This window comes from Treponema pectinovorum, from assembly GCF_900497595.1.
In the GTDB taxonomy this organism is placed as follows: Bacteria; Spirochaetota; Spirochaetia; order Treponematales; family Treponemataceae; genus Treponema_D; species Treponema_D pectinovorum.
In genome coordinates this window covers 230,686-461,371 of the sequence record NZ_UFQO01000001.1, presented here as the reverse complement: position 1 = coordinate 461,371, position 230,686 = coordinate 230,686, and the positions used below count along the sequence as shown (strand labels likewise).

General features: G+C 35.1%; 200 protein-coding genes, 9 tRNA genes and 1 other RNA gene (2 of these 210 running past the window's edge). 115 read left to right on the top strand and 95 right to left on the bottom strand.

Going from position 1 to position 230,686, the window contains the following annotated elements:
• A protein-coding gene (locus FXX65_RS02060; protein ID WP_147614866.1) for an aminopeptidase crosses the window boundary here: on the top strand, positions 1 to 1,150 show its 3' portion. Its footprint begins 170 nt before the window's first position; 1,150 of the gene's 1,320 nt are visible here — the last part of the coding sequence; its start codon lies beyond the left edge, outside the window; the stop codon is at positions 1,148 to 1,150.
• 105 nt (positions 1,151 to 1,255) lie between these two features.
• Here FXX65_RS02060 and clpX read toward each other — a convergent pair whose 3' ends face one another.
• The 8 genes from clpX to FXX65_RS02020 all read right to left on the bottom strand — a co-directional run bounded on the left by clpX (position 1,256) and on the right by FXX65_RS02020 (position 5,243).
• The gene (gene clpX / locus FXX65_RS02055; RefSeq protein ID WP_390621065.1) at positions 1,256 to 2,542 is read right to left on the bottom strand and encodes an ATP-dependent Clp protease ATP-binding subunit ClpX; all 1,287 of its coding nucleotides are present in this window, start codon (positions 2,540 to 2,542) and stop codon (positions 1,256 to 1,258) included.
• Complete coding sequence (clpP, locus tag FXX65_RS02050) at positions 2,542 to 3,159, bottom strand: ATP-dependent Clp endopeptidase proteolytic subunit ClpP (protein WP_147612347.1); 618 nt, start codon at positions 3,157 to 3,159, stop codon at positions 2,542 to 2,544. The genes clpX and clpP overlap by 1 nt, the downstream gene beginning before the upstream one ends.
• 106 nt (positions 3,160 to 3,265) lie before the next feature.
• Positions 3,266 to 4,624, bottom strand: coding sequence for a trigger factor (tig, locus tag FXX65_RS02045; RefSeq protein WP_147614865.1), 1,359 nt, complete (start codon positions 4,622 to 4,624; stop codon positions 3,266 to 3,268).
• Positions 4,625 to 4,690: 66 nt separating this feature from the next.
• Positions 4,691 to 4,762, bottom strand: a tRNA-Gly gene (locus FXX65_RS02040).
• Positions 4,763 to 4,795: 33 nt separating this feature from the next.
• Positions 4,796 to 4,875: transfer RNA gene (locus tag FXX65_RS02035), tRNA-Leu, on the bottom strand.
• Between the two features lie 75 nt (positions 4,876 to 4,950).
• Positions 4,951 to 5,023 (bottom strand) — tRNA-Lys (locus FXX65_RS02030).
• A 17-nt stretch (positions 5,024 to 5,040) separates the two neighbouring features.
• A tRNA-Arg gene (locus FXX65_RS02025) sits at positions 5,041 to 5,114 on the bottom strand.
• A gap of 57 nt (positions 5,115 to 5,171) precedes the next feature.
• Positions 5,172 to 5,243, bottom strand: a tRNA-His gene (locus FXX65_RS02020).
• A gap of 154 nt (positions 5,244 to 5,397) precedes the next feature.
• Between FXX65_RS02020 and FXX65_RS02015 the strand changes: the two genes are divergently transcribed.
• Genes FXX65_RS02015 through csrA form a run of 5 tightly spaced genes read left to right on the top strand, consistent with a single transcriptional unit; the run spans position 5,398 to position 9,705 of the window.
• Positions 5,398 to 5,859, top strand: coding sequence for a hypothetical protein (locus FXX65_RS02015; RefSeq protein WP_147612349.1), 462 nt, complete (start codon positions 5,398 to 5,400; stop codon positions 5,857 to 5,859).
• Between the two features lie 12 nt (positions 5,860 to 5,871).
• Positions 5,872 to 7,740: a flagellar hook-associated protein FlgK gene (gene flgK / locus FXX65_RS02010; RefSeq protein WP_147614864.1), complete on the top strand. Its 1,869-nt coding sequence runs from the start codon at positions 5,872 to 5,874 to the stop codon at positions 7,738 to 7,740.
• Between the two features lie 4 nt (positions 7,741 to 7,744).
• Positions 7,745 to 8,989 (top strand): flagellar hook-associated protein 3, encoded by a 1,245-nt coding sequence (locus FXX65_RS02005; RefSeq protein WP_147614863.1) that lies wholly within the window; start codon positions 7,745 to 7,747, stop codon positions 8,987 to 8,989.
• 42 nt (positions 8,990 to 9,031) lie between these two features.
• Positions 9,032 to 9,475 (top strand): flagellar assembly protein FliW, encoded by a 444-nt coding sequence (gene fliW, locus FXX65_RS02000; protein WP_147612352.1) that lies wholly within the window; start codon positions 9,032 to 9,034, stop codon positions 9,473 to 9,475.
• The gene (gene csrA, locus FXX65_RS01995; protein WP_147614862.1) at positions 9,475 to 9,705 is read left to right on the top strand and encodes a carbon storage regulator CsrA; all 231 of its coding nucleotides are present in this window, start codon (positions 9,475 to 9,477) and stop codon (positions 9,703 to 9,705) included. The genes fliW and csrA overlap by 1 nt, the downstream gene beginning before the upstream one ends.
• On the opposite strand, the gene tsaB is transcribed toward csrA, so the two are convergent.
• From tsaB to lnt, 20 genes are all read right to left on the bottom strand, one after another.
• Positions 9,697 to 10,380 carry a tRNA (adenosine(37)-N6)-threonylcarbamoyltransferase complex dimerization subunit type 1 TsaB gene (gene tsaB, locus FXX65_RS01990; protein WP_147614861.1) on the bottom strand — a complete coding sequence of 228 codons (684 nt, stop codon included), beginning with the start codon at positions 10,378 to 10,380 and terminating at the stop codon, positions 9,697 to 9,699. The two genes, csrA and tsaB, sit on opposite strands and share 9 nt — an antisense overlap.
• Before the next feature lie 14 nt (positions 10,381 to 10,394).
• Positions 10,395 to 10,832 (bottom strand): tRNA (adenosine(37)-N6)-threonylcarbamoyltransferase complex ATPase subunit type 1 TsaE, encoded by a 438-nt coding sequence (gene tsaE / locus FXX65_RS01985; protein WP_147614860.1) that lies wholly within the window; start codon positions 10,830 to 10,832, stop codon positions 10,395 to 10,397.
• Positions 10,829 to 11,098 (bottom strand): hypothetical protein, encoded by a 270-nt coding sequence (locus tag FXX65_RS01980; protein WP_147612356.1) that lies wholly within the window; start codon positions 11,096 to 11,098, stop codon positions 10,829 to 10,831. Before FXX65_RS01980 ends, tsaE begins: the two co-directional genes overlap by 4 nt.
• Before the next feature lie 48 nt (positions 11,099 to 11,146).
• Positions 11,147 to 12,217 carry a PilZ domain-containing protein gene (locus FXX65_RS01975; protein WP_147614859.1) on the bottom strand — a complete coding sequence of 357 codons (1,071 nt, stop codon included), beginning with the start codon at positions 12,215 to 12,217 and terminating at the stop codon, positions 11,147 to 11,149.
• Entirely contained in the window at positions 12,218 to 12,805 is a 588-nt protein-coding gene (locus FXX65_RS01970; protein WP_147614858.1) for a hypothetical protein, read from the bottom strand.
• 29 nt (positions 12,806 to 12,834) lie between these two features.
• A complete protein-coding gene (gene fliD / locus FXX65_RS01965) occupies positions 12,835 to 14,913 on the bottom strand; it encodes a flagellar filament capping protein FliD (RefSeq protein ID WP_147614857.1) in 2,079 nt (692 codons plus the stop codon).
• Between the two features lie 37 nt (positions 14,914 to 14,950).
• Positions 14,951 to 15,325: a flagellar protein FlaG gene (locus FXX65_RS01960; RefSeq protein WP_147614856.1), complete on the bottom strand. Its 375-nt coding sequence runs from the start codon at positions 15,323 to 15,325 to the stop codon at positions 14,951 to 14,953.
• A gap of 118 nt (positions 15,326 to 15,443) precedes the next feature.
• Complete coding sequence (locus FXX65_RS01955) at positions 15,444 to 16,298, bottom strand: flagellin N-terminal helical domain-containing protein (protein WP_147612361.1); 855 nt, start codon at positions 16,296 to 16,298, stop codon at positions 15,444 to 15,446.
• Positions 16,299 to 16,757: 459 nt separating this feature from the next.
• The gene (locus FXX65_RS01950) at positions 16,758 to 17,618 is read right to left on the bottom strand and encodes a flagellin N-terminal helical domain-containing protein (protein WP_147614855.1); all 861 of its coding nucleotides are present in this window, start codon (positions 17,616 to 17,618) and stop codon (positions 16,758 to 16,760) included.
• A gap of 452 nt (positions 17,619 to 18,070) precedes the next feature.
• Entirely contained in the window at positions 18,071 to 18,694 is a 624-nt protein-coding gene (gene rdgB, locus FXX65_RS01945; RefSeq protein ID WP_147614854.1) for an RdgB/HAM1 family non-canonical purine NTP pyrophosphatase, read from the bottom strand.
• A 42-nt stretch (positions 18,695 to 18,736) separates the two neighbouring features.
• Positions 18,737 to 19,615, bottom strand: a complete 879-nt coding sequence (locus FXX65_RS01940) for a hypothetical protein (protein WP_147614853.1) — start codon at positions 19,613 to 19,615, stop codon at positions 18,737 to 18,739.
• Between the two features lie 382 nt (positions 19,616 to 19,997).
• Positions 19,998 to 20,978 (bottom strand): DHH family phosphoesterase, encoded by a 981-nt coding sequence (locus tag FXX65_RS01935; RefSeq protein ID WP_147614852.1) that lies wholly within the window; start codon positions 20,976 to 20,978, stop codon positions 19,998 to 20,000.
• Positions 20,979 to 21,062: 84 nt separating this feature from the next.
• On the bottom strand, positions 21,063 to 21,506 hold the full coding sequence (locus FXX65_RS01930; protein ID WP_147614851.1) for a hypothetical protein: 444 nt from the start codon (positions 21,504 to 21,506) through the stop codon (positions 21,063 to 21,065).
• Between the two features lie 21 nt (positions 21,507 to 21,527).
• Positions 21,528 to 22,481: an ornithine carbamoyltransferase gene (gene argF / locus FXX65_RS01925; protein WP_147614850.1), complete on the bottom strand. Its 954-nt coding sequence runs from the start codon at positions 22,479 to 22,481 to the stop codon at positions 21,528 to 21,530.
• A gap of 108 nt (positions 22,482 to 22,589) precedes the next feature.
• A tRNA-Met gene (locus FXX65_RS01920) sits at positions 22,590 to 22,662 on the bottom strand.
• A 68-nt stretch (positions 22,663 to 22,730) separates the two neighbouring features.
• A complete protein-coding gene (locus tag FXX65_RS01915) occupies positions 22,731 to 23,453 on the bottom strand; it encodes an anaerobic ribonucleoside-triphosphate reductase activating protein (RefSeq protein ID WP_147614849.1) in 723 nt (240 codons plus the stop codon).
• Positions 23,454 to 23,461: 8 nt separating this feature from the next.
• Entirely contained in the window at positions 23,462 to 23,980 is a 519-nt protein-coding gene (nrdD, locus tag FXX65_RS01910) for an anaerobic ribonucleoside-triphosphate reductase (protein ID WP_147614848.1), read from the bottom strand.
• 23 nt (positions 23,981 to 24,003) lie between these two features.
• On the bottom strand, positions 24,004 to 26,133 hold the full coding sequence (locus FXX65_RS01905) for a ribonucleoside triphosphate reductase (protein ID WP_147614847.1): 2,130 nt from the start codon (positions 26,131 to 26,133) through the stop codon (positions 24,004 to 24,006).
• Between the two features lie 2 nt (positions 26,134 to 26,135).
• Entirely contained in the window at positions 26,136 to 26,669 is a 534-nt protein-coding gene (nrdR, locus tag FXX65_RS01900) for a transcriptional regulator NrdR (RefSeq protein ID WP_147612371.1), read from the bottom strand.
• Between the two features lie 63 nt (positions 26,670 to 26,732).
• Positions 26,733 to 28,439 (bottom strand): apolipoprotein N-acyltransferase, encoded by a 1,707-nt coding sequence (gene lnt, locus FXX65_RS01895; protein WP_147614846.1) that lies wholly within the window; start codon positions 28,437 to 28,439, stop codon positions 26,733 to 26,735.
• Positions 28,440 to 28,508: 69 nt separating this feature from the next.
• On the opposite strand from lnt, the gene FXX65_RS01890 reads away from it, so the two are divergent.
• From FXX65_RS01890 to FXX65_RS01875, 4 genes are read left to right on the top strand one after another with little or no spacing between them, the layout of a single operon-like run.
• Positions 28,509 to 29,696 carry a galactokinase gene (locus FXX65_RS01890; protein ID WP_147612373.1) on the top strand — a complete coding sequence of 396 codons (1,188 nt, stop codon included), beginning with the start codon at positions 28,509 to 28,511 and terminating at the stop codon, positions 29,694 to 29,696.
• On the top strand, positions 29,689 to 30,465 hold the full coding sequence (surE, locus tag FXX65_RS01885; protein WP_147614845.1) for a 5'/3'-nucleotidase SurE: 777 nt from the start codon (positions 29,689 to 29,691) through the stop codon (positions 30,463 to 30,465). The genes FXX65_RS01890 and surE overlap by 8 nt, the downstream gene beginning before the upstream one ends.
• Positions 30,466 to 30,489: 24 nt before the next feature.
• Positions 30,490 to 31,179 (top strand): tetratricopeptide repeat protein, encoded by a 690-nt coding sequence (locus FXX65_RS01880; protein ID WP_147612375.1) that lies wholly within the window; start codon positions 30,490 to 30,492, stop codon positions 31,177 to 31,179.
• Position 31,180: 1 nt separating this feature from the next.
• A complete protein-coding gene (locus FXX65_RS01875) occupies positions 31,181 to 33,256 on the top strand; it encodes a hypothetical protein (RefSeq protein ID WP_147614844.1) in 2,076 nt (691 codons plus the stop codon).
• A 13-nt stretch (positions 33,257 to 33,269) separates the two neighbouring features.
• Here the strand turns inward: FXX65_RS01875 and dinB are convergent, their stop codons facing one another.
• Both dinB and FXX65_RS01865 read right to left on the bottom strand, forming a co-directional pair.
• A complete protein-coding gene (dinB, locus tag FXX65_RS01870; protein WP_147614843.1) occupies positions 33,270 to 39,143 on the bottom strand; it encodes a DNA polymerase IV in 5,874 nt (1,957 codons plus the stop codon).
• Positions 39,140 to 41,122: a YfhO family protein gene (locus tag FXX65_RS01865; RefSeq protein ID WP_147614842.1), complete on the bottom strand. Its 1,983-nt coding sequence runs from the start codon at positions 41,120 to 41,122 to the stop codon at positions 39,140 to 39,142. The genes dinB and FXX65_RS01865 overlap by 4 nt, the downstream gene beginning before the upstream one ends.
• 123 nt (positions 41,123 to 41,245) lie before the next feature.
• Between FXX65_RS01865 and FXX65_RS01860 the strand changes: the two genes are divergently transcribed.
• From FXX65_RS01860 to ligA, 4 genes are read left to right on the top strand one after another with little or no spacing between them, the layout of a single operon-like run.
• Positions 41,246 to 42,409 (top strand): hypothetical protein, encoded by a 1,164-nt coding sequence (locus FXX65_RS01860; protein ID WP_147614841.1) that lies wholly within the window; start codon positions 41,246 to 41,248, stop codon positions 42,407 to 42,409.
• 30 nt (positions 42,410 to 42,439) lie between these two features.
• Positions 42,440 to 43,120: a hypothetical protein gene (locus tag FXX65_RS01855; protein ID WP_147614840.1), complete on the top strand. Its 681-nt coding sequence runs from the start codon at positions 42,440 to 42,442 to the stop codon at positions 43,118 to 43,120.
• An 18-nt stretch (positions 43,121 to 43,138) separates the two neighbouring features.
• The gene (trmB, locus tag FXX65_RS01850) at positions 43,139 to 43,834 is read left to right on the top strand and encodes a tRNA (guanosine(46)-N7)-methyltransferase TrmB (RefSeq protein WP_147614839.1); all 696 of its coding nucleotides are present in this window, start codon (positions 43,139 to 43,141) and stop codon (positions 43,832 to 43,834) included.
• A 41-nt stretch (positions 43,835 to 43,875) separates the two neighbouring features.
• Positions 43,876 to 45,804 carry an NAD-dependent DNA ligase LigA gene (gene ligA / locus FXX65_RS01845; RefSeq protein ID WP_147614838.1) on the top strand — a complete coding sequence of 643 codons (1,929 nt, stop codon included), beginning with the start codon at positions 43,876 to 43,878 and terminating at the stop codon, positions 45,802 to 45,804.
• 8 nt (positions 45,805 to 45,812) lie between these two features.
• Here ligA and FXX65_RS01840 read toward each other — a convergent pair whose 3' ends face one another.
• Genes FXX65_RS01840 through recO form a run of 3 tightly spaced genes read right to left on the bottom strand, consistent with a single transcriptional unit; the run spans position 45,813 to position 49,837 of the window.
• Positions 45,813 to 46,898 (bottom strand): M23 family metallopeptidase, encoded by a 1,086-nt coding sequence (locus FXX65_RS01840; RefSeq protein ID WP_246104328.1) that lies wholly within the window; start codon positions 46,896 to 46,898, stop codon positions 45,813 to 45,815.
• A 2-nt stretch (positions 46,899 to 46,900) separates the two neighbouring features.
• Complete coding sequence (recJ, locus tag FXX65_RS01835) at positions 46,901 to 49,048, bottom strand: single-stranded-DNA-specific exonuclease RecJ (protein WP_147614837.1); 2,148 nt, start codon at positions 49,046 to 49,048, stop codon at positions 46,901 to 46,903.
• 15 nt (positions 49,049 to 49,063) lie between these two features.
• The gene (recO, locus tag FXX65_RS01830; RefSeq protein ID WP_147614836.1) at positions 49,064 to 49,837 is read right to left on the bottom strand and encodes a DNA repair protein RecO; all 774 of its coding nucleotides are present in this window, start codon (positions 49,835 to 49,837) and stop codon (positions 49,064 to 49,066) included.
• Positions 49,838 to 50,011: 174 nt separating this feature from the next.
• On the opposite strand from recO, the gene FXX65_RS01825 reads away from it, so the two are divergent.
• From FXX65_RS01825 to truA, 8 genes are all read left to right on the top strand, one after another.
• Positions 50,012 to 50,206 carry a DNA-directed RNA polymerase subunit omega gene (locus FXX65_RS01825; protein ID WP_147612386.1) on the top strand — a complete coding sequence of 65 codons (195 nt, stop codon included), beginning with the start codon at positions 50,012 to 50,014 and terminating at the stop codon, positions 50,204 to 50,206.
• A gap of 277 nt (positions 50,207 to 50,483) precedes the next feature.
• Positions 50,484 to 52,406, top strand: coding sequence for a 1-deoxy-D-xylulose-5-phosphate synthase (gene dxs, locus FXX65_RS01820; RefSeq protein WP_147614835.1), 1,923 nt, complete (start codon positions 50,484 to 50,486; stop codon positions 52,404 to 52,406).
• Positions 52,403 to 53,221, top strand: coding sequence for a dihydropteroate synthase (folP, locus tag FXX65_RS01815; protein ID WP_147614834.1), 819 nt, complete (start codon positions 52,403 to 52,405; stop codon positions 53,219 to 53,221). Before dxs ends, folP begins: the two co-directional genes overlap by 4 nt.
• Positions 53,222 to 53,223: 2 nt before the next feature.
• Positions 53,224 to 54,042 (top strand): diadenylate cyclase CdaA, encoded by an 819-nt coding sequence (cdaA, locus tag FXX65_RS01810; RefSeq protein WP_147614833.1) that lies wholly within the window; start codon positions 53,224 to 53,226, stop codon positions 54,040 to 54,042.
• The gene (locus FXX65_RS01805) at positions 54,017 to 55,054 is read left to right on the top strand and encodes a CdaR family protein (protein WP_147614832.1); all 1,038 of its coding nucleotides are present in this window, start codon (positions 54,017 to 54,019) and stop codon (positions 55,052 to 55,054) included. Before cdaA ends, FXX65_RS01805 begins: the two co-directional genes overlap by 26 nt.
• Positions 55,051 to 55,440, top strand: coding sequence for a holo-ACP synthase (gene acpS / locus FXX65_RS01800; protein ID WP_147612391.1), 390 nt, complete (start codon positions 55,051 to 55,053; stop codon positions 55,438 to 55,440). The genes FXX65_RS01805 and acpS overlap by 4 nt, the downstream gene beginning before the upstream one ends.
• 53 nt (positions 55,441 to 55,493) lie before the next feature.
• Positions 55,494 to 56,402: a DUF2225 domain-containing protein gene (locus tag FXX65_RS01795; RefSeq protein WP_147614831.1), complete on the top strand. Its 909-nt coding sequence runs from the start codon at positions 55,494 to 55,496 to the stop codon at positions 56,400 to 56,402.
• Between the two features lie 11 nt (positions 56,403 to 56,413).
• Positions 56,414 to 57,187, top strand: coding sequence for a tRNA pseudouridine(38-40) synthase TruA (gene truA, locus FXX65_RS01790; RefSeq protein ID WP_147614830.1), 774 nt, complete (start codon positions 56,414 to 56,416; stop codon positions 57,185 to 57,187).
• 10 nt (positions 57,188 to 57,197) lie between these two features.
• Here the strand turns inward: truA and priA are convergent, their stop codons facing one another.
• Together priA and FXX65_RS01780 are read right to left on the bottom strand one after the other, a co-directional pair.
• Complete coding sequence (gene priA, locus FXX65_RS01785; protein ID WP_147614829.1) at positions 57,198 to 59,240, bottom strand: replication restart helicase PriA; 2,043 nt, start codon at positions 59,238 to 59,240, stop codon at positions 57,198 to 57,200.
• Between the two features lie 3 nt (positions 59,241 to 59,243).
• Entirely contained in the window at positions 59,244 to 60,056 is an 813-nt protein-coding gene (locus FXX65_RS01780) for a uracil-DNA glycosylase (RefSeq protein ID WP_147614828.1), read from the bottom strand.
• A gap of 59 nt (positions 60,057 to 60,115) precedes the next feature.
• Between FXX65_RS01780 and FXX65_RS01775 the strand changes: the two genes are divergently transcribed.
• The 3 genes from FXX65_RS01775 to FXX65_RS01765 are packed head-to-tail and all read left to right on the top strand — an operon-like array spanning position 60,116 to position 64,881.
• A complete protein-coding gene (locus tag FXX65_RS01775) occupies positions 60,116 to 61,348 on the top strand; it encodes a glycosyltransferase (protein WP_147614827.1) in 1,233 nt (410 codons plus the stop codon).
• Positions 61,345 to 63,045, top strand: coding sequence for a hypothetical protein (locus FXX65_RS01770; protein ID WP_147614826.1), 1,701 nt, complete (start codon positions 61,345 to 61,347; stop codon positions 63,043 to 63,045). Before FXX65_RS01775 ends, FXX65_RS01770 begins: the two co-directional genes overlap by 4 nt.
• Before the next feature lie 21 nt (positions 63,046 to 63,066).
• Positions 63,067 to 64,881, top strand: coding sequence for a hypothetical protein (locus FXX65_RS01765; protein ID WP_147614825.1), 1,815 nt, complete (start codon positions 63,067 to 63,069; stop codon positions 64,879 to 64,881).
• A gap of 3 nt (positions 64,882 to 64,884) precedes the next feature.
• Here the strand turns inward: FXX65_RS01765 and thiI are convergent, their stop codons facing one another.
• Positions 64,885 to 66,126 carry a tRNA uracil 4-sulfurtransferase ThiI gene (gene thiI / locus FXX65_RS01760; RefSeq protein ID WP_147614824.1) on the bottom strand — a complete coding sequence of 414 codons (1,242 nt, stop codon included), beginning with the start codon at positions 66,124 to 66,126 and terminating at the stop codon, positions 64,885 to 64,887.
• Positions 66,127 to 66,271: 145 nt separating this feature from the next.
• Here thiI and FXX65_RS01755 point away from each other — a divergent pair, with 145 nt between their 5' ends.
• The 6 genes from FXX65_RS01755 to FXX65_RS01730 all read left to right on the top strand — a co-directional run bounded on the left by FXX65_RS01755 (position 66,272) and on the right by FXX65_RS01730 (position 75,840).
• The gene (locus FXX65_RS01755) at positions 66,272 to 68,248 is read left to right on the top strand and encodes an AMP-dependent synthetase/ligase (protein WP_147614823.1); all 1,977 of its coding nucleotides are present in this window, start codon (positions 66,272 to 66,274) and stop codon (positions 68,246 to 68,248) included.
• A gap of 428 nt (positions 68,249 to 68,676) precedes the next feature.
• The gene (locus FXX65_RS01750) at positions 68,677 to 69,714 is read left to right on the top strand and encodes a hypothetical protein (protein WP_147614822.1); all 1,038 of its coding nucleotides are present in this window, start codon (positions 68,677 to 68,679) and stop codon (positions 69,712 to 69,714) included.
• A gap of 339 nt (positions 69,715 to 70,053) precedes the next feature.
• Positions 70,054 to 73,272, top strand: coding sequence for an isoleucine--tRNA ligase (gene ileS / locus FXX65_RS01745; protein WP_147614821.1), 3,219 nt, complete (start codon positions 70,054 to 70,056; stop codon positions 73,270 to 73,272).
• Positions 73,214 to 74,164 carry a lipoprotein gene (locus FXX65_RS01740; protein ID WP_342781504.1) on the top strand — a complete coding sequence of 317 codons (951 nt, stop codon included), beginning with the start codon at positions 73,214 to 73,216 and terminating at the stop codon, positions 74,162 to 74,164. Before ileS ends, FXX65_RS01740 begins: the two co-directional genes overlap by 59 nt.
• A 22-nt stretch (positions 74,165 to 74,186) precedes the next feature.
• Positions 74,187 to 75,224: a uracil phosphoribosyltransferase gene (locus FXX65_RS01735; RefSeq protein WP_147614819.1), complete on the top strand. Its 1,038-nt coding sequence runs from the start codon at positions 74,187 to 74,189 to the stop codon at positions 75,222 to 75,224.
• A complete protein-coding gene (locus FXX65_RS01730; RefSeq protein ID WP_187116191.1) occupies positions 75,202 to 75,840 on the top strand; it encodes a tetratricopeptide repeat protein in 639 nt (212 codons plus the stop codon). The genes FXX65_RS01735 and FXX65_RS01730 overlap by 23 nt, the downstream gene beginning before the upstream one ends.
• Positions 75,841 to 75,848: 8 nt before the next feature.
• On the opposite strand, the gene FXX65_RS01725 is transcribed toward FXX65_RS01730, so the two are convergent.
• Genes FXX65_RS01725 through FXX65_RS01705 form a run of 5 tightly spaced genes read right to left on the bottom strand, consistent with a single transcriptional unit; the run spans position 75,849 to position 83,281 of the window.
• Positions 75,849 to 77,030, bottom strand: coding sequence for a nucleotidyl cyclase domain-containing protein (locus FXX65_RS01725; protein WP_147614817.1), 1,182 nt, complete (start codon positions 77,028 to 77,030; stop codon positions 75,849 to 75,851).
• Between the two features lie 5 nt (positions 77,031 to 77,035).
• Positions 77,036 to 78,490, bottom strand: coding sequence for a motility associated factor glycosyltransferase family protein (locus FXX65_RS01720; protein ID WP_147614816.1), 1,455 nt, complete (start codon positions 78,488 to 78,490; stop codon positions 77,036 to 77,038).
• Positions 78,487 to 79,980 (bottom strand): 6-hydroxymethylpterin diphosphokinase MptE-like protein, encoded by a 1,494-nt coding sequence (locus tag FXX65_RS01715; RefSeq protein WP_187116190.1) that lies wholly within the window; start codon positions 79,978 to 79,980, stop codon positions 78,487 to 78,489. The genes FXX65_RS01720 and FXX65_RS01715 overlap by 4 nt, the downstream gene beginning before the upstream one ends.
• Positions 79,980 to 80,843, bottom strand: a complete 864-nt coding sequence (locus tag FXX65_RS01710; RefSeq protein WP_147614814.1) for a hypothetical protein — start codon at positions 80,841 to 80,843, stop codon at positions 79,980 to 79,982. The genes FXX65_RS01715 and FXX65_RS01710 overlap by 1 nt, the downstream gene beginning before the upstream one ends.
• Positions 80,843 to 83,281 (bottom strand): midas domain-containing protein, encoded by a 2,439-nt coding sequence (locus FXX65_RS01705; RefSeq protein ID WP_147614813.1) that lies wholly within the window; start codon positions 83,279 to 83,281, stop codon positions 80,843 to 80,845. Before FXX65_RS01705 ends, FXX65_RS01710 begins: the two co-directional genes overlap by 1 nt.
• A 208-nt stretch (positions 83,282 to 83,489) precedes the next feature.
• On the opposite strand from FXX65_RS01705, the gene FXX65_RS01700 reads away from it, so the two are divergent.
• Together FXX65_RS01700 and FXX65_RS01695 are read left to right on the top strand one after the other, a co-directional pair.
• Entirely contained in the window at positions 83,490 to 83,984 is a 495-nt protein-coding gene (locus FXX65_RS01700; RefSeq protein ID WP_147614812.1) for a septum formation initiator family protein, read from the top strand.
• Positions 83,965 to 84,558, top strand: a complete 594-nt coding sequence (locus FXX65_RS01695) for an L-threonylcarbamoyladenylate synthase (RefSeq protein WP_147612412.1) — start codon at positions 83,965 to 83,967, stop codon at positions 84,556 to 84,558. Before FXX65_RS01700 ends, FXX65_RS01695 begins: the two co-directional genes overlap by 20 nt.
• Before the next feature lie 25 nt (positions 84,559 to 84,583).
• On the opposite strand, the gene FXX65_RS01690 is transcribed toward FXX65_RS01695, so the two are convergent.
• Both FXX65_RS01690 and smpB read right to left on the bottom strand, forming a co-directional pair.
• Positions 84,584 to 85,459, bottom strand: a complete 876-nt coding sequence (locus FXX65_RS01690; protein ID WP_147614811.1) for a TP0183 family DNA metabolism protein — start codon at positions 85,457 to 85,459, stop codon at positions 84,584 to 84,586.
• Positions 85,460 to 85,477: 18 nt separating this feature from the next.
• A complete protein-coding gene (gene smpB / locus FXX65_RS01685; protein WP_147614810.1) occupies positions 85,478 to 85,942 on the bottom strand; it encodes an SsrA-binding protein SmpB in 465 nt (154 codons plus the stop codon).
• Between the two features lie 64 nt (positions 85,943 to 86,006).
• Here smpB and lepB point away from each other — a divergent pair, with 64 nt between their 5' ends.
• Both lepB and hemW read left to right on the top strand, forming a co-directional pair.
• Positions 86,007 to 86,699, top strand: coding sequence for a signal peptidase I (gene lepB, locus FXX65_RS01680; protein ID WP_147614809.1), 693 nt, complete (start codon positions 86,007 to 86,009; stop codon positions 86,697 to 86,699).
• 8 nt (positions 86,700 to 86,707) lie between these two features.
• A complete protein-coding gene (hemW, locus tag FXX65_RS01675) occupies positions 86,708 to 87,931 on the top strand; it encodes a radical SAM family heme chaperone HemW (protein ID WP_147614808.1) in 1,224 nt (407 codons plus the stop codon).
• On the opposite strand, the gene FXX65_RS01670 is transcribed toward hemW, so the two are convergent.
• Both FXX65_RS01670 and FXX65_RS01665 read right to left on the bottom strand, forming a co-directional pair.
• The gene (locus tag FXX65_RS01670) at positions 87,894 to 88,946 is read right to left on the bottom strand and encodes a sensor histidine kinase (protein ID WP_147614807.1); all 1,053 of its coding nucleotides are present in this window, start codon (positions 88,944 to 88,946) and stop codon (positions 87,894 to 87,896) included. The two genes, hemW and FXX65_RS01670, sit on opposite strands and share 38 nt — an antisense overlap.
• Positions 88,946 to 89,641, bottom strand: coding sequence for a response regulator transcription factor (locus FXX65_RS01665; RefSeq protein ID WP_147614806.1), 696 nt, complete (start codon positions 89,639 to 89,641; stop codon positions 88,946 to 88,948). The genes FXX65_RS01670 and FXX65_RS01665 overlap by 1 nt, the downstream gene beginning before the upstream one ends.
• Positions 89,642 to 89,904: 263 nt before the next feature.
• Between FXX65_RS01665 and FXX65_RS01660 the strand changes: the two genes are divergently transcribed.
• The 28 genes from FXX65_RS01660 to FXX65_RS01525 all read left to right on the top strand — a co-directional run bounded on the left by FXX65_RS01660 (position 89,905) and on the right by FXX65_RS01525 (position 117,029).
• Positions 89,905 to 90,102, top strand: coding sequence for a flagellar FlbD family protein (locus FXX65_RS01660; protein ID WP_147612419.1), 198 nt, complete (start codon positions 89,905 to 89,907; stop codon positions 90,100 to 90,102).
• Between the two features lie 57 nt (positions 90,103 to 90,159).
• Positions 90,160 to 90,942 carry a motility protein A gene (locus FXX65_RS01655; RefSeq protein WP_147614805.1) on the top strand — a complete coding sequence of 261 codons (783 nt, stop codon included), beginning with the start codon at positions 90,160 to 90,162 and terminating at the stop codon, positions 90,940 to 90,942.
• A 7-nt stretch (positions 90,943 to 90,949) separates the two neighbouring features.
• Positions 90,950 to 91,690: a flagellar motor protein MotB gene (gene motB, locus FXX65_RS01650; RefSeq protein ID WP_147614804.1), complete on the top strand. Its 741-nt coding sequence runs from the start codon at positions 90,950 to 90,952 to the stop codon at positions 91,688 to 91,690.
• 56 nt (positions 91,691 to 91,746) lie between these two features.
• On the top strand, positions 91,747 to 92,304 hold the full coding sequence (locus tag FXX65_RS01645) for a flagellar basal body-associated FliL family protein (RefSeq protein WP_147612422.1): 558 nt from the start codon (positions 91,747 to 91,749) through the stop codon (positions 92,302 to 92,304).
• A 26-nt stretch (positions 92,305 to 92,330) separates the two neighbouring features.
• Positions 92,331 to 93,365 (top strand): flagellar motor switch protein FliM, encoded by a 1,035-nt coding sequence (gene fliM / locus FXX65_RS01640; RefSeq protein ID WP_147612423.1) that lies wholly within the window; start codon positions 92,331 to 92,333, stop codon positions 93,363 to 93,365.
• Positions 93,358 to 94,521, top strand: a complete 1,164-nt coding sequence (gene fliN, locus FXX65_RS01635) for a flagellar motor switch protein FliN (RefSeq protein WP_147614803.1) — start codon at positions 93,358 to 93,360, stop codon at positions 94,519 to 94,521. Before fliM ends, fliN begins: the two co-directional genes overlap by 8 nt.
• Before the next feature lie 66 nt (positions 94,522 to 94,587).
• Positions 94,588 to 95,232: a FliO/MopB family protein gene (locus tag FXX65_RS01630; RefSeq protein WP_147614802.1), complete on the top strand. Its 645-nt coding sequence runs from the start codon at positions 94,588 to 94,590 to the stop codon at positions 95,230 to 95,232.
• A 23-nt stretch (positions 95,233 to 95,255) separates the two neighbouring features.
• Positions 95,256 to 96,110: a flagellar type III secretion system pore protein FliP gene (gene fliP / locus FXX65_RS01625; RefSeq protein ID WP_246104327.1), complete on the top strand. Its 855-nt coding sequence runs from the start codon at positions 95,256 to 95,258 to the stop codon at positions 96,108 to 96,110.
• A 34-nt stretch (positions 96,111 to 96,144) separates the two neighbouring features.
• The gene (fliQ, locus tag FXX65_RS01620) at positions 96,145 to 96,414 is read left to right on the top strand and encodes a flagellar biosynthesis protein FliQ (RefSeq protein ID WP_147614801.1); all 270 of its coding nucleotides are present in this window, start codon (positions 96,145 to 96,147) and stop codon (positions 96,412 to 96,414) included.
• Positions 96,415 to 96,430: 16 nt separating this feature from the next.
• On the top strand, positions 96,431 to 97,246 hold the full coding sequence (gene fliR / locus FXX65_RS01615) for a flagellar biosynthetic protein FliR (protein WP_147614800.1): 816 nt from the start codon (positions 96,431 to 96,433) through the stop codon (positions 97,244 to 97,246).
• A gap of 2 nt (positions 97,247 to 97,248) precedes the next feature.
• Complete coding sequence (locus FXX65_RS01610; protein ID WP_147614799.1) at positions 97,249 to 98,346, top strand: EscU/YscU/HrcU family type III secretion system export apparatus switch protein; 1,098 nt, start codon at positions 97,249 to 97,251, stop codon at positions 98,344 to 98,346.
• A gap of 18 nt (positions 98,347 to 98,364) precedes the next feature.
• A complete protein-coding gene (locus FXX65_RS01605; RefSeq protein ID WP_147614798.1) occupies positions 98,365 to 100,488 on the top strand; it encodes a flagellar biosynthesis protein FlhA in 2,124 nt (707 codons plus the stop codon).
• Positions 100,481 to 101,698: a hypothetical protein gene (locus FXX65_RS01600; protein WP_147614797.1), complete on the top strand. Its 1,218-nt coding sequence runs from the start codon at positions 100,481 to 100,483 to the stop codon at positions 101,696 to 101,698. Before FXX65_RS01605 ends, FXX65_RS01600 begins: the two co-directional genes overlap by 8 nt.
• A gap of 3 nt (positions 101,699 to 101,701) precedes the next feature.
• Entirely contained in the window at positions 101,702 to 102,589 is an 888-nt protein-coding gene (locus FXX65_RS01595; protein WP_147612432.1) for a MinD/ParA family protein, read from the top strand.
• Positions 102,590 to 102,653: 64 nt separating this feature from the next.
• The gene (locus tag FXX65_RS01590) at positions 102,654 to 103,418 is read left to right on the top strand and encodes a hypothetical protein (protein WP_147614796.1); all 765 of its coding nucleotides are present in this window, start codon (positions 102,654 to 102,656) and stop codon (positions 103,416 to 103,418) included.
• 21 nt (positions 103,419 to 103,439) lie between these two features.
• Entirely contained in the window at positions 103,440 to 104,237 is a 798-nt protein-coding gene (whiG, locus tag FXX65_RS01585) for an RNA polymerase sigma factor WhiG (protein WP_147612434.1), read from the top strand.
• Positions 104,238 to 104,255: 18 nt separating this feature from the next.
• Positions 104,256 to 106,226, top strand: coding sequence for a FapA family protein (locus FXX65_RS01580; RefSeq protein WP_147614795.1), 1,971 nt, complete (start codon positions 104,256 to 104,258; stop codon positions 106,224 to 106,226).
• Positions 106,207 to 106,536, top strand: coding sequence for a hypothetical protein (locus FXX65_RS01575; RefSeq protein ID WP_147614794.1), 330 nt, complete (start codon positions 106,207 to 106,209; stop codon positions 106,534 to 106,536). The genes FXX65_RS01580 and FXX65_RS01575 overlap by 20 nt, the downstream gene beginning before the upstream one ends.
• Before the next feature lie 3 nt (positions 106,537 to 106,539).
• Positions 106,540 to 107,274, top strand: coding sequence for a hypothetical protein (locus FXX65_RS01570; protein ID WP_147614793.1), 735 nt, complete (start codon positions 106,540 to 106,542; stop codon positions 107,272 to 107,274).
• A gap of 97 nt (positions 107,275 to 107,371) precedes the next feature.
• Positions 107,372 to 107,983, top strand: coding sequence for a V-type ATP synthase subunit E (locus FXX65_RS01565; RefSeq protein WP_147614792.1), 612 nt, complete (start codon positions 107,372 to 107,374; stop codon positions 107,981 to 107,983).
• A complete protein-coding gene (locus tag FXX65_RS01560) occupies positions 107,984 to 108,529 on the top strand; it encodes a DUF2764 family protein (protein ID WP_147614791.1) in 546 nt (181 codons plus the stop codon).
• Positions 108,530 to 110,293, top strand: a complete 1,764-nt coding sequence (locus FXX65_RS01555) for a V-type ATP synthase subunit A (protein ID WP_147612440.1) — start codon at positions 108,530 to 108,532, stop codon at positions 110,291 to 110,293.
• A 14-nt stretch (positions 110,294 to 110,307) separates the two neighbouring features.
• Complete coding sequence (locus FXX65_RS01550; RefSeq protein ID WP_147612441.1) at positions 110,308 to 111,603, top strand: V-type ATP synthase subunit B; 1,296 nt, start codon at positions 110,308 to 110,310, stop codon at positions 111,601 to 111,603.
• Positions 111,604 to 111,627: 24 nt separating this feature from the next.
• On the top strand, positions 111,628 to 112,275 hold the full coding sequence (locus FXX65_RS01545) for a V-type ATP synthase subunit D (protein WP_147612442.1): 648 nt from the start codon (positions 111,628 to 111,630) through the stop codon (positions 112,273 to 112,275).
• The gene (locus FXX65_RS01540; protein ID WP_147614790.1) at positions 112,272 to 114,242 is read left to right on the top strand and encodes a V-type ATP synthase subunit I; all 1,971 of its coding nucleotides are present in this window, start codon (positions 112,272 to 112,274) and stop codon (positions 114,240 to 114,242) included. Before FXX65_RS01545 ends, FXX65_RS01540 begins: the two co-directional genes overlap by 4 nt.
• Positions 114,243 to 114,310: 68 nt before the next feature.
• A complete protein-coding gene (locus tag FXX65_RS01535) occupies positions 114,311 to 114,739 on the top strand; it encodes a V-type ATP synthase subunit K (protein ID WP_147612444.1) in 429 nt (142 codons plus the stop codon).
• A gap of 98 nt (positions 114,740 to 114,837) precedes the next feature.
• Positions 114,838 to 115,941 carry a flavodoxin-dependent (E)-4-hydroxy-3-methylbut-2-enyl-diphosphate synthase gene (gene ispG / locus FXX65_RS01530; RefSeq protein WP_147614789.1) on the top strand — a complete coding sequence of 368 codons (1,104 nt, stop codon included), beginning with the start codon at positions 114,838 to 114,840 and terminating at the stop codon, positions 115,939 to 115,941.
• Positions 115,938 to 117,029 carry a tetratricopeptide repeat protein gene (locus tag FXX65_RS01525; RefSeq protein WP_147614788.1) on the top strand — a complete coding sequence of 364 codons (1,092 nt, stop codon included), beginning with the start codon at positions 115,938 to 115,940 and terminating at the stop codon, positions 117,027 to 117,029. The genes ispG and FXX65_RS01525 overlap by 4 nt, the downstream gene beginning before the upstream one ends.
• Here the strand turns inward: FXX65_RS01525 and FXX65_RS01520 are convergent, their stop codons facing one another.
• The 16 genes from FXX65_RS01520 to FXX65_RS01445 form a co-directional block, all read right to left on the bottom strand.
• Positions 117,030 to 118,613 carry a hypothetical protein gene (locus FXX65_RS01520; protein ID WP_147614787.1) on the bottom strand — a complete coding sequence of 528 codons (1,584 nt, stop codon included), beginning with the start codon at positions 118,611 to 118,613 and terminating at the stop codon, positions 117,030 to 117,032.
• Positions 118,613 to 120,037 (bottom strand): undecaprenyl-phosphate galactose phosphotransferase WbaP, encoded by a 1,425-nt coding sequence (gene wbaP / locus FXX65_RS01515; protein WP_147614786.1) that lies wholly within the window; start codon positions 120,035 to 120,037, stop codon positions 118,613 to 118,615. Before wbaP ends, FXX65_RS01520 begins: the two co-directional genes overlap by 1 nt.
• Before the next feature lie 49 nt (positions 120,038 to 120,086).
• Positions 120,087 to 121,148 (bottom strand): glycosyltransferase family 4 protein, encoded by a 1,062-nt coding sequence (locus FXX65_RS01510; protein ID WP_147614785.1) that lies wholly within the window; start codon positions 121,146 to 121,148, stop codon positions 120,087 to 120,089.
• A gap of 9 nt (positions 121,149 to 121,157) precedes the next feature.
• Positions 121,158 to 122,306 carry a glycosyltransferase gene (locus FXX65_RS01505; RefSeq protein WP_147614784.1) on the bottom strand — a complete coding sequence of 383 codons (1,149 nt, stop codon included), beginning with the start codon at positions 122,304 to 122,306 and terminating at the stop codon, positions 121,158 to 121,160.
• Positions 122,307 to 122,331: 25 nt separating this feature from the next.
• The gene (locus FXX65_RS01500; protein WP_408057331.1) at positions 122,332 to 123,564 is read right to left on the bottom strand and encodes a CDP-glycerol glycerophosphotransferase family protein; all 1,233 of its coding nucleotides are present in this window, start codon (positions 123,562 to 123,564) and stop codon (positions 122,332 to 122,334) included.
• Positions 123,561 to 125,543, bottom strand: a complete 1,983-nt coding sequence (locus FXX65_RS01495) for an aminotransferase class I/II-fold pyridoxal phosphate-dependent enzyme (protein WP_147614783.1) — start codon at positions 125,541 to 125,543, stop codon at positions 123,561 to 123,563. The genes FXX65_RS01500 and FXX65_RS01495 overlap by 4 nt, the downstream gene beginning before the upstream one ends.
• A 20-nt stretch (positions 125,544 to 125,563) precedes the next feature.
• The gene (gene yidC, locus FXX65_RS01490; RefSeq protein WP_147614782.1) at positions 125,564 to 128,272 is read right to left on the bottom strand and encodes a membrane protein insertase YidC; all 2,709 of its coding nucleotides are present in this window, start codon (positions 128,270 to 128,272) and stop codon (positions 125,564 to 125,566) included.
• Positions 128,273 to 128,356: 84 nt separating this feature from the next.
• Entirely contained in the window at positions 128,357 to 129,415 is a 1,059-nt protein-coding gene (locus FXX65_RS01485; RefSeq protein WP_147614781.1) for a glycosyltransferase family 4 protein, read from the bottom strand.
• Positions 129,416 to 129,452: 37 nt separating this feature from the next.
• Positions 129,453 to 131,201: a glucosyltransferase domain-containing protein gene (locus FXX65_RS01480; protein ID WP_147614780.1), complete on the bottom strand. Its 1,749-nt coding sequence runs from the start codon at positions 131,199 to 131,201 to the stop codon at positions 129,453 to 129,455.
• 75 nt (positions 131,202 to 131,276) lie between these two features.
• Entirely contained in the window at positions 131,277 to 132,899 is a 1,623-nt protein-coding gene (locus FXX65_RS01475) for a glucosyltransferase domain-containing protein (RefSeq protein ID WP_147614779.1), read from the bottom strand.
• A gap of 126 nt (positions 132,900 to 133,025) precedes the next feature.
• Positions 133,026 to 133,913 (bottom strand): ChbG/HpnK family deacetylase, encoded by an 888-nt coding sequence (locus FXX65_RS01470; protein WP_187116189.1) that lies wholly within the window; start codon positions 133,911 to 133,913, stop codon positions 133,026 to 133,028.
• A complete protein-coding gene (locus FXX65_RS01465) occupies positions 133,906 to 134,823 on the bottom strand; it encodes a glycosyltransferase family 2 protein (RefSeq protein ID WP_147612457.1) in 918 nt (305 codons plus the stop codon). Before FXX65_RS01465 ends, FXX65_RS01470 begins: the two co-directional genes overlap by 8 nt.
• 33 nt (positions 134,824 to 134,856) lie before the next feature.
• Positions 134,857 to 135,270: a GtrA family protein gene (locus FXX65_RS01460; protein ID WP_147614777.1), complete on the bottom strand. Its 414-nt coding sequence runs from the start codon at positions 135,268 to 135,270 to the stop codon at positions 134,857 to 134,859.
• Positions 135,260 to 136,453: a GumK N-terminal domain-containing glycosyltransferase gene (locus tag FXX65_RS01455; protein WP_147614776.1), complete on the bottom strand. Its 1,194-nt coding sequence runs from the start codon at positions 136,451 to 136,453 to the stop codon at positions 135,260 to 135,262. Before FXX65_RS01455 ends, FXX65_RS01460 begins: the two co-directional genes overlap by 11 nt.
• Before the next feature lie 17 nt (positions 136,454 to 136,470).
• Positions 136,471 to 137,655, bottom strand: a complete 1,185-nt coding sequence (locus FXX65_RS01450; protein WP_147614775.1) for a nucleotide sugar dehydrogenase — start codon at positions 137,653 to 137,655, stop codon at positions 136,471 to 136,473.
• 100 nt (positions 137,656 to 137,755) lie between these two features.
• A complete protein-coding gene (locus FXX65_RS01445; protein WP_147614774.1) occupies positions 137,756 to 138,586 on the bottom strand; it encodes a glycosyltransferase family A protein in 831 nt (276 codons plus the stop codon).
• Positions 138,587 to 138,692: 106 nt separating this feature from the next.
• Here FXX65_RS01445 and FXX65_RS01440 point away from each other — a divergent pair, with 106 nt between their 5' ends.
• Positions 138,693 to 139,604: a glycosyltransferase family 2 protein gene (locus FXX65_RS01440; protein ID WP_147614773.1), complete on the top strand. Its 912-nt coding sequence runs from the start codon at positions 138,693 to 138,695 to the stop codon at positions 139,602 to 139,604.
• Positions 139,605 to 139,728: 124 nt separating this feature from the next.
• Here the strand turns inward: FXX65_RS01440 and FXX65_RS01435 are convergent, their stop codons facing one another.
• The 5 genes from FXX65_RS01435 to FXX65_RS01415 all read right to left on the bottom strand — a co-directional run bounded on the left by FXX65_RS01435 (position 139,729) and on the right by FXX65_RS01415 (position 145,891).
• Positions 139,729 to 140,523, bottom strand: a complete 795-nt coding sequence (locus FXX65_RS01435; protein WP_147614772.1) for a capsular polysaccharide synthesis protein — start codon at positions 140,521 to 140,523, stop codon at positions 139,729 to 139,731.
• 12 nt (positions 140,524 to 140,535) lie between these two features.
• Positions 140,536 to 141,975: a lipopolysaccharide biosynthesis protein gene (locus tag FXX65_RS01430; RefSeq protein ID WP_147614771.1), complete on the bottom strand. Its 1,440-nt coding sequence runs from the start codon at positions 141,973 to 141,975 to the stop codon at positions 140,536 to 140,538.
• Between the two features lie 16 nt (positions 141,976 to 141,991).
• On the bottom strand, positions 141,992 to 143,134 hold the full coding sequence (locus FXX65_RS01425) for a DegT/DnrJ/EryC1/StrS family aminotransferase (RefSeq protein WP_147614770.1): 1,143 nt from the start codon (positions 143,132 to 143,134) through the stop codon (positions 141,992 to 141,994).
• A 43-nt stretch (positions 143,135 to 143,177) separates the two neighbouring features.
• Entirely contained in the window at positions 143,178 to 144,149 is a 972-nt protein-coding gene (locus tag FXX65_RS01420; protein WP_147614769.1) for a glycosyltransferase, read from the bottom strand.
• A gap of 68 nt (positions 144,150 to 144,217) precedes the next feature.
• Complete coding sequence (locus tag FXX65_RS01415) at positions 144,218 to 145,891, bottom strand: capsule assembly Wzi family protein (protein ID WP_147614768.1); 1,674 nt, start codon at positions 145,889 to 145,891, stop codon at positions 144,218 to 144,220.
• A 177-nt stretch (positions 145,892 to 146,068) separates the two neighbouring features.
• Here FXX65_RS01415 and FXX65_RS01410 point away from each other — a divergent pair, with 177 nt between their 5' ends.
• From FXX65_RS01410 to pcnB, 9 genes are all read left to right on the top strand, one after another.
• A complete protein-coding gene (locus tag FXX65_RS01410; protein ID WP_147614767.1) occupies positions 146,069 to 147,013 on the top strand; it encodes a type I phosphomannose isomerase catalytic subunit in 945 nt (314 codons plus the stop codon).
• A 31-nt stretch (positions 147,014 to 147,044) separates the two neighbouring features.
• Entirely contained in the window at positions 147,045 to 148,109 is a 1,065-nt protein-coding gene (locus tag FXX65_RS01405) for a mannose-1-phosphate guanylyltransferase (protein WP_147614766.1), read from the top strand.
• A gap of 28 nt (positions 148,110 to 148,137) precedes the next feature.
• The gene (gene rfbA, locus FXX65_RS01400; RefSeq protein ID WP_147614765.1) at positions 148,138 to 149,013 is read left to right on the top strand and encodes a glucose-1-phosphate thymidylyltransferase RfbA; all 876 of its coding nucleotides are present in this window, start codon (positions 148,138 to 148,140) and stop codon (positions 149,011 to 149,013) included.
• Between the two features lie 60 nt (positions 149,014 to 149,073).
• Positions 149,074 to 149,673, top strand: a complete 600-nt coding sequence (gene rfbC / locus FXX65_RS01395; RefSeq protein WP_147614764.1) for a dTDP-4-dehydrorhamnose 3,5-epimerase — start codon at positions 149,074 to 149,076, stop codon at positions 149,671 to 149,673.
• A 2-nt stretch (positions 149,674 to 149,675) separates the two neighbouring features.
• The gene (gene rfbB / locus FXX65_RS01390) at positions 149,676 to 150,818 is read left to right on the top strand and encodes a dTDP-glucose 4,6-dehydratase (protein ID WP_147612472.1); all 1,143 of its coding nucleotides are present in this window, start codon (positions 149,676 to 149,678) and stop codon (positions 150,816 to 150,818) included.
• Complete coding sequence (rfbD, locus tag FXX65_RS01385; RefSeq protein WP_147614763.1) at positions 150,815 to 151,702, top strand: dTDP-4-dehydrorhamnose reductase; 888 nt, start codon at positions 150,815 to 150,817, stop codon at positions 151,700 to 151,702. The genes rfbB and rfbD overlap by 4 nt, the downstream gene beginning before the upstream one ends.
• 86 nt (positions 151,703 to 151,788) lie before the next feature.
• Positions 151,789 to 152,223 (top strand): ribose 5-phosphate isomerase B, encoded by a 435-nt coding sequence (gene rpiB / locus FXX65_RS01380; RefSeq protein ID WP_147612474.1) that lies wholly within the window; start codon positions 151,789 to 151,791, stop codon positions 152,221 to 152,223.
• A gap of 14 nt (positions 152,224 to 152,237) precedes the next feature.
• The gene (locus FXX65_RS01375; RefSeq protein WP_147614762.1) at positions 152,238 to 153,089 is read left to right on the top strand and encodes a phosphoribosylaminoimidazolesuccinocarboxamide synthase; all 852 of its coding nucleotides are present in this window, start codon (positions 152,238 to 152,240) and stop codon (positions 153,087 to 153,089) included.
• A gap of 117 nt (positions 153,090 to 153,206) precedes the next feature.
• Positions 153,207 to 154,334 carry a polynucleotide adenylyltransferase PcnB gene (gene pcnB, locus FXX65_RS01370; RefSeq protein ID WP_147614761.1) on the top strand — a complete coding sequence of 376 codons (1,128 nt, stop codon included), beginning with the start codon at positions 153,207 to 153,209 and terminating at the stop codon, positions 154,332 to 154,334.
• Here the strand turns inward: pcnB and FXX65_RS01365 are convergent.
• The gene (locus tag FXX65_RS01365; RefSeq protein WP_147614760.1) at positions 154,331 to 155,248 is read right to left on the bottom strand and encodes a hypothetical protein; all 918 of its coding nucleotides are present in this window, start codon (positions 155,246 to 155,248) and stop codon (positions 154,331 to 154,333) included. The genes pcnB and FXX65_RS01365 overlap by 4 nt on opposite strands.
• A gap of 7 nt (positions 155,249 to 155,255) precedes the next feature.
• Positions 155,256 to 156,239, bottom strand: a complete 984-nt coding sequence (locus FXX65_RS01360; RefSeq protein WP_147614759.1) for an RluA family pseudouridine synthase — start codon at positions 156,237 to 156,239, stop codon at positions 155,256 to 155,258.
• A gap of 54 nt (positions 156,240 to 156,293) precedes the next feature.
• Here FXX65_RS01360 and FXX65_RS01355 point away from each other — a divergent pair, with 54 nt between their 5' ends.
• From FXX65_RS01355 to FXX65_RS01285, 15 genes are all read left to right on the top strand, one after another.
• On the top strand, positions 156,294 to 156,776 hold the full coding sequence (locus FXX65_RS01355; protein ID WP_147614758.1) for a divergent PAP2 family protein: 483 nt from the start codon (positions 156,294 to 156,296) through the stop codon (positions 156,774 to 156,776).
• Between the two features lie 5 nt (positions 156,777 to 156,781).
• The gene (locus tag FXX65_RS01350; RefSeq protein ID WP_147614757.1) at positions 156,782 to 158,206 is read left to right on the top strand and encodes a hypothetical protein; all 1,425 of its coding nucleotides are present in this window, start codon (positions 156,782 to 156,784) and stop codon (positions 158,204 to 158,206) included.
• Positions 158,190 to 159,482, top strand: a complete 1,293-nt coding sequence (locus FXX65_RS01345; RefSeq protein ID WP_147614756.1) for a 4Fe-4S dicluster domain-containing protein — start codon at positions 158,190 to 158,192, stop codon at positions 159,480 to 159,482. The genes FXX65_RS01350 and FXX65_RS01345 overlap by 17 nt, the downstream gene beginning before the upstream one ends.
• Complete coding sequence (locus FXX65_RS01340; protein WP_147614755.1) at positions 159,472 to 160,539, top strand: RnfABCDGE type electron transport complex subunit D; 1,068 nt, start codon at positions 159,472 to 159,474, stop codon at positions 160,537 to 160,539. The genes FXX65_RS01345 and FXX65_RS01340 overlap by 11 nt, the downstream gene beginning before the upstream one ends.
• Positions 160,532 to 161,008 (top strand): hypothetical protein, encoded by a 477-nt coding sequence (locus FXX65_RS01335; protein ID WP_147612483.1) that lies wholly within the window; start codon positions 160,532 to 160,534, stop codon positions 161,006 to 161,008. Before FXX65_RS01340 ends, FXX65_RS01335 begins: the two co-directional genes overlap by 8 nt.
• Positions 161,001 to 161,600 carry a hypothetical protein gene (locus FXX65_RS01330; RefSeq protein ID WP_147614754.1) on the top strand — a complete coding sequence of 200 codons (600 nt, stop codon included), beginning with the start codon at positions 161,001 to 161,003 and terminating at the stop codon, positions 161,598 to 161,600. Before FXX65_RS01335 ends, FXX65_RS01330 begins: the two co-directional genes overlap by 8 nt.
• On the top strand, positions 161,593 to 162,147 hold the full coding sequence (locus FXX65_RS01325; protein WP_147614753.1) for a hypothetical protein: 555 nt from the start codon (positions 161,593 to 161,595) through the stop codon (positions 162,145 to 162,147). Before FXX65_RS01330 ends, FXX65_RS01325 begins: the two co-directional genes overlap by 8 nt.
• A 54-nt stretch (positions 162,148 to 162,201) precedes the next feature.
• Positions 162,202 to 164,202, top strand: coding sequence for an alpha-amylase/4-alpha-glucanotransferase domain-containing protein (locus FXX65_RS01320; protein ID WP_147614752.1), 2,001 nt, complete (start codon positions 162,202 to 162,204; stop codon positions 164,200 to 164,202).
• A 58-nt stretch (positions 164,203 to 164,260) separates the two neighbouring features.
• Positions 164,261 to 166,576, top strand: a complete 2,316-nt coding sequence (gene metG, locus FXX65_RS01315) for a methionine--tRNA ligase (protein WP_147614751.1) — start codon at positions 164,261 to 164,263, stop codon at positions 166,574 to 166,576.
• A complete protein-coding gene (locus tag FXX65_RS01310) occupies positions 166,569 to 167,885 on the top strand; it encodes an HAD hydrolase-like protein (protein WP_147614750.1) in 1,317 nt (438 codons plus the stop codon). Before metG ends, FXX65_RS01310 begins: the two co-directional genes overlap by 8 nt.
• 53 nt (positions 167,886 to 167,938) lie before the next feature.
• Positions 167,939 to 168,997: a lipid II:glycine glycyltransferase FemX gene (locus FXX65_RS01305; RefSeq protein WP_147614749.1), complete on the top strand. Its 1,059-nt coding sequence runs from the start codon at positions 167,939 to 167,941 to the stop codon at positions 168,995 to 168,997.
• Positions 168,997 to 169,923 carry a ribonuclease Z gene (locus FXX65_RS01300; protein ID WP_147614748.1) on the top strand — a complete coding sequence of 309 codons (927 nt, stop codon included), beginning with the start codon at positions 168,997 to 168,999 and terminating at the stop codon, positions 169,921 to 169,923. The genes FXX65_RS01305 and FXX65_RS01300 overlap by 1 nt, the downstream gene beginning before the upstream one ends.
• Positions 169,901 to 170,731: an ABC transporter ATP-binding protein gene (locus tag FXX65_RS01295; RefSeq protein WP_147614747.1), complete on the top strand. Its 831-nt coding sequence runs from the start codon at positions 169,901 to 169,903 to the stop codon at positions 170,729 to 170,731. Before FXX65_RS01300 ends, FXX65_RS01295 begins: the two co-directional genes overlap by 23 nt.
• Before the next feature lie 100 nt (positions 170,732 to 170,831).
• Positions 170,832 to 172,949: a GldG family protein gene (locus FXX65_RS01290; protein WP_187116186.1), complete on the top strand. Its 2,118-nt coding sequence runs from the start codon at positions 170,832 to 170,834 to the stop codon at positions 172,947 to 172,949.
• Positions 172,939 to 173,781: a hypothetical protein gene (locus FXX65_RS01285; RefSeq protein ID WP_147614745.1), complete on the top strand. Its 843-nt coding sequence runs from the start codon at positions 172,939 to 172,941 to the stop codon at positions 173,779 to 173,781. The genes FXX65_RS01290 and FXX65_RS01285 overlap by 11 nt, the downstream gene beginning before the upstream one ends.
• Here the strand turns inward: FXX65_RS01285 and FXX65_RS01280 are convergent.
• Entirely contained in the window at positions 173,762 to 174,424 is a 663-nt protein-coding gene (locus FXX65_RS01280) for a CPBP family intramembrane glutamic endopeptidase (protein WP_147614744.1), read from the bottom strand. The two genes, FXX65_RS01285 and FXX65_RS01280, sit on opposite strands and share 20 nt — an antisense overlap.
• Positions 174,425 to 174,462: 38 nt before the next feature.
• On the opposite strand from FXX65_RS01280, the gene FXX65_RS01275 reads away from it, so the two are divergent.
• The 8 genes from FXX65_RS01275 (at position 174,463) to FXX65_RS01240 (ending at position 182,071) form a co-directional block, all read left to right on the top strand.
• Positions 174,463 to 175,725, top strand: coding sequence for a PilZ domain-containing protein (locus tag FXX65_RS01275; protein WP_147614743.1), 1,263 nt, complete (start codon positions 174,463 to 174,465; stop codon positions 175,723 to 175,725).
• Between the two features lie 15 nt (positions 175,726 to 175,740).
• Positions 175,741 to 176,913 (top strand): hypothetical protein, encoded by a 1,173-nt coding sequence (locus FXX65_RS01270; RefSeq protein WP_147614742.1) that lies wholly within the window; start codon positions 175,741 to 175,743, stop codon positions 176,911 to 176,913.
• Between the two features lie 152 nt (positions 176,914 to 177,065).
• On the top strand, positions 177,066 to 178,226 hold the full coding sequence (locus FXX65_RS01265; protein ID WP_147614741.1) for a ComEC/Rec2 family competence protein: 1,161 nt from the start codon (positions 177,066 to 177,068) through the stop codon (positions 178,224 to 178,226).
• Positions 178,227 to 178,248: 22 nt separating this feature from the next.
• Complete coding sequence (gene rsmA / locus FXX65_RS01260; RefSeq protein WP_147614740.1) at positions 178,249 to 179,127, top strand: 16S rRNA (adenine(1518)-N(6)/adenine(1519)-N(6))-dimethyltransferase RsmA; 879 nt, start codon at positions 178,249 to 178,251, stop codon at positions 179,125 to 179,127.
• A gap of 5 nt (positions 179,128 to 179,132) precedes the next feature.
• Positions 179,133 to 179,813, top strand: coding sequence for a YggS family pyridoxal phosphate-dependent enzyme (locus FXX65_RS01255; RefSeq protein ID WP_147614739.1), 681 nt, complete (start codon positions 179,133 to 179,135; stop codon positions 179,811 to 179,813).
• Positions 179,810 to 180,355 carry a hypothetical protein gene (locus tag FXX65_RS01250; protein ID WP_147614738.1) on the top strand — a complete coding sequence of 182 codons (546 nt, stop codon included), beginning with the start codon at positions 179,810 to 179,812 and terminating at the stop codon, positions 180,353 to 180,355. Before FXX65_RS01255 ends, FXX65_RS01250 begins: the two co-directional genes overlap by 4 nt.
• Positions 180,342 to 181,406: an RluA family pseudouridine synthase gene (locus FXX65_RS01245; RefSeq protein WP_147614737.1), complete on the top strand. Its 1,065-nt coding sequence runs from the start codon at positions 180,342 to 180,344 to the stop codon at positions 181,404 to 181,406. Before FXX65_RS01250 ends, FXX65_RS01245 begins: the two co-directional genes overlap by 14 nt.
• Positions 181,394 to 182,071, top strand: coding sequence for a pseudouridine synthase family protein (locus tag FXX65_RS01240; RefSeq protein WP_147614736.1), 678 nt, complete (start codon positions 181,394 to 181,396; stop codon positions 182,069 to 182,071). The genes FXX65_RS01245 and FXX65_RS01240 overlap by 13 nt, the downstream gene beginning before the upstream one ends.
• A gap of 21 nt (positions 182,072 to 182,092) precedes the next feature.
• Here the strand turns inward: FXX65_RS01240 and FXX65_RS01235 are convergent.
• From FXX65_RS01235 to FXX65_RS01220, 4 genes are all read right to left on the bottom strand, one after another.
• Positions 182,093 to 182,176: transfer RNA gene (locus FXX65_RS01235), tRNA-Leu, on the bottom strand.
• A 46-nt stretch (positions 182,177 to 182,222) separates the two neighbouring features.
• Complete coding sequence (locus FXX65_RS01230; RefSeq protein WP_147612503.1) at positions 182,223 to 182,639, bottom strand: zinc ribbon domain-containing protein; 417 nt, start codon at positions 182,637 to 182,639, stop codon at positions 182,223 to 182,225.
• Positions 182,639 to 183,367 carry a hypothetical protein gene (locus tag FXX65_RS01225; RefSeq protein ID WP_147614735.1) on the bottom strand — a complete coding sequence of 243 codons (729 nt, stop codon included), beginning with the start codon at positions 183,365 to 183,367 and terminating at the stop codon, positions 182,639 to 182,641. The genes FXX65_RS01230 and FXX65_RS01225 overlap by 1 nt, the downstream gene beginning before the upstream one ends.
• Before the next feature lie 9 nt (positions 183,368 to 183,376).
• On the bottom strand, positions 183,377 to 184,360 hold the full coding sequence (locus FXX65_RS01220; RefSeq protein ID WP_147612505.1) for a hypothetical protein: 984 nt from the start codon (positions 184,358 to 184,360) through the stop codon (positions 183,377 to 183,379).
• 48 nt (positions 184,361 to 184,408) lie between these two features.
• Here FXX65_RS01220 and mfd point away from each other — a divergent pair, with 48 nt between their 5' ends.
• The 13 genes from mfd (at position 184,409) to FXX65_RS01155 (ending at position 202,150) form a co-directional block, all read left to right on the top strand.
• Entirely contained in the window at positions 184,409 to 187,999 is a 3,591-nt protein-coding gene (gene mfd / locus FXX65_RS01215) for a transcription-repair coupling factor (RefSeq protein WP_147614734.1), read from the top strand.
• Between the two features lie 24 nt (positions 188,000 to 188,023).
• Positions 188,024 to 188,230 carry a hypothetical protein gene (locus FXX65_RS01210; protein WP_147612507.1) on the top strand — a complete coding sequence of 69 codons (207 nt, stop codon included), beginning with the start codon at positions 188,024 to 188,026 and terminating at the stop codon, positions 188,228 to 188,230.
• Positions 188,231 to 188,410: 180 nt separating this feature from the next.
• On the top strand, positions 188,411 to 190,291 hold the full coding sequence (locus FXX65_RS01205) for an OPT family oligopeptide transporter (protein WP_147614733.1): 1,881 nt from the start codon (positions 188,411 to 188,413) through the stop codon (positions 190,289 to 190,291).
• Positions 190,292 to 190,304: 13 nt separating this feature from the next.
• Positions 190,305 to 190,658: a PqqD family protein gene (locus FXX65_RS01200; RefSeq protein ID WP_147614732.1), complete on the top strand. Its 354-nt coding sequence runs from the start codon at positions 190,305 to 190,307 to the stop codon at positions 190,656 to 190,658.
• Between the two features lie 300 nt (positions 190,659 to 190,958).
• Positions 190,959 to 191,918, top strand: a complete 960-nt coding sequence (locus FXX65_RS01195; protein WP_147614731.1) for an ABC transporter substrate-binding protein — start codon at positions 190,959 to 190,961, stop codon at positions 191,916 to 191,918.
• Positions 191,893 to 192,666: an ABC transporter permease gene (locus FXX65_RS01190; protein ID WP_147614730.1), complete on the top strand. Its 774-nt coding sequence runs from the start codon at positions 191,893 to 191,895 to the stop codon at positions 192,664 to 192,666. Before FXX65_RS01195 ends, FXX65_RS01190 begins: the two co-directional genes overlap by 26 nt.
• Positions 192,641 to 193,321, top strand: coding sequence for an ABC transporter ATP-binding protein (locus FXX65_RS01185; protein ID WP_147614729.1), 681 nt, complete (start codon positions 192,641 to 192,643; stop codon positions 193,319 to 193,321). The genes FXX65_RS01190 and FXX65_RS01185 overlap by 26 nt, the downstream gene beginning before the upstream one ends.
• Before the next feature lie 57 nt (positions 193,322 to 193,378).
• Positions 193,379 to 194,062 carry a cupin domain-containing protein gene (locus FXX65_RS09690; RefSeq protein WP_222704209.1) on the top strand — a complete coding sequence of 228 codons (684 nt, stop codon included), beginning with the start codon at positions 193,379 to 193,381 and terminating at the stop codon, positions 194,060 to 194,062.
• A gap of 9 nt (positions 194,063 to 194,071) precedes the next feature.
• Complete coding sequence (locus FXX65_RS01175) at positions 194,072 to 197,821, top strand: acyl-CoA dehydratase activase (RefSeq protein WP_147614728.1); 3,750 nt, start codon at positions 194,072 to 194,074, stop codon at positions 197,819 to 197,821.
• Positions 197,822 to 198,220: 399 nt separating this feature from the next.
• Positions 198,221 to 198,640 carry a hypothetical protein gene (locus FXX65_RS01170; protein ID WP_147614727.1) on the top strand — a complete coding sequence of 140 codons (420 nt, stop codon included), beginning with the start codon at positions 198,221 to 198,223 and terminating at the stop codon, positions 198,638 to 198,640.
• Positions 198,641 to 198,916: 276 nt separating this feature from the next.
• Positions 198,917 to 199,531, top strand: coding sequence for a fibronectin type III domain-containing protein (locus FXX65_RS01165; RefSeq protein ID WP_147614726.1), 615 nt, complete (start codon positions 198,917 to 198,919; stop codon positions 199,529 to 199,531).
• 239 nt (positions 199,532 to 199,770) lie between these two features.
• Entirely contained in the window at positions 199,771 to 201,180 is a 1,410-nt protein-coding gene (gene hxsB / locus FXX65_RS01160) for a His-Xaa-Ser system radical SAM maturase HxsB (RefSeq protein WP_147614725.1), read from the top strand.
• Complete coding sequence (locus FXX65_RS01155; RefSeq protein WP_187116185.1) at positions 201,173 to 202,150, top strand: radical SAM protein; 978 nt, start codon at positions 201,173 to 201,175, stop codon at positions 202,148 to 202,150. The genes hxsB and FXX65_RS01155 overlap by 8 nt, the downstream gene beginning before the upstream one ends.
• Positions 202,151 to 202,372: 222 nt before the next feature.
• Here the strand turns inward: FXX65_RS01155 and FXX65_RS01150 are convergent, their stop codons facing one another.
• Entirely contained in the window at positions 202,373 to 203,947 is a 1,575-nt protein-coding gene (locus FXX65_RS01150; RefSeq protein ID WP_147612518.1) for a metal ABC transporter solute-binding protein, Zn/Mn family, read from the bottom strand.
• A 334-nt stretch (positions 203,948 to 204,281) separates the two neighbouring features.
• Positions 204,282 to 204,704, bottom strand: a complete 423-nt coding sequence (locus FXX65_RS01145) for a Fur family transcriptional regulator (RefSeq protein ID WP_147612519.1) — start codon at positions 204,702 to 204,704, stop codon at positions 204,282 to 204,284.
• Positions 204,705 to 204,759: 55 nt separating this feature from the next.
• On the opposite strand from FXX65_RS01145, the gene FXX65_RS01140 reads away from it, so the two are divergent.
• Positions 204,760 to 205,218: a hypothetical protein gene (locus tag FXX65_RS01140; protein ID WP_147614723.1), complete on the top strand. Its 459-nt coding sequence runs from the start codon at positions 204,760 to 204,762 to the stop codon at positions 205,216 to 205,218.
• Positions 205,219 to 205,231: 13 nt separating this feature from the next.
• On the opposite strand, the gene FXX65_RS01135 is transcribed toward FXX65_RS01140, so the two are convergent.
• The 3 genes from FXX65_RS01135 to FXX65_RS01125 form a co-directional block, all read right to left on the bottom strand.
• Entirely contained in the window at positions 205,232 to 207,940 is a 2,709-nt protein-coding gene (locus FXX65_RS01135; RefSeq protein ID WP_147614722.1) for a TIGR03960 family B12-binding radical SAM protein, read from the bottom strand.
• Between the two features lie 197 nt (positions 207,941 to 208,137).
• Positions 208,138 to 209,157, bottom strand: coding sequence for a zinc-binding alcohol dehydrogenase family protein (locus FXX65_RS01130; RefSeq protein ID WP_147612522.1), 1,020 nt, complete (start codon positions 209,155 to 209,157; stop codon positions 208,138 to 208,140).
• Positions 209,158 to 209,177: 20 nt separating this feature from the next.
• Positions 209,178 to 210,197, bottom strand: coding sequence for an alcohol dehydrogenase catalytic domain-containing protein (locus FXX65_RS01125; protein WP_147614721.1), 1,020 nt, complete (start codon positions 210,195 to 210,197; stop codon positions 209,178 to 209,180).
• Positions 210,198 to 210,397: 200 nt separating this feature from the next.
• Here FXX65_RS01125 and FXX65_RS01120 point away from each other — a divergent pair, with 200 nt between their 5' ends.
• From FXX65_RS01120 to FXX65_RS01110, 3 genes are all read left to right on the top strand, one after another.
• A complete protein-coding gene (locus FXX65_RS01120; RefSeq protein ID WP_147614720.1) occupies positions 210,398 to 211,396 on the top strand; it encodes a TRAP transporter substrate-binding protein in 999 nt (332 codons plus the stop codon).
• Positions 211,397 to 211,531: 135 nt separating this feature from the next.
• Entirely contained in the window at positions 211,532 to 212,056 is a 525-nt protein-coding gene (locus FXX65_RS01115) for a TRAP transporter small permease (protein WP_147614719.1), read from the top strand.
• A gap of 10 nt (positions 212,057 to 212,066) precedes the next feature.
• A complete protein-coding gene (locus tag FXX65_RS01110) occupies positions 212,067 to 213,362 on the top strand; it encodes a TRAP transporter large permease (RefSeq protein WP_222704208.1) in 1,296 nt (431 codons plus the stop codon).
• Positions 213,363 to 213,619: 257 nt separating this feature from the next.
• Here FXX65_RS01110 and rodA read toward each other — a convergent pair whose 3' ends face one another.
• The 16 genes from rodA to FXX65_RS01030 all read right to left on the bottom strand — a co-directional run bounded on the left by rodA (position 213,620) and on the right by FXX65_RS01030 (position 228,369).
• Entirely contained in the window at positions 213,620 to 214,930 is a 1,311-nt protein-coding gene (gene rodA, locus FXX65_RS01105) for a rod shape-determining protein RodA (protein WP_147614718.1), read from the bottom strand.
• Between the two features lie 4 nt (positions 214,931 to 214,934).
• Positions 214,935 to 216,833, bottom strand: a complete 1,899-nt coding sequence (gene mrdA, locus FXX65_RS01100) for a penicillin-binding protein 2 (RefSeq protein WP_147614717.1) — start codon at positions 216,831 to 216,833, stop codon at positions 214,935 to 214,937.
• The gene (gene mreD / locus FXX65_RS01095) at positions 216,833 to 217,339 is read right to left on the bottom strand and encodes a rod shape-determining protein MreD (protein ID WP_147614716.1); all 507 of its coding nucleotides are present in this window, start codon (positions 217,337 to 217,339) and stop codon (positions 216,833 to 216,835) included. Before mreD ends, mrdA begins: the two co-directional genes overlap by 1 nt.
• Entirely contained in the window at positions 217,336 to 218,205 is an 870-nt protein-coding gene (gene mreC / locus FXX65_RS01090; protein WP_147614715.1) for a rod shape-determining protein MreC, read from the bottom strand. Before mreC ends, mreD begins: the two co-directional genes overlap by 4 nt.
• Positions 218,206 to 218,219: 14 nt before the next feature.
• The gene (locus tag FXX65_RS01085; protein WP_147614714.1) at positions 218,220 to 219,260 is read right to left on the bottom strand and encodes a rod shape-determining protein; all 1,041 of its coding nucleotides are present in this window, start codon (positions 219,258 to 219,260) and stop codon (positions 218,220 to 218,222) included.
• 32 nt (positions 219,261 to 219,292) lie between these two features.
• A complete protein-coding gene (locus tag FXX65_RS01080) occupies positions 219,293 to 220,249 on the bottom strand; it encodes a tetratricopeptide repeat protein (protein ID WP_147614713.1) in 957 nt (318 codons plus the stop codon).
• Positions 220,250 to 220,285: 36 nt separating this feature from the next.
• Positions 220,286 to 220,683: RNase P RNA component class A (rnpB, locus tag FXX65_RS01075), an RNA gene on the bottom strand.
• A gap of 64 nt (positions 220,684 to 220,747) precedes the next feature.
• Positions 220,748 to 221,626, bottom strand: coding sequence for a zinc ribbon domain-containing protein (locus FXX65_RS01070; protein WP_147612532.1), 879 nt, complete (start codon positions 221,624 to 221,626; stop codon positions 220,748 to 220,750).
• An 80-nt stretch (positions 221,627 to 221,706) separates the two neighbouring features.
• Positions 221,707 to 223,461, bottom strand: a complete 1,755-nt coding sequence (rpoD, locus tag FXX65_RS01065) for an RNA polymerase sigma factor RpoD (protein WP_147614712.1) — start codon at positions 223,459 to 223,461, stop codon at positions 221,707 to 221,709.
• A gap of 41 nt (positions 223,462 to 223,502) precedes the next feature.
• Positions 223,503 to 225,311: a DNA primase gene (gene dnaG, locus FXX65_RS01060; RefSeq protein ID WP_147614711.1), complete on the bottom strand. Its 1,809-nt coding sequence runs from the start codon at positions 225,309 to 225,311 to the stop codon at positions 223,503 to 223,505.
• A 2-nt stretch (positions 225,312 to 225,313) separates the two neighbouring features.
• Complete coding sequence (gene mltG / locus FXX65_RS01055) at positions 225,314 to 226,369, bottom strand: endolytic transglycosylase MltG (protein ID WP_147614710.1); 1,056 nt, start codon at positions 226,367 to 226,369, stop codon at positions 225,314 to 225,316.
• On the bottom strand, positions 226,366 to 226,581 hold the full coding sequence (locus FXX65_RS01050) for a hypothetical protein (RefSeq protein WP_147614709.1): 216 nt from the start codon (positions 226,579 to 226,581) through the stop codon (positions 226,366 to 226,368). Before FXX65_RS01050 ends, mltG begins: the two co-directional genes overlap by 4 nt.
• 309 nt (positions 226,582 to 226,890) lie before the next feature.
• Positions 226,891 to 226,972: transfer RNA gene (locus tag FXX65_RS01045), tRNA-Tyr, on the bottom strand.
• Between the two features lie 9 nt (positions 226,973 to 226,981).
• Positions 226,982 to 227,054: transfer RNA gene (locus tag FXX65_RS01040), tRNA-Thr, on the bottom strand.
• Between the two features lie 109 nt (positions 227,055 to 227,163).
• A complete protein-coding gene (gene aroH, locus FXX65_RS01035; protein WP_147614708.1) occupies positions 227,164 to 227,538 on the bottom strand; it encodes a chorismate mutase in 375 nt (124 codons plus the stop codon).
• A 12-nt stretch (positions 227,539 to 227,550) separates the two neighbouring features.
• Entirely contained in the window at positions 227,551 to 228,369 is an 819-nt protein-coding gene (locus FXX65_RS01030; protein ID WP_147614707.1) for a hypothetical protein, read from the bottom strand.
• A 48-nt stretch (positions 228,370 to 228,417) separates the two neighbouring features.
• On the opposite strand from FXX65_RS01030, the gene FXX65_RS01025 reads away from it, so the two are divergent.
• On the top strand, positions 228,418 to 228,828 hold the full coding sequence (locus FXX65_RS01025) for a hypothetical protein (RefSeq protein WP_147614706.1): 411 nt from the start codon (positions 228,418 to 228,420) through the stop codon (positions 228,826 to 228,828).
• Between the two features lie 49 nt (positions 228,829 to 228,877).
• On the top strand, positions 228,878 to 230,266 hold the full coding sequence (locus FXX65_RS01020; protein WP_408057335.1) for a CCA tRNA nucleotidyltransferase: 1,389 nt from the start codon (positions 228,878 to 228,880) through the stop codon (positions 230,264 to 230,266).
• A gap of 77 nt (positions 230,267 to 230,343) precedes the next feature.
• Here FXX65_RS01020 and FXX65_RS01015 read toward each other — a convergent pair whose 3' ends face one another.
• A protein-coding gene (locus FXX65_RS01015) for an ArsR/SmtB family transcription factor (RefSeq protein WP_147614705.1) crosses the window boundary here: on the bottom strand, positions 230,344 to 230,686 show its 3' portion. 29 nt of this gene lie beyond the right edge of the window; the window shows 343 of its 372 coding nt (coding positions 30–372); its start codon lies beyond the right edge, outside the window — the gene reads right to left on this strand; the stop codon is at positions 230,344 to 230,346.

Here is a 230,686-nt window from a genome sequence, read left to right as displayed (position 1 = left end):
AATCGCTTTGTTTCAATTTGGCTCGTCTCCACTTGAAAATGGAATGAATATTCTTGGAGCGCACATAGATTCTCCTCGCCTTGATGTAAAGCAAAATCCTCTATATGAAAAAGATTTTTTGGTTTATCTGAATACCCATTATTACGGCGGAATAAAAAAATATCAGTGGGTAACGCTTCCGCTTGCAATTCACGGAGTTATTTGTACGAAAGACGGCAGGACTATCGATGTAAAAATCGGTGAAGAAGATGACGAGCCTGTTTTTGTCATTTCTGATATTTTGCCTCACCTTGCACAAAAGCAAATGAAAGAACTCGCTTCGGATTTTATTCCAGGCGAAAATCTCGATTTAATCTGTGGCTCTGAAAGTCCTTCTAAAGAAAATGAAAAAGAAAATGCTAAAAAAGCAATCTTAAAGATTTTAAAAGATAAATACGGAATCGAAGAAGATGATTTTGCTTCTAGCGAACTTGAAGTCGTTCCTGCTGGAAAGGCTAGGGATTTAGGTTTAGACAAGAGTATGGTTTTAGCTTATGGACAAGATGACAGAGCGTGTGCTTTTACTTCTGCAAGAGCAATGCTCGATTCTGTTGTAAAGAATAGAACTTTATGTTGCCTTTGTGTTGATAAAGAGGAAATAGGAAGCGTTGGGGCAACTGGTATGGCAAGTCATTTTTTTGAAAATGCAGTTGCAGAAATAATAGAACGCTCTCAAGATGTGTATTCAGATCTTTGTCTTAGAAGGTGCCTTGCAAATTCTTATATGCTTTCTAGCGATGTAAATGCTGCTTACGATCCGATGAATGCTGAACTTTTCGATAAAAACAATTCTTCGTTTTTAGGTGGCGGAATAGTTTTTAATAAATATACTGGGAGTAGGGGAAAAAGCGGAGCGAGCGATGCAAATCCTGAGTTTATAGCGAAACTTCGCAGGGTTTTGGATGAAAATAAAGTTATATATCAAATGGCAGAACTTGGAAAAGTTGATCAAGGTGGTGGCGGAACGATAGCCTATCTTGCAGCAAAATATGGAATGGAAGTTTTAGATGCAGGGGTTAGTGTTTTGAGCATGCATTCTCCTTGGGAAATTACCAATAAGTTTGATTTAGAACAGGCATATAATGCATACAAGGCTTTTTTTACGTTGTAGTCATATATATTAAAAAATAAATTAGACAAAATAAAAAAAGACGAGGCTCTGATTTTCAGATTTCTCGTCTTTTTATTTTTTTCCTATCTTCGATTTGTATAAAACTTATGCTGTTTTATCGCTTTCTATAAGAAGTGTTTTTAGTTCAGGAAGTTTGTTTGAAATAACTATATCTTTCGTTATAGTCAATTTTTTCTTTCCCTTTATGCTTGGTGCTTCGTACATCAAATCCATCAGAAGTTTTTCACAGATTGAACGCAAGCCCCTTGCCCCTGTTTTTTGTTTTATCGCTATATCCGCAATTTGTGTTAAAGCGTCATCAGTAAAATCAAGTTCCAAGTCATCAATTGCAAAGCTTGCTTTGAGTTGATTTACGATAGAATTTTTTGGCTCAACAAGTATTCTTTTCAAATCATCCTTTGTAAGTTCCTTTAGAGCAACTGTTATAGGCATACGACCTATAATTTCTGGGATAAGGCCGAATTTTACGAGATCGTCTGGTGTACATTGGTTCAAAAGCTCCATCATTTGAGTTTCGTTCATCGTACTTAGATTACTTCCAAACCCAATTGACTTGCCAGCGATTCTTTGTTCGATTATCTTGTCGATTCCGACAAACGCACCACCGAGTATAAAGAGGATGTTTGTCGTGTCAATTTCGAGCATCTCTTGGTTTGGATGCTTTCTTCCCCCCTGTGGCGGAACAGAGGCAACCGTTCCTTCTATTATCTTTAAGAGTGCCTGTTGAACACCTTCACCACTGACATCGCGCGTTATGGAAGTATTTTCGCTTTTGCGACCGATTTTATCGATTTCGTCGATGAAAACTATTCCTCTTTCTGCCGCTGGAATATTTCCGTCTGCTGCGTTTATCAGTTTTAAAAGCACATTTTCAACATCTTCGCCAACATAACCTGCTTCTGTCAAAGTTGTAGCATCCGCTATTGCAAACGGCACATTGAGTTTTTGAGCAAGCGTTTTTGCAAGCAAAGTTTTTCCACTACCTGTTGGACCAATCAGAAGGACATTTGATTTTTCAATTTTTACATCGCTATATTTTGAATTTTCTGCAAGCGATGATGCCTCCTTCTTTTGAACGGACATTCTTTTATAATGATTATAAACAGCAACGGAAAGTGCTTTTTTTGCATAATCTTGACCGATTATGTATTGGTCTAAATACTCTTTAAATTCTTTTGGCGAAGAAACATCGCTCATATTTATTGGCGAAAGTTCCTTTTTTTGTTCATCGAGTATGCTTTGGCAAACGGCTATGCATTTGTCGCAGATGAATATGTTATTTTCAGGTCCTGCTACAAGAGGTCTCGTCTCGCTGGCAGGTTTACCACAAAAAGAACAATATCGCGTATCGTTACGAAAACCTCTCATTATTACACTGTCTCCTTCTCATTTATTCTTTTAGGCATAACCTTATCTACGATTCCATATTCTTTTGCTTCTGTTGCGGTCATATAAAAATCGCGTTCAATATCCTTTGCAATCTGTTCATAAGTTTTTCCTGTTTTTTCTGCAAGAAAGTTTATAGAAAGTTTTTTTATCCTCAACAACTCTTTTGCCTGAACTGTTATATCGCTTTCCTGTCCTCTAACTCCGCCAGAAGGTTGATGAATCATAATTCTGCTTGAAGGAAGTGAATAGCGTTTTCCGATGGTTCCGCCTGCCAAAAGCAAAGCACCCATAGAGCAGGCTTGTCCTATGCAGATTGTTTGAATATCGCACCTTACGTATTGCATAGTGTCATAGATTGCTAGCCCTGCTGTAACGCTTCCACCAGGCGAATTGATATACATGCTTATATCTTTGTCAGGATTTTCGGATTCCAAAAATAAAATTTGTGCCACTATCAAGTCGGCAGTTGCATCATCGATTTCGCCGTCTACAAAAATAATTCTTTCTTTTAAAAGGCGAGAAAAAATATCGTAAACCCTTTCTCCATTTCCAGAGCGTTCGATTACATGTGGTACTAAATTGTTCATTCTTTCATTCATATTGTTAACTCCAGTATAAATATAGTAATAAACAGATGAAAAATCAAAAAAAAACGGAATGTAACGGCTTTTTAGGCTACATTCCGTCATTATCGTTTTTATTTACTTATTTCTTAAAGAGATCTGCAAAGGAAGTTTTTTCTCCTTTTGAAACCTTAACTTCTTTAAAAATTTCGTCATACAGTTTCTGCTCTTTTACATCATCGATGAAGTATTCTTTTGAGCGAGGATCCGCATAGTGTTTTTTAACTTCTTCAATAGAGATTCCATTTGTTTCTGCCAGAGTTTTATATGCTTCTTCAATTTCTTCTGGAGTTACAGATATATTCTTTGAACGCATGAGAGAGTCCACTATTATGCGGCTCTTGAGCATTTTTTCTGCATCGCCAGTCCAAGTTGTAAGCATATCTTCTTTTTTCTGCCCAGAAGCGAGTATCATTTTTTCAAGTTCTTCTGGAGTTGTCTGGAACTGCTGAGCCATCATATTCCATCTTCCTGCAAGTTCTGCATCGAGCATTGAAGCAGGAATTTCGATAGGATTTTTTTCAACAAGTTGTTCTAAGAGAGAATTAACTTTTAATTCTTTGATTTTTCTGTCTTTTGCAGTGTTCAAGTTTTTAAGAATGTCTGCTTTTAAATCTGCAAGAGTTTTATATTTTTCACTTACATCCTGTGCTAAATCATCGTCCAAAGCAGGAAGATTTCTAACTTTAATTTGTTTTATAGTTACGCTGTATTTTTTTGTTTTTCCAGCTAGCTCTTTATCTTCTTCTGTTTTTGGATATTTTTTTGTGATTTCTTTGGTTTCGTTTACTTTCATTCCGATGATTTCATCGTCAATTTTATAAACATTTTCTTTTGTTCCAATTGTAAAGGTGAATCCTGAACGCTTCGTTCCTTCAACAGCTTTTCCATCATCATCGATTTCTTCTATATCGAGAGTTACGATATTGTCTTTTTCTGCTTTTTCATCTTCTTTTTTATCAATAACGACAGCATTGCGTTCTTGAATGCCTTTTAATTCTTCTGCAACTTCTTCATCGCCAATAGTTACCTGCGCTTCTTTTACAGAAATTCCGTTAAAATCTTTTACTTCAACAGTTGGGAAAACGTCATAAGTTACTGTGAAAGTAAAATCTTTTGAAGTATCAAACGCTGGAATTTCGTCCATTTTTGGCTGAACATAAGGAAGAGGGCGAGATGAAATATCTTTTTCGTCCTGAAAAATTTCGTTAAGTACTCCGTCAATGAGATCGCTTGCGGCCTCCATCTTAATCTGTTCGCCGTATTTGCGTTCCAGTACAGCCGCTGGCACATGACCTTTGCGGAAACCAGGAATTTGAACCTGTTTTACATACTTACCAAGTGTCGTTTTGTAGCTTTCTTCTACGTCTTTTTTTGCAACCGTTACCGTCAACTTTGCTGCTGAATGCTCAAGTTTTGTGATTTCTTTTGTAAATTTCACTTTGGTGGCCCCTTAAAAAAATATAAAAAAAGCGATTCAGATGAAATCCAAATCGCCTTCTCTTAGAGCGGAAAACGGGAGTCGGACCCGCGACATCCACCTTGGCAAGGTGGCGCTCTACCACTGAGCTATTTCCGCAAAAAAAAAGCAAATTTATTTTACAATAAATTATGCGAGAGAAGGGACTTGAACCCTTACGCCGAAGCACTAGATCCTAAGTCTAGCGTGTATGCCAATTTCACCACTCTCGCAAGTGTTCTATTCGGCTCAAGACACAAGTCACAATCCGACCAAATGTATTTTTCAAACCCCATGCTTGAAAAATATGAGCGACCGGGGGTTCGAACCCCGGACCCACAGATTAAGAGTCTGTTGCTCTACCAACTGAGCTAGTCGCCCTTATAAAAACCAATTACTGCGTCTGACACGGCTTGAACGTGCAACCTACGGATTCGAAGTCCGTTGCTCTATCCAGTTGAGCTACAAACGCAAAGTAAATCAACAGTGGAAAGCATAGTTACGGTAGAAAACCTTATCTTAGGAAGTGGGTGCCTGGTGGGTTTCGAACCCACGACAGCCAGATCCACAATCTGGAACTCTACCCCTGAGCTACAGGCACCGTGTAACTGATGTGTTCCATACTATCAAAAAGTCAATTAGAGTGTCAATAATCAAAATGTTTAATTGCCTTATTTTTTTTATTGAAACAAAAGCAATTTTTATAAAGAGGTTTTTTATTCATCCGATAATGAAAGTGTAGGAGTGTAGTTTTTATGGACGAAAATGCTATGAAAGAGAATTTTGAATTGAATAAAGAACTTATAGACGTACTTAAAAAGGAATCTTCTATTTTGGATGAGATTTTACAAAAACAGGAAGAAGTTCATTCCTGTGTTTTAAAAAGGAAGTGGCTTGAACTTGAAGACTCGTTATCATGCCTTCAACAGATGAGCGAAGAATTTGTAAAACTAGAAAACGATAGGGTTGTTTTAACAGAAAAAACTGGAATTCAAAAACGCTTTGAAATATCTCCCTTTTTGTGCGATGTGCGTTCCAAGTTAAAAAAATCAAAATTAAAAAATAAAGTCTTAAACGAATACATATCAACTACAAAGCAATTTTTACAGGGAATTTTTGACGAAGTTCTACCAGAAAGAAGGAATGTAACTTATTCACGTAGCGGAAAATTCATAAAAATTGAACCTAGTAATGTCGTTGTAGATCAAGTTATCTAAAAGGGGGAAAAAATGGCAAATTCTTTTGCAGGAATAGAACTCGGAAAAAGAAGCATAATGACTCACAGCCAGCAAGTTCAAATTGCAGGTCATAATATTTCAAATGCAGACACAGAAGGTTATTCAAGGCAGAGAGTTCAGGTAAAAACTTTTGACCCTATTTATCGACCAGATTTAACAAGAGCAGAAACTCCGGGGCAGATTGGGCAGGGGACTTCAATCGAAAGCATAACTCGTTTGCGTGATGAGATGCTTGACCAAAGGATTGTCGCTCAAACTAACAAAGAATCCTATTGGGAAAGCCGTGAGCATTATTATTCGATGATTGAAAAAATCTATAACGAACCTGCAGACGTTTCTGTGCGCACTAATATGGACAAATTTTGGCAGTCATGGCAGGAACTTTCAATCTATCCAGACAGTAAAGCGGCAAGACAGGCGGTTGTGACCCGCGGAGAAAACCCTGCAGAAAAAAAAACCGAGCGGTATAAAGCTCTTTTTGGAATTGGAACTTTGATAAATGGCGACATCGAAGCAACTGTAAGGCAGATAAAAGATTATAAAAAACAGATTGCAGATATAAAAGGCGAAAATGTTTGCTCAAAAGCTATGGGCGACAATCCTAACGACCTTTTGGATAGAAGAGATTTGTTAGTAGAAAAACTTTCATCTCTTGCAAACATAACGACGGATTCCCGCGATTCTGATGAATTTATGGTTCATCTTGAAGGGCAGATTTTGGTTCAAGGTAGCGTTAATCGCAGTTTTGATTTAGTTGCAAACACAGACAATAACGGCTACGACACAGTTGTCTGGAGCGATACAAAATTAGTTGCAGACGTAAAAGGCGGAAAACTCGGTGCCCTCATAGAACTGCGAGATTCGGATATACGAAGTGAAATTCAATCTTTAAATACTATGGCAATGAACTTTACGGATTTAGTAAACGATGTTCACCGTGCAGGTATCGGATTGAACAATGTTACAAATTTGGATTTTTTTGTTCAGCATCCTTTTGTTACAGATGCAAAAGGCAATTACGACAGAAATGGCGACGGGCAAAACGATTCTTCTTATATCTTTAGATTTACAGGAACAAACTCTCTAAATCCGCAGGAAAAAGTTGGGCTTGAAGGCGTAATGACTTTGTCCGCAAGTTCCGGCAATATCACAGTTCCTTACCATGCAAACGACACTATAGAAGCGGTTATCGCTCGCATAAACGATTCTCAAGGTGAAGTAAAGGCATATTTAGACAGGGAAAATCGTTTGGTTTTAAAAGCGACTACAAGCCAAGCGATGGAAAATCCTGATTTTGTAATTCGGCACGTAGAAGATTCTGGTCTATTTTTGGCAGGTTATTCTGGTATTTTAAATGGAAGTGGACAAGAAAATGCCTTTGATTTTTCTGTAGCAGATGCTGTAGACCGCCTTCAAGGCTCTTATTCAACCGCTCCTGTTATGAATCCAAGCGACTACATAGCAGTAAATCCTGCTATAAAAAGCGATGTAAATAGCGTTGCAGCAGCATTCCCAAATGCACAAGGCAGAGCAGTAATAGGAGACGGAAGAGCAGCGGTAGAAATCGCTTCTATAAGAAATACCAGCGTTATGATAGGCGAAAGCAGAACTTTTGACGACTATTTTGCAGAGACAGTTACAAATGTCGGTCTAAAAGGCGAGCAGGCGGAAAATATGCTTTTAAGCCAAAACGCAATAATGGGAGATTTACGAAATCTTCGCGATTCAATAAGCGGAGTAAACATCGATGAAGAACTTGCCGACATAATAAAATTTCAGCATGGATACAATGCAGCCGCAAAATATGTAAGTGTAATAGATCAGATGCTGGATACTATAATAAATCGTCTTGGAGTGTAGTTAAATGAAAAGAATTTCAAGCCAGATGAACAATAATAACACTCAGTACAATCTTAGGATTCAAGAACGAAAATTGAATAAGATTGATAACCAAATTGGAACTCAGCAGAGGATTCAATCTCTGAGGGAAGACCCTGTTGCTGCCGGCCATCTCGTAAAATATCAATCCTATTTGACACGAGTAAATAACTTTCAAAAAAACTCTCTTACATTAAGCGATCAGTTTCAATATCGCGAAGGCTACATGCAAAATTCACTCGAAATTATGCAAAGAATTCGTGAACTTGCAGTAACTGGTGCAAACGGAATTTATAATGGAGACGACCTCAAAAATATTGCAGTTGAAGTTGATGAACTTTTGCAGGAGCTCGTTCAAAATGCAAACGCACTTGGTCCTGACGGAAATTCAATTTTTGCAGGAACAAACACAAACGCGCCTGCTTTTGAAGTTGATTTTGGCCATGTCGAAGGTGCGATTCAACCTCTTATTTCCGCGGTTCGCTATAACGGCACAATTTCCGAAAACAAAGTTGAAGTCGACGAAAATAAATACATAAATGTTGATAATGTAGGCTCAAAAACATTTTGGGCAGAACAGCAGCGCCTTTTTGGGGGGCGAGATCTTTCTTCATGGCAGGCAAAGGACGAAGGTGTTGTAAATATTGACGGTCAAAACATAAAGATAGAGCGTGGGGATACGATGTATTCGCTCGTAACCAAAATAAATAATTCTGGAGCAGCGGTTAAGGCTTCTATAGACCCAATAACAAACGGACTCAACCTTACAACCACAGATGCACATCAGCTTTGGCTAGAAGATGTTGAAGGAAATTCTTTATATGATTTGGGCATAATAAAGGATTCAAGCCAAAAACCTCCGTACAATACTGCCGACAATGTGAGAATTTCTGGAGGTTCGCTTTTTGATACCGTAATAAATTTGCGAAATTCACTTTTGCAGGGCGACGGGCAAGCGGTGGGAACACGAGTTTTAGCATCTATTGACCAGGGAATCGGCAATCTTACGACGAGGGTTGCAAAATCAGGAAGCGAATACGAAAGGTTGCAAAACGATGCCGTTCGAAACAGCGCCACAGCATTGAATGTTACATCTGCAATAAGCCGAGAAGGCGATCTGGATATAACGCAGGCATTGACAGATAAAAAGATGCTCGAATACACTCAACAGGCAACTTTAAGCAATGCAGGAAAGATGTATTCTTCTTCACTGTTGAATTATATGAGATAAAATGAAAATTAAAAAATATGCATCAAGGAGGACAAAACTGACATGGATGTAAAAACAAAAACTATGGGAACCGTTAGCATTGAAGAAAATCAAATCATAAATTTTCCAGAAGGACTATACGGTTTTCATGAATATCATAAATTTGCGATAATCGAAGCTGAATATCAGCCTTTTTTCTGGCTGCAATCCATAGAAGAAGCTGGGCTTGCTTTTTTGATAGTAGACCCGTTTTTAATCGTAAATGATTATGAACTTGATATTGACGACAAAACTCTTTCTGAAATAGGAATTGACTCTCCAGGCGATGTCGTGCTGTTTGCGATAATAACCGTTCCGTCGGATGGAGGACCTGTTACAGCAAATCTACAGGGACCTCTGGTAATAAATAGAAAAAATAATGTTGCTTTGCAGGTTGTGCTCTCGGATTCAAAATGGACTACAAAGCATAATATCATCAAAACTTTAAAAAATAAGGAAACAAAGTAATGCTGATATTATCAAGAAAAGTCGATGAAAAAATAAAAATTGGCGAAGACATAACGATAACTTTGATAGAAGTTCGTGGCGATCAGGTAAAAATAGGCGTGGAAGCACCTAAAAATGTAAAAGTTTTTAGACAGGAAGTTTTTGAAGCGATAAAAACAGAAAACAAAGAAGCCGCTTCAATGGGAACTCAAACCTTGGAAGCATTGTCACATTTTCTTGATTCAAATTAGATTATTGTTTTCAAGAGAAAGTTCTGCTTCGCTTTTTCTAAGATATTCAGGTCCTTCAAAATCTTTGAGGGGCTCTTTTTTTTCTTCAATCATTTTTTCTGCAATTTTAAAAAGTGTAAGACAAGTATTTATCTGGCAGTCAAAATAAATTACGTCCAAATTTGAATCCATCGCTTTTAAAAGTGAACAAAGAACGGAAGAATCAAAGCCAACGCACAAAATCTGCTTTTTTGTGTTCAAATTTGAATATAAGTTTTTTAAATCTATATCTTGCCCTTCCATTATGCTTTTTCCGTTTTCAAAAATCTCGGCAAAAAACTGATCTTTTTTTGCACCTACGCAGGAAATTACAAGTCCGTCAAAATTTTCAAATGGTTTTGCATAGCACTCTAGGGTCGAAACCGCATAAATAGGCTTGTTAAATGCAAGTTCTATCGATTTTAATGCAGAAAAAGCAAGCCTTAAACCTGTAAAAGTTCCAGGTCCTTTGCAAAGCGTAAGATAATCAAGGTCGCAGGCGTTTAATTCCAGTTTCTTAAGCACAAAATCTATCGCTGGTAAAATCTCCTGCGATTGCTTTTGCCCAATGTCTAAAGTTAAGGTTGCTGTGTTGTCATTATTTTTTGCACAAATTGTCATACAATTTGAAGCGCAATCAATCGCTAAACTTTTCATAATTTTGCCTTCGTTTACAAATCGGCATACGGCCAATTTTCTATAGTTATCGCTCTCTTTGATGAAGTGGAATCTTGAGCAGGTTCAATTTTGATTGTTATAGTCTTTGCAGGAAGTTCATCCATTATTTTTTCCGACCATTCGATTATGCAAACTCCGTTTCCATAGAGCAGGTCATCGACTCCTAAGTTTATAAAATCTTCTGTTCCTTCAAGTCGATACACATCCATGTGATAAAGCGGCATCTTTCCTTCGTATTCGCTTATAAGGCAGAAAGTTGGACTTGTTATCGTATCTTCTATGTTTAGGGCGAGCGCAATCCCTTTTGTTATTGTTGTTTTTCCTACTCCTAATGTTCCTTGCAAAGCGATGATGTCACCTTTTATTAAATAACTTCCTATCTTTTTTCCAAGTTCAATCGTCTGCTGTGCGGATTGAGTGTATATCGTCATAGAGGTAATTTTCCTTCGTTATCCATAAGAATAATCTTTTCTCTGAGCGCTTTTGTTACAGGAATGACTGGATAATCAAAAGTTGTTCCCAATGGATAAGTTATATGCACAAACTTTTGCCCAAATGGGTTAATCTCAATCGTAAAAGAGATTGCAATATCTTCTTGTTTTGAAAGAAATTCTATGCTTGCTACTGCTGTGTAATTTCTTCGATAGTAGAGAACAGTGTCTTCACAAACTATAGAATTGATTCCTAGAACGTTCATCGATATAAAATATCCTAATAAATTTTTACCGTCAATATAAGATGCAGTTTACCGCTCGATGTACTTGTAGGCGACTGCACTTATCTTATTCACAGTTGCGAGATTTATCCTCTCGTATTTTATGTGAAGGATGTATTCATCATTTTTATTTTTGGTCGTCCTTAATATGTAACCAATCGCTTCAGAAACTTCCTTCCCATCTAACGGCCCTTTTATGTGTATATGCTGCTCATTTTTTATCGGCAATTTAGTTATTATTCTACAGCCTCCTGCCGAAGAATCCGCTAAAACGCCGTCGTGCATTTTATCCGAAATTGTAAATTCTGTTTTGTCGTCTATCTTTTCCATTTTTGCAAAAGAAAAAATACAAATTGAGTAAACATCTATTCTCGGATAAATTCTTTTTTTTCTTATTTCGATTCTATCTGTTTGTGCACACACTATGAGGGGAACATCATTTTTTCCACGTTGATAGCGAACAACTCTCGCTTCCATTTCGTATGGAGTTGAATCTTTATACACAAAAATCAGTTTTATTTTTGAAAGAATTTCAGGCTTGTCTTCTTCTTTCATAATTTTTGGAAGCCGCATATGCAGTTCTTCCTGATTTGAATCAATCAAAGTGAACTTATAGTGAATACCTTTTGACGGTGTAAAGGTCAAAATTGAATCTATCGGTATAAGCCTTGAGTTTTTTATCAAAGCTGAATTTTCAAATGTCTTTTGGAAATTTGCTTTTAGATTGAAGAGAATCTTTTTAGCTTCTTCATTTTTTTCGCTTTCAAAGTGTTTAAACTGTTCCTTAAAATAGGGCTCTAGGTCTTCAATATTTTTTAAGAGAAATTTTATATTTGGCAGAGGATGTAGTTTAAAAATTTTTATTAAAAGTTCGCGTTCATTTTTAGAAAGATGCGCTTTTTTTGAAATTTCATTTAAATCTTTGTGCGAAGTTGGTTTGTTTTTATTTTTTTCAGCATATTCTTCGGAAGATTTATATTTGTCAACCTTTTTTGAAATAAAGTACAATGCGACAAATAGCGCTAGAATCGCAAGTCCAATAAAACCCGCTAAAAAAATATTGAGCGCTAATCTTGCTGCAAGAGGTGAACCTGAACCCATCTATTCCTCCAGTGCAAGAGAGATTTTGTCTAATCTTGGGCTTATCTCGTATTCTGCAAGATCTCCAAGCATTACAGTGTCTTTTGAAGTGAGAGCTGCTTCAAAATCTTTTAATACTGGAGAAAATTCCGCAAAAAATTGTGAAAAAGTTTTATCTTCAATTTTTATAGAACCAAATCTTTTCGGAAAGAGAGTGGCAAGGCTTGCTGTGTGGCAAACCCTATCTATAAAATCCGCAAGAGAGGTTATTATTACAGAAACTTCTTTATCTTTTCCGCTTTGCAATTTTACAGAAATAGATTTTAATTCTTCAGATATTTTTTTTGCTTCGTCTTTTAACTCATTAAATGACTGCTCTATGGCAGTTTGACTTATGACTTCAAGTTCAATCTTTGTATCTTCTTTTAATTCTTCTTTGCAGGATTCTTCAAAATCATTTGCATATACGTTTTTTCCGTTCAAAACGATAGAAACCGTTGTCGCATTTGTTTTTTCGCATTCTGTTTCAAAACTTTTTAAAACATCTCCGACAGTTTTTTCATTTTCGAGCTGTATGTCTAATTTTTGTCCATTTACAAATAATTCCATTTTTTTATCCTTGTAATTGTAGTTATATTTTACTGCTGTCTTCCATTATTTGCAAAATTAGAAATTGTGCTTGACTGGGAGTTTAAGCTGTTTAAAGTTCCTTCCATTTGACCATATTTTGTGCGCAGTTGTGCTTCTTTTGTTTCCAGCTGTCGCTCCAAACTTGCAATTTTTGTTTCGGACGATTTTATCCTTCCGTTTAAGGTTGCCGTTTTATTAGAGATGATTCCGCCACTTTGAACCCAGGCGGTAAGTTGTTTGTCGAGCGCAAAGCCAATTCCAGAATCGACGATTAAATCCCCATCAGAGTCGTAGCCAAAAAGATTTTTTATCGAATCCAAATCTTTTTCCAAAGATTCATCGAGTTTTTTTTCGTTTATTTCAAGATAGCCTCTAAGCTGACTTGCAGTGTAACCTCCAGAAGTTCCTGTCGCTCTTGTAGAAATTCCAAGCTGATTTAACATTGTTATGTCTGCGTTTTCCGACCATTTATAACTTGCAGAAATAATCGACTGTAAAGCAGATTTTCCTGAGCGCAATGAGCTGTCGCCTAAAAATATTCCGAGTTTTTTTTGAGCATCCTCTTTTTCGCTTGAAGAAAGATAATCCAGTTCAGAAATTATTTCTGGTTTGTTTTCACTTAATATATTCATCTCTGCAATAACTTGATTATATGTTCCTACAAAAGAAATAAGTGCGTCTTTTGCAGATTCTTTGTCTGGTTTTATGTCGATTGTCGCAGTTTTTTCTGTTGGATTAAAGATGTTAAGCGTTACATGAGGAATTACATCGTCTATGTTATTTGTAGGTCTGTTTATCGTTATTCCTTCGTATTTTATTACGGCATCGCCTGCTTTGGAAACTGGATTTACAGGCTCAAATCCCAAATCTTTTTTTGCGTCGTAAACTGTAAAGGTTGAAAGCGCAATCGCTTCTCCAGTATTTCTGTTCCTTACAACGATGCTTTTTAAATCTGGATAATCTTTTAAATCGAGCATCACGGTCTTTTCACCAGTTTTGCTATCCGTAGAAAGGCTTTCGGTTTTGATTTTTGTTTCTTTCCCTTCGCCATTTTTTACATAAAAATCTGCTTCGTTTTTTATTGGCTCTAACGGTTTCGGTGGCACAGGAGGAAGGGAAGCTTCGCTCTTGTCGTTTAAAATCGTAACATCTTCATAAGTTACCTTGCCTGCTTCTTGGAGCTCAGGCCTGGTAGAACGAATGATGTTTAATTCTTCTGTAATATCTTCAAGTTCAAAAGTTGAATATGAAAATTCGATTCTGTTGTTGGCATTTTCAAAAATTTCTTCTGGAATATTTATTTCAAGTCCCGCCCTAGGTGGCAAGATAAAACGATTTTCTTCAGAATCCCATTCCACATCTTTTAGAGAAAACTCAGGCATTCCTTCCTGCTCAACTTCTGGAATAGGAAATTCGACTTCTGGAGATGAATATTCTCCTATTTCTAAACCGAAAGTTTTTTTATCAGAAAGCATTTTTGCAATTATGCCGTGTTTTACAGCAAAAGATAGGGCATCATCTTTAAAAATGAGGTTATTTTTATCGCCAGTTTTTACAGATTCTATCAAAAGAGATTTGTCTTCTCCTGAAACTCCTACTAGGCTCGCTTTTATTGTTGAAGAGCCTCTTTTGTTTAGAGAATTTACAAAATCAGTTAGCTTTCCACCTCGCCAGTTAAAAGAAACAGTTTTTTCATCTACTTGAAAAGTGTATTTACCTTGAGGAACAGTAAAATCTTTTTCTAGATTTTCAGAAAGGAACCTGTCAGAAGTTGCAGGCTTTATAACATCGATTTTTATTGAACCGTATTCAGCTTGTCTTCCAGGCGTGGCAGTAACAGCATTTTCGTCTGTGGAAGAGGCTAATTTATTGTTAAAAGGATTATCAAATGAATACAGCGTTTTGGTGTTAGTGCGCAAGGAAGACATCTTTTGATTCATTTCATTCCAAGCACTTTGCTGTTCTTTGTACCTGTCAAGCGACTCCTGTTCTCGTGTAAGTGGAAGTCGCTCCTTTTTCATCAGTGCTTGTATGTAATCGTTTGTCTTGTATTTGTCACTGACTCCAGGTATTGATATATCAGGCATAATTTAGTTCCATGTTAATCAAGTAAAAATAACAGCATTAAATCATTTCATCGAACAAAACACCAATCGCTTTTCTAATTCGTACCTTTAGGCGTTGTATATCCTCTGAAGGAATTTGCTTTATAACTTGATTTGTTGAAGAGTCAAAAACGGTTACAACCACCTGATTCAATTCCTTATTCAAACTGAATTGAACCTTTCGACCCGAAACAACATCCGAAAGTCTTTGCAGTTGACGAACATCCTCTTGAAGTTGGGCGTTATTGTCAGAAATATTTTGAACCACTTGTGCAGCATCTGCCATAGGCACATTTAGCTCCGTTTTTGGCGGAGATTTTCCTGCCTGAGTTGCGGTGGAGTTTATATTTAGGCGGCCATCCATTGCCGGCTGCCCGATGGAAGTTATATTCATAGGGCGTTTCCTCCTGAAAATAAAAAAGGAGAAGGGGGGCGCACCCCTTCAACTTTACGCTTTTTATACAAAAGACAACATCCAGAAGTCTCTTTTAATATATAAAAATGCGGTTTTACTATCTGAGCAATGCGAGTACGTTCTGCGACTGGCTGTTAGCCTGTGCAAGCATTGCAGTTCCAGACTGTGTAAGAATCTGGTTTTTTGTGTATTCAACCATTTCGCTTGCCATATCTGTATCGCGGATACGAGATTCAGCAGCCTGAAGGTTTTCTGCAGCTACACCTACGCCGTTAGAAGCCATTTCAAAGCGATTCTGATATGCACCCAAGTCTGCGCGCTGTTTTGATACTGTCAAAAGAGCGTTATCTACAGATGCTATAGCCATATTTGCTTTGTCTGGCGATTCGATTCCAATCTGTTCTTCGGAACCTTGTGCTCCCTTCAATCCAAGAGCCTGGGCGGTCATAGTGCCGATATATACACGAGCGTTTTGGTCAACATTTGCTCCAATTTGGAACTGCATTACGCGTCCTGCAACCGAATTTTGAGCGAATGCACCTGTAAGCATATTCATTCCATTGAATTGTGCCTGAGAGGCAATTCTGTCAACTTCTGATACAAGTTGAGAAACTTCAACTTGAATTTGCATACGATCTTCATCGGAATAAATTCCGTTTGATGATTGAACTGCAAGTTCGCGGATTCTCTGAAGTATATCTGTAGTTTCCTGCAAATATCCTTCTGTTGATTGAATAAAAGAAACACCGTTTTGAATATTTCTGTTAGCCTGATTCAATCCACGAATTTGGCTGCGCATCTTTTCAGATACTGCCAATCCAGAAGCATCGTCGCCGGCGCGGTTAATGCGCTGACCTGAACTGAGTTTTTCGATGTTTGTCTGCAACTGAGCATTTGAAACTCCCAATGTGCGATTTGAATACATCGAACTCATGTTGTGATTAATAACCATAATTATTGCCCTCCATGCATAAAAACTTGTAACATCATGCCACAAGTTCTGCCTTTGTGTGGGCTGTAGACAGTTGTTGCGCCCCCATCTACAGATTTAGACCCATCAGCAGAAACCGTTATTCGTATGCCTTGTACACACTAATAACCGTCCATGCTGTCACAAAGGGATGGATTGCTCATTTCAAAGAACACATAGCATTTCTAAATAAATGCCAAAAGGTTACAAAATCAACATAATCACTTATGCAATCACGAGATTTTTCAAATAATCAAATATCAAGTTGTGAACTGATTATATCAAACAATTTCGATAAATCAAATTCATAAACTAAAAATTCTTGAGTGTTTTTAAGTTGAAAAGGAATTGAAGAGTAGAACAAGAAAACACCGCAAATCTGTCAAAAAATTGTGGAAAATAAAAAATTAACCCAATCTTTTGACAGACTACTATACAGCACTATCTAAGCAAAGACAATACGTTTTGAGACTGTGAATTTGCCTGAGCAAGCATTGCTGTTCCTGCTTGTGTGAGTACCTGGTTCTTTGTAAATTCAACCATCTGTGCAGCCATATCAGTATCACGGATGCGTGATTCAGAAGCCTGCATATTTTCAGCTGAAACATCAAGACCACGAACTGCATATTCCATGCGGTTCTGGTATCCACCAAGGTCGGCGCGCTGCTTGTTAATCTTTTTAAGAGCTTCGTCGATAGTTCCGATTGCGCGGTTGGCCAAATCAGGTCCTGCCAGACTCATAACATTTTCATTACCGATTTCTCTGATACCGAGTGCTTCAGCAGTCATAGTGCCAATGAATACCTGCATACGCTGATCCATGTTTGCTCCAATGTGGAACCACATAGAACCTGTAACAACGTTTTCACCTGTAGACTGAGCAAAGCGACCTGTAAGCATGTTCATACCGTTGAACTGTGCCGAAGAAGCGATGCGATCTACTTCTGCAACTAACTGAGATACTTCAACCTGAATCTGCATGCGATCTTCATCGCTGTAGATACCGTTAGAAGACTGAACTGCAAGTTCGCGGATTCTCTGCATGATGTCAGTAGTTTCCTGCAAGTAACCTTCAGCTACCTGAATAAAACTGATTCCATTTTGAGCATTCTGAGAAGCCTGATTCAATCCTCTGATTTGACTGCGCATCTTTTCAGATACTGCCAATCCAGAAGCATCATCACCTGCACGATTGATTTTTTCGCCAGATGAGAGTTTTTCCATGTCTTTCTGAAGACCTAAATTTGTTACCCCAAGCTGTCTGTTGGAGTAAAGAGCTGACATGTTGTGGTTGATGACCATAGTTTTTTCCTCCGTGGAAATGTGCGACCAAAATCCTTTTTGATCGAATTTGTAAAAGGAAACTTCTGTATTACAAGGCTACATCCATTTCCTTTTACATTGACTCCTTTGCCCGATATCTTCTACGAAGTTGTCTCGTGCATAATTCGTCCCCACAATCATCGGCACCAAATATATAAACCTTTAGCAAAAAATCAAAAAATATTTTAAAGCCATAATTGGATTTTTATATTTTTTTATGGGCGGCTTTTTGCTCCATTGCATTGTGCAAAAATCGGGCTTTGCGTGGTTCCGCTAACGCTCCATCGTCCTCGTCGCTTGCGCTCCTGCGGTCGACGGCTTCGCCGCCCCTCCAATCCCTGCCGCTGTAGCTCGCAGGCAGGATGCGAGGCTACCAAGTAGACCCTTTCGCTGTGCACAAGGATGTGCGACTTACAATTTTATCGGTTTTATCACGAAATCGAATTTAGAATAGTTGCAATCTGCCTTAGAGCTTTTCCTCTGTGCGAAATTTTATTTTTTTCATCTGCAGAAAGCTCTGCAACAGTTTTTTTGTATTCTGGAAGGTACACTATAGGATCGTATCCAAAACCACCGCTTCCAGCCTGTTCATTTATATCTTTTATCAATTTGCCTTCAAAAGTTTCTTGTGCAATAAAAAATTTTTGTGGATTAAATAAAAGCACCATCGAACAAACATAAAAGCAATTTCGATTTTCGCTTTCCGTGTCATTGAGTTGTTGTATAAGATAATTATTTTGCTCTTCTTGAGTTATCTTGTGTCCATCAGGATAGCCTTTCATATATAAAGGACCAGCATACCTTGCAGAATAGATTCCTGGAGCATTGTTCAAAGCCTCAACGCATATCCCAGAATCATCTGCAATAACTGTTTCATGCACTAAATCCCAAAGTGAACGAGCCTTTATCAGAGAATTTTCATAAAAAGATTCTCCTGTTTCAACCGGGTCAAAATCAATTCCCAAATCTTTCGGAATCAATACTTCATAATCTTTAAGAATTTCCTGAACTTCTTTTTGTTTGTGTCTGTTTCCTGAAGCTAAAAATAATCTCATGTTTTTAATATAGCTCAAAAAAAAATCACTTACAATTAAGGTTTATGGGCATTCTATAAACGAAAAAATATCCTTTCGCTTTTTTTGATGATTTAGATAATAGCTTACTTGCCTGAATTTTATTCCAGAAGTAAATGAAATTTCTTTTGTGGTGGGGCAGGAGAAAAATCTGTGTTCAAGCTCTTCGTTTATTTTTTCCCAGCTTTGAGTTTGAGCTTTATACTTTTTTAAAAGTAGAGAATAAGAAGCTGTGTTTTTTTCTAAGCGATTTAATTGATATAAAAATTTTTTGCGAAAGAAAAACGCTTGGTTTCTGCGTTGAATCATTGTTTTTCTTCGTTCTAATTTTCCTTCTGTTTTTGCACGCAGCTGATTTATTTCACTTTTAAAATCTGAAACTTCAATATCAAGAAAATTCGCAACTTTCGATATTATTTCATCATCTATTTCGTTGCAGGCTTTGCAGGCGCAGATGTGAATCAAATCTTTTAAAATCTGTTTTTTCTTTGGCGAAAGTTTTATTTTTTCTCCGCAAATTTTCTTTTCATCTTCTATTGGTTCTATAACTTGCTCAGAAAGCCTTTGCTCGTAATCGAGAATGTTGTTTTCGTTAAGGCAATTTTCGCCAGCGATTTTTTTTAATTCTTTTCTAATCCATGATGCAAATGCTCTTTTAATGCAGGCTCGCAAAAAGAAATCAAAAGGAACAGAGCCTTCTTTGTATTTTTCAATAAAAATAGAAAATTTAGACGAAATTGAAATCAAAAATTCGCTTTTTTGATCTTCATCTAAAGACGAAAGACAATAGTTTTCTGGATTTTTATATAGTTCACACCATAAAAAATCTTTTGCTTCTAAGATAGAAATTTTGCCTTCGTTTACAAGTTTTGGTAAGTCTTTTACACAGATAGATTTGTCCATTGCTATATCTCCTTTTGTCTCTGATTTAGCAATTTCTGTGCCAATGCAAAAATTATGTTTTTTTTGATATTTTTTTTGTTTTAAAAGTCTGAACTTGCAAAAGCAGGCAAAAATCAAACAATTTTTTTTTAAATTGCTGCAAAATATTTTTTATTTGTGAAAAAATAAGACTTTTCCTAAAAAAATCTTGCAGTCTAAATTTAGAAAATTGATTTTTCTTTCAAAAACTTTCAAAAATCTTGCAAAATCCAACAAAAAATAAAAAAAACTGCCAGTTTTGTGGCAGTTTCTAAAAGATAAAAATAAAATTCGATAAAACTTATTCTCAAAAAAAATCAAAATATTTGTAGTCTATAATTTCACTCAAAAAAAATAGTCTAAATTATAAAACCTTTGCGAATTCTTTTTTGATTTCTGGAATCAGGTTTTCAAGCCGACCTTGCACGCTCAATCCCGAAGCGTTTTTGTGTCCGCCTCCACCAAATTTTGCTGCAATCGCACTTACGTCGCAGTCTTTTTTTGAGCGAAGCCCTGCTGTACAGGTAAACTCCGTATCCTGCCGTAAAAATACAACCACTTCAACTCCAGTCGTAGAAAGTAAGATTGAATAAAGGCTGTCGCTATCGCGTCCTTCCTGTCCAAATTTTTTCGTGTCTTCTAAGGTTTCCCAGGTTATAACGAGTTTATCATTGCACGCCCTCTCTGCTCTCGTAAGCAAAACTCCCAAAAGCTTTCGTGTTGAATAAGGTCTTCCGCCTGTAATTTTGTCGTAGATTTCTCTGGGATTTACACCTGCTTTTACAAGCCTTGCAGTTTGCAAAAATACCAGCTGTGAATCGTTTCCCAAAAATTTAAAATATCCAGTGTCTGTGCTTTGCCCTAAAAATATATAGGTCGCTGTTTTTTTGTCCAAATCGCCTATAAATTTTTCATAGAGTTGCTGCAAAAGACAGCAAGTTGCTGGAGCCGTTGAATCTATTATGCAATTTTCTTTTACATCCGCAGTAAGATGGTGATCTATTGTAAAGGTGTCTAAATTTGAAAGGTCTCCGTCAATTTCGCCAAGCCTGTGCATTTCTGAACAGTCGAGTATGATAAGTCCTGTTTTTTTTCTTTCCGGTTCGCTTAAAAATTGCGGTGTCGAGGTGAAAAAAGACTCTGTTTCTGCAATTTCATTTCTTTTAAAAGGTCCTGCATTTATAAGTTGATATTCAAGGTTCATCTTACTTAAAATTTCGCCCATCACAAGACAACTGTAAACGCAGTCTCCGTCAGGTTCCTTATGACCTGCAATAAAGAAAAACTCGTGTTTATCTAAAAACGCCTTAAAGGCGTCAAATTGTGCTTCGCTTATTATATTCATAAGAATTCCTTAAAATTTATTTGGGTACAAAAAAGAGCCATCACAAAGACGGCTCTCATCCTATTTTTTATAAAAATAATATCTTTAGTATATTATGTCAAACGTATCCTTACTTACGTCCACTTGAGCATTGCTGTCTGCAACCCCCCAAGCAGAATTTGCACGGCTTTCTGGCATAGTAAGTATCACCTGATCGAATTGACCCCCACGGTATAGAACTGTCATATAAGGATCCATTCCTTTTGGAAGTTTTCTAAATGCAAGTTTATGCGGGGATTCTTTATACCATCTTTTTGGGATTGCAATATTTCCTACTTCCCTATGCCCCTTTGCATACATAACGATGTAAGCATCTTTTTGATCTAAAACTTTGTAAACTACAACGTTTTTGTAACTTAAATTTGATTCTTGATACGGATACTTGTACTGTTTTTCTGCAACTTCTGCTTTTTCCTGTGCAAAAACCGTAAAGGAAAGCCCAGCGAAAAGAGCTACAGAAATAAGTGCAACGATAATCGTTTTTTTCATTTTAAGCATCTCCTGTTGCGACTATATAAGCGCTAGCATTATTGCTTTTATCGTATGTTTTCTGTTTTCGGCTTCGTCCCAAACCTTGCTTTGTGGACCTTCAAAAACGTCTTCGGTAACTTCTTGCCCAATTACTGCTGGAAGACAATGCATAAAAATCGTCGTGCTTTTTCCTGTTGCAGCCATAAGAGCTTTGTTTACCTGATACGGTTTAAGCAATCGGGTTCTTTCGTCTTTGAGTGCTTCTTCACCCATAGAAACCCAAACATCAGTATAAAGGCAATCAGCACCTTTTACAACCGAAATATCATCTGAAATTTCAATTTTTGCTCCGCTTTGTTTTGCTATCGGTTCGCAGATATTTTGAATATCCTTAGGTGGCAAGAGTTCTTTTGGTGCATAGATTGCAAAATCGATTCCGAGTTTTGCGGAAATTATCATCATAGAACGGGCAACATTGTTTCTTCCATCGCCACAGAATACCCATTTTAAACCTTTTAATTTTCCAAAATTTTCTTTTAACGTCATAACATCTGCAAGAGCTTGTGTTGGATGAAATTCATCGGTAAGTCCATTTATAACAGGAATATTTGAATATTGTGCTAACTCTTGTACGTGTTCCTGTTTAAAACCTCTAAATTCAATCGCGCTGAACATTCTTCCTAAAACTCTGGCGGTATCTTTTACGCTTTCTTTGCCACCGAGTTGAATGTCCTGTGTTGACATAAAAACAGGATGTCCGCCTTCCTCTCCAAATGCGGTCTCAAATGAAGAGCGAGTTCTTGTCGAGCGTTTTTCAAAAATTAAGGCTATGGTCTTTCCTAAAAATCTTTGATGAATTTCGCCTTTATGCGCTTGTTTTTTTACGAGAAAAGAGTAGTCGAGGAATTGTAAAATTTCTTCTGGCGTATAATCTAGCCAACTTAAAAGTGAGCGACCTTTAAAATTCGATTTGAATTTTTCTGCTTTAATCATATCTTCCTCCAAATGAAAAAGAAAAATAAAGTTTTTAATCAGCCATCTGCACAAAAGCAAAAAAGAGCCAATTAAAAAAGGCTAGCCAAATTGACTAGCCTTAATCTTTAGGGGCAATAGGACTTGAACCTATGACATACGGAATATGAGTCCGGTGTTCTACCAGCTGGACTATGCCCCCATGAGATTTTTCAATGATAGCAGAATGTAAAAATCAAGTCAATCTTCGTTTTAGAAAAAATTAAAATTTTACCTTAGATTTGCGCCTAAAATCATCGTTTTTGCGAAATAAACCAAATCTTCGCTTTCTTTTTCAGAATATGGCGGAAGAGAATTGTATAAAGGCTCTAAGCAGTTATCATTTATAAAACGTGCAAACTGCCAACTTGCATCTTTTGGAAGTATTGAAGCGATATTTTTTATATCTTGTTTTTTTATAAGTGTAGGAACTAAAACCGTCCTGAATTCCCTTTTTTCTGGTGGAAGGTTTGAAAGGATTTTTACGGATTTTATAAGTTTTTCTTCAATCTCGTTTTTTTCATCTTGAATATGGGGCAATAAAAATTTTGCATAATTTTGAGGGCTGGTCTTTATATCCATCGCTATAAAGTCCGGCTCTGTTTGTTCGTCTTTTAAAAGCTGCTCAAGTTTTTCTGGGAAGGTTCCGTTTGTATCGAGTTTTACCTTATATCCTAAGTTTTTTGCAAAGGCGATTATGTAAGGAGTATTTTTGTTTAATAACGCTTCGCCGCCAGAAATAACAAGTGCGTCGAGAACATTTTTGCGTTTTTCTAAATGAGATTTTAACTCTTCGATTGTTACAAAGTCTTCTTCATCTTCGCCTTTTACCAAGGAAAGATTATAGCAATAAGGACAGCGCAGATTGCAGTTTTTAAAAAAAATTGTGGCGCAAACCTTGCCAGGAAAGTCTACTAAAGACGTTCTAACAAGTGCGCCAATTTTTTCGCTCATCGTTTTATCTATGCAACTACGGCAATAGGAGCGATTACAGATTTTATTTCTTCTACGCTGTGTCCTCTGCCAATTTCGTTACCTAGGTTGTCGTAAAATATTGCCGTTGGAGCAGAAAATACTCCTTTTTGAGCGGCTTGCTTTAGACCTTGAGCAGTATCGACATCGATTACAGTTCCGCCAAATTCAAGATTTTTTATATATTCTTTTACTGGAGGACAATTAGGGCAGGTTTTTCTCATAAAAAACTCATAATGAATGCCAGAGTCTATTTTTTCTTCGTTTTGAGCAGTTCTTGCATCATTTTTTGATGATTCTGCGTGGCCTGCGATAGATTTTTCTGCGTTGAATACTTTTCTATTTGTAAACTCGTCGTGCTTTCCTTTGTTCCAGTTTCTTATTGCACGGTAATATCCCACAATTCTAGCGTAAACTTCTGTTTGTGTTCCGTGAACATCTTCAAGTTGTTTTTCTAGTTCGGCAATTTGAGCTTCAATCTCTTCCAGAGTCATTTTTGATTCTGCCATTTTCATCTCCCACTTTGTTTTTTTTATTTTAAAGCATCTCTTTGTGCTTTTAACTTTGAAAGTTTTTCTCTCAATTCTTTTTCTTTTTCCATTTTGCACCTTGGACATTCAAAATGCTCGCCTGCTATATAGCCGTGGATTGGGCAGATTGAATAAGTAGGGCTTATAGTGAAGTAAGGAATCCGATAATTTGTAAAGACTTTCTTTACCATATCCCTACAGGTTTTCCAATCTTTTATCTTTTCGCCCAAGAACATGTGAAATACCGTGCCGCCAGTATATTTTGTCTGAAGTTTTTCTTGATGATCGAGCGCTTCAAAAACATCTGCGGTGTAGTCTACAGGAAGTTGAGAACTGTTCGTATAGTAAGGTTCGTTTTTTCCGCTTGTTATTATAGTTGGATAGTTTGTTTTGTCGTGTCGGGCAAGCCTGTACGAAGTGCTTTCTGCGGGTGTTGCTTCCAGATTAAAAAGTTCGCCAGTTTGCTCCTGATAGTCTTGAATCCTTTTTCGCATATAATCCAAAAGATTCGATGCAAACTCATATCCTTTTGAATCTACTATGTTTACGCCTAAAAAATTTAAGCAACATTCATTCATTCCGCAAAGACCTATCGTGTTAAAGTGATTATCGAGTGTTTTTAGATAGCGCTTTGTATAAGGAAAAAGACCGTTGTTCAATAGTTTTTGAATGACTTTTCGCTTTATGCAAAGGCTTTCTTTTGCAAGATCCATAAGGTAGTCGAGACGCGCAAAAAACTCTTCTTCGGTCTTTGCAAGGAAGCCTATTTGAGGAAGATTTATCGTTACAACTCCTAGCGAACCCGTAAATTCATCTGAACCAAAAAGCCCACCACCTCTTTTTCTCAATTCTCGTTTATCAAGGCGTAAGCGGCAGCACATTGAGCGCACATCACTTGGGTCTAAATCTGAATTTATAAAATTCTGAAAGTAAGGAATTCCATAAGCACTTGTAATTTCAAACAGGAGTTTTGAGTTTTCGCTATCCCAGTTAAAATCCTTTGTTATGTTGTATGTCGGTATAGGATATGCAAAACCTCGTCCTACCGCATCGCCTTCAAGCAAAAGCTCCAGAAAAGCTTTGTTTATCATATCCATTTCTTTCTGGCAGTCGCCGTAGGTAAAATTCTGTTCTTCGCCGCCGACTATTGCAGGTTTATCTTTTAAATCTTGTGGGCAAGCCCAGTCGAGAGTGATGTTTGTGAATGGCGCTTGAGAGCCCCATCTGCTTGGAGTATTTACGCCGTAAATATAGCTTTGAATGCACTGTCGAACTGCTTTGTAGTCGAGATTATCTGCTTTTACAAAGGGTGCGAGGTAGGTGTCGAACGAAGAAAAGGCTTGTGCTCCTGCCCATTCGTTTTGCATTATGCCCAAAAAGTTTACGATTTGATTTACCAAAGTTGAAAGGTGCTTTGCAGGTTTTGAAGTTATCTTATCTGGAACTCCGCCTAAGCCTTCTTTTATCAGCTGCCTTAAAGACCAGCCTGCACAATATCCGGAAAACATCGAAAGGTCGTGTATATGAAAAGCACAGGTTTTATGAGCATCTGTTATTTCTGGAGTATAGATGTTTTTTAGCCAGTAATTTGCTGTTACCGTTCCAGAGTTATGAAGGATAAGTCCCCCAAGAGAAAAGTTAACATTTGCGTTTTCCTTTACTCGCCAGTCTGACTGTGCAAGATAGCCGTCCATCGTCGCATTTATATCGAGCATCAACGATTTTGAATCCCTGATTGCTTCGTGTTTTGCTCTGTAAAGTATGTAGGCTTTTGCAACTTCCACTTCTTTTGCTTCAATAAGGGAATTTTCAACTATGTCTTGAATTTCTTCGATAGCAGGAATTGAATGCGCACGCCGACCAGCCAGCAGAATGCGCAGGTTTTCTTCAACTTTGTCGGTAAGAAGTTTTGCTTTTTCTTCGTTTGGAATTTTATTTACAGCCATCATGGCTTTGTTTATTGCAAGTTCAATTTTTGTGCGATCGTATTTTTCGATAGAACCGTTGCGTTTTACAACTTGACGCAAAAATCCTTTTGTCTCTTGTGCGTTATTAGAGGCAAGAAAATTTCTCCATTGTGGAAAAATCGACAAATCGTCACTAGAATTTTCTGAATTTTCAAAGTCGCTCAATCTTATAATCCCTCCGAGATTTTGTTATCGTTTTTTTCCTGCTTTGAATTTTTATCTGTTTTTGATTTTGACGTTTTGTTCTTTTTATCGAGACTGTTGACTTCTGTTATAAATTCGTCGAGATTTTCAAAATGCTTATAAACCGAAGCAAATCTGATATATGCAACTTTATCGACTTCGTATAGACGCTGGAGGACGAGTTCGCCAAGTTCTGTCGTAGAAATTTCTCTATTGGCCTTGCCTGACAAAACCGCCTTGTCTTCAATCTCGTTTACGATATTTTCTATCATATTTGTTGCGACAGGTCGTTTCTCAAGTGCGCGCTCTATTCCTTTTTCAAGTTTTGTTCTGTCAAAAGGCTGCCTTCTTCCATCTCGTTTTACAACCATGAACGGCTTTTCTTCGATTCTTTCATAACTTGTAAATCGGTAGCCGCAACTTACGCATTCACGGCGACGGCGAATTGACTCTCCGTTTGCCATTGTGCGCGATTCTATAACTTTGTCGTCTAGGCTTCCGCAGTATGGACAGCGCATAAATTAAATTTATCCCCTCAAAATAGCGTTTTTAGATAACATTCTAATCATAAAACACTAAATCTATGATTGCAATAGAATTCGCTCAAAAAAGAATTTAAGTTTTTTTAAGGAATCTTTTAGTATCACATAGGCGATAAAAATCATAAGGGTATAAGGAAGCCAGTCGCCAAGCAGGCAGGCAAGGGTTAATTTTCTTTCGTAAATTGGAATTTTTGCCGATAAAACTTCTTCTTCAAAAAGCGGAATCGAATCGATTATTTTTCCAGTAGGATTTAATACGACAGTAAAACCGGAATTTGTGCATCGTGCAAAGGTTGTTCTAAATTCAATCGCTCTATATGCGGAAACTGCAAAATGCTGATATTCTGCGGACTGCGTTTTTGACCAGGAATCGTTTGTTATGTTCATAAAAAGTTCTGTTCCTGCCAAAAAAAGCCCTCTAAAGACGTGCGAATATGCGTCATCAAAACAAATTGGAGTTGAAACTATGACAGAGCTTTGTTTTTTTTGCGATTGCTGATTTTTTCTTTCCACAAGCGAAATCAATTCTGTTCCTGAAAAATCTTCCTCTTGAGATTTTACTGGAATTTCAAAAACTGTATTTTTATTCCCTTGTGTCCAGCCGTAAGAAAAACCTGCTATTTTTTTTATGAACTTTCTTACGCTTTCGTATTCTACAAAAGGAATCGATTCTGCAAACGGTACAAGGTGAAGTTTTGAATAAGCACCTGCAAAATCTCCGTCTTTTGTCAGGAGAATCGCTGCATTTGAATATTTGTGCAAGTCTCTGTCTATCGTTAAAGCTCCGCCGATTATAAACGGCAGATTTTTTTCCTTTATAAAAGCTAAAAGAGGTTTATCTTCTGGAAATTTTTGATAGTAAATTTTTGAATAAGGCCAGTATTTGTTTAAAACTCCTTCGCTCCATACAACGAGGTCTGCTTTTTCGCCTTGATTTTCAAAAATTTCAATTCCTTTTTCTGTAAGATTTTGTGAAACTTCTATCGCTTCAAGTTCATTTGAGCGATATGTGTCCATGTTCTGCTGAACCATAATCGTGTTTATCATTTTTAAAGGTTTTCTTTCTTTTGTGTATTGAAAAACTCCATAGCTAAAACTTAGCAAAAAAAGTGAAAAAATCGCAAAAAAAGAAAGTTTTAAATTTGCACGGTCTTTTTTAAAAGTGAAATTTCTAAATCTCGTCGCATAGATTATTACGCCTTGTGCGACAAAAGCACTAAAATATGCAAACAAAAATGAAACTCCATATTGGCTTGTTATGTCGGCAATTTGCATCATAATAGGCCAGTTGAACGCTGTCATAGAAAGAGTTCCCCAGGGATATGCCAAAAATCCTGTTGATTTGCACCATTCATAAATCACATAAAGTGCTGCAAAATAAAATATCTTAAGACTGCTGGAAAAATTTTCGCGATTTTTTTGATTTGAATACGGAAAGTATAAAAATAGACCTACGAATGCTTCAATAAAGGCTGTTCCAACAAGGCTTGCACCCAAAGTAAAAGCTGCCAGTCCCTGAAAATTTTTTAGCCAGAAACTCGAGACAAGATGTGTAAAACCTCCGTGCAAAAAGCAAAGCCAAAATGCTCCTTTGTAACTTTTTGAACGGGATATTGCTATGTACAGAGGAACCAGTGAAAAAAGTGCTAATACTGGGCAACCGAGTTTGTAAAGCTCATTTGGAATGGAAAGCGAAAGGAGTGTGGCAGAAAAAAGAGAACAAAAAACTTGTAAAAAACAAAACATTATAATATCATTTTATAAACAATAATTGCAAATGGCAATAATTAAAAATAAATATTCGGTGGGAAAAGTATGGATCAAGCGCTGCTTGCACAAGAGGAACACATTGCAGAGTACAAAAAAAGACCTTCGGTAACGGCAGTTGCAAATGGGCGATTTCATCTTATAGGCGAACACAGCTGGTTTGCAAAGGATAAAACTCTTTCTATGGCTGTAGACCTTCCTGTTTATGTGTGCGTTTCTGCTAGGCAAGACGCATCTCTTCGTTTTTATTTTAGTCAGCTTGAAGATCGAAAAAAATCAACCTTACCTTCGATAAAATTCAGAAAAGAAGACAAATGGGCAAATGCAATAAAGGCAATCGTATACGGATTTACATCTGGCGGTTTTGAACTAAATGGAATGGATTTTACAATTTATTCTGAAGTTTTGCCTTCTGCTGGCTGTGGAATAACAACTGCTATAAAAATCGCCTGTGCTTATGCTATAAGAAAACTTTTTAATCTACCGTGCTCAGATGCACAGCTTTTGCAGGTTGTAGAGCGGGGAAACAAGCTATTTTTAAACATCGAAAATTATATTGCAGATAATTTTGCAGCGATTTACTCAAAAGAAGGAAATGTCGTTTTAACAGATTATGGCAAATATTCGTGCGATTTAATTCCGTTTGATTTTGAAGATAAGGTTATACTTTTAACAGACGCAAAAGTTCCCAGGGTTGAAATGTGGAATGAAGAATCTATTCAGCAGCCAGAAAATGTTCTTTTGCTTGGAGAACTAAAAGAAAGAAAAACTAACGCGTATGGAGGTTGGATTTACGAGGATAATCCAACTGAAATAAACGAAGTTTTGTCGGTTGTAAAAGAAGATATGAGGCGAAGATTGACTTGCATAATGAAAGAGCATAATTTTGTCATGGAAGCACAAAAATCGCTAAATGCAAAAGAATTTGGTGGTTTTGCCAGAGCTGTAAACCACAGCCATAAAAGCATGCGGGACGGCTATGAACTTTCCTGTCCAGAAATAGACTGGATTTTAAAAAGATTGCAGGAAATAAATCCGAATATCGAAGATTCTAGAAATCCAGTTTCTTGCGGCCGCATAACAGGCAAGGGCTTTGGTCGCATGACTTATACGATAATGAATCGCTGCGATGAAGAAAATTTTAGAAATACTTTGGTAGAATACGAAAAGATTTTTGGTTTCAAACCTTCATGCTATGAAGTAAAACCGTCTGGTGGAGTAAAAATTCTTGGTTAGCAAAAAAAAACTTAACTTGCTCTTAACAAATGATGATGGAATAGATTCTTTGGGAATAAAAATTCTTCAAGAAAAGCTACAAGACATTGCAAATATTTATGTTTTGGCTCCTGCCTCAAATCGTTCTGCTGTCTCGTCGCACATAATAATGGACAGTCCTTTAACCTTTGTAAGAAAAGGTGAAAATTCTTTTTCATGTTCTGGCTATCCTGCTGACTGTGTTATTTCTGCCATGCGTTCGAGCATTTTTGACAACGTAAAATTTGATGCGGTGATTTCTGGAATAAATAAAGGTTCAAATATGGGAACAGATTGCATATATTCCGGTACTGTTGCTGCTGCAAGACAGGCTGTTTTGTATGGAATTCCAGGAATCGCTTTAAGCTTAAAAAGTCCAAAAGGCGAGTATTGCCATGAAGGCTACGATTTTGATGCACTTGCAAACTTTGTAAAGGATAATATTTTTTTGTTAATATCGTTATACAGACCAGATTGCGTAATCAGCATAAATGCGCTCTCTCAAACATCCTATAAAGGTGCAAAATTTACATCCTTGTGCATAAGAGACTATAAGGATAAAATCGAGTTAGCAAAAATTTCTGAAGATTCTTTTGAAAGTTGTTTTAGAAGCGGAACTTTAAATACTACTGGCAAAGAAGAAAACGAATACGAGGCTGTTTGCCATGGGTATATTGCAATAACAAGGTTTCACGCAGAGCCTGTAGATTTTGTAGATTATAAGAGCCAAAATGTAAGTTTTGTTTTTTAAAACATTTTTGTGCGAGGTGGGTAGGTGAGCAATAAAGAAAAAACTTCGATTCTTTCGGAAGGTATAGAACTCTATAACAAAGGCGATTACACTTCCGCCCTTACTTTTTTTATCTCGCTCCCAGAAAATTCTAATTGCGACAACATCGAACTCGCCTACTACATTGGGCTTTGCTATGCAAGGCTTGAACGCTATGACGACGCTCTTTTGTATTTGGAGCAGGTTGTTACCGCAGAAAAAGAAAGTCCTCGAGTTTTTCAATGCCGGTATCTTCTTGCAGTTATCTATGCTATGACTGGCAAAAAGCGGCTTGCGGATTTTGAATTGAACAAATTGCTGGAAACAGGCTATCGTCCTGCTAGCGTTTATTCTTCTCTTGCATATATAGCTTGGCAGCAAAAAGAAATTGAAAAATGCATTGAATATTATAAAAAAGCTTTGGACTATGAGCCGGAAAATGTTACCGCTCTAAACGGAATGGGATATGTGCTTGCTTGCGAGGAAAAAGATTTGACCAAAGCACTTTCGTATTGTAAAAAGGCTTTGGACAGACAACCGAACTCTGCAGCTTGTTTGGATTCGGCAGGTTGGATTTATTTTAAACTTGGATTAAAAGAAGATGCACAAAAATATCTGCTTCAGGCTTATTCATTAAAACCTCAAAATGAAGAAATTCTCGAACATCTAAAAATCGCACAGGTGGAAATAAAATAAGATGAAAAAAGACAGATTCTTTAAGTTTTTTGTTTTCGTTGTAATTTTTTTTAATTTAAATTCGATTTTTTCACAAAATTTTGCTTTTACCAGTCAAGAATCAATGGCTTTGAGTGCAACTGGAGCGCGTTCTGCAAATGCAGGTTTTGCCGAAGAAGAATTTAGAATGGGAGTTCAGTCCTATTATCGTGGCAGTTATAACGATGCAATCCTTCAGTTTGAAAAGGCTTTATCGTATCTTCCTTCCGAAAACATAATAATAGATTGGCTTGGAAAAGCGTATTACCGAGCAGGGCTTGAAGGAACCGCCCTCGCACAGTGGAAACTTGCAAGCGACAACGGCTATGGCGGACTTTTGCTCCAAAACAAGATAGAAATTGTTCGGGAAAGACGAATAAATGACAATTCGGATGAAAATACTTTTAAATACACAGAAAGTGGCACATATAAGGGAAACTCATCCGACGGAAAAAATCTGATATTCAGCCAGCCTGTTTCTCTTCTGCCAAATCCTGACGGAAGTGTTTGGCTTGTTGCTTACGGTTCTAATGAACTACTGCGGATGGATATAAACGGTTTTGTCTATGAAAGGAGCAATGGTTCTCTTACTGGTTTTGACAGACCAATGGATATAATTCGCCTTAATGATGGGAACCTTTTGGTTAGCGAATTTGCAGGAGACAGACTTAGCCTTTTTAATTCAAAAGGAAGATTTTTAAAATCATTCGGGAAAAAAGGCGCAGGCGTTGGAAATATCATAGGCCCGCAGTATTTGGCAACAGACGATTCTGGTAACATATACGTTTCTGACTTTGGAAATTCCAGGATAAACGTTTTTGACAAAGAAGGGACGGGGCTTTTTTTCTTTGGCTCTTCAAGGCTAAAAGCGCCTACAGGAATTGCGATTGTTGATTCGACGGTTTTTGTTGCCGATTGCGTAACAGGGGCAATATACAAGTTTGACACTTCTGGAAACTATCTTGGACTTTTATGCAGGGAAAAGACTTTTGTTCATCCTGAAGCGATAAAAAAATGGGGAAATTTTCTTGTAATCTGCGACAAAAATAAGATTTATTCGATAGATGTTTCGACTGGTAGCATTTTTGAAAACGCAAATACTGGCAATGCGCCTTCAAAATTGACCTGCTGTGTTCCAGATGTCAACGGAAATCTTTTGGCAAGTGACTACCTCACAAACGAAATTTATGTTATGGCAAAAATGTCTGAACTTGTTGGCGGACTTTTTGTTCAGATAGAAAGAGTGAATTCTCAGAAATTCCCAGAAGTTACGCTCGAAGTAAAGGTTGAAAACAGGCACAGGCAGGGGCTTGTAGGCTTAAAAGAGCAAAATTTTGTCGTTACAGAAAAAAAAGGTGCTGTACAAAATTATCGTTTTTTGGGTGCCGCTTACGCAAACGACTTTGCTGACATCACTTTTATTATAGACAGAAGTTTAGAAACTGAAAATTATTCACAAGCGATAGAAACTGCAGTTAGAGAAATCGCTTCTGCTATGAAAAACAAAGGAACTGTAAGGCTTGTAAGTGCTGGTCGAGTTCCAGTTCAGGAATACGAAGGCGCGCCTTCTGGACTTGAAAAATTCAGTTTAAAATCTGTAAAAAATCCGCTCACCGCAAATTATTCGATTGACGGTGCAATCAGGCTTGCAGCAAATTCCTTGATAAATGCTCAGCCAAAACGCGCGATAATTTTAATTGGAACTGGAAATGTAGGAGCTAACTCTTTTGAGCGTTACAATCTTACGGATTTAACTTCATATTTAAACAACAATTCGATTAGTTTTTCCACTGTTTCTGTTTCTAATTTCGCGACTTCAAAAGAAATTTCGTATATCTGTGAACATACAGAAGGAAAGTCTTATTATGTGTACCAAAGCAGAGGGCTTTCATCCGTAATTGAAGACATAATCAATATTCCAAATGGAATCTATATGCTTTCTTATACATCTTCACAAAGCAAAGCCTTTGGAGAAAAATATCTTCCTGTAGAAGTGGAAACTTATCTTATGAATCGCTCTGGCAGAGACGACAGCGGATATTTTGCTCCGTTGGAATAAGTGAGAGAAAAAATTAAAATTTAATCGTCGCCCCAATTCCGCCAGTCGCACTTATCGTAATGATTTTATCGATTGTGTTTGCATAAGAAAAACCGAGATTTGTATTTAATTCTGTGTATTGATTTATCCTTATGTCTAAAAGATGACTGTAACTAAAATCGTACTTTTTTGTGATGCTTTGGTTTGTTGATGACGACGAGCGCGTGTGCGAAAAATTAAAGCTGTCTGTTCGCGAAAGATTTTTGCTGTCTTTTACATAATTTTTTGAAAAATACTGGATTGCACTTTCTAAAAACGAATTTTTCCCCAATCGCTTATAGACAAAGGTCGTTTTTGCAGCAAGGTTATCTTTATCTTCAAAAGAAAATTCAAATCCCGCTTTTAAAGTTTCATTCTGTCGTATGTAAAAACTGTCCTGTTGATATAACGACAGCAGGAATGAACAGGCGTTTGGATTATTTTTAGGAATTTTCATCGTAACGGTAAGAGAAGTCGTGTATTCATCCTGCTCAAAAAAATTGAAAAATCTTAAAGCACTTTTTTTACCAAAGACATTTAAAGCATAAAATGAAAAAATCCCTTTGAGTTTGTATAAGTCTGCAACCGATGAAGATGTTTTAAGATTTCGCTCAAAAGCTAAAACTGCGTTTGTTGGAATCAAAAAATCCGTAAAAGTTCCCAAAAATCTTCGTTTCCATTGCAACGAATAAAGACTTTCGTAATACAAAGATTGCACAGATTTTTTTTCGTCTAAAGAATTTTCTAAAACGCTTTTGCTTAAATCGTCGCTTACAAGATCGTATATTGGAATTGTAGAAAAATACCATTGCCGCTCTTTTAAAGTTGAATACAGATTGTTCAAATCGCTTTGATAATTTCCGCCTGTGCTTGTTTTTGAAACTCCTCCAGAAGTTTTTGTCCAAGAGAAATTAAAAGATTGAGATTTAAAAGAAAATGGAAAAGAAAAACTCTGGCTTATTGAATCGGAATAAATCGTTATGTTTGAGTTTTTATACGAATTTTTAGATTCAAAAAGATATTTAGGTTTAAAAGCCGAATTAAAAAAGTTCAATTCTACGCTCGCTTTTCCTGCAACATTTCTTTTTGAAGCATCTTTGTCGCCTGTATCGAAGGCAAGTTGAGTTGCTTTCTTCCAACTTTGAAAATAATTGGTATCTTTAAAATATTCGCTTGAATTTTTAGAAGAATTTGATGAAGTTTGTTCCACACCAAAATCCGCTCCAAATTTTAGATTGGAAGTTGTAAAAGAAAATACAGAAGCCGCTTGTTGTTTTACATTCCAGGAATCTAAAAATGAATTTGTAGAAAAATTGATTTTCAAAGGCAGTCTAAAATTTGAAAAATCTGCTGAAAGGAGATCCGTTTTTTTTAGACTTTTTTGCTCGCTTTCAAAATAAAAACTTTCTTCGCCACTTAAAAATGAAAATATCTTGTTTTCTGTTTTTATGCTGTGGTTTGCGGAACTTAAAGGAACATTTGACTGGCTTGAGTGAATCGCTTCCCCTTGAAATTTTAGTTTTAAAATTGTAAATGAAGAAAGCGCTTTTCCTGAAAAAGACATCTTTGAAAAAGCCGAATCTTTTTTTATGGAAGCGTTTGTTTGCCCTTCCGCTTGAAAATCCACATCGCGTAAAATAGCAAAGTCGTTTTTTGTAATTACAGCACCATCTTTTTTCCATGCAAATTTTGCTTTATCCTGCACTGTAAAATAAGGCTTGCTTTGTGAAAAATAAACTTTATCCAACTCCAATTCTATCGTGGATTTTAGATCTGTCGAAAAATCTATATTTAGTCTTGTGGCAATCGTTTCTAAATCGATTTTTGGATTATTTGTTGTTGATTTTCCTTTGATTTTTGCCTTTTTATTTATCAAATCTATCGTTAAATCACAATAATCGTTTGTATCGTTGAGATATTTTAAGTCATCTCCTTCCAAGGTTAAACTTATTGCGTTTGTAAAACTTCCACTTTCGTTTGGCCTGTCGAATTTTATCTCGATTTTTGAGTTTTCAAAATTTGGCGAAGGTGGTGAAGAGGATTTTGCATAAAATTTCAGCCTAAAAGTAAGAAGTCCATAATTTGAAAAATCAATTTCATCAAGATATCGGTTTAAAGAAAAATTTTTAGGCTCTGTACTTGAGGAATCTGGTATGAATTCAAATGATTTTGCATAGTTTTTATTTGAGAGCATTTTTGTAAAACTATAAACCCGCGAATTTTCAGAACTTGTCACAGAAAACCCTACGCCTTCAACTTTGTAAGGACCTGCAAGTATTGTGCCTTCGATTGTTTTCTTTGAGGTTACTATTATGCGAGCGTCGTGCTTTGTCGCTAAAAGTGCCCTGTCTTTTTCTTCTAAAAAAATTGTAATTTCCTGCCAGTCGGTTTCGCTTTTATTGAACCATCCTTTTACATCATCTTCTAATGACGGATTTACTGAAGTTGAAGTGAGGCGCCAGGTTGGAATTAAATTTTTGTCTTCGATTTGTCCTGTGTTTTGAGCATCGATTCCAAGTTGAAGATATATGTCAAAATCATCAGGAGACAAGATTTCTTTTTTTAAAGAAATCGTAAAGGCAGTTGCCTCTTGCAGCAGGTTTGAGTTTCCAGGTAAATCTAAGTTTACAGCAGCCCAATAAGGATTTTCATCTGTTGTATCGTTTTCAAAACCTGTAAAATCCCATTCAACAGGAATTGCATATCCTGAAATTTTAGAGTCTGTAAAACCTGTTTTTATTGCTTGATTACCTTCGCTTTCTTTTTTTAAGTTTATAGGATTATCGCTTGATTTTCGTGGCGTTAAACAAGGCTTGATTTCTGATGGAAGAGAGTAGGCTGCATCCTTTGTAAGATATGAAGTTTTTGTATTTTCTTCATCCATGTCGGATACCAAAAATATTCCGCTCGTGTTTACCTGCTCAAAGCCAACGCCTGCCACATTTTTTATCTTAAAATTTTTGCCTGAATATTCTATGCCGCCTGCAAGGTTTATATATCCAAGCGAGCCTTGTGCCGTTTTTGAATATTTTTCATTTTGCATTAAAGGCCATCTTGCTGCAAATGAAAGGTCTGTATTTATTTTTGAAGACAGCCTTTTGCTTATTCCGCCAGCACTGGTAACTGTTCCCGAGTTTGAAGGAGAATCTTCGTACCATTGAATTACAATTCTGTCGGAAGATGAAAAATCGCCGGAAAGTTTTACAGTTCCGCTCTTGCTGTCATATTTTGCGTTTGAATCTTGAATTCCATTTTTGTATGCTCTAACGCTTCCTTCTACCGCCCCAGTTCCAATTTCAAATCGGCTTGTAGAATTGTAGGTTCTTATAGCCAAAACCAAATCGTTTTCTTTTTTGTATCCAAGATATATGTTTGGGCAGTCTTTTGAAAAAGGAAAGCGATATTCTGGAGATAAAAAATCTTTTGAACTTTGCTTAAAAACTTCTGCATAGATGTGAGTGTTGCTAAAAAAATCCTTTAAAATCTGGCTAAAATTGTCGTCATCCAAAATTGCAGAATACTCTGTGCTGGATATTTTTGTGCTTGTGTAAATTACAGAAGCTTCGCCTGAAGAAATGATTCCTGCGTCATAGCGAGAAGCGCTTGCATAAGGAGAAAAGCGGGATTGATATTGAATATAATAGACTTCGCTCCCATCGATTGTTCCTTTTAGCGGAATTGAAAAATTTGCTAAATCATCTTTTTTAAATATCTTTTGTGTTTTTCCTAAAAATTCGCTGCCTGGAGTTTCTGCTGTCCCCCAAGAACCCAATTCCAAAAGTGCAGCCGTTTGATAAGATGAATCGTATTCAACTGCAATGCAAGGAAGTGCGGATTTTGTCTTGTATGCTTTTGCTTCTTTAGAGAGAAAAATTGAATTATTTGCAGCGCTTAAAAGATATTGGCTTGAATCCAACCGCTTGTATTTTCTTCCAAAAGAATCTGAATAACTGCCGTTTACCGATTCTACATAGATGTTTTTTATTGCCAGAACTGCGTCTCTTGAAGGAAAAACGTATTGAAAGCCTGTCATAAAATCTTCTAGCGGAATTTCGTTCGTAGAAACGCTGTTGCTTCCGTACCAGGTTTTGCTTTTTGATTCGAGGTTTTCATAGCGGAGTACAAAATCGCCAGACCAGTTTTCTTTTTCAAAATGCAACGAAAGGCCTGGTGCCAAATTATTTCCACCGCCAATACCACGCCCAAGTTCATCTATCGAATAGATTGAAGGAAATTTTATTCCGCGGTTTGCTATCCTTGCTTCTTTTATAAAATTTTCTCCGTAATATCCTAAAGCGAGAGTGTTCGTGTCAAAATTGTCTGCAAAATTTGCTTCAAAATAGTATTTTTTATCCAAAAGCAACCGCAGATTTAAATCAACTTGGTTTGAAAATATCGGTGTAGAAATCGTCTGTGCAGTTGAGTTTGAATATCCAAAAGTCGAAGTCCATGCGCTAGAAAAAAAACTCTTCCAATAGCCCATCGTTGTAAATTCTATATTTTTATCAGAAATTTTATAGTTAAAGATGGAAGGCTTGTTCCAATCGATTTGCGGTTCTAATTTTGTGGAGTCAAAAACTATCGCACCTGCACCGTCTGCTTCGCGCTCTGTTATGAGCGTGCTTTGAGAGTGCATTTTTGCTGGAAATAAAAGCGAAATCAAAGATATGCTAAAGAATAAAAAAATACTTTTTAAATCTTTGCCTTTTAAAAGTCTTGCGCGAGTTATCGTTACGCCTTTTAATTTTTTTTCTGTTTTTAGAATCGCTTCTTCAAGTTTTCGTTTTTTTTCATCTTCAAAATCAAAAAGTTCTGATTGCACAAAGTCGTTTGCATCCTTTATGTTTTGAAGCGCGACTCCCAAAAGCCTTATTCCCTTTGAAATGTCGGCTTTTTTGTAAAAGAGTTTTTTTGCTCGTTCAAAAAGGTCATCGAGACTTGAAATACAGTGTTCGGAAGTTTCTTGAATCGTAATAGTTGTAAAATCGTCATAGCGGATTTTTACACAAGCGGTAAAACTTTTTACGTTTTCTTTGTGCATTCTCCAGATAACCGTGTGGCAAAGTTCGAGAAGTGCTGTATCTATCGCAAAATTTTCTGTCAAACTCCACGAATAAGTATTTTCTGCACTTAAAGAGTGAGTTTTTGCAGGTTGATTAAAAGTTTCCTTTTCCTGCCCTCGAACAGCGTTATACAAAAAATTTCCAGTCGCTTCTCCAAATAGAACGCAAAGCAGATTTTTTGGTTTTTGATAGAGCTGTTGTGTCGTTTTTATTCCATTTTTGTTTAATTGAATTAAAGTTTTTTCACCGATTCCCCAGATTTTTTTTAAAGGAAGCGAAAGCATAAAATCTGTCTCTTTTCCCTCTTCAACTTCAAAAAATCCGTCTGGCTTTTTTATTTCTGAAGCGAGCTTTGCAAGATATTTTGTAGTTGCAAGCCCAACAGAAACTGTAAGTCCTGTTTTTTCAAAAACTTCGTTTTTTATTTTTTTCGCAGTTTGGCTTGCAGGTCCAAAAAGTTTTTCTGTTCCTGTTAAATCTATAAACGCTTCATCGATTGAAATTTGGTGAACATCTGGAGAATAACTTTTAAAAATCTCCATAACTTTTTCAGAAAATTCAAAGTATCTTTCCATCCTTGGATGGACGAATATCGCATTTGGGCAAAGTTTTACCGCAGTTACCGTTGGCATTGCAGAATGAACGCCGTATTTTCGCGCTTCGTATGAGGCTGTGGAAACTACAGAACGCCTGTCTTCTGGTTTTCCGCCAACTATTAAGGGAAGATTTTTCCACTGAGGATGGTCTATCAATTCTACGGAGGCAAAAAAAGCATCTAAATCGACATGCAGGTATTGTTTTTTCATCTTATGCTGTTTTCTAAAGGAATTTCATCGTTTTTTAAGAAATGTTTTGATACGCTTTCCCTCTTAAAAACGCCTTCCGTATCTGTTTCGTAGATTGCTACAATCGTAAAAAGTTTGTCTGTGTTTTTTTCTGTTGAAAAATCTATAGTAATTTCTTGCGGAGGATAATCTGGCATTGTAATTATCGCTGTTCTTGGATTGTCTGTTACAGAAAAATCATAAAAGCAATCCAAAATTGGATTTGGCTGCGGTGAAGTTACTGTTACGCTGTAACGCAAGGCCTGCTCTTTTGAAAAAATTGAAAGACTGTGATAAGACATCTGTGCTAGGTCTTTAAAATTTTCTTCTACAGAAAGATTTTCTGCTTTTTTATCGATAAATGAAATTTGTGCTTGAGCTTTCTTGCTTTTGTTAAAAATAAATTTCGTTGTAAGGTATGCAAAGGTAAAAACAAAAACGAGTGTTATAAAAAGCGATAGAGCAGTGTATTTTGCTAGAGTTTTAAAATCTTTTGATTTTAGTTTTGTCGTTCTAATTCTAAGAAGAACTCTAAACCACATTATCTGAAACGGAAATAGGATGAGGCAGAGCATCATATTTGTCGAAGGATTTGCATCGATTAAAAATTTAACGCTCGTAGAATTTACATTTGAAAAATAAACTAAGATATAAGGCAAAAACGGCAAAAGCATCAAAAATGCCGAAAAAATCAACGCTCGTATTCTGTAAAAATTCCTTGAAAGATAAACGATAAGGTATTCTAGGGCAAAAGTCCAAAAAAGCGTTATATCCAGAGTGCTAAATATAAACACGTTTAAAATTGCTGTTACAGTCAGCATAAATCCATACAAAAAATTGTTTGTTGGAAGTTTTAACTTTGTCTGAAACAAAAAAAGTATTGCGACAAAAACAGAAGAAAAAATTATTTTAAAAGCAAACTGGCTTACAGGATTTGCACTTCCAATCGGTTTTATTATTAAGCATAGCGCTTGAGATACATATAGCGAAATAATCGATAAAAAAAGAAAAATTGGCAGTAGAAACCAAAATCTTGAAAAAACTCGTTTTGTTTTTGTCCGTTTTTTCCCAGAAAAAGTAAAGCAAACCAAAAACAAAAGCACAGCAATGCCAAAAATTTCAAGACAGATGATATTAAATCTTTCGTCTAACCAAATAGCGTTTGCAAAAAAATTTTTAAATGTAGGAGCAAAGAAAAAATAATGAACATCGCCTTGTGTTTTTTTTGACTGGTCGTGATTTTTTATAAAAAAATCCAGCGAAGAAAAATCATCATCTTCTGCAAATGATATTTTTATGCATGGAATTGAACGTTTCAAAAAATATTCTAATTGCTCATCGCCTTCTAAAAGAGATGCTCTGTAAAGCGAAAGAATTTTTTGTGAGATTATAAAATCGGTTCCTGTTTTGTAAAAAGATTCTACGATTTCTCTTGTTAATCCCAGCGGTGTGGACTTGTTTCCACCAGTCGTATAAATCTTTGCTCGCTTTATTAAATCTAAATCGTCAAAGTTTAGCAGGATAACAGCGCAATCCTTGTTTTCTTCTAGACTTTCTGCAAAATTTTTTGTTCCTTCCAGTTGCCGATTATAACCGCGTAAAATTTCATTTTGATTGTCCAAAGCCGTAAGTACAAATTGAACAGGAAAATTGAGTTTTTGGGATTCTATACTTTTAAAAAAATCGATGAATTCTTTGCTTTTGGAATAAAAATCGTTTTGTTTTACGCAAAAGATAATTTTCTTTTCGTTTTGAATTTCATTTGAATTGTCAAAAGATAAATCTAAAATCAGGTTATAAGCAAATTCGTCCGCACCTGTTATTGAAAGCTGCATTTTTTGTGGAAAGAATTGATTTTTTTTTAGCTCTGCTTCAATTTTTTTTGAAAGTTCCAATCCTTTTAAAATAGGTACAATCTTCTCGTTTGCAAATAGGCTACAAGTTATGTAATTCAATATCATAAAAGAAATTAGAAGTTTTCTCTTGAAGTGAAAAAGCATACTTTTAGAATATAATTTGTAGGTTTACAATGCAAGACCCTTTCAGTACAATAAGGACTATATTTTGGAGTTCAAAAAGTTTTAATGGCTACAGGTAAAAAATTTTCACTTAATCTTCCGCTTAAAGTGATATTGACTGAAGAAGGCGCTTCGCACTTTATAAGTCACAAAATGAAATTATTGCGATTTAAATTGGCAGACAATGTCGAAGAATACGGAGTTTCCCTAAATCCTTTTTCGCCTCAAGCATTGCAAAATATGATTTTGCTCAATTATGTTTCAAAGATAGAAATTTCTATGACCGAATTTGTATCTGTTCGTCAGGAAGTTATGGATTTGTCAAAAACTTTGGTGTATTCAATCCTTTACAAGCAGTTTGACCGACAACTTTTTGCAGATTTTATACAGACAGACGTAGTTCAAAAACACAACCGCAAAAATCCAACTCAGCTTATAGACGAAAGAATAAACATATCTGAAACACAGTTGAGACGAGTTCTTGCTTCATTGCAGCCAGTTGTTCAGCGTGCAAAAAAAGAGATTTTGGATCCTATCTGGAAATCCATAATGGATAACAAAGATTATTCTCTCGAAGAAAAAAACATATATCTCTTGATGACAGAAAAATTTTTAAATCGTCTTTCGCTGATGAACTGGTACATAATCACAAAATTTTACAAGAGCGATGGATTTTCTCAGATAACGATTGCTATAAGGCATTTGGTTCAAGTTTATATGGAAAAATCTCGCGTTGCAGAATACATTTCTATTCTTGTTATGGAACTTGCTCTAAACAGCGAAAACTCCAATATGAGAAAAGAAGCTCAACGCATGTTTGCAGGAATTGAAGATATTGATTCTCTTCTGTACGACCCAGAACAGAGGGCAAAAATTGTTGAAGAGTTAAAGCGAAATCATGAACAGGTTTTTGTTTCTTGGAAAATAGGTGGCGGTTCTTCTGCAATAGGCAAGCAGGGAAGGCTTCAAATAACGCTCTATAATAAAAATGATCAGTTTCAGGAAATAAAGGAAAGCATCGAATCGAAGGCTGCGGCAGATACCAATAAAAAATCGCTGATTGATTTTTACCGCGAATTGCCAGAAGGGCAGGAAAGTACAGACTTAGGACTTTACTATCTTTCGTATTTGGATGACGCATGCAAGAGGGTGAATGTAAAATTTGAATCAATCGTAAATCAATTCTCTTCCAGCGATTTGACAGTCATCAATTTGATTTTTAACTTTTAATTTTTTATATTCGGCTCAAGATAATTCAAAATGCAAAACGGCAGAACATATTTAGAAAAAAAAAGTAGTCTCGTTTTTTTTGTATCTTTGGCATTCAGTTTTGTTTTTTTTGCCGCGTGTTCTTCAAACGAAAACTCGGTATTTTCGATAAATCCGTCTGTGGTTTTTGAATACGAAAGTCAATCTTCAAAACCTGTCGTTTCACTCAGCGTATTTATCCAAACAGAAGGCAAAGCTCAAAGGGCATCGTCTTTAAAAATAACATCGAAGCAAAATTCTCTTTCGTGGTTTGTGGAAAATCCTGTAATTTTTGAAAGCGATGGTAATAATTGGGTTGGATACTCTGCTTTAAAAATTCCAGAAGGTTTCCAATTGGAAAACGGAATATATAATCTTGTGTACACGGACGCAGCAGGAGAAGAATATTTTGGGAATTTTATGATTTCGTACCGTAAAGATTTATTGGAAAGCGAAATTTCTTCTGTAAGAGAAAAAGCAGGAGTTAACCTTTCTGAAAATTATGCCATTTTTGACAAAGAAATGAATCTTCTCTATTACGGAACGAAAAAAAAATCTTGGAAAAGCGATGATGATATTTTTAAAGATTTTAAAGATGCTTATTTTTTGAGAAAACCACTTTCGACTGTTTCTGGTAGCCTCGTATTCTTAACTCCAGTAGAATGTATTGCAGAAGAAAAATCAAAAGGTTGATTCAGGCGAAAAATAATTATGGAAAATCAAGAAAACGATAACGAAACTTTTAAACGCACTATAAAAACTTTTGCGATACGCTGTGGTCATTTTACTTCTTCTGAAAAAAAAGATTATGAAGAGCTTTTATCGATTTATGGAATTCAATACCAAAATGAAATTCTCGATTTTGAAAAAACTTTTGGGAACAAAAATCCTGTTGTCATAGAAATTGGTTTTGGAATGGGAAAAGCGACTGCAATAATCGCAGAAAACAATCCCAACATAAATTATCTTGGAATAGAAGTTCATAAGCCTGGGATTGGAAAACTCTTGGGCGAAATAAAAAATCGTTCTTTAAAAAATATTCGCATAATAGAAAAAGACGCAATCGAAGTTTTGGAAAATATGATTCTAGAGCAAAGTGTAGATGCATTTCATATTTTCTTTCCTGACCCCTGGCAGAAAAAACGTCATCAAAAACGAAGGCTAATTCAGCGCCCCAGAACGGATTTGATTTCATCAAAATTAAAAAAAGGCGGCTATCTGTATTTTGTAACAGATTGGCTTCCTTATGCTGTATTTGGTCTTGAACAACTGGAAAATACGCCAATGCTAAAGAATATGTACAACGGATATTGCCCGCATCAAAATTGGCGGCCAGAAACCAGGTTTGAGCAGAAAGGGCTTGATGCAAACCGCGTGATAAATGAGATGTTGTTCCAAAGAATTTAAAATCGAAAAAAATCAAATCGCAAAAATAAAGCAGGAATTTTATGGACGAACTTTTTGATGTTGAAAGCACTTCTCGAATAAACACGCTCGTAACTTTGATAAAAAAATATCAGGACTCGTATTACAACGGCGAAGCTGAAATTTCAGATGAGGAATTTGATTCTCTTTGGGATGAACTAAAAAGACTCGACCCACAAAACAAAATTTTACAAAAAGTCGGGGCAGATAGCGGAAATTTTAAAAAAATTCGTCATGTAATGCCAATGGGAAGCCAAGAAAAAGCGGCCGACCCTGAGCAGTTTTTAGACTGGGCAAAAAATCACGTTTATCCAGAATATTTGGTTGAGTATAAACTCGACGGCGCAAGCCTTGAACTTCAGTTTGAAAGAGGAATTTTAAAAGCTGCGGTTACTAGAGGCGACGGTTCTGTTGGAGACGAAATAACTTTTAATGCAAAAAAAATGAGGGGCGTTCCGAGTGCACTTTATCAAGGCGATAAGATTGTCGATTACACAGGCGGAATACGCGGTGAAGTTGTGATGACTCACGAAGTTTTTAAAGAGTTTTATTCCGATAAGGCAAACTGTCGTAACGCTGCGAATGGTCTTATGAAAAGAAAAGACGGGAAGGGAAGCGAAAATCTGCAATTCATTGCCTACGATGCTTTTTCTACAAGTGGAACTCAGCCATTTTCTGATGAAGAAGAAAAAATCAACTGGCTAAAATCTTTGTCTTTTTATACAGTTCCTCTTTTTATCTGCAATAGCGCTCAACAGGTTATAGATTACAGAGCGCAGGTGATGGAAAAACGAGAGCAGATTGAATACGACATAGATGGTCTTGTCGTAAAAGAACGGCTCATAAATCACGAAGACGCATTGAGGGCGCGCCCAGACAGACAGATTGCATTCAAATTTAGCCTTGAAGAAGCGGTCAGCACGGTTAGAAAAATTGAATGGAGCGAATCGGGAGCAACTTACACGCCAGTTGCAATTTTTGACGAAGTTGCCCTTAATGGAACTATTGTAAAACGCGCAAGCCTTGCAAATCCTGAAACTTTAAGAAAATTAGGTGTAAAAATTGGAAGCCGTGTTGTAGTTGTAAAGCGTGGAGAAATAATTCCAAAGATAGAAAGCGTTTTGAGCGAGCAGGAAGGTCAAAAAACTTTTAACATCGAAATTCCTAAAAAATGTGAATGCTGTGGAAGCACTTTAGTTGACGAAGGCACAAGGCTTTTCTGTCCAAATAAAAATTGCGATAAAAAAATTATTCACCAGCTTTTAAAATGGGTTTCTGTAATAGATATTCGGGATTTAGGCGAAACTCTTGTGAACTCACTTTTTAACGCCAAAAAAGTTCGCTGCATAACCGACTTTTACAAGTTAAAAGTTGAAGATTTGATTCCGTTTTTTTTAAATGAAGAAAGCATTTTAAAAGAAAAAAATAGCCTTGGTGCAAAAAAAGTCTATGATTCTATTCAATCCAAAACGAAGGTTCCTCTTTCATCTTTTATTGCAGGGTTTGACATAGAAGGAATTGGCGAAACGACAGTTCAAAAATTGGTTGAAAGCGGCTACGACACTATAGAAAAACTTTTTAGCGCAACAGAAGAGGATTTTTCTAAAGTTTACGGCTTTGCTCAGATAATGGCGCACACTTTTGTTGCAGGTTTAAGGGAAAATGAGGATGAAATAAAATCCCTTGCTGCAAAATATGTAACGGTTATTCAAAATTCTACAGGAGCGTTGCAGGGAAAATCGTTTTGCTTTACTGGAGAATTAAAGACTATGAAAAGAAGCGAAGCGGAAGAGCTTGTAAAGAAAAACGGAGGAAGCATAAAATCTTCTGTTACCAAAGACCTTTCTTATCTTGTTACAAACGACACTGCAAGCGGTTCAAGCAAAAACGAAAAAGCAAAAAAAATTGCAGTTCCTGTTATAACAGAAGAGGAATTTTTATCACTTTTTTAGATTTATAATTACCAGGAGTTTTGAACAAACCAGTCTGGGTTTACAGCACTCCCGTTGAGCCTTATCTCCCAGTGTAGATGCGGTCCTGTTGCAAGCCCCGTGTCGCCAGAAAGTCCAATTTGCGCACCTTTTCCTACAAGTTGACCTTTTAAAACATCTATGGCGCTCAAATGATAGTAAAGCGAATAAAGACCTGGTAAATGTTCAATAACAATGCTGTACCCTGTTGTTATTCTGTATTCAGCAAGCACAACTTTTCCTTTTCCGCAGGCAAAGACCTTTGTTCCTACAGGAACACCCCAATCTATTCCGTTGTGAAGTGATGTGGCAGTTTTTCCGTTTGAGTATTGGAATATTCTCCTGTCTGCAAAAAAAGAAGTGCGGCGAGTTGCATCTGTTGGATAAGAGAAATTTTGTGTTTCAAAAATTGATTTTTCATCTTTCAAAAACAGGATTTTATTTAGATGCTCGATTTGTTCCATTCGTTTTTTGCTTGAATCGGTTCTTATCGAAGTATTTTTTGAATCCAAGTGGATTGTTTCTTTTATAAAATCTTTTGATTCAATTAAAATCGGAAATTCTAACTTTTCTTCTTCCAAACCCAAAATATTTACGCAAAGCTCTATGTAGTATTCGCCTGGTTCTGCATATGATGAAGTTGGAATCGCACCCAAAAATAAAGCTGATTTTCTTTTTGGTTGTAAATCTGTTATGTATAAAACGGATTTTTCAATCATTTTTGATTTTTTGTTCAATTTTTCAGCAGTTTCTGCTTTTTCTTTGTCCGTGTCGATTGTAAATTTCTCGTCTTCAAGTTTTTCGCACAATTTTATTGAAATATCAAAAGGATTTTCTTCGTTTAAAAAGATTTTTTTTACCTTGCGATTTTTTGCTTCTAGTTTTAAGCGTACAAAAATAGGGTCGCCTGGAAAAATTGTTTTATTGTAAGCAAGTTGAACTTTATATCCACTAAAAACTTGTTCAAGTTTTGTTTTTTCTTCAATGGAGTTTTGCTTTTGAATTTCTGATTTTTGTGAAAATATTGCAAATGAAAAGACAAAAAATAAACTAAAAAGGAAAATCTTTTTTATCATCGCTATTCTTCTTGAGTGAGAGTTTTTCTTGTTTGGCTTAAAATCATCTGTGGAGTCGTGTTTCCATTAAAAACATTGCGTTGCAGTTGATAAAGGACATCTATCTTATCGCCTTGTTCAAATTCATTGTGCAGCAAATTTGCTCCGCCAAAAAAAACAGCTGGCCATTTTGATTTTCCCGCATCGAGTATAAGTTTTAAATGGACTGGCTCTGGACGACCCATTGTCAGCGCGTCCTGAATTTTTAATCCTTGAGTTAAAAAAGTAAGTTCAGGATTTGCTTCTCCATAAGGCTCAAAAGTATCAACAAGATTTAGAATTTGTGGATTTAGATATTCGGGCGGAAGTTCTGCGTCGATTTCAAAAGTTTTTTCTTCTTCGCTTTCCAGTTTTATCGCTTTAGAAAGTTCTTCCAATCGCCTTTTAAAATCTTCAAGCCTGTTTTTTTCAAAAGTGAATCCTGCTGCAAAGTCATGCCCTCCATGGTTTATAAATAAATCTGACATCTTTTCTAAAAATGGAGGAATCGAAAATCCCCTACAACTTCGCATTGAACCTATCGCAACATCATCAACAAAAGTTATAGCCATCGATGGAACATTGTAGGTTGCAACAAGCCTTCCCGCAAGAATGCCAGAAACTCCGCGGTTTATCTTTTCGTCTATTATGACACAGAGCTTTTTCCCAAAATGCTCTATGCTCTGTTCTGCTTTTTTTTCGCCGATGAACCACGCCTCGTTACCGAGTTGTTTTCGTTCTGCATTTAACTCAATTATTTGCTGTGCTATTTTATCGCGTTTATTTGCATCGCCTTCAAGAAAAAGTTGCATTCCAAGTTCTGGAACTCCGAGCCGTCCTGTAGCGTTTAAAACTGGAACAACATTCCAGCTCAATTTTGAACTCGTCATTTTTTGACCTAAAAGCTTTAATTTTGACATCAGTTCAACAAGCCCTTCTCGAGTTTTTCCGTCGTTAATCGCTTTTACGCCTTGTTTTACGAGTATGCGATTTTCATCTTTTAAAGGCATTATGTCTGCAAGGGCAGCGAGCGCTACGAGCTGTAAATCTTTGTCTTCTTGTATTAAATCTTTTTTTTCGTTTTGAGAAAGCAAGAGATTTGTGTAAGTTACAAAAATATTGAAAAAACTTCCGATTTCTGTTGCACATTCTGGATTATACTTTGCAATTTTTGAAGAAAGTTTTAATTTTGCCAGACTCATTCCTTTGGTCTGCGGAATCAATTTTGAAATTTCTTTTTGAATGTCAAAAAGGTTGAATTGAATTGAAGGACCAAAAGCGTCTTTTAAGATATAGGCTGTTTCCGCATCGTTCCAAACAAAAATTTGCTGCCCGTTTAAAAATGAATGGAATTTCGTCTTTAAAAAATCAACAGTGCCACATTCAAAACTCTCTTCCAAAAAATCCTGCTTTACGAGATTTCTAACTTTTAAAGCGCTTATGGTTGCCTGTTTTCCGTCTTTTTTTGCACAGAGCAGGCAGATTTCCTGTTTGTAGAGTGAAGATTTTGTAAAGCGAAGTGCTAAAGAGGTTTTATAAGCGACAGCGGCACCAGAAATATCTTGAAATGGATATCCAGAATCTTTGCATTTTGGATCTACGATTATTGCACCTTCTGGAAGTTTTTCTGGCGGATTGTGGTGGTCTAAAATTATAACGTTAATTCCCAATTCCTGTGCATGAGCGATTTCTAAATTGTTTGAAATTCCGCAGTCTACGGTTATTATCAAAGTTCCATTTTTTTTGTAAAAATCATCAACTGCTTCGATTGAAAGTCCGTAGCCATCGTTTCCATTTGGGAGTCTCCATTCAACTTCTATTCCCATGGATTTTAATCTTTCGTACAAAATAGTTGTGCTAGAAATTCCGTCTACATCGCGGTCTCCAAAAATCAATACGATTTCGCCTTCTTCCTGTGCTTGAAGAATTCTATCGACTGCATCTTCCATGGAATTGAATAAAAATGGGTTGTGCAAAAATCTCTTGTCGTCTTCAAGATAGTAGAGCAAATCTTTGCCGTCTGTTATTCCACGCCTAAGCAGAATAGAAGATGTTATCTGGTCGATTCCGTATTTTGCAGATAGTTCCCTGATTTTTTCTCCAGAGATTTTTTTCTTATTCCAAATTTTCATTTATATTTCCTGTTTTTATAAAATCCCAATTCCTGACTGCAAAGACAAAAAAGTCGTGTTACATGCAACTTGAATTAGTGAATAGCACAATTCTTTTATTTCTACCATTGAAGATAAATCTATTGCGATGTTTCTTACATCTTTTGGTTTTAAAACACTTACAGCTTCAAGATAGGTTAACGATTTTTTAGATAGACAAAACGGCATAATCTTGTCATTTAAGCAATCGTTGCATATAAATCCGTTTTCAATTTCGCTATAAGATGCCCAGCAGTCCAAAGATTCATCGTTTAACTTTCCTTGTATAAAAGATTTTCCGCATTGGCAACAGCAAGAAGAATCTGGTCGAACCCCAAGCAAATCGATGTATCTCCAGATAAATCTTAACAGTCCAAGCTTGCTTTCATTTTCATTGCTTGCTTCCATTCCGTCTAGTAAAGCGTTGTAGAGGATAAAAGTCTGTTCTGCACTTCCTGCGCATTTTGATTTTAAAAGGATTTCTCCTGCAAAATTTGCGGCATAACTTTTAAAAAGATTTTCTCTAAATGTGGGATGATAACTTTTTACGTCGAAATCTGTAATTTTTGAAGATTTTTTTAATTCATCTTTGTATATGTATGCGATTCCTCTGTTAAAAGGGCTTACAAGTGAGCGAAGTTTGCTTTTAGGACCGCCGTATAAAATAGCATAAATTATTCCTTCTTCCTTTGTTAAAAGAGTTACCCTGCTGTTGTTTTCTCCTGAGTGTTTTACAGAAAGAATTGTTGCCTGGTATGAAAAAGTTCGCATAAGGGCAATTATAATTTGAAATTAAAATTTTATAAACAACCTTTAATCAACTTTCTTTTTGAAAAAATCACACATAAAAATCGATTTAAGAAAAAATATTAAAACCAAGATACTGGACAGTAAAAAACAATTTGATTATAATTATTTATTCATTTTGAGATTGGGGGATAAAAGATGATTTTTCCATTGGAGCAGCTTGTAAGATTCACTGGCAATGTTTATGAGATAACAGTAGCTGCCAGTCGTCGTGCTTACCAGATGACGATGATAAAAGATCCGTCAATTGAGCAAAACGACGGAAAAGTAGCATCTTTGGCTGCCAGACAGCTTTTTGAAAATCAGGTTCAATACAGAATCGAACAGAAGTAATTTACATCAAAACAAATATCTTGACGAAAGAGTTTGATTTGATGATAATTAGCATACTAATTTGTTTAAGGAGTGCCCATAATGCCTTGTGGTAAAAAAAGAAAGCGTCAGAAGATGGCTACACATAAGCGCAAGAAGATGCTTAGACGCAATCGGCATAAGAGCAAGTAACATCTTTTTTAGGTGTTTTGATATATGCCCGCAGACAAAGACCGCGAAAGTTGTAAAACTACGCGGTCTTTTTTTTAAATAAAGTATTCCTGCAAGGAGGTCGGAATTGCTACTTTCGAATATACATTCTCCAGAAGACCTAAAAAAAATTCCCAAAAAAGACCTTTCAAAACTTGCAGATGAAGTAAGAAAAAAAATAATAGAAGTAGTAGGCAAAAATGGAGGGCATCTAGCATCAAACTTGGGTGTCGTAGAACTTACGATTGCCTTGCACAGAGTTTTTTCTTCTCCAGATGATGCGATAATTTTTGATGTAAGCCACCAATGCTATGCTCACAAGATGTTTACAGGTCGCTATGAGCAATTTCAAACTATAAGAAAATACGGTGGAATTTCAGGATTTACACGCAAAACAGAAAGCGAGCACGATTTTTTTGACAACGGACATTCTTCAACATCTATTTCTCAGGGATTGGGGCTTTTAACATCCTGGGAATTGACCGGAAAAAAAGGAAAAGTGGTTGCAGTGATTGGAGATGGTGCTTTGACCGGTGGAATGGCCCTTGAAGCTATGAATCACGCAGGTCAACTTGGGAAAAATTTGATAGTTGTTCTAAACGACAATCAGATGTCAATTTCTCAAAATACTGGTTCTATCTCAAAATATTTAAGCCGCCTAACGATGTCTAACTTTTATCAGAGCATAAGGCACAAAATCGACTCTTTGGTTTCAAAAATTCCAAATTCAAACAGGCATTTGGGAAAATTCATCTACAGATGCAAGAGGGCGATAAAAGGTCTTTTTTTAAGCAACAATTTTTTTACAGATTTAGGTTTTGAATACGTAGGTCCTCTAGACGGCCACAACATAAAAGAGATGGAAGATGTTTTTAACGATGTAAAAAACTTAAAAGGGCCAGTTGTAGTTCACATCGTAACAAAAAAAGGAAAAGGATATTCTCCTGCGGAAAATGACCCTGCTTCGTTCCACGGAATAGGTCCTTTTTTAATTTCCGATGGAAAAGTTGAAAAGTTCGATTTGATGAGTTTTACGGAAAGTTTTAGCAGGACTCTTGTTGAAATCGCTCTAAAAAATACAAAAATCGCGGCGATAACCGCTGCAATGTCAAAAGGAACAGGGCTTGACTCCTTTGCGCGACATTATCCACAGCGTTTTTTTGACGTTGGAATTGCAGAAGAGCATGCTGTAACCTTTGCCGCAGGGCTTGCAACTGGCGGAATGATTCCTGTTGTGGCGATATATTCAACTTTTATACAGAGGGCAATCGATCAGATAATTCACGATGTTGCTCTTCCGAAGCTTCCTGTTGTATTTTGCTTTGACAGAGCGGGCATCGTTCCTGGCGATGGGGAAACTCATCAGGGAATGTTTGACATTGCTCTATTGCGGTGCGTTCCAAATTTAACCCTTTTATCTCCTGCAACAGCTTTGGATATGAACTTGTGTCTTGACTGGGCTATAAAAGCCGAAAAACCTGTTGCACTTCGCTATCCAAAATCTGCCTGTCCTACGGAATTAAAAGCGTTTGAAAATCCTGTAAAAGAAGGGCAAGGAATCTTTATAAAAAGCGAAGAATTTGCTCCTGCGCTCAGCGTAAAATTTGAAGATGAAATACAAGAGCCTAAAAATAAAGCAAAGAGCATTCTTTTTGTTACAACTGGAGGAATGCTTGCAGAAGTGATTCAAGCGTGCAGAAATCTTATGATAGAAGGCATAGAGGCTGATATTTATTCGCTTAGATTCATAAAACCGCTGGATTTTGACCACCTTTATTCTTATGCAAAAGATAGAAGTGCTGTTGTTTTTGTAGAAGATGCGGTTATAACCGGCGGCATTGCAGAAGAACTTCAAAGATTTTTTTTTGAAAAAGGATTTTTTAAAACCTGTGTCTGTGCAATTCCTCAAAAATTTATCGTTCAGGGAAATCGAAATCAAATTTGTGAAGACGTAAAACTAGATCCGCGCTCTCTTGCGCAAAAAGCATACGAAATGGTAGGAGAAAAATGATTGAATTAAAACTTGCAGATAGAAATATCAAAACAGAAAATAGAGCCTTTGTTATGGGAATCATAAACACCACGGAAGATTCATTTTGGGAAAAAAGCCGTGGCGGTGTAGAGCAGGCTCTTCGCATGATTGATGAAGGTGCGGATATATTGGATTTTGGTGCTGAATCCACAAGGCCGGGCTCTAATTATGTCAGTGCAGAAGAGGAATGTAAAAGGCTGCTTCCAGTTTTAAAAGAGGTAAGAAAACACTCATCAATTCCGATTTCCATCGACACTCGAAAGTACGAAGTTATGAAAGCCTGCTATGAAGAAGGCGCAGATATTTTAAATGACATATCTGCCTTGGAAGACGATTCTTGCCTTGCACCGTTTTGCGCTCAAAAAAAACTTCCTGTCATCCTGATGCACAAGAGGGCAACTCCAGATGTTATGCAAAACGACACCCACTACGACGACATCTTTTTGGAAGTCGATTCATACTTGAAAAAAAGAGTGGATTACGCTTTAAATCAAGGTATAACAAGTGATAAAATAATTCTGGATCCGGGAATTGGCTTTGGAAAAAATGCACAGGACAACTGCACTTTGATAAAAAAATGCGGACTTTTGTGCGATTCAAAATATCCAGTTTTGATGGCTCTTTCAAGGAAATCTGTGATAGGAGCTTTGACAGGAAGAGCTGTTGAGCAAAGGCTGATTGGAACTGTCTGTGCAGATTTGATTTCTGTTTTAAATGGGGCTTTTATGATAAGGGTTCACGATGTAAAAGAGGCAGTGGATTCTCTTGCAGTTTTAAAAGGTATAGAGGGATAAAATTGAACGCTTTTGAAAACCTCGTAAAGATTTACGATTTTATTAGACCGATTTTTGATATAGCGATAATGGCTTTTATTTTCTATAAAGCCTACGAAATAATAGTAAAGACAAATGCACTGCAAATCATAAAAGCTGCAATCGTTGTTGCTATGGCTTATGCACTTGCCTTGCTACTTCATCTTTCTATGCTTCTTTGGGTTTTGCAAAAACTTGCGCCTGGAATCGTTATCTGTTTTGCAATAGTTTTTCAGCCAGAGCTTAGAAAAGTGTTCCTAAAAATTGGTCAAAGTCAGTGGTTCACCTTCGGAAATCGCTCTAAGCACACCTATGTGGACACTGTAATAATCGCAGCGGAAATCCTTTCTAAAATGAAAAGAGGAATGTTAGTCGTTTTTACAAGGCATACAAAGCTAGACGACATAATAGAAACAGGAACAAAGATAAACGCGGATCTTTCCAGTGCACTTTTGGTTACAATATTTGGACATGACACGCCTTTGCACGACGCGGCTTGTATAGTTCAAAACGGAAAGATAATTTCTGCCGGTTGTTTTTTGCCTTTGAGCGAACAGTACGACATAAAAAAGACCTTTGGAACAAGACACAGAGCTGCACTTGGTTTAAGTGAACAAACAGACGCTGTAGTTTTAGTAGTTTCTGAAGAATCTGGAGCAATAAGCCTTGCGTATGATAGTCAGTTGCATTATGACTTAAATTCAAATCAGATAACAAAGCAACTTGAAAAACTTCTGGATATGACCGCAGCTCAAAAAACTATTGAGGATACTATAGATGAAAATAAGGGAATTTATAAATAAAGCGACAGATAATTGGCCAGTAAAAGCCGCCTGTGTTCTTTTAGCTTTGTGTCTTTACATATTTTACACTCTTTCGATGCAGGAAAAACGCTCTTTCACAGTGCCTTTGCGCATAAAATCTGTTTCTGGCATTGCGCCGGCAGGGCACTATCCTTCAACTGTAAAAATAACTCTAAAAGGAAAAACAGAAGACATCGCTTCAATAAGAGAAAACGAAATTTCTGCATATTTGAGTTTGGACTATCTTTCAAAAGATGGCACTTATTCAATTCCTGTTTTGGTGGATTTGCCTCAACAAGCGCTTCTTTTAGATACGATGGAAGTTATGGTCTATCCTAAAGAAGTAAAATTAAAGGTTGAAGAGCAAATTTCAGGATTCGTCAATGTAAAACCTCTTATAAACGGAGAAGTTGCATACGGTTACGAAATTAAAAAGGTAACTTTAAAGCCTGAAACCGTAGAAATATATGGACCTCGCTCTATGGTTTTAAACTGCAACAGAGTTCAGACAAAGGGAATTTTTGTAAAAAATGCAGAAACGACCTTTGAAACTCAAGTTGACATTGAAAGTCCAGGTGCATTTTTAAAATTAAAAGACAGTCAGAAGATCTTTGCCACTGTAGAAATTGCTGCAATTTTTTCAGAAAAAAAGTTTAGCAATGTTTCAATCGGTTTTTCTGGTCTTTCAGACGATTTTGAAGTTTCACCTCAATCATTTGCAGATATTCAACTAGCAGGTTCACTTGCAGAACTTGAAAAATTTGTTCCTCCCTATGGAACTTTGTACGTAGATTGCTCCTCCATAGAAAAAACTGGAACTTATGAACTTCCAATAATCGTTTCTGTGCCAGAAAAATTTACTGTAAAATCTTTGTCCAAACAAAAAATAACAGTGAATGTAAAAAGAGTTTCAAAAACTGGCGAATTTGAAGAAAAACTAAATGATGAAATAAATCCTATTATCCCAGAAAGTAAACCCGAAAAAACTGAAAATAACAGTGGAGATATATGATTTACGGGGTGGGAACTGATATTGCAAAGGTCAGTCGTTTTGAAAAATGGATAAAAAATCCGAAAATTTTCCTGAGGTTTTTTAACGAAAAAGAACAGTATCCGCGTGATTTGCAAAAAAACGTCTATGCTTGCACTTGCCATTATGCATCGCGCTTTGCAGCAAAAGAAGCATTTGTAAAAGCCTTGGGTACAGGTTTTGCAGGAATAACTTTAAACGATTTTTATCTTGCAAAAAATGAAGAAGGAAAACCCTATTTTAAATTTGGCAAAGATACAAAAGCGATTTTAGATAAAAGACTTGGTCAAAAATACAATATTCAAGTTTCAATAAGCCATGAAAAAGAATATGCAGTTGCTTTTGTTATTATCGAGATTTTAAGTTAGAATAAAAAAACGGTTTTTCCGTGAAATAAAAATAGATTTTTGGAGCGAATCTTATGGTATATCGCACGAGTTCATCAAAAAAAACACTTGATTCTGACAAAAAGATAAAACTTTCGTATTGGTCAAAGAATAAGTGTACTTGTCCTGTATGCAAAAAAATTTTTGAGCGCGAAGAGATGCTTACTGGTGGTGGAAGAATGATTGCAGGAGAGCTTACCGATGAACTGCACAGAAAATTTGAACCTTCCGAAAAATTCGGCAAAGTATATCCTTTAATCTATTCGGTTGGTGCTTGTCCAAAATGTCATACCGCTTTTTTCTGGAAAGATTTTGAAGAGATAAACGATAATGCTTCTTTAAATGCTTTGCTCGAAGATAGCGAAAATCGAAAAACATCAGTAAATACGATGTTTCCGTATTATGAGCTTACTCGCGAGCGCACTTTGCTAGACGGAGTTGCAATGTATTATCTTGCACTTTTAAGTTACGAAAAAGTCGACTTGGGTTATGCTCCAACGATAAAACGTGCGATGATTTCTTTAAGGCTTGCCTGGCTTTGTAAAGATTTAGACGATGCAGTGCCCAATCACAATTTTTTGTATGCATCAGAAGTTTTTTACAGAAAAGCACAGTTTTTTTACGAGCAAACGCTGATAAACGAAACAAAAAGGATAGAAACAATCGCAAAGGTCAATAATTTTGGACCTGATATAGATAAAAATTACGGATATGACGGAGTCATCTATCTGAATTCTCTATTAGAGTTTAAATATGGTCAGCAGCAGGATATGCAGATGCGCTATAAAAAATTAGATGAAAACAAGCGTTCAATCGCCCGCATTTTTGGACTCGGCAAATCTTCAAAATCAAAACCAGGACCACTTTTGGAAAAATCGCGCGACCTTTACGATAAATTGACTTCTACCCTAAACGAAGCGAATATCATTTCTGTTGACGATTGACGGAGAAAATTTTGAGAAACATACTGCTTAAAATTTCTTATGATGGCACCGATTTTTGCGGATGGCAGACTCAAAATTTTGCAGACAAAGGAAAACCCTGTAGAACCGTTCAGCAGACTGTAGAAACTGCTCTGGAAAGATTGCATAAAACAAAAATCTCAATACAAGGAAGCGGAAGAACGGACAGTGGAGTTCACGCCTTTGCACAGGCGGCAAATTTTTTTTCTCCAGTGGATTCAATTCCGATAGAAAATTATCCGCGTGCGCTAAACTGCCTTTTGCCAGATGATGTTCGTATAATGGATGCAAGCGTTGTAAGCGACGATTTTTCAAGCAGGTACAGTGCAACGAGCCGCATTTACAGATATTTTATAAGCAGTCAAACGCCCTCGGCAACTTCGATGCGCTACGTATGGAATATATCGCACAAGCCAGATATAAAAGTTTTAAACGAGATGGCACAGGTTTTGCGTGGAGAGATGAATTGCTCAACTTTTGCGAGTGCAGGAGACCAAAGCGTTTCTATGAATCGTTTTATAGACGATGCCCATTTTTTTTATGAAGGAGAAACTTTGGTCTTTCAAATCGAAGCAAATGCTTTTTTGTGGAAGATGGTGCGCTCAATAACAGGCAGTTTGATTCACTTTGAAAGGCTCGGAAAAGACGCAAGTTTTTTTAGAGAAGTTGCTCAAAGCCATGACAGAAAAAAAGCGGGACCTACAGCGCCTGCAAAGGGACTTTTTTTGTACGAAGTAAAATTTGACGGACTGCGCCGCCATGTCTAAAACTTATTCATCATAAAAGGCTCACAGGATCAACATCAATTTCGATATACACATCTGACGGTTTTGTGTAATTATACAAGAGAAATGAAGCAATTTTTTGAATAAGACCTAAATTTGTTCCTTTTAAAATTATCTGATAGCGATAGTTTTTTGCTATTTTAAAAATAGGGCATTCTGAAGGACCTAAAATCTGCGTTTGAGAGACTTCATCTTTTATTTTTTTTGTAAAATTTTCGTTCAATGGCGAATGGTAGATTCTTAAAAGTTCATCTTTTATTATTTTTGCCGCTCCTGTTGCCGCGTTTTCTGCTTGAAAAGGCGTTGGCGCTCTAAAAACCAGACGAACCAACCTGCAAAACGGCGGAAAATTGAGCATTTGACGATTTTTTAATTCTTCTTCATAAAAGTCTTTTATGCGGTTTTCCACTGAATACAAAATTGGCTGCCGTTCCGGCGAATATGTTTGAACCAAAACCTTTCCATCTTTAAAAAATCTTCCTGCTCTGCCAGACACTTGGGTTATAAGGGCAAAAGTCCTCTCTGCTGCCCTAAAGTCTGGAAGATATAAACTCGTGTCTGCAAGTATTACTCCGACGAGCTTTAAATTCGGAAAATTCAAGCCTTTTGCAACCATCTGCGTTCCGAGCATTATATCGTATTCGCCTTTTTTAAATGCTGTAAGTTTTTCTTGAAGTTCACCTTTCTTTGTAAGGCTGTCAGTATCAACTCGAACGATTTTTGCATTTGGGAATTTTGCTCTTACCTGTGCTTCTATGAATTCCGTTCCAAAACCTGAATATCCTGCATCTAGCGAGCCGCATTGTGGGCATTGCTGCGGAGGTTGAGAAGACCAGCCACAATAGTGGCATCGCAATCTGTTTTCTGCTTTGTGATAGGTTAGGCTTACTGAGCAGTTTTTGCATTTTAATTCAAACCCGCAGGTGTGGCAGCGATAAAAATGCGTAAAACCACGCCTATTTAAAAATAAAATCGTCTGCTTTTTTTCTTCGAGTGCTAAATTCATCTCTTTTTCAAGTTCGACGCTTATACAGGTGCTTTCGGCAGGTTCATTTGAGAGGTTTACGGCTTTTATGTGGGGCATTTGTCCGCCTGCAAGCCTTTTTGTAAGAGAATGATGCAATATCACTTTTTGCTTCATCATATACCAAGCTTCTACGCTTGGAGTTGCACTTCCCATAACTAGTGGAATTTGTAACTTTGCACTTCGATACATTGCAACCTGTCTTGCATGGTATCGTGGAGTGGAAGATGATTTATATGAGCCGTCGTGTTCTTCATCGATTATTATCATTCCAAGGTCTGGAACTGGGGCAAAAACTGCACTCCTTGCGCCGACAACTACGCGAGCCTGGCGATTTATTATCCGCATATATTCGCTTAATTTTTGACTTGCAGTTAAATTAGAATGAAGAACGGCTGCCGTTTGACCAAATCTTTTTACAACCGCTTCTATAACCTGCCCTGTAAGCGCAATTTCTGGAACTAAATAGATTACTCCTTTTTCCTGCTCCAGAATTTTTTGTGCGCATTGCAAAAAGACTTCTGTTTTTCCAGAACCTGTAGGCCCATATAAATAGTGAAGGTTCGTTTTTGAATTTGACCAAAGAATATCTTCTACCGCTTTTTTTTGCTCTTCGCTTAATTTGTTTGTTTTTTTATCTGAAATTTCATCTATAAATGAAAATCCGCCAATCTCACTTTCTTTTTTTGCAGAAGGTAAAAGGACGCTCACCGCTTCTCCGATGGAGCACACATAGTAGTGGCTAATCCACTTTGCAAGTTCTATAAGGTGAGTGTTTAAAATTGGTTTTGAATCTATGACCTTTGTTATTGGACGCAATTTTTCTTCTTCAACTGGGCAATTTTTGGGAAATTCATCGCTTTCTTCGATTACACAGCCTTTTGTTTTTCTTGCTCCAAATTTTATTTCAACTCTACAACCCAAAAGATTTTTGTTATCGTCTGTATTGTTGAGGTAGGTAAAAGTCTGTGGCAGCGGCACATTTAAAGCTACTTGAAGATATCGAGCCATTTTTTATTTAACGTAGGGAATATATGAAGATTCGTAGTTTGGATTTATTTCGAGTAATTTTTGCCTGAACATCTTTAAGTCCTGCCACGCATCTCGTTTTAAATTTTCATCGCGCAAAAGTGCACTAGGATGATAGGTTACTGCAACAGGGATGTTTGAATATTCGTAAAATCTGCCTCTCAATCTTGTAACTCCAAAACCCGTTTTTAAAAGATTTTTTGCAGCAACAGTTCCTGCACATAAAATCGCTTTAGGTTTTAAAATTTCGATTTGCTCATGTAAAAAAGAAATGCAGGCATCGGCTTCTTCTGAATATGGATTTCTGTTTTGCGGAGGACGACACTTTACTATGTTTGCAATATAAGAATTAGAACAGCGGCTGAGTTTTATTGCGGCAAGCATCCTGTCTAAAAGTTGACCTGCAGGTCCTACAAAAGGAAGCGCTTGCATATCCTCTTCGTATCCTGGCCCTTCGCCAATTACAAGCACAAGCGGATTTAAAACTCCAGTTCCAGGAACCGTGTTGTGTCTCGTCTTTGAAAGTGCACAGCTTTTACAATTTTTTATTCTTTCTATAACATTTTCTATTGAGGAAGATGAAAGATTGCTTTTTTCTTTTTGAGTGCAATCAAATGAATTTGAAAGCTCCGTTGTTTGCTCAGCAAAAATTTTAGTAAAGTTTTTTTGACTTGCAAAATCAGCATCGTCAGTAAATTGCGGCATTTCTTCTGGAAAAGCAGAAGAGCGATACCCGTTTATAGAATCCGAAGCGACTTTTAAAAGCGTGTAAATTTGAGTTTTTTCCTGAGCGGTCATCCTATAAAATATATCAAATACTTGTTATTTAAACAATATTTCCATAAAATCAATGGAATATGAAAATAGCAATGTTTACGGACGCTTATTTTCCTCGCATAAACGGAGTTTCTGTTTCTGTAAAATCCTATGCTGGAGCACTTACAAAACTGGGGCATGAAGTTTGCGTAGTCTGTCTTGAATATTCCCAAGAACAACAAAAAAGTGCATTTTTTGACGAAAAAGAAAGCGATGCAAAGTCTCCTTTTCAGATTTTAAGAATTCCATCATCTTCAATTCTCTTTTCTAAAGAAGATAGAATGGTTCGTTTGAATACTTGGTATTATCTCAAAAAAAAATTGGATAAATTCGCTCCTGATATAATTCATTTAAATTCAGAGTGGACAATTGGATATTTAGGTTCGATTTATGCAAGACACAGAAGAATTGCCTGTGTTTATACCTTTCACACAATGTGGGAAGATTATCTTGCAAATTATGTTAGTTTTTTGCCGAGTGCGAGCCTTAGAAAAATTGGCGCTGGAGTTGTAAAATATTATTTAAAAAGGGCAGACGAGATAATCGCTCCTACACAGCGGATTGCAGGAGTTGTCTCGCGCTACGGAATTTCAAAAGTTCCAGACATCCTTCCTACAGGAATTCCAGAAGAAAAATTTAAATATTCCATTGCACGCAGCATGAATATCCGTGCAAGGCTCTTTTCAAAATGCCCGGGCATAAAAGGAAAAAAGATTTTGCTTTTTGTCGGAAGAATTGCAAAAGAGAAAAATCTTTCGTTTTTATATGAAGTTTTAAAAGAAGTTCAAAAAAAAGATAGAAAAACTGCATTGCTTTTTGTTGGCGACGGTCCTTATCTTGAAGAACTAAAGGAAATTGCAGAAAAACAAGATTTAAAAGATTTTGTGTTTTTTACTGGGTATATCGGCGGCGAAGATTTGATTTATTTTTATAAGATGGCAACAGTATTCGTCTTTCCAAGTAAAACAGAGACGCAGGGGCTTGTAACTGTAGAAGCGATGTTATCTGGGCTTCCTGTTGTTGCAATAGGCGAGCTTGGAACTTTTGATGTTATGCAGGGCGATAACGGCGGATTTATGGTAAAAGACGATGTTCAAGAATTTAGTGAAAAAGTAAATTTGTTATTGAGCGACCAAAATCTGCGCAAAAAAAAGATAAATGAAGCACTACAGTGGGGTTCAAAATGGAAAATTTCAAACCTCACTCCAACTTTGATAGATTGCTATAAAAAAGCGTTGGCAAATCGAATTTCAAAAAATTTGGGGCTAAAATGAAAAATCACAAAAAAATCTCAAAAATATTTTTTTTAATACCTGTTTTTTTCTTTCAAAACTTTTTATTTGCAAGGGGAAATCAGGAGTTAATACCTGCAGGGCATTGGATTTACGACAGCGCACAGTCTGTCTTTATGGAAAGTTCTCTTGTAAATTTTAGCGACAGCGCTCCTTTGACGATTCAAGAATTAAAAACCTATTTGGACGAAGTTGATGAAGAAAATTTGAGCGAAAGCGGCAAAAAAGAATTGCAAAAAATTTTTTCTTATTTTGAATACGAACCAATAGGGTTCAATTCAGACTTGTTGCAACTGGGATTTGAGCCCTCTCTTAATTTATCAGCATTTTATAAATCTAATGAAGAAATCAACTGGATTTATGACAGATATTTTAGAAAGCCCTTTATCTATGCTCCTCTTTCAATTTCGTGTGCAGACATCTTTACTATGAAGATGGATCTTTTGCTTGGAATGAATAAAAATACCACGATTCTACATGATACTCGCACAAATTTAATGCTAAGTGCAGATCAAATTGATATAAATTTTCCTGATGAAGGATATTTTTCTACAGGGTATAAATTTTCAAAACGAACAGGAATTGGTTTTCAAATAGGAAAAGGTTCGCGTTCTATAGGAAACACTCTTGCAGGCTCTATGATTTGGTCAAGACATTTGACTGGCATTTCTTATGCACAAATGCAGGCGTATTCTCCAAACCTAAAATACACCGCAGTTGTAAGCCAGCTTAATGTAGACAAATACATGTACACTCATTTGCTTGAAGCACGATTTTTTCAAAAAATTACTTTTTCGGTTTTAGAAGGAATGTTAGTCAACGCTCCTTTAGAACTTCGATTTTTAAATCCTCTGACGATTTTTCATGGAATGGCACCCTGGCGCGAATATGACCGTTCAAGTTACGATTCTGAATCTCACACCAGCGCATACCTGGGCATAAAAGTTCAATATATTCCTGTAAAAAATTTAAAACTTTACGGATTGTATGCGATGACACAATTCCAGACCAATTTTGAAACTTCAAATTATCCAGACGATACAACTCCAAATGGACGTGGAGGTCAACTTGGAGGAATTTACGTTCTTCCATACAAAAATGGAAGATTCACTTTTAGTTTTGAAGGAAGTTATGCTGAACCGTATCTTTACATCAAAGAAAGTCCAAACTGGTCTTTGGTAAAAACCTATGCAGAAAACATGGGAAGTAAACGCTATCCTTTTTATGAATGGGTAGGCTCTCCGTTTGGTCCTGATACTATTTCTTTTGAAGCAAAAGTTGGATATGAAATTCCTCAAAAATGGGTTGTTGACTTGTTATATCTTTTTATGGCTAGGGGCGAAATGTCTGGAACAAATGTATTTACGAGTATGAAGACGAGTTCTGGCTCTTATGCTTGGGGTGGTCTTTATACAGGAAATGATTATCCCACAGATTGGTGCTACCCAGATTCCGACAGGATGAGTAAAGCAGAAGCAAAAAGGCGTCAAAGTCTTGTAACACCAACAGGAATTCCAGAATTTGTAAACAGAATATCTGTAAAGGCAAGTTACGCATTCAATCCTCACTTTGATTGCACTTTCCAGCCTTCATACGTTTTGATATTCAATCACGCTCATAAAAGTGCCGTTGTAAAATCTGCATTTGAGTTTGCTCTTGCTTGTTCAATAAAATACTGATACGGAGTATAATCATCACCTATGAAAAAAATTTTTTTTTGCTGTGTTTTTGTTTTGGTTTTCAATTTTATCTTTGCACAGGTTTCTGTTGACCCTACGGATCGTTTTTATAAACACGCTCAAGGTTGGGAATTAAAAGGATATATACAGCCACTTCCTCTTATAAGGCCTTATCCAAATAACGTTATAAGGAGCGTTTTGGAGCAGGTTATAAATTCTGGCATAAAAAAGGATGCAGAAATCGCATTGGCAGAATATGAGAGAATTTTTGGAAAATCGTACTCAATATATGTAACAGGCGCTGGAGAATATAAGGCAACTGAAAATCGCACAGAAGATGTAAAATCTGGGACAAAAAATGTAGAAGGCGAGATGGGAATTGCAGGAGAGGTTTCTTTTCATCCTATGGTTTTTCTTGGATACGACCTTGGAATGTATGCGGAAGTTACCGATTATTCTGATATTGCTCCTTATTACAAAAACAAAGCTGAAGATTCAATTTTTGATGCTGTAAGTGTAGGTCCAATAGATGCCTATTTGGATTGGAATATGAACCTTTCTTTTGGAACTCAAAACGCTTATGTTACAGCTGGAATCAGTAAAACAGGCTACGGCTCTTTTTTAGACGACGGACTTGCATTGAATGATACGACTTTTCACAGTGCAAACATAATTTTCAGCCTTACACGAAAAAAATGGAGTTACGCTTCTTCGTTTGAAATTTTAGGCGCAAGCATGAATAATCCTTCTGCATACGATTCTCTGAATGACGGAAAATATTTGAGTTTTCATGTAATAAAATATCGCTTTAATCGCTATGTGGAGCTTTCGTATTATGAAAATGTGATTTTTGGTCCTAAAACAAATCTTGCATATCTTTTTCCTGTTCCTTTTATGCCTGTGCAGAACATAGGCGGTGCTAACGATAACTTGCAGATGGGACTTTTTTTACAGGTAAGACCCGTTATGGGGCTTGAATGGGCAACCGATATTTTTGTAGACGATTTAGAAGTCAATGACATTGTAAAATTGAATTTTGACACAAAGATAAGAGTCGCAGGGCAGACAGGTCTTATTTTTTCGCCAGTGGACAATGCTTGCAAAAGGATTAGTTTGAACTATCAGATGGTTTTGCCCTACGTGTACGCACACTGGGATTATAAAAGTGATGATTCTGGATATATCGACGGAAAAACCGTCAACTATCAAAACTATACCAACGCAGGTGTTAATATAGGTTCATCCTTAGATCCAAATTCCGACAAGGTTTCTTTTTCTGCATCTTTTGAGCCTACTTCTTTTTTCAGGATGAATTTTCGCACAAACTTTATACGCCATTCAAATTCTGCAGAAGCATTTGGAGAAGACGATGCTGCAGAATATGTGCTTGCAAAACCTAACCAATATACAACCGACGGAAGCGTACATATGCACCAGATGTTTTCTAACGAAGGCTCTGATTTTGGCAAACATGTTGAGCAAGCATGGGAAAATCTTGGTTTTATGACTTCTGACCACAAACTTGGAATTTTGCAGGCAGGTTTTGATGGCGAATTTGATTTTCCTAAGACAAAGCATGGCTTATTGACGCTGTTTGCAAGCTACACTTTTGAATATGTACGAAACTCTGGTGTTAATAACAATGTTTATAAGGGCTTAGGATATATCAAAAACAGCGATACCAATTTTACTTTTAACGGAAATACATATCATAGTTACAATGAAATGAAAGACGCCGCAAAAGACGTTGCAAAAAATCAAAAGCAAGATTGGATAGACGCTCTTCGCGACCGCGTAAATCATTACATAACAGTCGGTTTTAGATATACTTATTAAATCCTAATCTTTAGGAATGAGGATGCCGTTTGTTGCTATGAGGCGCTCACGGTTTTCCTTTGTGCCCCATTTTTCTGCAACAAAACCTGCAACTTCATATCGCTTTAACTGTCGCTCGTCAAACGCTTTTTGGAGCAATTCATCAACTTCAAGATTTTTAAAAATCTCGTCGGCTTCGCTTAATTTTGCTCTTAATATAGGATGTTTTGGACTGAATAAAACGCAGCAATCTTCATAAGGAAGAATTGAAGTTTCATAAGTTCCTATTTCTCTTGCGGTTTGGATTATCTCTTCTTTGTCGAGGGCTACAAGCGGCCTCAAAAGCGGAAGGCTACAAGCATGCTCTGTAACAGCCATATTTTGTATTGTCTGGCTTGCAACTTGACCAAGGCTTTCGCCAGTTATGAGGCAGTCTGCTTCAATTTTTTTTGCAAGCATAGAGGCAACTTTCATCATGCACATTCTAAGCATTAAAGTGGTGTAGTTTTCTGGAGATTTTTTCTTTATCTGCATTTGAACTTGGGTAAAAGGAATTATATTCAAGTGTGTTCTTAAACCAAAAAACGAAAGAGTCTCGGCAAGAGATTCAACTTTTTCCTGAGCCTCTTTTGAAGTATAAGGATAAGAATGAAAATATATGCATTCAACTATCATACCTCGGCGCATCATTCTGTATCCTGCAACAGGACTGTCTAAACCTCCGCTTAAAAGCAAGAGCCCTTTACCGCTAGAACCTACAGGAAGCCCTCGGCAGGTTTTTATAGAATCGCTATAAACATAAGCTTTGTCTCGAATTTCAACTGTAAAAGTTATATCAGGATTGTGAACATCTACGCTTAAAATTCCACCATCAAAAACCAGATTCCCAGCTTCTCTCATTATGCCGTAACTGTCGAGCGGAAAAGTTTTGTCGCTTCGCTTTGCTTCAATTTTAAAAGTTTTAGCACCGTCGTCTTTTGCTTTCTGAGCGAGGATTAAAATTTCATCTTGAATTTTTTTAATATCTTTTTCTACAACTTTTGCTTTAGCCCAACCAGTAATACCAATCAAATGATTTAAGGTGAACTCAACAGCATCTTTATCTTTTTCTTCGCATTCTATGTATAGCCGACCAGAACTTAACCTGACTTTAGATTCTATAGAAAGAAGATAATTTTTTGTATTTTTTAGAAGCAAGGCTTCAAATTGCTTTAAATTTGAACCTTTTAAAGATAATTCTCCGAGTTTTCCTAAATAAGTAATCATAGCAGACAAAATATATCAAAAAGATAACTGAAATTCCATATTGTAAAACTTGTCTGTAAAATCATCGTAAAGTTTGCAAAAAGTAAAAATACTTGAAAAATTATATTGTCAAAATGACATTTTTTGTGATAATGTCATTTCTATTATGATAGAAAAAATATTTCCAGATACAACATTCGATAAAACTTTGGGCAAAAACCTTCCAGTTATGCTGCGAGAAAAGGTAAAAAAGATTCCAAATTTTACGTTACAGGCGGTAAAGAATAAGAGCGGAGTTTTTGTTCGCTACAGCTATTCTCAGGTTTATCAGCACATAATAGAGATGGCTTACAGTTTAAAAAAACTTGGAATAAAACGAGGCGACCATGTAGGCTTTATAAGCGATAACCGCCGTGAATGGCTCATAAGCGATTATGCGTTGCTTTGTCTTGGTGCTGTAGATGTTCCGCGTGGATGCGATTCTATGGGCGTGGAAATTCGCTTTATTTTGAATTTTGCAGAATGCAAGTACAGTTTTTTTGAAAACGGACGCCAGTTAGAAAAAGTGCTGGAAAAAGTTGAAGAAGTTCCACTTTTAAAGACTGCTATTTTATTCGATTATCCAGAGCAGGAATTGGTTGAAAAAGCAAAAGCTTGTGGAATAGAAGTTGTAAATTTTCATTTTCTTGAAAGTTCTGGAGTTGAAATTTCAACAGAAGACTGGCAAAAAATCGAAGATGAGATGGAGACAATATCAGGCGACGACCTTGCAACTATCATCTTTACATCTGGAACAACAGGACTTCCAAAGGGAGTTCAGCTTACTCACGATAACTACATGGCACAGTGCGAAGTTGCACATCACAGCCTTGGACTCATGCAAAAGGGCGATATTTGGCTTACAGTTCTTCCTATTTGGCACAGTTTTGAAAGGGCATTTTTGTATATGGTTGTCGCTTTGGAAGGAGGCTTTGCATATTCAAAGCCAATCGCATCTATAATGCTTTCGGATATGGCTCAAATTCAACCACAGTGGATGAATGGAGTTCCTCGTCTTTGGGAATCTGTTGCTCAGGGGCTTTTTAGAGAAGTAAAAAAACAGAGTGGAATCAAGCAGTGGGAATTTTCTACAGCAGTTTACATCGGAAAACAATTTTACAAAGCAAAGGAACTGGTTTTTGGCTTGAGATGCCGCTTTAAATGGTATCCGCGCTTCCTTGCAACGATTATTGGAATTATCCCTTACATCTTGCTTTGGCTTCCTAACTTTGCAGCAGAAAATCTCGTATTTAAAAAAATAAGATCAAAATTTGGCGGAAAAATGAGGGCGGCGATTTCTGGTGGTGGTGCGTTGCAGCCAAACACAGAAGCGTTTTTCCATGCGATTGGCTTTAAATTGATGGAAGGTTACGGAATGACAGAAACTGCACCAGTTGTTTCTGTTTGCAATTCAAAAAAAACTCGCTCAAACAATGTTGGTCTCATATTCCCAAGCAATGAAGTAAAAATCGTAAAAGAGAAAAATGGTGAGCCTGTAAACTCTACACCATTAAAACCAGGAAAACGCGGACTTGTAATGGTAAAAGGCCGACAGGTTATGAAAGGCTACTACAAAAGGCAAGATTTAACGGACAAAGTTATAGATAGCGAAGGTTGGATGAACACTGGCGACCTTGGAATGATAAGTTATGACAAGGAATTAAAAATCGTCGGCAGGGCAAAAGATACAATCGTTCTTCTTGGTGGCGAAAATATCGAGCCGCAGGGAATAGAAAAAGCGATAAATATTTCGCCTTATGTAGAGCGCAGTGTGGTTGTTGGGCAGGATCAAAAATTTATAGGTGCGCTTATCTGTCCAGATCAAGCAAATGTTATCAATTACGCAGAAGAAAATTCTATTCTCTACGATAACTACGAAAATCTTTTGGAAACAAACGAAATTCAAAATCTCTTTAGAACAGAAATTGATTCTTGTGTAAATGCAAAAGCAGGTTTTAGAGCGTGTGAGCGAATCTTCAAATTTAAACTTTTAACTCAAAGTTTCCAGATAGGAAAAGAGATAAATATGAAGCAGGAACTAATGCGACACCAGATTGTAGAAATTTACAAAAAAGAACTCAAAAAGATGTTTGCAGAAAAATAAGTTAAGGATACGGGCGGCTTTTTGCTCAACTTGCGTTTCGCAAAAATCGGGCTTTGCGTGGTTCCGCTTGCGCTCCAGCCTCCTCGCTCGCTGCGGTGGCCGCATTCGCGCCACTCCAATCCCTTGCCGTTGGAAGCTCGCAGGCGGGTAGCGGGGCTACAAGTAGACCCTGCCGCTTTGTTGCACAAGAGGTGCAACCTACAACCAATGCGGACAGTTTTGCAAAAAAAACTGTCCGTTTCAAGAAAACACGGAAGTTTTCTTGAAACTCCAATCCCTGGCGCTGTAGCTCGCAGGCGGGTAGCGGGGCTACAAGTAGACCCTGCCGTATTCTCTCAACGGGGTGCGATGCTACAAGTAGCCCCTGCCGCTATCGTGTACAAAAACAACCGCTAGAAAAATCAGTTTTTTTTAACTATAATCTTGTCGTGAAAAAGTTTTTTTCGTTTGGTTTTATCATCTTTATTTTTTTTACCTTTAGGTCTTTTGCCCTTGAACGCGGAATAAATCTTCCTTACAAAAATGCCTACGAAAACTCTCAAGATTATTCGCAGGAGGTTCCAAGCTCTTTGCAGGGAGTTTGGCAGGGCAGGGACAGGCTAATCTTGTTTTCGGGAAAAGAAAGCAGATTTTCCTGCGTTCTTAGAGTTTTTTATTCCTGGTACAACGACCGTGCAAGTGAAGAATCTTCTTATTCTCAAATTTCAAGCCGCGACAGGAACAATACAACTTCTTCTAATCCTGAAAATATCGAAATTTCATTTAAAACCTTTGGTGAAACTTCTTCTAAAAACGAAGGCTGCTATTCGCTTTGTGTAAAATATCCAAGTCAAAAAGAAATGGTATATATTCCATTCGCAAAAATCGAAGACAAAATCTATTTAAATTTTTTCTTGCGGCAAAATTATTCATTAGAAGATGAAGCACCTATAAACGAAAAATATTTTTTGCTGGATATGGGAACGTCCTCTGGCATTACAATTTCGCCTCCTGTAATAAAAAAAGAACTGCTTTGTTATTTTGTTGACGGCTCTTCTGTTTATAGCATAAGGTATTGGCTTTGCGATGTTGAAAATACCAAAGAAATTGCAGATTTTTCCGATGATGAAAAAACTTTTCAAGTTCCAAAATACATTCAGACTTCTGGAAGGCTTTATACCTGTACAACTGGTCGTAGCAAAAAAATAAGGAATGTTCAAAAATCTTCTATCCTTCCGTATGATTTTATAACTGACAAAGAAAATAAAATTTATGCGTACGGAAATCCGTATCTTGTATTTGTGCCAGGAAGTAAAAATCAGGAACAGCTTCAAAAAATTGTTGAAGAAAACAATTCAAAAAGACATCCACCTGTAAGAAATATTTTTCCTGTAAACGATATTGATTTTCATTGGAAAGAGATAAGCGAACTGGAAAAATACAATCCATACACTTGGAATAAACGAAACCTTGACATTCATAAATGATGCGGCAGGGGATTGGCGTCAAAGAAAAACCTCCGTGTTTTTCTTTGATGGACAGTTTTTTGCAAAACTGTCTGCATTGGTTGTAGGTTGCACCTCTTGTGCAACAAAGCGGCAGGGATTGGAGTGGCGCGAATGCGGCCAACCGCAGCGAGCGAGGAGGCTGGAGCGCAAGCGGAACCACGTAAAGCCCGATTTTTGTGAAACGCAAGTGGAGCAAAAAGCCGCCCATAAAAAAATTCTAAAATACAAAAACTTGTTTACAATAAAAATGTGAATAATTGTCTAAATATGGAGTTTTCATTATAATTTTTTAGATTATCAAACATAAAGAGGCTAACCGTGTACACACCAGTAGATCCAAAACCAGATTTTCCAAAACAGGAAGAAGAAGTTTTAAAGTTTTGGGAGAAGAACTCTACATTTAAAAAATCTTTGGAGCAACGCTCGAAAGACGAAGAATTTGTATTTTTTGACGGTCCTCCTTTTGCGACAGGACTTCCTCATTTTGGACATTTTATTCCATCGACGATAAAAGACATAATTCCTCGATACCAGACTATGAAAGGAAAGCACGTTGACCGCCGTTTTGGCTGGGATTGCCATGGGCTTCCTGTAGAAAATTTGATAGAAAAAGAACTCGGTATAAATTCAAAACACGAAATTGAAGCCTACGGAATAGGAAACTTTAACGATAAGTGCAAGGCTTCGGTTTTAAAATATACTGCCGAATGGAAAAAAACGATTACCCGCATGGGTCGCTGGGTTGATTTTGACCGCGATTATAAGACTATGAATCCAGATTTTATGGAAAGCATATGGTGGGTTGCAAAATCGCTTTGGGACAAAGGACTAATATATGAAGGTCAATATATTTTGCCTTATTGCCCTCGCTGTGCGACTGTGCTTTCGACTCACGAACTTGCACAAGGCTACAAAGATGTAAAAGATACAGCGATAACCGTTCGTTTTAAGATTTTAAAAGCTCCTTCGCCTTTAAAAGATTTGGATTTAGAAAATGGAAGAACTTATTTTTTGGCTTGGACTACAACGCCTTGGACTCTTCCTTCAAACCTTGGTCTTTGTATGGGACCTGAAATTGACTATGTTAAGATTTTAGACAAAGCGTCTGGCGACTATTATGTAATGGCAGAAGCAAGGCTTTCTTCCTATTATAAAAATCAAGATGAATATGAAATCCTCGCTAGAAAAAAGGGAATCGATTTTGTTGGAACGACTTATGAACCTCTTTTCCCTTATTTTGCTTATTTGAGTGAGCCTTCAAAGTGCTCTGAGATTTCAAAACAGGAATGCAAACAGGGTGCATTCAGGATGTTCAATGCGGATTATGTTTCTACAGAAGATGGAACTGGAATAGTACACATTGCTCCAGCTTTTGGCGAAGACGACAATAAGATTTTTCAAGGAACAGGAATTCCAAATATCCAGCCAATAGATGCTGAATGTAAGTTTACAAAAGAAGTGCCGGATTTTGAAGGAAGATTTGTAAAAGACTGCGACAAGGATTTGACAGAACGCTTAAAATTAGAAAAGAAACTTGTAAAAAAAGAGCAGTATGAACACTCATATCCACATTGCTGGAGATGTTCAAGTCCTCTTATTTATCGTGGAATAGGTTCGTGGTTCGTAAAGGTTGCAGATTATCACGACAATCTTTTGCGTGCAAATTCTCAAATCAACTGGCAGCCTTCGCACATAAAAGAAGGACGTTTTGGAAAGTGGCTCGAAGGAAGTCGCGACTGGGCTGTAAGTCGTAATCGTTATTGGGGAAACCCTATTCCAATCTGGAGATGCGACAACGCAGACTGCAAGCACTCGCTTTGTGTTGGCTCACGGCAGGAATTAAAGGATTTATCTGGAGTTTATCCTGATGACTTGCACAAACAATTTGTAGATAAGATAAGTTTTACCTGTCCAAAATGCAAAACTGGCACAATGCACAGAATTCCAGAAGTTTTTGACTGCTGGTTTGAATCTGGTTCAATGCCTTATGCACAGCAGCACTATCCTTTTGAGAATAAAGAATATTTTGAAAATCACTTTCCGGCAGACTTTATCTCTGAAGGTTTGGATCAGACTCGCGGCTGGTTTTACACTTTGACAATTCTTGCAAGCCATCTTTTTGACAAACCTGCATTTAAGAATTGCATAGTAAACGGACTTGTTCTTGCAGAAGACGGAAGGAAGATGTCAAAATCTTTGCGCAATTACACAGACCCAGTTGATGCGATAAACAAATTTGGAGCCGATGCTCTGCGCTTGTTTTTAACGCATTCTGCGGTTGTAAAAGCAGATGACCTTCGCTATTCAGATAACGGAGTTCGCGACGTTTTAAAAAATATAATAATTCCACTCTGGTCTGCATACAACTTTTTTATAAGCTATTCAAATGTGGAAGGCTACAAATCTACAGGACATTATTTTGACGACAAAAATCCGCAAAATCCTATGGATGCATGGATAATTTCCGTTGCCCAAAAGATGATAAAAGATGTTTCTGTTGCTTTGGATGCTTACGATTTAAGTTCTGCAATCGATCCTCTGGTAAGTTTTATTGGTGAATTGAACAACTGGTATATCCGCCGTTCGAGAAAGCGTTTTTCAAGAAATGAAAATTCTCTTGACCAGACAGAAGCATACGAAACCCTTTACAGCGTGTTGAGAGCGTTTTGTCTTACAGCAGCACCTTTTATTCCTTTTTTAACGGAGGAGATGTGGCAGAATTTAAAACTCCCAGAAGATAAGGAATCCGTGCATTTGATGGATTATCCTGAATCTGACGAGAATAAGCGCGATACTGTTTTGGAATTTAAAATGGCAACAGTTCAAAAGGCAGTTTCAATGGGACGTTCCTTGCGAAATCAATTTAACTTAAAAAATCGCCAGCCACTTTCATCAGCAGAAATCGTAACTTTGGATAAAGAAGAACGAAAAGTTTTGGAAGATATGCAGGATGCGATTGCCGAAGAGTTAAACGTAAAAAGCGTTCATTTTCACGAAAGGGAGGATGAACTAGTTCAGTATTCGGCAAAGGCGAATTTCCGCACTCTTGGAAAAGAACTTGGTGCAAAGATGAAGAGCGCTGCTCAAATCATAACAACTCTTTCAAATGCTGATATTGCAGCTGTTTTGGCTGGAAAAACTGTTTCGATAGAAGTTGAAGGGCAAAAGATTGAACTCGACAGCCAGAAGATAATAGTTGAGCGAACAGAAAAAGAAGATTTAAAAGTTATAAATGACGGAACAATAACTGTTGGTCTTGAAACAAAAGTTACCGATTCGCTTAAAAAAGAAGGCTATGTGCGCGATTTAATACGTGGAATTCAGGCTTTGAGAAAGGAAAAAGGTCTTACTGTTCAAGATTTTATCGAATTGAAAGTCAGTGGAGATGAAACTTTAAAAGCCGCTTTTGAAATGTTTGAGGATTTAATCTCTTCGACAACACTTACAAAGCGACAGGAGTGGTGTCAAAACCTTTGTGATGCAAGTTCAATCGACGCTGATGACAAAACTTGGAGTGCGAGCATTGCAAAAGTGTAAAAATTCGGGGAGGTTTTTAAAGGGAAAAATCCTTTTTACCTCTCTTTTTTTTGTGTTATCTTTTTTTTCATGTAAATCAACTCCAAAAATAGAGCCAGTTGATATTTTGAATTTGATTGATGGTGACGCTCCTTTTTTAATCTATATTCCTGCAAATTCAAACCAAAAATTCGTAGAGTATGCGATGGTAAAAATGGCTGGAATGAAAGAAGGCGATGCAAAAACGATAGCAAGTCGCTCAAAAAACATAGCGATTTCTACAAATTCCGACGGAGAATTTCAAATTGCGCTTGAAGGAAGTTATCCAAAAATAGGTTTAAATATCGCTTTAGCAGAAAAAAAAGGCTGGAAACAAAGCCTTTCGACTCAAACGGCACTGCCTATGGAATACTATTCTTCTGAACAGTTTGGAATTCAAGTTGCAAGTCCTGAATCTTCTGTTTTGTTTGTAGCGGCAAATGTTGCTCCCATTTTAAAGCGTTATGTAAGCGAACAGCGAAGGTTGATTTTAAAGGCAGAAGAAATTCAGGATTCTGAAGACTCAAAAGTTTTGTCTGACGAAATTTATAATTTTTTAAAAGATAACGATGGAAGAGAGATTCGCTTTTATTCTCAAAATCCAGCAGCTTTTGTAAAAAATTTTTTGGGCAAGGTTGTAAGCTTAGGTCTTGTAACTTTGAGCGGAAGCCTTGTAGAGTCAAATGCCGATAAAACTTTTGCCTTGAAATTAGATTTAATTCTTTCTAGTAGTGCAGTTGCAAAGGCAAGCGTAAAGATGTTAAAACTTGCACTCTTTCCAGTTCCTGCAAAAATAGTTCAGACAGGAGAAACTTCCGTGCAGATTACGGACATTTCCCTTACATATAATCAGTTGCTGAATTTGATAAAATAATTTAGAAAACGGAGTATAAAAAATGAAAAGCAGTGAAAAAATCATCCTAAAAGCCGAAGACATGGACGGTTATCTAAAAGAGCAGGATTTTAAAGACATAAAACTTTTGGAAAGCATGTATGAAAAAACTATAAACTCTTTTGAGCCGCTCGACAAAAAGAGTGTTGTGGAAAATTTCGATAAGATGGGACACGAATTGCAGAGAATCTGCCGTGAACATGAAAGGATAAAAGTTTTTTCTTTTGAGACAGATGCAGGGAGCCATGCTGAAGCGAGTAGGGTTATTTCAAAATTGCGCGATGTAAACACAGGCCATCAGGAGTTTATATATTATGTTCAGCGTGCATACGAAATGCTTTTTCGCCTCGCTTTTACAGATCATTTTGAAAGCAACAAGGGGCATATCGTTGTAAAAACTCCAGTTAATAATCCCGTGCAAAATTATGCAGTTCATAAAATTCCTGATATAGACAACCAGATAGAAAATTCAGTTATGTGCGTTATGCTCCGCGGTGCTCTTTTGCCAAGCATAATAATGTCAAAAGAAGTTGAAGAGTATTCAAGCCACAAATATGTAACTCCTTTTGCACTTTTTAAAATCAATCGTGATGATTCAAAAAACGAAGACGATATGGAATACGTTCTCGATTTAAAAAAGTCTTTTTTTAACCTCGAAGATTTAGATGGGAAGGATTTAATTTTTGCAGATCCTATGAACGCTACAGGTGGTTCGCTAGTTACAGTTGTAAAATATCTTTTACAAAATGGAGTTCGCCCTAAATCTATAAAATTCTTTAACGTAATTTCAGCACTAAAAGGAAGTTTACGCGTTACAAGAGCATTGGAAAATTGTACCTGTTACACGCTTTGGCTCGATCCTGTGTTAAACGAAAAGGCATATATAATGCCCGGCTTAGGTGATGCAGGCGACAGGCTTAACGGTTGCGACAAAAAAGAAAAACCAAGAAACATAATTCGCCTAATTGCAGACTATGGTTCAAATATTTCAGAATTATATAGAAATCAGTTGGCAAAAATTGAAGAAACCGTACTCGAATAAAATAAAATCGATTTTATATTCTATTCTCTTTTCTCTTTTTTTATATTCATGCCAGACAAGCAACGCTTTTAAGGTTCCTGGCGAAACTCAAATTATCGCAAAGAATATAGCTTCTGAATATTTTGCGATTGCAGAAGGCTATATGGATTTAAAAAAATACGATAAGGCAGCCCAATATTATTCTCTTGCGATGAAAAATAAGTCGTTGCGTTTGAGTGCGTATTATAAGATGGCACGAGCGTATGCACTTGCAAGGGATTATGAAAAAGCGCTTTCTTGCTATGAAGATTTAATAAAATTAGATCCAGATAATAAAGATCTTGCTCTTTCGCTTGCATATATAAAAGGTATGTCTGGAAAGATAGACGAGTCAATTTTGATGTACAAGGATTTGAGCCAAAAATATCCAAATGATTCTTCTGTTTTAGAAAATTACATAACGCTCTTGCTCTACATCGGTCGAACAGAGGACGCAGAAGTTCAATTTTATATACTCGCCGAGAAGTTTCCAAATAACGAAAACCTAAAAAATATTTCGGATAAGATTAACGAAGCACTCGATAATCCAACAGAAACAAAAGAAGTTAAAACAGAAAAAGAAGAGAAAAGCAAGTAAACGTTTTCTTAATTGTTGTTTAAGATAAAATTTTTATATTTTTCAGGATTTATCCTAAACGCGATTATTGGAGAAGAAGGCTCATTTTGAGCATGCTTTTCTGCCTCGCTCGCTTCTTTTAATATCCTTTCGCCACTCAAAGTTCTTCCTGCCCTTGCAGAAATTCCCATCGTAACAGGAACTGATTTGTTAGTTTTTGCAATTAAATTGTTTATTTTTTCTAGCAGTTTTTCTGAAAGTGCAACACTTTGGTCTAGATTTGAATTTTTTATAAAAATCGCATAACCGAACGAGCCGTATTCATAAACAGAACAATTCAAATTTAAAGCTCCATCAAAGCAGTTCAAAATTTCGAGGTTTTCATCTTCTAAAAAATTTTCATCTTTCTTAAAAAATTCACTTCTAACGATTAAAACAGAAAAATCTTCATCTTTAGCAACTGATTCAATCAACGCTTCTTCAAGATTTGCCAAGAGGCTTTCTTCTCTTTTAATTGTTATTTTATTCTCTATTTTTTTATCTTCTATAAATTCTTCTTTAAGTTGCAGATTTTGAGTCTGTATATTTTCCTTTTTATCTTCCTCATCTTCAAATAAAACTTTTTTTTCTTCTTCTGTCAAAAAAGGCTCTTGTTGTTCGTCATGGGAGTTAATTTCAATTTTTTTTGAATTTTCATCTGCAATCGAAATCTCGACTTCGGTTCTATCTGTTTTTGCAAAGATTAAAAATGCAAAAGAAATTAAAGTGCCTATCAAAATTATAAAAAACGAATTTTTTGCATAATTAAATACAAGATTGGGATTTAACTTGAAGATTGAAACATCGAGTTCTACGATATTGTTTTGATTTGTTTTTATCTTCGCCGAATAGTTTTTTATATTTTTTGCTTTTGAATTTTCAACATTTTTTGGATAAGAAAATAAAATTTCGTCATCTAATTTTAGAGTGATTTTTTCATAATTTTTTAAATTTCCAATAGATTTTATAAAAAGATTAGAAAATTCGTTTGAACTTAACGCATATTTAGAACAAGCCATCTGTGTATTTTGGGCAAGATTTTGAAAAATTGAATCTGCTCGTTCTTCACCCTTTAATTTTTCAATTAAAATTCCACTAACAAAATACGATAGCGCTAGTAAAAAAATTGCTACTATAAAGATTGAAATCAAGTTGAATGTCTTTTTGGTCATGATTTTTAAGTATATCGTAAGGCGGTATTGCGTGCAAGTTTATAACTTTCGGTTATGGAATGTTTTTTCTCGTAGAAGGCCATTAACGGAAGAAGTGTTAAAAAATATGGATTATCTAAACTGTCGATAAAATCAGCTGGTAAAAGCAAAAGTTGCTTTTTAAATTCTTTTTTAAACGATAAAAAATCAAAATTGGTAAGATTTCCCAAAAATTCATTTTTTTTGGAAGCGATAAAAAAATCCAGAGAAGCTTTATAACTTTCTAAAACTGAATTTGTGTATACGCCTTGTTTTATCTTTTTTAATTTGCCTCTGAACATCAATTCAACAAATTTTGTTTCACAATTAAAAATGCGATTCTGATTTTTTTGATATAAAATATCGAGATATGTGCCTCGTGCATAAGGTTTTCCGTTTAAATATGAAAAATCTGCGCCAAAAAATTCGACTTCTAAAAATCCACAAGTAAATGCCAAATCTGCACAGGCAATCGTTACAGTTCCGCTTCCAGAGTTTAATTTTATAAAGTTATTTCCGCAGAAGTTAGAAGCAAAAGCAGAAAGTGGATGGCCAGAAGAAAAAAATACGATTTTTTTGTGGAGTTTTAATAGTTTTTTTGCGATTGCGGAGTTAGAACAAAGGTCGCAAAAGAAAACTGTATCTTGGCAATTACCTAAATCTTCTAAAAAATGGCAATGCGATATCATCTGTGCGTCAATAGTTACCACTGCCTGCGGAATTATAGAATTTTTTAAAAGAACAGGAAGAGCTGTATCCGTCGAGATTATGCAGTAAAAATCTTTTTTGTTTTTTAATGATTTTATATTTTCGTCTAACGAAGGACCTGCCGCAACTATCAATGCGTTTCTTGTTTTTTGCTCCTTTATAAAAGAAAGATTTTTTTCAAAATTATTTACAGAAGGAGAAAGTTGTAAATTTTCCATTATGTTTTTTTGCCAGATTTTTCCGAAATGACTTTGAACAGAAAAATCTGCCTGAACTGCATCGAGAGCCTGTTTTATTATCTGCTTTATAAAATCACAATTTTTAGGGAAGATATTTTCCCATGAACGCAAAATTGCAAAATTAAGAGAACCGTAAAAAGAAGGAAGATAGTTGTCTATTATTGTTCGAAAAAGTTTTTCTGGAGTTGAAAAAACGACTCTTTTATCTTTAGAAAGTTCTTTGCAGCAGTCGATTTCACAAAGAAAATCAAAATCTTCGTTTAGATTTTCGATTACGATTATCTTTCTGTTTTTATTGTCGTTCAACAATTTTTTTATGTGATAGCCACCTGCAAGACCTACAATTACAAAAAATCTGGTTTCTTTTGAAAATTGTTCTGCAAAAATTTTTGCTTCTTTTTCTGGATCGTATTTTGAACAAAGGGAATGTTCTTGAATAAAAGGGATTTTTAGTCCTGTTTTCGAATTTTCAATTTTTGTATAAAAGCTTTTCATAAAAATCGCCTTTTTATTTTTTCAATAAGAGCAAGTTTTTTTAAGTTAATTTCTTCCTCGATTTTTTTTCCTTCATCTTCATCTTTTGAACGCGCTAAAATTAAATTTTCTTTCGGAAATAACTCTCCAATGTTTTTTTTATCCAAAATGATTTTTTCTGCGATTTTTAAAAGTTGATTTTTTGAAACAACAACTTTTTTTTCATCAAAAAGAATTTTATCGTGATTTTTGCAAAATCTTATGTTCTTCCAATCCAAATCCTTTAGTGGAAAAAGGTTGTTAGAATATTTCCAATTTGAAGAAAGCCGAAAAATCCTTTTATAAAAATTTTCGTTTTGAGATTTAAACCAATTTGCATAAATTTCAAGTGAAGGAGTTGAATTGAATCTTAAAGAAGCAAGCCTTGTTTCCTTAGTAAAAAGCCTTCTGTCAAAATTTTCATCTCGTATTTCAAAAACATTTGGCCTTGCATGTTGAAAACTCGGATTTGGGGCAAGGTCTAAGCCACAAAAATATACATTTGCACTTGTAAGAGCGAGTGCAAGAGCCGCCGCCGTTCCGCTTACAGTTCCGTTTCTGAGCGCATAAATAAAGGGAATCTCAAATTCCTTAAAAAAAACTTCTCCAAGAGATTTTTCATAGCAGAGTGGAATAATCTTATTATTTTTTAATATTTTTTTTGGAAAAGCACTTTCATCGCAAAAAGCAAAAATCGTTGATTGAAGCAATTTTTGTGTTTTTGAATTGAATTCAAGATGTTTTTTTGCCCAAAAACCTCCGTCCGTACTCAAGACCATGTCAGGAATTATTTCTCTTTTTAAAAGTACAGGAAGCGAAGATGACAATGCCAAAATAAAAAACTCGCTTCTAAAAGACTTTATATTTTTTAGTGAAGATTCAAGACTAGAGCCAGAAGCGGTAACTATTATGTCCTTTGAAAATCTTTTTGGAATGTAAACTTTTTTTAGAAGAGAAAAAAAATTAAGAGAATTTAAAAACCATTTCTTTGAAAAATAGGAGCGGGTAAGAAGGACGTTGTTTGAAATTAAAATTGCTTTTTTTATTTCTGACCACACTCTTTGAGTTAAATCTGGTATTGCAGAATTGCAACTAGGAAGGTTTAAGATTCCTGCTGAAAGCAAGGCTTCTTCAGAAAGTGCTGAATAAAGTTTTTGAGCAAAATTTTCTGTTTCAAAAAAATAAAACACTTCATCCCAAAGGTTGTCTGCTTTATAAAAATCTTTAAAAATTCTTATTGCATATAACTTTGCGTTTGGGAATTTGTTCCTTAAAAATTGCTCGCAGTAAGAAAGTCCAGGTTCAATGATTAAAATGCAGGACGGAATAAAATTAAAATTCACGCTTTCAACAAATTTTTGTGCTTCTTTTGAAGGCGAATAAGATGAATGAAAATAAATGCCATCCAATGTGCAAGTTTTTTCGCCATTTTTTGCAAGAGCAAAATTTATTGCAGTTTTTGAAGTTGTCACTAAAATTTTCCCTGTGTCAAAAAGTCTGTAAGTCCTTTTTTATCGTTACAGGTGCCTGCTTTTATTAAAATCATATTTGAAAGTGATGTTTTGTTAAAAAAAGATTTTAAATAATCATTTATCAGTATTTCCAAGATTTTTATCTTAATCTCTTCTTTTGAAAAAATCGCAATTTTGAATTCTCCGCTTTCGTCAAAAAAACAAGCATTTGGAGGTGGAAAAAGTTTTTTTAAATAGAAATAGATTTGCTTAAAAGCGGTAAATTTCATTATTTTAGAAATTTTTTCATCTTTATCGTAAAATTCATTTTGCAAAGAAAGTTTCGAGGTTCCAATAAAAAGTTGTGCAGGGCAGAGATTAAGACCTTTTTCAAAATAATCGTTTTCAAAATTGGATTCCAAAAGAGAAACTGGAACAAGGCTTTTTAAAATTGCAAAATCTTTATTTGAACAATCTTCATCTGCAACTAAAAAGTATGCTCGCTCGCCAGAAAAATCAAAAGGAAAAATGCAAATGGAATCAATATTGAGCCTTTCTTTAGGAGAAAAAAGTTGCAAAAAAGGGTTTTTTTTCTCATCAAAAAAAATCTTACAAACTTCATCTTCAAAATTAAAGCCATTCCAAAAATCTTTTGTAGAAAGGGAATAGGAAATTGTTTCCAAATCAAATCCACAAGAATCGCTCATTACAAAAAAATCCGATATTCGCGAAAAAATGCCATACTTTTTTATACTTAGCAAATCTGAGAGCGAATAAAAATCGATTTTTAAATTTTCATCTTGATTTTTTGATTCAAGTTTTGCAACACGAGCCAAAAGTCCTGTGGAGCGTTTTTGATTTTCTATGTGACTAAAAAGCCCCATTATGACAATCCCAATTCCTTAAAAAGTTTTTTGTAAGTGTTGAATTGCTCTGATTTAGCAAATTCCGCAATTTTTTCTTCAGGAAGATTTTCTAAAAGTTGATCCATATAAGAAAGAACTGATTTTATCTCTTCTTTTAAATCACCGGAAACAGCATCTTTTGCCAATTCTTCTGGCAATGGTTCTTCAGAAAGATAGTCAATTTTTTCTTCTGTCAAACTCTCTGTAATAGGAGGATCTTCTTTTGTCAATTCTTCAAATGGATCTAATTCTTTTTGAGTTTCCTCAGAAGATGTTAGGTTGCTTATTTCGCTTTCATTCATAAAATCTGTTGAACTTGAATCAACTAAAATATCTTCTGGTTTTGGAATGCTTATCTCTTGTGGAAGCTGAGAATCTTGAGTTTCGGTATAATCAATATTTTCAAGCGAAGAGTCATCTATATCTTCTTCTAAAGTTGAAAAATCCATTGAAAGACCGCTTTCCTCATAAAAATCATCCTCTGGAATTTCAATTTCGCTGTCAACATTTCCTAAGATGTTTTCTTTAGAAAGTTCAGTTTCGTTTTCTTCTTGAGATTTTTCTTCCAATTCCTCGTTTTCGTTCAAGCTGTCTTGAGCAAACTCAGGGGAGTTTTCGCTTAGCTGTTCTTCTTTTTTGTTCTCTTGAGTTTCATCTTCATCAAGCAGAGTATGTTCCGCTTTATCATCTTGTTTTGAGTCTTCATCAAGTACTATTTCTTGATTTTGTTCAACTTCAACACTTTCGTTCTTTTGAGAATCTTGAGCAGGATTTGCCTGTGTTATATCCGCACTGTTTAAGATGTTGTCGAGTTCATCTGTAGAAAGAGCAATCGTGTCATCTTCATCTGTTAAATCAAAAAATCCTTCGTCATTTTGCGAGCCATCGTCTTCTATGATTTTTGCAGCATCTTTTGCGGTTTTTAAATCTTCAAATTCTTTTTTTAGAGACGCAATATCATCTTTTAAAGCTGAAAGTTCTCCTACAATCTGGCTGAACATAGCATTCATCTGTTCAGAAGGTTTTTGTTCTCCCATATCATCTTCATCCAAAATTGGAGCTTTTATGGAATCAGCAAAATTTTGAGTAATCTGGTCGTCCTTTTCAGCTTCGCCGTTGCCTGTTGAGTCTTCGTTTTCTGAAAAATCTTGCATATCTTCGTCAAGAATTTCATCATCATCTAAGAAAGAAGAAGTTTCTTCGTCAAAAGTGTCAGGAATTTCTTCATCGTCTTCCACATCGGAATCTGCAATCGTGTCGATTTCATCATTAAAATCCGTGATATTTTCGCTTTCGACTTGTGAAGTTTCGTTTTCAACAGGAATTTCATCGATCGTTTTTACAAGGGCATTTTCTTGATTTTCAGTGTTTAAAGCCTCTGCATTTTCGTCTTCCACATTGTCAAGAATAGATTGAACATCAAAGTCATCTTCTCCTGCTGTCTTAAAATCTGCGTTAGAAAAATCATTAGAAACTTCATCCTCTTGTGTTTTGTCTTCGTCTGCAATAACACTAAAATCTTCATTTTCATCTTTTAAAAGAATATCTTCTTCTTTTTGTTCATCTTGTATCGTAGCATTCTCTTGCGTTGAGCTTTCTAGAGGATAAAGTTCAACTTTATTTTCTACTTTTTCAGTGGAATTATTTTCTGAAGTATCATCAAATCCAAATTCACTTAAATTGACCTCTTCTGTATTTTCTAAAACAGAAGATTTTGAATTTTCTTGAGAAGAATCGCTCGAATTTGAATCGTCAATGTCAAATTCGCTTAAATTGACTTCTTCAGTTCCTGCCATGATAGATTTATTTTCTTCTTGGATAGGCGATGTTGCGGTTGTTGAATCATCGTCAAAAGAAAAATCAATATCAAAAATATCATCGTCAGAGTCGGGTTGTGAAGATTGTGAGGTTTGAGAAGTTTGCACAGTTTGTTCAACAGGATCTTCTTGAGCATCTAAGGAAACTGCAATATCTTCTTCTGGAGCTTTTTCTTGCTGGATTTTTTTGTTTTGAACAGGTTGCTCATTTGATAGAGCATTAGCTTCTTCTTTTTCTTTTATCTTGTTCTCGTCTGGACCTGTTTCAAATATTCCTCCTTCGATAAATTCATCGAGAGAAATTTCTTGTTCGCCAGTTTCAGAAGTTTTTTCATCTTCTGTAGCAGAGTTTTTTTCTGCATCAAAGGTCATATTTTCTATTGCTGATAATTCTGTTTGCGATAAAGAGGAGTTCTCACTTTCATAATCTGAAAATTGATTTTCATCTACAATGTCTAGGGATGAAAAATCAGGTAAATCTGTATCAAGATTAAATGAATCGTCGTTTTTATTTTCTTCGGAGGAAATTACAGTTTTAGGCGGTGTCTTGACCCAAACGCCGTAACTGTCAAGTTCGTCCATGTTTTTTAAATCGCTCATAAGGTCCCCTTCTTATCTATAGTTATCGTCTTAAATATCGGCATAGAATTGCAATTTCTTCATAAAAAAGAAAAAACTCGCAATATATAACAATTATAACACTACAGACTTTCAAAGTCTATTGAGTAAAAAAGGAAAAAAAACTGGCATCATTTTTAGCTCATAAATACTAACCAAAATCAAAAAAATTGCCGATAATCAATCTATCATGAAAAAATTCGGTTTTTTATATGCAGCTGCTGTAGGAACCTTTGTATATGTACTCTTTTCTTTTTTTTGGGGATGCGACGGGCTTTTTGTACAGAGGCAGCAACGTGAACAAAAGAGAATTTTAAATGCACACACCGAATCTATTCAAAAGATAAACGATTCTCTAATCCTTGAAAAGACGGCTTTGGAAAAGGATCCTGATGTTATAGCAGGACTTGCAAAAAAACTAGGCTTTGTTTCTGAAGGCGACAAGCTTGTAAAGATAAATGGTCTTTCTTTTGATTCAAAAACGATGTATGATGCAGGTGTACCCTTAAAGGCACTGGAAAGTGAATATATGCCTGAATGGGTCAGTAAAATTTTGGGAATGCTTGCGTTTTTAGCTGTTTATCTTTATTTTTTGACTAAGGATATAAAAGCGGGACTTTTCCTGAAGAAAAAAAATCCAGTTTATTTGGAGGGTATTCCTGTCTATGATTTGCCGCAAATCTGATAAAGAATCTTGCTTGATTGCTGCCGATTACATAAGGCATGGAAAGGTTGTTATTTTGCCGACTGAAACCGTATATGGTTTTTCGGGAATTGTAGACGGAAGGCATTATTCATATCATACAGATAAAAAAATTCAAGAGATAAAGGGCAGGGAAGAAAGCAAGCATTTTATCCAGCTGCTTGCAAAAATCGAAGATTTAAAAAAATACACAAGGGATGTTGTTCCTGATGAACTTTTAAAACTTTGGCCAGGGCCTCTTACAATAATCGTTCACACTTTTGCAAAAGACGGAAATTTTGCTACCACAGCGTTCCGTTGCCCTGGAGATGAGTGGCTTAGAAAAGTTATAGGCGAATGTGGTGCACCAATCTATTCTACAAGCGTCAATAAAAGCGGTAAGCCAATTTTGGGTAATATACTTCAAATTAAAGAAGAATTCGGAAAAGATGTTGATTTAATCGTTGAAGACGGAGACAAGACGGAAAATAGACCTTCAACAATCGTTTCTATTGGCGAAGACGGAAGCGTAAAATTGGTTAGGCAGGGTTGTTTGGACGTAAGTTTTGCGTTGTAAATTTCCAAATCGCTAAGCTTAATTTTTATTTTTTTGTCCAAGTAATATTTTCGATTCCAGGTTCTGCTTTTTGTGATTGAGCGGATTCTATAATTGTATTTTTTGTTCCAGAAAGCGTGTCTTTAGAAGCCATTGAAAAATTCCATTCGATTGGATTTGCAGTTTGAGCAACTTGTAGAGCAATATCTCTTGGCAGGCTAGGATAAAACGATGCGTTTGGTTTTCCAGTTTGAGTTATAGTTATTTCTGAGCGGCTTTTTGCTTTTACTAAAATATTCATAGTCGCTCCATTCTTTAAGATTATAAATCCCCGTCCACCACGCAGAATAACTATTTTGTCGGAAAAAGGCTCGCCGCTCCAAGTTCCAGAAAGGCTTTCTACACTAAAAGGTTCATCTGCTGAATTTTCTGTTTTTGTAAGGGGGATATCATTTTTTTCTGGAAAGTTGATATTGTTTTTTAGTGGCGAAAAAAGTTCTTCGAGGCTTTCTTTTGCGCCTGTGAGCATTTTGTAATATGAATCGTAAAATCTTGATTCTTTTAGAATTTTTGCTTTATCAGAAGTTTTTGCGTAAAAATCGCAATGCCAGTTTATGTTTTGAGTTTCGGTTTTTTGAGAATTTATTTCGGCATAAAAAACTATTTTAGAAGGTTGATTTAGAGTTATTTCTGGAGGGGACGTTAAAATTTTTGCAAGGTCAGGTCTCTTGTCAGAGACAGAAAGCCCATCGATAGAATTGAGTTGAGTAAAAAATAAATCTTGAGCCATCTTTAGCATATTTGTATCTTGACTGGAAGAAACAACTCCGTAGTAATCAACCTGAAGTTTTTGTGCGTTCAACTGGAGAGTAGCTTCGATTATGAAAAATAAGGCTATTTTGGCTTTTAAAAATCCTTTCAAATAAAAATTCTCCGCATTTTACGAGAGGATAGATTTTTTAAATTCTCGGCTCAATTCTCTATTTATATCTCTTTCTTTTATAGAAGCGCGCTTGTCAAACTGTTTTTTTCCTTTGCAGATGCCTAAATTTATTTTTACACGCCCATTTTTAAGATAAAAATCGAGAGGAATCAATGTGTATCCTTTTTCATCAACTTTTCTTTTAATCCTTTTTAATTCTTCTTTGTGAACCAAAAGTTTTTTGACTCTGTCTGGGTTGTGATTAAAAATTGATGAATACTTATATTCAGAAATGTGAAAATTGCGCACCCAAAGTTCTCCATTTATTATCTCCGCAAAAGAATCGTTAAACGAGATGTTTCCTGCCTTTACGGACTTTACTTCTGTTCCTTCTAAAACAATTCCGCATTCATAAGATTCTTCGACAAAATAATCAAATCTCGCCTTTTTGTTTTGTGCTATCATCTTTACACTTTCTGACATAAGCCGATTATATTGTGATTAGGTTTACCTTGCAACTACGCAAAAAAAAAGGTATGGTTTTACAATGTTTCGCGACATATATTCGATTTCATACAGGATGAGGCGAAAACTTTACAGAAACATCTTTGTTTCGCTCGTCTCATTTTTTTCCTGTTTTATGGCAGTAAATTTGATAATCGCCTTTCTCTTTTATCCTGTAAAATCTCAATCGGATTCTATGCTTCCAGAACTTTCTGAAAAGAGCGTTGTCTTGATTGCCCCGTTTTTGAAAAAGCCAAGTCGCGGACAAATCATGCTTGTAAAAAGCAATCTCGATGAAGAATATACTCCATTTCAAAAAATTGTTGATTTTATAGTAAGGTTTTTCACCGCTGGAAGAATCTCTCCTTTTTCCGATAAAAATGGAATAAAGCCGTATTTAAGAAGGGTTGTGGGAATTCCTGGCGATACAATCTACATAAAAGATTATCTTGTCTACGTAAAGCCGTTGGCGCAAAATCAGTTTTTAACAGAATTTGAACTTACAAAGGTAAAATACAATTTGACTTTTCCAAACACAACTTTAGGAATCGATAAAAGTCTTGGCGCTGTTGGCAATACCGAAGTTCTAACTTTAAATGAAGGCGAGTATTTTCTTTTAGGCGACAACCGTTTGGAAGCATTGGATTGCAGAATTTGGGGCAAGATGAAGGCAGATTCTTTTGAAGGGCGAGCGCTTTTTGTATATTTTCCATTTGATAAATTGAGATTTTTTTAGATAAAAAAATGGAATATTCCCTTTATGTTCACATTCCGTTTTGCACGCAAAAGTGCGATTATTGTGATTTTTTTAGCATTAACAATTCAAAAAAAAATCTTGCAAAGCCAGACTCCACCTATATTGATTGTGTTTTAAATGAAGTCGTCTTTTATGTAAAAAAATATTCAATTACCGCTTGGTCTACAATCTACATCGGAGGCGGAACCCCAAGCATTTTAAAAGGTGAACTGGTTTACACTCTTATCTCGTCCTTAAAAAATCTTTTTAAAGATAAAAAAGTAAAAGAAATAACTTTGGAAGTAAACCCAGAAGATGTTTGTGCAGAGCTTTTAGAAAATTCAAAAAGGGCTGGCGTTACAAGAATTTCGATGGGAATTCAAGCCTTGGACGATAAGAGTTTGACTCTTATAAACAGAAAGAGCGATGTAAAAACTGTTTTGCATGCTTTAGAAATTTTAAAGGCGAATTGGAAAAATAGACTTTCTGTTGATTTTATCGCAGGGCTTCCAGGTCAGACATATAAGTCCTTTGGAGCGCAGTTTGATAAAATTTTTGAATATCCTGTAGATCACATCTCCTTATATACCTTGACCGTTGAAGAAAAAACTCCTCTTTATAAAAAAATTACGGACGGAAAAATAAAATGGAGCCAAGAAAAAGCCGACCGAATGTGGATTTTAGGGCGAAATTTGCTTGAAAAAAAAGGATTTTATCAATACGAAGTAAGTAATTTTGCAAAGCCCGGTTTTGAAAGCCTGCACAACAGCGTTTACTGGAACCTTGAAAATTACATTGGTGTTGGAAGCGGTGCAACTGGAAGCTTATATTTTGAAGGCGTGCGCTGGACAAACACTTTGAATATAAAAAAATATGAAGATTTCTGGAAAAATTTTCAAAGCAGTCAAAATTTAGACGCGGAGAAAAAAAACTTGCAGGAAATCGAGCAAAAAATTGAAAGCGTAAGAAATGTAGAAAAAATCTCCAAAAACGACGAAATTTTTGAATATCTTATGATGGGTTTTAGAATGAAAAAGGGCGTGAGTTCTCAAAAATTCTTTAAGCGATTTGGACTTAACCTTGAAGAAAAGATAGGAGTTGAAAACGGAGTTTTTTTTGAATGGAAAGAGCGAAAGCTTGCTTCTGTTTTTAAAACAGAAGATGACACATTTTATGCTTTGAATAAGAAAGGGCTTATGCTTTTGAACAGATTTTTGGAATCAATATTGTAAATACAGTTCCTATACCAATTTGAGATTTTACATCGATTTTCCAATTATGGGTTTCTAAGATGTTTTTTACGACAGAAAGCCCAATTCCATGTCCTTCTTCTTCACGGCTGTTTGATGCTCTGTAGAAGATGTCAAATATAAATTGAATGTCTTTATCCTCAATTCCAATTCCAGAATCTTCTATTGAAACAGTTATAAAATTTTCATCTTCAACGGCTTTTATCGTGATATTTCCATTTTCTTTTGTGTAACGCTGTGCATTTGAATAAAGATTTTCCAGTGCTCTAATTACGAGTTCTTTGTTGTAAAGAACATTGCTGTTTTCAGAAATATTTATTTCAGTTTTGACATTTCTGTTAAAAATTTTACTGCTGTTTATGCATGATTCTTCAAATTCCTTTAGTAAAGGCAGAATAGGCTGAACTGTCAACTTATCTTTCCAATCGTTTGTTTCCAATTTTACAAAGTTTATAAGAGAGTTTATCATAGTCTCAAGTTGTTTTGTTTTGGATATTAAAATTTTTATAGATTTTGCAACATCATCTGGATTCTTTACAATCCCGTCTTCAACAGCTTCTAGATAACCTTTTATAACTGCAATCGGAGTTCTCAAGTCGTGGCTCATTCCCATGATGAATCTTTTTCTTCTTTCATCATCTTCTTTTAGGGCGAGTCGCATTTTTTCCAAATTTAGTATGAGGTCTGTTATTTCATTTTCACCGCGGTTAGATTTTCTTCTTTCGATGGAGTGTCGAATTTCTTTATTTGCAAGCCTTTTAGTTGAATTTTGCAAAAAATTGATTGAACGAGTTATTGTCCTTGAAATGTGTAACGTAAAAAGAATGCAAGCCAACTCTAACGACCCTGTAAGAAGAAGGGTGAATAGAGTCAGCTTTTCTGAACTTATGCTATAACCTGTGGCAATATGCTGATTTACAGGAATCGTAGTTAAAGCAATTATTGGAATAAGTACGACAAGCAGAATGAATAAGTTCAACTGATGTTTGATTTTCATCAGTTGCTACCTTTTTCAAACTTATATCCCATCCCGAAAACTGTTTTTATATATTTTGGATTAGAATGATCATCTTCTATCTTTTTTCTGAGCCTTTGAACGTATACGGCAACGGCAGTTATATCGCCATATTGCGCTTTCCAAACTTCGTTATATATTCTCTCTGGACCTAAGGTTTCGCCTTCATGCGAGATTAAAAATTCCAAAACTTCATACTCTTTTGTAGAAAGAGGAATTTTTTCCGGACCTTTTTTCAGAACGCAGCTGTTTAATAAAACTGTATAAGGTCCAAAATCATAAGAGGCCTCCGCAGCAGCAGTAACCTTTGCTTGTCTGCGTATTATAGCTTCAACCCTAGCAACTAAAACTTTTGGTGAATACGGTTTTGTAACAAATTCGTCTGCACCATCACCAAGCCCATTTATTATGTCTTCATCTGCATCGCGTGCAGAAACTATTATAACAGGAAGCGAAGAATTGTATTCTTTTCTGAATTTTGTAAGAAATTCAAATCCGCTCATTCCGGGCAAATTTAAATCTAGGATTATCAAATCTGGCATTTGGCGATCGATATAGGTAAACGCGTCTTCAGCCGAGCCTACAGAATCAACCTGCATTCCTGATTTTGTTAGATACATCGAAACAAGTTCTGCCATTTCTGGTATGTCTTCGATTACAAGAATTTTTGAGTTCATATTGCATTTCCTTATTATATTATAAAAATAACACAGAATTAAAAAAGTGCAAGTTTTTATAACAGGCTATTAACTTTTTTTTGTAATATTATAAAATCTGTTATAAAATGTAAATGTTTACATCATTTTTTTTGTATGAGATTTGTGCGGTATATTGATTATAAGAGACTGATTTTGACAAAAAACAACAAAAAACTGTGTGCAAATCGGATAAAATTTTTTTTGTACTTGACGATAAATGAATAAGAAGGGAAAATAAAACGATGATTTCAGTTACTCGGTTGGATGGGAAAAAGTACTGGATAAATCCACACATGATAGAAAGTATGGAAAACACTCCTGACCTGACTATCACTTTCCTTTCAGGTAAAAAAGTTATGGTCAAGGATTCACCTGATGAATTGATTGAAAAAATAATTGATTATCGTAACCGGCTTGAAATCTCCAAACAAGAAATTTAATCTTTTCTCGATAAAATATGATTAAAAAGCTAGGTGGGATTTAGGAGGAAGCTTTTTATGGATATTGCGTCAATAATCGCAGTTGTTGGTGGTGCTGCTGTAATCGTGCTCGGTGTTGTAACTTCGGGTGGCTCTCTCGGCGGTATTATTGATATTCCGTCCGTATTCGTAACCGTTGGCGGTTCTTTCTTTTCTCTATTCTTTGTTGCTCCATTAAAGCAGGTCTTAGGAATGTTTGGCGTTTTAGGACGCTGTTTTAAAACCTACGATTATGGAGAAAAAAATCTCATACAAAATATGGTTGCCCTTTCTGAAAAAGCAAGGCGTGAAGGAATTCTCGCCCTAGAAGAAGGTTTGGATGATTTGGATGATCCTTTTATGAAGTCCGGACTTAGAATGGTTGTTGACGGCACAGATGGAAATATAATCCGTGCAATATTGGAAAATGAGATGAGCCAAATGGAAGCTCGCCACCTATCTGGTATAAACCTTGTTAACCAGTGGGCAGGTTTTGGTCCAGGTTTTGGTATGATGGGTACTGTAATTGGTCTTATTGGTATGTTGAACAACCTTGAAGATAAATCATCTTTGGGACCTAACATGGCGGTCGCTTTGATTACTACATTGTACGGTTCCATGCTTGCAAACTGGTGGTTTGGACCTATGGCACAAAAACTCATCGCTCAAAATAGCGCTGAAATGGCTGCAAAAGAGATGGTTTTGGAAGGTGTACTTTCAATTCAGGCAGGAGATAACCCTAGAATTCTTGCAATGAAACTTCTTACTTATCTTGATCCAAAAACTAGAAAAGTTATAGAGGGCGATGTTCTTAAGGATTAGAGTTTAGATGGCAAAAAAAGAAAAAAAAGCACCAGAAAAACCGTCAACCGCGTGGCAGGGCACCTATGGAGATATGATTACCCTGATGCTCTGCTTCTTTGTCATGCTTTATGATCCTTCAGAAGTGGACACAACTCAACTTGCTCAAATTCAAGCCTCGCTTGCAGTTCAAACAGAATCTATGGAAAATCCAACTCCCATGGGTGGAATGTCGCTTACTGCTGGTCGCCTTGCAGATTTGGGAAATACAATAAACAGCCTTCCTTCAGTAGAAAAAGGAAAGTCGCTTGGGCTTGCCAAAAAGAAAGCGATTTCGCTCTTTGCCCCAGAAATTCATTCTGCAAAGATAACAGTTTCTTCCGATGAGAGAGGAGTTGTCATCACTCTTGCTTCAGATGCTTTTTTTGAAGAAGGCAGTGCAGAGTTAAATATAGATGAAACTCGCGATATTCTCCTAAAACTTTCAAAATTTTTTCAAGAAAGCGAAATTCAAAACAGAAGATTTAGAATAGAAGGGCATACGGATTCTAATCCTGTTGCAAACGATAAATATCCTTCAAATTGGGAACTTTCTGCCGCTAGGGCTTTAAATACTCTTCATTATCTTGCGGATTTTGGCGTAGATGAAAGAAAGTTTTCGATTGCGGGTTATGCGGACACAAGACCTGTTTTTTCAAACGATACAAAGGAAGGGCAGGCTTATAACCGTCGCGTAGATATAATAATTCTTGATGAAGGACATTTTTAAGATATTTTTTAACTTTTACAAGAATAATTCCGATAAAATGAAAAGGGGTAAATTTTATGGCAGATGATAATGATTTAGATCTTAACGATGACGGTGCAGGGGATGATTTAGCTTCTAGCCCTAAAAAAAGCAAAGGTCTCGGTGGAATTCTTCCTGTACTCCTAAAATGGATTGCAATTGGTCTTGCCGCCATAATTTTGATAGTTACGGTTGTTGTTGTGACGATGAAGATTATTGGAGGAAATCAGTCCCAAGTTGCTGTAGTTCCGGTTACAGAAGAATATTCTTCTAATAAAGAAATTTTAGATTGGTATAGTTCTCTTGGTTCTATAAGAACAAAAACGAGCGATGTAAATCCTGCATCTGTAAATGTTGAAGTTGTTTTGGGATACAAAAAAGACGATAAAGCGACATCTACAGAAATTACACAGAGGACTGTAGAACTTAAAGACTTCTTGCGTAGGTATTTTACTCAAAAATCTTACGAAGAATTGAGGCCTCAAAACGAAGAGGGGCTTCGTATAGAAATAAGAAATGCGATAAATGATTCCATTTTGAGCAGTTCAAAGATAAAAGATGTTCGCTTTATGCAGTTGGATGTCATTCAACAATAGATAAGCGTTTTTAAGGTGGATAAGGCATGAACGAAGTCCTGTCACAAGACGAAATTGATCAACTCTTGCAAGCCATAAGTTCTGGCGATGCGGATACAACCGATTTTAAGCCAGTAAACGATACTCGCAAGATAAAAATTTATGATTTTAAACGTCCCGACAAGTTTTCAAAAGAACAGATAAGAACGGTTTCAATCATGCACGAAACTTTTGCCCGTCTTACTACAACTTCGCTTTCTGCCCAGTTACGCTCTCTTGTTCATGTACATGTAGCTTCTGTAGACCAGTTAACCTACGAAGAATTTATCCGTTCAATTCCAACTCCAACAACGCTTGCGGTAATCAATATGGATCCTTTAAAAGGAAATGCAGTTTTAGAAATTGACCCTGCAATCACTTTTAGCATGATAGACCGTCTTTTTGGTGGAACTGGGCAGGGTGCTAAGGTTAGCCGCGACTTAACGGATATCGAACAGTCTGTAATGGAAGGAATAATAGTTAGAATTCTTGCAAATATGAGGGAAGCGTGGACTCAAGTTATAGATTTAAGACCTCGTCTAGGACAGATTGAAACAAATCCTCAGTTTGCACAAATTGTACCTCCTTCTGAAATGGTAGTTCTCGTAACACTTGAAACAAAAGTTGGCGAAGAAGAAGGGATGATGAACTTTTGTATTCCTTATCTTACTATTGAGCCAATCATTTCAAAACTTTCTTCGCAATTCTGGTTTTCTTCTGTCAGAAGAAGTTCTACAACCCAATATCTTGGAACTTTAAAAGAAAAACTTTCCGACGTAGATATGGATGTTGTTGCGGAATTGGGAACTATAAATATGCCAATACGCGATGTGCTTGCACTCAGAAGCGGAGATGTTGTAAGGCTTTCTACTGTAAGGGTTGGGGAACCGCTTACGCTTAGCGTTGGAAATAAGAAAAAATTCTACTGTCAGCCAGGTGTTGTCGGTAAAAATATGGCAGTTCAAGTAATCGGTAAGATTGCTGGAAGCGAAAACGAAGATTTTGAAGAACTATCCGTAGAAGGAGATGAAACATATGAGTGATGGTGCTATTTCACAGGACGAGATTGATGCATTGTTGTCTGGAGTAGACATTGGTGGAATTTCTGGCTCTTCAAGCGGTGCGCCTGTAAACTTAGATATAGCCGTGCTTGAAAAATTTGCAGACGGGATAAAAGGCGAGTTGAACTCAAAACTCAATTCTATGACTGGAAGCGAATTTACTATTGCAAAGCCTACCGTAGAAACTTGCGATCGCGACGTGCTCCTTTCTAAATTGCCAGAGATGGTTGTTGCTGTAATGTCGGATTTTTCTGTCGGGCTAAAAGGCGATCATCTTTTTATACTTTCTCCAGAATTCAGTCAAAAAATTACAGGACTCGTAAATAAAGAAGAGCAGGCAGAACTCGATGATATGGCTTTGTCCGTAATTTCTGAAGTTGTTTCAAATCACACTGGAACAGAAATTACCCAGTTGAGTAAAGATGGAAAACTTCCTGGTCTTGCTTCAAATCCACCAGAAAGCGTTCACGTTCCAAAAGCGATGGTTCGCATTCCGCAGGGAACTTTCGTCCTTTTTACATATACTTTTACTCTGGACGGCACAAATTACGTTCTTTGGGAAGCGATTTCAAGCGATGTTGCATCTGGAATGATTTCTGCTTTGGGTGGAGATGCACCTTCAGCAATTCCTTCTAGTGGTGCGTTGAATGCAAATGACCTCGGCAACTTGATGGGAAATATGGCTTCAAATCAACCGCAAATGCAAATGGGTGGTATGAACATGGGAATGGGTATGAATATGGGAATGCAAAATCCTGGTATGGCTCAGCCTATGATGATGCAAAACAATCCTATGGGACAGGTCATGGGAATGAATACTCCAAACGTTCAGTCTGTTCAATATCCAAATTTAATAGGTGGAGCTTCTACTACAGAACAGGGAAATATCGGTCTTATCATGGATGTTTACATGGAGATGACCGTAGAACTTGGACGCACAAAAAAGCAGATAAAAGAAATTCTTGGGATGGGCGAAGGTACAATCATAGAGCTTGATAAACTTGCTGGTGAACCGGTTGATATTCTCGTAAACCACAAACCAATTGCAAAAGGCGAAGTTGTAGTCATCGATGAAAACTTTGGAGTTCGTGTAACAGAAATTCTTTCTCCTATGGAAAGGGTTTCGGATTTGCGCTAAAACTTTTAATCTATACCGCTTTTACGTGGGGATGTTTAAGCGGTATAAAATATTTTGGGTGGGAAAATGAAAAATAAAAAACTCTTGGCATTTTGTGCCATACTCTCTTTTTTTGTCTTTTTTAATCAGAAATTTTATTCTCAAAATACCGAATCTCAAAAATCAGAGAATTCTCTGCAATCATCTTCAACTGCTTTTGATATTTCAACAGATCCTTCTCAAATTCAACTTACGGATTCTTCTCCAACAAATCTCTCTTCTCAAAAGGAGCCTTCTACAATTTGGCTCTTTGTAAGGATGATATTTGCACTTGCCATAGTTGCAGCCTTTGCGTATGGAATATTTTATTTTATGAAGCGCAATGTAAAGAACGCCAACGATAACGATCCTTTTTTGCGAAAAGTCAGTCAAATAACTTTAAGCCCCGGAAAATCTGTTCAAATTATAACCTTGCAGGAAAGTGCCTATCTTATAGGTGTGAGCGACCAAAATATCAACCTTATTGGAAAAATTGATGACAAAGAACTTGTAAATGCGATGAATCTCTATGCAGATAAAAATGAAAGAGTAAAAAAGCCAAAATCTTTTTCAGAGATTTTAGAAATCTTTATGCCACAAAATAAAAAAACAGACGAAAGTATATATTCAGCAAATTCAAATATGACTTCTCAATCCATAAAAGACAGCCTGAAAAAATTAAACGAAGAATAATGGCTTTAAGGCGGTAATTCGAGATGACAAAAGATTTTATTCCTAGAAAAAAACGATTTTTAACTTTTATGTTTTTAGCCTGTTTTTCGCTTATATTCATCAGTCCGTTGGGTTCTCAAAGTGAACAAAACAGGAATTTTCCTAGTGGTTCAACTCAAGGAACAACACAGATGAATCCAAATGTCAGAAATTTGAATATTCCAAATGTTGACATAAGGATAACTCAACCTCAAACAGGAAGGCAGATGGCATTTAGCCTTCAACTGCTTCTGCTTTTAACTGTTTTGTCTCTTGCTCCAAGCCTTTTGATTTTGATGACCTGTTTTTTGCGCTTTTCTATAGTTTTGGATTTTATAAAAAGAGCGCTTTCCCTCCAACAAGTGCCACCAACTTCCGTTTTAAATGGAATCGCACTTTTTATGACGCTTTTTGTGATGTGGCCGGTTTTTCAGCAGATTTATTCTTCATCTTTTAAACCCGTAAGCGATGGCGAGATTACGATAGAGCAAGCGTACACACAGGCTGAAAAACCTTTAAAAACTTTTATGTATTCTCAAATGTACAACGACACTTCTTACATAAAAACTTTTATGTCTATGGCTCGCCTTGAAACTCCAAAAACTTTGGACGATGTTCCGCTGTATGTAATAGTTCCTGCCTATATTCTGCACGAACTTACGGTCGCTTTTAAGATAGGAATAATTTTGTACATTCCGTTTATCGTAATTGATATGGTTGTCGCCAGCATATTGATGAGCATGGGTATGATGATGTTGCCTCCTGTTCAAATTTCAATGCCGTTTAAACTCATGCTTTTTGTCTTGGTTGACGGCTGGGGGCTTTTGACTCAGCAACTTTTTATTTCTGTCATCAGATAGGTTGGTAATTAAAAACTGTTTTGGAGGAAGATGAATGAGCATTGGATATATTGTTTCGCTTATGAGAGGGGCGGTCTATCAGGTTTTTGTCTTGTGTGCTCCAATTTTGGGAGCGGCTTTGATTGTGGGACTTATTGTTGCAATTTTTCAGGCGACTACATCGATTCAAGAACAAACTTTAACTTTCCTTCCAAAAATGCTGATAATACTTGGAATGCTTGCACTTTTAGGCGGATGGATGTTTGCAAGCCTCAGAGGCTACACATTCAACCTTTTTTACATGATCCCAGAACTTTCTAAATAGACTTTAAGGAAAGTTTATGCTGGAAAAAATCGTTTACGCAGCACCTTTTTTTATCCTCGTGGCAGCCAGATGTTTTTCTTTGATTTTGACTATGCCGCTTTTTTCTATGCGGACAGTTTCTAGGATTGCAAAACTCGCTCTTACAGGATATTTGGCATATCTTTTATTGCCACAGGTAGATATGTCATCTTATCGCACTTATATCGGAAATGATGGTGCGTTTTCTCTCAATTTTATTTTATTGGTAGCAGGCGAAGTTTTGATAGGAATTACAACAGGTTTTTATGTAAGCATAATCTTTGCAGCTTTTAGCACGGCAGGTCAGTTTTTTGCTTTTCAGATGGGTTTTTCTGCATCGGAAGTTTACGATGCTTTAAGTCAGGTAGAAAATCCATTGATGGGGCAATTTTTTAACCTTATAGCGATGCTTCTTTTTTTGCAAAATCACGGAGCACAGCTTCTTTTTTCGAGAGGGCTCATATCAAGTTTTTCTACGATGAATGCACTCAATATTGTAACTGCCGCAGGACGCAACGAAATTGTAAGCTTTATGCTTTCTGGTTTGACAAAACTTTTTGCAGACGCATTTGTTATTGCCCTTCCTGTTATGGGTGTTCTGCTTTTAGTTTCTATAACGACAGGAATTTTGGGAAAAGCGGCCCCTCAGATGAATTTGCTTTCGGAAGGTTTTCCTATAATGATTTTGCTTTCATTTTTTATAATTACAAATCTTATGAATGTGCTTTCCGATTTTTTTATGAATGCTTTTAATTCTGGTTTTTATGATTTACAAAATTTGATGGCTTTTTTTAGAGGAAGTGGAGGTCAATAAGGATGGATTTTAGTCAGATTGACCTTCAGTGGTTTGCAGCCGAAGACGAAGGAAGAACAGAGGAAGCTTCCGAGTTAAAAATTCAGCGTGCAAGAGAAGAAGGACGCGTTGCAAAAAGTCAGGAATTAAACAGCGCTCTTGTAATGCTTGTATGTGTTATTGTTCTAATAATTGCTGCTCCGTTTTATCTTAGATGGTGTGAGCAGGTTTTAGTTTATTATTTTTCTCAATGCGCAAAAGCAGATTTTACCCAAAAGAAATTTCTCGTGATTTTTTTTATAAACCTTACAAAAATGCTTCTCCCCCCAGCACTTGCAGGAGGGGTTGCAGCCTTTGCAGGAAATTTGATTCAAAATAGAGGATTTATTTTTTCTACAAAACCAATTGAATTTAAAATTTCTGTCATAATTCCTCGAATTGGACAGTATTTAAAAAAGACAATTTTTTCTCCAGAAGGTGCATTTAATGTCGTAAAGCAATTTGTAAAAGTTTTTGCTGTAATTCTCATCGCTTTTATAATAATAAGGGCGAACACAGGCGATATTCTGGCTTTGCTAAAAGTTGGCTCAATACGGCTTGCGGCAGGTCGGGTTTCTAATGCGGCGGCTCAAATTCTTGCCTTTTGTTCGATAGTTTTTTTAGCGCTTTCCATTCCTGATTATTTTGTACAGCGTTATCAATTTTTGCAGTCTTTAAAGATGACCAAGCAGGAAGTAAAAATTGAGTTTAAAGAACAGGAAGGAGATCCTGAAGTAAAAGGAAAACTCCAACAAGCGCAAAGGGCTCTTTTACAGCAGAATCTTCCAAGGGCTGTTGCAGAAAGCGATGTTGTTGTTACAAACCCGACTCATTTTTCTGTAGCTTTAAAATACGATTCTCAAAAAGCAGACAGACCTGTTGTAAATGCAAAAGGACAGGATGAACTTGCAAGGCGGATTCGTGAACTTGCAGACGAAAACGGAATTCCTCGTGTAGAAAATGTACCGCTTGCCAGGGGTCTCTATTCACAAGTGGAAGTTGGTGATATAATTCCTGATGAATTTATAAAGGCTATAGCAGTCGTTTATACACAGATAGATTATCTCGGAAGAAAAAAGTAGGTCAACCAGGGGTGGGGAGTGGCTAACCGTATCACAAATATTTTAAATCAAATCTCAAATCATGCGATTGCAGCCGCGGCAGTTTTAATAGTTTTAATGCTTATCATGCCTGTTACTGGTGCTTTCCTTGATTTTTTGATGATAATAAATGTTGCCGTAGCACTCATCATTTTGTTAGTCGTTCTTTATACTCCAAAAGCTTCTGATTTATCTTCTTTTCCCAGAGTTATACTTTTTTCTACAATCTACGGACTTGCCTTAAATGTCTGTTCCACTCGCTTTATTTTGTCTACTGGCTATGTCGGTTTTGAAAAATTTAGTGGAAATATGATTAAGTCTTTTGCAAATATTGTCGCAGGCAGACAACCGATTGTGGGTTTTGTAATCTTTGTGATTTTGATAATAATTCAGGTTGTAGTAATCACAAAAGGTGCTACTCGAGTTTCGGAAGTTGCAGCAAGGTTTGCCCTTGATTCTATGAATTCAAAGATGTTTGCAGTTGATTCAGAACTCAATTCAGGTTCGATAACAGATGAGCAGGCACGAGAAAAAAAAGCTTCAATTCAGAGAGAAAGCGACTTTTATTCAGCAATGGACGGATCTTCAAAATTCGTAAGCGGTAACGTAAAGGCCGGAATCTTCATCACCGCTATAAATCTAGTTGGTGGAGTTATTTATGCGATGCTTGCAAAGGATATGAGCTGGCAATCTGCGATAAATACTTTTCCCCAGCTTACGATTGGAGACGGACTTTTAAGCCAGTTGCCGTCGTTGTTGCTTTCTGTTGCTACAGGTATTTTGGTTACAGGTAGTAATTCCAACGAAGTTTTAGGAGAAGAGATAAAGAAGCAGTTCAACGTAAGCGGTTCTGTATACATAATCTCTGGCGTTATCTTGGTTTTGATGAGTTTAATCTTTAGAACCACACCATTTTTAATTGTTTCGCTGATTGCTATCGGCGCTCTTTTAATCTATTTTGGCTATTCGATGATAAAAAAGCAAAGGGTGAGTTTCGCAAAAAAATTGGAAGAAGAAGCAAATGCAAAATCAAAAAATCAGACTGGGCAAAATCCAGAAGATGTAAGCCCTGTTGTTCCTCTGGACGCTTTGTGCCTTGAACTTGGAGTTGCACTTTTAGATTTAGTAAATAAAGAAAAAGGCGCTGAACTTCTTGAACGCATAACGCGCATAAGGCGAGAAGCAGCTTTGGATTTGGGACTTGTCGTTCCTCCAATAAGAATACGCGACAACCTTACTTTAGATCCGCAAGAATACAGTTTTAAAATTCGAGGAATAGAAGCTGGTCGTTCAAAGTTAAAGATGGGATATTATTTGTGCCTAAATACTGGAAATGTTTTGGAAGAGATAAAAGGAGAGCCTACAAAAGATCCTGCATTTGGAATACCTGCGATTTGGGTTTCGGAAGACAGAAGGCTTGAAGCGGAAAAAAATAATTATTCTGTAATAGACCCACCAACCATAATAGCAACGCACATGACAGAAATCATTCGCTCTAATGCTGCACAAATTTTGGGCAGGCAGGAAGTTTCTGCAATCATCAAAAAAATCAAAGAAACGAATCCTGTTGTTGTGGAAGAAGTTATGGAAACCTACAAATACACTTATGGCGAGATAGAAAAGATTTTGCAGGGACTTTTAAAAGAGCAGGTTTCAATCAGAAATATAGTTACAATCCTAGAAACGCTTGCAAATTACGGCAATATGCCGCATACGCCTTACATTCTGATAGAAAAAGTGCGTGAGGCGCTGGGACTTCAGATTTGTCTTCAATATGTGGATCCTTCAGACCCAGAAAAGAAATTGAGTGTTGTTCAATTAAGTCAAAGCTGGTCTCAAAAGATAATCGACCATGCGAGTTTTTCAAATGACGGCTCTGATCCTGTTTTAGCTTTTGATCCTGTAGATTCCAGAAATTTTAGAAAGGCAGTTAGTTTAAGCATAGCATCTTTACGAGAGCGAAATTTTGTGCCTGTAATTTTGTGTCCTACATCAGAAGTTCGCCAACTTGTGCATAGCACAATAGAAAGGGAAATGCCAGGAACGGTCGTACTTTCTCTTAATGAAGTTATTGCAGCAGGAAGCAATGTAAATATCGAAATTTTAGGAGAGATAAGTGAATAACGGTAATTTTGATTCTACAGTGCTTACATTGGTAGGAAAAACTTACGATGAAATAAGGCACAAATTATACGAAATGTACAGGGAAGATTATCAGATAGTAGATGTAAAAAATGATTTGCATGAAGGTTTTTTTGGCCTCTTTCAAAAAACTCGTGTAAAAGTTTCCTATGTCATAAAAGATAAGGCACGAAATGAGGCGAGAGCAAGTCAAGAAGATTTTTCAACTGCAAAGGAAAAGCTTTTAAAAACTTCTGGAGTTGATTATTCAAGCCTTGCTGTAAAACAGTATGGTCAAATTACAAATCTTTTGGATGAGTTGACCAATAAAGTCAACGATTTACAGGTTTCTTCTTCGAACAATATTCACCCCTCAATTCAGAAAATTGAGTCGCTCTTGGATGCAAATGAATTCTCTCATTCTTATATAAGTTATATTTCAAATAAGTTAAAAGCGGAGTTTCCTATAGAAAAACTCGATGATTTTGACTTGGTTCAAGAAAAAGTTGTCGATTGGATTGGGCAGACGATTAAAATAGAACCAAAGATTTTTCATAAATCTCCACATGTGATAGTTTTGGTTGGACCTACAGGGCTTGGAAAAACTACAACGATAAGCAAAATGGCGGCAAAACCGATTCTCGAAGCAAAAGAGAATAAACTCGCTTCTCCGATTGTGCGTCTGGTTACGATAGACCACACGAGAGTCGGTGCAGAACAGCAACTTAGAAAATTTGGCGACATAATGAATGTAAGAGTTGACAAGGCTGAAAATTCAGACGATTTAAACGAGATAATCCAAGAATGCAAGGATTCAACCGATTACATTTTTATAGACACAGCAGGTTACAGTCAAAACGATTTTGATAACATCGCAAAAATGAGAAAAATTTTGAGCGTTCAAGGGATTCCATTAGATACTTATCTTGTAGTTGCAGCGTCTACAAAAACCAGCGATTTGACAAAGATAATAGATAACTTTTCTCTTTTTAATTTTAATTCTGTCATAATAACAAAGTGCGATGAAACGACATCTTTTGGAAATATTTTGAGCGTTCTTTTTGAAAAAAATAAATCTGTTTCGTATATAACAAATGGGCAAAAAGTTCCTAAAGATATGCAGAGAGCGAGCGTTGCGCAATTTTTATATAAACTTGCCGACTTTAAAATAAACAAAATCCACATAGACGATATGTTCCCGGAGGAAAATTAAATTATGGAAGATCAAGCAGAAGAATTGCGTGAATTGATGGGAAATTCATCTTCTCCTCAAAAAACAGAAAAAAAGTCCGCTGAAACGGAACATAAAACAAGAATAATCGCAGTAACAAGCGGAAAAGGCGGCGTTGGAAAAACAAATATGGCCGTAAATATGGCAATCGCTTACGCTCAACTTGGAAAAAAAGTCATATTGATTGACGGCGATTTAGGAATGGCAAACGTAAATGTACTATTAAATGTTGTTCCGCAGTACAATCTTATGCAGGTTATAAATCGACAAAAAACTATGTCGGAAATAATTTTGGACACAGAAGTTGGAATAAAGTTCATAGCAGGAGCAAACGGCTTTTCAAAAATTGCAAATCTTTCTGTTGAAGAACTCGATTATTTTGCAAAACAATTTGCTCAGTTAGGAAACGCAGACATAATCATAATAGATACTGGAGCAGGAATTGCAAACAATGTGCTTCAATTTGTTGCAGCAGCGGACGAGGTTTATGTTGTTACAACTCCAGAGCCAACTGCAATAACTGACGCTTACGGAATGATAAAAATCATAACAACCGAATTAGGCGAAAGAAACATAAATATAAAACTTCTGGTCAATAGAGTTCATTCTGCAGAAGAAGGTAAAAAAATTTCAGACAGGATAATAACAATCGTAGGACAATTCTTAAATTACAAAATTGACTACATAGGTTTTGTCTATGACGACTCTGTAGTTGCGGCTTCTGTAATTCGGCAAAAGCCATTTATGATTGTAAATCCAACTTCAAAGCCAGCGCAGTGCATAAAGCACATAGTTGGCAGGATAGAAAAAACGGACATCGCTTCAAGCGAAGGCGTTTCAAGCTTTTTACGCAAATTTTTAAGGAAAAAATAGCATTTTCGTGCAAACTTGACCTTGCTCTTTTTTTGGCTTAATCTTTTTAACAGGGGGAGAAGATATGATAAAAGGAAAATCGATTGGTATATCTGCCAGCTGCGGTTTTGTTTTGTCATTTCTCACTGGAATAATAAGTTCAAACGCTTTTGTAATTGTTTTGTTGCGGGCATTTATATTTGCAATAGTCTTTGCGGCACTTGCAGTTGGAATTTCCCTGATTTATGAAAAATTTTTATCGAGTGGCGAAGAAGTTTCCGAGGTAAAAAGCGAAAAAGCGGTTGCTGGAAATGTTGATATAGTTGTTTCAGATGAAAATTTGGAGGATGATTCTGGGCCACAGTTTTTTGTAGAAAATAATAGGCAAAAATTAAAAGGTAACGAAGTTGAAGAAGAACAGGATTCTACGAAAACTGAAAATCCAAAAATCATTGACCCAGAAAATCCTGTTACAGCAAATCCTGTGTCAGAAAAGCCTGTAAAACAGCAAACTCAAGAAACTTTTGTTCCTGTAAATCTGGCAAACGTTCAAAAAGTATCTTCTTCATCTGCTGCAACCGAAGTAGTTGCACCAGTAAAATCTGTAAACCCTTCTGGTGAAGAAAGCGAGGAAACTTCTGTAAAAGAGGTAGACGATTTACCAAACATAGAAGATTTATCAACAGACGAGAAAAATGATGATATTAATGATATAATTGAAGACAGCGATTTTGCAGCCAGCGCAAAAAGTTCTATTGGCAAATCCTTGCCAAATTCAACAGAAGTCAGCATTCAAAATGCTGATGTTATGGCAGGCGCAATAAGAACATTGCTTTCTAAGGACAAATAATAAACGGTAAAGGGTACTAAGATGGACGCTGAACAGACTCCTATAATAAATGACGAATGCGAAGATAAACTTTGGATTGAATTGAAAAAGACAAAGTCTCCTCAGGTGCGCGAAAAACTGATAAGGCAGTATATGCCGTTGGTAAAATATGTAGCAGGAAAGGTTTCTGTTGGTCTTCCTGCAAGCATGGAGTTTGATGACTTAGTGGGGTTTGGGCAGTTTGGACTTTTGGATGCGATAAATAAATATGATCCTGAAAAAGGTGTAAAATTTAAAACCTATGCGGTAACCAGAATTCGAGGCGCAATCTTTGATGAAATGCGTCAACTTGATTGGGTTCCTCGTTCAGTTAGGCAAAAATCCAGAGAAATAGAAGATACGATAAGCGAACTTGAATCAAAACTTGGGCGAACGGCAACAGATTCTGAAATTGCAAAAGAGATGAATCTTTCCGAAGAAGAATATCATCAGACGATAATGAAAGTAAGTGCGTCCAGTATAATATCGCTCAACGATGTTTGGAATTCTGGAGATGAAGGCGATCACATTTCTTTAGGAGACATGATTGAATCTCCTGCAAGCCTAAATCCAGATGTTCAAGTTGAGCGAGAAGAGATACGAAAAGTCATAATTCAGGCTATAAACGAATTGCCAGAAAAAGAAAAAATGGTAATCGTCCTTTACTACCACGAAGATTTGACTTTTAAAGAAATAGGGCAGGTTCTTGAGGTAAGCGAATCTAGAATTTCACAGCTACACACAAAAGCGAATTTAAGGCTGCGTGCAAGGCTTACAAATTTTAGAAAAGGCATAATGTAAATTTTAGGATTTTGCTGTATGGTTACACTTACAAAACTTAGAGATGATATGATTGAACTGCAAAAAGCAGATCAGAACATAAAGAGTGTAGAAATTCACGCGGATACCTTAGAAGCGGCACTTTCCGACGCTGCCATTCAGTTAAACACAAAAATTTCAAATCTTGAATACGAAGTAAAAGAACGTGGACTTGACGGATTTTTTGGGATTGCAAAAAAACCTTGGACTTTAATCGTCTATCAAAGCGCAGAATCAGTCGCAAAAATTGCAAAAGCAAAAGAATTTCATGCTTTGGGCGTTCAGAGTTTGACCGAAGAAAATTTAAAAATCGACAAGGACGGAGAATTCTTTATTCATCGTTTTGGTCAAGAAATATATCTCAAGGTCAATCTTCCAGTTGGAGAAGGAAAACCTGTAAATGCAAACGAGATTGTAAACGAGTTAAAACGCCCAGATACAAAAGATTTTGATGAAAGCAAAATTAAAAAATATGCAAAGACAGGAACAGAAGGGGTTTACGAAGATATTGGCTCGTATGTTAGAACTCCCGCTAATGATGCGATATTTGTAATTGATATTGCAAAAGATGAAATGAAAGCAACTTGCACTATAAATGCGCCTTCTTTGGGTGGAGCGGACGTAAGCCATAAACAGATAGTAACAGCTCTAAAAAATCAAGGTGTTGTTGCAGGGATTTCTGATGAAAAAATTGAAGCTCTCGTCGACAGACCTGTATACGACATTCCAGTTGTAGTTGCCGAAGCGGTAGCTCCAGTCGACGGACGAGATGCTTACATAGCATATAATTTTGAAACAGACCGTTCGAAAATCCGTGCAAAAGAAGCCGCAAATGGACAGGTCAATTTTAAAGAGTTGAATTTGATTCAAAACGTTGTTGAAGGTCAACCACTTGCACAAAAAATGCTGCCAGAACGAGGAAAAGCGGGAAAAACGATTTTTGGACGATACCTAGAAGCAAAAAATGGAAAAGATATAAATCTTCCTTTGGGTAAGAACGTAAAAGTTGATACAGACGGAAGAACGATTCTCGCTGCTTGCAATGGGCAAGTTCTATTGATAAACGACAAGATAAATGTAGAGCCTATAATGGAAGTTGAAGGCGTAAATATAAAAACCGGAAACATAACTTTCTTGGGAACTGTAGTTGTAAGTGGCAATGTCGAAGATGGCTACGACATAAAAGCGAGTGGAAACATAGAAATAAACGGTGCAGTCGGAGCAAGCCGTTTGGAAAGCGATGGAGATATAATCGTAAGCCAAGGCGTTGTAGGTCGTGATGAATGCGAAATAAAATGTGGTGGTTCGCTTTGGGCGAAATTCATTCAAAATTCAAAAGTTGAAGTAGAAGAAAATATCATCGTAAACGATTCCATAATGAATAGCGAAGTTTCGGCACAGAAGAGAATTATTCTACAAGGAAAACGTGCTCAGATTACAGGTGGTCATCTTTTTGCAACGGAAACTGTTTTGGCAAAAAATATAGGTTCTGCTGGTGGTGGTACAGAAACTATCATAGAAGTTGGAGTCGACCCGAGGTCAAAACGTCGTTTGGCAGAACTGCTTGAAATGCAGGCAAACAATCTAAAAGAACTTGAAGGTCTAGATTTAAATATTCAAACTTTGGAAAATACAAAAAAGATAAGAAAAGTCCTTCCAAGCGATAAAGAAGAAAACCTTAAAAAATTCACGCTTAGAAAAAATGAGATTAAAAACGAAAACGATACTTTCAATAAAGAAATTGAATCTATACAGGCACATCTTAGAGAACTCAAAAATATTGGAAAAGTCTACGCTTCTGGAACTGTATATTCTGGAGTAAAGATTTTTGTCCGCGATGAAAAAGATGAAGTGCGGGCGGATGTTAAAAACGTTACGTTCTACTATGAAGAAGGCTTTGTTCGCAGAGGAAAATACGAACAGCCGACATTTGACGATGTAAAGGGACCGGATGGCTATTCAACCAATTGATTTATCTACTATTTATTCTCAGATGAACAATGTTGCAAAAAATGTTGCACATCAGCAGCAGGGTGCTCAGTTGACCCAAGCCTTGCAGGAATCTAATTTTATTCGCCAAAATGCAGAAATGGCTTCTCAAGTTCATAAAACCGCAGAGGGTGAAGCAAAATCTGCAAAAATCAAAGGCGACGGCTCTGGCGGAGAAAAATCTTTTTCTCAAGAAAATAAAAAAAAAGACAATGAAGACACTCAAGAAAACAAAAAACTCACAGAGATAAAAGAATCCTACTTGGGACAAAATATAGATATCTTGGGGTAAAAGATGGTTGGAATTGCACTTCTTGCATTTTTTCTTTGCGCTATAAATGTAGTTTTTTGGATAATATTTTTAACCAAGTTTAGAAAGCTTTTTTCTACAGACGACATAATTTTGTCGACAAAGCAAGATGTTGCAAAAATACTCGAAGATGTGAACAGGGTAACTTCTCGCGATATAGATTTAATCGAATCAAAGATAAAAACCTTAAAAGCTGTCGTAGCAGAAGCGGATAGGCACATGAGTGTTTTAAAAGCCGAATTTGAAAAAGATATAAAACGAGCGCAATATTCTTCTATTTTGGAATCAAATTCAAAAAAAACTGATAGTTTTAATCATCAAACTTCAATCGAAACTATTTCAAAAAATATTTCTAAAAATTCTTCGTTTGGACACGAAAGTCTTTCTGATTCCTTGCAGTCGACAAGAGCATATTCAATAACAGAAGAAGGTGAAAAACAACTTTCTGGGGGGCAAGGCGAGCTTTTTGCAGAAAAGGAAGAAAGATATGTAACTTCTTCAAGCGGAACGAAATTTACTGTCGACAATGTTGGAGCGAGCGTTGCTTCAATCCCAAAAATTTCAAACATAAAATTTTCTGACAATCCTATAAAACCTAAAAAAAATATAAACGAACAGATAAAAGAGCTTTTTCAGCAAGGCTATTCTGTTGAATTGATTGCACGCGAATTGAATCTTACAACAACAGAAGTTCAATTCTCGCTCGATATGAGCCTTTGACTGTAACGCAATGTTATTTTAAGATTTTTTTATTTTGTGATAAGATTTTTATTAAATAGTTTTTTAACTACAAAAAACAAATATAAGAGAGGCTAGAATGGACACCCACGTTGAAGAACTGATTGATAGGATCAAAAAAGATGGCGTAGCCGTTGCCGAAAACTCTGCTTCTGAAAAAATTGCACAGGCTCAAAAAGAAGCTGAACAGATTGTTCAAAATGCAAAAGACGAAGCGGATAAAATTCTCAAACGGGCAAAAGAAGAAACACAACGCATGGAAAAGGCAAGCGAAGATGCCGTAAAACAAGCTGGAAGAAATCTCCTGCTTTCATTCAAAGACAGTATAACAAAAGAGTTGACTGCCCTTGTTGGCTCAGAAATTTCTACTGCCTATTCAAAAGATTTACTTGCTAAACTCTTGCCGGAAGTGATTAAAGAATGGGTAAAAAATACTTCCGCACAGGATGTTTCGGTTCTTTTAAACGAAAAAGACCTTAAAGAAGTTGAATCGAATCTCAAATCTGCTCTAAAGGCAGAAATTGCCCAGGGGCTTACTTTAAAAGCAGATGCTGGAGTTTCTAAAGGATTCCGTATCGGTATAAAAGACGGCGAAGCGTTCTACGATTATTCTGCAGAAGCAGTAGCGGAACTTTTTAGTGCATATTTAAATCCAAGAGTAAGTGCTCTTATGAAAGAGGCGGCTAAATAAGTGAGTAATCAGTATTATCTTTTGGCACAACTCCCATCTTTTTCGGTTACCGATGAAAAATCAGTTTTGCCAATAACAGAAGAATACTTTTATGACCTCTGCTCTCGCTTTCTCGATGAAAAAAGCCTAAATCGTTTAAAAAATCTTTCTCTCTTGCCGGATAGAACAAAAACTGCAACAGGTTCTGTTTTTCTTGATCGGTGGTACGAAGGTGAAAGAAATCTACGTTTGGCTTTGGCTCAAATTCGTGCACTTTCTATGAACAAGAGATTTAAAGCTGAAAACGAAAGCATTTCGCCTGATGTGATTCAGGCGGCTCGAACTGCAACTGGTATGGATAATCCACTTGCAGCGGAGCGCTTTTTAAATCAGTACAGATTGAATCTGCTCGATAACATTCGTCCTAGCGATGATTTTTCAATCGATGCCGTTTATTTTTACGGACTTCGCTTAAAACTCGCACTGAGAATGAAAAAATTTGACGCAGAAAAAGGTATGTCTTCTTATCATAAAATATATGACAGCATCCTTAGAGGAGATGAATAAATGACGGATACAAAAGGAAAGGTAGTCGGAATTAATGGAAACATGGTTTCCGTCGAATTTGATGGAAATATCTCCATGAATGAAGTTGCCTATGTAAAAGTTGATGATTCAAGACTTAAAAGTGAAGTAATCCGTATTCGTGGAAATACAGCACAACTTCAAGTCTATGAAATGACAAAAGGAATCAGTACAGGAGATGAGGTAGATTTTACAGGCGATCTTCTTTCTGCAGAACTTGGACCTGGTCTTTTAGGACAGGTTTACGATGGATTGCAGAATCCTCTTCCATTACTTGCAGAACAGGCTGGCTGGTTTCTTGAAAGAGGTATATATGTAGATCCTCTTGCTAAAACTAAAAAATGGGCTTTTACACCAGTTGCAAAAGAAGGCGATGTTGTAAAAGCTGGCGAATGTGTGGGAACAGTTCCAGAAGGACCTTTTACTCATAAGATATTTGTTCCTTTCTATTTGCTTGGTTCTTACACTGTAAAATCTATAAAAGCAGCAGGCGATTACTCTATTGAAGACAAGATTGCAGTCCTTGAAGACGAAAAAGGAAAAAAGATTGAAATCGGTCTTTCTTTTAAATGGCCTGTAAAAAGAGCAATAAATTGCTACGAAGAGCGCCTTGCACCTACTGAAACTATGGTTACAAAGGTTCGTCTTATAGACACATTCTTCCCGGTTGCAAGAGGTGGAACATATTGTATTCCAGGCCCTTTCGGTGCAGGAAAAACCGTATTACAGCACACAACATCAAAATATGCTGATGTTGACATCGTAATTATTGCAGCCTGCGGAGAGCGTGCTGGTGAAGTTGTTGAAACTTTGACAGAGTTCCCAGAATTGAAAGATCCAAAAACTGGCAAATCTTTGATGGAACGCACAATCATAATCTGTAATACATCTTCTATGCCTGTCGCTTCCCGAGAAGCTTCTGTATACACTTCTGTAACGATTGCAGAATACTACAGACAGATGGGATTAAATGTTTTGCTTCTTGCAGATTCAACTTCTCGTTGGGCACAGGCCTTGCGCGAAATGTCTGGTCGTCTTGAAGAGATTCCTGGAGAAGAAGCATTCCCTGCATACATGGAATCATACATTGCTGCTTTCTATGAAAGAGCAGGTCAGGTTAGACTTCCAGATGGAAGTGTTGGTTCTGTAACCATTGGTGGTACTGTAAGTCCTGCTGGTGGTAACTTTGAAGAGCCTGTAACTCAGGCAACTCTTAAAGTTGTAGGTGCTTTCCATGGACTTTCTCGTGCTCGCTCTGACGCAAGAAAATATCCTGCAATTGACCCTATTCAATCTTGGTCAAAATATCACGGTGTAATCGATTCTAAAAAAGTTGATTTCTGTTTTGATATAATGAAAAAAGGTGTTGATGTAGGCTCTATGATGAAGGTAGTTGGAGAAGAAGGAACCTCTCTCGAAGACTATCTGTTCTATCTAAAAGAAGAAATGCTTGACGCTGTTTATTTCCAGCAAAACTCATTTGATGGAGTTGATGCAAATGCGACAGTTGAACGCCAGAAGTACGATTTGGACAAAATCATAAAAGTTTTGGGCTCTGATTTTGCTCTTTCTGACAAAGATGAAGCGAGAACTTATTTTAATCAGTTGCGTCAAAAGTTCTTGGACTGGAACTATTCAGAAATGGCTAGTGATTCGTTTAAGAATATTGAAAAAGAAATAGACGAACTCTATTCAGCAAAAAGTGGAAAGCTTACACCTGAAGCTCAATCACTTTTAAATGCATAAGGAGACGGTAGAAAATGAACAAAGTATACAGCAAGATTGAATCGATAACTGGTTCCGTAATAACCGTAAAGGCTGATGGAGTAAAGTACAACGAACTTGCCGAAATAACGACTCGTTTTGGAAAATCTCTTGCAGAAGTCAATAAAATTGATGGAAACATAGTTTCTTTGCAGGTTTTTGCAGGCGGTAGAGGTGTTTCGACTGGGGATCAGATTCGCTTTTTAGGTCATGATATGAAAGTTTCTTTTGGAGACGATTTGCTTGGTCGTATTTTTAACGGTTCTGGGGAACCTAGAGATAACGGTCCTTCGCTTACAGAAAATATGGTTCCGATTGGAGGACCTTCTGTAAACCCTTCAAAGAGAATCTTGGCAGAAAGAATGATGAGAACAAATATTCCTATGATCGATATGTTTAATACACTCGTTGTTTCTCAAAAACTTCCTATTTTCTCAATTTCTGGCGAACCTTACAACCAGTTGCTTGCAAGAATTGCTATGCAGGCGGAAGCTGATGTTATAATTCTTGGTGGAATGGGACTCAAATACGATGACTTTTTGTTCTTTAAGAAAACACTAGAAGAAGGTGGTTCTTTAAGTAAAACCGTAATGTTCATTCACACTGCGGCAGATCCTACAGTAGAATGTATGAAAATTCCTGATATGTCACTCGCTGTTGCAGAACAATTTGCGTTGCAGGATAAAGACGTTTTGGTATTGCTTACCGATATGACTTCTTTTGCAGATAGCATGAAAGAAATTGCAATTACACAGGAGCAAGTTCCTTCAAACCGTGGTTATCCTGGAGATCTCTATTCACAATTGGCATCTCGCTACGAAAAAGCTGTAGACTTTAAGGGTAGCGGTTCTGTAACTGTTTTGGCAGTAACTACAATGCCAGGCGATGATGTAACTCACCCGGTTCCAGACAACACAGGATATATTACAGAAGGTCAGTATTATTTAAAGGGTGGAAGAATCGAGCCTTTTGGTTCACTTTCGCGCTTAAAGCAGAACGTAAACGGCAAGACAAGAAAAGATCATAGAACTTTGATGGATGCTATGATTCGTCTTTATTCATCTTATAAAGATACTTTGGAAAAAAAGTCCATGGGGTTTATGATGTCAAAGTGGGACGAAAAGTTGCTTAGATACGGAGAACGCTTTGAAAAAGAAATGATGGACTTGTCTGTCAACATCTCCCTTGAAGGAGCTCTTGACTTGGGTTGGAAAATCCTTGCCGAATGTTTTGAAAAGGATGAAACTGGAATTAAATCTGAATTGATTTCAGAATTCTGGCCTACAAAGTAATTTTTCGCTACGGAGATATGACTAATGGCAAAAATTAAGTTGACTAAAAATGAGCAGAAAGCACAAAAAGATGCGCTAAAAATGTATCAGCGTTATCTTCCAACGCTTACTCTCAAAAAACAGCAACTTCAATCTGAAATAAGAACGATAGACGCAAAGGCAAAAGAAGTGCGAAAGGCAAGAGTTCGTCTTGAAGAAGAATTCAAGATTTGGATTAGTGTTTTTGGTGAAGAAGATGCCTTTAAAAGCGATATGGTAACTGTCCGAAACATAAAAAAAGGTACAGGAAATATCGCTGGCGTAACTATTCCAATCTACGAGGGAGCCGATTTTGGCAGGGGCGATTACGATTTGTACGAAACTCCACTTTGGCTGGATTTGGCTGCCGACAGAATGGAAAGTGCACTTTCGCTTGACTTGGAAGCGAGCGTTCTTGATGAGCAGGTAGAGTTGCTTTCAAAGGAATTACGCATAACAAGTCAGCGTGTAAATCTTTTTGAAAAAGTAAAAATTCCTGAAGCAAAGTCAAATATCAAAAAAATTTCAGTTTATTTGGGAGACCAGCAGGTTAGCGAAGTTGTAAGGTCAAAAATCTCGAAAAAGAAAATTGACCAGAGAAATCGTGCTGCTTTGCTTTTGCAAACTGGAACTGATGAGGGGGCTCAAAAATGATAGTCCCAATGAAAAAAATCAGCCTTGTTGTTCTTGAAAAAGAAAGGCGACAAGCTTTAAAAGCATTGAGAAAAACGGGTGTTGTTCACGTAGAAGAGTTAAAGGGCGAAAGCGAAGACTTAACAAACTTTAAAAAACAGAATTCAAAAGTAGAAATAGCTGTTTCTCTTCTATCTGAAATAAAACTTAAAAAAACTCAAAATGCGCCAGAACTTGACAGGCAACAGTCATTTGAACTTGCAGACAAAATTCTATCTTTGGCAGAAGAAAAAAAGAATCTTTTTTCTCAAATCGCTTTGGATAAAAATGAGCTTGCAAGGTTTACAAAATGGGGAGAAATAAATCCAGAAGATTTTAAATATCTTTCTTCAAAAGGTGTTCACCTTTGCCTTTTTGAACTACCTGTGGATAAGTACAGTCAGATTGGCGAAAACGTAGATACTTTGCTTGTTGGAAAGGACAAAAATCAGTGCAGGTTTTTCGTAATTTCTGACCACGAGTTAGAAGAAAACGAACGCCCAGATGGTCTTCTTCCAGAAGCTTATAGAATTGTTCTTCCTAAATGTTCTACTTCCCAGTTGAAATCTGCAGTAGAAAAAAATGAAGAGCGCATTGTAAAGATAGACGAAGGAATTGCTTCTTATGCAAAGCATCTGCCTTCTCTAAAAAAAGCTTGTTTTTCGTTTGAAAAAGACATTGAACTTGAAAATCTCTACAGCGGAATGGGCGTTGAAGAATTCGACGAAAATAAGCCTCAGTCTGTGCGCCTTGCTTGGCTTACAGGTTATGTTCCTGCCGAAGATTTTCCACAGGTTGAAAAAACTGCTTTGGAAAACAGTTGGGCAATCGCTTCAAGCGAACCTGCTGAAGATGACAATGTTCCTACAAAACTAAAAAATAATAAATTTGTAAGTTTGATTTATCCTGTTACAGACTTCCTCGGAACTGTTCCAGGATATAACGAATTCGACATCTCAAACTGGTTCTTGCTGTTCTTCACAATCTTCTTTGGAATGATTTTTGGAGACGGCGGTTACGGTTCAATTTTGTTCCTTGCAGGTGTGGCACTGATGCTCACTTCCCTTAAAAAGAAGCAGACTCCAGCTCCATTCGTATTTTTGCTTACGCTTTTGGGCTTTGCAACTATGGTTTGGGGAGCGATAACTTGTACTTGGTTTGGACTTACTCCACAGCAGCTTCCAGATGTTTTGAAAAAGATTTCTGTTCCTGCACTTTCAAATGTTACTTCTTTAAAAGAAGGAATAAAGATGTCTCTTACTTCTTCTACTGGAGCGGTAACAAATCTTACTTATTCAGCATGGGTAAAGGAAAACTTGCAGATTTTCTGTTTTACGCTTGCATTGGTTCAGCTTGCTGTAGCACATGTAAAAGGTCTTGCAAAGAACATAAAATCTCCAAAATTTTTAGGTGATTTGGGTTCTCTTTTGCAGGTCTGCGGTATGTATTACGTTGTTTTGAGCATGGTTGTCGATGGAGTGAGGTTTCCTCTTGGTGTAAGCCCTGAAACTTATTATATTTTTAACGTTATTTCTCTTCCAACTTTAGCATTGGGCTGCATAGCGTTTGGATTTGTGATGAGTTTTGTATTTTCAAATTATGACGGAAGTGTTTTAAAAAGCATTTTGGAAAGTTTGAAAAATATTGTTTCTGTTTTGCTTGGCGTTGTAAACGTATTCTCGGATATAGTTTCTTACATCCGCCTTTGGGCTGTAGCTCTTGCAGGAAGTGCGATAAGTGCAACTGTAAACGAAATGGCAGGACCTTTATTCGGGCATGCGATTATGTTTATCTTTGCAATTCTTATACTTACAGCAGGGCATGGACTTAACATGATACTAAACGTTCTTTCGGTTATAGTTCATGGAGTTCGTCTTAACACTCTTGAATTCTCAACTCACTTGGGAATGAGTTGGACGGGATTTAAATATAAGCCGTTCAGCGAATAAAATAAAAAATCCGATGTAAAATTAGCATCGGAATAAAATATAAAAATTTGTCATAAAGGAGAAATATTATGGAATTTTTAGGACAGTTTGGTAGTGCAATTGTTATGGGTATTGCTGCATTGGGTTCTGCAATCGGTATCATGATTTCGGGTCAGGCCGCAATTGGTGCTTGGAAAAGATGCTACATGGCAAACAAACCAGCTCCATTCATCCTTACTGTATTCGCTGGTGCCCCTTTGACACAGACTATTTATGGTTTTCTTTTGATGCAGACTATGATGGGTTCTGCTGCGGAAGCAGGTTTTAAATTCGGAATTGGACTTATGTCTGGTGTTGCAATGTGCGCTTCTGCGATTGCACAGGGAAAAGCAGGTGCTTCTGGTTCAGATGCTTTAGGAGAAACAGGAAAAGGCTTCTCTCAGTACATTATGGTTGTAGGTCTTTGTGAAACTGTTGCATTGTTTGCAATGGTATTCTCTATGGTTGCATTGGGCTAAAACTCGTAAAAAATATAATTTAGACGGTCATTGTGCTTTTTTTTAGCATGCATGACCGTCTTTTTTTTTATATATGATTATTGTATAATTTTACCATTATGAATAAAGAATTTAAGAAAACTAGAAAGGTTTTTCTTGGTGGGAATGCAAATATCAAAAGAATTTCTGTGGGAGGAGATTCCCCCATTACGATACAAACAATGTGGAAAGAAGGTATCGTAGGTGTAAAAGATGATAAAGAGAAAATTGCACAAATAGTAAAAGAAATAAATAGCCTTCAACTTTTGGGCTGCGACATAGTTCGCTTTGCTGTTCCAGACATGCAAAGTGCAGAAAGTTTTATAGAAATATGTAAGGCAAGTTCAATGCCTTTAGTTGCCGACATTCATTTTGATTATCGTTTGGCGTTAAAATGTTTGGAAGGACCTGTTGGTGCAATAAGAATAAATCCTGGTAATATAGGTTCAAGAGAAAGGGTAGAAGCGGTTGTTAACGGATGTAGAGATAAAGGTGTTCCAATAAGAATTGGTGTTAATTCAGGCTCGCTCCCTCAAGATCTTTCAAAATTGGTGCAAGAAGAAAAAATGAGCAGGGCTGTCGCCTTGAGTGAAACCGCTGCAAGAGAGGCCGCTGTTTTTGACCAGTTGAACTTTGATCAATTTGTAGTGAGCATGAAAGCAAGTTCTGTTCAAGAGACAATAGATGCTAATGAGAACTTTGCTAGCAGATTTGATATTCCTTTGCACATTGGAGTTACAGAAGCAGGACCTTTAATTACAGGTGTTGTAAAATCAACCCTTGCATTCAGTCATCTTTTAAATGAAGGAATTGGAAACACTATCCGGGTGAGCCTTTCATCGACTCCCGAAAATGAAGTTATAACTGGTCTTGAAATTTTACGAGAATGTGGAAAACGAGAAGGTGGCGTAAAACTTGTAAGTTGCCCTAGATGTGGAAGGCTAGGTTTTGATGTTCACGCTTTTATGGACAGATGGCAAAATAAACTCCTTTCTATGAAAAAAGATATAACTGTTGCAGTTATGGGCTGTGTTGTAAATGGTCCAGGAGAAGGAAAGCACGCGGATATAGGAATTGCAGGTGCTGGCGGAAAGGCAATAATATTTAAAAAAGGTGTTACAGTGAGAACGGTTGACGAAAAAGATGCCGATAATGTCTTTGAAGAGGAATTAGCATCTTTATGACAAAAAAAAATTACATTATCCTAATAGTTCTGTTTTTGATGTCTTTTTTTGCTCTGAATGCAGAGTCTTTGCTTCCTTCATGGAAAATTTTGGAACAGGCGCAAGTTCAATTTGATTCAGGAAATTATGGCGAAGCATTAAAACTTTCAAATTCTGCTTTAAACACAAGGAAATCTGAAATTGCAGAAGAATATAAAACTCTTGACATTGCCTTGACCCCTGCTCAGGTTAGAAGAGTTGGTGTAGAGTTTAATAAAGTTTTGGAAGTTTTAAAAGAGCGTGAACAAAAAAAAGCGATTTCTATCATTACAAAATATTTGAATCTTTACGGTGAAACTAAGTTTAAAGATGATGTTCACGTGATGCTTGAATGGCTAAAAAATAAAGATTCGTATCCAGAGGCAAATTATCTTATCGGCAAGATTTATAATCTTGAAGGAGAATACGACATCGCCCTTGATTTTTATAAAAAATCGTATTTAGAAAAAGAATATTTAGATATTCCAGATGTGGAATACGATATTTTATATTCAATGGCTTTTCTTTTTAAATTAAAAAATGATGAAGAATCATTTGAAAAAACTTTGCTTCTGATTTTGGCAGGAGATAAGGCATTTAATGATGAACTTTTAAAATCTTCAATTTTGAGAACTATAAATTCAGACAAAGCGGAAAATGTTGATAGACTTTTTTTCTTATATAGAGCAACGGCAAACAATTCTTTTAAAGCTCTATATGAACTCGGAAATTTGTACGAAAATCGGGGCGATGAAAGACAGGCGCTCTTTTGTTCTGCACTTGGAAGTTTGGAAGCATTCACACATATTCTTTCCATAATACAAGAAAGAGATTCTCATTTTAATTACACGACATACAAAGCATTTTTAGAGGAATGTTCAAAATACGAAGAAATTGTAAATTGGGGAACTAAAAACAATATCTGGGAAACTTTTTTTATCTTTACAAACAGAAGCGCAAAACAAGGAAATATTTTGTTCGCAAAAAAGATGTATTCAGTGCTAGAAACTTCTATTCCTGATGATTACTACAAAAAATTGGCAGGAAAAATGCTTTTGAGTGGCGAATAGTTAGTAATGCAATCCTATTCCAATGCTTATTTCTAGGGCAGAACCTTCGCTTCTCCAGGAATTATCAAATAATTTTGAAACTACTTTATTTATAATTTTTCTTCCGCCGTCGATACCAGCACTTGCCCTTACAACGAGGCTACGCCATTTTTTTGGATAGACTAAGACTTCAATTCCGCCTGCATACCATCCATCTTTTATAGCAAATGTTTTTCCTGTAACTTTGTTATGAGTCAAAGCAAAGTCAATAAAAGGATTTATCTGTAATTCAAAATCAAAAAATCTCATCCATTTAAGGCGATTTGAAAATGCTGAGTCTTCACCAAATATAAAATCATTAAAAGCAAGCCAGTCTGTAGTAATTATGTGAATTGGAAAATCGATATTTGCAATTATCGCTGCATTTGTTGAAAGTGCTTTTTGTGCGCTACCAGAAAAACCTGCCGCTTGCCAAGCCGAATCATCATAGGTTTGGTTGTCTCTAATACCTCGAAGATATGACCCAATCTTTTCTGTCTTATTCAAATAATAAAAACCTATAAATCTCGCATTTATTCCAATGTTTGAAAGGCAATAAAATAAATCCATCTCTCCTTTTGAGCCAAAGTAATAATCGTTTCTTTGATAATTGTATCCTGCAAATTGACTGAGCGAAAAAGTTGAACCTTTTCTAAGATTTTCGTACCAATTAACTCTTCCTGAAGAAAGTCCGTGTCCAAACTCTAAACTTGGGCTTGAAAGATCATCGTTTTGCTCATTGATGCCATTTTTATCCCAGTTTATAGTAAATGATGAATAGGGAGTCCACTTTACATCGCCATAATTTTCTATCTCTGCGATTTTTAACGGAAGCGAAAATTTTGCAAATTCTGTGAAATAAAGCTCATCATCGTATTCTGTATAATCAAAATTTTGCACAATGCTTTGTGTTAAGTCCAATTTTAAAGAATAATTTTTAAAAGGTAGTTCAAAAGTAAAACCTGTTTTATAAGAGAATTCTGGTTTATCTTTTCCTATTGTCCATTCAAAAGACATCTTATTGTTCCAACTGGAATCAAAAATTCCTGCCTTAAATGGATAGTCATAATCAAAGTCAATTCCAAAAGAAATATCATTTTCATCTGTTTTACTATTCTTTTCTACTGCAAAATTTAGAGCAAAATCTAATGTTTCAAGGGTCCCTAAGAAATTTGTATCCTTTGCTTTTAATTTTAAAAGAAAGCCATCATTTGAATTATACTTTGGATATGGAACCAAGAGAAAATGTTTTGAATCAAGTGTATTTATAATGAGAGTTACGTTAGAAATTCCTTGCTCATCCAACTGATTTTCGTATTTTAGGTTGATAATTGAAGAAGCAAAGTTTCTTTCGTTATTGAACAGTTGCCTTAAATTTTCGACATAGCTATTCAATTCATCGTAAGATTCAAAAATTCTTGTCTTATTTATTTTTATCCCTTTCTCTATAGCATATTTTTTTGTCATTCCAGAAATGTTGTATTGTACATCGCTTATTTTGTATCTTTCTGCAAAAGACGAAAAAATTGATATAGCAAGTACAGCAAAGACGAGAAATCTTTTCATCAGTATGCACCTTTTCCTTTTATAACAACATAAACGGTTTTTATTATTATCCAAATATCAAGCCATACAGACCAATTTTGAATATAATATGAGTCGAGAGTTATCCTCTCTTCGTATCCGGTGTCGGAGCGACCAGAAATCTGCCACATTCCGCTCAATCCAGGATTAACTGTAAGGATAAAATCTGCCTTACTGCCGTATTTTTCAAGTTCTGGTTTTGTAACAGGACGCGGACCTACAAAACTCATATCGCCTGTTAGCACATTAAAAAATTGAGGGATTTCATCTAAACTTGTTTTACGTAAAATTTTCCCAATTTTTGTAACGCGAGGGTCATTAGAAAATTTTCTGTCTTTTTCCCATTCTTTTGCCATAACAGGATCTTTTAAAATTTCTTCCAAGCGTTTATCAGCATCAATCACCATCGAACGAAATTTCCAGCATTTAAACTCTTTTCCATCTTTTCCAATTCTTTTGTGTCCATAAAAAATCGATCCTTTGCTTGAAAGTTTTACACAAAGGGCAACGATTAAAACTACAGGAATTGTTATTGGTGAAGAAACTAGGAGCAAAAGAATATCCACCAAACGTTTTACAAAAAGACTAAAAGGTTTTGTAAGGTTATGAGTTGAAGAAAAACCCAAGACGCCACCGAAATCCCTTATATTTGTAAAAACAGTATTTATATCTTGCGTTTTAGGAATAGTTATCGTGTATCTAAAATAAGAATTGATGATTCTAGTATCGTTTAGTTCCCAGTCCGTAATTATTGCAACTTTTATTCGAGTTGCCTTTACAACTTCTTCAAGCTCTTTTGAATAGGAATAAACTGGAATATCCTTGTACATATAAGGATTTATGTTTTTTTGACAGATAATTAAAGCTGGTTTGTAGCCCAAATCTTTTCGATTTAAAAGGCGGTCAACTATAAAAAAAGAATTTTCATCTTTTACGATTATAACCGCAGGAACCCCGAACCATCTTTTGTTAGAAAAAATATGCCTTGAAAGTTCTCTCCCAGATGGAAGAAAAACGAGGGCAAAAGGCGAGGCTAAAATCAAGGCGATTACCAAAGGCCATTTATCGTCTACTTGTTCAACTGTTATAGAAAGCGCAATTCCGACAAAAACAAAAAATGAACAGATTCCGAATTTTTTAACTTCATCGGCAGGTGGGAGCGAAATTCCAGGATATAAACCTGCTGCATAAAAAACGGCAATCATTGGAGGAAGATAAACCCAATAAGTTACAAACGATTTAAAATTTATCCAGTGATAATTTATCAAATTGACTATAAAAAAGGAAATTCCTATTGAAAGCATGACCATAAGACAATCGCTTATTGCAAGGATAAAACCCGAAGTGAATGAACTTGTTTTCCAGTATTTTAAGTTAAAATAATTTAGGTAATCCTTTTCTGTCATCTTAAATCTCATTATATAAGAAAACCGCTTTGTAGTCTATGAGATACAATTAAAGATATTTTTTTATAATATCAATAATTAACTCGTATGAGCGTTTATATGAATAGAGATTTTTTAGATTTTTTAAGTCGATATTTTTTCCCTTTCTTTCAAATTCTAAAAGTTTTTCAGCTAAATCTTTTGAATCTCCTGCATGAAAAAATGTAACAGGAAATTTTGAATAGATTTCTTTAAAAACTGGAATATCAGATATTATTGCAGGAGTTCCCATAATCATCGCTTCCAAAGGTGGCATTCCAAATCCTTCGTAGGTTGAAGGTTGAACCAGAACTTTTGAATTAGCATAGAGCTCTTTTAATTTTGAATTTGAAATCTTACCTGTAAATTCGATTTCTGAATCAATTTTTTCAAGACGCTTTACAGTTTGCTCATCGCCAGTTCTAAAATTATCTTTGTTTCCGACTATTGTAAGTTTTAAAGTCAGACCTTTTTTTTGTGCAGTTTCAAACGCATCCAGAAGAGTTTTTAAACCTTTGTGTTTTTTTATATTTCCTACGAATATGATGCGATTTTCCTTTTGTGTATAAGAGAATTTTTCATCATTTAAAAGATAGGAAGGAGCTGCGTTATAAATTATTTGAATCTCTTTATTGCATTTTAAATTTTTTAAGATTCTCGATTTTGAAAATTCAGAAACCGTAAATATCGCTTTCGAAATATTTATCGCGCGCTGATAAAAATATTTTCGAACAAGTCTTCCAACAAAATTGGTCAGTTCTTTTTCATCTAAAAAAACAACATCGTGTATCGTTGAAAAAATTGGAATTTTTATTCCATTTGGAATATTTATGTAAGGAGTAAAAAAACAATCGTAGGAATTTATTTTTTTTAGCACTTCTCTTGGAAAAGCAAAAAGTTCTTTTTTAGAAAAGGGTTTTACATCGCAAAAACAAAAATTTGCGTTTTGACAATTCATAAAATCAGAAATCTGCTCGCTCGTTCCTATCAACAGGCATTTATTTTGTTCAAGAAAATAGGGAATGAGCTCGTTTATAAAAGAACCAATTCCTCCAGAGCCACACATGCGACAGTCAATTGCAATTTTTAGCATAGTACCTAATTAAAATCCTTGTCGGGAAAAATATTCTTTATTAAGTTTTTCTTGGGTTTGTTTTACGGCGTTTTGGATTTCTGCTCTAAACCTTTGAGATGAAAATCTTTCTGCATTTTCGATTATAATTTTTACATCAAACGGTTCGTCTTTTATCTTTTCTTCAAATTCGTTTATCGCATTTTTTAATGATTCTACAGTTTGCTCCTGGAAAAAAATGCCTGTTTTATTTTTTACAACAGTTTCCAACGCTCCACCTTTTGCATATGCAATAACAGGGCGACCACAAGCCTGTGCTTCTACAGGAATTATCCCAAAATCTTCTTCCGCACAAAATATGAGAGCTTTACATCGCTGTAAATAATTTTGAACTTCATCATCTTTAATTCCACCAGTGAAGGTAATTTTTGAAGATGAGTTTTGATATTTTGCTGCAAGTGCTTTTAATTCTTTTTCTTGACTTCCGCTCCCAATAACGACAAGATTTTTTCCGAGTTGACCACAAGCCTTTATTGCAAGGTCAAGCCTTTTATATGCGACGAATCTGCTAAAAACCACATAAAAATCTTCGCATGGTTTTTCGTTAGGACAAAGTCGCTCGGTTTCTACAGGTGGATATATTACAGTTGAATTGCGATTCCAAAATTTTTTTATTCTGCGTTTTATATAAGATGAATTTGCAATAATCGTATCGATTCTTTGGCTTGAAATGTAATCCCAATTTCGTATTTTTGGCATAAAGCGTTTCATAAAGAATCGGGTTAATTTTCCGCTTGAAGCCATATAATCGTAATACAAATCCCAAGCGTATCTCATAGGCGAGTGTATGTATGCGATATAAATTGAATTTGGAGAAGTGATAACGCCTTTTGCACAACATGAAGAACTTGAAATCACTAAATCGTAGGATGTTAAATCAAAACTTTCAAAAGCCTTTGGCATTAGATGGAGAAGTTTTGTATAAAGCTTTGTCGCACAAGGAATTTTTTGTATAAATGAGGTGTGAACTTTTTCTTTTGGAAAATGCTTACCCATTTTATTTTCATCATAAACGAGGGTATAGATTTCTGCTTGTGGATAAATTTTTAAGAATTGTTGTACAACTCTTTCGGCTCCTCCAAAATTTACTAACCAATCATGAACAATCGCTACTTTCATGTTTTTTCCTTAGAAATTTTAAATATCAAGTGTTCGCTTCTTCCATCGTTTTTATCATAAAATCTGCGGTTCTTTTTCCCGCTTCGCCTATGTACATCCACGCCTGCGCTTTTGCTTTTTTTCGCTCTTCTGAAAGTTGTGGAGAATCACTTGCGTTATGAATAATATCTTTTATGTTTGAAAAGTCTTTTTCTTCAACTTTTATTCCAATCTTTTTTACAGTTTCAAACTGCCAAATTTCATGGTTAATATCGTAAGCATCGTAGGGAGCAAGATCCATTTCTGCATTTGCATACATCACTGGCTTATCGCAGAGAAAAGTGTAGTCCCATATTATTCCAGAAAAATCGGTAATCATAATGTCTGCTTTTTTAAGTGAATAAAAATTTTCGCTATGGGAATCCCATTCGACATTTGGAGCACCCTTGTAGCAGTCTTCCAACTCTTTTAACATCTCTTTTTCTGAGATTTTGCTTTGTGGGTGAGGGCGAATTATTATATTCCATCCTGTATTTACTAAGGGGTCTAGTAATTTCTTCCCGTATTTAGAAAGCAGGGCACTTTTTCCCCAACTTGGCGAAACCAAAACCGTAAATTTATGATTTTCATCCGACGGAAGTTTTTCAATTTTTTGTTTAAAAACATCAAGATAAGTACAGCCTACCGTCAATAAAGTTTTTGCTGGTAGATTTCTCTGTTTTTCCATCTCTCGAATATCTTTAAACTGATAGTCGCCAGTGCAAAGGATAGAATCAAAATAGTCGATTCCAAAAAGACGATACATTGTAGGGTCGCCAGGGGAATGAAAGATATGTGAATAATGTTTTACATTTTTGCTTCTTTTTAATTGATAAACTTGAAGACCAGGTGTACTCATCAAAACAAAACCCGCGCTCAACATATTGAGTTTTGCAAAGGCTTTGTTTCCTTCTCCTATAACTTCTGGATGAACATACTGATATTTTTCTACAAAAACAGGATCGCTTTCTGTTGCAACATAGTAAGTTATGTCTATCTTTCGATTTTCAAATTCGTCGAGTACAGGTTTAAAAACATTCCAATATCGCTTATCTTCGGAATAAATTACATATTTTTTGTACGCTTTGTCATTTTTTTGTGCTTTTCCGCCTGTGATAAAAATCTTTAGTTTTATCCAGAATGCTTTAAAAAGAAAATAAAGAGTTGCAAAGGCACCAATTAAAATTGAAAAAAGCATTGAGCCAGTGCCTGGATCTATGTAAAGAAAATTAGAAATCATTTTTCATTCCTGTTTTTGAAAAAATTTTTTATCAATCCCAAAACTTTATTCATTTCTTCTTCAGGAGCAACGGTGATGCGCATCGCAAGATGACTTCCCTCTGTCCAAAGGCGAGTTAGATAGCCATTTTCTTGTAAATTGTCTTTTAAAGCCTGAACATCTATGCTTTCATCAAAGCGAATCCAAATGAAGTTTGCAGCAGATTTATAAGCCTTCACACCTTTTATCTTGTTTACTTCTGAAATAAAATCGTCTTTAATTTTGATTATTCTTTTTGTAAGGTCGTTGTAGTACTTTTTATCTTGAAGAGCTGCGATGCAAACTTTGCGTCCGATATTCGATACGCGGAATGGATTTAAATCGAGTTTAAATACCTGTTTTGCCATTGGTGTGCAAAGCCCATATCCCATGCGCAGCCCTGCAAGTCCATAAAGTTTAGAAAAAGTTCTGCAAAATACAACATTGTTGTACGAATTTAAAAAGTATTTTACATCGTAGGTTACAGTCGAAAGTCCTAAATATGCTTCATCAACGATTACAAGAGAAGTAGGGTTATTTTTTATAACTTTTTCAAGGTCACCACGGCTTATAACCGCTCCTGTTGGATTATGTGGAGTTGTTATTATGATTATGCGTGGATTTGTCTTTTTTGCTGTATCCAAAAGATTTTCAATGTCAAACTCATAAGAGTCTTTCCCTTCGACTACATTATAATATGCAGCTTTTGCATGGCGAAGTTCACAGACAGATTTGTAGTAGTTCCACGCTGGATTTGAAATCAAAACTGTGTCGTCTTTGTTTAAAACTATCGTCATTATAGTTTTTATAACATCAGAAGAACCTGAATGAATAAAGATTGAATCCGTTCCCAATTCTGTCAATTTGCTTACTTCAACTGCAAGGTCATCTTCTCGAGTTAAATCGTAAAGATATAAGTCTTCCATTGTTGCATTGTGTAAAACATCTAGGCATCTTGGGCTTGGGCCAAAGAGGTTTTCGTTTACGTGCATGCGACCTGTCAACTGCTCTGTTGCGACAACCGAATATTGCTTTGTGTCGGAATAATTGGAAAGATAAGAAATTCTTTGTGTTGAATTTATGAGTTCTTCTTCTTGAAAAAATTGATCGATAAAATCTTTAAAATTTGGATAGAATTGAAGTATATCTTCTGTCGTGTCAAATTCTTTGCATTCTGCATCGTCATAGCGTTTAATCTTCATCAAAAGTTCTTTTATGTGCTTTATCTGAAAATCATCCCAAAGCATGTATTTCATCTCTGGGTCGTAATATTCTTTTACCATCAAGTCTACAAATTTTGCAGAAAAGGATTTTGAAAAAAATGCTTCACCAATCGTATACCACGCTTTTTCGCCACCTTTTTTGACTTCTGTCATGTAGCCACGGTCATCAAGAGCTTTTACACAATATTCGTTGCAAAACTCATCGGAATAAAGGCAAGCATAGTATGAATCGTAAACATAATCTCTAAAAACGTTGTGTGCAAACCAGTTATCAGAGCAGCAAATGTATGAAGATTTTATGTAATCTTTTGCTGCATATAGGGAAGAGATGTTATTTTTTTCTTCCCATTCATTGTTGTCGATTATAATGAGTTCTGGATATTTTTTTGCCATTTCATAATAGCGCTCTTTTAGATATCCAACGACAAGAACAATCTGTTTTATTCCAGCATCGTGGAGCTGTTTTATCTGGCGTTCAACCATCGTGTCGCCTTTTATCTCAAAAAGACCTTTTGGAAGATAGTTTGAAAGTGGCATACATCTTCTGCTTCTTCCAGCTGCCATGATAATTGCATTGTCAACTTTGTAAGGAGATAGGGCTTCCATGCCTTTGTCTGTTACTTCATTGTTTTTTACATATCCTGCTTTTTCGCAAGATAAAACTGTATCGTTTGAAAAAGAAGATGTGTCTTCCTTTCTGCGTAATGCCATAACATAGTTAAATTCGTTCTCTGTCATCTTTAAAAATCTCCATAAGTTTATTTTTGATAAGGTTGCCAATTTTCATCTTTAAATATATCGTCTTTAACTTTATACCAAGAATCTTTATCCACAGTAAAAACATATTTGCTTCTAGTGTGATGTGGCATAAACATATCATCTATTGTAACAATGACACCGTCTTTTTTTGATTCAGATGTTATTTTTTTATTGGTAAAAGGATTTACTGGATTTTCTACGACATCTTTTAAAAGAAACTCGATTGTGTCTGCATTTGTCATAAAGGTCATATCGGTTTTTAATTTTCCAGTGGCATTAAAATCTTTTACGAGGAAAAGTGGATTTAAGTGATCTTTTGGATATCCGTTTACATCTGGAACATCATAATCTTTTTTACTTCTTGCTCCGTAGCCAATTCCGTGGTCTGCGACTATTACAATCTTTGTGTTATCGTAGACGCCATTTTCTTTTAGCATAGAAAACCATCTTCCCAACGCTTCAAGAGAAACAACATCTATAGCATAACAATCATCTTCTTTTGTTTTTACAGAAAGACTTTTTTCATCAGTTAAGTTCATATAAGATATGTCTTGTCCTGTGTGAGTTGTTTCATTTGTCATAACAATTAGATTATCTTTTTCGTTTGAAAAATCCGTAATCTGTGGCAAGTAATGAAGAATTGCATACCAGTCTACGAATAAATCTACGTCGCTTGTTATTTCATTTGCCCACCACGAACCTTTATAATACACGACAGGTCTAACGATTGCAGCAGAAGTTCTAAATAAACTCACCCAAAAAAGATTTCGTTTTAAACCGTCTGAAAGAAATCCTGTTTTTGCCGAACCTAAAAATTGTTTTTTAAAATCTCCTGTATATCTTCCACATAATTTATAGCCTTGGATATTTTCTTTCCCTTCAAATATTCTCATATCAGCATCGTAGCTATAATTTGCCCAAGATAAGTCTGTTAGGGTTGCATTGAAATTTGCTTGTTTTGTCAGAATAGTTGGTAAAACTTGTAATGCTTCGTTGTGTTTTTGTTTTAATGGTACATCTGAGCGTTTGTTGATTTCGTCTGGGGTATATTCATAACCGCCGTAGACTGCGGGTGAGCCCATCAAAGTGTGCCCATTGCATGATAAAGCGTTTCTGTAAAAAGTAAAGCCACTGTAAATATCATACAATTCTGGTCTGTCATGCAAAATATCTTCAAAATAAGAACTTTCCGCTCTGTCTAGCATTACAAGCACAATATTTTTGCCAGTTTTTGAAAAATGAAATTTAGCTGATAAATCGCTTTTCATTTCTGCTTTGCCGTTTTTTGAAGCAACGATTTTTGAATATTCAGCATACGCTTTTTTTATTTTTGTGATGTTTATCGTTGAAAGTGCGACAAAAGAAAAGAGCGCAATCAAAATCAAAGAATTTACGATTTTGGCTTTTTTAAATTTGAATAAACCGATGATTATCACAGCAGTTAAAAGGATAACCAGCGTATTTGCAAGCATAAATAGTTTTGATGGGTTATTCATTCCGCCTATAAATTTTAAGGTTATGTCCATTGAGCCATAATTTCCGTTAAAAGCAAAGGCGTTTATAACTGCACAAGAAAGAGCAATCGCAAAAAAACAGGCTATAATCGACTGCAATTTTTTCCCAAAAAGAAAATAAATACAACACGGCCAAAATAAGAAAAGACCTGCGGCCTGCCAAAATGACCAGTTAAAATAAATCGTAGGCGAGGTCAAAGTTCCCACATTTGAAAATTCTTGAGTTGAAGAAGAAATCAATGAAGATGGCAAAACAAGACCTGCTAAAACCGTAAGTGCAAGGCTTGAAAATAAAAACAGATTCAATCGCAACTTTTTATTTTCTACAAGGCTTGAAAGAGGAAAATCCAAAAACCACTTTATAAGTTTTAGATACAAAGGAATTGGCAAAATCATCAGCATAGGAATTACCGCTTTTAAACGCTTTTGCATGCTCGCCCCTCCGTCGTAAATAAAAAGGACATAAACTGCAATAAAAAGAATTCCTGCTATAGCACAATAATAAAGAACTTTTAAAGGATTTTTTAACTTGTAGAAGATATTTTTAACGAGAGAAAAAACATTATTCATCGTCCAATAAAGAACCAACCCAGCAGGACTTGAATACAAGATTACCAGGAAAACGAGCGCCATGCCATAAATTTGGATTTTTTCTTTAATGGGAAACCCTTTCGTATAAATTGCCCCAGCGATTATGTTTATAACCGTCATCGCTATTGGAAGTATATTTACAGGAAAGTTTCCGATATGAAAAATCGCATCCTGATTTCCCATATCCGTGATAAACAAAAAAGATTCTCCTTGCAAGGCAGGCATCTTAGAGAGGCAGGAATACGCTGCCATAAAAAAAGGAATCTGTATTAAAAGACCAAAACTTGAGCGTAATGCCATTAAAGGATGATAGTGATTTTGGCGGTAAAATGTGCTTAATATCATGTATTGCTCATCGCCAGAAAAGGTCTTTTTTATTCGAGCTATGCCAGGTTTTAATTTTTTTTGAACATCACGCTCAATTTGCTGCCAGTGCTCTGCAACTATGTATAATGGAAGACACAATATGGTTACTGTAAAACTTACGCCAATAACAGCGATGCCTGTATTATCAAAAAGTTTGTCAAAAATACGAAAAGCGATTTCAATTACTTGAACCAGTGGGTATAAAACAAGGGTATACAAAATACTTGAAAATGACATGTATGCTTAAAATCTCCAGAAAATATTGACCGTTATAACACAATAATTTTTTTTGTTCAACATTGACAAAAACAGGCTTTTATCTCAATAGTTACAGTCTTTGAGTATTCCATACAATTTTTTGGCGGAATTCTTATAGGTGTAATATTCTAAAATCTTTTCTGGCGAAGAAACTGGTTGCGCTAAAATCTCTTCCAGCGAAACTTCAGGATTATTTGGGTCTATATAGTGAGCTGTTTTTCCGTAGATTTCTGGCAGACAAGAGGCATTTGAAACTACAATTTGTGCACCAACGGAAAGTGCTTCGAGTGGAGGAATTCCAAAGCCTTCATAGTAACTTGGAAAAATAAACGCCGTGCATTTTTTCATCAGAGTTTTTACTTCTCCGTCTGAAACGTAACCGAGTAGCACTACATTTGGCAAAGTTTTTAAGTCGTTTATTTCTTTGCTTTCCATTCCAGAAACGATTTTTCCAGAAACAGCAAATAACTCGTCTGGATGATTTTTTGCATATTGAGCAATCCATTTTAAATTTTTGCGTTTTTGAAGGCTTCCCAACGTAAAATAGAATTCTTTTCCGTTTAATTTTGGGAACTTTTCGAGAATGGATTTATCTTCATCTATATTTTTAAAATGATCCCAGCCATTTGGAACTACAGAAATTTCATTTTTATCTACATTGTAAACTTCTGCAATTTGGATTTTGCTGAATTCGCTTACTGTCATAAGTTTTTTTGCGTATTTTACAGCATGCTTATACATGGAGCACATATATGTTTTTATCAATTTTTCTTTAAATGAATTAAAATCTTTTGGAAAAACTTTTGCGTAAATATCGTGAATAAAAACAAGACCTGGAGCAAAAAGCGGAGTTACATTTGCAAAATCGAGCGGAATAAAGCCGTTTTTTTTAAGAAAAATAGGAAAAGTGATGTGATCCCAAATCGGAAAGCTTTTACAATTTTTTTTTGAATAAATGCATTTTATGTTTTTATATTCAATCTTTGCTTTTGCATTTTTAGGAATGAAAATTGCAATTTCATCTTTGCTAACAAGATTGTCGAGATTTTTACATATTTCAAAAGCAAATCGCTCTATACCAGTCAAACTTCGGCACAGAAAAGAACCGTTAATCACTATCATTTTTTATTCCAATTTTTTTATATAAAAATCAAATAAATTATCCTTCTATATTTCTTGTCCGTATAACTTTAAAATGCGGATTTTTAAAAGTTATAAGATATCTGTTGTTTTCACCTTGAATTTTATTGTATTGATTATCAATCAAAACTGGAAAATCTGCTTTTCTAAAATCGTTATTTGTTCCAGCCTTTAATTCGCAAAAATTGTAAGATTGCAATATGAATTCTGAAGGTCTATGAGGTGTTAAACCAATGTCAATTAATTCTTCTGCAACAGGATATACTTCAATAAGGTTTTTAACAGTTCTTGAGTGCCCAATATCACCAGCAAATAGAAGTTCAACATCTTTATCTGTATCTGCGACAACTTCAGAAAGGTCTTTTAATAAAAGTGTTGTCCTAAATTGTATATAATCTTTTTGATCTGCTTGTGCATTTCCATAAGCGAACGAAAACGCAATCAAGCACCATGAAAGACAAAATGTTGCAATTTTTGAAAGGTTTAAGATTTTCTTTGATTTTGAACTTTCACTATCTAATAAAATTACACAAAGACAGCCAATGAAGACTCCAATTCCGATAAAAGCCCTTGCTGAATATAGTGGTTTTTCCAAGGCAAGATAAGAGCCAAAGGTAAAAGGGAGCGCTATAACAAGTACGAGGATAGAAAGAAAACTTGAAAATAAACAATTGATATTTGTATTGATAAAAGAATGAACAATAAAGATAACAAAAACTAGCATCGAAAAATAGAAAATTGGAGTTCCAGACAAGTGTGCCAAAAGATTTTTTATATATGTTATTGCGTTTTGAATTAGGCAAGAGATGTTTATCGCTTCGTCTGCATAAACTTCGTAATCTGGTTTTGGAATGAAAAGTTTTGAAAAAACAAAAAGCGTTAATCCGTAGCACAATACACATATAAGTGTTGTTTTTAAAATTTCTTGTATTGGCTTTTTATCTTGTGTCCACATCTTAAAAACACAAAGTACAGACATAAAAATATATATACCGGATGCGGATTGATATGAAGTACACATAAAAAATAAACACAAAACAGAAGTCGTGATGAAAGTCGTTTTATCTTCAATAAAGAGGAAAGGAATTATGCTAACTAAAACTGCAAGCCCCATATAAGGAGAATCGTATCTGTAGGATAGATTTGAAAGAAAGTATGGAAACAATCCCACTGGTAAAGATGCTATGCACGAAAAATAAGTGAACCTCTTATTGAATATGTGGATTATGAAGAATGAGGCTAGGGCAATAAAAAAAGTTGCAATCAACTGCGTTAGAGGTGCTATATCAATTAACTGCTTTGATGTATGGAGAAAAATAGAGCCTATTTCAGAAATATATCTGTACCAATTCATCCAATCTCGAGAACCTTCTATCTGCCTTGCAAGGTCATCAATCGCTTTGTTCCAAAAATTTGCACGAAAGATTGTTATATAGCCAAATAAATATAAAAGAAAGATTGTAAATAGATACTTTTTATTATCTTTAATCAAAGCGAATATTTTTTTGAACGATGCTATATTGTGTTCAAATATTTTTCTGCCTTTTTGCGTAAATAAAACTGCATTTATAACCAATATCGTAAATATTGCGCATGCTGCAAATGCGAACATCTGTTTCATCCAAAAGGAATCGTGTATGTCATCGTGTTTTAGTTTTTCTACAAATAAAACCGCTAGATGTTGAATCTGAGGAAAAAGACAAGGAATAAGCGCTAATATTATGAGGCTAGAAAAAATTAAGGTGATTATTTTATTTTGTTTTTTCATATTTTCTCCAATTTTTCGGTTATGGTCTTTTTTATTCAGTAATTGTAAAAATGATTATAAAGGTATCTTTCAAAATTATCTTTTTAGATTTACAACAAAATGGTTATCCTTTCCATATAAATCATGATAATAGGATTCTTTTAACAGCGGAAGTTTTTCTTTTGAATTTCCTTGCTCCGAAACTAAATTAAATTTATATAGATAGTCATCATTCCAAGAGGAATTTGGCGAAGGTTGATTTTCCAAAAGTATATTTATTATAGGATACTGTTTTACAGCAACATCTAAGGCTTGGCAGTATTCTGTAGATTCTCCTGTAAAAGAGATATAAATATCACCTTCTTTTATATATTCATTCATATCGTTTATGATAAGTTGGAATCTAAAATCTGAATATTCTTTTTGATGAGAAAGGCAATTTCCGTAAACATATAGAAAGGTTATGCAACCATATATAACAAAGTGCGTTGGAATTGAAAATAACCATTTACTTTTTATCGAAGCGGTGGTCAAGAATATATCTTTTATACAAAAAAATAAAATAAGACCAACAAACATATTGAAACCCATGAAAACTCTTGGAGCGAGCAAAGTTTTTTCAAATATCATATATGGTCCAAAAGAAAGTATAAATGCTAGGTCTATAGACACAATAGAAAGTGCTGAAAAAATAAGTTTATTGATTTTTGAATTTTTTATTGAAAATACAAAGTAGATTATTGCAGAACAAATTATAAAAACTTTTATCCAAATTCCCCCGACATTATTTGCAACAATCAAAACATAATTTTTAATATTTTGGGGAATCATTTTTATTGAAACCAAAGTTGAAAAATAATTTTCTTCTGTAGATGGAACAAAATATTTTGGAGCAGGAGGGCAATCGAACAGAAATTTATAGATGAGAAGAGCTGAGCAAAAAGAAATTGCAGAAATAAGGATGAAATAAATTGATTCTTTTATGTTTTGATTGTTTTTTATTCTGTCTAAGCTTATAAAAATTACCAAAACAATATAGACAGATGTTGCCGCTTGATAGCACATGCATGAAAGCACTAAAAATACGATGGATGAATATATGTATGTGATTTTATCTTCTTTGAACAAAAAAGGTAGCAATGCAAAAAAAACAGCAAGAGTCATGTATATGCTGTCAAATCTATAAGAAAAAGCTTGCGAGAAAAAAGGAGAGATAAAAAGAAATGTCAAAGGAATTGCCTTTAAAATTTTCAACCCAACACCTAAAACTAAAGTTAAAATCATCAATGAAAAAGCCATTATGAATATTGAAATAAATTGAGTTAAAGGTGCGACATCTGCTAGTGGAAAAGATGTATGAACAAGAATTGATAAAAACTCCGAAACGTATCTTCCAAAAGAAATCCATGAAGATTTATCGTCTCCTATCAACCTTGCTTTGTCATCTGCATAATAAAAGTCAGCATCGATAATTTTATAATAAGCGATGAAAAAGAAAAACGTAAAAACAAGAATGAAGACGATAAAATCTGATTTTTTAAATTTTGAAAAAATGTTGTAAAAAATTTGTTTTGTTTTTTGTGCGTTTTTTATTCCAAGTGCAAAAAAATTATTAAAAATAAAAATTGCGCAGAAAAAAACAGGTATGTGCAATATGCCTTTTATTATCCTTGACCATTTTTGAGGATCTCGTAAAGTTCTGCCTATAATCTTATCCATTGAATCGATTATTAGACTGCTTGTATAATTAAAAGATAAGGTAGCAAAAAATAGGAAAGTTATTACAGATAAAATAAATAGTACAAGATTATTTTTTTTTATTTGAATAATGTTGTTAGTCACAAATCAATCCTTTTTCATATTTTTACAGGTGGAATATTCAACTTTTCGATTTTCGGACAGATGAAATTCCACAAAACCTTCTTTTGTAAATTCTTGTGTGAGCTCTTCTTTTAGCATTCTGCCTGGATGAAATAAAAGTTCAAATTTGCGGTTGCGTTTTACTGCTTCTCTTTTAAAAATGGGGAGTGCGTTTACAATTCTTTCGTCCATTTTGCCGCTATAATAAACTCCACAAAGATAACTGTCTGGAAGATTGTTCCTTTTTAGTATTTTAGAAAAACTTTTTGAATAGTGATTTAAAATCAAACACTTTAAGACATTGCTAAAATTTGTTTTTTCAGATTTTGATTTTTTATAAAAACTTATCGGGTCGTTAGTATTTCTTATATATTCTACTTTGTAATTTTTATCTTTTATCGCATCAAAAATCGCTTCTTTAAAGATAGGAATCATGTGTGGATGCTGGTGGCTGTCGATTCTTAAACAATCAATATCTGAAACTTCTGCTTTAATGCATTTTTCTATCTGTGCAGATATTTCTCGTGCAAGTTGTTCTTTTATTTTTTTTCTTTTGAATAGGTTATAGTTCCACATTAAAAGTTTTCCCCAACTAACGCAGAAAAAGCCTTTTTCATCAACCAAATCCCTAACCAATTCGCGATTGGATACAGGTTTTCCTTCCATAAAATTTAAGTGAACAGAAACTTTTATTATTTTGGAAAATGATTTTTGTGCTTCCTTTAATTTTAAAACACTGCTTTCAAAAATTTCTAAATTTGGAATGATACTTATGCTGTCGAGTTTTCCTTCCTTGCAAAGACAGATTATGTCATCGTCAGAATTTTGTGATAAAGCATAATCGTCTGCATGAAAATCTATCTGGCTACTCAATTTTCTCACCTATTACATATTGAGGTCGCGCTTTTACTTCATCATAAATTTGAGCAATGTAAACGCCGATTATTCCTAGACAAATGAGAGTCGCTCCAAATCCTAAAAGCAAAACAAGGATTATAGTAGGGAATCCCTGTGCAGCATTACCTTTTGCAAAACTTATCAATGCATCTATGCTTACACCGATTGCAATCAAAATAAAGATAAAACCAACAACTGCAATTATGTGCAAAGGTGCATAACTAAAGCAGATAACATTGTTTATTGCGTAGCGAGTTAGGGCTTTTGTAGACCATTTTGAAACTCCAGACATGCGCTCTTGTACTTCATAATAAACTGTAGTCTTCTTAAAACCAACCCAAAACGAAAGTGCTCTAAAAAAAGTATTGCGCTCTTTTAGTGCTGCAAGTTGAGCGATGACCTTTTTGTCAAGGAGTTTGTAGTCGCTAGAATTTTTCATGTCCATCTTTACGGCTTTGCTCATAAGTCCGTAAAAAATTTGAGAGAAGGCTTTGTGCAAAATGCTTTCTTTACCTCTGGAAGTTTTTATTCCTTCAACAACTTCAAAACCTTCTTGCCACTTTTGAAACATCTCTTTAATTACGCAAGGAGGATGTTGCAAATCAGCATCCAAAATAACAGCACAATCGCCTGTAACGTTTCTGATGCCAGCAAAAAGAGCGGCTTCTTTGCCAAAATTTCTAGCAAACGAAACGCATTTGACCCTTTTATCATCGTTATGCAGGTTTTTAATTTTTTCTAAAGTTTTATCTTTAGAGCCGTCATTGACAAAAACTAATTCAAAGTCTGCGTCTATATATTTAAAAGTTTTTAATATTTCTTCATAAAAAGGCGTGATATTCGATTCTTCATTATAACAAGGAACTATAAGTGATACTTTAGACATACAAAATCCTTATATAAAAATTACTTTTGGATTTTACTCCTTATTTTTAAACACAACAAGCCTTTGTCCAAGGTAATTTATTGCTAGATATAAAAATTCTCCTGTGAGCATTGCTATATTATCCTTAACTTTTATGCTTTGTGATGAAAAAATAAGATAGATAAAATATTTTGCAAGAACGTATGCGATTAAATAACAGATAACAAGCAATACAACAAACTGAATAATTTGGCCAAATCCTTTTTTGTGATTTTTGAATGTAAAATATTTGTTCAAAAGGTAACTGCAAATTCCACCTACAATATAATTGCACGCTGAAGAAAACCAATAATTACAATGAGCAAGGTTGTAAAGCAAAAACATTGTTCCAGCTCCAACTATAGTATTGATTACACCTACAATTAAAAATTTGAGTAATTTTACATCTATCAGTTCTTTAATCTTCATGATTTTTCTCGCACGCTTTTATGAATTTCTTACAGATTTCAATCCAATCTCGACCTTGCAAATCAAATTTATAGGTGCAAGAATTTTTTTTCATCGCTAGTTGGACTCGTTTTATGAAATCTTCATAAGAATAATTTACGCTTATGCCCACATCCTTTAATTTTGGAGTATCGCAATAGGCAACAATCGGTTTTTGCGCTGCCATAGCTTGATAGTATTTTGCGGTGATCCCTAAAGGGCGGTCTTTGTAAAAATCTGTTTGATAAGGAACCATTACGACTTTGCAATTTGTAATCCACTCAGGAACTTCGTAAGGCTTAATACCTGGAACATAAAAAAGATTTTTGAATTGGCAAACTTTTTTTTGAATTGCCGACGAAGGATAATTTGGGCATACAACTATGTAATTGAAATCTGGATTTGTTTCTGCTGCCAAAAAAAGCAGTTCCCATTCAACTTCCCATGCACCAACGTACAAAACGGTATTTGGTTTTTGAAGCATTTGAGGAACAGGATATTTTTTTGTATAAGAAGCGATGTCAATTCCGTTTGATAAAATTTCGTAGCGAACCTTGCTTTCAAAATCTTCAATATATTTTTTATAAGAATCAATGCCTTCTTGATTGACGATTAAGCTTAAATCCGCTTTATATAAGATATTTTTTTCCAGATTTTTCACGCGCTGTGGAACGGTTGCATAAACCATAGGATCGCTTGGGCGGTATATCATTTTTGCTTCTGGAAAATACTCTTTTAATATATCGATAAATGCAATTCCTTCGCAGGATTCAAAGACAAAACAATCTGTGCCTTCAAAATATTTTTCACAAAATCTCTTAAAACTTTTAAAAGAATGCATCAAAAACCAGTTCATAACTTTGTCGCTTAAAAATCGCCCTGCACTGTCTGGAAGCCTAAAAGTAGGGTAAGTGATGTTTAGCAACCTGTTAGTTTTTCCTTCATTGCCTTGAATACAATCGTAGTATTTGCCCTTGGAAAGAGTTTTTATCACATCCTTATTCAACTGTTCCCTTTTCATAAAAAGAGCATAATATGGTCGCGGAAAACTAAAAAAAATGGTTTCGATTCCAGAAAGACAGGTCGCCTCTGCAAATTTATGAAAACCTCCCTGTCGCTTTGTGTCCCAATTGTGTGTCGTTATAAAAACAATTTTTTTAATCATAAATAAAATCTATAAAATTAATCGCGCGAGTAAAGGTCTCGAGTATAAACTTTTTCGGACACCTTAGACAGTTCTTCTGACATGCGGTTTGCAAGAATCACATCGCTTTTTTTTGCAAAGTCATCAAAATCGTGAATCACACAGAATTTTTCAAATTTATCGCACTTAAGGGTAGGCTCGTATATTAAAACTTCAACGCCTTCGCCTCTAAGGATTTTCATTATATCTTGAATGGAACTTTGTCGGAAATTATCGCTGTTTGCTTTCATGGTTAGGCGGTATATTCCAACGAACTTTGGATTTTTCGATAAAATTTGCGAAGCGATAAACTCTTTTCTTGTTTTATTAGATTGTACAATCGCTTGGATTAGATTTTGCGGAACAGAATTGAAATTTGCAAGCAGTTGTTTTGTGTCCTTTGGAAGACAATAGCCACCGTATCCAAACGAAGGATTGTTGTAAAAATCTCCAATGCGAGGATCAAGGCTTATTCCTTCTATGATTTGCTGAGTATTTAATCCTCTCACTTCTGAATACGTGTCCAATTCATTAAAGTAAGCAACGCGAAGAGCAAGATATGTATTTGCAAAAAGTTTAATCGCCTCCGCTTCTGTGCAATTTGGTGTTAATACTGCGATGTCTTTTTTTATAGCACCTTGTTTTAAAAGTTCAGCAAACTCTAAAGCTTTAGATTTAAGTTTTGGAGTTTCAAAAGGATAGCTTACAACGATGCGGCTAGGGTAGAGGTTGTCGTAAAGGGCATGACCTTCTCGTAAAAATTCAGGACTAAAAAGCAGATTTTTTATATTAAATCGAGAATAGATTTTTTCTGTGTAGCCAACAGGAACAGTTGATTTTATTACAACAGTGGTATCAGGGCATCGTTTTTCGATAATTTTTAATACGGATTCGATAGAAGAAGTGTCGAAAAAGTTTTTTTCGCTGTCGTAATTTGTAGGAGTTGCAATGACGACGAAGTCCGGGTTGTTGTATGCAGTTTTTTCATCAGTAGTTGCAACTAAGTCAAGATTTTTTTGATAGAGATATTCTTCAATTTCTTTATCGACTATAGGAGATTTTTTGTTATTGATTAAATCAACCTTAGATTTTACAAGGTCAACAGCCGTAACCTTATTGTGTTGCGCTAAAAGAATTGCGTTTGAAAGGCCAACATAGCCAGTTCCTGCGATTGTTATATTCATGATTTTTTGATTATAGCAAAATTTGTTTATATATTAAAGAAATCTTTTTAATTGAATTGTTTTCTTTTACGAGATTTTGCGAAAAATTTTTAGCATTCAACTAAAAAAAATCGGCAGGATTTATACCAGTATATTCAATCATTTTTTTTATATTGATGTCATTTACATTTCCAGAACTTGCATTGCTGTGAAATAATCCTGTTTTTTGACTTTTTCTTATAGCAAGCGGATGAATGATTTTAGAATTTGTCCATACAACTTTTATTCTATTTTTTAGTTCCATAAACTTAAGCCAAATGTCGTCCGTATTCAAGCAATATTTTTTTATTGCCTCAGCATCAAAAGTTTCTTTTTGCAATATATGAGGAGGATATAAAATTCCTCCGCAACCAGTCGCAAGAAGTTCAAAAGAAGGCTCAACAATATCTTTGCATTCCCATTGCCAATTAGAATATTTGTCAATTTTCCCTAATCTATCTTTTGTAATTCTATTTACTCTTCGGGCGCATACGCAGTCTGGATTATTTCTATGACATTCAAGCAAATCGTTTACGAGATTTTTATCGTAAATTAAATCGTCGTCTACTGTAATTATGATATTTTCTGGGAATTCCTGCATGGCAAAAAAATATTTTTTATGAGGTTTTATATCTTCGTATCCAGTTCGTATTTCAAAATTATATTTTGTAAGACGTTTTAATTTTTTTGGAATATCAGAATCTTTTGTGTCGTTTCCAAGGTAAAGCACTATGCGTTTTGGTAAAATTGTCTGTTTCAATAAAGACCTTACCACAATATTAAGTTTTGAAAGTCGTGCAGGAAAAGACGTTAAGGATATTATCAAATCTGTTTTTATATTCTCATTTTTTCTTATAGGAAGAAAATTAAAAAATTCTGTAGAGAGCCTTTTAGTAAATCTATTAAAAATCATTTTTGTCCTTTATTTATTTTAGTAAATCCAATGATAATAATTGTTCAAGGAAAATAAAATACTTATCATTGATTTTCTTATCTTTTTCTCCTATCATCATAAAATTATGGAAGATGTTTTATTTTCAGTGTTGATTGCTAATTACAATAATTCTGAGTTTTTAACTGAATGTATACAAAGCGTTTACAAACAGACTTATAAAAATTGGGAAATCATATTTGTTGATGATTTTTCAAAAGATAATTCATTGGAAATAATCGAAGGCTTTGCCTCTAAAGATTCTAGAATTCATATCTTTAAGAATTCCAAAAATAAAGGTTGCGGTTACACAAAAAAACACTGCATAGATATGGCAAACGGTGAACTTTGCGGTTTTCTAGATTCTGATGACGTTTTAGCAGAAGATGCGATTGAATTGATGGTTAAAGTTCATTTAGAACAACCTGATGTTAGTATAATTGGCTCAAGAAGAATTTTTTGCGATTTTAATATGAAAATTTTAGATGTAGCACCGTCCTTAGTTGATAAAGTGAAAAATTTTAAAACCTTGCTGGACACACCTTTTTTGATAACTCATTTTGTATCTTTTAAAAAATCAGCGTATTTAAATACTCAAGGTATAGATTCTTCTTTATTGAGAGCTGTTGACCAAGATTTATACTACAAATTGGAAGAAGTAGGTAAAGTTGCCTTTATTGACAAACCTCTTTATTATTACAGAAATAACTCCAATTCAATTTCTCTAAACGATAACCGATATAAAGCAGATGCTTGGCATTTATGCATAATTAAAGATGTATGTGCTCGAAGACACCTTTCATTTGACAATTACTGTTCTTTGATGAAAAAAACTAAAAGTCGTAAAGAAAAACTTATAAATTTATTTTTTTTACCTTATACAAACATAAAAAAACTTCTCACATGCAAAAGCCACATAAAGAAATTTTATAAAACTTTTAAAACCTCTGAAAATCCTGTTGTTGTAGTTTCTAATTTTTCGGGGGGGGGAAAAATCTAAAATTCAATAGACATAAGGTAGAATTATTTTATGAAAGAGTGATTCTTCATTTGAATTTTCATAAGATTTTTTCCAAGATAGTTTTGCCAAAAAGGTGTCTTGTGTTAAATTCCTAAAACTACTTTCATCGTATGGTAAAAAAAAGCATATCTTGAAAATCTGAAACATGTAAATTATTTGGCGGTATATTATCCAATATATTTTTTATTTTTGCATCTGTTTCATAAAGGTATGCAATTATATGGTCAATTAAAAAATAGTCAATTAAAGAATTATTTACTTTCCAATAGGAAATAAAAAAATCATAGACCTTATTCACAAAATAATTTTCATTTTCTTTTAGTATCCAAAGGTATGCCGTCCAACGTCTGCGCGAAATATTATACCTGTTTCCATTTTTATTTTTTATTGAATATATTTCATAGTTGAATATGTCTTCTTTTGGAGGATACAAGGCGAAGATCGTTGCATCAAACCAAGCACCACCGTATTTTTTTAATAAAGCAAATCGCAAAATATCTGAAAAATTTTGTTTGGAAATTATACCTGCATTATACTTTTCTATTATGTGGTTTGGCAAATTGATATAATTTGGGATATTTGACTCATCTAAAATTATTACTTTTTTAGAGGGAAAGGCAGATTTTACGCTGTTTATACATGCTTTTACGATTTGTGGCGCTTGTTCTATCCCTTGAAACCAACATATCCAAATGCAATTTTTTAAATCGCTTGAATTATAATTAAAGCTTTCACATTGTTTTACTTCGTTTTTAGAATAAAAATCTTTTATGTAGTTTTGAATTCCTCTAAAGTAATATTTGTTTAGATTTATTGAACAAAAGTCTAAAAATCTATTCTGTCGGTTTTTCAATTTACTAGACAGTTTATAAGCAAATTTATACTTTAGTTGCAACATGATTAACTTCCTTTATTTTGCTATTTTTGATTTCACGATTTGCATCAAGCTATAAAAAATCTCATTCTTCGTTATGAAGCCTTCTATTATGTATACAGACACTCCTATTATAAATCCTAAACAAAGTTTTAAAATATTTGAATTCATAAATTTTATAGAAATGAATATAAAAAATACCATAACAAAAGCCTCTATTACAGTGATAGAGATGTGTTTTATTTGTGTCAAAAAAGAAAAATGCAATTGCCTTTGAACCATAATTGCCACACTAACAAATGAAACAAATGAAGTAAGAGCATTGCAAATACACATCCATTTGAGACCAAAGGGAATAGATAAAAATAATAATAAAACAGAAATTGGCTTTTGGATTGTATTAAAGATTAAAATAGATTTTGATTTTCCTTTTGCATATAAAGCATTTATGTTTGTATCTATCAATGGAATCCACAACGAGCCCATACAAAGTATCTGTGTGATGGAAATGCATTCTTCCCATTTTTTACCCAGCAAAAACATTATTATAGGAGTTGCTAAAATTATCATACCAGCAAGTACAGGTGTTAAGATGTAGATTTCTGTATACAAAATTTTAAAAAATGCATTTTTAAAATTTTCATCATCATCTTGAAGTTCTGAAAATATAGGAAATGTAACTCTCATTAAAATTTGAGATGTGATTGTTGAAGGAATTTCTGCAAAGTTTTTCCCTCGATTATATATGCCCACATTGAAGGCATCCATTTTTTTACCTATAACCAAAGCATATAAATTATTGTACAAAGTTGTTAAAAAATTTGCCCCAAGAATATTCATTCCGAATGAAAACAAATTCTTTAATGATTTTTTTGAAAAAGATAGTTTTATTTGCCATTTTGCAACGAAAGTATAGAGTAAAAAACTTACAAGACTTTCTGCAATTGAATAAAATACTAGAGCCCACACGCCATAATTTTTTTTTGCGAGAAAAATGCCTAATAAACCTCCTGCAGTTAAGGCTATTATTGAAATTATTGCTTGTTCTTTAAAACTGAAAGAAATTGAGAGCCTTGCTTTTTGAATTATAAAAAAAGAATTTATGATAAGGGTTATAGCATACACCCTTGTAACGCTTTTTAAAATTGGTATTTTAAAAAAATCTGCTATAAGTGGTGCAATCAAAAAAAGAATTAGATATAAAACTAACCCTGTAAAAACATTTAATATGAATGCAGTGGAAAAATCTGTATCTGTTCTATCTTTTTTTTGTATGAGTGCGCTACCAATTCCGCTGTCAAGAATTAATCCTGAGATTGCCATGAAAATACCAAGTAATCCCATTATTCCATAATCTGCAGGTGTTAAAACCCTTGCTATCATGATTCCAAGAACAAATTGGATTACTTGTTTCCCTATTTTTTCAACTCCAGACCAGAAAAAACCTTTTACAGCTTTCTGTTTTAAATCTTTCATATTTTATTGATATATTTTAAGTTCTGTCTAAAAAATCGCATACGTGTTTTATAACAATATTAACATCATTATATGTTAAAGCCATATGTATTGGTAGAGATATTATATGGTCACTTATATAGTCTGCGTACGGACAAGTTCCCTTTGCATATCTGTACATAGAATACTCTGTGTTAGTAATATAGTGTACTCCTGGATAGATATCATGCTCATTCAAATAAGTTAAAAGGTCATCTCGATTTTCAACAATTATCTGAAAAATATGTTGAGAAGTTTCACAGTTTGCAGGTATTGGAATAAATTTTACTTTTCCGTTTGCTTCATATTTTTCAAATCCTTTTTTATACCAAAGTGCAATTTGTCTTCTGTATGAGTTCTCTTTATCGAGATGCGGCAATTGAGCGATTGCAATCGCTGCCATAACAGAATTGCCATTGTATTTATTACCGACGTAATCTACATCGTATTTCCATTTATAAGAGCCGTTTGCACCTGTCCTTTCGTAAGTATCCTTGTTGATACCTAACCATGCCCTCTGCCTTGCTAATTTATCGTAAGATGCGTTATTGAAACAAATCATTCCACTGTCCCCAGTAGGTAAATTTTTTACCGCTTGAAAACTCCAGCAAACAACATCAGCTTCTTTTCCAGGAATTTCACCATTTACTCGTGTCCCTGCCATATGGGCAGCATCTAAAATAAGTGCAAGATTTTTCTCTTTGCATATTTTTACAATTTCATAGTAATTTCCAATGTTGCCACCAAATGCAACAAAACATACGGCTCTCGTTTTATTTGTTATTTTCTTTTTTACATCTTCTGGATTTAAACATAAAGTTTCATCAACATCTGCAAATACTGCATGGAGTCCTGCTTTTACAATGGCATGATTTGTCGAAATAAAAGTCAACGGAGTTGAAATCACTTCGTCATTATCATTCCATTTATTTTCTGTTTTTAAAATGTTGAAAGAAAGATTTAACGCAGCAGTTGCACTATTTAAAAAATATGCATTCTTTAAACCTGTATATTCTTTCCATTTTTCTTCAAATTGTACGGTTTTAAATCCCATGCCTGTCCAACCGTTTTCTAAGCATTCTCTAATTTCTTTTAAGCAAGCTTCTACATCAAAAGAAGGTCTAAAAACTTGAATCGACATAATAAAACTCCTATTGTTATCTAATTCTCTTTTCAGAAAAAAATTACTTTTTTAATTTTGACAATATCGAAAGTATAAAGCTCGAAATCATTGAATATATAAAATTCCAAGAAAAAATAAGTTTCAACTCCGCTTTTTTGTTGCACAAAATTGGCGAATCATAACCGAAATCTTTATAATTTTTTATGAAAAAACACGGTTTACTTTTCCACGTTAATCTCAATCTGTTTACCACATTTGTCTTATGTATATATTCAATCCACATTGGAAATGTTTTTATATTTATAACTTTTTTATAAAGAAAAATTCTCCCATGTTCCCAAGTATAAACCGTATCATTGTAGTTTTTATTATATCTCGAAACATAAGTTGAAAAGTGATTATTAGGATAATAATACTTTTGTAAAAGCCCCTTATTTAAATCTTTTTGATAACCGTAAAGGAAGTTCATTATATAATCAGTATCATTTATTTCCTGTAATTTTTCTTGTATCGTCTTTACAAAATTTATATTTACACTGTCATCGTTATCGATTCGGCTTGTAACTAATACTTCAGTTTCATCTGGAACATATTTTGTAAAAAGATAATTTAAGTATAAAGGTTGAATTATGCGCTCAACTTCTGCAAATTCATCTGGTACATAATTTGAGAAGTGTTTTTTCATTGTGTTATGGTATTTTTCTGCTTTTTCTAATATCCAAGAAGGATAAGGTTTTTTGCTGTCGTCAAAATCGTGAAAATTAAAATAACAAGGGATGATTTGAGGGCATCTTTCTACGTATTTATTTATGCGAGTTCTTACGTCATTTGGTGTATTTTCTGAAAATAAAATAAGCCAAGTAAAATTTTTGCAGGTTTGTTTTTCCACTGATGGTAGACAGTATTTTTCAAAAATCTCTAGTCTGTTATTTAGATAATCCTGTTGAATACCTTTTGCTTGTTTATTGTCTGCGTCATCCTTTTTTAGTGGAATATTAAATTGAGTGATAATTATATGTTTGAAATTTATCATAAAAAGAAAGTCCAAAAAATAGGTTATTCTCTGTGAGAATATCACAATGTAAAATAAAGCACAATTATCTAAAACTTATAAGAAAATCCCATATATACGGAAGCATTCATTTTTTTTTCGTTTGAGCCCGTTTTTGCCGCTTGAGTTTTTTCCAAACGGCATATTCCTATTGCACCGCTTGTCAATAAAAGATTTTTTGTTATAAAGTTTTCTACTCCTAGTCCTATAGAGATATCGCCCATATTAGTGTCTTTTACAAACCAAGTATAATCTAAATCTATGCTTTTTCTTTGAATAAAAACTTCATATTTTGCTTTTTTATTGTATAAAGAAAATTTTAAGCATTGGCTGTTTCCCCCAGTTCCAATTCCAGCTCCTAACCATTGTCCTTTATTTGTATAACCTTGTAAGATTTTGTGGTGTGAATAAAAAGTTGTTGACCATGGAAGTGTTCTTCCATAATCATTTGAAGATTCTAAATCGGATAATTCCAGTAAAAGTTCTCCATTGTAATTAGAACTAAAATAAAAATTTTTCCTAATTCCTGTAGTGTAAGCTGCGGTATGGAAGGGATCTCTTAAAAAGGAAAGGAAGGATGCAGGATGGTCATTTATTGCCAATTCTAAATAGATTTCAAAACCTACTTTTTGAATTTTATAATCAAAGATAACAGAGAGTCTTTGGTCGCTGTTATCATCTCCACCTGAAGTAAGATTCGATAAGCCAGGCACAAAAATATCTAACATCGTATAAAGATTTTTATCTTTCCACTTGCTCAGCATAGTTCTATTAACACCGAGTGAAAGACCTTTTAACATTCCTGGAAATGAATAGTTTACAGAAAGCCCTGTTATTAAATTCTCATCATTGCCCTTATCATTATCAAAATATTTACTTTCGCTTAATTTTCCCCACCAAAGCCTTGTTTCTATATCGCCTAGATACAAGTTAAAATAAGGGAGATGAATTTGTGTTTTTCTTAAACCTATGTCGAATTTTGGATATGTTGGCGCATTATTTGAATGCATTATCGGATTTAGTTTTGCAGGTCCCAGCCAAATTGATTGTGTTCCAAAGCCCAATGTCAAAGTGTGCCATGTATAGCGAATTTCTGTGTCGCCCCAATCATACGTCCAAAACGAATTTTCTCCAAAACGCTGAGGAGCGTCGATTGATTTTACTCCATAATAACCGTATTTTTCTGCCTTGCCTTCAAAGTTGCTACCTGAATAATTGGGTTTTATATATTCAAAATCTCTATTTTGGCTAAAACTCAACTGCGGTTTAAAAGTTGCTTCAATTCCAAAGCCTTCTAATCTTATTCCACTTGAAAAAGATGTGTTATATCCTTTCCCTTGCCACAAGGCACCGTCATTTTGTCCGTAGGGAGAAGCAGTATTATATGAATTAAACCATTCAGGTCCAAAGATTCTAACATTTACACCGCTAAAAAATCCTTGTGTAAAGCGATTTTGAGGGAAATCTTTTGCCTGCCATATTGTTTTTGTGTTTCCTAAATTATTGCCACTCCAGATATGCGAAAGTTCATTTCCATTTTCATCTTTTTTTATTTTCCAAACCGAATCCGATAGCGTTCTGTATCCTAAAGTTGGTTTTTCAGTAATTCCTTGCAAAGCTAAAAAATCATAATATTCTTCTTCAACACTTTTTAACGCTTCCTGTGAATAAAACGGTTTTATAAATAAAATTGAAATAATTGCAATTAAAAGATTTTTTTTCATAGGTACGGCGATGATAAAGAAAATCCCAATAAAATTCCACCTCGTTTTTTATGCGATAGCGGAGTTTAAAAACACATTTTTTGTCAGCAAAAAAAACTTTTTTATATTTTGAAAAAATATATCTTCAGGTTGTGAAAAATCTTTATTAACGATAACATTAGTGCGTGAAATTTTTATATGAAAGCACCGATAATTTTTCTTGAGCCAGTTTTTAAAGAAGTTTTGTGGGGTGGAGAGCGGCTTAAAGAATTCGATTATTCAATTCCGTCTTCCACTACAGGCGAGTGTTGGGCTATAAGTGCTCATCCTGCAGGTGATTGCAAAGTTTTTTCAATCGAAAAAGATGATTGCTACAAAGGCTACACTTTAAGCACTCTTTTTGCTAAAAGAAGAGAACTTTTTGGAAATGTGCAAACTCGTGAATTTCCAATCCTTATAAAGATAATCGACGCAAAAAAAGATTTGAGCATTCAAGTTCATCCTGATGATTCTTACGCACTTGCAAACGAAAATAAACCTTTTGGTAAAACTGAATGTTGGTACATTTTGGATGCTGTTCCAAACGCAAAGATAATAATCGGCCACAATGCAAAAGATAAGAAAGAATTGAGCGATATGATATTAAACGGTCGATGGAACGACTTTATCCGTGAAATTCCTGTAAAAAAAGGTGATTTTTTCTTTATCCCGCCAGGAACTGTGCATGCAATAAAAGGCGGAACTTTGATTTTAGAAACTCAGCAGTCGAGCGACATAACTTACAGGGTCTACGATTATGATAGAACCCAAGAAGGAAAAAAGCGTCCACTTCATATAAAACAAAGCCTCGATGTTATAAACTGCCCATTTATTCAAACTGAACCACCAAAAAATGAATCAAAAACAGTAAACAAAAATCTCATTCAACTTTGTTCATCTTCGTATTTTTCGGTTTGGAAGGCAAACGTAAAAGAAAACCTTACGATCGAGCAAGACCAGAATTTTTTAAATGTCTCTGTTATTGAAGGACAGGGAAAAGTCGATGGCATACAAATCCAAAAAGGCAGCAACTTCATAATTCCGTTTGAATATGGTAAAGTTTGCTTCACTGGCGATTTAGAACTTATCATTTCTAGTATATAATTTTTATCATAAAAGGAAATCTCTAAATATCATGAAAACTTATGGAATAATAATGGCAGGTGGTGGAGGAACTCGTTTTTGGCCACTTTCAAGGCAAGAAACTCCAAAACAACTTCTAAATTTAAGTGGAAAAGATTTGATGGTAAACGAAGCGATAGAAAGGCTTTGTCAGGTTGCAGACAAAGATGATATTTTCATCGTTACAAATTCTATTCAAACTCCAAAAATGATTGAAGCGACAAAAGCAAAAATCAAAAAAAATCATATCTTATCTGAACCAAGTTCTCGTAATACGGCCGCTTGCATCGGATACGCAGCTTTCGAAATCCTAAAAAAATACGGCGACGGTCTTATGGTCATAACTCCATCCGACGCATATATAAAAGACGAAAAGGAATTTGCAAAGGTTTTAAAAATTGCCTTAGAAACAGCTAAGGCTAAAGATGTTTTAGTTACAGTGGGGATTAAGCCAACTTTTGCTTCTACTGGTTACGGTTATATAAAATTCAAAAAGGATGAATCTTTAGCTTTTAAAGTTTTGGAATTCAAAGAAAAACCTGAACTTGCGACGGCTCAAAAATATGTTGAAAGTGGCGACTACCTGTGGAACAGCGGAATGTTTATCTGGAAGGCAAGCACGATTTTGGAGGCTTTTAAGAACTTCCTTCCAAATGTGTATTCGGATTTAGAAAAAATTGCACAGAGCATGGGAAGCCAAGAAGAATTCAACGTGATAGAAGAAATTTATCCGAAAATCGAAAGCATTTCTGTCGATTACGGAATAATGGAAAAAAGCGATAGCGTCTATGTTGTTCCTGGAGACTTTGGCTGGAGCGATGTGGGTTCTTTTGATATGCTTGGCGCTTTGCATGAAAAAGATAAAAATCAAAACATAATAATTGGAGATTCAATAAACATAGACACAAAAAACAGCATCGTATATTCAGACAAAAGGCTTGTTGCAACGATTGACCTTGATGATGTTGTAGTTGTTGAAACTCCAGATGCGGTTTTGGTCTGCAAAAAAGACAGAGTTCAGGATGTAAAAAAAGTCGTCGAAGAATTAAAGGCTCAACGAAGATTTGAGCTCTTATAGATAATTTTTAGAATAGGAAGTTGAAAAGATGAAAGGAATAATTTTAGCAGGCGGAAGCGGAACTCGTTTGTATCCCATAACAAAAGCGGTTTCAAAACAGATTTTACCTTTATACGATAAGCCAATGATTTATTATCCTCTTAGTTGCCTAATGCTTGCAGGAATTAGAGAAGTTTTGATAATTTCAACTCCACGCGATATTTCTCTTTTTAAAGAGTTGTTTGGCAGTGGCGACTGGCTTGGAATGAATTTTAACTATGCCGTTCAGGACAAGCCACGAGGACTTGCCGATGCTTTTATTGTTGGCAAGGATTTTATTGGCGATGACGATGTAGCCTTGGTTTTAGGCGACAATATTTTTTACGGACAATCGTTTACAAATACTTTAAAAAATGCGGTTCAAAAAATAGAAACAAAAAAAAGCGAAGCGGTTATCTTTGGCTATATGGTAAAAGAGCCAGGTGCATATGGAGTTGTAGAATTTGATTCAAGCGGTAAAGTTTTAGGAATTGAAGAAAAACCTTCAAAGCCAAAATCAAATTATGCAGTTCCAGGTCTTTATTTTTACAACAACAGGGTTGTCCAGATTGCGCAAAATGTAAAACCCAGTGCACGCGGCGAAATAGAAATCACTTCTGTAAATAATGAATATCTAAAAAATCACAGCCTTTCTGTAGAACTTTTGGGAAGGGGAATGGCCTGGCTAGATACAGGAACTTACGATGGACTTTTAGAAGCGTCAAATTTCATAGCGACGATTGAAAAAAGACAAGGAATGTATGTTTCTTGCATAGAAGAAATCGCTTACAATAACGGCTGGATTTCAAAAGAAAAGATTTTGGAACTTGCTTCGTCTTATAAAACAGACTATGGAGCATATCTCAAATTCATAGCAGAAAAATAAAGTTACAATTTACACTGCAAACTTTTTATACAACTTTGCAAAAGATTTTTAGGAGAATGTATGGCTTTTGAGTTTAAAAAATGTTTTATCGATGGAATAGAAGTCTTAGGATTGTATGAAATTCAGCCAAAGGTTTTTGGCGATAGTCGAGGTTATTTTTTTGAATCTTATTCGCAAAAAGATTTTTTTGATGCTGGATTAAAAATGGATTTTGTTCAGGATAATCAAAGTTCTTCTTCAAAAGGAGTCTTAAGAGGTCTACATTTTCAGACAGCACATCCACAGGGAAAGCTTGTAAGGGCTGTTTTTGGACGAGTTTATGATGTTGCAGTTGACCTTAGGAAAACATCTAAAACTTTTGGAAAGCATTATGGAGTTGTTTTGGATTCAGAAATTCAAAATCAGTTTTACATACCTCAAGGTTTTGCTCACGGATTTTTTGTTTTAAGCGATTCTGCGGTTTTTGCTTATAAATGTACAGATTTTTATGATCCAAAAGGCGAAGGCGGGCTCATGTGGAATGATGAAGTAATCGGTATTGATTGGAATAAAATTGCTCCAGATATAAAGCCGCTTCTTTCAGAAAAAGATAAAAATCATCCTGCATTTGATATTAAAGGCACTTATTTTGATATTGAAGGAAAATGGATAGGGAAATAATTATGAAAAGAAAATTGAATAACGTCTTGGTAACAGGCGGTTGTGGATTTATAGGCTGCAATTTTATTCACTATTTGCTTGGCGAAAGTTCTTCTGGACTTGAATGTTTTAAAGATTCAAATTTCAAGGGCAGAGTTATAAACGTAGACTGTTTAACCTACGCAGGAAATGCAGAAAGCTTAGAAGACATTGAAAAAAAGTACGGCAGTGTAGTTAGTGAAGAAAATCGTCGCTATTTTTTTGAAAAAGTTGACATCTGCGACCGCTCTCAAATAGAAAGAATCTTTAAACAGTACGACATAGACACTGTAATTCACTTTGCAGCAGAAAGCCATGTAGATAGGTCAATCTTAGGACCAGAAGCGTTTATAAAGACAAACGTCATGGGAACATACACTCTTTTGGATGTTGCAAGAAAATACTGGAATGTGAGTCTGGATAATCCAAGGGAAGATGTTATATTTCATCACATATCAACAGACGAAGTTTACGGTTCTTTAGGAAAAGAAGGATATTTTTTAGAGACAACTCCTTACGATCCTCGCTCTCCTTATTCTGCTTCAAAAGCATCTTCTGACCACATTGCAATGGCATATTTTCACACTTATGCTCTTCCTTTAACGCTTTCAAATTGCACAAACAACTATGGACCTTTTCAGTTTCCAGAAAAACTCTTACCTTTGATGATTTCAAATATAAAAGATGGAAAAACACTTCCTGTATATGGAGACGGAAAAAATATTCGTGACTGGATTTATGTAGAAGATCACAACAGAGGAGTTTGGCAGATTGTAAATAATTCTCCAGCAGGCGAAAAATGGAATTTGGGTGGAGAAAACGAGTGGGAAAACATAAAACTCTTGAATGCCGTAATAGATTTGACTTCAAAAGAACTTGGAATCGACAGGAACGAAGTTAAAAAGACTATAACCTATGTAAAAGACAGACCCGGACACGACAGACGCTATGCGATTGACTGCACAAAAGCAAAAAAAATGCTTGGCTGGCAGCGCAAGATGAGTTTTGAAGAAGGACTTTTAACGACAATAAAATGGTATCTAAAAAATTCCGAGTGGATCCAAAATATTCAAAACGGAAGTTATAAAGATTGGATTTTAAAAAATTATAAAGAGCAAGGCAGATGATTTGGGTCGTAGGTTCGACAGGAATGCTTGGAAGTGAAGTTTGCCGTCAACTAGATGAAAAAAAAATCAATTTTACTGGAACTTCAAGTGCAATCGATATAACTGATATTTTCGCTTTACAAAATTTTATAAAGGATAAAAAAATTGACTTTATAGTAAACTGCTCTTCCTATACAGCAGTCGATAAAGCAGAAGAAGAGCACGACAAGGCAGAAAAACTGAACTCGCTCGGAGCAAAAAATCTAGCTATTATAGCAACTTCAATAGGAGCGAAAATTATACATATTTCAACGGATTATATTTTTGACGGCTCACAAACTTCTCCCATAACAGAAGATATGCCACCTTCTCCAATTGGAGTTTATGCAGCAACAAAGGCAGAAGGGGAAAAAAATGTAAGTTCAAACTGCGCCCAATCTTACATCATAAGAACTGCCTGGCTTTACGGTTGGCAAGGAAAAAACTTTGTCTACACGATGATAAAATTGATGAATAAATTTAGCGAAATAAAAGTTGTAAACGACCAGAGAGGCTCTCCAACTTTTTGCGGCGATCTTGCAAAAGTCATAATTTTATTCATCCAAAAAAACGGCGAAATTCCTTATGGTATATACAATTATTCAGGCGACGCTGATATTTCATGGTGGGATTTTGCAGTCGAAATAAATCGCCAAGCAACAAAAATCGGCCTCATAAAAAATCAAACTTGTAAGATAAATCCTTGCACTACAGAAGAATATCCAACTCCTGCAAAGCGTCCGCACTATTCTGTTTTATGCAAAGATAAAATTCAAAAAACTTTAGGAATAATCCTGCCGGATTGGAAAGAAAGTTTAACGACATTTTTGAAAAGCGACTTTTTCGACAAGGGAAAACTTATTTAAGGCTATCGTCTGTGATTGCTGTATGTTTAACAAAATGCTAGATTATTACATCTTATTTATAAATAAAAATTTAAAGAAGGCAAATGATGGCTAAAACTATAGCTATAGGTTGTGATCACGCAGGTTATATCTATAAGGATAAACTTTGTGATTATTTAAAAGCCAAAGGTTTTAATGTTTTAAACATGGGAACGGACAGCGCACAAAGCGTGGACTATCCGCTATATGCCAAAAAAGTCTGCAATTGCATAAACGAAAAACAGGCGGATTTTGGAATTTTGATTTGCGGAACAGGTGTTGGAATGAGCATCGCTGCAAACAAACACAAGGGAATAAGAGCTGCGTTGTGCACTGATCTTGTAATGGCAGAATTTACGAGAAAACACAACGATTCAAATGTGCTTTGCATGGGAGCAAGGATAATCGCATACGAAATGGCAGAGATGATTGCAGAAAAATTCTTAAACACAGAATTTGAAGGTGGCAGGCATCAGCGCAGAATCGATATGCTAGAAAACTAATAGAGGAATAAAATATGAAAAAGATTATCAGCGGAAAGGTTCGTGAAGTATACGACTTAGAAGACGGAAGAATGGTTATCGTTACAACAGATAGAATAAGCGCTTTTGATGTTATTCTTCCTACGATGATTACTGATAAAGGAAAGGTTTTAAATGCGCTTTCGAACTTTTGGTTTGATTACACAAAAGACATAGTAAAAAACCACATGATTTCAAGCGACTTAAAGGATATGCCAAAAGAATTTCAAAGCGAAGAATTTCAAGGCAGAACAATCCTCGTAAAAAAACTCAAGATGATTCCTTACGAAGTTATCGTTCGTGGCTATATGTTTGGTTCTATGTACGAAGCATACAAAAAAGGAGAGCCGTTTTTGGGTCATTCATTCACAAAAAAATATGAACAGGCAGAAAAACTCGAACAACCGATTGTAACTCCTTCAACAAAGGCAACAGAAGGACACGATATAAATGTAACTCTCGATTATATGAAAAAAGATTTAGGTGAAGACTTAGGCTCAAAAATCGAAAAAGCCGCTCTTTCAATCTACAAAAAATGTTATGAGCATGCAGCAAAAAACGGAATAATAATAGCCGACACAAAATTTGAATTTGGTCTTGATGAAAATGGACAACTCGTATTGGCAGACGAAGTTTTAACTCCAGATTCAAGCAGATTCTGGAACGCTTCGACGTATAAAGTTGGAACAAGCCCCGCAAGTTACGACAAGCAGTTTATAAGAGACTGGCTAAAAGAGAATAATCTTGCAGGAGATCCAAATATAAAATCAATTCCGCAAGAAGTTGTAAACGAAACTTCAAAACTTTATCACGAATGCGTAAAAAAGATTACCGGTAAGGATTTGTAAACTCAGATTCCAATTAAGATTCATAAAAAATGCGTGCTTTTTTGTAATACAGATATTTAAGTGCGCATTTTTTTTGATTGTTGTACAGAATTATTTAAAACATTATTATAAAGCATTGTGTTATACAGATATTCTAAAAACAGAAGTGGTCACCCTGTTAAAAAGGCCATAATTTACACCAAAAACGAACATAAAATTCCCGTAGAAAAGATAGATTCAGATTGCTTAAAAGTTGTAAGCCATTTAAAAGACTGTGGTTTTGACACTTACATAGTTGGTGGAGCAGTAAGGGATTTACTCGTAGGTAAAGAACCAAAAGATTTTGACATAGTAACAAGTGCTACTCCAAGCAAGATAAAAAAACTTTTCAGAAATTCAAGGATAATCGGTAAGCGCTTTAGGCTTGTGCATGTTTTTTTTGATGAGAAGATTTTTGAAGTTTCAACCTTTCGCTCAACAGTTGCAGGCAGCGTTGGAAACAGTTTTGGCTCGATAGAAGAAGATGTACAAAGACGCGATTTTACGCTTAATTCCCTTTATTACGATCCTATAAAAGAACAGGTTATAGATTATGTGGGTGGAGTTCAGGATATAAAAAATCGTGTTTTAAAACCTGTGATTCCTTTGAACCGTATTTTTGAAGAAGACCCAGTAAGAATGTTGCGTGCTGTAAAATATAGTGCAACCTGCGGATGTAAGATGGGATTTTTCCTAAAGCAAAAAATCAGAAAAAGCGCGCATCTTTTATTGCCAGTAAGTCCTAGCAGATTAACAGAAGAAATGTTAAAGATTTTAAATTCTGGCCACGCTTATGACATAATTTCGTCCTGTCTAGAAACTGACCTTTACATGTATCTTCAACCAAATGCGACAAATTTGATGTATGAATCCAAAAAATTTGAACGTTCATATATGCAAAATCTTCTGCAAATGGATAATCTCGTTCAAAACGATAAAACTGTCCGACTTGGACAAAAGTTGACCTATCTTATAGGTGATTTTATCAACACGCTTACGGACTGGAAAAAAGAAGTTTCTGCAAAGACTGCCACTGGAGAACTGTATTTAAAAACCTGGACACAGGTTAGAAATTTTGTTTTGCCTATAAATCCTCAACGCACAGAACTTGAATATGCGATTCGAGTCAGCTTAAAAAATCTTGGAGTAGGAATAAAGATTCCAAAAAACGCCTTTACAAATAAGCGAGAACGCACAAAAACTGTAAAAAGCCGCGAACAACTCTAAGCGATTAAAATATCTTTTGGAATTAAAACTTTATCCACAGTTATAGCGATGTCTTCAATTAGAATTCCGCTTATTTTTTCGATTGATTTTATAACGTATTGATTCAATTCGTTGCTAAGGTCTGAAAGTGGCTCTCCAAAAGGAACGTCTATAGTTATGTAAAATTTGTAACCGCTTTTTTGAGGCTTTATCTTTAAGCTCTTTATCTTTATCGTTTTATTAAAATTTTGAACACACAACAGGCAAAGGCGAGCAAGATATGCTTGCGAAACATTTTTTCGTTCAATTACAGAAAAGGAAGGTCGAACCACGGATTTTTCAAACAGTTTAGAATTTATATCCGGATTGTCGTTTGCGTTTTTAAAAAATCTTTTAAAAAATTTCTTTTTTGCAAGGCGGACTTTTACCTTTGATATAAAAATTCTGCTGTAACTTCCTGCACCTCTAACTTCATACGCTCGAACGGGAATTACATGTTTGCCTTCTATCTGGCGGCTTATTCTTGCCGCTTCAATCTGGTCTTTTGTTGCAATGTCTTCGATTTTTACATATTTCTGCGGAAGGGGGAGCTGAAGGCGCATCGCAATTTTGTTTATCATCTTTTCGCTTGTGCCCAAGAGGAGAATCTTTTTTATCTGTTTTTTTTGAATTTCTAAGGCGACACTATCGCGGTGTTCTTTGTCGTCAAATAAAGCCACTCTAACAGCACCCATGTAGCTGTCTTCTAGTTTTGCAGAATGACCTGCGAGTATGTTGTCTTCGTATATCAAAAGACCGTCATCGATTATCGCTTTTATGTGGAATTTTTGCGCAACGAGTTTAGCCCTAAAACTCTTTCCTGTTCCAGAAGGGCCGTAAAATGCAAAGACTTGAATTTCTTTCTTTTTCAATCCAAAAAAATCTTCAAAATCCATGAGCATATTATAATTTACCGTTCCAATTTATCAAAGAAAGTTCCATCATTTTTAAAAATTCTTCGTTCAATGGAGCAATTATAGTTTCTGGAAGGGCAAAATCGTTTTTTGGTAAATCTAAGCTGTATGAATGAAGGTATAATTTTTGTCTTGAATCTATTTTTTTCGCTCCATAAGCGGTGTCGTCAAGAAGAGGGTAGCCGTGGCTCGAACTTGTTGCCCTTATTTGATGTGTGCGTCCAGTTAAAATTTCAAATTTTACGAGGGTTACATCCAGACCTTTATATGAGCCAGTTCCCAGTGGCTTTGCTTTTGTATAACTTATTCTTCCTTCATCAATTTTTGAATTTACGCTTACAGTATGAAAGCCTTTATCTGTTATTTTCTGCCTGCTAATTCTATCTTGCCAAAAATATTCTTTGCTCATCTTGCCTTGAACAAGCGCGAAATAAGTTTTTTTTGCAAGGCAATTTTTTATGACAGCCGAAAACCATCTTGCCCCCTGCAAACTCTGGCTAAACGCTATGAGTCCTGTCGTAAGGCGGTCTAAACGATGAAGAGGTCCAGTTTTAAAAGCGAGACTTTTTGCCTCCTCTGTAATTTTTCTTTCGTTCTCGACTAATGAATCAAGGCTTAAGTCGTTTTTATTTGCTTTTTGAACAGGAATATCGTAAGGCTTATTCAAAAACAGAAAATCATCCGTCCGCAAAATTATGATTTTTTTGTCTAAAGTCGGAAAATCTTTAGCGTCTGCATGTTTTTCAACTTCTTTTGTATTTTGATTTTTGATTAAAAAAGAAGCGAATGAAATATTATCGCCTTCTAAAACTCTGTATTTACCTTCTTTTTTTTGACCATTGACCTTTATAAAACCGTTTCGGATGGACTTGTAAAGTTGAGCGAGGCTTTCTTCTTTAAGAAATTTTCTTACAAGGACGTCGAGCCGTCTGTTGTCATCGTCTTTACCTGCTGTAAAATTAACAAAGTCCATGGGCAAGATGTTAGCATACTAGACATTTTTTTTCATTACATTAAAATATTTTATATGGTAAAAGGTTTTTGGGAACAACTTACGATTCTGCTTTATTCACCTACTTTTTTGGCTTGCATTTTCAGTTGGTTTTTTGCGCAGTTTTTAAAAACTTTGATAAAATTATTTGCAGGACAAGTCCACAGCATAAAAGAAATTGCAGAACTTTTAGTTTGGCGAACTGGAGGAATGCCTTCTAGCCACAGCGCTTTAGTTGCCTGCCTTTGCACTTGCATAGGAATAACATCCGGAATAGATTCTGACATATTTGTACTTTCGTTCTGCTTTTTTATGATTACGATAAGGGATGCTGTTGGAGTAAGAAGGGCAAACGGCATTCAAGCAAAGATGATAAACAGAATTGGTAACCTGTTAAAAGATCAGGGGTTGGTTCAGGAATACAAAAATTTAAAAGAAGTTCAGGGGCACAGCCCAATGGAAGTTATTGTCGGAAGTATTTTGGGTGCATTTGTAGGAGCGGGTTTTTTACTCCTTTAGAAAAAATGAACTCACTAAAAAAAACTGTCCTTTTCTTCTTTGCAGCAATTTTATCCTTACTTTTTTTGTTTTTTTTTAGAACAAAACCTCAAACTCAACTTTGGGAAGGCTATAATCTTTTGTATGTAAAATCTCAAGTTCTTTCTGATGAAAACGTAATAAGCCTTTTAGAAAAAAATGATTGCAAAAATGTTGTTTGCAAAGTTAATCAAAAAATTCCTGTTGTATCGCCTTTAGCGCCAGTTCAAATTGAACTTGAAAAGTCCTATATTCTAAAACGAAATTCTTTTTTTACAGATTCTTCATCTTCGTTCTCGATTTTTTACGTTCCACAAAGATATTTGACTGGATTAAAAAATGCAATTTTAGAGATAAACGGTTATAGCCAAACTTTTGCTTCGGCAGATTTTTCAAATTCTTCGTTCGCTTTTGCACCTTTTATATTGCTCATTTTTTTCGGATTTTTGCTTTACTTTTCCAAATTGAAAAAATATTTTGTTTTAACCTCGCTTCCTTTTATCTTTTTTAGTTTTTTTCGTCCTTTTTTTACAACCGTTGGAGCGAGCGCAATCGCCTTGTTTGCATTTTTTTTATTGGAAAAACTTTATGAAAGAAAAGATTTTCTAAAATTGAATAAAAATACTTTTTTTATACTTTTACTGCTTTTTTTGCCAGGCATTTTTTTATCTCTTTCATCTTTTGTAAATTCAGCTTTGTATTTGATTTGCATTTTTTCTTGCACATCGCTTCTTTTGTTTTATTTAGAATTAAAGAAAGTTTTTTTTACTTATGCGCAAGACGATTCGGAACCAGAATTCAATTTTGTCTTTATAAAGCCATCATCTAAAGTTAATATCCTTAAAAACAAAAAAAAGAGTAGAATTATTCTATCGGCACTTGTATTCGTCTTAATTTTTTTAATTTTTTCCTACAAACTTTTAAATTTTAATTTTACTTCGGACTCAAACACACAAAGACCGCTTTTGCCTTCGCCAGTAGAAAAATTCAATAGAGATTTTTCACTGCCAAATTTTGAAGATTTTTTAGATTGGGCTTGGATTAAAATAAGTTTTCCGTACAGGAAATTAGAAGATAACGAAAAAATATCTGCAATTAAAAAAGGCGAGAGCGTTAAAATCGTAAATTTTGAAGAAAATGATGAAGGAATTTTCGAAAAAGTGGAAACCGTTTTAACATACGATTCTTCCTTTATAAGTCAAATTTGTGATAGAATAGAAAAAATTGAATATCCTGCTTTGGAAAAACTTATGCTCCAACAGGGAAAAAAAACTTCTTATGGGTATACCGCCAATTCTGGAAAAACTTCGGAAAAATCTGCGATGCTTGTGCTAATTTTTATGACTTTTATTCCATTGACGGTCTTGCTTTATTGTTTATCAGGTAAAATAAAAAATGGTTTCGGTTCATAATTATCTTTCGGAAGACGCAGGCTTAATCCAAGAAAACTCAAAGGCTTTTCTTCCTCCGATTGCTTTAGTTCCTCTTAAAAAAAACGATTCTAGTGACTTTGAAATTCTCGTAAAGGGAAACGAAATCGTAAAAGAAGGACAGGTGATTGCACGTTCTTTAGAAACTGCCATTCATGCTTCAATTCCAGGAAAAGTTTTGGATATTATTGAAACCGATTTTTCAGACGGTTCTCGTGGACTTGCAGCAAAGATAAAACTTGAAGGTGCCTTTTCTTTTACTGGTAAAAAAAATAAGGTTTTTGACTGGAAAAATTTAGATCAAAAAACTCTGCTTTATATTTTTTCGGAAAAAGGTGTTTACAATACTTTTTCTAAATTAACTTGTCTTTCTTCGCAGATAAAAAAAATTGAAGCAAAAGCCAGCCGCTTGTTAATCGTAAGGCTCTATTCAGATGACCCAAGCAGATTGACAGAAGGTTTAGTGAGCAAATTTTATTTTGAAATGGTCAAGCAAGGTTCCTTTATAATTGCAAAGGCAATGTCTGCAAATGGAATTTTATTTGTTGCAGATACAAATGATAAAGACAAGGATTTTTCGTATTCAGATAGCAATATTCCTTATGAAAAAATATTTATAGATTCAACAGCTTATCCTAACGGTTTTATGCATGAGATAATTCAAGCGACAAAAAAAACTTGTAAGGATTCGCCTTTCAATAAAATCTCTACAGAAGATCTTTATATAGATTGCCTTACCGCTTTAAATGCTTTCAATGCAGTTTGTTTTAACGAGCCAGTAATAAGTTCTAAAGTTCACTTGAGTGGAGATTGTTTAAATACTGCAGGCTTTTTTGATGTAAAGATTGGAACTACCTTGAAGGATTTGGTTGCTCAAGCAGGAGGTTTTAAAAGGCCTCTTTCTAAAATCGTAATAAACGGAATTCTTTTGGGACTTTCTGTATCTAACTTGAATATTCCAGTTTCAAAAGAAGTAAAATCTGTTGCGTTTATTCCAAAAGAAAATCTTCCTGACCAAATTGAACAGGTTTGTGTGCGTTGCGGTGAATGTTTAAAAATCTGCCCTTTATCGCTTTTCCCAGAAAGCCTTTACAGAAGTTATATTCACAAGGAAAGTTACGAAAATAATCTCGCTTTGATACGACAAACCGCAGCCCTTTGTACAGAATGCGCTCTTTGCAATTCTGTTTGCCCTTCAAGAATTCCTTTGAGCCAGATAATAGCAAAATTAAAAACGGAAAAAACTTATGAAAAATAAAATTGAAATAACTTCTCGCCCATATAAATATCTATCTTTTTCTGTAAAAACTAATTCGATAGTTATACTTTCCTTTTTGACTTTGCAAGTTCTCCTTCTTTTGTTCACAAGGAGCTGGGCAAATCTTATCCTTATTTTTTCTACAACTTTTGCAACTTGTGCAGTAGAATTAATCGAATTTTTTAATCGGGATAAAAAAAATTGCTACAATTTTATTAACGCAGCGATTCAGGGTATTTTAACTGGTCTTTTTTTGCCGTCGACTTTTCCTTTTTATGCAGCATTTTTTGCGACATTTTTTGTGTTTTTTTCCTGTAGATTTTTTATTGCAGGATATGCGGATAACTGGATAAATCTTCCAGCTCTCACAGTTGCGCTGTGTTGGATTTTGGGTGAAACACTTTTTCCATCTTTTGAGCTTTCATCGGAAATCCTTTTTTCAAAAAATCCTTCATTGTTTTTAATTCAAAATGGGACTTTCCCAATGATTGATGCAGATCCAAAAATAACTTCTTTTTTTAATAAAACTGTTTTTTCTTTGTTTGGCGTTTCAATTCCAGACGGTTATATATCTCTATTTTGGGACACGCACAGCACGATTGCAGCTTTTAGATTTAATTTTATAACTTTGATTTCTTCTTTAATCCTTTTTTCTTTTGATGTTATAAAAATTTTGATTCCAGGAATTTTTGTTTTAACTTACGCAATTTTAATTTATTTCATCTTGCCATTATTTTATGCTTCGCCAACACATGGAGATCTTTTTTTAGCGTTTTGCACGAGTGGATTTTTAATGGCCTGCCTTTTTTTGTTACAGATGGCAGGAACAACACCTATGACAAATTTAGGCAAATCTTTGTACGCTGTAATTGCAGGAATTTGTGCTTTTTTGATAGTTGGGGCAGGAACCTCGCCTTCGGGAATTGTTTTTACAATACTTTTTATGAATGCGGTAAGTCCACTCATTCAATATGCAGAATATTTTTTTGAAATTAAAAGAGTAAAAAAACAACTGCAAGAAAATTCGGCTCAATTAAAGGACGGAAACAATGCTTAGCGAAAAAAACAAAAAAGTTTTGATAAAATCAACCATCATATTTTTTTCTTTTATAGCAGTCTGTTCTATATTGCTGATTTTAAATTTTGTTTCCAAAGGATTTTGGCAAGAAAGTTTAAAAAATTACGTTGAAATTACACTTGAAAAAAAATATGGTTCTGAGTGGACTTTAGGAAGAAGCGTTGATTCTAAAAATATTTTGCTTTCCGACATTCAAATTTTTGAATGTAAAAGAAGCAGAGCGGACAGGACAAAATATTTTGCTTTGATAATGCGTACTCCATCTCAAGCTGGTCCTTTACCTTCTGTTTTTATATGCCAAAGGGACGAATGCGAGTTTGCAGGATATGCTATTGAAAATGCAAAATTAACACGAGTCCTCGAAAGACAACATCTTTCTTCTCATCTTGTATATTGGCAAACGAAACTTCCTCAAATCTTAAATAGGGCAGGACTTTTTGATGAATAATTACAATAGAATATTTTTTTATCTTGCAACAACGCTTGCTATAGTTTTACCTATTCCGGGTCGAATCGCTTTTGGAATTTTTATGCTAGTTCATTTTAATTTAACTGTTGCCTGTTCAACTTTAATTTTACATGGAATAAAAAAAATAGAATCTCAGCTATTAAAGATTGCGATTATGGCGGTACAAATTGTTGCGGTTTCGATTTTCTACAAATTGATTTTAACGATTATTTGTCCAATAGCGGCGCTGACTTTGGGCTACAGCATATATCTTCCTGCAATTTCTTCTGTGGTCTTAGTGATGATATCATCTTTAAAGCTTGAAGATTTAAAAAGTGACTTTGTTTCAAAATTTAAAGAATCTATAAAAATTTCAATCTTTTGCTTTTTCATTTTCTTTTTTAAAGATTTTTTGGGATTTTCTACGTTGACTTTTCCTTTTTGGCAGAAAATTATCGTGATAAAATTGCCTGTTGTATTTGAAAGTTTCCCTTTAATCAGTTTTATAGCGACAATTCCTGGAACTATTTTTTTTACAGCACTGACATTTTTTTTCTATGTAAGTTTCATAAAGGAAGATAAAAATGACTAAATTGATTTTTTATTATATTTTTGCAAGCTCTCTCATTTTTTATTACGGAGTTGGAATAAATCGTCTGCTCTCTTTAAAAAGAGGTGTAAAAACATATCTTTTAAGCCTTTCTAAAACTCTTTTTTTAACGGTGCTTACGACAAGTTTTTCTTATCTATTAAATTTTTTTGTTTTAAAAAGGCTTTCCGCAGAAGTTTTAATGCCACTTTTTATGTGCATAATATTTGTTGCGCTGTCTTTTTTATTTAATTTTCTCATAAAGGCGGAATCTTTTGAGCTTGGCGAAGATTATGTTTTGCCTTTTATGATAGTTTTAATGAGTTTAACAGAAAGTTTTTCGTTTGTTTCTGCTTTATTCATATCTTTGGCAAGCACTGCTTCTTTTTATTTGCTTGTCCTTTTTGTGTTTGCTCTAAAAAAACGATTTGACCTGTATAAAAATGGCGATGAATTAAAGTCTTTCAATGTTCTTATATTCAGCATTGCTGTTTTACTGATAATTTTTTATTGTTCTGATGTTTCTTTTCTTAATTTTATATTAAAATAAAAAAGTCTTTTTTATAGATTATATTGCTTTACTTTTTTGTATTATGGAGGAACTGTGAAAACCCTAAACATCTGTTTTTCGTTAACTGTTAATTCAACAGTTCTTTCTGAATTTTCTGCTCAAGACAAACTTTATGAAAAAGTATTAAAAAATATAATATCTTATCTGTATAAAAATCCTTCAAGCAAGATGAGTTTTTCTTTTTCAGGACTCCAACTTGAATGGCTTGAAAATAAGCATCCAGAATTTCTAACGCTTTTAAAGCAGCTTTTAGCACGCAAACAGATTGAACTTTTAGGTGGGGGATATTACAATCCGGTTTTTCCTTTGCTCTTTCCTATAGATAGAACAGGCCAGATAGAACTTTTAACAAGTGAATTGAGGCGATTGACAGGTAAAAGACCAAGAGGAATGTCTGTATTGAGTTCTGTATGGGATAATTGTCTGGTGCCTTGTTTCCAAAACTGCGGAATGGAGTGGGTTGAACTCGACAGTTCACTTATTTCGCATCAAAATGAGCGCTATCTTCCAATAATCGTAAGTGAAAATGGAAAATCCGTGAAAATTTTACCTTCCTATAGAAATCTTGAGCAAGTTATAGAAAAAAATATTTCTCCAGAAGCTTATATAAACTCACTCTTAAAACAAATAGAAAAATCGACAAAAGATGATTTTCACTGTGCATACACAGACGACAGGATAATTTCTGTAAATACAGAACCAGAAACTATGGAAAAACTTTTGAGATCTGACTGGATTTTTGAATTTTTTGAAGCGGCAAAAGGTGATTTTCCTAAGAATGTGAATCTCTGCCTTCCTGCAGAATTCATAAGAAAATCAAAAGAATTTGTTCGCTCTTACATACCTTCTGGCGTTAGAGCGGATATTGCAAAATGGGCTTTAAAACCGTACGAACCAGAAGAAAAAAATAATACACCACTTACAATCCACAATTTTTTGCAAACCTACCAAAGATGTGGCGCTCTTTATAACCGCATTCTCTATATTTCTATGCTGATAGGGAATAGTCATGGAGATAAGGCAAGGAAAAATTCTGCAAGGGCTTCTTTGTGGAAGGCTCAAGAAGGAGAAGCATTAATATGCTCTCCCGATGGAATTTTTGCAAACAACGCTATGAGGCAGGACGCTTATAGAAACCTAACAGAAGCGGAAAAATACATTCGCGAAGCTTCACCTTTTAAAGAATCTGTAACTTCTTATGACTACAATTTAGACGGACGCGAAGAATATGTTTGTTCTATGGAAAAATATACAGCCTGCATAACTCCGCGAGGTGGCGAGATAAATGAACTTGATATAATCCACAATACTGGAAATTATGCAGACAATTTAAGCAGAATAGAAAAATTTGACGGTGTTACAGATTTTTATGAGAGAGGCCTTTTTGTAGAGCATCTATTTGATAAAGACGAATTTGCAGAATATAAAAAAGGTTTGCCAACAGGCTGCGGAATTTTTTCGAGAGTTTTATTTGAACAAACAGAATTTTCAAGTTCGAGAAAAGAGATAAAACTCAAAGGGCAGGGAAACTATTCAAATTTGGATTTACCAGTTAGCCTCAGAAAAAAATATTTGATGAATTCAAGCGGCTTTACCGTTCAATATATTTTAAAAAATGAAGGGCCAATAGCGTTTAAAGGAGCCTTTGTCGTAGAATCAAACTTTGCTCAGACAGATTTTACAACAGCTCAGACAAATTCTTACAGAGTAGATCTTGTAAGTAGCGGCGAAAGCATAACTTTTGACAGGATTTCAAATCAGCAAAGTCAAAAAGCCATCTCTTATATGAGAGTTACAGACAGTTCAAACGATATATCTTTTGTTTACGAGCCAAACGAAGAATCTGGCATAACTTGCGGCCCTATGTATTTTAGAAGACCACAAGTTAATTCATATCTATCACAAATTAGCGGAACAACTTTTGTCGCATCTCTTTTTTGGAACGTAGATCTTGCCGCAGGAATGGAGATGGAAAAAACAATAAATTTCACGATAATAACTCCTAAAAAATCACGTGGAAAGAAAAAACAATAAAATCATATTCTTATTTGAGATTTGTATAAAAAAAGCATTTTTTGTATAATCTTAAACCATGGAAAATATAAAATTAAACCGAAAACTCATAACATCAGCACTGCCTTATGTAAATAATATCCCTCATCTTGGCAATTTAATTCAGATGCTTTCTGCTGATGTTTTTGCACGTTTTTGTCGCGAACGCGGATATGAAACTATGTATATCTGTGGCACAGACGAATACGGAACTGCTACCGAAACTAAAGCACTAAAAGAAAACAAGACTCCAAGAGAACTTTGCGATTATTATTACGCAATACACAAAGATATATACGAATGGTTCAATATCGCTTTTGACAAATTTGGAAGAACTTCAAACGAAGAATGTACAGAAATAACTCAATCGATTTTTAACGATTTGGACAAAAACGGGTTTATAACAGAACATACAACAGAGCAGCTTTACTGCCCAAACTGTAAGATGTTTCTTGCAGACAGATATGTTGATGGAACTTGCCCCAAATGTGGAGCAACCGATGCTAGAGGCGACCAATGCGATACCTGTGGATCGCTTTTAGACCCAACGCAACTTTTAGCACCTAGATGTCATACCTGCGGTTCAACTCCAGAAGTAAAAAAGACAAAACATCTTTACATCGATTTACCTTCTATCGCACCGAAACTTGAAGAATGGATGGAAAAGGCGAGTAAAGAAGGAAGATGGTCTGAAAACGCGATAAGGATGACAAAGGCCTGGATTCGCGACGGACTTAACGAAAGGGCAATAACGAGAGACTTAAAATGGGGAATAAAAGTTCCAAAACAAGGTTATGAAGAAAAAGTTTTCTATGTTTGGTTCAATGCTCCTATAGGTTATATTTCTATAACAAAACAGCTGGAAAATGAATTAAAAGCAGCTGGAAAAACTTCATTCGACTGGAAAAAGTGGTGGCTTCCTTCGGAAAGCAGCGAAAAATTCGACACAAAAGTTGATTTATTTCAATTCATAGGGAAAGACAACATTCCTTTCCACACGGTTGTATTTCCTTGTTCAATGATTGGAACAGGCAAAGATTACACGAAACTTTTTCATATGTCTTCCACAGAATTCTTAAATTACGAAGATGGAAAATTTTCAAAATCAAAGGGAATTGGAGTTTTTGGCTCAGACGCAAAAGAATCTGGAATTCCTGCTGATGCCTGGAGATTTTACATATATTATAACCGACCAGAAAATCAGGATTATCAGTTTACATGGAAGGATTTTCAAGAAAAATACAACAAAGAATTGATTGGTAATCTTGGAAATTTGGTGAATAGAACTCTCCTTTTCATCAATAAAAATTACGAAGGAAAAATTCCTCTCGGACAAAAAGATGAAAAACTTTGGAAGGTGGTTCTAGAAAAAGAAAAGAAAGTTACAGAATTTTTAGAATGGGCCGAATTAAAATCCGCACTCCACACGATTATGGAAATTTCTGACCTTTGCAATAAAGCGTTTCAAGCTGCAGAGCCTTGGAAAACCATAAAAGAAAATAAAAAAATCGCAGACGACGTTCTTTTTAACCTTGCTTACATCATAAAAGATTTGATGATAATGATTCAGCCATTTTTGCCTCAGTATTCGCAGGTGATTGCAGGTTATTTTGGCAAAAAAATATACACTTCAACTTTTGCAAATCCTGGTGCAAGCGATGCTTTGGTTTGGGCAGATTTAGGAAAAACCGAAGGCTTAGATAAAATTTCTGAAACTTCTGTGTATTTTACTCCGTTAGACAACAAGACAGTGGATTCCTTTAAAGCAAAATTTGCAGGCAATCAGACAGAACGCAAAGAAGGTAAAAAAGAGAAAAAAACAAAACAACAGGAACCCGCATTTTTACCAGTTGTAGAGCAAGCAAGCTATTTTAATTCAAAAATTGAACTTACAGTTGCAAAAATTGTCGATGTAAAACCTAATCCAGAAGGCGAAAAACTCTACATCGAAACTTTAGACGACGGTTCAGGAAGCCCCCGCACGATTCAATCTGGATTGAGAATGTACCTAAAAGAAGAAGATTTATTGGGCAAAAATGTCGTAATCGTTTCTAATCTTGCTCCAAGAACTATGAGAGGCGTAGAAAGCCGAGGGATGTTGCTTGCTGGCGATTATAAACAAGGTGATAAGGACTGCGTTGAAGTTTTAGATGTTTTTTGGGCAAAACCTGGAACAAAAATTGTCTTAGAAGGAGAAACTCCTTGTGCAGAAAAAAAAGAAGAAATTTCTGGAGATGATTTTTTCAAAGTGGAAATAAAAGCAGTTGACGGCTTTGTTCAACTTGCAGGCAAAAAACTCTTAGCCGACGGAAAAGAGATAAAAACTTTGAAAGCGTTAAATTCTCAGATTGGTTAACAAGATGTCTACAGAAGTTTATATATTCGACTGCGACGGAGTGATTATAAACTCTGGGGACGACATTGCAGACTGTGTTAATCACACTTTAAAAAACTTTGGTTATTGGACAGTTCCAACAAAGACGCTGATATCTTTTGTTGGCGATGGAACTAAAAAACTTCTGCTCAGAGCCTTAGATTTTTCTACAAAGGGAAAGTTCAATATCAATTTAGATTACGATGCGAAAAAGTTTGAAGAGATTCTTGAATTCTATCAAAATTACTATTATGAGCATCCTGTTGTAAAAACTTATCTCTATGTTGGCATAAAAGATTTGCTTTTTAAATTAAAGGAGAAAGGGAAAAAAACAGCTCTGCTTACGAACAAGCCTGCAAAAATTGCAAATCAGATTTTAAAACATTTTGAAATTTTGGATTTATTTGATTTTGTAACAGGCCCTGACACCTTAAACGAAGATGGTAAAAAAATAAAACTAAAACCCGAAAGCGAAGGGCTTATATTCACTTTAAATCTGATAAATAAAAAGTATTGTACAACATATAAAAACGAAAATTGTATAATGATTGGCGATAGTGCGCAGGATATACAAGCAGGAAAAAACTTTGGCTGCAAAACAGTCGCTTGCAGAAGTGGACTTGGAGATACAAAAAGACTGCTCGCAGAAAATCCAGATTTTTCTTTTTCTGTTGCAGCAGAACTCGAACGATTTATCGATTTTCTTTCAAAAGATTCTATTTCAAATCTAAAAGAACAGGCGATGCACAGCGAAGTTCCTATAATCGAAGACGAGGGAAGTAACTTCATTTGTACTTATATAAAAGAGAATTCTGTAAAATCAATTTTAGAGTTGGGAACGGCGATTGGCTATTCATCGATAAAATTTGCAAAACTTTCTCCAGATATAAAGGTTACGACAATAGAAATCGACAAAGAAAGGTTTGACACCGCTTGTAAAAATTTTAAATCGAGCGGAGTAAAAGAGCAGATTACCGCAGTTTTTGCAGATGCCTTAGAATATGATACACAAGAAAAATTCGACTTAATCTTTATAGATGCTGCAAAAGCACAATACATAAAATTTTTTGAAAAATATAAAAAAAATCTGAGCGAAAAAGGCGTTTTTATAAGCGATAATCTTTCTTTTCATGGAATGGTAGAAGATTTAAGCCTTACGAGAAATTACAGCACAGTAAAACTCGTAAAAAAAATACGAAAATACATCGACTTTCTAAAAAATAATGCTGAATTTTCAACTGAGTTTTTTAAGATAGGAGATGGAATCGCTTTAAGCAAGAAAAACCAATAAAGACCTTAATTGTCCTAAAATCTTATTTATGCTAATCTTTGTATGCAATAATTATGAAAAAAAGATTTCAGCAGACAGATTTTTGGTGCGATTTTAAATGCGCTCACGGTTGGAAAAAGCTTACAAAAAATAATATAAATATACTTTACAGAACTTTTAAAAAAGGTTTTATTCAATTCAGCCTTGCTTATGTTCCAATGGCTTTTGAAATAAATGATGATGAATTTTTTTTTGATGAAAAACAAAATCCTGATTTTGAAGCAAATTATCTAAAAACGCTGAATGATTTTGCATATTCTCTAAAAAATGATCTTCCTTCAAATACACTTTGCATTCGATATGACTTGCCTTTAAATTTTCAATCTATAGAAAATCGTAATTCTTTTTTATACAAAGTAAAAAAACTTTCCAAAAAATTAAAACTCAACATAAAAAAATCTAAAATCGATATACAGCCACCAGATAGCACTTTTTTAGACCTTACTAAAACGGATGAAGATTTGCTTTTGAATATGAAAAACAAATGGCGATACAACATCCGCTATGCACAAAAGCACGGTGTAAAAGTTCGCTCGGTTACAGCGTCTTCAACTGATTTTGAAAGGGATTTAGAAAGTTTTTATTCACTTTATAAGATAACCGCTTTACGAGATGGAATTGGTCTTCATCCAAAATCCTATTATAAAGACCTGCTTGAACGAGGAAACAACGGCGATACAAAAATAACCTTGTATCTTGCAAGGCACGAAGATGAAGATTTAGCCGCTATAATAACACTCTTTAATGCGGACGAAGCGATTTATCTTTACGGCTGTTCTTCTAATCAAAAACGGAATTTGATGCCAGCATACCTTGTTCAATGGACTGCGATTTGCGATGCTCAAAAATTTGGTTCAAAAATTTATGATTTTTATGGAATACCTCCAACCCCAGATGAAAATCATCCTATGCACGGTCTTTATCTTTTTAAGACTGGATTTGGTGGGCAAATGATTCACAGGCTTGGATGTTTTGATGTTCCTTTAAGTCCGTTTTATCGGCTTTATTCTATTGCAGAAGAATTAAGAGCCTTTTGGCACAAAAAAATATTAAAAAAGATAAGGGGAAGGTGATGAATCTTGAAGTTTTTGTCCTTGGTTGTGGAGGAATGATGCCACTGCCTTACCGCCACCTTACTTCAGTTTTAGTTCGTAGAGAAGGAGAGCTTTTTCTTTTTGACTGCGGAGAGGGAACCCAAGTAAGTTTAAAAAGGTTAAACCTAAAATGGAAAAAAATAGATGCAATTTTTATTTCGCACACCCATGCAGATCACGTAACAGGACTCCCTGGAATTTTAATGTTAAACAGTCAAGTTGATAGAACAGAACCTTTATACATCTATGGGCCGCCAAAAATTGCAGAATACATAGAAACCAGCCGCAAAGTTTTGGATATGTATATAAATTATCCAATAATCGTAAAAGAGATAACGGCTCCTTGTTTGGTGCACGAAGGCAAAGATTTTTATGTTCGCTCATTTCCTTTGCAGCACACAAAAACCTGTGTGGGCTACACTTTAGAAGAATTGGACAGGCCTGGGGAATTCAATGTGGAAAAGGCACAACAGTTAAAAATTCCTGCAGGGCCATTGTATGGAAAACTTCAACGAGGTGAAAACATAACCTTGCAAGACGGAACTGTTGTAACGCCAAATCAGGTTATTGGAAGTGCAAGACACGGAAGAAAATTCAGTTTTGTAACAGATACCTTGTATTTAAAATCGATTGCAAAAGAAGTTATGGGAAGCGATCTTTTGATATGCGAAGGGATGTTTGCCGATGATTGTGCAGATCAGGCAAAAGAAAAAAAACACATGACAGCACGACAAGCAGGTATAATCGCCAGAGATTCCCTTTCAAAGAAGATGGCAATGATTCACTATAGCCCTCGCTACACAGACAGGGATTTAGATATTCTTTTAAAGCAGGCGCAAGAAGAGTATCCTAGTGCTTGCCTTTCTAAAGACAGAATGATATTTGAAATCCCTTACGAAGATTGATGATAAAAAGATTGTAACAAATAAGACTTTTATTGTTTTTATAGAAAAAATAACTCGAGAAAAAATGATTCAATTAAAAGATTTTACAAAGTTCTATGGAGATTTAAAAGCCTTAGATAAGGTTTCTTTAACTTTTAAAGATAACTCGATAACAGGAATTTTAGGTTTAAATGGCGCAGGAAAAACAACTCTTTTAAAAGCGTTGACAGGAAGGCATTTTGCAAGCGAAGGAGAAGTTTTATTTTTTTTAGAAGGAGAAGAATCTTTTAATGCTACTGATTTTCCAACAAGAGTAAGACAAATTACAGGTTTTGTTCAAGAAAATGCGACTTTTATAAATGAAAGCCAATACACAGTTCAAGAATATCTGTCTTTTGTTGCATCTATTCACTCTTGCCCCAAAAAAAATGTATTAAAAACCTTGGAGCAATGCTCTTTACTGGAAGTAAAAAATCAAAAGATAAAAAATCTTTCAAAGGGATTTAGAGAACGAGTTAATTTTGCGCAGGCTTTGGTCTATGAACCTAAAATTTTAGTTTTAGACGAACCTGCCTCCGGCTTAGATCCAAATCAAATTGCAAATATGAGAAGTCTTGTAAAAGATTTGGGAAAAAATCATACAATAGTGCTTTCAACGCATCTTATGCAGGAAGCTCAGGCACTTTGCCAAAACATTGTGATACTCGATAAAGGTAAATTTTTAATTCAAGGAACTATAGAAGAAATATGTTTAAAAACAGGAGCAAAAAATTTAGAAGAAGCATTTTTTTCGCTTACAAAAACAGAGCAGGGCATTCAATATGAATAAATCTCTCCTAAAATCGTCAATTTATTTTTTTTTAATCGATCCGCTTTTTTATTTTTGTTCGATATTAACTGTTTTGTTTACAGCTTTTTCTTATTTTTTTTTGAACAAATTTTTTGTAATCACTTTAGGCTCAACAAGTCTGATTTCTTTTTTTACAGTTATAGCACACTGCTTTACAATAACAGTTCCTATCTTAGTTTATAGGCTAAAAGCGTTTACAAAAGATGATTCATTTCCTATTTCTTCGTTTTCAAAATTTTTAACGCTCGCGTTTTCTTCTTTTTGTGCAGCATTTTTTCCATTGGCCTTATTGGGATTTATTCCACTTGCGGTTAATTTATTTGGAAACGTTGAAATTGCAGAAGTTGTGTTGGGTTATCTTGGAATCTGTCTTTTCCTTTGGACAGCCTGTTCTTTTTCAATTTTTATTATTTCTCTCGTAAAAAAAGAACATTCGCTTGTGGGACTTTTTTTATGTATCTGCTTGCTTTTTTGTTTTAATTTTATTCATCTGCTTCCGTTGTATGCGCGCACAGGAGATTTTTTTTCATTTTTGATGAAAAACTTGAGTTTTGCCTGGCATTTTGATTCTTTTTCAAAAGGAATTTTAGATACGAGAGATTTATACTTTTACATTTTAGCTTTTTCTCTTTTTTTAAGCCTGGCTTGCATTTTCGAAAACAAGCGCATTGAATTAAAAGTCCAGAAATTGACGATTTTTCTTCTTGTTTTTAACGCATTTTTTTTAACCTTTGCTTTAAATAATATTTATTTTAGATTTGATTTTACAAAAAATAAGCAATATTCGCTTTCAAAGGTAACTTACGAACTTGCAAATAAACTTGAAAATCCGCTTAGGATAAGATATTTTCGCTCAAAAGAATTAAAGCAGTATTATCCGCAAAGTGAAGAAGTCGTTGAATATTTAAAATCTTTGGTGTTTTCAAATAAAAATTTTTCTTTGAAAATCGAAAATGCAGATCCACAAAAAATGCAAAATCTTGGAATAGAAGGTCGTCAGTTAAAAACTGAAAATTCAACAAAAGTAGAATACTCAAATGTTTATTCTGCAATACTTTTGCAATATCTCGACCGTTCTACGATAATTCCGTTCGCGCTTTCTACAAAAACTCTCGAATACGATATTGCACAACGCATACAACAGCTGATAACTGGAAACGAACGAAAAGTCTATATTGTTGCAGGAAACGGATTTTCTTTGGAAGAAGATTACGCTTACCTTATTTCATGGCTTGCTTCCAGAGGATTTTTTGCAGAAGAACTTCCATTAAAAAATCTTGTGGCAACGCTTGAAAACTTACAAACATCTAACATCAAAAAAACTCAAATTTTACTTTTGGGTTCAAAGGAACTTTCGTTAGAACAAAGCCTCGCCTTAAAAAATGCCTGCGAGAGTGGGGCTTCTTTGCTCGCTTTAACAAGCCCATATACAATAGATGTCAGAGGCGATTGGAATGCAACGAAAAACGAAAATGACAGTTTTATTTCTGTATTAAATAACTGGGGCTTTGCTTTTGATTTTAGTCTCGCACAAGACCTTTCAAATTTTCCTTTGACTTTGAGCACAGGCGAAGAAAAAAATGTTTCATTAAAAACTATAAATTATCCGCTTTGGATAAGCACCTTTCCTCAAAAAAAATCTCCAGAAGGTTTAACTTTTTTTTGGGCTAGTCCCATACTTTGCTATCAAAATGTAAAGCCGCTCATCGTTTCAACCAAATACGCATGGAAACAGGAGCCTTCAAACGATGCAAAAAATCTTTTTATAATAAATCCTTTTTTAATTCCCAAAACCGCTCAGAAATCACAAGCAAAAAATCAGATTCTAACTTTGAGTGCAATCAAGCAGGATTTGGATAAAAATCTGGGAATTGCGGTAATTGCAGATCAATATTTTGTGTCTTCACTCATGACAGGTTTTACAAGCACCACTCAGCAAGGTGATTTTAGAAACTACGATTATGTTGTGAACCTTTTGCTGACATTAAAAAATGAAGAAGAACTTGCCGGGCTTATGGAAAAAATGCCTGCGAACACAAGCCTATACAAGATTCAAGACGAAAGCGAATTTTTACGAGCGAGAAAAAACATTTTGATTGTATGTTTTTTTATAATTCCTTTATTTATCATTTTGTTCGCTATATTTTTTATGGCCGCGCGACTTATTAGAAATCGAGGAAGCAAAAATGAACAGTAAAAAATTGAATAAAATTCTGTGCTGCTTTGCAATATTTTCATTTAGCTTGTTTTTAATTTCAATCTTTGCGGTAAAAAAAGTGGAGCAAAAGTCTATAAAATCCGCTCTTGTAAATCCTTCGTATAAAGAAAAAATCGGGACAATTTTTATAAAAGATTCTCAAGAAACTATAACTTTAAGATTTTTAGAAGATTTTTGGATTTTAGAAAAAAAAGGAATAAATACCTTTGCGGATAAAAAAAATGTTGAAGAATTGATAAGAAATCTCTCAAAAATACGCAGTATGTATAAAATTTCAGACAATTACAAATCAAGGATCGATTTAAAACTTACCGATGAAGATGCAAAAATTTTGATTGTCATAGATAAAAGTGGAAATATCATTTCAAAACTGTATTTTGGAGAAGAAGATTTTTTAACTTCAAGGCTTACAGTTGCCTCTCAAAAATCAAAAGTAAGTTATCAGACAGAAAATGACCTTTCAATTTTTCTTAATTGCGATTTGGATTTTTGGACCGAAAAAGAAATTTTCTTCGCCGTAAAAAATCCTTCAAATTTAAACATAAACACCTCTTCACTCGAAAGTCTTTTGAATTTGCGACATGGAAAAATTAGTTTGGATTTTGATAAAACTAAAGCTACTTTTGTGCGTTCAATCAGTCTTTTAGGACAATACGAAACTCAAGAGCGAATAGACATATTTTTGACAGATGAAAATGGAACAGAGCAATATTTTTATTCGCACCAACTTACACCAAAGATAATAGAAAGTAACAGTTACTATGAGATAAGCCAGTGGACTTACGAAAAACTCATATCGCTTGTAAAATAACAAATGTAAGAAGATTATAAAGGCAATGAACTAAAAAACAGAGCCAAATACTTTTTGCTTTTATCAATAAAAATCTTAAAACTATTCCAGAAAAGAAAGCATTTAAAAATCCAAATAAACCAAGATAGATATGACCAACTGCAAATGCAAAAACAGAAATCGCTTCTATAAAAAAATCTGTAATCTTATTTTTAGAAAATATTTCTTTTGCAAAATCTGGAAGATAAAATCTGTAAAAAATCTCTTCACAAAAAGAAGCGCAAATAAGGCTTGCCAAAAGCGAAATTGTTGAAAAAAAATTAAAATCAAATACCAGTTTTGCAATTTTAAAATCAAAACCTTTTTTTAAAAGCAAAAATTGAGCAAGTTCAAAAGAGCAAGAAATCAAAAACAAAAGTCCAAATGAAATTAAAGCGTCGGAATGTTTTTTTAATGTTGGAACAGCAGAAGAATATTTTTTTTTGTACAAATTTCTGTGAAAATAAAAGAGCAAGGCACACAGCAAAAACATGAAAAAAGAAAAAAAAGAAAAATTTATCGAAAATTCACTTTGCGATTCGCTTGGTGTTCTCGTCAAAATTGGCAATACGACAAAAAAAAAGACTACAAAGATGAATTCTGTGGCGGGAAGAAATCTTATCATATATCATAGATTATAATAGCTAAACGGATGTTATAAAAGTGATTGTGGTTTTAGTCGTAACCTTTGTATGCATTTTGACAGTTGTAAGACTACTCGTTGTTTATTCTGGAACTGTAAATTTTTTTTTAACAGGAACAGACAAGGGATTTAAATTTTCAGAGTGCTTTCTTCTATGGAAACTTGCAAAAATTTCAGATTTAGAAGAGCCTTCCAAGTTATTTTTTTCAGTCGAAAGTTTAACAGATGCAATCGGTTCTGTTATGAGAACAGCAAAAATAAAAGGAAATGAAAAAAGCGATAAAATTCAAAATTTTCTTTTAAAACTATACGATTTCAGGACAAAGTTAAAACTCGATCACGAAAATAAAAAAAGTCTTGAATCAACAAAATACTTAGCAAAAGGGCAAAAGTTAAGGATAATTCTTCCAGGACACGGACTTTTTGCTTCATATATAATGAATAACGGCTATGAGATGATAATTCGTCTTCCGTCTAAAAATAAAACGCTTCCAATTTTGACTCAGGGCTGGCTAAATAAAACTATAAGCGTATATCTTTGGAGAAAAGGCGATGCTTCTTATACTTTCGATACTCAAGTTACAAATTCTGGCGTATTTGACGGTCAGCCAGTTTTATATCTTGCTCAGACAAACAAGCTTTTGCGTGCACAAAAACGCAGGTCTGTGCGCTGTGAATGCAATTTGGGTGCTTCACTTTATTTTATAAGGCAGGAAATTACAGACTTTAGCATCGTTGAAACAGAGCCTGGTTACAAGGTAATATTAGAAGATATTTCAGAAGACGGTGCGATGATAAGGATTGGAGGACAGGGTCTTGTAAATGCTCAAATAAAACTTCAATTCATTTTAAAAAACGTCTTGATTTTGATGTACGGAATTGTAAGGGCGGTTGAATACAATAAAGAAATCAATCAATCGCGACTTCATTTTGAATGCATTCACCTTGAAAAAGATATGAAAAATGTTATTTTAAGCTTTGTCTACAATGTTTTACCGCAGGAACAAAAAGATGTCTTTGACGCCCTTACAGCAACGGAGCAAGATAAAAAGGCGGATTATGAAAATCCTATAGAAGAGCTTGAACCTTTGCCTCTTGAAGAAACATCAGAAAAAAATACAACAAAAGAAGATTCAAAAGATTTAATTGAAGAAAATGTTGAATTAAAAACTGACGATGTTGATGATGAAAAAAACGATGATGGCGAAACCGACATTGTTTTTCCAGATGAAATTCCACTTCCAAATTTTGACGAACTTGATGAACAAACCAATTTAAACTAAATTAAGGACTCTATTATGAAAAAAATTATCTATATTTTTATATTTTCGCTTGTATTAAATCATTTTAATGCCTTTGCTCAATCCCAAAAAGCACTTATCGATTTTGTAAAGGGAAGTATCCAAGATAAAACCCAGGCTGTAAGACAAGCCGACAAGGATATTGCAACAGTGCTTGCAAAAAAAGGGATAGATTTTGTTTTAGAAAACCAAACTATTTTAAAAAATGACAGAGATTTGAGCGCATTGGCGGTGGCCTCCGTTTTAAAAATCCCAAATGATGAAAATCAATTAAAAAACGATTTCCCAAATGTAAACGAAAAACTTCTGTCGCTTTTTACAAGTTTACAAGATGAAAATGTGCGAATTTCGATTTTAGAAAAACTTTCTTTTACAGCAGTTCTTCAACAAGGTGATGAAAAAAATATCGTGGATTTTTTGAATAAGAGTTTAATTGATTATGCAAAAAAAGATGAAAAATCTCCTGTAATCGCAAAAATAATAAACTCGCTTGCTATAAATGGAAATTCAGATTCTTACGATTTAATCTATTCGCTCTGGAAAAACAAAACTTATCCTGCGTTTAATATGGAACTTGAAACAGCACTTTTAAAACTTTCTGTTACAAATAAATCTCAAGTTGTAAAGGTTATTTCAACTTCAAATTTACAAGAAGTAAAACAGTATTTTGATTTGGTAAAAGATAATCAAAATATTTCAAAAGATTTTAAAGCGGAATTTGCAGAAAATGCACTTTCAATGGCAATAAATACTTCAGAAGATATTTCATCAAAAGAGAAAATTGAACTTCAACTGGATTGCATACAAGCGATTGCCGATGCTCCTTGGTCTCGAGCAACAGCACTCGTCGTAAACTTTTTTTCCAAAGCAAAAGGTGAGTACGAAAAAAAGCAAATTTCAGACAAGCAGTTTATTCAGGTTATAGATTGCATAACGCGACTTGCTTCGATTGATTCTTCAAAGGCTCTTTCGTCATATCTTGCAGAGTTGAACACCAATGCCGAAAAAAATGTTCTTCCTGCCAAGAACGTGATTCTTGCCGTAATAAAATCTTTGGGGGTGCTGGGGGATAAAAATGCCTTTGACAACCTTTTATATGTTACTTATTTAAATTACGACGAAGAAATAAAAGGTTCTGCGAGGGATTCTCTGGCAAAACTTAAGTGGTAAAAAAATGTTTAAAGATTTTTTCCATATGTGCGTTTTCTAATCCAATTTTTACAGCAGCATTAGTTTGTGCCTTTCTATTTTATTCTTCGAGTGTAAAAATAAAACCAAGAGATGATTTTTTTTGTCTGTTTTATAATCAAGATATAAAAATATTGAATGGTCAAATAAAATCTAACCCTGTAAAATCTTCTTCTCAAAAATCCTGTTATACTGCGGATTTTTTAGTAAATGAAGCGATTTCTTTTTCTGGTTCAAAAACCTCATGCCGAGGCAAAGTGAAAATTTTTATTCCACAGGCTTTGGTAGAATCCTGTTATCCTGGAAAACTCTACACTGCGTCATTAAAAAATCTAAAAAAACTGGAACAAAATTCTTTATTGTTTGAAAACGGAAATAATTTTTCTTTGAAAGTAAAATATTTAAGTTTTTCCAATGATGAAATTCTTCTTTTTTATGTAGAAAATGCAGATGCTTTGGGATTTTCTGCTGGATTGTTTGGAAAAATTCAAAAAATTCGAGCTTTGAGCAGACTAAAATTTAAGAGGCTTATGTACGGTTGGAACGATGCGGGATCGCTTTTACTTGCCTTGCTTTCAGGTTCCAAAGAGTACACTCAAGATTACATTCAAGAAGCATTTAAAAATGCAGGGCTTTCTCATATTCTTGCTCTTTCTGGAATGCATTTAAGTCTTTTTGGAGGGCTTGCATTTTTTTTCGGAAATAAAATCATAAAAAAAAGTTTTGCAGATTTTTTTCAATTTGCAGCGATATTATTTTTTGTTTGGTTTTCTGGAGTTTCGCCATCTTTGTTTAGAGCACTTTTAGCTTGCGCAATATCATTTTTAAATTCTCTTTTGAGGATGAAAAAATTCAAAGGTTTAACAATTTTATCGATGAGTTTTTTAATTCATCTCATAATTTTCCCTAATCATCTTTGGTCTTTAGCTTTTATGCTTTCTTACGGTGCAATTTTTGGGATAATGACTTTAGGTCAATTCATAAAAATAATATTAGGAAAAACATTTTTTCCGCGATTTGCTTCAAAAATAAGCGAAAGTCTAGGAGCACAAATTTTTACAGCACCTGTAACCCTTTGTGTATTTAAGAAATTTGCCCCGATTGGAATAATCTCCTGCCTTTTTGTAAGCCCCTTAATCACGTTTTTTTTATACTTAGGGCTCCTTTCAACAATCATTTGCCTTGTTTTGCCTTTTCTTAGCAAACCTTTTAGTGTTATTATGTCGTGTATTTTCAAGATTGTAAGCGATTTAGTTTTGTATTTTGCGAAATTTCCTTCAATCGAATTAAACTAATCCAACTAAAACAGGAAAAAATATGCCATCATATCCAGATTACAATTCGCCGTCTGCACTTAAAAAATTTTTAGAAGAAAACAACATGGCAATGCAGAAAAAATTTGGACAAAATTTTTTGGTAAATGAAGATGCTCGAAAACGGCTTGTAGATACTTTAGAAGTTGAAAAAGATATGAATGTTTGGGAAGTAGGACCCGGACTTGGATGTATGAGCCTTGAACTTTTGCAAAGGGGTGTTAATCTTACCGCTTTTGAAATTGACCACGGCTTTGCAAGATTTCTGCCTGTTTTTTTTGAAGAATATATAAAAAACTCCCATTTTAATCTTGTTGAAGGCGATGTGCTTAAAACCTGGACAAAATATGCAAAAGAAAATCCTATGCCGAAAAGGTTTTTTGGAAATCTGCCTTACAATGTTGCGGCCACAATAATTGCAGATACCATAAACAAGGGCTTTAGATTTGAAAGGGCAGTTTTTACAATTCAAAAAGAAGTTGCACAGAGGATGACTGCGAATCCTGCAACAGAAGATTATTCATCATTCACTGTCCTTTGCCAGTGGGCCTATGAAATAAAACCCATAATGGATCTTGCAGGTGGAAATTTTTGGCCAGTTCCAAATGTCACAAGCAGAGCGGTTTTGTTTAAAAAGAGGGAGGACTTTCCAAATTGTAAAAACCCAGAACTTTTTATGAAAATGATAAGGCAGATTTTTTTGTTAAGGCGGAAAACGATAAAAAATAATCTTTCAAAATTTATTTCTGCCCAACTTTCAGAAAAGGCACTTGCCCTTTGCAATATTGAGCCTTCTGAAAGGGCAGAAAGGCTTTGCCTAGAAAAACTTTTAGAATTGTCCGACGCAGTTGATTCAGTTATAATCGACAGCAAAAAAAGGTAATATCGATGCTCGATATAAAAGAAAGATTAAATTTTATAAAAAGCACTCTTCCTAAAAATGTAAAACTCGTCGCAGTGAGCAAATTTCATCCTGAAGAAGAAATAATAAAAGCGTTAGAAGCAGGGCAAACCGTCTTTGGCGAAAACAGAATTCAAGAAGCCGAAAAAAAATTTTCTTCACTTAAAGATAAAGGCTATAGTTTTGAACTTCATATCATTGGAAGTTTGCAGCGGAACAAAATAAAACAGGCTGTAAAAATCGCTTCGATGATACAATCCGTCGACAGAATTGAGCTTTTGGATGAAATCGAAAAACAGTGTGCAAAAATAGATAAAAAAATCCAGATTCTTTTTGAAATTCATACAGGAGAAGAAAGCAAAGCTGGTTTTGATTCAAAAGGAGATATTGAAATCGCATTCAAGAATTTTGAAAATTCTTTGTATCCGCATATAATTCCTCGTGGTTTTATGACGATGGCTCCGTTTACAGAAGATAAAGATTTGATTCGCAGTGCGTTTAGAAAACTAAAGATGATTCAAGAGGAATTTTCGAAAAAATATCCAAAATACGATTTGAGCGAACTTTCTATGGGAATGAGTTCGGATTACAAAATTGCCCTTGAAGAAGGCTCTACAATGGTAAGAATAGGAACTGCGATTTTTGGAGAAAGAAATTATCAAAAATGAAAAATTCCTTTATAGTGTGTTTTTTATTAATTTTCTCTTTTTTGCTTACGCCAGTTTTTTCTGCCAGCGAAAATTCAACGAATTATGATGATATAAATTTTCCGCAGTGGACAAAAGATTTACGAAGAACAGAGATTATAACTTTTGGCTCATTGCCTTTTGTAACTCTTTGGACAAGTTTAGGATATGGGCTTATAGTTCAAGGCTCTTTTCATAATCCGCTTGATAAATCCACTTCATCTTACACTCAAGAACAGCAAAAGCAGATAATGATGATTGCTGTTAGCACAAGCCTTGCTTTAGGGCTCACAGACCTCCTTATAAACCTGATAACAAGGAAAATTGCAAAAAACAAACAAAATCAAGTCGAAAAAAGCATAACCGTTATCCCGCTTTCTAAATTAAATTCTCAAGAAAAAACTTTTACTCCTGAATCTTCTAAATTTGAGGAAAGCGATTTATCAGAAACTGAAGATATAGAAAATCCTACAAATTCAAAAAAAGAATATTTTATTGATGGAATGGAAGATGCCGTTTATTGATGTAAAAGTGCCAGAAAATTATTCTCTAAATGAAAGAGCGGATAAATACCTTTCTTCTCTAGAAAATGGAATGAATCGCTCAAAATTAAAAAGCGGCGTTACAGAAATTTTGATAAACTCAAAAAATGCAAAATTGAGTACAAAGATAAAAGCAGGCGACACGATTTTTGTTCAATGGGAAGATAACATTCCAACAGACATAATTCCACAGGACATTCCATTAGACATAATCTATGAAGATAAAAATGTAACTGTAGTGAATAAAAAAGTGAACATGGTAACACATCCTGCAGCGGGGAATTGGGACGGAACTCTTGTAAATGCACTTCTTTATCACTGGGGAAGAAAATCGTTTTCAAATAAAACAAAAGGACAGATAATAGAACCTCAACGCCCTGGAATTGTACACAGGCTCGATAAAGATACTTCTGGAATCATAATAACTGCAAAAAATCGAGAAACTGAAGAATTTTTAGGAAATCAATTTAAAAATCACAATCAAATTTCAAAAATATATATCTGCATTTGCAAAGGACATCCTCCTGTAAGAGAAGGTCTTATAAAGACGAAAATTATGCGTGATAGCCGAGACAGGAAAAAATTTAGAGTTTGTGATTTGGAAGGTGAAGGAAAAATTGCAATTTCAAAATTCAAATGCATCGCTTGCTACGGTCCTTACAGCCTTATAAAAGTAAAAATATACACAGGTCGTACGCATCAGATAAGAGTTCATCTAAAATTTTTAGGCTGCCCAATTCTTGGCGATAAAATCTATTCAAAATCCAACAAAGAAAATCTTTTTGGAAATGCACCTATGATGTTACATTCTTTTAAACTAAAAATAAAAATTCCAGAAAAAACAGAAATACAGACTTTTTATGCAAAAGTTCCTCTAAGATTTAAAAAGGTTCTAAAAAAACTTCACTCTTCATTAAAAAAATCTCTTCCACCAGAAAAAATTGAAGGAAATTTTCCTTTTACAAAAACTTCAAAAAATCCAAAGATTCAACTTTTTCTTGCAAAAAAAGGCTATGGGCAATGGCAAAAATAAAGATAATCCAGTCGCCAGATTCAACTCATCCTTTTGCAGTTATTTATAAACAAAGTTCACTAGCAAGCGCACCTTTAAAACACGGTGATGACAGCGCATTGACACAGGCAATAAATCTTTTTCCAGAATTAAAAAATGTAAAAGGGAAAAAAGAAGTTGAACATGGACTTTTGCACAGGATAGACAATGCGACATCTGGGCTTTTGCTGATTGCCTCAACTCAAAAAGCCTATGAAGAAATTCAAGAACAGCAAGAAACTGGCAGATTCATAAAATATTATCGAGCAATAGTTGAATACGAAGGCGAAGTACAAAATCGAAAGTTTACAATCTCTTCAAGATTTAGAACTTTTGGACCTAAAGGCAGCAAAGTTATGGCCGTCTTTGAAGATTCAAATCCTGCTTCCCAAAAAAAAGCTGGGAAAAAAATATATACCACAAAAGTTGAAATTGAAGGAAAAAATGCAATCTGTTGTATTGAAAGAGGATTTCGCCATCAAGTACGGGTTCATTTGGCAAGCTCTGGATTTTGCATAAAAGGAGATCCTCTATACAATCCTAAAGCAAAAAAGGGCGATAAATTTTATTTTGAAGCATTTAAAATCGAATTCATAAATCCCAGCACAAAAGAAAAAATGGTTTATGAATGCTCTGAAAGTTTTTAATAAAAAAAAACAAAAGAAAGCTGCCCAAGAGGGGACTTGAACCCCTATGTCCTTTCGAACACTAGGACCTGAACCTAGCGCGTCTGCCAATTCCGCCACTTGGGCTTTAATAAAAATGTTTGAACAGTTTACAAAAAAATCTATTTGGCTGTCAATTATAAAAAAATCGAAAAAATAAAATCAGAACCACAAATAAAACTGTAAAAATTAAAAGATAAAGCCACCAAGGAAGCGATTCATCTGCATTATACTGTTTTTGAGTAAAACCATTTATGCTTTCGTAACGCTCATCTATCGCAGAAAGAAGGGCTTTTTTTGCATTTCTAGTAGGTCTTTTATTTTTAAAAAAAGATTTTTTTTGTTTTGCAGTATTTGAAGACATCCCTGCTGAATAACCACAGACTGGGCAGCCGTTTGAAAATTTTTCAGGATTACCACTTGCTCCACATTGAGGACACTTTACGCTTGAAAAGAATCGTCCACAGTGTTTGCAAATTTTTGCATCTTTAGGAACTTCTTCACCGCAGTTTTCACAAAAAAATTTGGGTTTTTGAGATTTTAATGCCATTAAGAAAATAACTCCAAGACAAAATTCTCATCATATTTTTTTAAATGAGCAGAAACTTTTTCAATTTTTTCATCTGCACTGCATAAAAAAACATCTTCAATCAGGGATTCTTCCAAAATATTTTCAATGAAATTTGGGAAATCTGGCACAAAAGACAGAGAATCTTCATGAAAATGCAAAATTTTTCCTGTAACAACACAACTGGAAATTGGATTTATAAACATAAAGGAAAGCCCTGACATATCTTTTTCCATTTGCAAGGCTTTTTCTTCAAAAGGAATCTCATCGTAAGATTTGTTTGCAATATCTTCGCTTTCTAAAAGCTCATTTTGCCTTTCTTTAGAATTTTTTGTGGAATTTGAATTTCCATATTCTGATAAAATCTGTTTTAATTTTTCTAAGCCTTCTTCATCAATCGATTCAAAAATCCCAAGCACATTCAACGCTTTTGCTTTTTCTACATCTTCTTCTTTTAAACCGCCTTCTGCATATAGCACAACTTCTGACTTATCTTTACCAAAATTTGCACTTGAAAATTGAGTTAAAGTCTTCCAGTGGCGAGGATAGTCCTTTGTGCTTATTATTATGATGTGAGGCGAAATTTCTTCGATATTATCCAGCGCTTTTAAAAGCCACTTGTATACGATAACTTCAAAGCCGGATTTTTCTAAAACCTGAGATACTTCTTCTATGATTAAAGAACTTTCTGCAACTAAAAGTGCTTTCATCGTAAATCCCTATTCTGTACCGAGATTTGTAACAGAATAATCGTAAATCTGCCAGATCCCGTCCCTTTGGCGAACTTTATATACATAGCGTTTTACTTCATAAAAGTTTGGATATTTAAACCACTGTTTTACGCTTACAATTCCATCTGTTTGACTGTAAGAAGTATTTTCGATTGAAAACCGCTCTGGAACAGCAACTATATCGTAATCGATTCTGTTCTGCATCAAATCTGCCTTATAATTTTCAAGCATTCGCTCTCGCTCATCGGCAGACGCTGCATTGTATCGTCGTTTTTGATCTGAATTTCTCAACATCATCTCTTGAATATCCATATATAAAAAATATTGATCCCAAAGAGATTTTTGTCTTGCAATTATCGTTTGCTCAATAACTTTATCTGGACTTATGCTTTGAGGTTTTAAAATTGCAGAAGTCTTCGCTTCTACGGGCAGATAAGAAGAAGATGCTGCAAAAGGTGAAGGGCGAATTTCCAAGCTAAGTTGATTAGATGTCATTGCTATATATTTTGATTTATACAATTCAGGGTAAAAAGAAAGTTCCAAATAATATATTGAAGGTTCTGTAAAAAGAATATAATCCTTTACGTTTTCTACAAATGAATACGCTTCGCCCGGCTCAATAGAAATTTCTCTAAAATAAACTGTCTGATTTGTCGAGCGTTTTATTATTAAAGACTTTGTAGATGCAAGCGCTGTGTTTTTTATTGTTTTTGCTGAAAAATCGAGGCTGAACGCTCTGTCATCTGCAAGCTTAAAACGCAGGGTGTCTGTCCCTTTGTTTTCGATTGATACGGTTACATAGATTGGATTATCTTTATCCATCTGCGGATAATACATTGTTCTGTCATAAAATTTTATATTCACAGATGCTGAAGAATAATTTTTTTCGTTTGCAGAACTAATCTTCTGCGCAAAAGTTGCCTGTGCAAATACTACAAAAATCGATATAATCGCTATAAGACTTCGTTTCAAAACCTTGTCTCCTTACATTCTTATACCTTTAATTATCGGACAGATTTAATGAAATCATTATTATCAAATCCAGTTGGAAGCCTCATAAAAGACTGGCATAATTTTTCTTTAGCTACAAAAAATTTGTGTGAAACTTTAACCGAAAATTTCCCTGTTGACCTTAGCGGACTTCAAGGCTCTTCCATCGCATTTTTTGCTGCAAATTTTATTGAAGAAACGAAAAAAAATGCACTTCACGCCATACAGTATACTTCAACAGGTCGCTATTCACAAGGCGACAGTAAATCGCCACTTCAAAAGAAAATATCTACAAGTTTGGATTTTGTTTTTATAGTTCCAGATGAAAAAGAAGCACTTTCTCTTACTATAGATTTAAAAACTGCATTTGAAGAAAATGTCGATATTTTTACTCTTCCTTGGTGGGGAACTGTTCCATACAGGGCTGCAAACGTTGGTTCTGTAATTTTTGGCCAGCGCGCTGGAGTTCTTTCAAAACTTGTATTTCAAGAACGAAAGGTAACTTCTTCTTCAAAGCCAAGAATATTTCTTGTTACACAAAGAGCACTTCAATCTCCTGTTCCTCCTCCAGAATATCTTCGTTCTTTGGTCTTTAGCCTTTACAAAGGCGAAGAAATAGATCCTTTAAAAATTGCAGAGGAACTTTCAAATTTAGGTTATACAAAAGTTCCTCGCGTAAGTCTTTCTGGAGAGTTTAGTTTACGAGGCGAAGTTTTAGACATATACACTCCCGGAAACGATTTTGCATACAGAGTTTTATTTGATTTTGAAAAAATTGAAACTATAAAGATATTTTCTCCAGAAACTCAGTCTACAATAGGCGAAGCGGACAATCTTTTGGTTTTTCCGATGAAAGAGGTTATTTGGAATAGACAGTTAATCGAAAAACTTGAAAATGCCGAAGATTTTAGCCTTCACTTAAAACTTACAGAAGAAGCGCAAAAGGCAAAAGATAAGCTTATAGAAAATCTTAAAGATTTTGGTCAGACAGAAGGCGAAGAACTTTTGTATCCTGTGCTTTGGGAAAAAATCTACACCGTATTGGACTATGTCGATGAAGAAACTCCTGTTTTTTACTTTGATTACGACAGACAAAAAAATGCTCAGGAAAATTTTAACCGCGAATACAGCGGAATGTTTAGAATTGCAAGGCAGACTTTTCCTGTTTTGGATGTTGAACAAATGCTTCTGGATTTTGATGAGGTAGTTTCTATTCATCAAAAATCTATCTTTTTTAGAACTTTGCATACGAGCACAGAAGATGAAACCAGCGAAATTATCGAAAAAAAAGATACAAAATCACCACATAAAATTCATATTCCTGTAAATCCTGGAAGAAGTTTTTTTGGAAACATAAATTATCTAAAAGAAGAGATGGCATCTTTAATTCAAAACGGCTGGAAAATTTTAGTCTTTGCAGACAATGCAAATCAGTCGCTCAGGATAAAAGAGATTTTAAAAGATTTTGAAATTTCAATCCTCCCGTTTGCGATAAGTCAAGGGTTTGGAATCGAAGAAACTAAAACACTCGTCATTCAAGAAAACGAAATTTTTGGAAGAAGAAAATATGTTCCAAAATCATTAGGCCATGTAAAAAGCCAAGCGATTGACACCTTTGTTGAACTCAACGAAGGCGATTTTGTAGTTCATGCAAATTATGGAATCGCTCAATTTAAAGGAATTCAGCGCGTAAAAGCGATGGGCAACGAACGCGATTACATAAAACTCGAATATGCCGACGAAGAGTTTGTCTTTGTTCCGATTGAACAGGTAAATCTCGTTCAACGCTACATTGGAAACGAAGGCGAAAATCCAAAACTCGATAAAATCGGCTCAAAATCTTGGGAAAATCGAAAAAACAAGGTAAAAAAAGCAGTTGAAGATTTGGCAGAAAAACTTATTGCCCTATACAGCAGGCGTCAGGCTTCGAGAGGCTTTCCTTTCCAAAAAGACAATGAGTGGCAAACTGCCTTTGAAGCGAGCTTTCCTTACGAAGATACAGAAGATCAGTATACGGTAACAAAAGAAATAAAAGCCGATATGGAAAAACCGGTACCGATGGACAGGCTCATCTGTGGGGATGTTGGTTTTGGGAAAACCGAAATTGCAATGCGAGCGGCTTTTAAAGCTGTAATGGGCGGAAAACAAGTCGCTTTTCTTGCACCAACAACGATTCTTGCAGAGCAGCATTTCGAAACCTGCATAGAAAGGTTTTCAAACTTTCCAGTAAAAATTGCACACATGAGCCGTTTTGTTTCTCAAAAAGAACAAAAAAAGATCCTTTCGGAACTTGAAAGCGGAGCAGTTGATATTTTAATCGGAACGCACAGGATAATTCAAAAAGACGTAAAATTCAAAGATTTAGGTCTTATGATAATAGATGAAGAGCAGCGATTTGGCGTAAAAGACAAAGAAAAATTAAAATCGCTTAAAGCAAATATCGACTGCCTTGCGATGTCTGCAACTCCAATTCCGCGAACACTTCACATGAGCCTTTTAAAAATAAGGGATATGTCGCTTTTAACAACTCCACCACAAACAAGGAAGCCCATAGAAACGATAGTTTCTGAATATACCGAAGAAAAGGTTGCAAAAGCGATAAGGCAGGAAGTTGAAAGAGGAGGTCAAGTTTTTTATTTGCACAATAGGGTAGAAAGCCTTGAAGAAATCCGATTAAAACTTCAGCGATTGCTTCCAGAAATGATGATAGATATAGCTCACGGTCAAATGAGCGCCGAGGAATTAGACGACATTTTCCGCAGGTTCAAACTTGGCGGTTTTCATGTTTTGATAGCGACTACGATAATAGAAAACGGAATCGATATTCCAAACGTCAATACTATAATAATCGACAGAGCAGATATGTATGGAGTCAGCCAGCTTTATCAACTTAGAGGGCGTGTCGGAAGAAGCGACAGAAAAGCGTATGCGTATCTTTTGTATCCAGAACACAAGGTTTTATCCGAAGTTGCAATGAAAAGGCTACAGGTTATAAGCGATTTTACAGAGTTGGGTGCAGGATTTAAAATTGCGATGAAAGATATGGAAATTCGAGGTGCAGGAAATCTCTTAGGAAGAGATCAAAGCGGCGATGTTTATTCTGTTGGATTTGAACTTTATGTAAAATTGCTGAATGAAGCAGTGGAAAGGCTAACTTCGAAAAAGGATTATGAAAGCCAAAGTGAAGCTTTGATAGAACTTGAATATACAGGATTTATCCCAGACAGTTACGTTCATTCAATTCAAATCAAGATGGAAATCTATAAAAAGGTCGCAACGATTCAGACAAAAGACGAGCTCGACAGGCTCTTTAATGAACTTGAAGACAGATTTGGTCCAATTCCAGATGAAGTTTACAGTCTTTTGAGCCTTGCAGAAGTTCGCATAATCGCAAAAAAATTGAGCATAACGACATTAAAAGAACACAAAGGCGAAATTGCAGTGGAATTTGGACGAGTAGCAGATATTCCTCTGGACAAATTAATGCGCCTGATAAAAGAAAACACAGGAAAAATAAGATTGGACAGCAAAAAACCGAATCAGATAATATTATCCACAGGAAAAATCGGCTTAAAAGAAAAAAGCCAGTTCATAAAAGAAAAGCTCGAAACGCTTTTGTAGATTTGTAAGAGAAAGGAGAAAACAATGGGATTATTGAGTGATTTTTTCTTTGGCGAATCTAAGCAAAATAACAAAACACGAAAAAAATCATCAAATCAAAGCCCAAGCTTATTTGATAGCGATTATGATGATTATTATGAAGAAACCTACGAAGATGCCCTGTTGGGAGACGAAGATGCCATCGATGAAATGCGCGAAGAATTTGGAGATGACTGGGAAGATGAATATTAAAAGTTTTTATATGGTAAACGTTTTCATTCAATTCAATATAGAGAAAAAATCTGATTGCCTACATTCATAATTAAGTTTTTACTTTCATATGCAGAAATTTTTTGTTGTAAAAAAACTCTATATACCATATCATTAAAGAATATATCAAAACAATTTTTTATCTAATAAGGATTTCATCTTATGGAAAACAATCAATTCAAACCGTTTATTCCGGCAGACCGAATACTTCCGGAGATAACACCTGTGTCTATCCTGCTTGGGATTATCCTTTCTGTACTGTTTGGAGCGGCAAACGCATATTTGGGACTTAGAGTAGGAATGACAGTTTCTGCATCTATTCCTGCTGCTGTTCTTTCAATGGGTCTTATTCGCATAATAATGAAGCGAGATTCAATCCTTGAAAATAACATGGTTCAGACTATTGGTTCTGCTGGTGAGTCTCTCGCAGCTGGAGCAATTTTTACTTTGCCTGCTCTTTTTATGTGGGCAGCAGAAAGCGATGCTGTTTCTAAGCCTTCGTTTTGGATTATTGCCACAATATCACTGTGTGCGGCTCTTTTGGGAGTAATTTTTATGGTTCCTCTTAGAACCGCATTGATTGTAGAAGAACACGGAATTCTTCCTTTCCCAGAAGGAACTGCCTGTGCAGAAGTTCTTTTGGCAGGAGAAGAAGGTGGTGACAAATCTAAACTCGTATTCTCAGGACTTGGAATTTCTGCTATCTATAAATTCCTTGCAGATGGTATAAAACTCTTTCCATCAGAAATTGACTGGACAATAAAAAGCTTAAAAACAGGTTTTGGTATGGATATACTTCCTGCTTTAACGAGCGTTGGATATATTTGTGGACTTAAAATCGCTTCATATATGTTTACAGGTGGTTTGATAGGTTGGTTTGTTGTAATTCCATTGATAAGTTTTTTTGGAGCAAACGATATAATATCTCCCGCAAGAGTTCCAGTTGCAGATTTGGGTGCTTGGGGAATATGGAGCAACTACATAAGATATGTAGGTGCTGGTGCCGTTGCTACAGGTGGAATTATCAGCCTGTTAAAATCAATGCCTACAATCGTAAAAACTTTCAACAAAGCAATAAAACAATTTGGTCACAAAGAAACTTATGAAGCTCGCACAAATCAAGACCTTTCTATGAAAGTTCTTATAGTGATGGCAATCATAATAATGCTCGTAATCTGGTTACTTCCAGCAATTCCTGTAGGAATTTTAGGGGCATTGATTATAGTTGTATTCGGATTTTTCTTTGCAACTGTTTCCAGCCGAATGGTTGGTCTTGTAGGTTCTTCAAACAATCCTGTTTCTGGAATGTCTATTGCAACCTTGCTCATTGCAACTGCTTTGCTCAAATCTACAGGACATACTGGAATTGCAGGAATGACATCAGCAATTTGCATCGGAACAATTATCTGTATAGTTTCTGCAATGGCAGGCGATATTTCGCAGGATTTAAAAACTGGATATATCGTTGGGGCAACTCCAAAAAAGCAGCAACTTGGCGAAATAATCGGTGGAGTTGCAGCAGCATTGGCAATAGGTGGAATAATCTATCTCTTGGATGCAGCATGGGGATTTGGTTCTAAGGAATTACCTGCACCTCAGGCAACATTGATGAAACTCGTTGTAGAAGGCGTAATGGGCGGAAATTTACCTTGGACTTTAGTCGCTGTAGGAGTTGGAATAGGAATCTTAATTGAACTTTTGAGAATACCTGTTCTTCCTGTTGCAATCGGTGTATATCTTCCTATTCATCTTTTAACTCCAATCTTTATTGGTGGCGTAATCAGAGAATTCTTCAATAAAAAAGGCGAAAATGGCAAACAAATCACCGAAAAAGGAGTGTTGTATAGCTCTGGCTTGATTGCAGGCGAAGGACTTATCGGAATTCTCCTTGCAATATTGGCTGTCATTCCTGCATCAACAGGAAAGAGCGTTCTTAGTGTAATAAGTTTAAATGGTATGCTAGGCAATGCTGGAGGACTTATTTTCTTTGCTTTGTTCATTGCAATCTTTATCATGATTACTGCTCGCAAAAATAAAAACTAGGAAAACAAGATAAATGAAAAAAAAAGTGAAAAAACTTTCTGCAAATTACATGGACATAGTCTTCTGCCACAAAGTTGAAAACGCTTGGCGTGTTAAAGAAGACGGTCTTGTTGAAATCGATATGGAAAACACAGGCTTTTTCAACAAAATTGCACAGAAGTTTTTTCACAAACCAAAGGTAAGCCATATTGCGCTAGACAAATACGGAACGGCGTTATGGCTTACTCTTGACGGTAACTCTTCCGTTCTCGATATAGAAAAAATGATGGAAGAAAAATTCCCCACCGAAAAAGGCAAAATGCTAAATCGCACAGTCCATTTTTTAGGAACGTTGCAAGCAAATGGCTTTATAATAAAGAAAAAGTAGAATTTTTTTAAGCCTTTTGCAGCAAAATGATCCTTTGATAATAAAAAACAAAGTCTAAAAATAGCATCGAAAAATCCACAAAAAAATATTTAAAATCAACTATTCATAATCCACATCAATCTCCTTGACTTTTAGAGAAAACACTTCGTACAAAAATTATAAATTTAATAAGCAAAAACTAAAAAAACTCCTAAAATACGCATTTTTGTTGCCTGTGCAACAGTTTTATATAGTTAGTTTAGGCTAACATACTCGTAAAGTTAGTTAATCTGACTAAAACTAAATAAAGGAGGTTTCCAGATGAAAAAATCAGTTTTTATGGCAATATTTACATGCATTACATTGTCTGTATTTACTGCACAAACAAAATCAAAGGAAACATTGATACGCGTAGGTATCCCAAAGGCTCCTCCAGCGTTGCCAATCATACGCATGATTGACTCAAATGCTCTTGGAGATAGCGCAAAAGTTGAATTCACAGTATGGAATTCACCAGAACAGTTAATTTCAATGATACAAGGAAAAGAACAGGATATGTTTGCTTTTCCTCTGACAGTTGTTGGTAAACTCTACAACAAAGGTATGCCTTTAATTCTAACAAATGTAAACACTTGGGGTGTAACTTATTTTCTTACATCTGATCCAAACTACAAAGATTGGGCAGATTTGAAAGGAAAAACAGTTTACGTTCCGTTAAAATCATCTCCTCCAGATGCTCTAACCCAATATTTTATTGGCAAAGCAGGTCTTGTGCCTGGAAAAGACGTTGAACTTGTCTACCTTTCAATTCCGGAAGTTACACAACTCTTAGTTAGTGGAAAAGCGGTTTACGCAACACAAATTGAACCTCAAGTTACTGCATGTCTGATGCAGAATAAAAATGTTCGTGTTGCTACAAGTTTTGAAAACGAATGGAAAAAAGTGACAGAAGATGGTTCTATCGTTCCGAACGCAGGTTTTGGCGGTCGTAAAGATTTTATCAAGAAAAATTCAGAAGCTGTTGCACGTTTTGAAACAGAATATGAAAAAGCTTTGAACTGGGTTTTGCAAAATCCAGAAGAGGCCGGAAAGTTAGCAGAAAAATATCTTGGTTTGAAAGCTGGTTTGATAAAAAATGCAATTCCAAGAATGGGTTTGCAGTATAAAAATGCTTACGATGCAAAAAATGATTTGAACCAGTTATACAAGATTCTCAATGACTTTGATAAAACTATGGTAGGTGGAAAGATTCCAGATGAAGGCATGCTCTATAAGAAATAAAATTCTTTCTACAGCTGTCTTTGTGCTAATTTGGTGGGTTTTGACTTTAATCTACCCACCAATAGTAATTCCGACGATTCCTTCTGTTATCAAGTCGATTGGGCAAATTGCTTTTTCAAAAATAATGTGGCTTGAAATCGGAAGAACATTTTATCGCCTGTTTTTTGGGTTATTTTTTGGTGTTCTTTTTGGAGGAATCGTAGGATTTTTTTGTGGTACAAATAAAGTATTCCGCCAGTTTAGCATGACTTTTATAAATATTTTGCAAGTTGTTCCGCCTGTTTCCATTTTGATTCTTACGATTATTTGGCTTGGATACAACGGAAAACCTGCGATTGCAATTTCTGCTGTTGCGATTTTCCCAACAATTGTGATATGCGTTCAAGATGCAATCTTAAATCTTGATAAAAAACTTTTAGAAATGGCTAAACTATTTAATCTTTCAAGAACAAAGCGGATAAAAAAAATAATATGGCCGTATATAAAACCACAAGTTTATTCAGCTTTGAAGATTTCGATAGGAACAGCTTCAAAAACGATTGTGATGGGCGAAGTTCTAACGACAGTAACAGGAATTGGCGGACAGATTGTTACAGCGAGATTGAATATTGAAAGCGAGATGATAATTGCGTGGACTTTTGTGGCTGTTGTAATGTATTTAGTTTACAACAAAATTTGTGCTTTATTTTTCAGCGATAAAAAGCAAATTAGGATTAACGCAGATGTTAAAAGTTCAAAATCTTCGTAAATACTATAATCACAAGAAAATTCTTTCTGATATTTCTTTCGAAGTTGAAGACAATCAGATTGCTGCACTTGTTGGTCCTAGCGGATGCGGAAAGACTACATTGCTAAATATCATTTCTGGGCTAAATTCTGACTATACAGGTTTTGTTCAGAATAATTTTCATAAAGTTGGATACGTTTTTCAAGAAGACAGAATTCTCCCATGGTTGACAGTTTTTGAAAATATAAAGATTGTTCGCGAAGATGGAAGCGACAGAGAAGTCAATCAGTTTATCGAAATGGCAGGTTTAAAAAACTATGAAAATTATTTTCCAGAAGAATTGAGCGGTGGAATGAAACAGCGTTGTGCCATCGCAAGAGCCTTGTATTTTGGAAGCGATTTTCTTCTTATGGACGAGCCATTTAAATCTCTCGATTACATATTAAAGCAGCAGATGCTCCTTGATTTGAAGAAGATTCAAGCTCAGCAAAAAAACTCAATTTTGTTTGTAACCCATGATATCGATGAGGCGATTTTTATAGCAGATAAGATTCTTGTTTTACAGAAAAATCCTTGCAAGATTGTAAAAGAAATTTATCTCAATCAAAAAACAAGAACAGGAACAGAAAAAGATTTTCTAAAAGACGAGATTCTTAAGTTGATTAGGGGTGTCTAACTTATAGGATTTTAGGAGTCCTGTGTCTTTGACCAGCGTATTGAGAAGGAGAATAAAATGTTTTTTTCAAAACTTCCTGTTAGTAAAGTATTTAATCTATGTGATTTTATTGCGTTAAAACCTCAGATGGTCATAAGCAAAAATATCTGTAGCTCAACATCTTTTGATATGACGCTATATTCTTTTGGAGCAGGAGAAAGCATTACATGGCAGACAATTCCTGATGATATTTTACTTTTTGTCCTCGAAGGCGATGTTTTTTTAGAAGTTAAGGAAAATGGCTTAGCTAAAGGATTTTCTGCAATAGCAGGAAAATGTCTTTTTGTAAAGGGCGGAAACGAATTTCAAATAAGTGGGAATAAACCATATAAGATGGCTTTTATGGTTGTAAATAATTTTGGAGGAACAGATATGTTTATTAAAAATTTTGAGCAGGGAAAAATCGTTACCCTCAAAGAGCAGATTGAAGTTGAAAGCGGAACAATCGCAAGTAAAACACTTGTAAACAGCGATGCAATGACTATGACAATTTTTGCGTTTGATGCAGGGCAGGGGGTCAGCACTCATTCTGCCCCAGGTGATGCATTTGTTGTCTGCCTTGAAGGCAAAGCGGAAATTGAGTTAAACGGCGAAAAACTTATCATTCACTCTGGAGAATCATTGATAATGCCAGCAAATGCACCTCATGCTGTAAAAGCAGTTGAACCATACAAGATGCTTCTTACAGTTGTAAAAAAATAGGAAAGTAAAATGAATTATGACTTACCTTTGAGCATTGGAATTGATGCTGGAAATACTTCAATCAAGATTGCTGTATGCGACAAAAACAACAAAATCATCTATTCAGATTATAAGATTCATCAAAGTAGAATCGACGATTGCTATAATCAAATAATTTCTGCAATTCCAGAAAGTGTTGTCGAAAAAATCTCCTACGGCTCTGCCAGCGGTATTTTTGCAGGCTTGATATTTGGTTCAATTGAAAATTCTATAGAATCTTTGGTAAAAGGTGTAAAAGCAATTTGTCCAAACGCAGCATCTGTTGTCGAAATGGGAAGTCATAATTCGCAGTACATCACAGGTCTTCAAAACGGAAACATACAGTTTTCTGCAAACAAAAATTGTGCGGCAGGAACTGGTTCTTTTTTTGAAGATCAGATGACACGGCTCGGTGCAAAAATTGAAGATTATTCAGATTATGTTTTAAAAGCAACTTCAATTCCTCGCATTGCAGGCCGTTGTTCAGTCTTTGCAAAGACTGATATCATACATCGTCAGCAGGACGGTGAAAAAATTGAAAACATATTAAAGGGTTTGACGTATTCAATGGTTGCAAACTTCAAAGGAACAATCATGTCGAAACTCCCATTAGAAGCACCAATTTTTTTAGCTGGAGGATGCAGTAAAAATATCGGTGTAATTATGGCTTTTGAAGATTTACTTCATCTAGATAAAGATTTTATTGTTTGTCCAGAAAGTTCAGTTGCTCAGGCTGTTGGAACTGCAATTTTAGCAAAAGAAAAGCAGCTTTCTTGGAAAAAAACTGATATCAAAAATAAAAAAGAAACTAATATTTCAAATTCAATTTCAGATAACGAACTTCCAAACCTTATAGATGATTATCCGACAGAAAATCTTCATCAAGTTTATCAGTTTGTACCCGGAGAGCCTGTTTTTCTTGGAATAGATGTTGGCTCAACAAGCACAAATTTTGTTTTAGTCAATCAAAAAAATCAGGTATTAGATTATCAGTATTTTAAAACGCTCGGAGATTCGGCTGCCGCTGTAGAACGAGGGTTTGAAAGCTTGAAACAGAGATTCGGTGACAAGCTCAATGTTAAACACAGCGGAGTAACAGGCTCTGGACGAATTGCCATTGGCAAAAAATTTAATATCCCAGTAGTAAAAGATGAGATAACCGCACAATCTACTGGAACTTTATTTTTGAATCCTGAATGCGACACCATTTTTGAAATCGGTGGTCAAGATGCAAAATATATTAAATGTGAAAACGGGAAAACTATAGATTTTACAATGAATAAAGTTTGCTCCGCTGGAACAGGTTCTTTTATCGAAGATCAGGCAGAGCGACTTGGAATTACAGCATACGAATTGGGAATGAAGGCTTTTGAATCAAAAAATCCTTCTAATCTTGACCAGCGTTGTACTGTTTTTATGAAAACCAGCATAGAAAATCAGCTTGTACAAGGCGACTCACTTGAAAATATATGCGCAGGTGTTTGTTATTCTGTTGTAAAAAATTATATAAACAAAGTTGTAAGCGGAAAAACCATAGGAAAAAAAATCTGTTTTCAAGGCGGTTTGGCTTACAATCACGGAATTATAGCAGTGTTCAAGAAGATGTTTGGAGATAGGTTTGCAATCACGCCATATTTTAGCGTTACTGGGGCTTTAGGAATGGCGCTGCTGGCAAAGGAATCTTTTAATCAAGCAAAAGAAAAACGAGTAGACAACGCTATTGTTGAGCTGAACAAGCAGCTGTTTGAGAATATTCAAAAAACGACATTTGGAATGTATTCGGAAGATTTTGAGCCATCTAAAAAGACTGTTGGAATCCCACGCTCTATGATGATTTATAAATTATTTCCATTTGCATACAATTATTTTAAAGAACTTGGGTTTAACGTGGTTCTTTCTCAAAGAACGGACGAAGATATAGTCCGCATCAGCCAAAATTTAGTAAAAGAAGAGACATGCTTTCCAATCAAACTGATGCACGGCCACATGCAAGAACTGGTAGAAGCTGGTGTTGATTATATTTTTATGCCTTCGGTGTACACTATGCAACACGCTCTTTCTAATCTCAAACATAATTACGGATGCGTTTACATGCAGAGTGCAGCCCGACTTGTTGCCGATGTTTTAAGATTTGAAGAAAAAGGAATAAAACTTTTGAATCCTGTTTTGCAAATGGATATGGGAGCACCTCACATGGCTTTTGCGATGATAAAAATAGGGCTAAGGCTTGGGAAAAATCCTATTCAATGTAAAAACGCTCTTTTAAAATCTGGAAAAGCACTCAAAATGGCACAGAAAATTCAAGAAGAGGATGGTAAAAATCTTCTCGAAAGAATTTCTGAAAATGAAAAAGTTCTTGTTTTAATCACGAGAACTTATGGTTTGATAGATGACGTGCTAAATATGGGACTCCCAAATTTACTTTTAGAACGCGGTTGCACAGTTATCACTTTGGGAAATCTTGAAGGCCACGAAGTTGATATTTCAAAAGATTATAAAAACCTTTACTGGCCGTTCAGTCAGCATATTTTGAGTGGTGCAAAAATAATAAAAGATAATCCAAACCTATATGCTGTTTATCTTACAAATCATGGGTGCGGACCGGACACGATGATAAATCATCTTTTTGCAGAAATTATGGGCAAAAAGCCGTATCTTCAGATTGAAGTTGACGAACATTATTCAAAAACGGGTCTGATTACAAGAATAGAAGCGTTCCTGTCAAATCTCGAAAAAAATGAAAACAAAATTTACAAAGATGATTTAGCGCATGGATTTTTATCTGATGATTTAGACGAGCTTGATAAATCATTAGCAATTTATATTCCTCATTATGATTTCATAAGTAGCAAAGTCTGTTCGCAGTTGAAAAATCTAGGCTACAATGCAAAACTTCTTGAGCCAACAAGCAGAAAATCGCTCACTTTAGGAAAAGATAGCACAACATCTAAAGAATACGTAACATTTGTAAGTCTTTTAGGTGATGTTTTGCTTTTTGAAAAAGAAAATCCAAAATCAGAAGAAATAAAACAGCTGCTTTTATTTCAGACAGAAGGCTCAGAAACTGATGGATTTTATGCAACTGTAATTCGCTCAAAATTAGATTTGCTTGGCAGAAGCGATATTCATATCATTGCTCCAAAAGTTGAGCAAATCATTTATCAGAAAAAAGAGATTTTTGACATCTTCTGGAATGCAGTTTGCTATGTTGATGAAATGTTTGAAAAAAATGGTTCTATCAAAAATCAAAATACTAAAACACTTTATATAACAGGAAATCCTCAAATTATCTTAAATCAGATTTGCAACAGCAACTTTTTTGATTATCTGAAACAAAAAGGCGTGAACTTTAAATGCCATTCATTTAAGGAATATTATCTTTTTATGTGGATGGAAAAAATCAGACAAGAAAAAAATACTCCATCAGAAATAAAAAAACGATTAAAAAAACTGATGAAGGGAACAGCAATAAAGAATTTGCAAAAAATAGCAGACAAAAAGGTAAAATTGCTTACAGGAACAAATCTTCGGTATAGATATGCTGCGAGGACGATTTTTCATAAAGACTGCGATGCAGTTATTGAATTGGTTCCAATGTATGAAAACGGAACTTCAATTTTAAATATGATGAAGGAAAATAACAAAGAAAGGCTTCCTTTATTTCAGATGCAGTTTGACGGCAAAGAAAACAAAGATGATTTTGAAATGCTCGATTCATTTATGGAATTGATTAAAAAATAATTGCAGCAGAGAAAGCAGTATTTCACAGAAATATTTCTGAATATTTTTCTTTTGCACTTTTTAAATTTATGGGTTAAGTCAGAAAGTAGGTCAGTGTTCGTTAGTATGGAAAAACCGGTGACTGAACTTATTAAATCTTTTAGAAATAACATGAAAGACTGCACGAATCTTCAGGTTAAGAATCTAAAAAAATGATACTGAAAAAGTTCTGGCAGAATGCACAAAAAAATCTGTCTTCTGGGCTGGCTAGATAGAAAGCTCTTGGACTATAATAATAGAAAAGAAAGAAGCTGTGACACCTTGGGCTTAAGTTCCTGCCCGAATAGGATTTAAAGACAAAAAAAGAGGGAAGTTGAAAGATAAGGATTTAATGTGAGAAGATAAATCAGGAGGATAAAAATGCAGCTACAGATAAGAGATAGCCTTAATACAGTAAACAAACTTATTTCTCTTGTAGAACAGGCCGAAAAACAATTTAAAAGTGCAAGAAACTGGAGCTTCCTGGATATTTTAGGCGGTGGAACCATTACAGATCTGGTGAAGCATTATAAGCTCAGAAAAGCTGGGAACATAATGAATGAAGTAAACTATTATCTTCAGCAGTTAAGTGTTCAGCTTGGTAATATAAACATTCCGGCAGATTACAGAATGCAGATAGGTAGTTTTCTTACATTTGCAGACTTCTTCTTTGACGGAATATTTGTAGATGCATATATGACTTCAAAAATAATGAAAAGCCTTGAACAAATCCGCAATTTATTGAATAAACTTCATCAGGCGAAAGACAGTCTTGAATCCATGATTACAGACGGAAATTAAATATGAATTTAAGACTTGAACAGGGTATGTCCAAAGCAATTTCTAAAAAACAGACGCAAGCTATTTTGAAAAATGAAAAAAAGATATGGTAGGCAGCAATATTGTGGTATTATGAAATTCAATTATTCTTATGCAATTTTTGTTTTACTAACTTTACTATTGACCATTATTGCTCAGACTCAATTAAAACTGAAATCTAATTCTTCTGAAATTTACTGTGGAGTTAAAAGTAACCAGAAGTTACATAAAAAAGAATAGAAAAGGGGAGTCTAACTAATGAGTTTTGCACAATTTATATTACCTATTATTGCCTCTGTTTTACCTAACAATCAAAAATATCTTGATCAGGATATTATAAAACAAAGTAAATATGATGATAACCAATCAATTGAACACAATAATTGTTTGGAACACCAAACAATTTTAAGAAAATATGATGATTCAAGCAGATTTCTTCAATTTGTTAAACATTCATCACATAGATCGCATTCATCGCATAGCTCCCATTCCTCTCACTCAAGTGGTACTACAAGACACAGTTCACATTCTTCTCACTCAAGCGGTACTTCTTCAGGAGGTACTTATAGTGGTTCATCAACTACGGAAACAACTACTATACCCGCAGTTACTGTTAAAGTAACTCTTAGTTCCGATACATCTACAGTAACAGAAATCTCATTAACATGGTCAACAACAGGTCTTACTAGTAGTGAAATAAAATCCATTGATATTTATCAGAATGATAAATTATTAAAAACTGTTTCTTCATCAACTTATACTGTAACCAATCTTACTCAGAATACAAGTTATTCATATTATATAAAAGTTAAAACAAGTAGTAAGGCTTATACATCAAATACTATTACTGTAAAGACAAAACCTGATTCATAATTTATAATAAAAAATCAGATTTAAAAGTTGATTCTGCCGAAGTAAGCAAATAAGTTTGAGAACTTATTAGGACTGTAATTTTAATTTTTTTATATTCAAAAGTAAAAATTAGTTACTCATTTGCAGGATGAAAAGATATAAGTCGTGAATTTTTATATATCAGCTCTATTATTCCTTTATAACTATCATTTTAATAATATTAGGTATTATTGAAATAATCTTTTTTCAACGGAGAAAAAATGGGACAACTAAAGAAAGTTAATGCAATAAGTGAAAAATTTGGAAGAGATTATTTATTAGTAAATTCTTGTTGTGAACACATTTTCTTGGCAGAGAAGGAATACAACAACTATATAGAAGATATTACTAAGTGTTCTCCAGAAACTATTGAAATTCTCAAATCTCGTTTTTTTGTTTATGAAGATAGTGAAGAAGAATTATTTAATAAAATATATAAAATAAAATACACAACAAAGCATTCATATCTTGAAAATGATAATTTATTACTAATGGTAGTACCTACTATCTCATGTAATTGTAGTTGTGTTTATTGCCAAGTTAATAGCAAAAAAGATAATTCGAGTGAAAACAATATGTCTTTTAAAACTATTTTGAATTTTTGTGATTTTGTTTTTTCTCTGCCTCATAAGCACATTAAAATTGAGTTCCAAGGAGGAGAACCATCATTAAAATTTGATTCAATTGAAACAATTGTAAGAAGATTAACTCGATTAAATAAAAGGCAGAAAAAAGAACTAGATTATGTTATTTGTACAAATCTATTAAATATTTCAAAACATGAATTAAAAATTATAAAAAAATTTAATATTGCAATTTCAAGTTCATTAGATGGTCCTAAAAAACTACATAATGCAAATAGACCTTCAATCTATTATAGTTCCACATATGATTCATATATAGAGAATGTTAAATATGTAAGAGAACATGGTATATATCCTTCTGGACTTGTAACAATAACTGCACAGAATTTACCACATATGCGTGCAATTGTTGATACGTATATTGAAAATAATTTTGATGGAATATTTTTAAGACCATTAAATAATTATGGTTGTGCTTTTAAGAACAAAAATGTCTATTATGACTTGAGTAAATATATAGAAGCCTATAAAGATGCCGTTACATATTTAATTAAAAAAAATCTAAATGAAGGAATCCATCTACGAGAAGAGATGTTCTCGATAATTCTGAGAAAAATTTTGACTCCTTTTAATGATGGATTTGTTGATATGCAAAATCCTTGTGCTCTTGGACAAATGTGTCTTATGGTAAAACAAAATGGAGATGTTTATCCGTCTGATGAATCACGAATGATTTCTGAAATGGGAAACGAATATTGGAAAATGGGTAATATAAATTCTCTCGATTGTTTACGAACAATGAAACAAAAAAGAGTTGAAATATTAGATACCGGACGACTTGAAAATTACGAAGGATGTAAAAATTGTATATATAGTCCATTTTGTTATGCTGACCCAATCAAAAAATGGTATATAAAAAACATTGCTGGAGAAAACTACGAATCATATTGTGGTATAAGAAAAGAATTATTTAAATTCGTTTTTGAACAACTTAGAAATGCTGATGAAAAGAAACTTCATTTATTTAGGAAATGGGCAAATGTCTGAAGATATAAAAATTATTATTCCAGGTAAAAAAAAATATAAAATTATTGATTTATTCTCTGGCTCTACAAATTCATTTAACCAAACCTTAGAAAAAATACATGATATTATAATTCAAGTTGAAGGAAAGCAAGAATTACTTTATAGAATTGAAAATAGACAATTAACATTTTTTATTACTTCAAAATGCAATCAAAGATGTATCATGTGTCCTCAAAAACTTGATATAGATAGTATCCATAATGATTTAATTGTACAGTGTGTAATAAACAACTTAGATTATTCAATTATTGATGAAGTTTGTTTTACTGGTGGAGAACCTTTGCTAAAAATGAATCTGATAGATAGTTTTATTGAAAAATCTCCATCTAACATTTTGATAACTATCTTAACAAATGGAACAATATTTCCTTCATCAACAATACTTAATTCTAGCAGAGTTAAACTTTGTGTACCTTTATATTCATTTTATGATGAATTACATAATCGTATGACAGGTTCAAGCGCATTTTACAAAGTTATACATAATTTGATGGAAATCTCACAATTCAATATTCCAATAGAACTAAGGTTTGTACTAACAAAACAAAATATAGGATTATTAGAAGAGTATGCGAGATTTGTTTGGAGAAATCTCCCTTTTGTACAAGATGTTGCATTTATGGGAATGGAACTTACTGCAGAAGCAAAAATTAATAAAGAATCATTATGGATTGATCCAAATCAGTATATTTCATCTCTACAAAACGCTGTTGCCATATTGAATCATTACGATATTACAGCATGGATTTATAATTTACCTTATTGTTTATTTGATGAAAAATATAGAAAATTTTTAATTCAATCCATTTCTCCATGGAAAATAAAGTATTTGCCAATATGTGATAAATGTCAATTACGAGAATCATGTGGTGGAATGTTCTTCTCTGATGTTAAAGATTTTGAAGATATAATACATAATTGTATTGAATAGGGGCATATATTAAGTTTTTAGTTCCATTCTTGGCAAGTATCTACTAAATTTCGAATTTTTGGATGCGGATATAAATACTTTTAACACTTTTTAAATAAGAATAAAATTAGGTAGACAGAATATACATTATAAGAAGTAAAATCTCTGTTTAGTTTTCAAACAATTCAAAATAAAAACTCCCTCGTTTTTAACGAGGGAGTTTTCTCACGTTTTTTTATAAATCTAATTTAATGCTGTCTTTAGAACTTCAAGATTTTGTTTCATTGTTGAAAGATAGGTCTTTCCTTTTGCAACATCTTTTGTGCTCACTGACTGCAAGGAATCTAATTCCATAATTTTTTGATCTTTTGATTTTGAATTTTTTATAATTGTTTTTGCTATTTTCTTGTCGGATTTTTCTAAGGTTAAAACTGTGTTCAATCCATTTTCATCAATCTTTTTTGATAAAAAGGCAATCGTTTCAAAACTTGCTTCGGATTCAGCACTGCAACCTAAGAAAGCAGCATAATAAGAGATATTGTAGTCATGCAATAAGTATGTAAACGGAAATCTATCTCCAACTAAAACTGTCTTTAATTTTGAAGTCTTTGCAACATTTTCGTATTCTTTGTCGAGCATAGAAAGTTCATTCAAATAGTTTTTTGTGTTCAACTTGTAAACTTCAGCATTTTTTGCATCGATTTTTTGAATTTCTTCTGAAATTTTTTCTGTTAAAATCATTGCATTTTTCAAAGAAAGCCATACATGTTCATCGTATTCAACTTCATCTTCTTCATGCTCATGATTGTGTTCATGCTTATGGCTAAGTCCAGCATGTTCTAGCATATCGTCAACAATGTCATCTGAATCAAAGTCTGCCGGATAATAAGTTGGCCAATGTTCCATTTCTTTTGAAAGCGCATCGAATCCTTCATTTCCAAAATAAAGATGGAAATGCTCTACTTTTGTTGGTGCTATATTGTGATCGCTAAATTGAATGTATTTTGGAGCATCTGTGTTCTTTGCATTTTGTGCTTCAAAAAAGAAACGAACTCCTCTATTTCCTTTTGGATAATTGTAAACTTGGTATCCTTTGTAAGAATATTTTGCGGTCGCTGTTTTTCCATTTTTATAAAAAGAAATTTTATTTCCTTTTATGACGATTTTTTCAACATCAGTTTTATAGCCTTCCTCATAGTATTGCTTGTATTGTTGTGCAGTTTTATCACCATTTTCTGCCTTTGCCTGCATAACTTCGTCCAAAGAACCGTCTTTTAAATAAGGGTAAACCGACTGCCACTCACCTTCCCAATCCGAGAGTTTTCTGTCTTTTATTTGAGAATCTTCAAAATAACCTTTAAAAACCATCATTGATTTTTCATCATGATGATGTCCGTGTTCATGGTGATGGTGTTCTCCATGATGATGCTCTGTACACTGCATTCCTTCTATAAGTTCTTCCTGGCGAACTTTTTCCCCAAGGACTTCCATCATATTGATAACTTTTATGTTCTTATTTGTGGCATTTTTTAAAGCGCCCTTTACCCAATCGTCGCTTTCTCCACCGACATAGATGAACATATCCGCCTTTGAAATTTTTGCAATATCTTGAATGCTTGGCTGATAACTGTGCAAATCCGTTCCTTTGTTTTGAAGAAACGAAACATCAAATTCACTTGCCTTTGAACCTAAAATATTCATAACCCAGTCGTATTCAGGAAATGAAGTACAAACTATAGTTTTTTTTGGAGCAGCAAAAATTGAAGCAGAACAAAGAAGCATTGCGCCCAGTAAAATTGATTTAATTATATTTTTCATTGTTTTTCCTTTTTGTATTTTTAATTTAAAATTTCTTATTATTTGGAAAATTTTTAATGCTAATCATTTAGGCGAATCTTTTGCGATACTAAAGTCTTCTTTATCGTTATCTGATTTTTTAAATGAAAGCATTTTTCAAAAAAACTGTTGAATTCTTTTTTTAAAATATATAAAAAGAAAAAAAATAAAGTTAAAAGTTGCAAATTATTCCTTGTCAGCTGAAGAATCAAACAAATCTGGCATTTTTCTTCGGAGCATTGGTGATTTGATTCTGCGATTTCAAAGAAAAATGAAAATCCTATAAGAAAAATAAATGAGAGTACAAGGATTTGTTTTATTTTTTTTTGCTGTTCGTTTTGCATTTTGGGCAAAGTCCATTTAAAGTTGAATTATCCAAATCTATTTCCAATCCCATGGTTTTTGAAAGGGATTTTATATAGGCCACAGTATTCTTGTCTGTAAGGTGCATAACAGAAGCACACTTAGAGCATTGAAAATGTATATGCTCATGGCAATTTTCTTTTTCTTCGGCATTTTGATATATAAAACCGTCGTGCAAAGAAGATTTGTGCCTTATCAAGAGCCCCTGCTCCGTCAATTTATCGAGATTTCTGTAAACAGTGGTCTTATTTACATTCAGTCCGTTTTCCTTTAAAAATTCCAGTAGTTCAAATGCTGTAAATCCTTTTTCGAATTTTGATTTAACAAACTGATAAATTAAATCCGACGTCTTAGTCTTATAAGATTTTTGCAACATAGTTGCATTTTATGATTTTAAGATTATACTGTCAATAGAAAATATTTTTAGCTTTATGATTTTTTTTAAAGAATATAAAAGACATCTATTATCCCTTCTCTTCTTTTTATTTATAGGAGTTTTAGTTTTTGCGTATGATTTGAGAAATCCTGATTTTGCCAGAGTCGATTTTGATCTTTCTAAACTCAACAAAACGATGATTGCAGCCTTTCTTTCGGATATGGATTTTAATTGTGAAAAATATGAAAACAAAACGATTAGAATCAAAGGTTTTTTTTATATTTTTGATGAAACCTCTTGCGATGTTGATGATGTAATATTTGGCTGCGTTGTGCCAGATGAGGCTGGATGTTGCTTAAAAGGCTTGGGTTTTAAATTAAAAAACAAAGATGATATTAAAAACAAAAAAATAAAACCTTACGATGAAATAATCGTCACAGGAATTTTTAAAACCTACGATGAAAAAGGAGAAATTTTTAAAGGGCTCGTGCAAGCCTGTTTAGATTGTAATTAGAGTTTTATTTTAATTATTCTTGGGAATTTCTCTGCTCTATTAACTTTAAATTTATTGCTGCTATCCGTCTGTAAAGTTCAAAATAATCTACAAAATTTTCGTCTGGAAGATTTTGTTCTGGTTTTAAAACTCTGTCTTTAAAAATTTCGTTAGCAACTTTTACACCTTCTCTTTTTATTTTTTTAGAATATTCATCGTTTAATTCTTTTGTCCAACCTGTTATTTGAGGTTTTGCAAATGTTTTTAATTTTTTTATAGATGCAACTTGATATAATTTCTTGCCTGAAAAATCTTCTATCGCATTTCTAAAAGCCCTGTCTTTAGAAAAAACAAGAGTGCATTTTAGAATATTATTTTCTCTTTTAAATGAACAAAAAGAATCGCTTTTAAAAAAATCCTGTGCGTTTTTTGTTTTTAGGAACTCATCAAGCAAAGCGATTTCGTAAAATTTATATTCGTAAAGGCTTCCCCAAAGACTTGCACTTAAACTTTCTCGCTTGCGCTGATTTGTAACAGGAAAAATAAAAATCTTTTCTATACTGATTGTCTTTATAAGTTCCGCATTTAAAGCAGAAACAACTTTTAATTCGTCTACTTTTTCATACATTATAACAGATGCTATTTCATCTTCAGATTCTATTCCAAGACTCAGAGTTGAGGCGAACTCAATTTTTGGCAAAGGATTAAACCCTGCAGTATATACAACAGGAAGATTAGATTTTTGTATCGCTCTATTAAACATCTCAATCAAAGAAAGATGGCTTATAAACTGCCCGCCATCTTTTTTCGTAAATTTAAAAATACATCGATATAAAACAGGGATATTATGTTCTTGCCTTCTGTCAAAAAAATCTTCAGTTATAGCAAGAGATTTTTTACTTTTTTGTATACTTTTATCTACATCTTCTTGAAATTTATCAGTATTGACAGCGACTTTTGAATTGCAAACTCCACAGCGATGTTCACAATTAGGCTTACAGATAGGAGTTAAAATCTTTTTTTCGTGCTTTTCCCATTCTTTTAAATAAAAACTTTTAGGGGGGCCAAGACTTACATCATCCCACGGCAGAGTTTCTGCTTTATCTTTTTCCCTTAAAATTTCTTTTTTAACATCGTAATCTGCTTCTGCAAAAGTTTCTTCCCACAATGGCAAATCTTTTCTCAAATTTTCTTCCCAGGCATCCAGGCGAATTCCTTTTTTATACGCTTCGTATATTATTTTCCCTGCTCTCTTATCACCACGACTGCAAAGTGCTTCTATATAACTTGTGGAAACATCGTGAGTTCCAACTTTAAACTTTCCTTTAGGGAGATTTTCTCTTATATAGCGAAGTTTTTTTTCACTTTCTTCTGGGCTTATTTGGCGAGCCCATTGATAAGGCGTGTGAGGTTTTGGAATAAAGGTTCCGACATTTACATGACATTGAATTTTGGTTTTTTCCTGTAATTCAAGCATAAAATCTACGATAACTTTTTCTTCAGTTTTTTCTTGAGTTTCGAAAAATGGCAACCCTACCATAAAATAGAATTTCGCCTTGTTCCATCCGTGAGATTTTGCTTCATTTATGAGTTTTTCAAGATGCTGAGCGTAAACTTCTTTGTTCAAACACAACTGCCAAGTTTCATCTGGAGTTTCTACCGCAAAGGTCAAGCCTGATTTTCTAACTTCGTTTAATTCATCTAAAATCGGAAAAGTAAAGCTGTTGACTTTTAAAGATGGAAGCTGAAAAGAGATATTTCTTGAACGATATTTTTCATTCAATTCTTTTAAAAGCCCTGCAATATCTGGATAATCTGCACTCGAAAGACTCGTGAGGCTTATCTCTTTATATCCTGCCTTGGTTACAAGCTCTTCTACATAATCAAAAATCATCTTTTTGGAGCGCGCTCTCTGCGGTCTGTAATAGATACCTGCATGGCAAAACCTACAGCCATTGGGACAGCCTCTCATTATTTCGACAACGCCGTGGTCTTGAACAGTTTTTATGTTAGGAAGTGGAAAATATGATTTTAGAGGCTCGTCTTCGGCAAAATTTTCATAAACCGCTCTACGAGCGATTGAATGACCATAAGTTTCTACACTCATTCCTTCTGTCCAGACATTCGGACTTTTAGCAAATTCTTTGAGCATTTGCTCTTTTGTCGCACCACTTTTTTTCATCTCGGCCAGGCTCTCTATCAATTCAAACATTCCACCTTCGGCTTCTCCAATAAAAATTGCATCAAAAAAAATGCTGAACGGAGCAGGATTTGTAGCGCCAACGCCACCTGCAATGACTATAGGATGTTCTTCTCCCCTCTGCTTTTTTAAAAGCGGGAGTTTTCCGCAATCTAAAATTTGAAGTGCACCTATTATTCCAAGTTCATATCCGATTGAAAAGCCTATCATGTCTAGATCTTTTAAAGGAATCCCGGTTTCAAGCGTATACAGCGGAGTTGAAGTTTCTTTTAACAGTTGCTCAAAATCTTTTTCTGGGCAAAAGACCCTTTCGCACCTTATATTTTTCTTTTTGTTTAAACCTTGATATATTATTTTTATCGCTTGATTGCTCATTCCTATCGCATAGGTATCTGGGAAAGCCATTGCAAAATTAAAAAGGTCGTCGTTTTCTGTGTGATTTTTTACAATTTCTCCAATTTCGCCTCCAAGATAGGTTGCAGGATTTTGTACGCCGATGAGTTTTGCCCCGAATACTTTGATAGGATTTATAAGATTTTTCATAAGTCGATTAACGATTATAGAGTAAATATTTCTTAATTGACACTGGTAATACGATTCTTTATGAATAGACAAAAAAAGCATCCCTACAAAAAACTGCAAGGATGCTTAAAGATAAACTCTTTCTAAAAAGATTGAAAAATTCAACAGCCTAAAAAGATTTGATATTTTTGCTGACTGTTGAATTTTGTGCTGAAATTTTATTCCATAGTTACGACTACTTTCATGTAATTTTGAGGATTGCTTTCTATATCTCTAATTACATCCGCAGCCTGTTCAATAGGAACTGTTTTTGTTAAAAGTTTGAGCATGTCAACTTTTTTCGAACAAATCAATTCTACGGCTTCTTCAAATTCTCCTGCACTTGTTCTTGCGCCTCTTATATCGAGTTCTTTTTTTGTAATTCTATCCGTTGGTAAAGAGGTTTCTGTTTTAGGCCACCCCGTCAAAGTGATTCTTCCAGCATAAGAAACATAGTCGAGCGTATTTCTTATGGCTACGTTTGCACCACTGCATTCCATAACCTGCTGAGCCATAACGCCGTTTGTTATTTCGTGGATGAGTTTTACAGGGTCTTCTTTGCTTATGTTTATAGTGTGTTCAATGCCGAGAGAACGAGCAAAATCCAATCTTTCCTGAACAAGATCCAACAAAATAGCATGAGCTCCGTAATCTTGTGCAACCATTCCAGCTGCCAATCCTATAGGACCTGCACCGATGATAGCGCAATATTCGCCTGCTTTGAGCTTGCCGCGGTGAATGCCATGAGTTGAAATTGTAAGTGGTTCTGCAAGAGCCGCTTGTACCCAAGTCATCTCATCTGGCATTTTTATAAGCATGTCTGCTGGATGGCAAAAATATTCGGCCATTCCGCCGTCCACATGAACGCCAAGAACTTTTAGGCTTTCGCAACAGTTTGTTCTTTTTATGCTACAAGGATAACAATGTCCGCAGTACAGATAAGGGTCTACTATGACTCTGTCTCCAACTTTTATGTTTTTAGGATTTGATTTTGGAATAGAAACTACTTCTCCTGCAATTTCGTGACCGATTATGCGAGGATAAGTTACCAAGCCATTTGTTCCGCGAAACGCACCTATGTCAGAGCCACAAATTCCTGCAGCCTTAACTTTTATAAGTGCTTCGTTTTCTTTTGGAACAGGCATTTTTACATCTTCAACGACTACATCTTTTGGTTTTATAATTTTTACAGCTTTCATGTTAAACTCCTCTTTTATTTTTAATCAAAAGTGAACACAATCTTCCTTATAGAAGGATCTCTTGTATCATTAAAATCAAGTGCCTTTTGGATATCTTTTATGTTGTATGTATGAGAACAACTTCCATTTAAATCGAGTTTACCTTCGTTTATAAGGTCAATCGCTTTTTGGAACATCTTGTTTTGCAGACGAGAACCACGGATATCGAGTTCTTTTGATGTTATAAGGAATTGATTTATTTCAATAGGAGAAGTTGAAAATCCCATCGTAATTACGCGGCCAGCATTGCCGGTAGCCTGTAAAAGACTCATAAGGGAAGAAGAAATACAAGCAGCGTCAATAGATAAAGTTACACCTCGTCCATCTGTGTATTCTTTTACTTTTTCAATTAAATTTTCTGTTTTTCCGTTAATTATATACTTTGCGCCCATAGCCTTTGCTTCTTCAAGTTTTTCCTGAATTACATCGGTTATGATTATGTTATCGCAAAAAAGTCGAGCAACTTTCAATATTGAAGTTCCTAACGCACCAGCACCAAATATCAAAAGAGTGTCGTCTTTTTCAATTTGTGCGCGAGAGCACGCTTGAATTGCGATTGTTGTTGGTTCAATCATAACTGCGTCAACATCTTTTAGAGAGTCTGGAAGCAAATAACAGTCGGATTCTGGAACAGCGATGAATTCCTTGTATCCACCATCTATGTGCACGCCTCTTACTCTTAAATTATCGCAAACATTGCCTCTACCGTGCTTACATGGATAGCAGTGTCCGCAACTGGTAACCTGATTTATGATTACTCTGTCGCCTATTTTTAGTTTTTTTACGTCTTTACCTGTTTCGGTAACTACTCCAACCATTTCGTGTCCAATTACGCGCGGATAAGTTGCCGCAGCGTTTGTTCCGTGGTAAATGCCAACATCCGAGCCACATAGCCCCGCCGCAGTCATTTTTACAAGAACATTGTTTTTATCATCGATAGTAGGTTTTTCAATATCGATGATTCGCAAATCGTTAGGTTTGAAAATTTGAACAGCAATCATAATGCCTCCTTTGATTGACTGGAATCCGTGTAATCACCTTTTGTATAGATAATTGAACTGTTTTGTGCGTCTTTTTTTTTATTTTAAATATAAAAACATTGACACCAAAACAAAGTATGATAACATACTAATATACTAATATGTTAGTTTGATTTTGTCTAACTAAATATTTTTTTTCATAATTTTACTAGGAGGAATGTATGAAAAAATCACTTTTGTTAATTGCCACTGCTTGTGTGCTGGCAATAACTACAATTGGATGCGGAAAAAAGGCAGCTAATTCAGTTACAATCAAGGTTGGAGAAAACTGGGGATCATCTCACCCAATGGGTAGAGCTATTCAACAAGTTTTTAAAGCTGAAGTTGAATCAAAAACCAATGGTTCCGTAAAGGTTGATGTTTATTCGGACGGAACACTCGGAAACGAAGGCGACCTTTGGAACGGAGTACGCAACGGTACTATCGAAATGGCTATCGTAGGAACTCCATTCAATCAGGAATGGCCTGTAAGTATGATTTCTGACTGGCCTTTCTTGTATAAAGATTTGAATCATGCAAAAAAAGTTTGGACTGGAGATATTGCTACCGATTTGAATAAGCAGTTCCATGAAAAATTCCCAACAGTTTATATGCTCGCATGGGGACCAAACAGCGCAAGAACATTTACAAGCAATAAAAAACTTACTTCTGTAGCGGATTTCGTAGGACAGAAATTCAGAATGCCTTCAAACCCTATTCACGTAGGCATCGCACAGAATTTAGGAGCAAGTGCTCAGGTTATTCCTTTGGGAGACCTCTTCTCAGCTCTTGAATCTGGCGTTGTAGACGGACAGGACAACGGTATGGTTACCGTAATAAGCCAGAGTTTTGACCAAGTACAAAAATACATCTACGAAACAAACCACATCATCGCTACTCTCGAAATCATTATCAGTGCGGGTTGTTTTGACAAACTCACAAAAGAACAGCAAAAAATCGTTTCTGATGCTGCAAAGGCTACAACACAATGGGCTTGGACAGAGTACATTAAAAGCGTTGATTCAGATCGTGCAAGCCTTAAAGCAAAAGGACTCACTATAACTCCATGCACTGCTCAGGATCAGGCTTTGATTCAGGAAAAAATAAAACCATTAACAGACAAGCTCTTAAAGGAACAGAGCTGGGCAAAAGCTCTTACTGAAAAAATCAAGGCTTATTGATAGCATGATACCGCTTAAACACGCTTGAGTTTATCTTGCTGATATTACGAATCTTCTTATAGAAGCGTAATATCAGCTTATCAATATTCAGGCATTTTAAGGCGATTTCATAATATAAAAGCGAGGATTTAGCAATTGAATAAAATTATTAATGGCCTTTTTAAAGGTATTGAAGCCGTAATCGCAATTTTTCTTGCGGTTATGATTACTTTGGTGTTTGCAAATGTCGTATTGCGATATTTATTCAACAAAGGGTTTGCATGGTCGGAAGAAGTTGCACGTTTGTGTTTTATATACCTTGTATATTTAGGTTCTATTGAAGCCGCAAAAGATAACAAACACCTTCTTATCGATTCCATACTTATAAAACTTCCTGGCATCACACAAAAACTGGTGTATATTTTGATTCAACTTATAATTATCTACCTTATGTATCTTATGACATTTGGAAGCTATGGTCTAATGATTCAAAACCTGCACGATAAATGGGTAGCGACTCAATTTCCAATCTGGGGCGTTTATTTATCTGGTTTATTTCTTGGCATTTCAATAATAATAATTTCAGTAATCAATATAGTACGACTCATATTCTTAAAAGCACCTGTTTCGGGATTGATTACTGCAACAAAAGAAGACGACCCTTTGGCCAGCGCAGAATAGGAGAATGTGAATGATTACGATTTATACAATAGTTTTTCTTGCCTCTCTAGTTATAACAATTATGATAGGTATGCCTATCACCTATTCTCTCTTGTTGAGTGGAGCAGCCACAGCGATTGCAATCGGAGGTCCTGCTACAAACGCACAGACTGTAGCAGCACAAGTTATGCGTGGAACAGACTCCGTTTCTATGATGGCACTTCCGTTCTTTATTCTTGTTGGAGAATTGATGAACCGAGGCGGTCTTACAAAACGCATAATCAACTTCTGTAACATCTTTGTAGGAAGATTCCGTGGCGGTTTGGGTTATGTAACAATTTTTGCTTGCCTTATGTTTGCAAGTCTTGTAGGTTCTGCCGTTGCAAGTACAGCTGCTTTAGGGGCAATCCTTATTCCAATGATGGTAAAATCTGGATACGGAAAAGAAACCTCTGCTGGTCTTCTTGCTAGTGCAAACCTTGTTGCTCCAATCATGCCTCCTTCTGTACCTATGATTATCTACGGTGTTACCGCTGGTGTTTCTGTAAAAGGTCTTTTTATGGGTGGAATCGCACCTGCTGTATATCTTACAGTGATTATGTGCGTTGTATGGTTCTTCGTTGTTCGCTCAGACGGCATAACTTCTCATGCTCCAAAATTGACTCCGAAAGAAATCCTTTTTAGTTTTTTGGAAGGTTTACCTGCTTTAATTCTTCCTCTAATCATATTGTTTGGCTTACGAGGTGGTATCTTCACTGCAACAGAAGCTGGAGTTGTCGCTGTAGTTTATACCCTTATCACAGGAATCTTTATCTATAGGGAATTAAAACCAAAAGATATATTCCAGTCCTTTATCTCTGCTGCAAAAATGTCTGCCGTAGTTATGTTTTTGGCTGCAAGTGCACAGTATGCGGCTTACATACTTACAATCTCGCGCATTCCGCAGCTTATAACCCAATCGTTGACTCCACTGATAGAGCATCCAATGTTGCTTAACTTCGTGTTACAGATAATCATCATCTTAATGGGTACCTGTGTAGACGTTACACCTACTATCCTTATTATGACACCGATTATGCTTCCATTGCTAAAAGCAGCAAATATCGACCTAATATACTTTGGTGTAGTATTTACGCTTGCAAACGTTTTGGGCTTAACATCTCCTCCAGTTGGACCGGTATTGAACGTCGCCTGTGCTACAGGAAATGTTAAAATGGATAAACTGCTACCAAAAGTCATACCGTATTATATCTTACAATGTTTACTCGTTGCGGCATTGATTTTTATTCCAGAATTGATAACTGTACCGTTGAAGTGGTTTAATTGATAAATAATAAGTTTTGTTAACACTTTGACGATTGCAATATCTTTCTAAATATAAAATATTTGTAAGTTGTAAATTCCTTGCGTTGAATATGGCGGTCTAATCGTAAAAAATTAGGCCGTTTTTTGTTTAAAATGATAAATTTGGTTTTATGCCAAAAAAAATGACAAATTTGCTTGTATGTTACAAAATGACAAATTTGCTTTTAAATCGAATATCAAAATTGGAAAATTATGACCTTTTGATTAAGCGATAAAATATTAAAGTTCAAATTTATGAGAATTTACGCTCATAACAAGTCCAACACAAAAAAGTGCAGTCCAAAGCGAAGAGCCTCCATAAGATAAGAAAAGCAAAGGAATTCCAGTTATCGGCATGATTCCCATCACCATTCCAACGTTTACAATAAAATGAAAAAAGAACATCGCCAAAATTCCAGAACATATATAATGACCAAATTCGTTGTTAGTTCCTCTCATTATGTATACGATTCTTATAAGTAAACCAAAATACAACAAAAAGACAAGAATCCCGCCAAAAAAACCAAATTCCTCTGCAAGAATGCTGAAGATAAAATCTGTACTCTGCTCTGGCAAAAATCGGTAATGGCTTTGAGTTCCGCGTAAAAATCCCTGCCCAAAAAAATTCCCTGAGCCAATAGCAATCTTCGACTGTATGATATTCCAGCCGGAACCTCTTGGATCAGAATCTGGGTCTATAAAAACTATCAACCTTTTTATCTGATAATCTTTCAATACGCTTCCTGCAAGTTTTGAAAATATCAAAGAAACGCAGACAATTCCAAAAAAATAGGCAATCCAATAAAAATACTTGTTTTCTGGAAGAAAAATCTTTCCAAAAATTCCGATAAAACAGATTGAAGCTGAGACTATTATAACAAGCAGTCTTAATTTTGAACTTGTGAGTATGTTTATTGCGGTGTAGCTTACGTGTGCAATTTCAGATTGATATATTGGAAGAACTGCAAATATAACTGTAAGCATTCCACATAAGAAAACAAGTGCAATATATCGCAGTGGGAGACCAGCAACAAAACACATAAGCAAAAAAATCGGGATATACACCATTGCAGTCCCTAAATCTGGTTGCAAGAGAATTAAGGCTGTTGGCAATAAAAAAATTGCAAAAGCAAATAAAAACCTTTTCAATGGGTCTTCATTTTTGTATCGCTCAAGGTACCAAGCAAGAAAAAGAATATACAAAATCTTGCAAAATTCAGAAGGTTGAATTCCAAATCCGCCAAATCCAATCCAGCTTCTTGCGCCATTTACATATCTTCCAAAAAGTTTGGTATAGATTAAAATCGCTGCACAAAAAACATATAGATATGCGACATATCGATCCAATCGCCTGTAATCCGAAACTGCGATAAAAAGCATTAGGGCAAAACCTATCCCTGCCCAAATTATCTGTTTTATGTATTCATTTGAAACATTTACTCCTTCAGAATTTATTCCAGAAGAATAGATAAACATTATCCCAAGACAAACCAAAACAAGCACACAGAATAAAAGAAAGTAGTCAAAAGCCTGATATATTTTTGTTTTCATCCTTTTACTCCTGTCTCTGCTGGGCTTTTATAAGATATTTAAATCCCAGAGTTTCCACAGATTGTTCATAAGTCTGGTTTGCAAGTATTCCCTGAAAAATTATATTTGTACAGTAAGGAGCCCACCATTCCCAGTCGTTTACCGCTTCTACTATTACAACTACAACATACTGGTCTTTTACAGGCGCATCATAAGGACCGTATGCTGCCATCCAAGAATGCCAGTGATTTTCCTTTGCACCGTTTACTTCCGCTGTTCCAGTTTTTCCTGCAAGTTGAAAATGCCTGTTGTTCATCGGATATTGCGCTGTTCCATCGGTTATAACATAGCGCAAATTTCTTTGAACCTGCTTCCAGATTGCACTGTCTATGTTGGATTCTTTTAAAATCTCTGGTTTTATCTCTTCAATCACCTGATTCGTTGCAGGGTCTCGAATCTCTTTTAAAAGGTGAGGTTTATAGATTTTTCCTTCGTTGCAGACCATTGCAATCATATTTGCTATGTGCATAGGTGTTACCAGAGTGTAGCCCTGACCGATAGACATATTCATCGTGTCGCCACCCTTCCATTTTTCGTGATAACGCCTTTCTTTCCACTGGCTCGTTGGAATAAAACCTACAGACTGAGCAGGAAGATCGATTTCGAGGCTTTGCCCAAAACCAAATTCTTTTGAATACGAAGCAATCGTATCAACACCTAAATTATCTCTTCCTACAACCCAATAATAAACATCGCACGACTGTGCCAAAGAATTTTTTAAATCTAAATAACCGTGTCCAGGATACTTTATATGGCAGGTAAAAGTTTGCCCACCATAGACAATCTTCCCAGTGCACTCAACTTTTTTTTCTGGAGAAATAGCATTTTCTGCAAGAATCGCTGTGGTCATAATCGTTTTAAAAGTTGAAGCAGGAGGATAAACCGCATTCACAGCCCTGTTTAAAAGAGGATTATTCGCACTCGTTGCAAGTTTAGTATATTGAGCGGAAGCATCATCGGAATTAAAAAGATTTTGGTCATAATAAGGATAACTCACCATCGCCAAAACTTCCCCATCGGAAGGCTTTAAAACTATTGCAGCCCCTACTCTTTTTCCCAGTGCCTGTTCTGCAAGTTTTTGAATTCTGGAATCTATTGTAAGAACAAGATTTTTTCCGGGTTCTGGAGGTTCAATTATTGGAGTATCCGAAATTATATGACCGCGTGCATCAACGGTCAAACTTTCGCGTCCAGGAGTTCCTTGCAGGTATTTATCATACTGTTTTTCTATGCCAGTTTTTCCAACTATAGAATTGGATTTATAACCTTGATTATACATCACATTGAATTCTTCTTTTGTAATATCGCCTACGTATCCTATAACATGACTTATGGAACCTGTTTCAACATAGTTTCTCATAGGCTTGGCTCTCCAACCAACCCCTGGCAAATCTGTTATGTTTTCTGCAATGTTAGAAACAACTTCAAAAGAAACATTGACCCGAATCTCTATCGAAGTAAATGATTTTCTAAACTTTTGAGGAACTTTTTTATCGATTTCTGATTTTGCAATTCCAAGATATGAAGAAAGTTTTGTCGTAACGCTGTCATAGTAACCATCTGGAATTTCGGCCGGAGTTAAATATACCGCAAAAGAATCCGTATTGATGACCAATGGCAGTTTTGCATTTCTGTCAAAGATTTCTCCACGATTTGCAGGGATTGTCTGCACTTTACTTGAAATTTTGTGAGAACGCTCTCTATATGTTTTACCGTCTACAACTTGAAGTGAAAAAAGTTCTATGCTGTATATAAAAAAAGTTGCAACAAGAATAAGAAGCAAAATCATTATTTGCACATTTTTGCTTATCGAAACTTTAAGATTTAAATTCAATGAGATAAAATCGTTTTCAAAATCAGCCATCAGCAAACCTTCTCAAGATTTAAAGTCAGCAAATTCTTAAAAATATCGAGGAAACGAAAAACAAGAGGACAAAGAATAGCATTGAGTAAAAGTTCAAATAAAAAATCGAAAGAAAAAACAGTATAAATAAGGTTTAAATTTGGGTAGAAAATCGAAATAACCCAAAGCAAAAACGCTTTAAAAATAGTTGCCAGACTTCCAAGCAAAATTGGGAAAAAAACACCATTGATGTTGAGGCTTTTGTTGAAGAGTCCTGCAACATAGCCAAAGACCGTTCTAAAGAGGCAGTTAAGACCAAAAGGAACAGAACCTAAAAAATCCAGTATCAAACCGCTCATAAAACCAGCACTAACTCCAAAAAGCCTACCGTTTTGAAGGCTCAAATAAAGAGAAACAATCAAAAGAAAATCAGGAACGGCTGGTAGAATAATTATATTTGAAAGGATTGCCGTTTGTAGAAGAGCAAATCCCAAGAAAAAAAGACTTGCAATACCAAAGGATTTCATCTTATTCCCCCTTTGAAAGAAGGATTTGTTTCTTTTAAATCTGTAACTATTACGGTTTCTAAACGAGAAAAATCGACTATGGGTGTTACTTCGATATTGAGCGAAGAATCATAATCAACTACAGTTATCTTTGAAATTGTGCCAATTGGAATATCTTTTATATAATTTTCGCTTTCGCCAGAAGTTACGATTATGTCTCCAAAATTAAGTTCTGGAAGAACTCTCTTTTTAATGTATTTCATCTGTAAAGGAGAATCCACTTCTCCACTTCCACCTACAAGCCCAATATCGCGAGTGTTTTGAATGCGACCAGAAATTGAACATTTTACATCGTATAAAGGCATTACAAGGCTTGTCGTAATTCCGACGGTAACAATCTTTCCTACAAGCCCCACCGTACCGTTTTGAACTGCAATTACAGGCATTCCCTTTTTTATTCCGCTACGACTTCCCTTATTTATCGTAATTGAAGAATAAAGCCCGTCTGAATTTCTCGCAATTATACTTGCTGGAAAATTCTTCTGTTCTATAGATGTTGAAAAATTTAATTGTTCTTTTAATCTTTCGTTTTCTTTTCGAATTTCGACATTGCTTCTTTGCATGAACTGATAATTTTTTAATTTTTCTTTTAGTTCAATATTTTCTTCTTTTAAAACCCTAAGTTCATTTACCGAAGCAAAAAAATCTGTAATGCCAGCCGAAACAAAATTTACTCCTTTTTGAAACGACGACAGAACAGAAAATCCAACTTTTTGAAAATTTACTACAAATCCGCCACCAGAAAATCCTAAGATTGTAGCAGAAAAGAAAAAGAGAATTAAAAATACAAATTCCGAGATGCTAAGCGAAAAAGAACGTTTTGCCATTTTTTGCGTTTGTTTTAGTCGTTTAAATTGTTGTAAACAAGACGATCCGTAGACATATCTTTAAAAAGGTCAAAAGCCTCGCCTGCGCCTAGTGCAACACATTCCAAAGGATTTTCAACCAAAATTACAGGAACTCCAGTTTCTTTTGAAATCAATTTTGAAAGACCTTTGAGCATGCTACCTCCACCAGTCATAACAATTCCTCGTTCAACTATGTCTGCTGCAAGTTCTGGTGGTGTGCGTCCAAGCGTTCTTTTTACTTCATCTACAACCTGATTTACGGGCTCTTTTAAAGCTTCTCTAACTTCAAGCGAATCTATTTCAAGGCGACGAGGAAGACCTGTTATAGCATCTGTTCCTCGAATTTCCATCTTTTCGTTTGTAGCACCATCGCCTGTAGCGTTTCCTATTTGAATTTTTATGCGCTCCGCAGATTGCTGACCAATCTTCAAATTGTAAACTGAAAGAATGTGCTTTACGATCGCTTCATCAAATTTGTCGCCACCAACACGGATAGAACTTGTAACAACCATTCCACCCAAAGAGATTACAGAAACTTCGGTTGTTCCACCACCGATATCGCATACCATGTGTCCGGCAGGTTCATTTATAGGAATTTTTGCACCAATAGCTGCAGCAAGAGATTCTTCCATAACATCAACCTCTTTTGCGCCTGCTTTTAAAGCTGCTTCAATTACCGCTCTGCGTTCAACCTGTGTTATGCAGGAAGGAATGCCTATCTTCATTCTGGTTGATTTTAAAATTTGATGGCGAGGGATAACTTTATTGATAAAGTATCTTATCATCTTTTCTGTGCTGTCTATATCAGCGATAACACCATCTGCAAGTGGGCGGATAGCGATTATATTGCCTGGCGTTTTCCAAAGCATTCTCTTTGCTTCTGCACCCACTGCAACAACCCTCTTTGTGCCTTTTTCCACAGCAACTACGGAAGGTTCATCTACAACAATGCCTTTTCCACGCACATAAATTAAAGTATTACAGGTACCAAGATCTATACCTATGTCTGTTGAAAAACGGTCAAAAAATCCCATTTTTAGTCTACTCCTTCCAAGCCGTTTATTGATTATTTGTATTCAGCTAATTTTTTTAATGAATCAGGATGATTTGCTTGAACTTTTAAAGCTTTTCGCCAATAAGAGCGCGCCTTTATTATATCACCTTCATTCTCATATACTACACCAAGTCCATAAAGAGCGTCACCAAAATTTTCATTTTTTTCTAAAATTGATTCAAATTCTTTTTTTGCCTGCTCATTCTTTTTTTGCTCTGTGTATATTTTACCCAAAAGCAGATGGCTGCGCTCATTTATTTTTTGATCATTGCATTCAGCAGAAATTCTAAAAAGATATTGCTCAGATGCAACCGCCTGTCCTGCGTTGTAATACTGCTCTGCAATAGAAAGCAGCAAAAGATCCGATTCTCGAGTCAACAAAGCCTTTGTAAAAGCAGATATGCTTTCCATCGTCATACCTAAAGAGGCATAACTTAAACCTAAATATTCTGGAATATCGTCGGATTTGTATCCGTCTTTTATCGCTCGGTTTAAATATAAAACTGCAAGGTCTGCATAGTAATAATATGAAGAAACCGTATTCTTGTAGAAATACGCTTTTCCAAGCATGTATTCCAACTGAGGAACAAGGCGACTTTTTGCAGTTTGAAGAGCCAACCTTATATTTGTTATCGCTTCATCACAGTATGATTGCGAAAGACTCGTATCATTTTCTGCAAGGGAAAGATAAAAAGATGCGTATCCGTGATATGTCAATGCGGTATTGTTGAAAGGCTTTTTTTCAAGAATTGCATTGGAAATTTTATAGACTTCTTCGTAGTCATAATCGTTCCACTTGCTTACAAGATGAGTTGTTGAATCACCTTTAAAAATGTATTTTTCTAAAAAATGATGAACAAAAAAAATGAGTGCTGAAAAAACAAGTGCAATCAAACCAACAGCAATGATATTTCTTACAAGATGACTTTTTCTTTTGCCTTTGCCATTAGGTAAAATATTGAATTTCATTTCCACCGCACTCTATTTACAATTTATCAAATAAAAAAAACAGAAAAGACAATAAGCCGGGTTCTGTCCTGTCTAAAAAAAATTTAGACGCATAACCATCTATCCAAAACTTTTGTCGCCAAAAGCCTTTAGCAGTCTACCCGTGATTTTTAGGTCCGGAAAACCAAATCACTGCTTGACTTTGCTCCAAATGAGGTTTGCCTTGCCAAAACTGTTACCAATTTTGCGGTGAGCTCTTACCTCACCTTTGCACCCTTACCTAAAAAGGCGGTTTATTTTCTGTGGCACTTTCTGTCAAAAGACGGGTTATACGCATTTGCGCAACTACCGTTTTTTGCCCTGTTATTACCAGGCATTTTTTCCGGTGGAGCCCGGACTTTCCTCACCTTTGTGATTTTTCATCAAAACACAAAAGCGCGATTATATCTTTTCTGTTTGCAATTCTAAATAAAAAAAACAGGAACGTAAAGTTCCTGCTCTTAACGATAAAACCAACATCTACTCTTCAAAAGTGATGGATTTTTCATCATCGTCATCTGATGAATCTTCGTCAATATCTCGATCTTCTTCAGACTCATCTTCAAATTCGTCAGCGAATTCTTCATCAAAATCAGCAAGAGAGCCTGTTTCATCCATAGAAAGAAAATCATCACTCTCTTCGCCTTCTGCAACATCTTCGTGATAAAGAATCCTACTGCAATATGGGCAGAACAAGATTTTTTCGCCTTCGTGAACTTCGTTTGCAAACTGACCAGGTAAAATCATGTGGCAACCCATGCAAACTCCGTTACGAACTGCAACTATACCTTCGCTATTGCGCTGAATTATTCTCTGGAATTTGTACACGATTTCACTATCCAAACCTGGAGTTATTTCATCTTCGCGCAATTTAAGCTGCTGCAACTGATTTTTATAACCTTCAACTTCGCTGTCTAAAGATGCCTTGTTTGCATTCAAATCGGATTCCTGAGCCTTTATCATCTCTTCATCCATGCGAAGTTTTTCGTTTAATTCTTCAAGTTCTTTATTTTTTTTCTGCAAATCTTTGCGCAAAGAAGTTTCTCTTGCAGATGCTTCGTTTATTTGCTTTTCAAGGGCTTCATATTCGCGGTGTGTAGAAATGTTATCCATTCCTTTTTCACCTGCTTCACGTGATTTTTCTGCTTCGTCAAGTTCTAACTGGAGTTGCCCAACTTCGGACTTTACTTTTTCATAAGATTCGTTTGTTTCAAGGAATTCCTTTCTAAGACGAACCAATAATTCATCTTGGCTTAAAAGCTGTTTTGGAGAATCATTTATTTTTGATTCAAGCTCATATTTTTCTGCAAGCACATCCTGCAAATCTTTAAGTTTATCAAAAACCTCTGTCATTACCATGTAAAAAAACCTCTAGGTAAAAATGTCAAAATAGTATATAAAAATTACTCTTTTATGTCTATAAAGCCATAAATTGCAGATTAGGATTCGATATAATCTCTCAATCCACTTGCCCTGCGAGGATGACGAAGTCGTCGCAGTGCTTTTGCTTCTATCTGTCGGATTCGCTCACGTGTTACGTTAAAATACAAGCCGACTTCTTCGAGCGTAAGGCTGTAGCCGTCATCAAGACCAAAGCGCATTTTTAAAACTTCCTGCTCTCTAACTGGTAAAGAAGATAAAACTTCCTTTAACTGCTCCTGAAGCATTTTATATGCAGTTTGATTTGCTGGATTTTCTACTTCTTTATCTTCAATAAAATCTCCAAGCTGACTGTCTTCTTCTTCTCCGATAGGAGTTTCAAGCGAGATTGGCTCTCGAGCGACATTTTTTACCTGCTTTACGCGAGCAACTGGCCAACCAAGTTGCTGAGCAATTTCTTCATCGTTTGGTTCTCGACCTAATTTTTGCATCAACTGGCGGCTTTCTCGAACAACCTTATTTATCTGTTCAATCATGTGAACTGGAACACGAATCGTTCTTGCCTGATCTGAAATTGAACGAGTTATGGCCTGTCGAATCCACCAAGTAGCATAAGTTGAAAATTTATATCCTTTTCGATATTCAAATTTTTCGACTGCCTTTATAAGACCGATATTCCCCTCTTGAACCAAATCAAAAAATTGGAGACCTCTGTTTGTGTATTTTTTTGCGATAGAAACGACGAGACGAAGGTTTGCATTTATCAACTTGTTTTTTGCTTTTTCCATCATTCGCTTGCCGCGTTCTATCTCTTTCGCTTTTTTTAAAATGTCTTCAACGCTGTTTTCAAAATCGTATTCCATGCGACGCAATTTTCTGTCTATTTTTTGAATCTGAGTATAGACATCGCGAATTTCATCGCTTGACATTCCAAGATCTTTTTCAAGTTTTATAGACTGCGAGTGAATTGCAAGTTTTCGTCCGAGATTTCTCAATTCCGACGGACTTGAAATTCTAAGCTCTTTCATCTTTTTTTCTTGATTGTGCCTGTATTCTTCTATTTTGTCGGTTGCCTCTTCAAACCTGTCGCTAAAGCGTTCAATTTCTTCCGACTGAATTTCAATTTCTTTTAAACCTGGAAGAATTTTTATGCGCAATTCCTCTAATTGAGGATTTTCAAAAATATCAGCAGACTGCTCAGCTTCGAACAAAGTCTTTTTTAAAGCGATGTACTGCTTCATATCTGGAAGAACAGGTTTTAACCATTCAGAGTAGCAAGTTTTTAAGCGGCGTTTTTCCGACATCTCTTCGTTTATCTCTTTTCGTGCTTTTCCTGGCTCATGAGGATCTATTCTTGTAAACGCTTTTTGTGCCACAGAAAAAAATTCGGGAATCATCATGCCAGAGTCTTTTATAACACCCTTTATGATGTTTTCGCCATCTTCCATCTCTTTAGAATATTTTACTTCTTCTTCTGCGGTTAAAAGTTTTTCTTTTCCAATTTCGCGCAGATAAAGACGGATTGGATCGTCAACATTGGATTCTTTATCACTGTTTACGATTCGGTCTTCATCATCTCCTTCTTCTGAATCTTCATCGTTTTCTATTTCTTCTTCGGTTTCATCATCTTCAAGAGTGTCTTCTTCCATAACCTGAATGTTATTTGCAGTTAAAAGTTGAAGCACACCCTCCATGTTAGGAGAATTTACAAAATCCTGTCCCAAAATCTCGTTGATTTCGTCCCAAGAAATTATCTGTTTATCTTTTGCATATTCAAGAAGTTTTGCAACTGCGGGATCCAGTTCTTGATCCATATTTTGCCCTCATTTATTTTAAATTTTCCTTAAAAACCTTTTTAAGAGTTTATAAGGTTATCTATATTCATTTTTTCGTGAAGAAGAGATTTTAGTTCCTCTTGTTCTTGAGGAGTCGATGGTTTATTCAACTTTTTTAACCTGTCGATTATATAATCCCTTTGCCGTATTAAATCCCTCTGCTTTATAAGCCTAATACTGTCTTTGACAATCTTTTCCGTGTTTTTTGAATATTCGCCAGACATAACGCCTTCGGTTATTATTTGGACTAATTCTTGATTTTTACAACGCTCGCATATAGTGCTAAAAGAAAGGGATTTTTGTCGGTAGCATTCCTCCAAAATAATGAACAGTTCTTTTGCTTGTGGGGATTCAAAGACATCTTCGTTAAGCTCACGCCTCATCAGTTCAAACTGATTCGTGTCTGCAATGACTGCAAGCAAGGCTCGAAGTTCCGCATCTTTACGAATTGAAAAATCTTTTTGATTTCGATTTTCCTGACGATTTTCTAACCGTTTTCGTCCTTCTTCCCTGTTGTTATAATCCCTTAAAACCGCTTGCCTAGATAGATTCAACCTTTGGCAAAGCAGATCCAAGTGTGATTCTTTTTGAATATCAGTTTGCAATGCATCTATGTACTGAAAATAAGCCATTGCGACTTTAGCCTTGCCCTCTGGCGTGTCAATTGCATATTCTTGCGACAAAGATTCAAACAGATAATCGGAATCTAATATAGCGTTATTCACGTCTGCCGTCAATGTTTCGGCACCGTATTTCAATAAAATTTCTGAAGGATCTTTCCCTCCTCTAAGCCTTATAACCTTTACAGTGATTGACTGTCTTCTACAGGCTAGAATCGCTTTTAAAGTTGCAGTTTTACCGGCAGAATCCGAATCAAACGAAAGATAGACGCAGGACGAGCCTTCTTTTTTGTCAAAAGCATAACGCTTTAGTTTTTTTATATGCTCGTCTGTAAAAGAAGTTCCACAAGAAGCAACTGCGTTTGTAATTCCTGCCTGATGATAGGCGATGCAGTCCATTGGACCTTCGCATATTATTGCAAAACCTTTTTCCCCCATCGTTTTTTTTGCAAGATTTAACGCAAACAAAGTCGTTTTTTTTGAATATATGATTGTTTCCGGAGAGTTTATATATTTTCTTTGCGACTCGTCAGCAGGAGGAATAACTCGACCACTCATAGCAACGCAGTCGCCTCTTTCATCAAAAATCGGAATCATAAACCTGTCCGAAAAAAAACTCAAATCCCTGTAATTTTTTGAAAAAAGCCCAGATTTTGAGAGCAAATCTTCCGTAAAGTTTTTTCCAAGAAGAAATCTTTTTAACCAATATTTATCATCTGGAGCATAACCAAATTTAAACTTTTCAATAACATCGTCTGTAATTCCCCGCGATTTTATATAGGCAAGTGCCATTTTTCCCTGTTCTGATTGAGTTAGCATGTAGTTAAAAGTGCCTGCAAGCCTGTTGTAAAGATTTTTTAAATCATCTTTTGTGCGGTCAACTTTGTATTCGATATTTCCAGAATCTTCGTATCGTAAAGCAACACCAAATTTTTTTGCAAGAAAATCGACCGCTTCTGGAAAAGTCAGTTTTTCGATTTCTTGAATGAATTTTATCGAAGAAGTTCCTCCAACATGACAGCCAAAACAATAATATGCGTTTTTTTCAGGAACAACATGAAACGATGCCGTTTTTTCTCCGTGAAAAGGACAGCATCCCCAGAATTCTGAGCCTCTTTTGTCTAATTTTACATATTCACTTACTACAGAAACTATGTCTGCTGCATTTTTTACAGCATCTATCGATTCTTGAGAGATAAAACCTGCCATTCTTAAAAAGATGCCACCTTCTTTGTTTTAAAATTGCTTCCCGCCTGAATATGAGAAGTAAAATTCTTAGTAAAAATATGATTTCCTCTTCTCTCATCGGCTAAAGTAAAAAAATAATAGCCGGTTTTTGGAGGATTTGCCGCGGCTTCTAAAGCGACCAGTCCAGGATTTGAAATTGGAGTTGGAGTTAATCCTGCCCACTTGTATGTATTGTAAGGCGAATCTATCTTTAAATCTTCATACTTTATGACATCAGGATGAGGTTTTCCCATTATTTCCGTAATGACATATTCAATCGTTGCACAGGAATAAAGACCAATGTTTTTTTGAAGCCTGTTTGTAAAAACGCTTGCAATCAAAGGGGCTTCTTCTTCAAGGCGATATTCGCGCTCTACGATTGAAGCTAAGATAACAGTTTTATAATATTCACTTACAGTTTTTCCCTGAAACTGAGGAATTGTATTCACTTTGGAGAAAAAATTATTGACCATCATATCGAGCACTTTTGTTGCATCCATATTTGGAGTAAAAAAATAAGTGTCGGGAAATAAAAAGCCCTCAAAATTTTTAGCAGGGATAGAATATTTTTTTAAAAGAGATTCATTTTTTGAAGCAAGGATAAAATCATCTTTGCTACAAACACCCTTTTCCTGTAAAATCTCTGCAATTTTTGAAGTTGTAAGTCCTTCTGGAAAAACGGTTTTTATGTATTCGTTCTGACCAGATTCCAGCAAAGCCAATATTTGCTTTACAGACATATCAGAAGAAATTTTATAAACCCCAGATTTTAGAGAATAAGGATTTGAATGAGCAAAAACAAAAGGGAATCGAGAAGAAAGATAAAAAAACTTCTCTGAACGGATGAGATTTTTCTGTTTTAAAATATGAGCAATTTTTTTTGCACTCGTTCCAGCAGGAATCTCAACCCGAATTTTTTCTTCCGTTTTTTTTAATGAAAGGGGAACGTATAAGTTCACAAACGAAAGCCCCAGAAGAAAAAAGATTACAAAAATCGGTAAAATTAAGAATATTTTTGAAGTAAAAGATTTTTTTTTCATAAATAAAATTTTTCAACCTCATCGATTGACATATTACTGTAAATAAACAACTCCAATTTTCTAGCGAACGCTTCTAAACCTTCTGGAAGTTGATTTTGATTTTTCCTTAAAAATTTTGCAAGAAGAGCGGTTTCATTTTCCGAAAAATTATAATTAAAACTCGACTCCAACTCAACTTCGCGCATTGGCTCATCATCCATTTTTAAACTCATAAATAAACTCTCTTTTTTTTATAAATCAAAATAAAATGCAACCTTTTACAAATAGTTTTATCTTTTTATGCCATTTTTTATTGAATTAAAATATTCAACCTAAAATATTCCATAAAATATAATATAATAAGTAATTTTTTCCCCGTCATTTTAAATTGTAGCGATTAGTTAAAATATTTGAAAAATTATATGAACACATAACGCAGAAAGTAAATTGATAAAACTCTAATCTGAAAAATCCATTTTTGATTTTTATGGAAAGACAATTTTAGATAAAAAAAGCCTTGAATTAAATTTTCAAGGCTCAACTGGGGAGTGAAGGATTCGAACCTACGAAGCACTAGGCAGCAGATTTACAGTCTGTCCCCTTTGACCACTCGGGAAACTCCCCAATAAAAAAAGCTGCCTGAAGGACTCGGACCCTCGACCCCGAGATTACAAATCACGTGCTCTACCAACTGAGCTAAGGCAGCATTTTTAATATTTCTCGCAAGCATTTAAGTCTTAACTCAAATATCTTGCGTAACGTGCTAGTAATATAACAAACGACCAAAAAAGTGTCAATATCGTTTTTAGCAAATTTTATTTAATTTTTAAATCTGGGCGCAATTTTTCTGCACCATTTATGTAAATAGGTTTTACAGTTGCCTCGTCTTCAAGATAAGAAGTTATTAAAACCCTTATCATTTTTTCAGGTGAACCTTCGATATCGACTTCTTGACTGCAAAAAAGAGGAACTTCAGAAACATCTATTCCGCAATCCCCGCCTTTTCTAAGCGCAGAAGCAGGATTTAGCACTGTTAAATCTTTTGTAAGCGTAAATTGAATGGAAACTATATCTTTTGCTAAAATCTTATTTTCTTTAAATATTTTAGAACAAAGTTCAATAATGTTTTTTGTGATAGATTCTTTTGTGTTTTGCGCGCCAGTTGCTCCGCGAATTCCGTAAAGTCTCATAAATTTTCCTTTTTATTTTAATTCATTTAACGATTTTATAACTTCTGCAGTTGTTGAATTTGAAAAGAGCGAATTTAATTCAGGATATTTTTTTAAGAGCTCGCCTATTTTTTCCAATTTTTTTAGAGAACGCTCATCGCTCATAATTCTTTGAGATTGCTCATTTGCCGCTTCTGCCAATTTTTTGTCGATTAAATCCTGAAATTTTTCATAGGAATTTTTTGCAATATTATAGAGATTTAAATCTGGAACGGAAGCATTTTTTACTGTAACGGAAGTCACTTTTACAAGCGGATATTTTTTAGAAAAATCTAAATCTTTTAAAATTTCTTGTATGTCGTAAGAAGCGATTACAGTATTTTCGTTCATTTTGATTATGTATTGACTTAAATCCTGCGAAATTTTTGCTCCAGTTGCTTCAAGAAAATTGTCTAATTCTTCCTGATTTTTTACATTTTCGTTTTTAACCAAGTCAACCAGATTTTCTTTTTCAATTTTTAGGTAAATGTCAAAATCAAATTTGTATTTAAAATCAGGGTTTCCCATAACCAGCGATGAATAAATATCAGCAGAAGGAAGAGCACCTGTAAAAGACTTTCTGCAAACATAAGGTTCTAATGAAAAAACATAGAGACTTGCATTTTTTGGAATGACTTTTTCCCAGCGCCAAGTAAATTTTGAATTTTCAATTACAGATTTATATACTCCAGAAGTTTTAGAAGTCATAACTGCATATTTTCCTGCTGGAACAGAAAAACTTACAAACCCCAAATAAAAAACAAAACCTGAAAACAATAAAACTATTACAATGCTGATAAAACCCTTTTTCATACCCCACCTTTTTATATATAATAAAGTAAGCAATTTTATAACAAAACAATGCTCAAAAACAAGATGAAAGATTCTAAGAAAAAATCACATTCAAAAAGAATAATTAAAATCTCACAATTTTCTATTTTTAGAAAATTACCAACTCTCTTATCGCTTACAAGACGAGGTTTCTTTTTTTTCCTTTTTTTGCTGATTGCACAACTTTTTCTGTTTTTTTCTGGAAATGTTCAAAATTTTTTGGATGAAAATTTAAAGTTAATTCTCTTTCTAAGCTCTTGCACTGCGATTGGAATGGCATTTTTCGCTTTAGCAGCGACTATTGAATGCATTTATTACATAGTTGCTACAAAAAAACTTTTTTTTTATGTTCATCTTGTAATTTTTATTGTATTTTTTGTCTTGGCTTTAGCGATAAGCCTTGCAACAAATTTTGTAGAAGTTCTTACAGAAGGAATTTGATTTTTACAAGATTGAAAGCATTTTTATAAGGGTGATTTACTTGAAAAAGATACGAATACCAGACGAATTAAAAAAAATGAATGAAATATTTGCCGCAAACGGTTTTGAAGCATATCTGGTAGGCGGCGCGGTTAGAGATATTTTGCTTGGGAAAAAAGCGAGCGACTGGGATATAACGACAAATGCAAAACCTCAAGATGTTACAAAGCTTTTTAAAAAAGTTATACCAACAGGAATTGCACATGGAACTGTAACCGTTTTTTTTATGAAAAAGCAGATAGAAGTTACAACGTACCGTTTTGACGAAGGTTATTCAGACGGAAGGCACCCTGACAAAGTAATTTTTTCATCTTCTTTAAAAGACGATTTAGGCAGGCGCGATTTTACGATGAATGCAATCGCGGCAAGCCTAAAAGATGGACACATAGAAGATCCTTACGATGGACAAAAAGACATTAAAAATAAAATCATAAAAACTGTAGGAAACGCACACGAAAGATTTTTAGAAGACGGCTTAAGACCTGTAAGATGCTTGAGATTTGCAAGTCAACTGGATTTTAGTATAGAAAAAGATACATATTCAGCGATATTTGAAGATGAAATTCAAAAAAAAATCGCTTCAATTTCGCTGGAACGTTTTAGGGATGAGCTCATAAAGATAATGGAAAGTCCCTTGCCTTCAAAAGCGCTTTTTATGATGGAAGAAACAGGAATTTTAAAACAGTTTATTCCAGAATTAGCGCAATGTCGCGGAGTAACACAAGAAGATGTACGGGGATTTCATCATTATGATGTTTTTGACCACAGCGTTTATTCATGCGATGGGGCTCCTCAAGACAATTATATAGTTCGCCTTGCAGCCTTGTTGCACGATGTCGGAAAAGTTGATGCAAGAACCGTATCGATAGAAGAAAATCCTTTTAAAAAAGGAGAAAAAGTGGAATTGATTCACTTTTGGAGACACGAAGAATATTCTGAAAAAAAAGCAGAAAAGATTTTGACAAGATTAAAATTTTCAAACGTACAGATTGGTAAAATTTGCCATCTGATAAAAGAACACATGTTTTATTTTGAGCCAACTTGGACAGACTCCGCAGTTAGAAGATTCATAGTTCGAGTTGGGCTTGATTATATCGACGACCTTTTTGCCCTTAGGATTGCAGACAATTACGGTAAAAATCGGGAAAAGGCAGGTCCTTTAAGTCCTGTTACAAAAAATATTTTGGAATTAAAAAAACGAATCCAAAAAATTGAACAAGAAAATTCTGCTTTAAGTTTAAAAGATTTAGCAGTAAATGGGAAAGATTTAATCTCACTAGGGATAAAACCTGGAAAAAAAATTGGAATAATCTTGGACGAACTTTTGCAAACCGTTCTCGACGACCCGGCCATGAACGAAAAAGAAAAACTTCTAAAAATCGCACAGAATCTAAAATAAAGAGTTCTCTTCGATTCCCCTCACTACAAAAGTGCGATTTTTTAGTTTTTTATATTGAAAGAATGCATTTATAAAATCTATTCGCTTGTTTTTCTATAAAAAAATTTTCTTTCATCATCGTCCATGTCGGCTATTATGCTTTCAATATCTTCTATGAGCCTTTTAAAAATTGGCAATTTATCGACAATGCAAAGCCTATAAAAACTTTCTGTTCCTTTTTTTGTTAAGTCCACAATCCCTGCATCTTTTAGTAACTTAAGGTGATGACTTATTGCTGGCCTGCTTAAAAGGCTCTTTGCGGCTAAATTTTGAACATTTATTCCTTTAAATCCTGCATCGGCAAGATCCAAAATCAATTTTTGTCTTACCTTATCGCCCAAGGCGGTAAAAAGCGGACTACATTCTTCAAAATTTTTTATA

Coding starts and splice junctions, on each gene's coding strand:
- clpP (WP_147612347.1), bottom strand. CDS start 3,159: ATGAATGAAAGAATGAACAATTTAGTACCACATGTAATCGAACGCTCT.
- FXX65_RS02015 (WP_147612349.1), top strand. CDS start 5,398: ATGGACGAAAATGCTATGAAAGAGAATTTTGAATTGAATAAAGAACTT.
- flgK (WP_147614864.1), top strand. CDS start 5,872: ATGGCAAATTCTTTTGCAGGAATAGAACTCGGAAAAAGAAGCATAATG.
- FXX65_RS02005 (WP_147614863.1), top strand. CDS start 7,745: ATGAAAAGAATTTCAAGCCAGATGAACAATAATAACACTCAGTACAAT.
- fliW (WP_147612352.1), top strand. CDS start 9,032: ATGGATGTAAAAACAAAAACTATGGGAACCGTTAGCATTGAAGAAAAT.
- csrA (WP_147614862.1), top strand. CDS start 9,475: ATGCTGATATTATCAAGAAAAGTCGATGAAAAAATAAAAATTGGCGAA.
- tsaB (WP_147614861.1), bottom strand. CDS start 10,380: ATGAAAAGTTTAGCGATTGATTGCGCTTCAAATTGTATGACAATTTGT.
- tsaE (WP_147614860.1), bottom strand. CDS start 10,832: ATGACGATATACACTCAATCCGCACAGCAGACGATTGAACTTGGAAAA.
- FXX65_RS01980 (WP_147612356.1), bottom strand. CDS start 11,098: ATGAACGTTCTAGGAATCAATTCTATAGTTTGTGAAGACACTGTTCTC.
- FXX65_RS01975 (WP_147614859.1), bottom strand. CDS start 12,217: ATGGGTTCAGGTTCACCTCTTGCAGCAAGATTAGCGCTCAATATTTTT.
- FXX65_RS01970 (WP_147614858.1), bottom strand. CDS start 12,805: ATGGAATTATTTGTAAATGGACAAAAATTAGACATACAGCTCGAAAAT.
- fliD (WP_147614857.1), bottom strand. CDS start 14,913: ATGCCTGATATATCAATACCTGGAGTCAGTGACAAATACAAGACAAAC.
- FXX65_RS01960 (WP_147614856.1), bottom strand. CDS start 15,325: ATGAATATAACTTCCATCGGGCAGCCGGCAATGGATGGCCGCCTAAAT.
- FXX65_RS01955 (WP_147612361.1), bottom strand. CDS start 16,298: ATGGTTATTAATCACAACATGAGTTCGATGTATTCAAATCGCACATTG.
- FXX65_RS01950 (WP_147614855.1), bottom strand. CDS start 17,618: ATGGTCATCAACCACAACATGTCAGCTCTTTACTCCAACAGACAGCTT.
- rdgB (WP_147614854.1), bottom strand. CDS start 18,694: ATGAGATTATTTTTAGCTTCAGGAAACAGACACAAACAAAAAGAAGTT.
- FXX65_RS01940 (WP_147614853.1), bottom strand. CDS start 19,615: ATGGACAAATCTATCTGTGTAAAAGACTTACCAAAACTTGTAAACGAA.
- FXX65_RS01935 (WP_147614852.1), bottom strand. CDS start 20,978: ATGAATATAATAAGCGAAGCACAATTTGACGCCTTTAAGGCGTTTTTA.
- FXX65_RS01930 (WP_147614851.1), bottom strand. CDS start 21,506: ATGAAAAAAACGATTATCGTTGCACTTATTTCTGTAGCTCTTTTCGCT.
- argF (WP_147614850.1), bottom strand. CDS start 22,481: ATGATTAAAGCAGAAAAATTCAAATCGAATTTTAAAGGTCGCTCACTT.
- FXX65_RS01915 (WP_147614849.1), bottom strand. CDS start 23,453: ATGAGCGAAAAAATTGGCGCACTTGTTAGAACGTCTTTAGTAGACTTT.
- nrdD (WP_147614848.1), bottom strand. CDS start 23,980: ATGGCAGAATCAAAAATGACTCTGGAAGAGATTGAAGCTCAAATTGCC.
- nrdR (WP_147612371.1), bottom strand. CDS start 26,669: ATGCGCTGTCCATACTGCGGAAGCCTAGACGACAAAGTTATAGAATCG.
- lnt (WP_147614846.1), bottom strand. CDS start 28,439: ATGTTTTGTTTTTTACAAGTTTTTTGTTCTCTTTTTTCTGCCACACTC.
- FXX65_RS01890 (WP_147612373.1), top strand. CDS start 28,509: ATGGATCAAGCGCTGCTTGCACAAGAGGAACACATTGCAGAGTACAAA.
- FXX65_RS01875 (WP_147614844.1), top strand. CDS start 31,181: ATGAAAAAAGACAGATTCTTTAAGTTTTTTGTTTTCGTTGTAATTTTT.
- dinB (WP_147614843.1), bottom strand. CDS start 39,143: ATGAAAAAACAATACCTGCATGTCGATTTAGATGCTTTTTTTGCCTCC.
- FXX65_RS01865 (WP_147614842.1), bottom strand. CDS start 41,122: ATGATATTGAATTACATAACTTGTAGCCTATTTGCAAACGAGAAGATT.
- FXX65_RS01860 (WP_147614841.1), top strand. CDS start 41,246: ATGGCTACAGGTAAAAAATTTTCACTTAATCTTCCGCTTAAAGTGATA.
- FXX65_RS01855 (WP_147614840.1), top strand. CDS start 42,440: ATGCAAAACGGCAGAACATATTTAGAAAAAAAAAGTAGTCTCGTTTTT.
- trmB (WP_147614839.1), top strand. CDS start 43,139: ATGGAAAATCAAGAAAACGATAACGAAACTTTTAAACGCACTATAAAA.
- ligA (WP_147614838.1), top strand. CDS start 43,876: ATGGACGAACTTTTTGATGTTGAAAGCACTTCTCGAATAAACACGCTC.
- FXX65_RS01840 (WP_246104328.1), bottom strand. CDS start 46,898: ATGATAAAAAAGATTTTCCTTTTTAGTTTATTTTTTGTCTTTTCATTT.
- recJ (WP_147614837.1), bottom strand. CDS start 49,048: ATGAAAATTTGGAATAAGAAAAAAATCTCTGGAGAAAAAATCAGGGAA.
- recO (WP_147614836.1), bottom strand. CDS start 49,837: ATGCGAACTTTTTCATACCAGGCAACAATTCTTTCTGTAAAACACTCA.
- FXX65_RS01825 (WP_147612386.1), top strand. CDS start 50,012: ATGATTTTTCCATTGGAGCAGCTTGTAAGATTCACTGGCAATGTTTAT.
- folP (WP_147614834.1), top strand. CDS start 52,403: ATGATTGAATTAAAACTTGCAGATAGAAATATCAAAACAGAAAATAGA.
- FXX65_RS01805 (WP_147614832.1), top strand. CDS start 54,017: ATGAAAATAAGGGAATTTATAAATAAAGCGACAGATAATTGGCCAGTA.
- acpS (WP_147612391.1), top strand. CDS start 55,051: ATGATTTACGGGGTGGGAACTGATATTGCAAAGGTCAGTCGTTTTGAA.
- FXX65_RS01795 (WP_147614831.1), top strand. CDS start 55,494: ATGGTATATCGCACGAGTTCATCAAAAAAAACACTTGATTCTGACAAA.
- priA (WP_147614829.1), bottom strand. CDS start 59,240: ATGGCTCGATATCTTCAAGTAGCTTTAAATGTGCCGCTGCCACAGACT.
- FXX65_RS01780 (WP_147614828.1), bottom strand. CDS start 60,056: ATGACCGCTCAGGAAAAAACTCAAATTTACACGCTTTTAAAAGTCGCT.
- FXX65_RS01775 (WP_147614827.1), top strand. CDS start 60,116: ATGAAAATAGCAATGTTTACGGACGCTTATTTTCCTCGCATAAACGGA.
- FXX65_RS01770 (WP_147614826.1), top strand. CDS start 61,345: ATGAAAAATCACAAAAAAATCTCAAAAATATTTTTTTTAATACCTGTT.
- FXX65_RS01765 (WP_147614825.1), top strand. CDS start 63,067: ATGAAAAAAATTTTTTTTTGCTGTGTTTTTGTTTTGGTTTTCAATTTT.
- thiI (WP_147614824.1), bottom strand. CDS start 66,126: ATGATTACTTATTTAGGAAAACTCGGAGAATTATCTTTAAAAGGTTCA.
- FXX65_RS01755 (WP_147614823.1), top strand. CDS start 66,272: ATGATAGAAAAAATATTTCCAGATACAACATTCGATAAAACTTTGGGC.
- FXX65_RS01740 (WP_342781504.1), top strand. CDS start 73,214: ATGCAAGTTCAATCGACGCTGATGACAAAACTTGGAGTGCGAGCATTG.
- FXX65_RS01735 (WP_147614819.1), top strand. CDS start 74,187: ATGAAAAGCAGTGAAAAAATCATCCTAAAAGCCGAAGACATGGACGGT.
- FXX65_RS01725 (WP_147614817.1), bottom strand. CDS start 77,030: ATGACCAAAAAGACATTCAACTTGATTTCAATCTTTATAGTAGCAATT.
- FXX65_RS01720 (WP_147614816.1), bottom strand. CDS start 78,490: ATGAAAAGCTTTTATACAAAAATTGAAAATTCGAAAACAGGACTAAAA.
- FXX65_RS01710 (WP_147614814.1), bottom strand. CDS start 80,843: ATGGGGCTTTTTAGTCACATAGAAAATCAAAAACGCTCCACAGGACTT.
- FXX65_RS01705 (WP_147614813.1), bottom strand. CDS start 83,281: ATGAGCGATTTAAAAAACATGGACGAACTTGACAGTTACGGCGTTTGG.
- FXX65_RS01700 (WP_147614812.1), top strand. CDS start 83,490: ATGAAAAAATTCGGTTTTTTATATGCAGCTGCTGTAGGAACCTTTGTA.
- FXX65_RS01695 (WP_147612412.1), top strand. CDS start 83,965: ATGATTTGCCGCAAATCTGATAAAGAATCTTGCTTGATTGCTGCCGAT.
- smpB (WP_147614810.1), bottom strand. CDS start 85,942: ATGTCAGAAAGTGTAAAGATGATAGCACAAAACAAAAAGGCGAGATTT.
- lepB (WP_147614809.1), top strand. CDS start 86,007: ATGTTTCGCGACATATATTCGATTTCATACAGGATGAGGCGAAAACTT.
- hemW (WP_147614808.1), top strand. CDS start 86,708: ATGGAATATTCCCTTTATGTTCACATTCCGTTTTGCACGCAAAAGTGC.
- FXX65_RS01670 (WP_147614807.1), bottom strand. CDS start 88,946: ATGAAAATCAAACATCAGTTGAACTTATTCATTCTGCTTGTCGTACTT.
- FXX65_RS01665 (WP_147614806.1), bottom strand. CDS start 89,641: ATGAACTCAAAAATTCTTGTAATCGAAGACATACCAGAAATGGCAGAA.
- FXX65_RS01660 (WP_147612419.1), top strand. CDS start 89,905: ATGATTTCAGTTACTCGGTTGGATGGGAAAAAGTACTGGATAAATCCA.
- FXX65_RS01655 (WP_147614805.1), top strand. CDS start 90,160: ATGGATATTGCGTCAATAATCGCAGTTGTTGGTGGTGCTGCTGTAATC.
- motB (WP_147614804.1), top strand. CDS start 90,950: ATGGCAAAAAAAGAAAAAAAAGCACCAGAAAAACCGTCAACCGCGTGG.
- FXX65_RS01645 (WP_147612422.1), top strand. CDS start 91,747: ATGGCAGATGATAATGATTTAGATCTTAACGATGACGGTGCAGGGGAT.
- fliM (WP_147612423.1), top strand. CDS start 92,331: ATGAACGAAGTCCTGTCACAAGACGAAATTGATCAACTCTTGCAAGCC.
- fliN (WP_147614803.1), top strand. CDS start 93,358: ATGAGTGATGGTGCTATTTCACAGGACGAGATTGATGCATTGTTGTCT.
- FXX65_RS01630 (WP_147614802.1), top strand. CDS start 94,588: ATGAAAAATAAAAAACTCTTGGCATTTTGTGCCATACTCTCTTTTTTT.
- fliP (WP_246104327.1), top strand. CDS start 95,256: ATGACAAAAGATTTTATTCCTAGAAAAAAACGATTTTTAACTTTTATG.
- fliQ (WP_147614801.1), top strand. CDS start 96,145: ATGAGCATTGGATATATTGTTTCGCTTATGAGAGGGGCGGTCTATCAG.
- fliR (WP_147614800.1), top strand. CDS start 96,431: ATGCTGGAAAAAATCGTTTACGCAGCACCTTTTTTTATCCTCGTGGCA.
- FXX65_RS01610 (WP_147614799.1), top strand. CDS start 97,249: ATGGATTTTAGTCAGATTGACCTTCAGTGGTTTGCAGCCGAAGACGAA.
- FXX65_RS01595 (WP_147612432.1), top strand. CDS start 101,702: ATGGAAGATCAAGCAGAAGAATTGCGTGAATTGATGGGAAATTCATCT.
- FXX65_RS01590 (WP_147614796.1), top strand. CDS start 102,654: ATGATAAAAGGAAAATCGATTGGTATATCTGCCAGCTGCGGTTTTGTT.
- whiG (WP_147612434.1), top strand. CDS start 103,440: ATGGACGCTGAACAGACTCCTATAATAAATGACGAATGCGAAGATAAA.
- FXX65_RS01580 (WP_147614795.1), top strand. CDS start 104,256: ATGGTTACACTTACAAAACTTAGAGATGATATGATTGAACTGCAAAAA.
- FXX65_RS01575 (WP_147614794.1), top strand. CDS start 106,207: ATGGCTATTCAACCAATTGATTTATCTACTATTTATTCTCAGATGAAC.
- FXX65_RS01570 (WP_147614793.1), top strand. CDS start 106,540: ATGGTTGGAATTGCACTTCTTGCATTTTTTCTTTGCGCTATAAATGTA.
- FXX65_RS01565 (WP_147614792.1), top strand. CDS start 107,372: ATGGACACCCACGTTGAAGAACTGATTGATAGGATCAAAAAAGATGGC.
- FXX65_RS01555 (WP_147612440.1), top strand. CDS start 108,530: ATGACGGATACAAAAGGAAAGGTAGTCGGAATTAATGGAAACATGGTT.
- FXX65_RS01550 (WP_147612441.1), top strand. CDS start 110,308: ATGAACAAAGTATACAGCAAGATTGAATCGATAACTGGTTCCGTAATA.
- FXX65_RS01545 (WP_147612442.1), top strand. CDS start 111,628: ATGGCAAAAATTAAGTTGACTAAAAATGAGCAGAAAGCACAAAAAGAT.
- FXX65_RS01540 (WP_147614790.1), top strand. CDS start 112,272: ATGATAGTCCCAATGAAAAAAATCAGCCTTGTTGTTCTTGAAAAAGAA.
- FXX65_RS01535 (WP_147612444.1), top strand. CDS start 114,311: ATGGAATTTTTAGGACAGTTTGGTAGTGCAATTGTTATGGGTATTGCT.
- ispG (WP_147614789.1), top strand. CDS start 114,838: ATGAATAAAGAATTTAAGAAAACTAGAAAGGTTTTTCTTGGTGGGAAT.
- FXX65_RS01525 (WP_147614788.1), top strand. CDS start 115,938: ATGACAAAAAAAAATTACATTATCCTAATAGTTCTGTTTTTGATGTCT.
- FXX65_RS01520 (WP_147614787.1), bottom strand. CDS start 118,613: ATGAAAAGATTTCTCGTCTTTGCTGTACTTGCTATATCAATTTTTTCG.
- wbaP (WP_147614786.1), bottom strand. CDS start 120,037: ATGACAGAAAAGGATTACCTAAATTATTTTAACTTAAAATACTGGAAA.
- FXX65_RS01510 (WP_147614785.1), bottom strand. CDS start 121,148: ATGCTAAAAATTGCAATTGACTGTCGCATGTGTGGCTCTGGAGGAATT.
- FXX65_RS01505 (WP_147614784.1), bottom strand. CDS start 122,306: ATGAAAGTAGCGATTGTTCATGATTGGTTAGTAAATTTTGGAGGAGCC.
- FXX65_RS01500 (WP_408057331.1), bottom strand. CDS start 123,564: ATGATTTCTAATTTTCTTTACATAGATCCAGGCACTGGCTCAATGCTT.
- FXX65_RS01495 (WP_147614783.1), bottom strand. CDS start 125,543: ATGACAGAGAACGAATTTAACTATGTTATGGCATTACGCAGAAAGGAA.
- yidC (WP_147614782.1), bottom strand. CDS start 128,272: ATGTCATTTTCAAGTATTTTGTATACCCTTGTTTTATACCCACTGGTT.
- FXX65_RS01485 (WP_147614781.1), bottom strand. CDS start 129,415: ATGATAGTGATTAACGGTTCTTTTCTGTGCCGAAGTTTGACTGGTATA.
- FXX65_RS01480 (WP_147614780.1), bottom strand. CDS start 131,201: ATGAAAAAACAAAATAAAATAATCACCTTAATTTTTTCTAGCCTCATA.
- FXX65_RS01475 (WP_147614779.1), bottom strand. CDS start 132,899: ATGGATAAGATTATAGGCAGAACTTTACGAGATCCTCAAAAATGGTCA.
- FXX65_RS01465 (WP_147612457.1), bottom strand. CDS start 134,823: ATGTCTAAAGTATCACTTATAGTTCCTTGTTATAATGAAGAATCGAAT.
- FXX65_RS01460 (WP_147614777.1), bottom strand. CDS start 135,270: ATGAAGATTAAAGAACTGATAGATGTAAAATTACTCAAATTTTTAATT.
- FXX65_RS01455 (WP_147614776.1), bottom strand. CDS start 136,453: ATGATTAAAAAAATTGTTTTTATAACGACACACAATTGGGACACAAAG.
- FXX65_RS01450 (WP_147614775.1), bottom strand. CDS start 137,655: ATGAATATAACAATCGCAGGAACTGGCTATGTTGGCCTTTCAAACGCA.
- FXX65_RS01445 (WP_147614774.1), bottom strand. CDS start 138,586: ATGATTTTTAATAGATTTACTAAAAGGCTCTCTACAGAATTTTTTAAT.
- FXX65_RS01440 (WP_147614773.1), top strand. CDS start 138,693: ATGGAAGATGTTTTATTTTCAGTGTTGATTGCTAATTACAATAATTCT.
- FXX65_RS01435 (WP_147614772.1), bottom strand. CDS start 140,523: ATGTTGCAACTAAAGTATAAATTTGCTTATAAACTGTCTAGTAAATTG.
- FXX65_RS01430 (WP_147614771.1), bottom strand. CDS start 141,975: ATGAAAGATTTAAAACAGAAAGCTGTAAAAGGTTTTTTCTGGTCTGGA.
- FXX65_RS01425 (WP_147614770.1), bottom strand. CDS start 143,134: ATGTCGATTCAAGTTTTTAGACCTTCTTTTGATGTAGAAGCTTGCTTA.
- FXX65_RS01420 (WP_147614769.1), bottom strand. CDS start 144,149: ATGATAAATTTCAAACATATAATTATCACTCAATTTAATATTCCACTA.
- FXX65_RS01415 (WP_147614768.1), bottom strand. CDS start 145,891: ATGAAAAAAAATCTTTTAATTGCAATTATTTCAATTTTATTTATAAAA.
- FXX65_RS01410 (WP_147614767.1), top strand. CDS start 146,069: ATGAAAGCACCGATAATTTTTCTTGAGCCAGTTTTTAAAGAAGTTTTG.
- FXX65_RS01405 (WP_147614766.1), top strand. CDS start 147,045: ATGAAAACTTATGGAATAATAATGGCAGGTGGTGGAGGAACTCGTTTT.
- rfbA (WP_147614765.1), top strand. CDS start 148,138: ATGAAAGGAATAATTTTAGCAGGCGGAAGCGGAACTCGTTTGTATCCC.
- rfbC (WP_147614764.1), top strand. CDS start 149,074: ATGGCTTTTGAGTTTAAAAAATGTTTTATCGATGGAATAGAAGTCTTA.
- rfbB (WP_147612472.1), top strand. CDS start 149,676: ATGAAAAGAAAATTGAATAACGTCTTGGTAACAGGCGGTTGTGGATTT.
- rfbD (WP_147614763.1), top strand. CDS start 150,815: ATGATTTGGGTCGTAGGTTCGACAGGAATGCTTGGAAGTGAAGTTTGC.
- rpiB (WP_147612474.1), top strand. CDS start 151,789: ATGGCTAAAACTATAGCTATAGGTTGTGATCACGCAGGTTATATCTAT.
- FXX65_RS01375 (WP_147614762.1), top strand. CDS start 152,238: ATGAAAAAGATTATCAGCGGAAAGGTTCGTGAAGTATACGACTTAGAA.
- FXX65_RS01365 (WP_147614760.1), bottom strand. CDS start 155,248: ATGGATTTTGAAGATTTTTTTGGATTGAAAAAGAAAGAAATTCAAGTC.
- FXX65_RS01360 (WP_147614759.1), bottom strand. CDS start 156,239: ATGGACTTTGTTAATTTTACAGCAGGTAAAGACGATGACAACAGACGG.
- FXX65_RS01355 (WP_147614758.1), top strand. CDS start 156,294: ATGGTAAAAGGTTTTTGGGAACAACTTACGATTCTGCTTTATTCACCT.
- FXX65_RS01350 (WP_147614757.1), top strand. CDS start 156,782: ATGAACTCACTAAAAAAAACTGTCCTTTTCTTCTTTGCAGCAATTTTA.
- FXX65_RS01345 (WP_147614756.1), top strand. CDS start 158,190: ATGGTTTCGGTTCATAATTATCTTTCGGAAGACGCAGGCTTAATCCAA.
- FXX65_RS01340 (WP_147614755.1), top strand. CDS start 159,472: ATGAAAAATAAAATTGAAATAACTTCTCGCCCATATAAATATCTATCT.
- FXX65_RS01335 (WP_147612483.1), top strand. CDS start 160,532: ATGCTTAGCGAAAAAAACAAAAAAGTTTTGATAAAATCAACCATCATA.
- FXX65_RS01330 (WP_147614754.1), top strand. CDS start 161,001: ATGAATAATTACAATAGAATATTTTTTTATCTTGCAACAACGCTTGCT.
- FXX65_RS01325 (WP_147614753.1), top strand. CDS start 161,593: ATGACTAAATTGATTTTTTATTATATTTTTGCAAGCTCTCTCATTTTT.
- metG (WP_147614751.1), top strand. CDS start 164,261: ATGGAAAATATAAAATTAAACCGAAAACTCATAACATCAGCACTGCCT.
- FXX65_RS01305 (WP_147614749.1), top strand. CDS start 167,939: ATGAAAAAAAGATTTCAGCAGACAGATTTTTGGTGCGATTTTAAATGC.
- FXX65_RS01300 (WP_147614748.1), top strand. CDS start 168,997: ATGAATCTTGAAGTTTTTGTCCTTGGTTGTGGAGGAATGATGCCACTG.
- FXX65_RS01285 (WP_147614745.1), top strand. CDS start 172,939: ATGAACAGTAAAAAATTGAATAAAATTCTGTGCTGCTTTGCAATATTT.
- FXX65_RS01280 (WP_147614744.1), bottom strand. CDS start 174,424: ATGATAAGATTTCTTCCCGCCACAGAATTCATCTTTGTAGTCTTTTTT.
- FXX65_RS01270 (WP_147614742.1), top strand. CDS start 175,741: ATGAAAAAAATTATCTATATTTTTATATTTTCGCTTGTATTAAATCAT.
- rsmA (WP_147614740.1), top strand. CDS start 178,249: ATGCCATCATATCCAGATTACAATTCGCCGTCTGCACTTAAAAAATTT.
- FXX65_RS01255 (WP_147614739.1), top strand. CDS start 179,133: ATGCTCGATATAAAAGAAAGATTAAATTTTATAAAAAGCACTCTTCCT.
- FXX65_RS01250 (WP_147614738.1), top strand. CDS start 179,810: ATGAAAAATTCCTTTATAGTGTGTTTTTTATTAATTTTCTCTTTTTTG.
- FXX65_RS01245 (WP_147614737.1), top strand. CDS start 180,342: ATGCCGTTTATTGATGTAAAAGTGCCAGAAAATTATTCTCTAAATGAA.
- FXX65_RS01240 (WP_147614736.1), top strand. CDS start 181,394: ATGGCAAAAATAAAGATAATCCAGTCGCCAGATTCAACTCATCCTTTT.
- FXX65_RS01230 (WP_147612503.1), bottom strand. CDS start 182,639: ATGGCATTAAAATCTCAAAAACCCAAATTTTTTTGTGAAAACTGCGGT.
- FXX65_RS01225 (WP_147614735.1), bottom strand. CDS start 183,367: ATGAAAGCACTTTTAGTTGCAGAAAGTTCTTTAATCATAGAAGAAGTA.
- mfd (WP_147614734.1), top strand. CDS start 184,409: ATGAAATCATTATTATCAAATCCAGTTGGAAGCCTCATAAAAGACTGG.
- FXX65_RS01210 (WP_147612507.1), top strand. CDS start 188,024: ATGGGATTATTGAGTGATTTTTTCTTTGGCGAATCTAAGCAAAATAAC.
- FXX65_RS01205 (WP_147614733.1), top strand. CDS start 188,411: ATGGAAAACAATCAATTCAAACCGTTTATTCCGGCAGACCGAATACTT.
- FXX65_RS01200 (WP_147614732.1), top strand. CDS start 190,305: ATGAAAAAAAAAGTGAAAAAACTTTCTGCAAATTACATGGACATAGTC.
- FXX65_RS01195 (WP_147614731.1), top strand. CDS start 190,959: ATGAAAAAATCAGTTTTTATGGCAATATTTACATGCATTACATTGTCT.
- FXX65_RS01190 (WP_147614730.1), top strand. CDS start 191,893: ATGAAGGCATGCTCTATAAGAAATAAAATTCTTTCTACAGCTGTCTTT.
- FXX65_RS01185 (WP_147614729.1), top strand. CDS start 192,641: ATGTTAAAAGTTCAAAATCTTCGTAAATACTATAATCACAAGAAAATT.
- FXX65_RS09690 (WP_222704209.1), top strand. CDS start 193,379: ATGTTTTTTTCAAAACTTCCTGTTAGTAAAGTATTTAATCTATGTGAT.
- FXX65_RS01175 (WP_147614728.1), top strand. CDS start 194,072: ATGAATTATGACTTACCTTTGAGCATTGGAATTGATGCTGGAAATACT.
- FXX65_RS01170 (WP_147614727.1), top strand. CDS start 198,221: ATGCAGCTACAGATAAGAGATAGCCTTAATACAGTAAACAAACTTATT.
- FXX65_RS01165 (WP_147614726.1), top strand. CDS start 198,917: ATGAGTTTTGCACAATTTATATTACCTATTATTGCCTCTGTTTTACCT.
- hxsB (WP_147614725.1), top strand. CDS start 199,771: ATGGGACAACTAAAGAAAGTTAATGCAATAAGTGAAAAATTTGGAAGA.
- FXX65_RS01155 (WP_187116185.1), top strand. CDS start 201,173: ATGTCTGAAGATATAAAAATTATTATTCCAGGTAAAAAAAAATATAAA.
- FXX65_RS01150 (WP_147612518.1), bottom strand. CDS start 203,947: ATGAAAAATATAATTAAATCAATTTTACTGGGCGCAATGCTTCTTTGT.
- FXX65_RS01145 (WP_147612519.1), bottom strand. CDS start 204,704: ATGTTGCAAAAATCTTATAAGACTAAGACGTCGGATTTAATTTATCAG.
- FXX65_RS01140 (WP_147614723.1), top strand. CDS start 204,760: ATGATTTTTTTTAAAGAATATAAAAGACATCTATTATCCCTTCTCTTC.
- FXX65_RS01135 (WP_147614722.1), bottom strand. CDS start 207,940: ATGAAAAATCTTATAAATCCTATCAAAGTATTCGGGGCAAAACTCATC.
- FXX65_RS01130 (WP_147612522.1), bottom strand. CDS start 209,157: ATGAAAGCTGTAAAAATTATAAAACCAAAAGATGTAGTCGTTGAAGAT.
- FXX65_RS01125 (WP_147614721.1), bottom strand. CDS start 210,197: ATGATTGCTGTTCAAATTTTCAAACCTAACGATTTGCGAATCATCGAT.
- FXX65_RS01120 (WP_147614720.1), top strand. CDS start 210,398: ATGAAAAAATCACTTTTGTTAATTGCCACTGCTTGTGTGCTGGCAATA.
- FXX65_RS01110 (WP_222704208.1), top strand. CDS start 212,067: ATGATTACGATTTATACAATAGTTTTTCTTGCCTCTCTAGTTATAACA.
- rodA (WP_147614718.1), bottom strand. CDS start 214,930: ATGAAAACAAAAATATATCAGGCTTTTGACTACTTTCTTTTATTCTGT.
- mrdA (WP_147614717.1), bottom strand. CDS start 216,833: ATGGCTGATTTTGAAAACGATTTTATCTCATTGAATTTAAATCTTAAA.
- mreD (WP_147614716.1), bottom strand. CDS start 217,339: ATGAAATCCTTTGGTATTGCAAGTCTTTTTTTCTTGGGATTTGCTCTT.
- mreC (WP_147614715.1), bottom strand. CDS start 218,205: ATGGCAAAACGTTCTTTTTCGCTTAGCATCTCGGAATTTGTATTTTTA.
- FXX65_RS01085 (WP_147614714.1), bottom strand. CDS start 219,260: ATGGGATTTTTTGACCGTTTTTCAACAGACATAGGTATAGATCTTGGT.
- FXX65_RS01080 (WP_147614713.1), bottom strand. CDS start 220,249: ATGAAATTCAATATTTTACCTAATGGCAAAGGCAAAAGAAAAAGTCAT.
- FXX65_RS01070 (WP_147612532.1), bottom strand. CDS start 221,626: ATGGTAATGACAGAGGTTTTTGATAAACTTAAAGATTTGCAGGATGTG.
- rpoD (WP_147614712.1), bottom strand. CDS start 223,461: ATGGATCAAGAACTGGATCCCGCAGTTGCAAAACTTCTTGAATATGCA.
- dnaG (WP_147614711.1), bottom strand. CDS start 225,311: ATGGCAGGTTTTATCTCTCAAGAATCGATAGATGCTGTAAAAAATGCA.
- mltG (WP_147614710.1), bottom strand. CDS start 226,369: ATGAAAAAAAAATCTTTTACTTCAAAAATATTCTTAATTTTACCGATT.
- FXX65_RS01050 (WP_147614709.1), bottom strand. CDS start 226,581: ATGAGTTTAAAAATGGATGATGAGCCAATGCGCGAAGTTGAGTTGGAG.
- aroH (WP_147614708.1), bottom strand. CDS start 227,538: ATGAGACTTTACGGAATTCGCGGAGCAACTGGCGCGCAAAACACAAAA.
- FXX65_RS01030 (WP_147614707.1), bottom strand. CDS start 228,369: ATGAAAAAGGGTTTTATCAGCATTGTAATAGTTTTATTGTTTTCAGGT.
- FXX65_RS01025 (WP_147614706.1), top strand. CDS start 228,418: ATGCTCAAAAACAAGATGAAAGATTCTAAGAAAAAATCACATTCAAAA.